Below are 218,639 nucleotides of genomic sequence, written 5' to 3'. Positions count from 1 at the left end.
AAGGGCGTCATCTCCAAGATCCTGCCGGTCGAGGACATGCCGTTCCTGGAGGACGGCACCCCGGTCGACATCATCCTCAACCCGCTCGGCGTGCCCGGCCGGATGAACGTCGGCCAGGTCCTGGAGACCCATCTCGGATGGATCGCCGCCAGAGGGTGGGACATCTCGGGCATCCAGGAGGCCTGGGCCGAGCGGCTGCGTGACAAGGGCTTCGAGAAGGTCGCCCCGCGCACCAACATGGCCACGCCGGTCTTCGACGGTGCCCACGAGGAGGAGATCGTCGGTCTGCTCGACAGCACCATTCCCAACCGCGACGGGGACCGGATGGTGCAGCAGAGCGGCAAGGCCCGGCTGTTCGACGGCCGCTCCGGCGAGCCGTTCCCGTACCCGATCGCGGTCGGCTACATCTACATCCTCAAGCTGCTCCACCTGGTCGACGACAAGATTCACGCTCGGTCGACCGGCCCCTACTCCATGATCACCCAGCAGCCGCTCGGCGGCAAGGCCCAGTTCGGTGGCCAGCGCTTCGGTGAGATGGAGGTCTGGGCGCTGGAGGCGTACGGCGCCGCCTACGCCCTGCAGGAGCTGCTGACCATCAAGTCCGACGACGTCCTGGGCCGCGTGAAGGTCTACGAGGCCATCGTCAAGGGCGAGAACATCCCCGAGCCCGGCATCCCCGAGTCCTTCAAGGTCCTCATCAAGGAAATGCAGTCGCTGTGCCTCAACGTCGAGGTGCTCTCCAGCGACGGCATGTCCATCGAGATGCGCGACACCGACGAGGACGTCTTCCGCGCGGCGGAGGAGCTCGGCATCGATCTGTCCCGGCGTGAGCCGAGCAGCGTGGAAGAAGTCTGAGGGGGAGATCGCACAAAATGCTAGACGTCAACTTCTTCGACGAGCTCAGGATCGGCCTCGCGACCGCCGACGACATCCGTCAGTGGTCGCACGGCGAGGTCAAGAAGCCCGAGACCATCAACTACCGGACTCTCAAGCCGGAAAAGGACGGACTCTTCTGCGAGAAGATCTTCGGCCCGACCCGCGACTGGGAGTGCTACTGCGGCAAGTACAAGCGCGTCCGCTTCAAGGGCATCATCTGTGAGCGCTGTGGCGTCGAGGTGACTCGCGCCAAGGTGCGTCGTGAGCGGATGGGCCACATCGAGCTGGCCGCGCCGGTCACGCACATCTGGTACTTCAAGGGCGTCCCGTCGCGCCTCGGTTACCTGCTCGACCTGGCCCCGAAGGACCTGGAGAAGGTCATCTACTTCGCGGCGTACATGATCACGCATGTCGACACCGAGATGCGTGAGCGTGACCTGCCCTCGCTGGAGGCGAAGATCTCCGTCGAGCGGCAGCACATCGAGCAGCGCCGTGACGCCGACGTCGAGGCCCGGCAGAAGAAGCTCGAGGGTGACCTGGCCGAGCTCGAGGCCGCCGGCGCCAAGGGCGACCAGCGCCGCAAGGTCCGCGAGGGCGCCGAGCGCGAGATGCGTCAGCTCCGTGACCGGGCCCAGCGCGAGCTGGACCGGCTCGACGAGGTCTGGAGCCGCTTCAAGAACCTCAAGGTCCAGGACCTCGAGGGCGACGAGCTGCTCTACCGCGAGATGCGTGACCGCTTCGGCCGCTACTTCAAGGGCGGCATGGGCGCGCAGGCGATCCAGGACCGCCTGATCAGCTTCGACCTCGACGCCGAGGCCGAGAACCTGCGCGAGACCATCCGCAGCGGCAAGGGCCAGAAGAAGGCCCGCGCGCTCAAGCGGCTCAAGGTCGTGTCGGCGTTCCTCAACACGACCAACTCGCCGCGGGGCATGGTGCTCGACTGCATCCCGGTCATCCCGCCGGACCTGCGCCCGATGGTGCAGCTCGACGGTGGCCGGTTCGCGACCTCCGACCTCAACGACCTCTACCGCCGGGTCATCAACCGGAACAACCGCCTCAAGCGTCTGCTCGACCTCGGCGCGCCCGAGATCATCGTGAACAACGAGAAGCGGATGCTGCAGGAGGCCGTGGACGCGCTGTTCGACAACGGCCGTCGCGGTCGCCCGGTCACCGGCCCCGGCAACCGGCCGCTGAAGTCCCTCAGCGACATGCTGAAGGGCAAGCAGGGTCGTTTCCGCCAGAACCTGCTGGGCAAGCGAGTCGACTACTCCGGCCGTTCGGTCATCGTCGTCGGCCCGCAGCTCAAGCTGCACCAGTGCGGTCTGCCCAAGCAGATGGCGCTGGAGCTGTTCAAGCCGTTCGTGATGAAGCGGCTCGTGGACCTCAACCACGCGCAGAACATCAAGTCGGCCAAGCGGATGGTCGAGCGCGCCCGCCCCGTGGTGTGGGACGTGCTCGAAGAGGTCATCACCGAGCACCCGGTGCTGCTCAACCGTGCTCCGACGCTCCACCGCCTGGGCATCCAGGCGTTCGAGCCGCAGCTGGTCGAGGGCAAGGCCATCCAGATCCACCCGCTCGTCTGCACCGCGTTCAACGCGGACTTCGACGGCGACCAGATGGCCGTGCACCTGCCGCTGTCGGCTGAGGCCCAGGCCGAGGCTCGCATCCTGATGCTCTCGACCAACAACATCCTCAAGCCGGCCGACGGCAAGCCCGTGACGATGCCCACCCAGGACATGGTCATCGGCCTCTACTGGCTGACCACCCAGAAGGACGGTGCTGAGGGTGAGGGCCGCGTGTTCGGCTCGATCGCCGAGGCGCAGATGGCCTTCGACCGCCGCGAGCTGGAGATCCAGGCGAAGATCCAGATCCGGCTGAAGGACGTCCTGCCGCCGCGCGAGTGGGTGGCCCCCGAGGGCTGGGAGCAGGGCGACGCGATCCGCCTGGAGACGACGTTCGGGCGGTGCCTGTTCAACCAGACGCTGCCGGACAGCTACCCCTTCGTCGACTTCCAGGTCGGCAAGAAGCAGCTGTCCACGATCGTGAACGAGCTGGCGGAGACCTACCCCAAGATCGAGGTCGCCAACTCGCTCGACGCGCTCAAGGACGCCGGCTTCCGCTGGGCGACCCGTTCCGGTGTCACCATCTCGATCGAGGACGTCGTCGCGCCCCCGAACAAGACCGACATCATGGAGAACTACGAGCGCCGGGCCGACAAGGTCCAGCGCGAGTACGAGCGCGGTCTGATCACCGACGAGGAGCGCCGTCAGGAGCTCATCGAGATCTGGACGCACGCGACGGCCGACGTCGAGACCGACATGGTCAACGCCTTCCCGGCGACCAACCCGGTCTGGATGATGGTCAACTCCGGCGCCCGTGGTAACAAGATGCAGGTCCGGCAGATCGCCGGCATCCGTGGCCTGGTGTCCAACACCAAGGGTGAGACGATCCCGCGGCCGATCAAGGCCTCGTTCCGCGAGGGCCTGTCGGTGCTGGAATACTTCATCTCCACCCACGGTCAGCGGAAGGGTCTGGCCGACACCGCTCTGCGTACCGCCGACTCGGGTTACCTGACCCGTCGTCTGGTGGACGTGGCGCAGGACGTCATCGTGCGCGAGATCGACTGCGGCACCGACCGCGCGGTCCCGCTCCACGTGGCCGACCGCGACGCGTCGGGCAACCTGGTCAAGGCGGAGAACGCCGAGTCCAACGTGCACGGCCGCATCCTGGCCGAGGACGTCGAGGTGGACGGCAAGATCATCGTCCCGGCGGGTGTCGACATCAACGACAACCACGTGACGAAGCTGGTCGAGGCCGGCGTCGAGACCGTCCGCACCCGCAGCGCGCTCGTCTGCGAGGCCAAGATCGGTGTCTGCGCGACCTGCTACGGCCGCTCGCTGGCCACCGGCAAGCTCGTGGACGTCGGCGAGGCGGTCGGCATCATCGCCGCCCAGTCGATCGGTGAGCCCGGCACGCAGCTGACGATGCGTACGTTCCACACCGGTGGTGTGGCCGGCGCCGACATCACCCACGGTCTGCCCCGTGTCACGGAGCTCTTCGAGGCGCGCATCCCCAAGGGTGTCGCCCCGATCTCCGAGGCCGAGGGCCGGGTCCGGATCGACGAGACCGACAAGACCAGGAAGATCGTGATCACCCCCGACGACGGTTCGGAGGAGATCGCCTACCCGGTCTCGATGCGTTCCCGCCTGCTCGTGCAGGACGGCCAGCGCGTCACGGTCGGCCAGCAGCTGGTCGCCGGTGCGGTCAACCCCAACGAGGTGCTGCGCATCCTCGGCCCGCGGGCCGTGCAGCTGCACCTGGTGGCGGAGGTCCAGCAGGTCTACCGCTCGCAGGGTGTGTCGATCCACGACAAGCACATCGAGATCATCGTGCGGCAGATGCTCAAGCGCGTGAACGTGCTGGAGTCCGGTGACACCGACCTGCTGCCCGGCGAGCTCGTCGAGCGTCCGCGCTTCGAGCAGATGAACCGTGAGACGGTGGCGGAGAGCGGCTCGCCGGCCGCGGGCCGTCCGGTGCTCATGGGCATCACGAAGGCCTCGCTCGCCACCGAGTCGTGGCTGTCGGCGGCCTCCTTCCAGGAGACGACCAGGGTCCTGACGGACGCGGCGATCCACGCCAAGTCCGACTCGCTCCTGGGCCTGAAGGAGAACGTCATCATCGGTAAGCTCATCCCGGCCGGTACCGGCATGCCGCAGTACCGCAACATCCGGGTGGAGCCGACCGAGGAGGCCAAGGCCGCGATGTACACCGTCGGCGGTTACGACGGCTCGGCGGCCGACTACACCTTCGGCACGGGCAGCGGCGAGGCCGTCCCCCTGGAGGAGTACGACTTCGGCCAGTACAACAGGTGATTTCCTAGTCGTCTGTAGGTGACGCGCCCGGGCCTCTCGGCAGAGAGTCCCGGGCGCGTTCGCTTTCCGGCCCTTGTCCCGTTACGGCGGAGCCGTGGCCGCCCCAGACGCCGTACGGGGCCGGGGGCCTTCCAGGGAGACGGCCTCTGAGCCCGTCAGTGGTGAGCCGCCGTTACGACGCTCTGTGGGCCGTGTCGGTGGTCAGGCGGGCACCGCCCACGCCTACGGCCGGGGCAATGGGAAGTTACGGGTGGATGGCGGTTCGTGGACTTGGGGGCGGAACACCCCAGGGGGCTATATCATGTCTGCGGAGCTGTAGATGGGCTGGATGAAATAGGCCCCGGGCGACCCGGAGTGGCAAGGCTTATCCGCTTTGCCGCGCCGTTTTGACGTGTCGCCAGGGCCTGGGTAGTCTTGAGCATCGTGCCCGTCTTCTTGCGGGCTCTCGACCGTGCGCTCATTGCGGGCGCGGGACGGCTTCCTGGCTCGTAATCCTCGCGGATGTGTCTGTGTGAACAGCGCGACACGCCCGAGCGCGGGGGCGCCGAGACAAGATAAACCAGCAGGTCATGACACCGGCAGAACCTGCGAAATGCAAGACCCAACGACGTAACACCGGCCAAGGCACGAAACGGAGTGGCAGTGCCCACTATTCAGCAGTTGGTCCGCAAGGGCCGGCAGGACAAGGTCTCCAAGACCAAGACTCCTGCCCTCAAGGGGAGTCCGCAGCGGCGCGGTGTGTGCCAGCGCGTTTACACCACGACTCCGAAGAAGCCCAACTCGGCACTGCGCAAGGTGGCCCGCGTTCGGCTCACGAACGGCATCGAGGTCACGGCCTACATCCCGGGTGTGGGTCACAACCTGCAGGAGCACTCCATCGTGCTCGTGCGTGGCGGTCGTGTGAAGGACCTGCCTGGTGTTCGCTACAAGATCATCCGCGGTTCGCTCGACACCCAGGGTGTCCGTAACCGCAAGCAGGCCCGTAGCCGCTACGGCGCGAAGAGGGAGAAGAGCTAACAATGCCTCGTAAGGGTTCTCCTGGCCGTCGTCAGCTCATGGCTGACCCGGTTTACAGCTCGCCTCTGGTGACCGCCCTGATCAACAAGGTGCTCCTGGACGGCAAGCGCTCCATCGCGCAGTCGATCGTCTACGGCGCCCTCGAGGGCTGCAGGGAGAAGACGGGCAACGACCCGGTCGTCACCCTGAAGCGCGCGCTTGACAACGTCAAGCCGACTCTCGAGGTCCGCAGCCGTCGTGTCGGTGGCGCGACCTACCAGGTGCCGGTTGAGGTGCGCGCGGCGCGCAGCACCACCCTGGCCCTGCGCTGGCTGGTGCAGTACTCCCGCGCCCGCCGCGAGAAGACCATGACCGAGCGCCTCATGAACGAGCTCCTCGACGCCAGCAACGGCCTCGGGGCGAGCGTCAAGAAGCGCGAGGACACCCACAAGATGGCCGAGTCCAACAAGGCCTTCGCTCACTACCGCTGGTAGTGGGTTCGACGAGACGACGAGGACGCGAGAGAAGTGGCCACCCAGACCGCTCTTGACCTGGCCAAGGTCCGAAACATCGGGATCATGGCCCATATCGACGCGGGCAAGACCACCACGACCGAGCGCATCCTGTTCTACACCGGTATCAACTACAAGATCGGTGAGGTCCACGAAGGCGCAGCCACGATGGACTGGATGGAGCAGGAGCAGGAGCGCGGCATCACGATCACGTCTGCCGCGACCACCTGCGAGTGGGTCGGTCACACGATCAACATCATCGACACTCCGGGTCACGTCGACTTCACCATCGAGGTGGAGCGTTCGCTCCGCGTCCTCGACGGCGCGGTCGCCGTGTTCGACGGCGTCGCCGGTGTCGAGCCGCAGTCGGAGACGGTGTGGCGCCAGGCTGACCGCTACGAAGTGCCCCGCATCTGCTTCGTGAACAAGATGGACCGTGTCGGCGCGGAGTTCCACCGCTGCGTCGACATGATGATCGGCCGCCTGGGCGCGACCCCGGCCGTCATCCAGCTCCCGTGGGGCGTTGAGGCCGACTTCAAGGGCGTCATCGACCTCATCAAGATGAAGGGTCTCATCTGGTCCGCCGAGGCGGCCAAGGGCGAGATGTACGACGTCGTCGACATCCCGGCCGACCACGTCGACGCCGCCCGCGAGTGGCGCGACAGGCTGATCGAGACCGTCGCCGAGAACGACGACGAGCTGATGGAGCTCTACCTCGAAGGCACGCAGCCGACCGAGGAGCAGCTGGTGGCGGCCATCCGCCGCGCCACGCTGGCCAGCGCCATCAACCCGGTCCTGTGCGGCACCGCGTTCAAGAACAAGGGCGTTCAGCCCCTGCTCGACGCGATCGTCGCCTACCTCCCCGCCCCGACCGACATCCCGGCCTTCAAGGGCCACGCGGTCGGCAACGAGGAGAAGGTGATCGAGCGGCACGCCGACCCGACCGAGCCGTTCTCCGCGCTGGCCTTCAAGATCGCCAGCGACCCGCACCTGGGCAAGCTCACCTACATCCGCATCTACTCGGGCACGCTCGAGACCGGTTCACAGGTCATCAACTCTGTGAAGGGTAAGAAGGAGCGGATCGGCAAGATCTACCAGATGCACGCCAACAAGCGCGAAGAGCGCCCGTCGGCGATCGCTGGTCAGATCGTCGCCGTCATGGGTCTGAAGGACACCACGACCGGCGACACCCTGTCCGACCCGTCGAACCAGGTCGTGCTCGAGTCGATGACGTTCCCGGCTCCGGTCATCAACGTCGCCATCGAGCCCAAGACCAAGGGCGACCAGGAGAAGCTGTCGATCGCGATCCAGCGCCTGGCCGAGGAGGACCCGTCCTTCCAGGTCCGTCGTGACGAGGAGACCGGTCAGACCGTCATCTGGGGCATGGGCGAGCTTCACCTGGAGATCCTCGTCGACCGTATGCGTCGCGAGTTCAAGGTCGAGGCCAACGTGGGCCGCCCGCAGGTGGCCTACCGCGAGACCATCCGCCGCAAGGTGGAGAAGATCGACTACACCCACAAGAAGCAGACCGGTGGTTCCGGTCAGTTCGCGCGGGTGATCATCAACCTCGAGCCGCTGGGCGAAGGCAACGACGGCTACGAGTTCGAGAACAAGGTCACCGGTGGCCGCGTCCCGAGGGAGTACATCCCGTCGGTCGACGCGGGCGCGCAGGAGGCCGCCGAGTTCGGCGTGCTGGCCGGTTACCCGATGGTGGGCGTGAAGGTTACGCTGACCGACGGTGCGGCCCACGACGTGGACTCCTCGGAAATGGCCTTCAAGATCGCCGGCTCGATGGCCTTCAAGGAGGCCGCGCGCAAGGCGGACGCCGTTCTTCTCGAGCCGATGATGGCCGTTGAGGTCACCACGCCCGAGGACTACATGGGTGATGTCATCGGTGACCTCAACGGTCGCCGCGGGCAGATCCAGGCGATGGACGACCGGGCAGGCGCCAAGGTCGTCCAGGCGCTCGTGCCGCTGTCTGAGATGTTCGGCTACGTGGGTGACCTGCGTAGCAAGACGCAGGGGCGCGCGAGCTACAGCATGCAGTTCGACTCCTACTCGGAGGTGCCTCCGGGCATCGCCAAGGAGATCGTCGCGAAGGCCCGGGGCGAGTAGTTCCCGGTCCGGTCCCGCGAGGGATCGGACCAGGACTTCAGTCCTGGTCCCTGGTGGGGTGGTGAGAGCCACCCCACCGCCAAGGGTTTCGGGAGTTCCCGGGCCCGAGTGTGTAGACGAAAGTCAGTCAGATTCTCAAGGAGAGAACCAGTGGCTAAGGCCAAGTTCGAGCGGACCAAGCCGCACATGAACATCGGCACCATTGGGCACATCGACCACGGCAAGACCACGCTGACCGCGGCGATCACCAAGGTGCTTCACGACCGTTTCCCCGAGCTCAACAAGGCGACCCCGTTCGACAAGATCGACAAGGCGCCCGAGGAGAAGGCTCGCGGCATCACGATCTCCATCGCGCACGTCGAGTACCAGACCGAGAAGCGTCACTACGCTCACGTTGACTGCCCCGGTCACGCCGACTACGTGAAGAACATGATCACCGGTGCCGCTCAGATGGACGGCGCCATCCTGGTGGTCGCCGCCACCGACGGCCCGATGCCGCAGACGAAGGAGCACGTCCTCCTGGCCCGCCAGGTCGGCGTCCCCTACATCGTCGTGGCTCTCAACAAGGCCGACATGGTCGACGACGAGGAGATCCTCGAGCTCGTCGAGCTCGAGGTCCGCGAGCTTCTGTCCGCTCAGGAGTTCCCCGGCGACGACCTGCCCGTCGTCCGCGTCTCCGCCCTCAAGGCTCTCGAGGGTGACGAGAAGTGGGCCGACAGCATCGTCGAGCTCATGAACGCCGTGGACGAGAACGTTCCCGAGCCCCCGCGTGAGACGGACAAGCCGTTCCTCATGCCGGTCGAGGACGTCTTCTCGATCACCGGTCGCGGTACGGTCGTCACCGGCCGTATCGAGCGCGGTATCGTGAAGGTCAACGAGCAGGTTGACATCATCGGTATCAAGGAAGAGAAGACGACCACCACCGTCACCAGCATCGAGATGTTCAACAAGATGCTCGACGAGGGTCACGCCGGCGACAACGCCGCTCTGCTCCTCCGTGGTATCAAGCGCGAGCAGGTCGAGCGCGGCCAGTGCATCATCAAGCCGGGCACGACCACCCCGCACACCGAGTTCACCGGCCAGGTCTACATCCTGTCCAAGGACGAGGGCGGCCGCCACACGCCGTTCTTCAACAACTACCGCCCGCAGTTCTACTTCCGTACGACTGACGTGACCGGTGTGGTGAACCTCCCCGAGGGCACCGAGATGGTCATGCCGGGCGACAACACCGAAATGCGCGTTGAGCTGATCCAGCCCATCGCCATGGAGGAAGGCCTGAAGTTCGCGATCCGTGAGGGTGGCCGTACCGTCGGCGCCGGCCGGGTCGTCAAGATCATCAAGTAGCTGGACCGTCGGGGCGGCGGTCGGCCCCGGACCTCGGGACCGACCGCCGCACCACGTAAGGCCCCATGCAAGGCGCCGTGATCCAGCAGTAGCTTCGGCCGGCGGTGGAGACACAGTGACCGAAGTCACTGCCGGATCACGGAAGAAAAGGCAGATCGACTACGTCTGCCTCGTGGGGTCAGTGCGGGTTCGACCTGCATGAACACACAGCGGCAACAGGCCGCACGATACTTTTTCAGACGACAGCGAAGGACACCGAGGCCATTATGGCGGGACAGAAGATCCGCATCCGGCTTAAGGCCTATGACCACGAGGTCATCGATAGCTCGGCCAAGAAGATCGTCGAGACGGTGACGCGGACTGGCGCGAAGGTCGCAGGCCCGGTGCCGCTGCCGACCGAGAAGAACGTGTACTGCGTCATCCGCTCGCCGCACAAGTACAAGGACAGCCGCGAGCACTTCGAGATGCGCACGCACAAGCGGCTGATTGACATCATCGACCCGACCCCCAAGACGGTTGACTCGCTCATGCGGCTCGACCTCCCCGCGGGTGTCGACATTTCGATCAAGCTCTGAGGGAACGCACTGACATGGCTAAGACGATCAAGGGCGTCCTGGGCAAGAAGCTCGGCATGACCCAGGTCTTCGACGCGGACAACCGGATGGTGCCGGTGACCGTGGTCGAGGCCGGTCCGTGCGTGGTGACCCGCGTCCGCACTGCCGACAAGGACGGCTACTCCGCCATCCAGCTCGGGTTCGGGCAGGTCGACCCCCGGAAGGTCAACAAGCCGCTCGGCGACTACCTGCGTAAGCACGACATCACCCCGCGCCGTTACTTCGCGGAGATCCGCACCGACGACGCGAGCGACTACACCCTGGGCCAGGAGCTGCTGGCCGACACCTTCGAGGCCGGCCAGTTCGTCGACGTGACGGGCAAGAGTAAGGGCAAGGGCTTCGCCGGTGTCATGAAGCGGCACGGCTTCGGTGGTCTGGGCGCGTCGCACGGTACGCAGCGCAAGCACCGCTCGCCGGGTTCCATCGGTGGCTGCGCCACCCCGGGCCGCGTTTTCAAGGGTCTGCGTATGGCTGGCCGGATGGGTAACGTCCGCACCACCGTGCAGAGCCTGAAGGTTCACGCCGTGGACGCCGAGAACGGTCTCATCCTGATCAAGGGTGCGATCCCCGGTGCCAACGGCAGCCTGGTCCTCGTCCGTACCGCTGCCAAGAAGGGGGCTGCCAAGTGAGCACCACTATTGACGTCCTCGACGCCAGCGGCGCGAAGACCGGCACGGTTGACCTGCCCGAAGACATCTTCGGCGCCAAGGTCAACATTCCGCTGATCCACCAGGTGGTCGTGGCCCAGCTCGCCGCTCGCCGGCAGGGCACCCACAAGGCCAAGACCCGTGGTGAGGTCTCCGGCGGTGGCAAGAAGCCGTACCGCCAGAAGGGCACCGGCCGCGCCCGTCAGGGTTCGACCCGTGCGCCGCAGTTCACCGGCGGTGGCACTGTGCACGGCCCCGTCCCGCGTGACTACGCGCAGCGGACGCCCAAGAAGATGAAGGTCGCCGCCCTGCGTGGCGCCCTCTCCGACCGGGCCGGCGGCGGTCGCGTTCACGTGGTGAGCTCCCTGGTCACGGGCGAGACGCCCAAGACCAAGGCCGCCCTGGAGGCCCTGCGCAAGATCACCGAGTCGGCCCGCGTCCTCGTCGTGGTCGACGCGGACGACGAGCTGACCTGGCTGAGCCTGCGCAACGCTCCGGAGGTCCACCTGCTGGACGCCGGGCAGCTCAACACCTACGACGTGCTCGTGCACGACGACGTGGTCTTCACCCAGGAGGCGTACGACCAGGTCGTGTCGCGGCTGAGTGGCGGGAAGGAAGACGCCTGATGGAGAAGATCGCCGACCCGCGCGACATCATCATCAAGCCGGTCGTCTCTGAGAAGAGCTACGGCCTGATCGATGAGAACAACAAGTACACGTTCCTGGTGCGGAAGACCGCGAACAAGACCCAGGTCAAGATTGCCGTTGAGCAGATCTTCGGGGTCAAGGTCACCAGCGTGAACACCATCAACCGGCAGGGCAAGCGCAAGCGCACCCGTACCGGTTTCGGCAAGCGTCCCGACACCAAGCGCGCCATCGTGAGCCTGGTGGAGGGCGATCGGATCGACATCTTCGGTCAGATCGGCTGACAGCCATAGAAGTGAGTGGGCCGAGAGGTCCGCGGGGCTGAGACCGTCGCACTCCGGTGCGGCGGGCTCACCCATGTAACCGACGAAGGATGAACGAAAAAGATGGGCATCCGTAAATACAAGCCGACGACTCCGGGTCGCCGCGGATCGAGTGTCTCGGACTTCTCCGAGATCACCCGCAGCACCCCTGAGAAGTCGTTGCTTGCACCCCTTCACAGCAAGGGCGGCCGCAACGTACACGGCCGAGTCACCGCTCGCCACCAGGGCGGCGGTCACAAGCGCGCCTACCGGATCATCGACTTCCGTAGGCATGACAAGGACGGCATCCCGGCGAAGGTCGCTCACATCGAGTACGACCCCAACCGCACCGCCAACATCGCTCTGCTCCACTACGCCGACGGTGAGAAGCGCTACATCATCGCGCCGACGGGTCTCAAGCAGGGTGACCGCATCGAGAACGGCCCGGCCGCCGACATCAAGCCGGGCAACTGCCTGCCGCTGCGCAACATCCCGACCGGTACCTTCATCCACGCGGTGGAGCTCCGTCCGGGCGGTGGCGCCAAGCTCGGCCGTTCCGCGGGCGCCCAGATCCAGCTGCTCGCCAAGGAGGGCACGTACGCCACGCTGCGTATGCCGTCCGGCGAAATGCGCATGGTCGACGTGCGCTGCCGCGCCACGGTGGGCCAGGTCGGCAACGCCGAGCAGGCCAACATCAACTGGGGCAAGGCCGGCCGTATGCGGTGGAAGGGCAAGCGCCCGACCGTTCGTGGTGTCGCGATGAACCCCGTCGACCACCCGCACGGTGGTGGTGAGGGTAAGACCTCCGGTGGTCGTCACCCGGTGAACCCCAAGGGCAAGCCCGAGGGCCGTACCCGTCAGGCGAACAAGGCCAGCGACAGGCTGATCATCCGCCGTCGGTCCAAGAGGAAGAAGCGGTAGGAGCAGCCGAAATGCCACGTAGCCTTAAGAAGGGTCCCTTTGTGGACGAGCACCTTCAGAAGAAGGTCGACGTCCAGAACGAGAAGGGCACCAAGAACGTCATCAAGACGTGGTCGCGGCGCTCCATGATCGTTCCCGACATGCTCGGGCACACGATCGCCGTGCACGACGGCCGCAAGCACGTCCCGGTGTTCGTCACCGAGTCGATGATCGGTCACAAGCTCGGAGAGTTCGCCCCCACGCGTACCTTCCGCAGCCACGTCAAGGAAGACCGCCGCAGCCGGCGGTAAGCGTCCCGAAAGTAGGAGAAAGCGATGGAAGCCAGGGCTCAGGCGCGGTTCGTCCGTGTCACGCCCCTCAAGGCCCGCCGCGTGGTGGACCTTATTCGCGGGCTGCCCGCTTCGGAGGCGCAGGCCGTGCTGCAGTTCGCTCCCCAGTCGGCGAGCGAGCCGATCTACAAGGTGCTCAGCTCCGCCATGGCGAATGCCGAGCACAATTTCGATCTCGACCCCAGCACGCTCGTCGTGAGCCGCGCGTGGGTCGACGAGGGCCCGACGCTGAAGCGGTTCCGTCCGCGTGCACAGGGTCGCGCCTATCGGATCAACAAGCGGACGAGCCACATCACCGTGATCGTGGAGTCCCGCGAGCCGAAGGGAAGGACCCGATAGTGGGCCAGAAGGTTAACCCGCACGGGTTCCGCCTCGGCATCACGACCGACTTCAAGAGCCGGTGGTACGCCGACAAGCTGTACAAGGCATACGTCGCCGAGGACGTGGCGATCCGCCGCATGCTGCAGAAGGGCATGGAGCGGGCCGGCATCTCCAAGGTCGAGATCGAGCGCACGACGGACCGCGTGCAGGTGGACATCCACACCGCGCGTCCCGGCATCGTGATCGGCCGCCGCGGCGCCGAGGCGGACCGTATCCGTGGCGACCTGGAGAAGCTGACCAAGAAGCAGGTCCAGCTGAACATCCTCGAGGTCAAGAACCCCGAGATCGACGCTCAGCTGGTCGCCCAGGGCGTCGCCGAGCAGCTGTCCAGCCGTGTCTCGTTCCGCCGCGCCATGCGCAAGGCGATGCAGTCGGCCATGAAGTCCGGCGCCAAGGGCATCCGTGTCCAGTGCTCCGGTCGTCTGGGCGGCGCCGAGATGTCCCGGTCGGAGTTCTACCGCGAGGGTCGCGTGCCCCTGCACACCCTTCGCGCGGACATCGACTACGGCTTCTACGAGGCCCGTACGACCTTCGGCCGCATCGGCGTGAAGGTCTGGATCTACAAGGGCGAGGCTCCGACGAGCCGCGCCGAGCGTGAGGCGGCTGCCGCCGGCGCTCGTGCCGGCCAGCGTCGTGACCGCGACGACCGTCGCGGTGGCGGCGGCGGCGGTGACCGTCCGCGTCGTGGTGGCGGTGACCGCCCCCGTCGTGGTGGTGGCCGCGGCGACCGCGCCCCCCGCACCGAGGCGGCCTCGCAGGCCGCCCCCGAGACCGGCCCGGCTGCGCAGCCGGGTGCTGAAGGGAGCTGACCATGCTGATCCCGCGCAGGGTCAAGCACCGCAAGCAGCACCGGCCTGACCGCAGCGGAGCCGCCAAGGGCGGCACCAGGGTCGTGTTCGGCGAGTTCGGCATTCAGGCGATTGAGCACTCCTACGTGACCAACCGCCAGATCGAGTCCGCTCGTATCGCCATGACCCGTCACATCCGCCGTGGCGGCAAGGTGTGGATCAACATCTACCCCGACCGTCCCCTCACGAAGAAGCCCGCCGAGACCCGCATGGGTTCCGGTAAGGGTTCGCCGGAGTGGTGGATCGCCAACGTCAAGCCCGGACGCGTGATGTTCGAGCTGTCCGGCGTGGCGGAGTCGGTCGCGCGTGAGGCGCTCACCAGGGCGATCCACAAGCTGCCGATGAAGTGCAAGATCGTTAAGCGTGAAGTGGGTGAGGCGTGATGGCTAAGGGCCTGACCGCCGGCGAGCTGCGAGTGGAGGACGAGGACACTCTCGTCCAGAAGCTCAAGGAAGCCAAGGAGGAGCTGTTCAACCTCCGTTTCCAGGCAGCGACCGGTCAGTTGGAGAGCCACGGGCGGCTGCGTGCCGTCCGCCGCGAGATCGCCCGTATCTACACCGTGATGCGCGAGCGCGAGCTGGGCATCGTCACGGTCGAGAAGGAGACGAGCGATGGCTGAGACCGAGACCACCGAGACGACGAACGAGCAGCGGAACTTCCGCAAGGTCCGTGAGGGCCTCGTGGTGAGCGACAAGATGGACAAGACCGTCGTCGTCGCCGTCGAGGACCGCGTCAAGCACCGTCTGTACGGCAAGGTCATCCGCCGTACGACCAAGTACAAGGCGCACGACGAGGCCAACGCCTGTGGCGTCGGCGACCGCGTGCTGCTGATGGAGACCCGCCCCCTCTCCGCCACCAAGCGGTGGAGGGTCGTGGAGATCCTCGAGAAGGCCAAGTAAGCCGGGCCCTCTCTGTTGCACCGCGCCTCGTGGGGGCTCTCAGAGCCCCCATGACGGCGTCCAAGGACGCGGGGCCTCCCGGCCTCGCGTCGCCTGCGGTGCGGCGCCCTACGGGGCGCTGTGGCCGGGGGAACAAGACAATGACAGGTTCCGCCAGGCTCACGCGAAAGCTCCGCTTTCGCGAATCCCAGAAAACGTGCGAAGTACGTAGCTGCTGAGGGTTCGAAAGCTCTGCTTTCGAACCCTAGGAAAAACGTGCGAAGCACGGAGCTTTCCGAGGATTCGAAGCTCTGCTTCGAGTCTCTGGAAACGTGCGAAGCACGGAGCTTTTCGGGGGGTTCGAAGCTCTGCTTCGAGTCTCTGGAAGCGTGCGAAGCACGGAGCTTTTCGGGGGTTCGCGGGGGCGCAGCCCCCGCGGGAGAACCGGCGCGACTAACAGGAGTTCAGACGTGATCCAGCAGGAGTCGCGGCTCAAGGTCGCCGACAACACGGGTGCGAAGGAGATTCTCTGCATCCGTGTTCTCGGTGGCTCGGGCCGACGCTACGCCGGTATCGGCGACGTCATCGTCGCCACTGTCAAGGACGCGCTGCCGGGCAGCACGGGCGTCAAGAAGGGCGACGTGGTCAAGGCCGTCATCGTCCGCACGGTCAAGGAGCGCCGCCGGCCCGACGGCTCCTACATCCGCTTCGACGAGAACGCCGCGGTCATCATCAAGGACAGCGGTGACCCTCGTGGCACTCGTATCTTCGGCCCGGTCGGCCGCGAGCTGCGCGACAAGAAGTTCATGCGCATCATCTCGCTCGCCCCGGAGGTGCTGTAATGCCGAAGCTGCATGTGAAGAAGGGTGACCTGGTTCAGGTCATCGCCGGCAAGGACAAGGGTGCCAAGGGCCGTGTGATCGCCACGCTGCCGCGCGAGGACCGCGTGGTGGTCGAGGGCGTCAACATGATCAAGAAGCACACCAAGGAGACCCACCAGGGCCCGCGCGGCGCCAAGACCGGCGGCGTGCAGACCATGGAGGCTCCGCTCCACGTGTCCAACGTGAAGAAGCTCAAGGACGACAAGCCCGCCGAGAAGAAGGCCGACGACGAGAAGGTCGACAACAAGGCCGACGAGACGGGTGAGGACAGCTGATGACTGCCACCACCACTGAGACCGAGCGCCCGACGCCGCGACTCAAGACGAAGTACCGCGAGGAGATCGCGGCCCAGCTTCGCGAGCAGTTCGGCATCGAGAACGTCATGCAGATCCCGGCCCTGACCAAGATCAAGGTCAACATGGGCGTCGGCGAGGCGGCTCGCGACTCCAAGCTCATCGAGGGTGCCGTTCGCGACCTCACCTCGATCACCGGCCAGAAGCCGGCCGTCGTCCGGGCGCGCAAGTCCATCGCCCAGTTCAAGCTGCGCGAGGGCATGCCGATCGGCGCTCACGTCACGCTGCGCGGCGACCGCATGTGGGAGTTCCTCGACCGGCTGCTGGCGCTCGCGCTGCCCCGTATCCGGGACTTCCGCGGTCTGTCGCCCAAGCAGTTCGACGGCAACGGGAACTACACCTTCGGTCTGACCGAGCAGGTCATGTTCCACGAGGTCGACCAGGACAAGGTCGACCGGCCGCGGGGCATGGACATCACGATCGTGACCACGGCGAAGAACGACGACCAGGGCCGGGCGCTGCTGAAGCTCCTCGGCTTCCCGTTCAAGGAGGCCTGATCCAATGGCGAAGAAGTCGCTGATCGCCAAGGCGGGGCGCAAGCAGAAGTTCGAGGTCCGGGCATACACTCGTTGCTCGCGCTGCGGCCGGCCGCGTGCGGTCTACCGCAAGTTCGGGCTGTGCCGCGTGTGCTTCCGCGAGATGGCGCACCGGGGCGAGCTGCCCGGCATCACCAAGTCGAGCTGGTAGGTAACCTGAGGGGCGGTCTCGCGCCGCCCCTCAGGCACTCATATTCGGTAGTAGAAGACAGGACGCACTCCGCGTCCGTGACCACGCCGTAGGTCCACCGGTAGAGCATCGCGCTTCACCGACTGGAAACCGCGGCGAGGAAGGCCACTGGCCATGACGATGACCGACCCGATCGCAGACATGCTCACACGTCTGCGCAATGCGAACTCGGCGTACCACGAAAGCGTGTCGATGCCGTACTCGAAGATCAAGGCGCACATCGCCGAGATCCTCCAGCAGGAGGGTTACATCCAGGCTTGGACCGTCGAGGACGCCAAGGTTGGGAAGAACCTCGTGGTGGAGCTCAAGTTCGGGCCCACCCGTGAGCGGTCGCTCGCGGGCCTGCGCCGGGTTTCCAAGCCCGGTCTGCGGGTTTATGCAAAGAAGGACAACCTGCCTCGAGTCCTGGGGGGGCTGGGCGTCGCGATCATCTCGACGTCCGCCGGTCTCATGACCGACAAGCAGGCCGGCAAGCGTGGTGTGGGCGGGGAAGTCCTCGCCTACGTCTGGTAGAGGGGAGGAACACAGCATGTCGAGAATCGGACGGCTGCCCATCCCTGTGCCCACCGGCGTAGACATCACGATCGACGGCCGGGATGTCCAGGTCAAGGGCCCGAAGGGCACGCTTTCTCACACGGTCGCCGAGCCCATCGCTGTGGCTCGCGACGAGGACGGCGCCATCGCCGTCACCCGCCCGAACGACGAGAACAAGGTCCGTGCGCTGCACGGTCTGTCCCGGACGCTGATCGCCAACATGGTGCAGGGCGTCACTCAGGGCTACTCCAAGAGCCTTGAGATCGTCGGCGTGGGTTACCGCGTCCAGGCCAAGGGGCCGACGCAGCTGGAGTTCTCTCTGGGCTTCAGCCACCCGGTCATCGTCGACGCCCCCGAGGGCGTCACCTTCCGCGTCGAGAAGCCGACCCTGTTCCACGTGGACGGCATCGACAAGCAGAAGGTCGGCGAGGTCGCGGCCAACATCCGCAAGTTGCGCAAGCCTGACCCGTACAAGGGCAAGGGCGTGCGTTACCAGGGCGAACAGATCCGCCGCAAGGTCGGAAAGGCTGGTAAGTAGGCATGGCTCCGAAGACTGCGTTCAGCAAGCACACGGCTGCCCGCACCGTCTCGCGGGCCCGCCGTCACCGCCGCGTCCGCAAGAACGTCGTCGGTACGACTGCGCGCCCGCGTCTGGTCGTGAACCGTTCGACCCGTCACATGTTCGTCCAGATCGTGGACGACACCGTCGGCCACACGCTGGTGAGCGCGTCCACCATGGACCCCTCGCTGCGCACGCTGGAGGCGGACAAGACGGAGAAGGCCAAGAAGGTCGGCGAGCTCCTCGCTCAGCGGGCCAAGGAAGCCGGGATCACGGCGGTCGTCTTCGACCGCGGTGGCAACCGCTACGCCGGGCGCATCGCTGCTCTGGCGGACAGCGCCCGCGAAGGCGGGCTCGAATTCTGATGACCGCAATTGAGATGAGGAACCACTGATGGCTGCAGCTCCGCGTCGCGGTGGCGGCACCGGTGGCGAGCGGCGGGACCGTCGTGACGATCGCCGCGGTGGCGCCGCCGACAAGGGCGTCTCGTACATCGAGCGCGTAGTGAAGATCAACCGAGTGGCCAAGGTCGTGAAGGGTGGTCGTCGCTTCAGCTTCACCGCCCTCGTGGTCGTCGGTGACGGCAACGGCCTGGTCGGCGTCGGCTATGGCAAGGCCAAGGAAGTCCCCGCGGCCATCGCCAAGGGCGTCGAAGAGGCGAAGAAGCACTTCTTCAAGGTGCCTCGGATCCAGGGCACCATCCCGCACACCGTGCAGGGCGAGGAGGCGGCGGGTGTCGTCTTCCTGCGTCCGGCCTCGGCCGGTACCGGCGTCATCGCCGGTGGCCCGGTGCGCGCGGTCCTGGAGTGCGCCGGCATCCATGACGTGCTGTCCAAGTCGCTCGGCTCGGACAACCCGATCAACATCGTGCACGCCACCGTGGCGGCTCTGAAGGGCCTCTCGCGCCCCGAGGAGATCGCCGCCCGTCGTGGCCTGCCGATCGAGGACGTCGCTCCGCCGGCGATGCTGAAGGCTCAGCGCGAAGGCATCGCGGAGGCCGCGGCGGCGAAGGCGGTGAGCTAGTCATGGCACGCCTGAAGATCACTCAGGTTCGCTCGAAGATCGGTGGCAAGCAGAACCAGCGTGACTCGCTGCGTTCGCTTGGCCTGAAGCGAATCGGCGATGTCGTCGTCAAGGAGGACCGTCCCGAGATTCGCGGGATGGTCTCCGTGGTGACGCACCTCGTCGAGGTGGAAGAGGTCGACTAGTCATGACTGACAAGGCTCCGCTCAAGATTCACGACCTGCGTCCTGCCCCCGGCTCCAACAAGGCCAAGATCCGCAAGGGTCGTGGCGAGGCGTCGAAGGGCAAGACGGCCGGTCGCGGCACCAAGGGCAGCCACGCCCGTACGACGGTCCCCCTCGGTTTCGAGGGTGGCCAGGTGCCGCTGCAGAGGCGTCTGCCGAAGCTCAAGGGCTTCTCCAACGCCCTGTTCAAGACGACCTACCAGGTCGTCAACCTTGACAGGATCGGCGAGCTGTTCCCCGAGGGTGGCGAAGTCACCGTCGAGACGCTGGTCGCCAAGGGTGCTGTTCGCAAGAACCAGCTCGTGAAGGTGCTCGGCACCGGCGAGATCTCCGTCGCGGTGAACGTGCAGGCTCACGCCTTCTCGTCCTCCGCCAAGGAGAAGATCGCCGCTGCAGGTGGTTCCGTTACCGAGCTGTAAGAGCTATTACGAGGCGTGGGGGCTTTGACAATGGGCCCCCACGCCCGTAGTGCGTTAGAGTTCGCGAGACGGCAGGCTTCTGTCCGGCTCGTTTGACATGAGACTTCAGATGGCAGATCCCCGCACCATCGCATACTCACACCGCCGTAAAGGCGCGCAGGAGGGACCGTGCTGACCGCGTTTACCCGGGCGTTCCGGACACCGGACCTGCGCAAGAAGTTGCTCTTCACCCTGGGCATCATCGCGCTTTTCCGTCTCGGCTCGGTTCTTCCGACTCCGGGAGTCCACGTCCAGAACCTCGCCGCCTGTTTCGATCAGGCCCGTAGTGGCGAAACCGGCAACATCTACGGGATGGTCCAGCTGTTCAGCGGCGGCGCGCTGCTGAAGCTTTCGGTGTTCGCGCTGGGCATCATGCCGTACATCACGGCGAGCATCATTCTGCAGCTGCTCGTCGTCGTCATTCCACGTCTCGAAGCGCTGAAGAAGGAAGGCCAGGCCGGCCAGACCAAGATCACGCAGTATACGCGTTATCTGACCATCGGGCTCGCCGTCCTGCAGTCGACCGCCTTCATCGCGCTGGCCCGTACCGGCCAGCTCTTCCCGAACTGCCAGCAGGACGTTCTGCTCGACCCCGACAACATCTTCCAGATCGTGACGATGGTCATCATCATGACCGCCGGTACGTCCGTGATCATGTGGCTCGGTGAGCTCATCACCGACCGTGGCGTCGGCAACGGCATGTCCATCCTGATCTTCACCCAGGTCGTCGCGGTCTTCCCGTCCGAGCTGGCCAACATCTTCCAGGCGAACAAGTTCACCTTCGCCGTGGTGCTGGTCGTCGGCGTCTTCATGATCGCCGCCGTGGTGTTCGTCGAGCAGGCCCAGCGCCGCATCCCGGTGCAGTACGCCAAGCGCATGGTGGGCCGCAGGATGTACGGCGGCACGTCCACCTACATCCCGCTGAAGGTCAACCAGGCCGGCATCATCCCGGTCATCTTCGCGTCCTCGCTGCTCTACCTGCCTCAGCTGGTCACCTCGCTCTTCTCGACCAGCGAAAACGTGGTGATCACCTGGATCTCGCAGAACCTGGCCACCGGCGACACGCCGATCTACATGGCCACGTTCTTCCTGCTGATCATTTTCTTCACGTACTTCTACGTGTCCATCACGTTCAACCCCGCTGAAGTCGCCGACAACATGAAGAAGTACGGTGGTTTCATTCCGGGCATCCGTCCCGGCCGTCCGACGGCTGAATACCTGAACTTCGTGCTCACCCGTCTGACCGCGCCTGGCGCGCTCTATCTGGGTCTCATCTCCATGGTCCCGATCGTCGCGCTTGCGGTGGCCGGTGCGAGCCAGAACTTCCCGTTCGGAGGGACGAGCATTCTGATCATGGTAGGCGTCGGCCTGGACACGGTGAAGCAGATCGAGAGCCAGCTGCAGCAGCGTAACTACGAAGGTTTCCTGCGGTAGTGCGTCTCGTTCTGGTCGGGCCCCCCGGAGCGGGTAAGGGGACACAGGCCCAGTACATCGCATCGAACCTGTCCATCCCGAAGATCTCGACAGGTGACATCTTCCGTGCCAACGTCTCGGGCGGCACGGACCTTGGCAAGCTGGCCAAGACGTTCATGGACCGTGGCGACCTGGTGCCCGACGAGGTCACCATCGCCATGGTCCGCGACCGTCTGTCCGAGGACGACGCGCAGGACGGTTTCCTGCTCGACGGCTTCCCGAGGAACGTCGCGCAGGCTGAGATCCTGCGCGACATGCTCAAGGACTGGGGCCAGGCGCTCGACCTCGTGCTCGAGCTCGTCGTCGACGACGACGAGGTGGTCAGGCGACTGGCCGGCCGGCGCACCTGCAGCCAGTGCGGGCGCATCTGGCACGTCGAGTTCGACGACAAGAAGGACGACAGGTGCGACGCGTGCGGGGGCGCGTTGTTCCAGCGTGACGACGACAAGGAGGAGACCGTCAGGCACCGCCTGGAGGTCTACCAGGAGCAGACGGCACCGCTGGTCTCCTACTACGCCGACGAGGACATCCTGGTCGGCGTCGACGCGACCGGACCGGTCGAAGAGGTCACGCAACGTGCCATGGACGCGATCCGGCCGTTCATGGGATAGCCGAAGCACGACCGATTTGCGGAGGTGGCACGGGTTTCCGTGCCACCTCGCGGCTATTGTGGGGGGAATTGGGCTCCCACCGTGGCCCGTTGAGACCCAGGGGGGCAAGAGATGTTCAAACGCAACAGACACGGCATCCAGATCAAGTCGCCGGAGCAGCTGGAGAAGATGCGCTCGGCCGGCCTGGTGGTCGGGCGCACGCTCGACCTGCTGAGGCGTACCGTCGAGCCCGGGATGACGCCGCTCGACCTCGACGTCATCGCCGAGAAGGCGATCAGGGACGAGGGCGCGATCCCGTCGTTCAAGGGCTACCAGGGCTTCCCCGCGACCATCTGCGCGTCGGTCAACGACGAGGTGGTGCACGGCATCCCGACGAACGCCCGCAAGCTGCGCGAGGGGGACATCATCTCCATCGACTGCGGCGCGATCCTGGACGGCTGGCACGGCGACTCGGCGGTGACCGTACCGGTCGGCGAGGTGGACCCCAAGCTGACCGAGCTGATGCGGATCACGGAGGAGGCCATGTGGCGCGGCATCGCCGCGCTGACCCCGGGCCGCCACCTGTCGGACATCGGCTACGAGGTCGAGCGGTACGTGAAGTCGCAGGGCCGCTTCGGCATCCCGCCCGAGTACGGCGGCCACGGCATCGGCACCGAGATGCACATGGACCCGTGGATCGCCAACCACGGCAAGCCCGGCCGCGGCCCGGTGCTGGAGGAGGGCATGTGCCTGGCCATCGAGCCCATGGTGAACCTGGGCACCGAGCGCACCCGCGTGCTGGCCGACGACTGGACCGTGGTCACGATTGACGGCAAGCACTCCGCACACTTCGAGCACAGCGTCGCCGTGACACATAATGGTCCTTGGGTGCTTACCGCCCTGGACGGGGGCAAAGAGCGCCTGACCCAACTGCAGAACTAGCCGGGAGTGGGTGGGATGGCGAACAGCCCCGAGATGCGTGCCTCCGACGTCGACCGCGATCGTGTCGCCGCCATCCTCCGCGAGCACACCGCGCAGGGCCGCATCACGATGGAGGAGTTCAACGAGCGGCTTGAGGAGCTCTACCGCAGCAAGACCTACGGTGAGCTGGCCAAGCTGACGGTTGACCTGCCCGATGTGGACATGCGCCACCTGCCCGCCAGGGCGGCCCCCGCGCCGGCGCCGGAGCAGCGCCGCATGCATTCGGGGATGATGGCGGCCTGGAGCGCCTGGGCCGTGGCCAGCGGCATCAACTGGGTGATCTGGCTGATCGTGAGCATCACGTCGGGTGACCTGGTCTATCCGTGGCCGCTGTGGGTCATGGGCCCGTGGGGCGTGATCCTGCTGATGAGCACCATCTTCGGCAACGGCCATCCGAAGCGCTCCTGAGGACTTTGTGCACTAGTGCACTGTGTGCATTCGTCCGCAGTCCGGATACGTCCGGATTCCTAACGTGAGGTGTGTCGAGAACACCACTCACGAAGGAAACCAAATGCGTAAGGTCCTTGCAGCAGCCGCCTTCGCCGGCTCGATCGCCGTCACCGGACTCGCTGTCGCCCCCGCCGCCCAGGCCACCACCGCCACCACGACCGCCACTCAGGCGACCAGCTCCATGGGTAGCTGGGGCAAGTACTACTCCAGCAACAACAAGGCCTACACCTACGGCAAGACCTACAAGTCGGGCAAGAAGGTCTACACCCGGTGGTACGGCAAGGAGTACTCGCCGAAGTACGGCTACGTCTGGTTCAAGTACTACTCCGGCGGCAAGTGGCACAAGTTCTACCGCAAGTGGAACGGCTCGTACGACAAGACCTGGTCGGGCAAGGGGATCTCGAAGATCTACACCTACACCTGCTGGGGCGGCAAGGACAAGTACTGCGGTTCGGCACACCGCATCTACTAGGAGGCCCCCGTTCCGCGGAAGGCCCGCCGAGAATCTCCGGCGGGCCTTCCGCCATGCCGGAGTGGGGGCTGTCGCGCGGAGCGTGGGGTACACTCTTACATGGTTGTGTCAGGACACCTGGCACGCGTTTCGCGTTTTGGGCTCAGGTGTCGTACACTCCTTAGTCGGCTCACTATGACTATCACGCGTCGGCGATCTTCGCTGATCGTCGCTCTCTTCGAAGCGTGAAGGTCGCGGCTGCGTAGTGAACCGGAGCCTCAGACGACCGATCAGTGAAACGCGAGGAATTTTGGCCAAGAAAGACGGCGCCATCGAGATCGAGGGCACTGTGGTCGAGTCGCTCCCGAACGCCATGTTCCGGGTTCAGCTCGACAACGGCCATAAGGTCCTGGCCCACATCAGCGGACGGATGCGGATGCACTACATCCGGATCCTGCCTGACGACCGGGTTGTCGTTGAACTGAGCCCCTACGACCTTAGTCGTGGGCGGATCGTCTACCGATACAAGTAACGACTGAATCCGCAGCGTAGCGAGGACATTCCGCCGTGAGGCGCGAGCTTCGCTCGCAAGGAAGCAACGTCTGAGGAACACGAAGGACAATGAAGGTAAAGCCGAGCGTCAAGAAGATCTGCGACAAGTGCAAGGTGATTCGCCGGCACGGTCGCGTCATGGTGATCTGCGACAACCTGCGCCACAAGCAGCGCCAGGGTTAGTCGCCGCAAGGCTCCTCCGAGTCCGCCCCATCAGGGAGCGGGCTCGACGCATGAGGAGCCTGAGTCAGTAATCGCGTGTCACGCCTGAGCAGGCGACTCCGGTCGAACCACTCAGGAGACCCCCGGTCGGAGGCCGGGGCCCTCACCCCGGGCATTGGGGAGGGGTTGTGAGGCGCAAGACCTCCGCCACAAAGAAGGAGAATGCCCGACCATGGCTCGCCTGGTTGGCGTCGACCTCCCCCGCGACAAGCGGCTGGAGATCGCTCTCACCTACATCTACGGAATCGGCCGCACCCGCGCCCAGGAGATCCTCGAGGCCACCGGTGTCAGCGGTGACCTTCGGGTCCACCAGCTCAGCGACACCGAGCTCGTCCCGATGCGTGACTACATCGAGGCGAACTTCAAGATCGAGGGTGACCTGCGCCGTGAGGTTCAGGCCGACATCCGTCGCAAGATCGAGATCGGTTGCTACCAGGGCATCCGGCACCGCAAGGGCCTGCCCGTGCACGGTCAGCGCACGCAGACCAACGCGCGCACCCGTAAGGGCAAGAAGAAGACCGTCGCCGGCAAGAAGAAGCCCGGTAAGAAGTAGTCCACGCAGCCGCGGGACCGAAGACCTCAGGAGTGAAGGCAAAGAATGCCTCCTAAGAGCCGCCAGGGTGCGCCTAAGAAGGTGCGCCGCAAGGAGAAGAAGAACGTCGCTCATGGGCACGCCCACATCAAGAGCACGTTCAACAACACGATCGTCTCGATCACCGACCCGAACGGGAACGTGATCTCCTGGGCCAGCGCCGGCCACGTGGGTTTCAAGGGCTCCCGTAAGTCCACCCCGTTCGCCGCTCAGATGGCCGCCGAGAACGCCGCTCGCCGCGCCATGGAGCACGGCATGCGCAAGGTCGACGTCTTCGTCAAGGGTCCCGGCTCCGGCCGTGAGACCGCGATCCGCTCGCTGCAGGCCACCGGCCTCGAGGTGGGCTCGATCCAGGACGTCACCCCGGTTCCGCACAACGGTTGCCGGCCGCCGAAGCGCCGCCGCGTCTGAATTAGCCCAGGAGATACAGAGAAATGGCTCGTTACACGGGCGCGGACTGCAAGCTCTGCCGTCGCGAGAAGACCAAGCTCTTCCTCAAGGGCAGCAAGTGTGAGTCCGCCAAGTGCCCCATCGAGATCCGTCCTTACCCGCCGGGTGAGCACGGCCGCGGTCGTCCGAAGGACACCGAGTACCAGCTTCAGCTTCGCGAGAAGCAGAAGACCCGGCGCATCTACGGCGTCCTCGAGAAGCAGTTCCACAACTACTACGAGGAGGCCGCGGGCAAGACGGGCAAGTCGGGTGAGGTGCTGCTCCAGATCCTGGAGAGCCGTCTCGACAACGTCGTCTACCGCGCCGGTTTCGCCCAGTCGCGCGACGCCGCCCGCCAGCAGGTCCGTCACGGGCACTTCCTGGTGAACGGCAAGAAGGTCGACATCCCGTCCTACCGCGTTCGCGAGCACGACATCATCGAGGTCCGCGAGACCAAGCGCAACCTGCTGCCGTACGAGGTGGCTCGCGCCACCGCCGGCGAGCGCACGGTTCCCGCGTGGCTCGGCGTCGTGCCGGACAAGCTCCGCGTCCTGGTTCACCAGCTGCCGGTTCGCCAGCAGATCGACACCCAGGTCCAGGAGCAGCTCATCGTCGAGTACTACTCGAAGTAAGTAGTCACTCGTCCGGTCCGGGTGTGGGAGACCGCACCCGGGCTAGGCTGTTTATCGGAGTGGCGTCATATAGCGGGCGCCACACGAAAAGGGGAGAACCCGAACATGCTGATCGCTCAGCGTCCGACTCTTCTCGAAGAGTCGATCGACGAGACCCGGTCCCGATTCGTCATCGAGCCGCTGGAGCCGGGCTTCGGCTACACCATCGGCAACTCGCTGCGTCGCACGCTGCTGTCGTCCATCCCGGGCGCGGCCGTGACGAGCATCCGCATCGAGGGCGTCCTGCACGAGTTCTCGACCGTTCCCGGGGTCAAGGAAGACGTCACCGACATCATCCTCAACCTCAAGGAGCTGGTCGTCTCCTCCGAGCACGACGAGCCGGTCGTGATGTACCTGCGCAAGCAGGGCCCGGGTGAGGTCACCGCCGCCGACATCGCGCCTCCGGCCGGTGTCGAGGTGCACAACCCCGAGCTCCGCATCGCCACCCTCAACGGGAAGGCGAAGCTGGAGATGGAGCTGACCGTCGAGCGCGGTCGCGGCTACGTCTCCGCCGCCCAGAACAAGCAGCCGGGTCAGGAGATCGGCCGGATCCCGATCGACTCGATCTACTCCCCGGTGCTCAAGGTCACCTACAAGGTCGAGGCGACCCGAGTCGAGCAGCGTACCGACTTCGACCGCCTCATCCTCGACGTCGAGACCAAGCCCGCGATGAAGCCCCGCGACGCGGTGGCCTCCGCCGGCAAGACCCTCGTCGAGCTCTTCGGCCTGGCCCGCGAGCTCAACGTCGAGGCCGAGGGCATCGACATCGGCCCGTCGCCGACCGACGCCGCCCTGGCCGCCGACCTGGCGCTGCCGATCGAGGAGCTGAACCTCACCGTTCGCTCCTACAACTGCCTCAAGCGCGAGGGCATCCACACCGTGGGTGAGCTCGTCGCCCGCAGCGAGCAGGACCTGCTCGACATAAGGAACTTCGGCGCCAAGTCGATCGAAGAGGTCAAGCAGAAGCTGCACGAGATGTCGCTGGCGCTCAAGGACTCCCCGCCCGGGTTCGACCCGAGCGCGGTGGCCGGCGGCGGCTACGACGACGACGACAGCGCGTACGTCGAGACCGAGCAGTACTGATCTTCGCTTTTCCCCGCGTCGCCGTGCGGCGCGGGGTTCAATAACGGACCGCGCGAGCGACCGCGGTCCGGCCCGACTCCGGTACCTGGTACGGCCGGGGCGGGTTAATCCAGGAGGAGAAAGACCATGCCCAAGCCCACCAAGGGTGCACGTCTTGGCGGCAGCCCGGCGCACGAGCGGCTGATCCTGGCGAACCTCGCCACCGATCTGTTCCGCCACGGCAAGATCCGTACGACGGTCGCGAAGGCCAAGCGCCTGCGCCCGCTGGCGGAGCGCCTGATCACCAAGGCGAAGAAGGGCGACATCCACAACCGGCGTCAGGTCCTGACCGTCGTTCGGGACAAGGGCGTCGTGCACCACCTCTTCACCGAGATCGCGACCACGTTCGCCGAGCGTCCCGGTGGCTACACCCGCATCACCAAGATCGGTGCGCGTAAGGGCGACAACGCCCCCATGGCGGTCATCGAGCTGGTGACCGAGCCGCTGAACGGCGTCACGACCCGCCGCACCGAGGCTCCCGCCGCTGCCCCCGCGCCGGCCGCCGAGGAGACCGAGGCGCCGGAGGGCGAGGAGGCCGCCGAGGCCAAGGCCGAGGCTGCTGAGGCTCCCGAGGCCGCCGCCGAGGAGAGCCCGGCCGCCGAGGCCGCTGAGGCTCCCGCCGAGGCGAAGAAGGACGAGGCCTGATCTTCCAGGCCGGACGAGACGGGCCCGGATCCCCTTGCGGGGGTTCGGGCCCGTTTTCCATATCTAGGGAGGATCATCGTGGTACGGCTCCGCCTCGACCTCGCGTACGACGGGACCGACTTCTCGGGATGGGCCAGGCAGCCGGGGCTGCGTACGGTGCAGGGGGAGATCGAGCAGGCGCTCGGGCGGATCCTGCGGCTCGGCGGGCCGGCCGAGCTGACCGTGGCGGGGCGTACCGACGCGGGGGTGCACGCGCGGGGGCAGGTCGCGCACGTGGACGTGGCCGAGGGGTCGCTGGGCGAGCTCGACGGGAACCGGGGGCCGCTGGGCGTCGATGAGCGGCTCTCTGCGCTCGTGAGACGGCTCGGTGGGGTCCTGGAGCCAGATGTACGGATTTATCGGGTCTCGGTGGCTCCTGAGGGCTTTGACGCACGGTTCTCGGCGATGTTCCGGCGGTACGCGTACCGGGTGGGTGACGGCCCGGGCGGTGTCGACCCGCTGCGGCGGCGAGAGGTGGTCTGGCACAACCGGCCGCTGGATCTCGGGGCGCTGAACGCGGCCGCCGCGCGGTTGCTCGGCGAGCACGACTTCGCGGCGTTCTGCAAGAAGCGCGAGGGGGCCACGACGATCCGGGAGCTGCAGCGGCTGGACTGGGTGCGGCAGGCGGACGGGGTGCTGGTGGCCACCGTGGTGGCGGACGCGTTCTGCCACTCGATGGTGCGGGCGCTGGTCGGGTCGCTGCTGGCGGCCGGGGACGGGCGGCGGCCGGTGGAGTGGCCGGGCGAGGTGCTGACGCGGGCCGTACGCGACTCCGCCGTGCACGTGGCTCCGGCGCACGGGCTGTGCCTGGAGGAGGTCGGCTACCCGCCGGAGGCCGAGCTCGCCGCGCGGGCCCAGGCCACGCGGCGAGTGCGTACGGCGTCCGAGTGATCAGTTGCCGGTGATGCGGCGTTCCAGCACGAGCGAGGTCTGGTCGCGGAACGCGCCGCTGACCTTGGGCAGCGTCTTCTCCTTGGCCGCCGGGGTGTGGCCGTCGGCGTGGGTGGCGTAGCTGAAGACGATGTAGCGGCCCCAGACCAGGCCCGCCGCGTAGCCGCCGGCGATGTGCACGCGCTCGCCGCCCGAGCCGGAGGCGCCCGGGAGCGGGCGGAACCAGATGTTGCGGGAGAGGTTCTTCGCCTGGTCGGCGGTGGCGGCGGCGTCCTTGTCAGGCAGCACGGCGATGCCGGTGGTGACGGCGTAGCGGCGCTTGCTGTCGACGTACGTGGCCCGCAGCACGCGGCTGCACTTCTGCTCCTTCAGCGCGTCGGCGAAGTCCCCGGTGGCGGCCTTGTCGCAGGTCGTCTCCATGTCTGCCTTGACCCTGGTGAACGTCGTGCCGGCCGCGCTCACCTTCTTCTTCGGGAACGCCTCCGACAGCGACAGCTTCTGCGGGTCGGTCTGCTCGGAGTTGAGCACGGACGTGCCGGCCCCGTCGGCGGGCGGGGCGGCGGACGGCTCCGTGTCGGTCGGCGGGGTGGACACGGCGGGGCGGGACTCGGCCGCCGTGGGCGTCCCGGGGCTCACGGTCTGGTAGGCGAAGAATCCGCCCGTCGCCACGCCGGCCAGCGCCAGCGCCCCCAGCGTCACCAGCAGGGCCCGCTTGCTCTTGCCCGGAGGCGGGGGTGGGGGCGGGGTCTGGAACGGAGGCTGCTTGAACGCTCCCGGTGGGAACGCGGGGCTGCCCGTGGGGGGCGTGGGCAGGTCGAGGGAGGTCGAGGCCTTCTGGCCCCAGGTGTCTCTGGAGAACGGGAGCTCGGGCAGCTTGTCACCGGCAGGGGGGATGGGAGGCCAGACGGGTACGTCGCCGGGCTCCGGGGGGCGGATGGACGGGTTGGCGGGGTCGCGCCTGGCCGCGTTCGGGTCGAAGTAGTGGGCCGGCCGGGTGGTGTCGTCCTGCTGCCGGGCGGGGTCGTTGGGGACGGCGGGGCGGGTGTCGGCGTGCTCCGCCACGGGGGCGGACAGGGGGACCTTGCGGTCGGGTGTGGCGTCGGGCCCGGCCGGGGCCGGTGGCCGGGTGTCCGGTCGGGCCGCTTCCGAGTCGTCTGAGTGGGCGGTTGCCGGGAGCCGGAGGCCCGGCCGGGTGTCGCCTGAGTCGTCGGGCTCGGGGAGGTGCGGGGCGGCCGGGGCCGGGGCCGGGGGGACGGTGGCGGACTGCGTGGTGTCCGGGTCCGTGTGGGTGCTGTCGGGCTGTGGGGTGCCCGGCTGGGCGGGTGTGGGGTGGTTCGGGTTCGGGTTCGGAATTGGGTTCGGGCCGGATGCCGGGTGCTGGGCTGCCGTGGGGTGCTGGGCGGTGTCCCGTTCTGCGGCGTTCGGGGCGAAGAAGTGGGCCGGGCGGGTGAAGCCCTCCGGGTTGGTGGCGTTCGGGTCGAAGGGCGGGCTCGGCTCGTCGGCGTCTGGCTCGGCCACCAGCTCGCCCGTGGCGGCCGGCCAGGGTGGCACGGCGTTCGGGTCGGTGACGGGTGCGGGCCAGACCGGCATGCCCGCCGCGGCGGCGGTGAACGCGGGCGGCGGCTCCCAGGGCGGCGCACCGGGCACCACCGGCTCGACCGGCCAGCTGCCGGGCTGCTCGCCGGGGGCTTGCTTCGGCTCGTCCCACGGGCGGATGTCGTGGAGCCGCCCGGGCTGGGTCTGGTCGCTCGCTGCCTGAGGCGTGTGCGGCTCGCCGGGCCAGGCGTGGGCGGCCTCCACCCCGAAGGCCGTGTGGCCGGTCTGGGGCGTGCCGAAGGCCGTGTGGTCGGTCTCGGGCGTGCCGAGGGCCGTGTGGTCCGTCTCGGGCGGGCCGAAAGGCGCGTGGTCGGGCTCAGGCGCGGCGAAGGGAGCGGGGTTGGGCTCGGGCGTGCCGAAGGGCGCGAGGTCCGGATTGGCCGTGCCGAAGGTGGCGTGGTCGGGCTCGGGCGCGCCGAAGGGCGCGTGGTCCGGATTGGGTGTGCCGAAGGGCGTGGGGGTGGTCTCCGGTGCGCCGAAGGGCGGGGCGTCGGTGTGTGGCGGGCCGAAGGCGTGCTGGCCGGCCTGTGCCGGGACGAACGGCTGGTGCTCCTCGTGCGGCAGGCCCGGCGGTCGGTGGCCGGGCTGCGGCGCGCCGAAGGGCTCCGGTGGGATCACCTCGGGGTTGGTGGGGTCGGAGAACCAGTCGTACGGGATGTCGTCGTCGCCGCCCGGCACCTCCCACGGCTGGGCGCCGGGCGGCCCCTCCGGACCGGGCAGATCGGGCAGATCCGGCGGAGGGGGCCCCTGCAAGACGGGAGGGACGGGACGCGCCTCGGCGTCCGCCGCCTCATCGGACGGTGTGGACGCCGGTGGAACGTCTCGCCCGCTGGTCTGGCCGAAGCTCGGCGGTGGCGTCGCGGGGACGGCCGAGCGGTCGGCTTCCCTGCGATCGTGCTCAGACCCGGGTTCCTGGCCACGCATAGCTGGAGCCTAGCGAGAGTAGCGAGATCGTTATGTCGGTATGGGTGTTCCCAGAGGTATCCGGCATCCCCTTCAGGCACATTTGACGCTCAATGCCCGGTTCAGCCCAGCGGACTTCCGGTGAGTGCCCGGTTGTCCAGGGCCAGGAACAAGGTGGCCTTGGTGATGTCGTTGATGGCCTCGGAAATCCGCTTCGACCCCTTCGAGTCGGGCTTGGTGCCGTCCTTGTTCTGGAACCAGTACAAGATCGCGTAGTGGCCGTACGTCGAGATCTTCGCGCCGCCGCTGCCCGAGCCGAGGAACTTGGTGACGGTGTCCTTGCCCGCCAGCGGCTTGACGTAGTTCTTCGTGTCGCCGGCCTTGGCCACCTTGCTCGCCTGCTTGCTGGAGCTGAGGTTGGCCACGCCGACCGTGCCGATGACCTTGCCGTCCTTGTCGCGGAAGCTCGCGCGTACGAACTGGGTGCACTTGGCGGCCTTGAGCGCCTTGTGGAGCGCGTCGCCCAGGGCGCCGTCAGTGCACTTCTTGTCCTTGCTGGTGATCGTCATCTCGTAGCTGCGGCCGGAGACGGAGAGCTTCTTCTTCGAGCCGAAGACCTCCTTGACCGAGATCGGGTCAGGGTCGGTGCTGCGCTCGGCGGCGTAGCCGTACTTGCCGGGTGGGGGTGAGGGGAGCGGCGCCGAGGTCTGGCGTGCGGCGGTGGTCTCGGCGGTGACTGGGTCGTCGGTGTTCCACATCAGCGCGAGGCCGCCGCCGAGCAGGCCGAGCACCGCGATGCCGCTGAGCGCGGCCCACAGCGGGGCGCGCGAGCGCTTGCCCTCGTCGTAGGGGCTCCAGCCGACCTTGCTCTGTGGTGCCCTCGTGGTGTCGCCGGCGGCGTCTTCCTTGGTGGAGCCGTCGTCGGCGGAGGCTTCCTTGTCCTTGCCCTTGCGCTCCTTGCGGGAGCGGCGGGACTTGCCGGTCGCGGGGCCGTCGTCCGTGGGGTCGCCCGCTCCCGGGGCGCCGCTTCCCGGACCGTCGCCGGACGGTGCGCCGCCGAACGCGCCTCCGCCGCCGCCGAACGCGTCACCCCCGCCGAAGGCGCCACCGCCGCCGAAGGGGTCGCGTCCGCCGGAGGGGCGGCCACCGGATGGGCCGCCACCGGACGGCCCGCCACCGGACGGGCCGCCTGCGGGGCCTGCGCCGAACGAGCCGCCTCCGAACGAGCCGTCGCCAGGGGGGCCGCCGGGTCGCTGGCCGCCTGCGGGGCCTGCGGGGCCTGCGGCGAATGGGTCGTCTCCGAAGGTGCCGGGCGCCGGGGGGCCGCCCGCGTGGCTACCGCCGCGGCCTCGCCGGCCACGGGAGGGCCCGCCGTCGCCGGGCGCGCCGCTCATCGGCGCGCCGCCGTCGAACGAGCCGCCGTTGAACGGGCCATCGTTGAACGAGCCGCCGTTGAACGGGCCCGCGGGCCCGCCGCCCGCCGGTCCGTCGCCGTTGAACGGGCCGCCGGTGGAACCGCCGCCGTTGAAGGCGCCGCCCGCCGGGCCGCCGCCGTTGAATGCGCCCCCTAGGCTGCCGCCCGCGGGGTCGCCACCTGCGGGGCGACGACCTGCCGGGCCGCCGTCCGCGGGTCCGCCGCCTGCGGGGCCGCCGCCGTTGGGCGGGCCGCTCCTGGGGGAGCCACCCATCCCGTAGGGGGCGCCGCCGGCGGGGCCGGGGCCGAAGGGGGCGAAGGGAGCGTCGCCCGTGCCGTTTTCACGTTCTTGGGGAGAACCCATGCGGAGACATTACCGTGAGGTTTGTCATTGGGTTCCGAAGTCCTGGGTCCACCACAGCCCGCCGGGGCCGGAGGCGACGCCGACTCCGATGGCCTTCAGGCGGCAGTCCAGGATGTTCTTGCGGTGGTCGGGGCTGTCCATCCAGCCGCGTACCGCCTCATCGGGCGTGCTGTAGCCGGCGCCGATGTTCTCGGCGGCGCCCCAGCGGTATCCGGCGCGCTCCATCCGGTCCCAGGGCGAGGCGCCGTCGGGGGAGTTGTGCGAGAGCCGCCCGGTACGGGCCATCTCCAGCGAGTGCGTACGCGCGGACCGGGTGAGCCCGTCGTCCACCCTGAGCGGCCCGCAGCCGCGCCTGGCCCGGGCGGTGTTGGTCAGGGAGACGACCTCGTACGCCATGCCGGCCAGCACCCGCACGCCGTCGTCCTGGTCGCCGAGCACCGCGGGGTCGTCGTGCGAGTTGAAGCCGGGGATCTGCCCTTCGGGCGTCCTGGTCGGCCTGGGTGTGGCGGCCTCGCTCGGGATCTTCTTGGTCGTGACACCCCGGGGGATCCGGTCGACCTGCGGTTGCGCCTTCTTCGCCGCCGTCGGCGCGGGGTTGGCGGTGGCGGCCGCGGGCGGGGCGGTCTCGTTGAGGTAGATGTGGGGGGCCGGCTCCGCGTCGTCGATCAGCCGGCCGATCAGCACGCCCGTGAAGAGGACCGCCATGAGGCAGGTCAGCACACCCAGGTGGCTCCGGCGCCGTGGGCCCCGCTGGGTTTGCCGGGTGTGAGTGTTCTGCCACATACCGCCGCTAACGATAGGGATGTCGGGTCCTGGGAAAGAAGAGGTCCCAGGGAAACGAAATCGAACCGTTCTGCGGTCGGGTAGACTCGCTTCGGGTTACCGGTCACTTTGACCTGCACGCCATTGGGCGGGTAGCTTAGGTTCGTTGTGTGCATAGGTCCAGCGCGACCAATGCGCGGCGCGTCCGGCGTCATCTCCCGTGTTGCGGAGACGGAAGGTCCGGGCCGTCGTGTGCCCGCACCGACCGACAAATGTGGCTGTCGCATCCGACAGCGCCGAAGACGCGAGCATAAAGAAGGCTACGACCGTGCGCACGTACTCACCGAAGCCCGCCGACGTCCAGCGTCAGTGGTACGTCATCGACGCGACCGATGTCGTGCTGGGCCGGCTGGCCAGCCACGTCGCGACCCTGCTCCGCGGCAAGCACAAGCCGATCTTCGCGAACCACGTCGACACGGGTGACTTCGTCATCGTCATCAATGCCGACAAGATCGCGCTGAGCGGTAACAAGCGTGAGCAGAAGAAGGCGTACCGCCACTCGGGCTACCCGGGCGGTCTGCGTTCCGTCAGCTATGGCGAGCTCATGGACAAGCGCCCCGACAAGGCCGTCGAGAAGGCCGTGAAGGGCATGCTGCCGAAGAACTCCCTCGGTCGGAAGATGGCCAAGAAGCTGAAGGTCTACGCGGGTTCCGAGCACCCGCACCAGGCCCAGCAGCCGGTGCCGTTCGAGATCACCCAGATCGCCCAGTAGTAGTTCGAAAGAGTTAGAGGAGAACCGTGGCTGAGCCCACCGGTGTCGAGACGGTCGTAGAGACGGCCGAGCTGGAGGAAGTCTCCAGCGAGGACTTCCCGTCCGAGTACACCACCGAGTCCGCCGCCAGCGCTGACGCTCCCGTGCGCAAGCCCGTCACCACGGGCAACTCGTACGGCACCGGCCGCCGTAAGGAGGCGATCGCCCGCGTGCGCATCGTCCCCGGCACCGGCAAGTGGACGATCAACGGTCGTTCGCTGGACGTCTACTTCCCCAACAAGGTCCACCAGCAGATCGTCAACGAGCCCTTCGTGGTGCTCGGCGCCGAGGAGGCGTTCGACGTCATCGCGCGCATCGACGGCGGCGGCGTGACCGGCCAGGCCGGCGCGCTGCGCATGGGCCTGTCCCGCGCCCTGGCGATCCTGGACGTCGAAGTCAACCGGCCGCCGCTGAAGAAGGCCGGCTTCCTCACCCGTGACGCCCGCGCCACGGAGCGGAAGAAGTACGGCCTCAAGAAGGCCCGCAAGGCTCCGCAGTACAGCAAGCGCTAAATTGGCGCGCCTTTTCGGCACCGACGGGGTACGTGGGGTCGCGGGTCGCGACCTCACAGCCGAGCTCGCCATGGATCTTTCCGTGGCGGCGGCTCATGTCCTCGGCGATGCAGGCGCGTTCGCCGCTACCGGACGCCGTCCGGTAGCGGTCGTGGGCCGGGACCCGCGTGCCTCGGGAGAGTTTCTCGAGGCCGCCGTGGTCGCCGGCCTCGCGGCGTCTGGAGTGGATGTGCTGCGCCTCGGCGTGCTGCCCACCCCGGCCGTCGCCCACCTCACCGCCGCGCTCGGCGCCGACCTCGGCGTCATGCTCTCGGCGTCGCACAACCCCGCGCCCGACAACGGCATCAAGTTCCTGGCCCGCGGCGGCTTCAAGCTGTCCGACGTGGTCGAGGACGAGATCGAGCGGCGGCTGGGCGAGGAGTGGAGCTTCCCGGTCGGCTCCGGCGTGGGCCGCGTGCGCGACGCGTACGGCGAGGCCGACCGCTACATCTCCCACGTGCTGACCACGATGAGTGCCACGCTCGACGGCCTGAACATCGTGGTCGACTGCGCCCACGGCGCCGCCCACATGGTGGCTCCGGAGGCGCTGGTGCGCGCGGGAGCCAGGGTCGAGGCCATCGGCGCGCGGCCCGACGGCCTCAACATCAACGCCGGTTACGGCTCCACCCACCTGGACAAGCTCCAGCAGGTGGTCATCTCGCGCGGGGCGGACCTGGGCGTGGCCTACGACGGCGACGCCGACCGCTGCCTGGCGGTCGACCACACGGGCTCGATCATCGACGGTGACCACATCATGGCCATCCTGGCCGCCGCCATGCACGGCGAGGGCCTGCTGGCCAAGGACACCGTGGTCGCGACTGTGATGTCGAACCTCGGCTTCAAGCTGGCCATGCGCGATGCCGGGATCACCGTGGTGGAGACCGCGGTGGGTGACCGTTACGTGCTGGAGCGGATGAAGTCCGACGGCTTCAACCTCGGCGGCGAGCAGTCGGGCCACGTCATCATGCTCGACCACGCCACCACCGGTGACGGCCTGCTCACCTCGCTCCACCTGCTGGGCGTGATGGCCAAGTCGGGGGTGCCGCTGAAGGAGCTGGCCGCGGTGATGACGCCGCTGCCGCAGATCCTGATCAACGTCAAGGACGTGGACAAGGGCAAGTCCTCGGTGCCCGAACTCGTCGCCGCGGTGGCGGAGGCGGAGGCGGAGCTGGGGGAGACCGGCCGGGTCCTGATCAGGCCGAGCGGGACCGAGCCGATGATCCGGGTCATGGTCGAGGCCGCGTCGGAGGAGCACGCCACGCAGGTGGCGGGCCGGCTGGCCGACGTGGTGCGTACGGCCTGCGTCTGAACATTTCGGATCCGGCCCGCGGGGATTCCCGCGGGCCGGATCCATGTCTACTCGTCGCCCGTGAGCGAGAAGGCGCGCAACCGCTGGCCGGCCCAGAGGACCGCGCCGACGGTGACGAGGAGCAGGGCCGGTACGGCGAAGCCCAGCGTGACGTCCGTCTTGAGGAACGCCGAGTCGCTGATCTGGTCGGCGATCGACTGGCCCCAGCGCTGGATCGAGAACTTGTGGGCGCCCGCGATGAGGTTGCCCACCAGCGTCTCCCAGACCAGGGCGTAGACGATGCCGATCGTGACCGCGTGCCGGGTGACGACGCCGAGCAGGAGGAAGACGGCCGCGTACGCGATGCCGGCCACCAGCGAGCCCACGGCGAAGCCTGGGGCGATGCCGTCCTCGTTGCCCACCAGGATCCAGGCCGCCACGTACGTCGGCACGGTCGCGAACAAGGCCAGCAGCGTGACCGCCACCAGGAACTTCGTCTGGGCGATGACCGGGCGGGAGATCGGCTTGGACATCAGGTGGATGATCGTGCCGTCGTCGATCTCCGGGGCGATGACGCCGGTGCCGGCGATCAGGCCCAGCAGCGGGAGCATGGTGCCGAGCGCGAAGTTCTCCATGAGCTGGACGGTCGTGCGCTGGTCGTCGGCGCCGAACACGCGCAGCATCACGGCCAGGCCGATCAGGGCCAGCGGGAGCAGCAGGAGCAGGAGGATCCGCCGGCGGCCCAGCAGGGCCCGGTAGGTGATGCCGGCGACGACTGTGTTCATGGTCAGGTGCTCCTGTTGATCAGGTAGGAGAAGACGCTCTCCAGGTCCTCGTCCGCCGGGGAGACCTGGTGCAGGCGCACACCCTCGGCCTGGGCGACCCGGGGCAGGAGACGGGTGAAGCGGCGGAGCTCGGTGGCCTGGACCTCCAGGCCCTCCGGGCGCAGCGCGATGCCGCCGGTCGAGTCGTCGCGTACGAGGGCGGCGGCGAGCTTCCTGTCGTCGCTGGAGCGGATCATGAACAGGTGGGGCCGGTCCGTCATCAGGCGCCTGATCTCGCGGAAGTTCCCGGACGCCGCGTGCCGCCCGGCCACCAGGACCTCGATGTGCTGGGCGACCCGCTCGACCTCCTCCAGGATGTGGGAGCTGAACAGGATCGTCTTGCCGGCCGTGCCCATGGCGCGGATCAGGTCCATGAGGTGCATGCGCTGGCGCGGGTCCATGCCGTTGAACGGCTCGTCGAGCAGCAGCACGGGCGGGTCGTGGACGAGCGCCGCCGCGACCTTGACGCGCTGGCGCATGCCCTTCGAGTACGTCTCGACCCGCCGGTCCTTGGGCTCCTCCATCTCCACCGTGGCCAGGGCCTTGCGGGCGGCCTCCTCCGGGTTGCCCAGGCCGTGCAGGCGGGCGGCCGAGAGGACGAACTGCCAGCCGGTCAGGAAGCCATACACGCCCTCCTTTTCGGGAACTAGGCCGATATTTCGGTAGATGTGGTGGTTCTTCCAGACCTTGGTGCCGTCCAGCGTGACCGTGCCGCCCGACGGGGCCAGGAAGCCGGCCATCATGTGCAGGAGGGTCGACTTGCCGGCGCCGTTCGGGCCGAGCAGGCCCGTGACGCCCGGGCCGATGGTCATCGTGACGTCGTTGACCGCCACCACGTTGCCGTACCAGCGGGAGACCTGCGAGAGCTCGATCTTCATTGCGCGGCCGCCTTCCTGTAGCGCAGCCCCAGCGCGAGCAGGGCGAGGCCGATCAGCACCACCAGCACCGCCGCCGAGGCGGGGCCGTTCGGGTAGGGCGCGCTCTCGATGGAGTGCCGCGGGGTGTCGAACAGCCAGACCTGTACGGAGTCGACCAGCCAGAACGGGCTCATCAGCCACGCCCAGGGAGCCACGGACTCGTTGCCCGACGAGTACAGCGTGCCGTAGATCAGCGGAACCGACCCGAACGACAGCAGGTAGACGGTGATGACCGAGGCCACGCCGAGCCCGCGCCGCGGCGTGAACGAGGCCAGCGCCAGCCCGAACGCCGACAGCAGCAGCGCCAGCGCCAGCGCCATCACGACCGCGCCCAGGAACTCGCCGGTGGCCGGCGGCCCCGGCATGTCCACCACCAGCTCGCCCACGAAGATCAGCGTGAGCGGGGCCGCGACCAGCGCGAACACCGCCACGGTCATGGCCACGACCTTGGCGCCGACGTACTCGGCGACGGAGACCGGGCGCGACAGGTAGAGCGGCAGCACGCGGTGGCGCAGGTCGGGCGCGACGACGGTGGGCGCCTGCGCGGCCAGGAAGATCGCCACCACGGCCTGCATGACCACGGCGAACCCGCTGTAGGGGATGCCGCGCTGCTGCACCAGCGCCATCATGGCGATGTTCACGACCGCCGGCAGCATCATGATGGCGACCAGGGCGAACGGCACGACCTTGCTGCGCGCCGGGCGGCCGAGACCGAAGATGCCGCGCAGGCTGTGCACGGCCAGCGCCCTGGCCGAGTAGCCCCGGCCGAGTCGGGGACCGTCGTAGTGCCGATAGCCGATGTCGTAAATCTCAGACATGTGCGACCTCATCCCTGAAGACGTCCTCGATGCGGTGGCGGCCCTCTTCGAGGCGGATCAGGCACAGGTCCAGGTCGACGGCGGCGTCGCGGATCGCGTCGTACGTCTCGGGCCCCAGCACCTTGATCACCAGCAGGCGCCCCTGACGCGAGACGGTCTGCCCGTCGGCGGCCAGGCGGGCGGCCAGCTCGTCGAGGCCCTCGTCGACCTCGACCGTCACGGTCTGCGTGGCCTGGGTGAACTCGCCGATCGCGGACGAGCGCAGCAGCCGCCCGGCGTCGATGACGATCACGTGGTCGCAGACGCGCTCCAGCTCGCCCAGCAGGTGGGAGGTGACCAGGACGCTGATGCCGAACTCGGTGCCGATGCGCCTGATCAGCGTCAGCATCTCGTCGCGGCCGCGCGGGTCGAGGCCGTTGGTGGGCTCGTCGAGGAAGATGAGCTTGGGGTCGTGGACGAGCGCCTGGGCCAGCTTCACCCGCTGTTTCATGCCGGTGGAGTAGGTGCCGACGGCGCGATAGCGCTCTTCGGCCAGGCCGACGTGGCGCAGGACGTCGGCGGCGCGCTCGCGGGCGGCGGTTCGTGGCAGCCCGGACATGCGGGCGAGGTGGACGACTAATTCGGTGGCGGAGACGTCGGGGGGCAGGCATTCGTGCTCGGGCATGTAGCCGACGAGCCTGCGGATCTCGGCGCCCTGCGCGGTGACGTCCAGGTCGAGGACGCGCGCGGCGCCGGCGGTGGGCGGCAGCAGGCCGAGCAGGATCTTGATCAGCGTGGACTTGCCGGCGCCGTTCGCCCCGACCAGACCGGTGACCCCGGCGCCCACGGTGACCGTGAGCTGGTCGACCGCGGTGACGGTGGGGAAACGTTTGGTCAGCCCCTCGGTGGCGAGGATGTGCATGTGCCGGACACTACCGGGGCCGCCATGGCCGGCGCCTCGGTCATACGGATGAACGCCGTCCTACTTGAGGCCAGAATCTGCGCTGGACCAGGAGGGTGATGGTGCCCGCGATGACCATCCCGGCGATGTTCACGGCGAGCTGCGAGACCGACCCCGCGACCTCCTTCCAGTCGCTCAGCGCCAGCGCGACGGCCGCGTAGCCGGCGGCGGGCACGGTGGTGACCGAGATGAAGACGCCGATCAGGGCCGAGGACTTGCCGGCCGTGACCGACAGCACCCCGGCCGCGCCCGCCAGCAGCGCCACGATGAACGACCAGCGGTCCGGCTTGACGATGAACTGGACCTCCTCGTTCCTGGTGAGGTTGCCGAGGTCGATCCAGCCGAGCCAGTAAGAGACGAGCGCGCAGGCGTAGGTGATCGCGATCGCCACGGCGAACCCGATCACCAGCGTCCGCAGCGCGGTCGCGATCAGGTGGCCCCTGCGGCGCAGCAGGCCGAAGCAGATGGCCGCGACCGCGCCGAACTCGGGGCCGAGCACCATCGCGCCGACGATCAGGATGGGGGAGTTCTGCAGCACGCCGATGCCCGCGAGCTGGGTGGCGATGGCCAGGAAGGCCAGGTAGGCCCACGTGACACGGGTGTCGGCGTAGACCTTCTGGGCGAGCTCCTCCCAGATCACCGCGTCGTCGGGCTCGCCCGGCGCCTCCTTGACGGCGTCCTCGGCGACTTTCGACAGCGACAGATCAATCTGCTCGGCGGCGATCGACCCCTCGGTCTCCAGCCACTTGAGCTGGGTCAGCACCTGGTTGGCCGACTCTCTGGCCGCGTCGCACAGGACCACGTCGCCGCGTGGCTCGCGGGCGGCGCCCGGCAGGACGACGATGTTGGTGACGCCGGGGCAGTCCTCCAACACCGTCGTCACCTCGTCGGTGCGCGCGGCCGGGATGATCAGTCGTAGATGGAGCACGCGCCCCATTGTCGTCGATCGGATGTTGACGATGTGTTGACGCGATTACCCGAGGCTTCCTCACATGATCCGGTACAGGTGCCATGACCACGGTGAGGAGTGCTGGTTCGCCGACGTGGACGACCAGGAGTGCGGTGGCAGGTTCGCCCGTTATCTGTTCGAGGAGGCGTTCAGGTCTGGCGGAGGCGTACCCGCCGTACGGAGTGGTCTACGCCCTTCTTGAGGACGAGGTCGGCCCGGCCCCTGGTGGGGGCGATGTTCTCGACCAGGTTGCGCTCGTTGATGTCGCGCCAGACGTTGACCGCGAAGTTCGTGGCCTCGTCGTAGGACAGCTCCGCGATGTGCCGGAAGTACGACTTCGGGTCCTCGAAGGCGGTCCGGCGGAGCTTGTGGAAGCGGTCGATGTACCAGGAGCGGATGTCCTCGACCTTGGCGTCCACGTAGATGGAGAAGTCGAAGTAGTCGTTGACCGCGAGGGAGGTGGGCGGGGCGGGCTGGAGGACGTTGAGTCCTTCGATGATCAAGATGTCGGGACTTTTCACGGTCTGGGTGGTGCCGGGGACGATGTCGTACTCGAGGTGGCTGTAGACCGGTGCGTGCACCTCCGCCGCTCCTGCCTTCACCTCCGCCACGAACCTGACCAGCGCCCGCCGGTCATAGCTCTCCGGGAAACCCTTGCGATGCATGATCTTCTTGGCGTCGAGCACCGCGTTGGGGTAGAGGAAGCTGTCGGTGGTGATCAGCTCCACGTGCGGGTGCTCGGGCCAGCGGGCCAGGAGGGTGTGCAGCAGGCGGGCCGTGGTCGACTTGCCGACCGCGACGCTGCCCGCGATGCCCAGGATGTACGGGACGCGCTGCTCGGGATGGCCGAGGAACGCGCTCAGCACGCTGCTGCGCTGCTTGGACCCGGTGAAGTGCAGGTTGAGCAGCCGGGTCAGAGGGAGGTAGATGTCGGTGACTTCGGTGAGGTCGATGGGGTCGTCGAGGCCGCGTAGCTCTTCCAGCTCGTCTGCGGTGAGAGTCAAGGGCGTGTTCTTGCGGAGCTCGCTCCACTGCTCCCTGCTCAGTTCCACGTAGCCGTTGTTCACCTAGGCAGCGTAGCGATGTGCGACAAACCGGATCGTGTCCGGGGCGGTCCCCGTGAATCCACAGCCTGTGGATAAAGACGTGGGATTACCGAGACCCAGTTCGGGGAAAGAAGGGGGGCCTTCCCCAAATCCGTTATGCAACGGTGGGTCGGCGGCTACTGTCCGGACGGGAGGTTTTCCGTGGACCGTCGTCGCTTCATCACCAACGTGGTCACCGGCATCGCCGGGCCCTTCGCGGGGGTCGCGTGCGCCGGGGCCCATGGCGGGGCCAGGCCCGTACCCGGTTACGGCCCGCTGCGTCCCGTCCGCGACCTGCGTGACGGGAAGGCGCGGCTGCACCTGCCGGACGGGTTCAAATACCGCTCGTTCAGCGTGGCCGGCGACAAGTTCAGCGACGGGTCCACGGTCCCGGGCCGGCACGACGGCATGGCGGCCTTCGCCGGGCCGAAGGACAGCGCAGTTCTGATCCGCAACCACGAGGTCAACGGGCCCGTGGGCGCGTTCGGCGACAGGGACAAGGCCTACGACCGCATGGCCGGGGGCGGCACCTCCACGTTGCAGGTCACCCGCTACGGCGAGGTGATCAAGAGCGCGCCCTCGCTGAACGGCACCATGATGAACTGCTCGGGCGGCCCCATGGTCTGGCGGGCCTGGGTGAGCTGCGAGGAGACGGTCAACGGACCCGACGTGGCCGGCGACTTCTCCGGCGGCGACAACGCCAGGCTCGAGCGCGGGCACGGCTACATCTTCGAGGTGCCGGTCGGCCGCGCCGCCACCGCCAGGCCGATCCGGTCGGCCGGGCGCTTCCCGCACGAGTCCGCCGCCTTCGACCCCTCCTCGGGCGCGATCTACCTGACCGAGGACAACTACAGCTTTCCGTCCGGCTTCTACCGCTATCTGCCGCCGAAGCACCCGGTCCTGGCCGGGCGGCTGCTCGACGGCGGCCGGCTGCAGATGCTCGCCGTCAAGGGCGCTGACCGCAAGAACCTGTCCGTGGGGCAGGCGCCCGGCGCCGCGTACGAGACGCGCTGGGTGGACATCGACGACCCCGACCCCGCCTTCAAGGGCAGGCCCTCCTACGACGAGGCCGCCCAGGCGGTGGGCAGGCAGGGCCGGGAGGAGGGCGCGGCCATCTTCGCCAGGCTGGAGGGGGCCGTCCACCACCAGGGGACGATCTACTTCGTCTCCACGCAGGGCGGGGCCACCGCGCCGGGCGACACGGCGCCCGACGGGTTCGGGAACGGCCGGGGGCAGGTGTGGGCGTACGAGACGTGGAGCGGGCGGCTCAAGCTCGCCTACGAGTCGCCCCGCTCGTCCGTGCTCGACCTGCCCGACAACGTGACGGTCAGCAGGCGCGGCACGCTGGTGCTGTGCGAGGACGGCGACGGCGACAACTACCTGCGCGGGCTCAGCAAGGCGGGGGAGATCTTCGACTTCTGCCGCCTGGCGCCGATCTCCGGCGACGAGGGGGCGGAGTTCGCCGGCTCCACGTTCGGTCCCGGCGGCCACACCCTCTACGTCAACATCCAGGCCAAACAGGGGATGTCCATCGCCATCTGGGGGCCGTGGGGGCGCGGCCCGTTCTGAGTACGCTGGGACGATGATCCTGGGTATCGGCGTGGACGTCGTGGACATCGCCCGCTTCGAGGCCGCGCTGGCGCGTACGCCGCAGCTCAAGGACCGGCTCTTCACCGAGGTCGAGCGGCCGCTGCCGGTGCACTCGCTGGCCGCCAGGTTCGCCGCCAAGGAGGCCGTGGCCAAGGCGCTGGGCGCCCCCAAGGGCCTCGGGCACCTGGAGGCCGAGGTGCGCTGCGACGAGCTCGGCAAGCCCGAGCTGCGGGTCTCCGGCAAGGTGGCCGAGGTGGCCTACGACCTCGGGGTCCAGCGCTGGCACATCTCCCTCAGCCACGACGCGGGCGTGGCCGTGGCCTATGTGATCGCGGAGGGATAGCTTCGGATCATGCGCACTGCCTACTCCGCCATCCAGATCCGGGGCGCCGAGCACGCGCTCATGGCGCTGCTGCCCGAGGGGACGCTCATGCAGCGGGCCGCCACCGGGCTCGCCGCCGCCTGCGCCGACCTGCTGGGCCGCGTCTACGGCAAACGGGTCGTGCTGCTCGTCGGCAGCGGCGACAACGGAGGCGACGCGCTCTACGCGGGCGAGCGGCTGGCCAGGCGCGGGGCCTGGGTGGGCGCCGTGCTGGCCGGGTCCAAGACGCACGAGGCGGGCCTGCGGGCGCTGCTGGACGCGGGCGGGCGGGTCGTCGACCGCTCGGCCCTGGAGCGGGCCGACCTGATCGTCGACGGGCTCGTCGGGATCGGGGCGTCGGGGGCGCTGCGGGAGCCGTACGCGGGGCTGGCCGAGGAGGCGAACGCGGCCAGGGGCACGATCGTGGCCGTCGACGTGCCGAGCGGCGTGGACGCGAGCAGCGGGCAGGTGGCCGGGGCGGCCGTCCGGGCCAGGGTGACCGTGACCATGGGGGCGTACAAGACGGGGTTGCTGGTCGATCCCGGTGCCGCCTTCGCGGGGGAGGTCGAGCTGGTGGACATCGGGCTGGGGGCGTACCTGCCTGATCCCGACGTGGCCGCGCTCACCGGCGGCGACGTGGACGACCTGATGCCGCGGCCGGGCAACGAGTCGGACAAATACCGCCGGGGGGTGCTGGGCGTCGCGGCCGGGAGCGACCTGTTCACCGGCGCGGCCGTGCTGGCCGTGGCCGGCGCGCTGCGGGGCGGCGCGGGCATGGTCCGCTACGCCGGGCGGCGGGCGCCGGTCGACCAGGTGCGCGCGCACTGGCCGGAGGCCGTCGTCACGCTGCTGGACGAGCCCTCGATCGAGCAGGTGGGCCGGGTGCAGGCGTGGGTGCTGGGGCCCGGCCTCGGCACCGACGACTGGGCGTACGAGCTGGCGGGCAGGGTGCTCGCCTCCAACGTGCCCGTGCTGATCGACGCCGACGGGCTGACCCTGGTGGCCAGGGACCGCGGGCTGCTGCGCCGGTCCGCCCCGGTCCTGCTCACCCCGCACGCCGGGGAGCTGGCCCGGCTCATCCGCGCCGACCGCGACGACATCGAGGCGGCCCGGCTGGAGCACGCCCGCCGGGCGGCGGCCGAGCTGGGCGTGACCGTGCTGCTCAAGGGCTCGACCACCGTGGTGGCCGAGGACTCCAGGCCGGTGCGCGTGAACGTCACCGGCACGCCCTGGCTGGCCACCGGCGGCACCGGCGACGTGCTGTCCGGCGTGGCCGGCGCGCTGCTCGCCCAAGGTCTGAGCTGCTACGACGCCGCCTCCTGCGGCGCCTTCCTGCACGGGCTGGCCGGCCGGCTGGCCGCCAACGGCGCGCCCCTGGCCGCCGCCGACGTGGCGACCGCGGTCCCGGCGGCCATCCGTGCCGTGACCAGCGCGAGTTCGTGACGGGCGAGCGACGGGAATCGCGCTCGGCCGCGTGCGGGAGCTGCCACACTAGAAGGATGTACTCCTCGATGGACACGCCCGCCCAGGCCCGGGTGGACCTGGCCGCCATCAGGCACAACGTGGCCCTGCTCAAGGAGCGGGTCGGCGGGGCGGAGCTCATGGGCGCGGTCAAGGCCGACGCCTACGGCCACGGCCTGGTGCCGGTGTCCGAGGCGGTGCTGCGGGGAGGCGCGAGCCGGCTCGGCACCGCGTTCGTCAGGGAGGCCCTGGAGCTGCGCGAGCGCGGCGTGACCGCGCCGATCCTGTCCTGGCTGATCACCCCGGGCGAGCCGCTCGACGAGGCGCTGACCCACGACATCGAGCTGTCGGCCGCCGACGTGCGGCTGCTCGACGAGATCGCCGCCGCCGCCCGGCGCACGGGCCGCACGGCGCGCATGCACCTGGAGGCCGACACCGGCATGAGCAGGGGCGGCGCCCCGCTCGCCGCCTGGCCGGAGCTGCTGGCCAGGGCGCTGGAGCTGCGCGCCGAGGGCGTCGTCGAGATCGTCGGGCTCTGGTCCCACTTCGCCTGCGCCGACATCCCGGGCCACCCGTCGATCGAGCGGCAGCTGGAAGCCTTCGAGGCCGCGCTCAAGCTGGCCGAGCAGGCCGGCGCGGCCGGCTCCCACGTGATCAGGCACATCGCCAACTCGGCCGCCGCCCTCACGCTCCCCGCCGCCCACTACGACCTGGTCAGGCCCGGCATCGCGATGTACGGCCTGAGCCCCATCCCCGAGCTGGGCGACTTCGGCCTCCGCCAGGCCATGACGCTCGTGGCGCGGGTGGGCCTGGTCAAGCGGGTCACCGAGGGCGCGGGCGTCTCCTACGGGCACCTCTACACCACCGAGCGCGAGACCACGCTCGGCCTCGTCCCCCTCGGATACGCCGACGGCATACTCCGGCACGCGACGGGCCGGGCCGAGGTCCTGGCGGGCGGCCGCCGCAGGCTGATCGCCGGCCGGGTGTGCATGGACCAGTTCATGATCGACATGGGTGACGACCCGCTCTCGGCGGGCGACGAGGTCGTGCTGTTCGGGCCAGGTGACGGGGGCGAGCCGACCGCCCAGGAATGGGCGGATACTCTCGGCACGATCACGCATGAGATCGTGACCAGGATCGGCGCGCGCGTGCCCCGGGTTTACCGGCAGTGATGAAGGGCACATCGCGGCGGCCATGAGCGGAGAAGGATCGGGGACATGACGACGACAACACGGCGCAGGGTAGGGATCGCCGGCGCGCTCGTCGGTGCGGCTTCCGCCGGCGTCGCGGCGGCGGCGCTGGCCAAACGTTACGCGGTGGGCCGGATCAGGCTGCGTCCCGACACCGAGGCGAGCGAGCCGTTCGGTGAGCTGAGGGGCAGGGAGCGCACGCTCGTCACCTCTGACGGCAAGGCCCTGCACATCGAGGTCGACGGCCCCGAGGACGCGCCGCTGACGGTCGTCTTCTGCCACGGCTACTGCCTCAGCCTGGAGTCGTGGCACTACCAGCGGAAAGACCTGCGCGACAACTACCGGATCCTGCTCTGGGACCAGCGCTCCCACGGCCGCTCCCAGCGCTCGACCGCCGAGGACAGCACGATCGACCGGCTGGGCGAGGACCTGGCCGAGGTGATCCGGCAGTACGTGCCCGGCCCGTGCGTGCTGGTCGGCCACTCCATGGGCGGCATGACGATCATGGCGCTGGCCGACCGCTACCCCGAGCTGTTCGGCGACAAGATCCGCGCGGTGGCGCTCATCGCGACCTCGGCCGGCAAGCTCGCCGAGCTGACGCTGGGCATGCCCGCGATGTTGTCCAAGGCCGTGCACAAGGTGGCACCCTCCACGGTCTCGATGCTGGGCAAGCGGGGCGCGCTGGCCGACCGGGCCCGCCACGTGGGCAGCGACATCGCCTTCCTGATCACTCGTTACATGGGCTTCGGCGACTCCAAGAACATCAGCCCCACCGTGGTCGACTTCGCCGAGTCGATGATCAGGGCGACGCCGACCGAGGTGTTCGCCGACTTCTACCCGGCGCTGATGAACCACGACAAGCTCTCCGCCCTCCACGTGCTCGACCCGGTGCCCACCGCGATCCTGGTCGGCGAGCGCGACTGGCTGACCCCGCCCGACCACAGCAAGGCCATCGCCGCCGCCCTGCCCAAGGCGCAGCTCACCGAGGTGCCCGACACCTCCCACCTGATCCAGCTGGAGCGGCCCGGCATCGTCAACGACGCGCTGCGCGACCTGGTGAAGCGGGTGGAGCTCTGATGAGGCTCGCCACCGCCGACGACATGCGGGCCTACGGCGCCCGCCTGGCCGCCCGCCTGCGCCCCGGAGACCTGCTCGTCCTGTCGGGCCCGCTCGGCGCGGGCAAGACCACGCTCGTCCAGGGCATCGCCGAGGGCCTCAAAGTACGTGGCCCGATCACCTCGCCCACGTTCGTGATCGCCAGGGTGCACCCCTCGCTGCGCCAGGGCCCGCCGCTCGTCCACGCTGACGCCTACCGGCTGGGCGGCGAGCTGGAGGTGGACGACCTCGACCTGGACGCCTCGCTGGAGGAGTCGGTCACCGTCGTGGAGTGGGGCGAGGGGCTGGTCGAGGGGCTGGCCGACGACCGGCTGGAAATCCACATCGACCGCGAGGCGGGCGACGAGGCCCGCATCGTCACGCTGCGAGGTGTGGGCCCCAGGTGGTCCGACACGCCGTCTGATCCGCCAGAAGGCTAAAACGCCCGTCAAACCCGGGTATAGCTGGCACCCTTGACTTACCAGGCCGAAGATATAAATCATGATCGTTGGTCAGGGATTCGCCCAGAATTTCTGGGTATCAGGAGGGGCGACATCCACACTTTTGGTGGATGCTGGGTTGCAAGACGGCAAAGTGGGGTGCGGCCGGTGCTCAGGGTCAGGCGAGTCGCGTACGCGGGAGCCATCGTCATGGTCGGTCTGACCGGCTGCACGGCCTCGGCGGAGACCGATCCAACAGGCACACCCACCCCCACGGCCAGTGGCACGGCCTCCCCCACGGGCACCGCCACGACCACCGCGACGACCACGGCGACCAGCACTCCGCGGACGACCACGACCAGGCAGACCATCTCGGTCCAGCTCAACCCCGACCGCGTCACCGCCGGCGAGACGTCCAGGGTGTGGATCCTGGCCAACTGCCCGGTCCCGACCGGCGGGCCCGCCCACACCGGCACCGCCACGTCCAGGGCGTTCATCAACGGCGTCACGCTCAACCCGGTCCCCGCGGCCTCGATCACCCCCACCTCGACGGCCACCCCCGCCGCGGGCTCCCCCTGGGTGCGCGGCGAGGCGCAGGTCTCGGGAACGATCCGGCGCGGCAGCTACCGCGTCGACGTCAAGTGCGACGGCACCAACGACCTGGGCAGGGCCACGCTCAGGGTGGTCGCGGCCGATGCCGAGGCCGAGCCGACCACCACGCTGCCCACCAGGGCGCCCAGGGCCGGCGGCGGCGGCACGTACGCACAGGACGCCTCCGAGGAGTCCTCGATCCCGCTCGGCCCGGCAGGAGTGCTCATCGCCCTGGCCCTGGCCGGTGGCGTCGGTTACGCGATCAAGCGTCGCAGCCGGGCGTAGATCATGGCCCGCCCTGGACGGGTGGTGCTCGCCGGCGCCGTCACGGGCCTGCTGCTGGTCGCGTTCGGCAAGAGCATGCAGACCGGCACCACCCCTGCCGCAGCAGTCGTGCCCCAGAGCATCGACATCCCCTCGATCGACGTCGAGGCCGACCTGATGAAGCTCGACCTGCAGAAGAACGGCGAGGTCGAGCTGCCGCCCTACGAGAAGCCGAAGGTGGCCGGCTGGTACACCGGCAGCGCCGTCCCCGGCGAGAAGGGCGCCTCGGTGATCATCGGCCACGTCGACACCAAGACGGCTCCGGCCGTGTTCTACAAGCTCAGGCAGTTACGCAAGGGCGAGACCGTCAAGGTGGAGCGCAGCGACGGCAAGGTCGTGCGGTACAAGGTGGACTCGATCGAGCAGGTGCACAAGGACAGCTTCCCTGCCAAGCGGGTCTACCTGGAGGACGGGCTCAAGCTGGTAACGTGCGGCGGCAAGTTCGACTACGCCAAGGGCGAATACCTCGACAATGTCATCGTGTACGCATCCCAGATCTGAGAGCACATGACCGCCAACCCGCCCGCCGCCGGGACCCGCTTGCCCTGGCACGAGGTGCACCCGGGGGTGCGCGCCGCGGTCGAGGAGTTCCTCGGCGGCCGCGTGACCGGAGCCGACACGCAGTCGGGCGGCTTCTCCCCGGCCGCAGCAGTGCGTCTGCGCACGGACAACGGCAGGCGCGCCTTCGTCAAGGCCGTCGGTCCCGAGCCGAACGCCGACACCGTGCGCATCTACCAGGCCGAGCTCAAGATCGCCGCCGCCCTGCCCGAGTCCGTCCCCGCCCCCAGGCTGCTGACCGGCTTCGAGCTGGCGGGGTGGGTCGCGCTGGTCTTCGAGGACGTCGAGGCCGAGCACCCCGAGCTGCCGTGGCGGCGCGACCAGCTCGACCGGGTGCTGGCGGCCGTCAAGGAGATGTCGGAGGCGCTCACGCCGTCCCCGATCGACGCCCCGGAGATCGGGGAGGTGTTCGGGCAGGCGTTCCAGGGCTGGCGCCGCCTGCTGAAGGAGGACACCTCGGGCCTCGACCCCTGGGCGCTGCGCCACCTCGGCGAGCTGGCCGAGCTGGAGTCCGGCTGGGCCGCGGCCGCGGCGGGCGACACCCTGGTCCACGCCGACCTGCGGGCCGACAACATCCTGCTCACCGACGACCGCGTCTACGTCGTGGACTGGCCGTGGGCCTGCCGCGGCGCGCCCTGGTTCGACACGGTGGGCATGCTGCCCTCGGTGAGCATGCAGGGCGGGCCCCAGGCCGACGAGCTGTTCGACCTGCCCGGCCTCCCGGTCACCCAGGTCGTGGCGGCGGTCACCGGCTACCTCGTCCGGCAGGGCCGCCAGCCCGATCCGCCCGGCCTGCCCACGATCAGGGCGTTCCAGCGCGCCCAGGGAGTGGTGGCCCTCGACTGGCTGAAGCGGCGTACGGGCTGGGCGTGACCCTTCCGGCGGGTAGGCTAAACAGTCGTGCTGGTCCTGGCCTTTGATACCGCGACGCCCGCCGTCACCGCCGCGCTCCACGACGGGGAGCGCGTGCTCGCCGAGTCGACGACGATCGACGCCCGGCGACACGGCGAGCTGCTCGCGCCCACAATCGAGCTCGTCCTGGGTGAGGCGGGCGCGTCGCCGCGCGACGTGACGGCCATCGTGGCGGGCAGCGGTCCCGGTCCCTACACCGGGCTGCGCGTCGGGCTGATGACCGCGCAGGGGCTCGCCACCACCCTCGGCGCCCCCGCGTACGGCATCTGCACGCTCGACGCCGTCGCCTACGGCAGCGGGCTCACCGGGCCCTTCCTGGTCGCCACCGACGCGCGGCGGAAGGAAGTGTTCTGGGCGCGCTACTCCGATCCGCGCACCCGGCTCGACGGTCCCTTCGTGGACCGGCCCGCCGACGTGCCGGTGGAGGGGCTGCCGGTCGTGGGCGCGGGCGCCCAGCTCTACGCCGACCTCCTGGGGGGCGGGGGCGACGCGCCGCCCTACCCCTACGCCGGCGCGCTGGCCGCCCTGGCGGCCGAGCGGCTGGCCCAGGGCATCCCGCTCGACCCGCCGCGCCCGATCTACCTGCGCAGACCCGACGCCGTGGCGCCGGGAGCGCCCAAGAGGGTGACGGCGTGAACCTCAGGCCGATGACCGAGGCCGATCTGCCGGCGGTCATGGCCATCGAGCGCGCCACGTTCCCGCTCGACGCGTGGAGCGAGGGCATGATGCGCGGCGAGCTGGCCGACATGCCGCGCTCCCGCCACTACGTGGTGGCCCTGGTGGACGACGAGATCGTCGCCTACGCCGGGCTCGCCGCCGCGGCCGACCAGGCCGACGTGCAGACCATCGCGGTGCTGGAGAAGCACCAGGGCACGGGCATCGGCAGCGCGCTGCTGACCGCGCTGCTGGCAGAGGCGAGCCGCAGGGGCGCGCGGGAGATCTTCCTGGAAGTACGCGCCGACAACCCGCGCGCGCAGGCGGTCTACCGGCATTTCGGGTTCGAGGAGATCGGCACCCGCCGCCGCTACTACGACGACGGCACCGACGCGATCATGATGAGAAGGAAGCTAGGTGACTGACGCACCCCTGGTCCTGGGCATCGAGACGTCCTGCGACGAGACCGGCATCGGCATCGTCAGGGGCCACACGCTGCTGGCCAACACGATCGCCTCCAGCATGGAGGAGCACGCCAGGTTCGGCGGCGTGGTGCCCGAGGTCGCCTCGCGCGCCCACCTGGAGGCCATGACGCCCACGGTGGAGGCCGCGCTGGCCGCGGCCGGGCTGAAGTTCTCCGACATCGACGCCATCGCCGTGACGGCCGGCCCCGGGCTGGCCGGGGCGCTGCTGGTCGGCGTGGCCGCGGCCAAGTCCTACGCGCTCGGCCTCGGCGTCCCTCTCTACGGTGTCAACCACCTCGCCGCCCACGTCGCCGTCGACCAGCTCGAACACGGGCCGCTGCCCAAGCCGTGCATCGCCCTGCTCGTCTCGGGCGGCCACTCCTCGCTGCTGCTCGTGCCCGACGTGGCCGAGGACGTGATCTCGCTCGGCTCCACCGTCGACGACGCGGCCGGAGAGGCGTTCGACAAGGTGGCGCGGGTGCTGGGGCTGCCGTTCCCCGGCGGACCTTACATCGACCGGTCCGCCCGCGACGGTTCGGGGACGGCCATCTCCTTCCCGCGCGGCAAGATCGACGACGGCACGCTCGACTTCTCCTTCTCCGGGCTCAAGACGGCCGTGGCGCGCTGGGTCGAGGCCAGGGAGACGGCGGGGGAGTCCATCCACGTGCCCGACGTGGCGGCCTCCTTCCAGGAGGCCGTGGTGGACGTGCTGACCCGCAAGGCGCTGCAGGCGTGCCGGAAATACGACGTGCACGACCTGCTGATCGGGGGCGGGGTGGCGGCCAACTCCCGGCTGCGGGCGCTGGCCCAGGAGCGGTGCGACGCGGCGGGCGTACGCCTGCGCGTGCCCCGTCCCGGGCTGTGCACCGACAACGGCGCCATGGTCGCGGCCCTGGGCTCCGACCTGGTCGCGGCCGGCATCACGCCCTCGACGCTGGAGATCCCGGCCGACTCATCGCTGCCGATCACGACGGTGCACGTCTGAGCTCCTCGCCGCAGATCACGACGGTGCGCGTCCGGGCTCCTCGCGCCCGCGGAGGGCGCGCAGGCGCACGGCCAGCGCGGCGCCCGCGAGCACGGAGAAGAGCCCGATCTGCCACCAGTCGGAGTCGCTGCCGCCCAGGTGCCGGTCCAGCAGGTGGTTGATCGCGTGGAAGGTGTTGGTGAACACGTAGCCCGCCAGCACCACCGCGATCACGTCGCGCCACCACAGGGCGCACAACATCATCAGGCCGATGCCCATCTGGAAGACACCGGCATCGTGCAGGAAGTGCACGTGGTCGGGCCAGTTCGCCCATGCGGCGAAGCCCGTCGGATCGATCCGCATCCACACGCCGGCGACGAGCATCGTCGCCGCGGCCACGACCACTGTGATCTTGATGAACATCCGTTGCTCTCCTTTCGCTCCGAGCAACGGACGGTCATGACCTCCCGGACGTGACAGGAACGGCTGTGAGCCGTCTCACAGCGGCGCTCAGTCCTTGGCCCGGGTCGGGCGCAGCAGGGCCTCCGCCAGGGCCAGCATGGTCTCCTCCAGCGCGCCCAGGCGCTTGTTCAGGTCTTCGGTCGCGGGCTGGACGATGCCGGACACCGTGCCGGCCAGCTCGTCGCGGTCGGGCCGTGACCTGACCAGGTCGGTGAGCGCGTCGGCGGCGGCGGTCAGGCGCTCGGCCTGCTCGCCGGTGTGGGACTGGATGAGCTCGCCGACCCGCTCGGGGATGGCCAGGGTGGCGGGGAGCTGGCTCATCCGCTGGTTGACGGCCTCGATGCGGTCGTCCACCGACTCCAGGTGCTCGCCGGCCTGCTCGGCGCGGGTGGCCAGGCCGTTCATGTGGGTGTCGAGGCCGTTGAAGCGGGTGTCGATGGCGTCGAAGCGGCCGGTCATGTGCTCCTCGGCCTCGACCAGCCGCTCGTCGATGGCGTCGATCTGGTTGTCGAGCTTGTTGAAGCGGCCCTCGCTGCGGGTGGCGCTCTCGCTGACGTGCTGGCCGGTGGCGACCAGGCGCTCGTCCAGCGAGGCGAAGCGGGCGTCGACGCGTACGTCGAGGGCGTCGAAGCGGTCGTCGTGGCGGCCCAGGTGGCCGTCGAGCGTGCCGAGCCGCTTGTCGACCGCGCCGAGCTGGCCGTCCATGGACAGGATCCGCTTGTCGACGCCGCTCATCCGGCCGTCGATGCCGTCGAGCCTGGTGTCGATGTCGGCCAGGCACTCGTCGGCGGACTCCAGCCGGCTGTCGAACCCGGTGAGCCTGGTGTCGAGGCCCATGAGCTTGCCCTCGGCCCGGTCGAGCCGGGCGTCCACGCCGCTGAGCCGGGCCGTCAGGCGCTGCTCGCTCTCCCCGAGCTGCACCGCGAGGTGCTGGTCGGTCTCGTCGAGCCTGGTGGTGAGCCGCTGCTCGACACCGGACAGGCGGCCGGTGAGCTGCTCGTCGGCCTCCTTGAGCCGGCTCACCAGGCGCTCGTCGGCCTCCAGGAGGGCCGTGGCCAGCCGCTGGTCGGTCTCGTCGAGGCGGACGGTCAGCCGCTGGTCCGCGTCGTCCAGGCGGGCTGTCAGGCGCTTGTCGGTCTCGTCCAGCCGGACGGTGAAGCGCTGCTCGGCGGCGTCCACCTTGCTCGCCAGCTGCTCGGCCGTGCCCGCCAGGCGCTCACCGACGCCGTCCGACATGTCGTTGACCACGGCCTCGACCCGGTCGGTACGGTCGGCCAGCTCGGCCATCGACTTGTCGAGCCGGGTGAAGCGGCTGGCGGCGGCCTCCATGCTGGAGTTGAGGCCGGCCAGCGTGGCCGCGAAGTCGGACATGCCCTTGGTGATGCCGTCAGTGGTGTCGAGCACCGACTGCAGCCGGCTCAGCGCCTCGTCCACGCTCTCGCCCACGGTCCCCAAGTCGGCCCACAGGCTCGGCAGCTCGGCGACCGGGGTCACGCGGGCGTCGACGTGGCCCACCTTCTCGCCCACGGCGTCCACGTGGTCGCGCACGGCCTCCACGTGCTGCGCAAGGCCCTCCGCCCACATCGGCGGCTTGGCGGAGATCTCCTCGAGCCGCCCGCTCACCGACTCAAGAGTGCCGCTGAGGCCCCCCAGCTCGCGCTCTCGCACCTCCCGCAGGAGCCACTCCATGCCTTCGAGCCGCTGGCGGATCTCGTCGAGCACGGCGCCCTGGGTGCGCTGCTCGTACACGTGGTCCTGGGCGGCGCGCGCGAGGAGGTCCCGCATCCTCTTGGGGACGGCGTCGTAAGCGCCCGTTTGAAGAAGGGTGGTGTGGTTGGAATGGTCCACCGAAAGCTCCTTCGCTCGCCGACGGTCTGCCGCGCAGCGGTGGGGTAAGGTCCGGTTCATTTCTGAAAGAGCGAGAACGCGGTCAACCGCATTAGGGGGGAGAACTCCCGCCCGCCCACCTTAGCCTTTCGATCAAGGTCCGTCAGTGGCGAAGGAAAAGATCGCGGTTAACGCGCGGATGACCGGATTTGGGGGTTCAGCCAGGTGAGAGGGCCTTGCAGATGAGAACCGATGGTTTGTCGATAATCCTGGTCAGGATGATGACCGCCGAGTTGTCGCCCTTGAGCCGCAGGTCGGCGCGGAGGCGTTCGATGTCGATGGCGGAGCCGCGCTTTTTGATGGTGACATTGCCGATTTGTCGGTCACGGAGTGCGGCGCGAAGTCTTTTCAGGGAGAAAGGAAGAATGTCCTCTATTTCGTATCTTGTGGCCCACGGGGAGTCCACCGGGTCGTCGGCCGTGATGTAGGCGATCATCGGGTCGAGCAGCCTGCCGCCGACGAGCTCGGCCACCTCGCCGACGAGGTGGGCGCGGATGGCGGCGCCGTCGGGCTCGTAGACGTAGCGGCCGGCGGGGCCGACCGGGGCCTGGACTCCGGCGGCGGTCAAGGTGTGGCCGCCCGGCAGCAGGGTGGCCCGCCGGCCTCCGCCCTGGCCGGTCCAGAGGGTGGCCTCCTTGACCTCGCCCTTGAAGGAGATCCACTCGGCCTGGGCGCCCTCGGGGATGAACTCGTACGGGATGCCGGGGGCCACCTTGAGGCACGCCAGGGCGGCCCGGGAGACCAGGTCGAGCACCACGGGCCAGGGCGGGGAGTAGGCCATGGGGTCGAACGTGCGGCCCCTGCCCGTACGCCTGGCCGGATCGGCGAACAGCACGTCGTAGTCCTCGGGCCGCACCCCGGCCGCGTCCGCGACGGTCACCGTCACCCGCTCGCCCACGCCGAACGCCTCCGCGTTGGCCCTGGCCACGGCGACGGTCAGCGGGTTGGTGTCCACGGCGGTCACGGTGCAGCCGGCGCGGGCCAGCGCGAGGAGGTCGCCGCCGACGCCGCAGCAGGCGTCCAGGACGTGCGGCGCGCCCGCGGGGCGAAGGGCGAGCAGGCGGCGGGCGCGGTGCTCGGCGACCTCCGCCCGGGTGGACTGCTCCAGGCCGTGTGACGTGAAATACATTTTGCCGGCGTCTTGCCCGAACTTTGCCCTGGCCCGCTCCCTGAGCCCGGCCTGGGTGAGGGCGGCGGAGGTGAGCCCGGCGTCGTACGTCCTGCGCAGGGTGGTCGCGGCGGCGACCGGATCGGCGCCCACCAGCTCTCCGGCCTCCACGAGCGCCCGCCGGCCGCGCGGGGTGAGCAACTCGGCGAAGGCGTCCAGGTCCACGTCACCTGACGTTAGCGGCACCGGACACGTACCCGTCACGCAGGGGACGCGCGGGAGCTCTACCGTCTGATTACGGTCTGATCGCTCTCAGCAGACGCGTTCGTGTTGACTGTCAAGCCCCTCTTGCATATGTTTCCTGTTGGCACTCTCCCCTTGAGAGTGCCAACGTGCGACGAGGCAGGTCTGACACCCGCGACGGCAGGCCCAGCTGGTCGCCTCTTCTAGATCATTCAAATCTGAAGGGGAGGTCCGATCGTGACGACCGCCACCAAGGTTCCCGTTAAGCCGCTCGGCGACCGCATTGTGGTTCAGCCGCTTGAGGCCGAGCAGACCACCGCTTCCGGCCTGGTCATCCCTGACACCGCCAAGGAGAAGCCGCAGGAGGGCAAGGTTCTTGCGGTGGGCCCGGGCAACTGGGACGAGGACGGCGACAAGCGGATTCCGCTCGACGTCTCTGAGGGCGACATCGTCCTCTACAGCAAGTACGGCGGCACCGAGGTCAAGTACGGCGGCGAGGAGTACCTCGTGCTCTCCGCCCGCGATGTTCTCGCGATCATCGAGAAGTAGGCCGGATGTGTCGAGCCCCGGGCGCTCTTGAGGGCGGCCGGGGCTTTCGACGCTAGGAGAGGACATTCAGCAATGGCGAAGATCCTGGAGTTCGACGAGGACGCCCGCCGCGCGCTCGAGCGTGGCGTGAACGCCCTCGCGGACGCCGTGAAGGTAACCCTCGGCCCGCGTGGCCGCAACGTCGTCATCGACAAGAAGTTCGGTGCGCCGACGATCACGAACGACGGTGTGACCATCGCTCGTGAGATCGAGCTGGAGGAGCGCTACGAGAACCTCGGCGCCCAGCTCGCCAAGGAAGTTGCCACCAAGACCAACGACATCGCGGGCGACGGCACCACCACCGCGACCGTCCTGGCCCAGGCCATGGTCCGCGAGGGCCTGCGCAACGTGGCGGCCGGCGCCTCGCCGCTGTCGCTCAAGCGCGGCATCGACAAGGCGGCCAGGACGATCAGCGACAAGCTGCTCGCCAGCGCCCGTCCGGTCGAGGACAAGAAGGAGATCGCCAATGTCGCGACGATCTCCGCTCAGGACGCGCAGATCGGCGACCTGATCGCCGAGGCGTTCGACAAGGTGGGCAAGGACGGTGTCCTCACCGTCGAAGAGTCCAACGCCATGGGCATGGAGCTCGAGTTCACCGAGGGCATGCAGTTCGACAAGGGCTACCTGTCGGCCTACATGGTGACCGACCCCGAGCGGATGGAGTCCGTCCTCGAGGACGCCTACATCCTGCTCACCCAGGGCAAGATCTCCTCCATCGCGGACTTCCTGCCGCTGCTGGAGAAGATCGCCCAGACGAAGAAGCCGCTCCTCGTGGTCGCCGAGGACGTCGAGGGCGAGGCCCTGGCCGTCCTGGTCACCAACAAGATCCGCGGCACCTTCACCTCCGTGGCCGTCAAGGCCCCGGGCTTCGGTGACCGCCGCAAGGCGATGCTGCAGGACATGGCCATCCTCACCGGCGGCCAGGTCGTCAGCGAGGAGGTCGGCCTCAAGCTGGAGCACGTCGGTCTCGAGGTGCTCGGCACGGCCCGCCGCGTCGTCGTCACCAAGGACGCCACGACCATCGTCGACGGCGCCGGTGACGCGCAGGCCATCGAGGACCGCGTCAAGGAGATCAAGCTCGCCATCGAGCAGTCCGACTCCGACTGGGACCGCGAGAAGCTGCAGGAGCGCCTGGCCAAGCTCGCCGGCGGTGTGTGCGTGCTGCGTGTCGGCGCCGCCACCGAGGTGGAGCTGAAGGAGAAGAAGCACCGCCTCGAGGACGCGATCTCCGCGACGCGCGCCGCGATCGAGGAGGGCATCGTCTCCGGCGGTGGCTCCGCGCTCATCCACGTCTCCAAGGAGCTCGACGACCTCGGCCTGACGGGCGACGAGGCCACCGGTGTCGGCGTCGTGCGCCGCGCGCTGGTGGAGCCGGCCCGCTGGATCGCCGAGAACGCCGGTCTCGAGGGCTACGTGGTGACGCACAAGGTCGCCGAGCTGGAGGCGGGTCACGGCCTCAACGCCGCGACCGGCGAATACGGCAACCTGCTCGACCAGGGCGTCATCGACCCGGTGAAGGTCACGCGGTCGGCCGTGCAGAACGCGGCTTCGATCGCGGGCATGCTGCTCACCACCGAGGTGCTCGTGGTGGACAAGCCCGAGGAGGAGGCCCCGGCCGGCGGCCAGGGTCACGGTCACGGCCACGGCCACTGACCGGTTCTTCCGTACGCGTTCCGGGGGCCGTGAGGGGCCGTACGCTGGTCGCGGGCTCGATGTGGGGAGGCGGGGCGGGATGCGGTACGCGCGGGCGGTGGAGCGGCTGCGGATGCTCGCCGAGGAGTGCGAGCGGACCAGGCGCGTCCCGGCGGACGAGCCGTTCCTGCGGGCGGCGTACGTGTTCGGCGACCTGCTCGACGGGGCCGATCCCATCGACGCCGTCGAGGTCGTCCTCGTGCTGAACCTGCCGCCCGAGGAGGTGGCCTGGGAGACCCAGCCGCCCGGCACGGCCTGGCTGGTGGACTTCCTGCGCCTGGACAAGGGCGGGATCGCCTACTGGTGGCGGTCCCATCGGGATCCGGTGGCCAACCATCGCATCCGGGAGCCCGTACGGTTCTGGTCGCTCGAAGGGGTCGAGAAGGGGGTGCTCGAGGCGCTGCGGGAGCGGCGGTTCGAGTCGGTACGCGGCGCCGCCGGTGGTGGCGAGGGGCGGGTGGCCGAGGTCGAGGGGGAGCTGGGGACCGCTCTGGAGCACTTGCGGGCCGTGCACGAGGCGTACTGGGACCGGCGGTGGCGGCGGGAGCACCGGGGGCTGGGGCGGTATCCGGAGCATCATCTGTGGGAGGCGGTCCGGGGGTACCTGGATCTGCTCGACGCGCGTGACGAATCCGAGTGATCGCGCCGGTGGGTCTGCCGTCTGGTGGTCGCTGCGGTGCCTGCCTTGTTGCGATGGGTTCGCATTTGTACCCGGGGAGGTTGTGGGCGGGATGGGGGGAAGTGTGGGAAAAGGTGGATTATTGGAGTAAACCGGGTGCGGGCCATAAGCGTCGGCGGTCTGACAAATATCGTGCATTCCGGGTTATCAAGTGAAACATTATGTCAATATTAAGGCTTAGTGTGGTCGGTTGATTACTGCTGGTTATCGTCGCTTCAATGTGACCAATCCGTAGCCGTTCGCTATGACGACAGGCAGGATCAGTGCGGGCATCATGCCTATCGTGAGCGAGGGAAGCGTCGCCGACGCCAAAATTGGGGTAAGGCTCGCGTCGAGACTTCCGGCACGGACGGATGACTCCGACCTTAGGGAACTGACGAGCCTCGCCGTGCAGGGAGATCGCAGTGCGATCGAATCTCTGCTCGGGGAGTTGCGTCCGATGGTGGTGCGGTATTGCCGCGCCAGGCTGGGCAGGGTTTCAGGGCAATATCACATTGCCGATGACGTAGCCCAGGAGGTGTGCATCGCGGTGTTGTCCGCGTTGCCGCGATACCGGGACATGGGGCGGCCATTCGCGTCCTTCGTGTTCGGGATCGCCTCGCACAAGGTGGCCGACGCGCTGCGCAGTTCGGTGCGCTCGGCCGTACCCACTCAGGATCTGCCCGACGGGCCCGACGACGGGCCGGGGCCAGAGGAGACGGTGGTCAGGTACATCGAGGTGGAGAACGCCCGGCGGTTGCTGGCCAGGCTGCCCGACAACCAGCGCGAGTTGCTGCTGATGCGGGTGGTGTCGGGGTTGTCCGCCGAGGAGACCGGTAATGTACTCGGTATGTCACCGGGTGCGGTTCGCGTCGCCCAGCATCGGGCGCTGGCGAGGTTGCGGCAGATGGCCGAGCTGGAGTCGGCTTGACGCCAGAGGAGGAGACCGACGCGCTGCTCGACGCGCTCGGTCGTGGAGAGACGCCTGGATCAGGCGATGTGGCGGCGCGGCTGCTGGCCGCGCTGCGGAAGGATGTCGGTCAGCGGCGCTCCTCCGTGTCGATGACGCCGTCGACATAGCCTCTGGCGTAGTCCCAGCTGACGTAGTCGGCGGGGTCAGGGTGAAAGGCCGGCTCGTGGACCTGCGGCTGGCCTTTCTCGATCATCTGTTTCAGGTTGCCGCGCAGCAGCTCCCAGTCGAAGAAGTGCTGCTCGCCGCATTCCGGGCAGTCGAGTACGAGCCCCAGCACCCCCTGCGGTTCGAGCAGGGAGCGGAAGACCTCGACGTCGGCGAGGTCGGTGATGGCCTCGTCGCGTTCGGCTGCCGTGAGCGGCTCGGCGTCGTCGAGGGCGCCCATCGCCGAGGAAGGGTCGTTAGGGTCGTCCGCGAACGGATCGCGGGGGACGTCTTCCAGCACCTTCCCACCATATGACCGAAGCGGCCCCAGCGGTGGGGATTACCTCAGCCATCCCCGTCTGGCAGCCTCCACACCTGCGTGAAAGCGGGATTGAGCGCCCAACTCGGTCATGGCGTCGGCGAACCTCCCCCGCACCGTGCGTACCGACAGGCCGAGCTGGCGGGCGATCGAGTCGTCGCACATGCCCTGCGCGGCCAGGCGCAGCACCTGGACCATGCCGTCGCGCCTGCTGCCCCACGGAAGGGGCATGGCCCGGGCCCACAGCTCCTCGAAGAGCGAGCGCAGCACGCCCACCACGACGGAGGTGCGGACGAGGTAGAAGTTGTAGGCGTGGTCGGGCAGGTTGCCGCCCCAGTGCGCGGGCATGCCCGCCACCTCCGCGCCGGCGGTCAGGAACCAGCTCGGCACCCGGTCCAGCGTGCGCACCTTGCCGCCCGATTCGATGAGGCGGGTGAGCTGTTCGCGAACGCCGGGGACCGTGAGTGTGGAGACCGGAATGATCGTATGAACGGTGAGAAGGTTTCGTTTTTGCGCGTCAATCCAAGGATCCGCAAATTTCCGTGCAAAGTCTGTCATGGTGCGTTCGTCGGGAACCGCCGTGAGTAATGGCATCGGCGGCGTCTGGCACTGAACGGCGATGCCCACCACGCTCTCGTACAGGATGTCCGCCCCGCTCACCATCTCGACCGTGAAAGGGCCGCTGCGGTAGTCGCGGCCGGCGTCGTAGTCGCGGATCAGGCTGCGGATCGAGCCGAGCGCCGAGTCGATCATCCGGCTCTCCTCGGCCAGCCGGTCGAGGCGCTCGGCGATCACCCGGCCGAGAGCCGCCGCGGGGTGTCTGGCCAGGTACTGGCCGCTCTGTTCGTCGATCACCCCCAGCTTCACGAGGTCGTCGAGCTGGCGGCCGACCTTCTCCACGGTGCCGTCCATGGCCTGCGCCAGATCGGTCCTGGTCGCCTTGTGCAGGCGGAGCACCGCGGAGTAGAGCGCCGTCTGGGCCGGGTCGAGGCCCAGGGTCTCGAAGGGATCAGACATGATTCGCGGCTCATTGCGCATTATGGGCGGCTCCGTTGGGGGGACACGGGCGTGCCGCGAGAATAACCCCGCATCCGGCCGCTGTCCGCTCGTTCCGCCGACTCGGCCGCCGCGCCGTGCAACTTCGTGCAATTGCACGTTTTCACATTGCGTTGTTCCGTTGAGTAACGCAGGCTTTACCTAGCGTCGGCATCCACACAAGGCGCGGCGGTCACGGCCATCAGGACGCGGAGGGGGGTTCGGTGGTGCGGTGCACTGCCATCGCCCGGATGCCGGTGGCCGGGGGATGGGACGGATCACCGACCGTCCCATCCCCCGGCACTTTTTGATGCCGGAAGTACGACGGACCGCAGGCGCGGGGAACCGTTGCCTGTGGTGGGTCGCTGGACGCGATCGCCCGTAGGCGCGGAAACCGCTGCCTGCGGGGGATCGCTGAACGCGACCCCCCGTAGGCGCAGAACTGCTGCCTGCGGGGGGTCGCTGAACGCGACCCCCCGTAGGCGCGGAAACCGCTGCCTGCGGGGGGTCGCTGGACGCGACCCCCCGTGGGGGTCATCGTGCTTTCGGCATCGGTGCTTTCCGGGCGTCGTGTGCCCGGTGCCGATGTGTTTTGGAGGCAGGCCCTAGACTTAGCTGAATCAGCGCAACGGCAGGAGGGGGCCGCAGCATGTCCAAGTTCACCGAGATGGGTTTGACCTTCGACGACGTGCTGTTGGTGCCCGGATACTCAGATCTCCAACCAGGCGAGGCCGACACCCGATCTCGCCTGTCCAAGGACATCACGCTGTCCATCCCGCTGGTCTCCGCCGCCATGGACACCGTCACCGAGGCCCGCATGGCGGTCGCCATGGCCCGGCAGGGCGGCATCGGCATCCTGCACCGCAACCTGTCGGTCGAGGAGCAGGCCCAGCAGGCCGACCTGGTCAAGCGGTCCGAGGCCGGCATGGTCACCAACCCCGTGACCTGCAGCCCGGACGACACGCTGGCGGACGTCGAGCGGCTGTGCGCCACGTACCGGATCTCCGGGGTGCCCGTCACGGACATGTCCGGCACTCTCGTCGGGATCGTCACCAACCGCGACATGCGCTTCGAGAACGACCAGTCGCGGCCCGTGCGCGAGGTCATGACCAAGATGCCGCTGGTCACCGCGCCCGTGGGGGTGTCGCGTGACGACGCGTTCGCCCTGCTCAGGAAGAACAAGATCGAGAAACTGCCGCTCGTGGACGCCGAGGGCAGGCTGCGCGGCCTGATCACGGTCAAGGACTTCACCAAGAGCGAGCAGTACCCCCTGTCCACCAAGGACGCCGACGGCCGGCTCATCGTCGGGGCGGCCGTGGGCGTCGGCGGCGACGCCGAGCTGCGCGCCAAGGCGCTGATCGAGGCCGGGGTGGACGTGGTGGTCGTGGACGTGGCCCACGGTCACTCCAAGGGGCTGGCCGAGATGATCGCCAAGATCAAGGCCAACAGCAAGGTCCAGGTCATCGGCGGCAACATCGCGACCAGGGCCGGCGCCCAGATGCTGGTCGACGCCGGGGCCGACGCGGTCAAGGTGGGTGTGGGCCCGGGCTCCATCTGCACCACCCGGGTGGTGGCCGGGGTCGGCGCGCCGCAGGTCACGGCCATCTACGAGGCGTCCAAGGCGTGCGCGCCGGCCGGCGTGCCGGTGATCGGCGACGGCGGGCTGCAATACTCCGGCGACATCGTCAAGGCGATCGCCGCCGGGGCCGACACGGTCATGCTGGGCTCGCTGCTCGCCGGGTGCGAGGAGTCGCCCGGTGAGCTGATCTTCATCAACGGCAAGCAGTTCAAGTCGTACCGGGGCATGGGCTCGCTCGGCGCCGTACGCAACCGCGAGCGCGGCGGCACCTCCTTCAGCAAGGACCGCTACGCGCAGGCCGAGGTCGGCGGCGAGGACAAGTACATCCCCGAGGGCATCGAGGGCCAGGTCCCCTACCGCGGCCCGGTCGCCGCCGTCGCTCACCAGCTCATCGGCGGGCTGCGCCAGGGCATGTGGTACGCCGGCTGCCGCACGATCGGCCAGATGCACACCGACTGCGAGCTGATGCCGATCACGGCGGCGGGCCTCAAGGAGAGCCATCCCCACGACATCCAGATGACCGTGGAAGCTCCGAACTATCACAGAAGGTAAGTTCATGACTCAGCAGGTGGAGATCGGCCGGGGGAAGACCGGGCGGCGGGCGTACGCGCTTGACGAGATCGGCCTGGTGCCCTCGCGGCGCACCCGTGACCCGGAGGAAGTCTCGATCTCCTGGCAGATCGACGCCTACCGGTTCGAGCTGCCCGTGGTCGTCGCTCCCATGGACAGCGTGGTCTCGCCGGCCACCGCCATCGAGATCGGCCGGCTCGGCGGTCTGGCGCCGCTCGACCTCGAAGGGCTGTGGACGAGGTACGAGGACCCGCTGCCGCTGCTGGAGGAGTGCGCCTCCCTCGACCAGGAGGCGGCCACCAAGCGGCTCCAGGAGATCTACGCGGCGCCGATCAAGGAAGACCTGATCGGCCGCCGGATCGAGGAGATCCGCGGCTCCGGGGTGACCACCGCCGTGCGCCTGTCGCCGCAGCGTACGGTCCAATACCACAAGGCCGTGATCGACGCCGGCGTCGACATCTTCGTCATCCGCGGCACGACCGTCTCGGCCGAGCACGTGTCGGGGCGGGCCGAGCCGCTCAACCTCAAGCAGTTCATCTACGAGCTCGACGTGCCGGTCATCGTGGGCGGCTGCGCCACGTACACCGCGGCCCTGCACCTGATGCGCACCGGCGCGGCCGGCGTGCTGGTGGGCTTCGGCGGGGGCGCCTCGCACACGACGCGTACCGTGCTGGGCGTGGCCGTGCCGATGGCCACCGCGATCTCGGACGTGGCGGCGGCGCGGCGCGACTACATGGACGAGTCGGGCGGCCGCTACGTGCACGTGATCGCCGACGGCGGCATGGGCACCTCCGGTGACATCGCCAAGGCCATCGCGTGCGGGGCCGACGCCGTGATGGTGGGCTCGCCGCTGGCCCGCGCGGCCGAGGCGCCCGGGCACGGGTTCCACTGGGGGTCGGAGGCGCACCACCCCGACCTGCCGCGCGGGCGGCGGGTCGCGTTCGGGACCGTGGGGACGCTGGAGCAGATCCTGCACGGGCCGTCGAGCGTGGCGGACGGGTCGATGAACCTCATGGGGGCGCTGAAGCGGACCATGGCGTCGACCGGCTACTCCGACATCAAGGAGTTCCAGCGCGTCGAGGTCGTCGTCGCGCCGACCCAGCGCTGACCGGGCAAGCCGATCCTGGTTCGGGCCGCTCCCATGCGATTGGGAGCGGCCTTTTACGTAGGGTTCCTGGCATGGAATCCCTTGAGGAGAGGATCGCGCGGCTTGAGCAGCAGGTCGCGTACCTCCAGCGTCACCTCGGCATCGATCCCGCCTTCATCGACTCTGTCCCCGGCGGGCCGGAGCTGCCGCCGCAGTTCTACCAGGAGTTGCGGAACGGGAAGATGATCAAGGCGATCAAGATCTACCGCGAGGTCACCGGGGCATCGCTGCTCAACGCCAAGAACGCCGTGGAGGCCATGGCCCGGCAGATGTGAGCCTGTCGATCCGGGTGCCCGGCGTTCGTGTAGGAGGTGAGCGGCGGGCACTACGGTAAGGCGGTATGCCGGATGTCGAGCAGGTGTTCCGTGAGGAGTACGGCAGGGCGGTCGCCGTGCTCGTACGCGTCTTCGGCGACATCGACCTGGCCGAGGAGGCGGTGCAGGAGGCGTTCGCCGTGGCGGTGCGCCAGTGGCCGGAGGCCGGGGTGCCGCCGAGCCCGGCCGGCTGGATCATCACCACCGCACGCAACCGGGCCATCGACCGGCTGCGCAGGGAGTCGGCCCGCCCGGACAAGCACGCCCAGGCCGCGCTCCTGCAGGCGCCCGGCGAGCCGCCGCTGGAGGGGCCCGTGCGCGACGACCGGCTGCGGCTGATCTTCACCTGCTGCCACCCGGCGCTGGCCGTGCACGCGCAGGTGGCCCTCACGCTGCGGTTGCTGGGCGGGCTCACGACCGCCGAGATCGCTCGCGCGTTCCTCGTGCCCGAACCGACCATGGCCCAGCGGCTGGTCAGGGCGAAGAACAAGATCCGGGACGCGCGCATCCCGTACCGGGTGCCGGGCGACGCCGATCTGCCCGACCGGTTGCGGTCGGTGCTGGCGGTGGTCTACCTGATCTTCAACGAGGGGTACACGGCCAGTTCCGGCGATCGGCTCGTGCGCGAGGAGCTGTGCGCCGAGGCCGTCCGGCTCGGGCGGCTGCTGGCCGAGCTCATGCCGGACGAGCCTGAGGTGCTGGGGCTGCTGGCTCTGATGCTGCTCATCGAGTCGCGCCGGCCGGCGCGTACGGGGGCGGACGGGGAGCTGGTGCCCCTGGCCGAGCAGGACCGGGGGTTGTGGGACCGGGGGCTCGTCGAGGAGGGGCAGGCCATCGTCCGGGCGTGCCTGCGCCGCGACGAGCCGGGGCCGTACCAGGTGCAGGCCGCGATCAACGCCGTGCACAGCGACGCGGCGCGGGCGGGGGACACCGACTGGGGGCAGATCCTGCGGCTGTACGACCTGCTGCTGACCTTCACGCCCACCGCGGTGGTGGCGCTGCACCGGGCGGTGGCCCTGGCCGAGGTCGAGGGGCCGGCGGCGGCGTTGCGGGTGGTCGACGGGCTCGAGGTGGACTATTACCTGTTGCATGCCGTGCGGGCGGACCTGCTGCGGCGGCTGGGGCGCGAGGGGGAGGCCGTGGCGGCGTACGAGGCGGCCATCGCGCGGTCCGGCAACGAGGTGGAGCGGGAGTTCCTGCGGAGGAGGATGTGATGGCGGGCGGCCGGGTTTGCGTGGTCACGGGGGCCAATCGGGGGATCGGGCGCGAGGTGGCGAGGCAGCTCGCGCTGGCCGGTGACCTCGTGGTGCTGACGGCCAGGGATCTGGGCAAGGCGGAGAAGGCAGCCAGTGAGCTGGGCGAGTCCGTGGGGGCGTGGCAGCTCGACGTGTCCGACCCGGGGTCCGTGGAGAGGTTCGCCGGGGAGGTCGGGGAGGCGCACGGCCGGGTGGACGTGCTGGTCAACAATGCCGCCATTCACTACGACACCTGGCAGCGGGCCACCGACGCGGATCTGACGGTGGTCCAGGAGGCGCTGGAGACGAACCTGCTGGGCGCGTGGCGGGTGACGCTGGCCCTGCTCCCGCTGCTGCGGGCCTCCGACCACGCGCGGGTGGTGAACGTCTCCAGCGAGGTGGGGTCGCTGGCCTCGATGGGGGCGGGGACCCCGGCGTACGCGGTGTCGAAGGCCGGGCTGAACGCGCTGACCAGGATCCTGGCGGCCGAGCTGCACCGGGAGGGCGTCCTGGTCAACTCGGTCTGCCCGGGGTGGGTGGCGACCGACATGGGCGGGGCCGGCGGGCGGCCGGTGGCCGAGGGGGCGAGGAGCGTGTTGTGGGCCGCCGACCTGCCTGATGACGGGCCTACCGGGGGGTTCTTCCAGGACGGGGCGCCCTTGCCCTGGTGACGCGCCGACCCGGCGGATGCGTGACGTGTCGGCCCGCGTGGGCGCGTGACGTGTCGGCCTAGGTGGGTGCGCGGTGGCCGGGCTCGGCGATCCCGTTCGCGCAGCCGGGCATCGCGACCCGGTTCGAGGGCCGGGAAGGGCATCGGGGCAGGTTCGCGTCAGGGACGGGCTCATCGTCCATTCGCGTGACTACGGGAACCCCGCCGGCGTCGGCGGAGTATCGCGTGTTCGGCGAGGAGGAGGTGCACCGGCTCGTGTCCGGCGCCGTCGAGCGGCTGTTGGCCCTAGCATGCGGGAATGGCTGATCTTCAGCACACGCACGAGCTGGACTACGACGGCGACCGCGTGGTCAAGCGGTACGTCGACAGCAAGCCCGGCGCGGCCGAGCGCGAATGGCGGGCACTGAACCTGCTGGCCGAGTACGCCCCGGATCTCGCGCCCGAGCCGATCGCGTACGACGACGGCGTGGTGACCATGTCGAGGATCGACGGGGTGCCGCTGCGCGGGCTGTTCGCTCGTGCCAAGCACGTGTCGGGCATGGCCGAGGCCCTGCGCGAGCTGCACACCGCGGTGCCCGGCCACGTCCTGCGGACCCTCCCCGTGCGCCCCTGGCAGCGCGAGGCGATCGTCGACTGGGTCAGGAGCCGGTGCGCGGCGTGGCAGCCGAGGGAGCCGTCGGCGGACCGGGCCGTCAAGGAGGGCCTGCGGTGGCTGGAGAGCTGGTCGCCGGGCGAGGCGGGAGTCACGCCGGTGTTCGGGGCCGGCGACGGCAACCTGGCCAACTTCCTGTGGGACGGCACCCGCGTACGCATCGTCGACTTCGAGGACTCCGGGCGCAGCGACGTGGCGTTCGAGCTGGCGGAGCTGGCCGAGCACGTGTCGATGTGGGTGGACGGGGAGGTGGAGATCGCGCGCCGGTTCGAGCTGAGCCCGCAGGAGGAGCGGCGGATGCGCGAGTGCCGCAAGGCGCACGCGCTGGTCTGGTTCTTCCTGCTCTCCCACGAGCACCCGCGCAACCCGCCCGGCACCTTCCAGCGCCAGATCGAGCGGGTTTTGGCAAGATTGAGCGCATGAGACTGGCCGAACAGAGCGACGTCGTCGCCGTCGAGCGGCTCGTCCGCGACGCCTACACGGCGTGGATCGAGGTCATCGGCATGCGGCCGCTGCCGATGGAGGCCGACTACGCCGCGCTCGTCGCCGCGGGCCGGGTGCACGTCACCGACGGGCTCGAAGGGCTCGTCGTGCTCGTTCCCGAGGACGGCGTCCTGCTGGTGGAGAACGTCGCGGTCCGCCCCGAGCTGCACGGCAAGGGGATCGGGCGGGCGCTGATGGCGTACGCGGAGGACGAGGCGCGCAGGCTGGGCCTGCGCGCGCTGCGCCTCTACACGAACGTCAGGATGGCCGCCAACATCGCTCTCTACGAGTCGCTCGGCTACGTCGAGACCGGCCGGGAAGGCATCGAGGGCCGGGCCGCCGTGCTGATGCGCAAGGAGCTCAGCCCGTGAGCACGCCGAGCAGGTGGGTGACCTCGCGGGCCACCGCGTCTCGGCCGGCCTTGAGATATTTGCGGGAGTCCACGACCCGCTCGTCGTGAGTGAGGTAGTCGCGGACGGCCCCGGTGAACGCCTTGTTCAGGTGGGTCGCGATGTTGATCTTCTTCATGCCCTGGCGTACGGCCTCGCGCAGCACGTCGTCGGGCACCCCGGAAGAGCCGTGCAGCACCAGCGGCACCGGCACGGCCGCGCGCAGCTCGGCGATGAGCTCCAGGTCCAGCACCGCGTCCTTGGTCGTCATCGCGTGCGAGGTGCCCACGGCCACGGCCAGCGCGTCCACGCCGGTCCTGGTCACGTAGTCCACCGCCTCGTGCGGTTTGGTACGGGCGCCGGGCGCGTGCACGCCGTCCTTGCCCCCGACCTCGCCCAGCTCGGCCTCCACCCACACGCCACGCTCGTGGCACCAGGCCGCCACCTCGGCCGTGGCGGCGACGTTGTCCTCGTCGGGCAGGGCCGAGGCGTCGTACATGACCGAGCCCAGCCCCAGCGTCACCGCCTGCTCGACCAGCGCCCGGTCGGTGGCGTGGTCGAGGTGGACCGCGACGGGCACCTCGGCCCGCCGGGCGACCGCGAGCGAGGCCAGCGCGATCGGCTCCAGGGAGCCGTGGTAGCGCACGCAGTTTTCGCTGATCTGCAGCACGACCGGCAGGCCGAGGGCCTCTGCGCCGGTCACGATGGCGGTGGCGTGCTCAAGTTGGATCACGTTGAACGCGCCCACCCCCGCGGGTGACTGGGTGACGATGTCGCCGATGGTGGCGAGGGGCATGGCCGGCTCCTTACGTGATGGTGATCTGGGGGTGTATGTCGGCGTACACGTCGGGGTCGAACTCCCCGGCCACGGGCGTGGCCACGGCCGCGGCGCCGAGCGCGGCGGCCCGCCGGAGCCGGTCGGGCCACGGCGCCCGCTCCACCAGGCCCAGCGCCAGCCCGGCGACCAGCGAGTCGCCGGCCCCGGTCGGGTTGCCTCGCACGGTGTACGGCATCCGCGCCCGGAACGTTCCCTCCCCGGTCACGGCCAGGAGCCCGTCGGCGCCCATGGACACCACGACGGCCTGGGCGCCCCGGCCGCGCAGCGCGTGCGCGCCCTCGGCCGGGGTGCCGCCGGGCACGGCCCTGGCCAGCTCCTCGGCGTTGGGCTTGACGATGGAGGGGCGGCCCTTGGGCGCGTGGCTGAGGGGCTCGCCGTCGGCGTCCACGATGGCCGGGACGCCCCGGTCGGCCGCGATGGCGGCCAGGCCGGCGTAGGTGTCGGCCGGGACGCCGCGCGGGAGGCTGCCCGAGATGACCACCGCGTCGGCGGCGGCCACGAGCGACTCGTAGCGGCGGGTGAAGCCGTCGAGCTCGGCCGCCGTGACCTCGGGGCCGGGCTCGTTGAACAGCGCCGTACGCGAGACGTCGCCTGGGGCGGGGGCGTCGGAGACGGCCAGGGTGGTGCGGGACTCGGCGGCGATGCCGTGCAGCGCTGCGGGCAGCCCCGCGGCCCGCAGGTCGGCCTCGACGGCCTCCCCGGTCGGCCCGCCCGCCAGCCCCGTGACCAGCACGTCGTGGCCCAGCGCGGCCAGCACCCGGGCCACGTTGACGCCCTTGCCGCCCGCGCGCCTGTGCACCGCGCTGACCCGGTTGACACCGTCCCAGTCCACGCGGGGGACCTGGTAGGTCACATCGAGAGCGAGGTTGAGCGTCACCGTGAGGATCATCAGGGCTCCGTGATCCAGACGCCGTCCTTCAACACGCCGTCCACCTCCAGGGCATCGGAGAGCACCACCAGGTCGGCCGCCTTGCCGACGGCGATCGAGCCGATCCGGTCGGCCAGGCCGAGCACCCGCGCGGGCGTCAGCGAGGCCACCTGGACCGCGTCGGGCAGCGACATGCCCACTTCCTGGACCCCGCGCCGGAACGCGACGTCCATGGTCAGCGTGGAGCCCGCGATCGAGCCGCCCTCGACCAGCCGGGCCACGCCGTCGTCCACGCGCACCCGCATCGAGCCCAGCACGTAGTCGCCGTCGCCGAGGCCGGTGGCCGACATGGCGTCCGTGACCAGCACGGCCCTGCCGGGCCCGGCCACCTCGTACGCCAGCCGCAGCATGGCCGGATGCACGTGCACCCCGTCGTTGATCAGCTCGACCGTCACCCGCTCGTCGTCCAGCAGCGCCGCCACGGGACCGGGCGCGCGGTGCCCGAGCGGCGGCATCGCGTTGTAGAGATGCGTGGCCACGCTCGCGCCCGCCTCGATGCCGGCGATCGTCTGCTCGTAGTCGGCGTCGCTGTGACCGATGGCCGCGATCACGCCCTCCGCCACGGCCGTCCTGATCATGTCGAGCGCACCCGGCAGCTCCGTCGCGACGGTCACCATGCGCACATGCCCGCGCCCGGCCTTCACCAGCCCGGCGAACTCCTGCGTCGACGGCTCGCGCAGCAGCGTCGGGTCGTGCGCGCCGCAGCGGGCCCTGGAGATGTAGGGGCCCTCGAAGTGGATGCCGGCCAGCAGCCCTTCCTCGCACAGCTCGGCCAGCGCCGACGCCGCCCTGGTCAACCCCTCGATCGAGTCGGTGACCAGGCTGGCCATGGTCGTGGTGGTGCCGTGGCGCCGGTGCAGTGCCACGGCGTCACGCGCCTTGTCCGGCTCGCCGGTGGGGAAGGAGCCACCCGCGCCGCCGTGGTTGTGGATGTCCACGAACCCCGGAACGACGTGCCGCCCGCCCAGGCTGAGGCCGGGACCCGGGGCGGATCCGTGGCCGACATGCGTGATGCGGCCGTCTTCGATGGTCAGCCACCCCTCGTGAACTCCCTCGGGCGTCACGATCCTGGCGTCGGCAAGAGTAAGGCTCATGAAGAAAGGATCACAGATCGCGTGAGGTGCATGGGCTCGTCGGGGTTGAGCTGCTTGGCGAAGGCCCGCGCCACGGCCACCCGCTGCGCGCGGATCAGCTCGGCCATCGGGTCGAGCCCGGTCTCGAAGAACGCCCCGCCGGTCTCCTCGACCTGCGCGCGCAGGCCCTCGGGGGCGGTGCCGAGCATCCACGTCACCCGCCCGGGGGCGGCGATGCTGATCGGGCCGTGCCGGTATTCCATCGCCGGGTACGCCTCCGTCCACGAGCGGGACGCCTCGCGCATCTTCAGCGCCGCCTCCTGGGCCAGGCCGACCGACCAGCCGGTGCCGAGGAAGCTGAACTGCTCGGCGTTGACCAGCTCGTCCGGCAGCGGCGCTGCCACGGCCTCCTCGGCGTCGGCGACGGCCTGCGTGAGGTCCTCGCCCAGGCCGGCGCGGAGCATGGCCAGCTGCGTGGTGGCGAACCTGGTCTGCACGACCGACTTCTCGTCGGCGTAGTCGAGCACGACGACCTCGTCGGCGGCCGTCATGATCGGCGTGTCGGGGTCGGCGGTGATGGCCGTGGTCCTCGTGCCGGTCGTCCTGGTGAGCAGCTCCAGGACCTCGGTCGTGGTGCCCGAGCGCGACAGCGCCAGCACGCGGTCGTAGCGGCGCCCGGAGGGGAACTCGGAGGCGGCGAACGCGTCGGTCTCGCCGTGCCCGGCCCGCTCGCGCAGCACCGCGTACGCCATCGCGATGAACCACGACGTCCCGCAGCCGACGACGGCGACCCGCTCGCCCTGGCGCGGCAGCGCGTCGGCGGGAACGCTCGCCACGGCGCGGCGCCAGCACGACGGCTGGGACGCGATCTCGGCCTCGGTGTGGGTGGTCACCACTTACCTCCCATGATTGATTGTTTCTGCGTTTTTTATATCAGGAAAGAGCAGTTATGAACACCGGTGGTCTGGCGCCCCAGGTTGTGCCACGCTTGCTCCTGACCTCGTCCCTTCAGGGAGGCCTTCGTGTCCCGCTACGACCGCTGGAACGCCATCCTCGAGCTGCTGGCGCAGGAGGGCAGGCTGTCGGTGGAGGAGGCGGCCCGGGCGCTCGACGTGTCCACCGCCACGATCAGGCGGGACTTCGACCAGCTCGCCCAGCAGCAGATGCTCATGCGCACCAGGGGCGGCGCGGTGGCCCAGAGCGTCAGCTACGACCTCCCGCTGCGCTACAAGACGGCCAGGCACGCCGACGAGAAGCACCGCATCGCGGCGGCGGCGGCCGAGCTGGTGACGCCCGGCGCCGTGGTCGGGCTCAACGGCGGCACCACCACCTCCGAGCTGGCGCGGGCCCTGGCCACCCTCTCCACGCTGGAGACCGGGTTCACGATCGTCACGAACGCGCTCAACATCGCCGCCGAGCTCACCGTCCGCCGGCACGTCAAGATCGTGGTGACGGGTGGGGTGGCCAGGCAGCAGTCGTACGAGCTCATCGGGCCGCTGGCCAACGGGGTCCTGGAGCAGGTGACGCTGGACGTGGCCTTCCTCGGGGTCGACGCGCTGGACGTCGAGCTGGGCGCCTCCGCCCACCATGAGGGCGAGGCCAGCGTCAACCACCTGCTGATCAGCCGGGCCGCCCAGGTCGTGGTGGTGGCCGACTCGTCCAAGGTGGGCAAGCGGGCCTTCTCCCGCATCTGCCCGATCAACCAGATCGACACGCTCGTCACCGACGCGCGGCTCTCCGACGCCCTCGCGGGCCAGCTCACCGACGCGGGAGTCAAGGTCGTACGCGCCTGAGCGGCCCTCGCGGGGTTCCGGCCGGTCGGTTCTTGCGAGGTAAAGGCCGTGTGTGGCGGAGCGAGGGGTTTTACGCCGGTCTCTGACCGACTCCGGCGTTACAGGTCGAGTCCTGCGCGGGTAGGAATGGAGCGCAGGCGACAGTGCCGTCCCAGGGGGAGTTATGGCGTCGGGAAGGAGCGCGGCCCGGCTCGGGCCCGCGGAGCGGGCCGAGGCCCTGGAACGTATGGCGGCGCAGGAGCTCGACGTCGTCGTGGTCGGGGGCGGCGTCGTGGGGGCGGGGGTGGCGCTCGACGCCGCGACGCGCGGGCTCGACGTGGCCCTGGTCGAGGCGCGTGACTTCGCCTCCGGCACCTCCTCGCGCTCGTCCAAGCTGATCCACGGCGGGCTGCGCTACCTGGAGCAGCTCAACTTCGAGCTGGTCCGCGAGGCCCTGCAGGAGCGCGCCCTGCTGCTGCAGCGCATCGCGCCGCACCTGGTCAGGCCGGTGCCGTTCCTGTTCCCGCTGACCCACTACGCCTGGGAGCGGCCCTACGTCGGCGCGGGAGTCGCGCTCTACGACACGCTCGGCCTCGCGACCGGGCTCACCCGCGGCGTGCCGGGGCACCGGCACCTGTCCAGGTCCCGGGCGCTGCGGCTGGCCCCCGCGCTGAAGAAGTCGGCCTTCACCGGCGCCGTCCAATACTGGGACGCGCAGGTGGACGACGCACGCTTCGTCATGACGACGCTGCGCACCGCGGCCACCTACGGCGCGCACATCGCGCAGCGGGCGCAGGTGGTGGGGTTCCTGCGGGAGGGCGAGCGGGTCACCGGCGTGCGGGTGCGCGACCTGGAGTGCGGCGAGGAGCTGGAAGTACGCGCCCAGCAGGTGGTCAACGCGACCGGGGTCTGGACCGACGACATCCAGGAGCTGGTGGGAGGGCGCGGCCAGATCCACGTACGCGCCTCCAAGGGCATCCACCTCGTCGTGCCCAGAGACCGGATCCACTCGCTGACCGGCATCATCCTGCGCACCGAGAAGTCGGTGCTCTTCGTGATCCCCTGGGGCCGCCACTGGATCATCGGCACCACCGACACGGAGTGGACGCTCGACAAGAGCCACCCGGCCGCCTCCCGCACGGACATCGACTACCTGCTCGACCACGTCAACGCGGTCCTGTCCGTGCCGCTGACCCGCGACGACGTCGAGGGCGTCTACGCCGGGCTGCGGCCGCTGCTGTCGGGCGAGTCCGACGAGACCTCCAAGCTGTCCAGGGAGCACGTGGTGGCGCATCCCGTGCCCGGGCTGGTGATGATCGCCGGGGGAAAGTACACCACCTACCGGGTCATGGCGCAGGACGCGGTGAACGCCGTGGCGCACGGGCTCGACCAGCGGGTGCCGCGCTCGTGCACCGACCGCATCCCGCTCGTGGGCGCCGAGGGCTACCAGGCGCTGTGGAACTCCCGGGGGCGCATCGCCCAGACCTCCGGCCTGCACGTGGCCAGGATCGAGCACCTGCTCCAGCGCTACGGCTCGCTGATCGACGAGGTGCTGGAGCTGATCGAGCGCGACCCGTCGCTGGGCCGGCCGCTGACGGGGGCCGACGACTATCTGCGGGCCGAGATCGTCTACGCCGCCACCCATGAGGGCGCCCGGCATCTCAACGACGTGCTCACCCGGCGCACGCGCATCTCCATCGAGACCTTCCACCGCGGGATGGCGGTGGCGCAGGAGGCGGCCGAGCTGATGGCCAAGCCGCTCGACTGGGACGGACGGCGAGCAGGTGAAGAGGGAGGTGGAATACTACTCGAAGCGCGTGGAGTCCGAACGCCGCTCGCAGGAGCAGGACTCCGACCAGGAGGCGGACGCGATCAGGCTCGGCGCGCCGGAGATCGTCCCCGTCGTCGCGCCGGAGCATTCATGAGCGAGCCGTCCCGCCAGTTGTCCGACCCCCGGGAGTTGTTGTCGGGATACCTCGACCACTACCGGGCCGAGGTGCTGCGGGTGCTCGACGGGTTCCCCGAGCCCGGGGTGAGCCGGGTGCCCTCCGGGTGGACGCCGCTGGCGATGCTCAAGCATCTGGCGTACATGGAGCGGCGCTGGTTCGTGTGGGACTTCGCGGGCGAGCCGATCGAGGATCCCCAGGGCGATCGCGACGCCGAGGGCGGGCTGGTCGCGAGCGAGTCCTACGAGGAGATCAGGAAGCTCTACCTGGCGCAGTGCGAGCGGTCCAGGCAGGTGGTGGCGCGGGCGAGCCTGTCCGAGGTGGCCTCGCGGATCGGCAGGTTCCAGCCGCCGCACGAGCCGCCGACGCTGGGCTGGATCATGTTCCACGTGCTGGAGGAGTACATGCGGCACGCCGGCCATCTCGACGTCGCGCGCGAGCTGGCCGATTAGGAGGGGCGGCCCGCGGCGCTGCGGGGTCCGCGGACCGCCCGTTCCAGGATGGTTCTCTACCTCACGAAGGTCACGACGGCGGGTAGCGCGTGGCGTCGTGCACGTCGAGCAGCGGCTCCTTGACGCCGTCGCCCGAGTCGTCGGTCCAGTTGGAGTTGCCGGTGGAGATCAGCGTGCTGCGCACCGCCAGCGCGCCCGCCCGCGTCGTCGGCTTGTTGGCGCCCGAGGTGAGCAGCCCGGCCGCGCCGGCCACGTGCGGGCTGGCCATCGACGTGCCGCTGATCGTGCTGTAGCCGCCGCCCCGCCAGGTCGAGTAGATGCAGGTGCCCGGCGCGGTGATCTCCACGGTGGAGCCGTAGTTGGAGTAGAACGCCGAGGTGTCGTCCTGATCGGTTTCGCTGCGGCACGACAGCGTGCTGCCCCCGGCTCCGCCGGCCAAACCGTCGTTGTCGGTCAGCGCGGAGACGGTGACCACGTCAGGGTGGTTGGCCGGGAAGAACGAGGAGGTGTTCGTGTGGCTGTTGCCCGCGGCCACCACGACCACGATGCCGGCGTTGACCGCGTTGGTGATCGCCGTGCTGATCGCGCTGCTGGTGCAGCCGTTGCAGCCCAGGCTCAGGTTGATGACCTCGATGGTGGACGCGCGCGCCACCACCCAGTTGATGCCCGCGGCGATGCCGGACAGGGTGCCGGAACCGGCCGCGTTGAGGACCTTCACGCCGTGGATGCGGGCGCCGGGTGCGACGCCCACCGGGCCGATGGTGTTGTCGATGGCGCCGACGGTGCCCGCGACGTGCGTGCCGTGGCCGTTGTCGTCCGTGCCCGCGTTGTTGACGCAGGCGCCGGTCTGGCAGTTGGCGCGGGCGACCACGTTCAGGTCGGGGTGGGTGTTGTCCACGCCGCTGTCGACCACGGCGACGTCCACGTCGATGCGTACGTCGTCGGTGCCGTCGATGTCCAGGTTGGGGTTGCTGGGGCCGAAGATCCGGCGTACGCCCGTGGGGACGGTCTGGACGAACGCGGTGACCTCGGCGTCGGGCTCCACGCTGAGCACGTTGGGGTTCCGCTTGAGCTGCTCGGCGGCGGTCGCGCTCAGCCGGGCGGTGTAGCCCTTGAAGGCGTGCTCGTACACGCCGACGAGCTGCCCGCCGTGCTGGGCCACCTGGTCCTCGGCGGCTCCGCGCGGCGCGCGCATCGACGGGTTGAGCTGGACGATGTAGGTGCCCTCAGGGGCGGCTGCTGAGACGGGTAGCGGCGCCGCGAGTAACGCCAGCGCGCTGACGAGCAATGCGAGCAGGGGGGTGCGTGATCGCATGGCAGCGTGGGCCCTTTCTCGGTCGTGGACCGGGAGCACCCCGCTATGACAGGATCCACCCGATCCGACATGACAGTGTTAGTAAAGCTTTCACCATTTGTCGGGATAAGTCCATAAAAAGAGTGCCGGTTCGCTACGAACCGGCACTCTTTGGTTGCTTAACGGAGTGGAATCCACGCTTGTGAGGCGAGCGTCGCCGTGTCGTTGACCTGGACACCCTCGTACGAGACCGTCCACACCGAGTCGCCGATGATCATCGAACGCTGGATGCCCGGATCGTACGCGTACCGGCCGTCCTGACGCTGCGCCGGATGCTTGATCATGCCGAGCTCCTTCACCCCGGAGTCGTCGATCCTGAGCACGAGGGCGCCCGACTCGTTCTGCTTGTTCAGCGGGATCACCGACAGGCCGATCTTCGGCCAGTACAGGAACGCGTGCGGGTCCCACTCGGCCCCGGAGCCCGAGTCCTTCTGGAAGTACTGCGACAGCCGGCGCGGGGCGGCAGGGTCGCTGACGTCGAACAGCGAGACCTGCGTGCCCAGCGTCCTGCCCTGCTCGCTGGCCTCCTGGCCGATGCCGATCAGGCGGCCCTCGGAGCCGGGGTGCAGGTACGCCGAATAGCCGGTGATCTTCAGCTCGCCCGTCACCTTCGGCGCCGCCGGGTCGCGGAGGTCGAGCGTGTAGAGCGGGTCCACCTGCCGGAACGTGACGCAGTAGCCCACCGCGCCGATGAACCGGACCGAGTAGATGCGCTCGCCCTCACCCAGGCCGCCGACCTCACCCACCTTGGCCATGGTGTCGGCCTTGAGGACGTAGACGGCGCTGGAGCTGGTCCTGCCGTCGGCGGAGCTGAGGGTGGTGGCCAGGCGCAGGTGACCCTCGTGCTCGGACAGGGAGTACTGGTTGAGCAGGCGTCCCGGGACCTTGCCCGAGGCCACGTACGCGGGCGCGCCGGGCGAGGTGATGTCGAACCGGTGCACCTCCGTCTCCTCCGGCGGGATCGTCGGCGTGGGCACCGGGCTGGGCACCGGGCTGGGCACCGTGCTCGACCCCGTGCTCGACCCCGTGCTCGACCCCGTGCTCGACCCCTGGGGTGCGGACACGCTCGGCTCGCCGGGGGTGGGCTCCTCGGCCGGGGCCACGCCGTCGGACGTGGTGGTGGCCGGGGGCTCGTCGACCGGGAGCGGGCGCACCACCGGCATCCACCAGCGCGGGTTGCTGGCCACGTACAGGCTCTGGCCGGTGCCGTAGACCACGTCGCCGTCGGCGGCCAGGCTGATCGGGTCGGTGCCGGCCGCGGTGACGCCCTGCGCCAGGTCGATGGTGTGCACGGTCAGCATCGAGGTGCCGGTGTAGTCGGCGGGGTGGCTGACCCGCTCGCACCTGACCGTGTCCCTCCTGACGGCGCCCGACGCGTCGGTGATCTCGATCTTGGGCAGCCAGGCCTCCGCCGGTGCCCGGCGTACCGTGGCCTGGTTGTCCTTGAGCCGCTGGGCCTCGGTGGTCTCGCCCTGGGGCTCGGGGAAGGCGATGTCCGGCTGGCTGCGGGTGACCAGGCGGACCGTGGAGCCGATCATCCGGGCGTCCACGTACGAGCCCTGCGGCCTGATCGTGCTCAGGACCTTCGGCTCGCCCGCCAGATCGACCACCACGTAGCGGGTGTCGGCCTGCGGGGCGAACGACTTGTACATGATGTCGCCGCCGCGCATGAGCACCAGCGCCCGGTCACCCGAGACCAGCAGGTCGGCGGGTACGCCCGGACCGGCGTTGTCACCCTCGGTCAGCTTGAGCGACGAGGTGACCTTCCTGGTCGCCGTGTCGATGATCCGCAGCGTGCCGTCCGCGATCGTGATGATCCGGTTGCCGTCCGTCTTGACCAGGTCGGGCTCGTCCACGCCGGCCTCGTGCACGTTCGTCGTGGAGTGCTCGGGCGTGGCGGCCCTGCCCTTGCCCTGGGGAACGTTCGCCGCGGTGTCCTCCATGGCGGCGAAGGGCATGACGTTGCCGAAGCCGTACGGGGTGACGTTCGCGCTGGCCTTCTCGCGCAGGCCGGCCAGCAGGTCGTCGCAGCTGCTGTAGGCCACCAGGCGGACGGCGCCGAGGCTCACCTTCGGGGGCGGCGGGTTCGGGGTCCCTCCCGTCGAAGCGGTGCAGGCGGTCGTGACCGCCGCGAGGGCCGCGGCGGTCACGGCCGTACGGATCAGCGTGTTCATGCCCTCCATCACGGCTGGGCGGCCGGGATGGTTCAGGAGCCGGCGGCCGGCCTGAAGGTGAAGGCGGGGCTGAAGTCGACGTCGTCGGGCACGTCCAGCATCTTGCGCAGCAGGTTGCCCTGGAAGTCGATCACCTGGATCTCGTCCTTGTCGTTGTTGTCCTGTTCCCAGCAGTAGAGGTGGCTCTCGTCGTAGAAGCCGAGCACCTTGTCGCACTCGGAGTAGAACTTGCGCACCCGCTCGCCCGAGGTGGAGTCCCAGACGCAGTGGTCGCCGTCACCGCCGTTGGGGCAGTTGGTGACGAACAGCTTGCCCGAGGGCGAGAAGATGTCCTGGGTGCCGGCGGACATCGTGCCGATGCCCGGCAGCGAGCGGGTGGCCTTGCCCTGGAGGTTGAAGAAGCGCAGGCCCTGGTTCTTCTCGTCGCCGTAGACGTTGACCACGCCCTCGTCGTCGCCGTCGAAGCCGAAGGCGGTGGCGCGGATGGAGGTGTCGTTGACGTTGACCACGGTGGCCTTGCCCGTGGCCACGTCCACGATGACGAAGCCGAGATAGAGCCACTTGTCGCCGCTCTTCTTCTCGGTGTTGAGCAGGATCTTGGAGCCGTCCTTCGACCAGGCCCGGATGCTGCTGATCAGCGGCTCCTTGACCGTCTTGACCGTGGAGCGCTCGCCCGTCTGCCGGTCGGTGATGACGATGAAGTCGAAGTCGTCGGAGCTGTAGCTCCTGCCCCGGCCGGCCAGGTAGCGGCCGTCGGGGGAGACCATCGACTCCCAGTTCTGCTGGTATTTCGTGAACGTGCCGCGCAACGAGTTTCGCGCGTAGTCGATCCAGTCGTCCTTCTTCTTGTCGAAGACCTCGTAGGAGGTCAGGACGATGTTGTCGGCCGGGTTCTCGTAGAGGGAGACCGTCTCGCCGGGCAGCGCCCGTTTGGTGCCGGTGCGCGGCACCGCCGCCTGCGTGACCGACGGGCTCGCCGTGGCGGACGGGTCGGTGGCGGACGGGTTGGACGTGTCGGAGGGGCTGGACCCGCCCGTGGTCCTCGATCGTCCGGGCGTCCCGGTGCCGATCGGCCCCGCCACCGACGCCTTGTCGATCTGGATGACCACGATCACGCCGGCGAGCACCAGCAGCGCGACCGCGATCGCGATGCCGGCGATCAGCGGGCCCTTGCCGCTCCTGCGTGGCGGGTTGGGGTAGGGGCCCTGCTGCCCGTAGGGCGGGAGGGTGGGCTGCTGCTGCCACGGGACCCGGGGATGCGGTTGCCCCTGGGGATGGTGCGCCGCCTGCGGGACGGGGCCCCCGTAGGGAACGGGGCCGGACATCGGCCCGGACGGGGGACCGAACGGCGGGCTCTGCGGATTGGACGCGGGACCGTACTGGTTGGGAGGGGGCGGGTAGGGCGGCGCGGGGGCCGCTTCCGCCGCGGCCTGCGCGAGCATGCCGGAGTTCGGTGCCGGCTGCTGCAGCAGCCGCATGATCACCTGCTCGGCGGTGGGCCGCTGGGCCGGGTCCTTGGCCAGGCAGGCCACCACCACGTCGCGCAGCGGGCCCTCCTCCAGCGCGCCCAGGTCGGGCTGCTGGTTGAGCACCCGGTTGATCACCGCGGGCATCGTGTCGCTGCCGAACGGCGCCCGCCCGGAGGCGGCGAAGATCATCGCACTGGCCCAGGAGAACATGTCGGCGGCCGGGCCGACGGTGTGCCCCATGATCTGCTCGGGCGGCATGTACGACGGAGTGCCCACGACCATGCTGCTGATCGTGGAGGTGGCGTTCAGGGCCCGCGCGATGCCGAAGTCGATCACCCGCGGGCCGTCGGCCCCGATGATCACGTTGGCCGGCTTGAAGTCGCGGTGCACGATCCCGGCCTGGTGGATGGCGGCCAGCGCGGTGGCCGTGCCGATGGCCAGCCGGTGCAGGACCGAGCCCGTGCGCGGCCCCTCCTCCTGCACGACCCGCTGTAACGAGGGCCCCTCGATGAACTCGCTGACGATGAACGGCCGGTCCTGCTCGACGCCCGTGCCCAGGACCGCGGCGGTGCAGAACGGCGCCACCTGCTGGGCCACCTGGACCTCGCGCAGGAATCGCTCCACGCTCACCTGGTCGCCCGACAGGTCCGGCCGCAGCCACTTGACGGCCACGTTGCTGCCCGAGGGGTCTTTGGCGAGGTAGACGACGCCCTGACCGCCCTCACCGAGCCGGCCGAGGAGATCCAGGCCCCCCAGCCGTTGTGGATCTCCGGGTCGGAGCGGAGCGAAGGTTGCCATGAAGGGATTCTGTCGCTATGCAACGGATCCGCAAAAACTACCCGCGGGTAGTACCACGGAATATCCTTCTGGCATGCAGGTGACGTCCAGTGGCAGGACACGGCCCATCATTGCCCCGTTTACCGGGGAAACCCTCGCTGAGCTGCCCATATCAGACGCCGAAGACGTGCGTACGGCGTACGAGAAGGCCAGGGCCGCCCAGCTCGAATGGGCCGGGAAATCCGCGGCCGCGCGGGCGGAACCTTTCCTGCTGCTGCACGACGCGATCCTCGACCGCAGGGACGAGATCCTCGACATCGTCCAGAACGAGACCGGCAAGGCCCGCAAGCACGCCTTCGAGGAGGTGCTCGACGTCGCGGGCTGCAGCCTCTACTACGCCCGCCGCGCCCCCCGCCTGCTCGCCCCGCGCGCCCGCAAGGGCGTCTTCCCCGGCGCCACCCGCGTGACGGAGCTGCGCCGGCCCAAGGGCGTGGTCGCGCTGATCACCCCGTGGAACTACCCGCTCGCGCTGGGCGTCACCGACGCGGTGCCCGCGCTGCTGGCCGGCAACGCGATCGTCCACAAGCCGGACACCCAGACCGCCCTGTCCACGCTCTGGACCATCGACCTGCTCGCGGAGCTGGGCATGCCGCGCGAGATCTGGCAGGTCGTGCTGGGCGAGCCGGCCGAGATCGGCGACGCGCTGCTCGACCACGCCGACTACGTGGGTTTCACGGGGTCCACCCGGGGCGGCCGGAAGATCGCCGAGGAGGCGGCCAAGCGGCTCATCGGCTGCTCGCTGGAGCTCGGCGGCAAGAACCCGATGGTGGTGCTCGACGACGCGGACCTGGACGTGGCCGTCCAGGGGGCCGTCCGCGCCTGCTTCACCAACGCCGGCCAGCTCTGCCTGTCGATCGAGCGCCTGTACGTGCAAGCGTCCGTGTTCGACGCCTTCGCCGAGCGCTTCGTCGCGCAGGTCAGGGCGCTCAAGCTCGGCGCCGGGCACGACTGGTCGGTGCAGATGGGCTCGCTCACCTCGCGCCGCCAGCTCGACGCGGTCAGCGCGCACGTGGACGACGCCGTGGCCAAGGGCGCGACGCTGCTGACCGGCGGCCGGGCCAGGCCCGACCTCGGACCGCTGTTCTACGAGCCGACCGTGCTCACGGGCGTCGGCGAGGACATGGAGCTGTGCCGGAACGAGACGTTCGGCCCCGTGGTGGCGCTCTACCCGTTCGCCACCGACGACGAGGCGGCCGAGCTGGCCAACGACACCATCTACGGCCTCAACGCCTCCATCTGGTCCGCGAGCCTGCCGCGCGCCCGCCGCCTGGCCGCCCGGGTCCGGGCCGGCACGGTCAACATCAACGAGGGGTACGCCTCCGCGTACGCCTCCTACGACGCCCCCATGGGCGGCATGAAGGCGTCCGGGCTGGGCCGCAGGCACGGCGTCGAGGGGCTGCTGCGCTACACCGAGGCCAAGGCCGTGGCCTCGCAGGCGGGGTGGCTGGGGTTCGAGCCGCCGTTCGGGATGCCGTACGAGAAGTGGGCCGGCACCCTGGCGGGCACGCTCAAGGCGATGCGGAGGCTCCGGCTCAAATGAGCTTCGACGTGATCGTCATCGGGTCGGGCTTCGGCGGCAGCGTCGCGGCGCTCAGGCTGAGCGAGAAGGGCTACAAGGTCGGCGTGCTGGAGGCGGGCCGCCGCTTCGACGCCGCCACGCTGCCGGCCACCTCCTGGCACGTGCGCGACTTCCTGTGGGCGCCGTGGCTGGGGCTGAAGGGCATCCAGCGCATCCACGTGCTGCGCGGCGAGCGCGGCACCGGCGTCATGGTGCTGGCGGGCGCCGGGGTCGGCGGCGGCTCCCTCGTGTACGCCAACACGTTGTACGAGCCGCTCGCCCCGTTCTTCGACGACCCCCAGTGGGCCGCCATCACCGACTGGAAGGCGGAGCTGGCCCCCCACTACGACCAGGCCAGGCGCATGCTGGGCGCGGTCGTGAACCCCACCTTCACCCGCGCCGACGAGATCATGAGCAGGGTCGCGGCGAAGATGGGGGTGCCGGACACCTTCCGCCTCGCGCCCGTGGGCGTCTACTTCGGCGAGGACGGCGTCGATCCGTACTTCGGCGGTGCCGGACCGGCGCGCCGCGGGTGCCTCGAATGCGGCGAGTGCATGACGGGCTGCCGCCACGGCGCCAAGAACATGCTGACCGAGAACTACCTGTACCTCGCGGAGCGGGCCGGCGCGCGAATCTATCCCGAGTGCACGGTCACCTCCGTGCGGCCCCTGCCGTCCGGGGGCTACGAGGTGCTCGCGCGCCGGACCGGGTCGGTGCGCTCGCGCCGTACGTTCCTGGCAGGTCAGGTGGTCTTCGCGGCCGGCACGTACGGCACCCAGCGGCTGCTGCACAAGCTGCGCGCCGACGGGACGCTGCCCCGCCTGTCGGCCAGGCTCGGCGCGCTGACCAGGACCAACTCCGAGGCGCTGCTCGGCTTCGAGCGCACCGCCGTCGCCGGCGAGAAGCTCAACGGCGGCGTGGCCATCACCTCCTCCATCCACCCCGACCCCGAGACCCACATCGAACCCGTCCGCTACGGCGACGGCTCCAACGCCATGGGCCTGCTCCGCACCCTGCTCGTGGACGGCGGCCGGCCGCGCCTGCGCGCGTTCGCCCGCGAGGTGGCCCGGCAGCCGCTGCGGGCCCTGCGGCTGCTGAACCTGCGCCACTGGTCGGAGCGGACCCTGATCGCGCTGGTCATGCAGGCCAAGGACAACTCGATCACCGTCCGCCGCACCCGGTGGGGCCTGCGCTCCGCGCGCGGCCACGGCGAGCCCAACCCCACCTGGATCCCCGCCGGTCACGAGGCCGTGCGGCACGCGGCGGAGGAGATCGGCGGGGTGGCCGGGGGAACGTGGCTGGACCTGTTCGACATCCCGACGACGGCCCACTTCCTCGGCGGCTGCGCCATCGGGGACTCGCCGGAGACCGGGGTGATCGACGCCTACCACCGCGTGTACGGCCACGACGGCCTGCACGTCGTGGACGGCTCGGCCGTGTCCGCGAACCTGGGCGTCAACCCCTCGCTGACCATCACCGCCCAGGCCGAGCGGGCCATGTCGTTCTGGCCGAACGCCGGTGAACCGGATCCGCGCCCGGCGACCGGGTCGCCGTACGCGCGGGTCGCGCCCGTCGCGCCGCGCCGCCCCGCCGTGCCGTCCGGGGCTCCCGGCGCGTTGCTCCATGGAATAACCGCTCGTCGCGGGACGTCGTGAGCTGACATGGAGATCCGTTACGCCGGAGGACCCACGGCGGTCCTGGAGATCGGCGGAGTGCGGCTGCTGACGCCGGGGGAGCGCACCGAACTCGGCTGACCGGCAGCCGGGGCCGGGCGAGCGCGCGGAGCTCTCCTGACCGGCTGCTGATCGGCTCGTGATCGGCTCCTGGCGAACGGGGACGGTTTTCCCGGTTCCCGCCTGACAAGGTGGGATCGTGAGCTGGAACGCGCGAGCCCTGGACGTGCTGGCGGCGGGGGAGCCCACTCCGCTGGTCGACTTCCCCGTGCGGGCACCGGGGATCAGGCTGCTGCTGAAGGACGAGTCCGTGCACCCGACCGGCAGCCTGCGCCACCGGCACGCCAGGGCGCTGTTCCGCCGGGCCGTCCTCGACGGGCTGGTCGGCCCGGGCACGACCGTGGTGGAGGCGACGGGCGGCAACGCGGCCGTGGCGCAGGCGTGGTTCGCGCGGCGGCTGGGGTTGCCGTACATCGTGGTCATGCCGGGCGAGCACAGCCGGGCGCGGGCCCGGCCGGTGGAGGAGCTGGGCGGCGAGTGCCGGTTCGTGACGCCGCCGCCGGCCATCTACGACGCGGCGCGGGAGATCGAGGGTCACTTCCTCGACCAGTTCGGGCGGGCGGCCGAGCACGACCTGGCGGCGGAGCTGTTCGGGCAGGTGCGGCCCGACTGGGTGGTGACGGGCGCGAGCACCGGCGCGACGTCGGCCACGCTGGGCGGCTGGATCCGGGCCCACGGCCGGAGCTGCCGGGTCGCGGTCGCGGATCCCGAAAATTCGGCTTATTTCCCGGGCTGGACCCTCGACGTGCCCGACTACGCCACCGGCATGCCCTCGCGGATCGAGGGCATCGGGCGCCCGCGCATGGAGCCGGGGTTCCGGCCTGACCTCGTCGACCTGGTCATCCCCGTCCCCGACGCGGCCGGCGTGGCGGCGGCCAGGCACATCAGGGAGGTCACGGGGCTGCCGGTGGGCGGCTCGTCGGGCACCGCGCTCTGGGCGGCGCTGGAGCTGATCGACCGCATGCGGGCCAGAGGGGAGAGCGGCACCGTGGTGTCGCTGATCGGCGACGCGGCCGAGCGGCACCTGGCGACCTGCCACGACGACGCGTGGGCGGCCGAGCGAGGGCTGGATGTCGCGCAGCACGAGGAGAAGCTGCGGCGCCTGGTCAGGTCAGCGGGTGGGTGACCCAGACGTTGGGCTCCACGTAGACGGCGTGGTCGTGCTCCACGTCGCAGTGCACCGGGCTCAGCGCCCCCGGCACCTCGACCGGTCCCGTGCGGTCGAACGGCAGGCCCGTCCAGGTGCGCCACTCGTCGAGCGTGCCCGGCACCACCATGGACCGCGGCGCCACCTTGACGATCTTCGCGCCCGCCCGCACGTGCACGCGCAACCAGGGGTCGTGGGGCAGGCCGTCGGGACGGGTCCTGAAGGCGTACTCGGACATGGGGGTGTGCGGTTCGAGGTGCTTGGCGCTGGGGCGTACCGGTGCGACGAGCTCGCGGTGCCCGTGGCGGGCGGCACAGTCGCGCATCGCCGCCACCATCAGGGCAGACAGGCCCTTGCCCAGCTGGTCGCGCCGGATGGTGATCTCCAGGGCGGAGACGGCGTCGGCCGGCCGGCCGCGCTCGCGGGCCAGCCAGCCGGCCCTGATCACGCCGTCCCAGCCGTCGTCGGGCAGCCCGGCGGTCCCGTCCGACGGATAGGGGATCATGCAGCCCCGCGCCACCAGCCGGCCGGGCTCGGCGTCGTCGTCGGCCACGAGCACGTACTCCTGGTAGGACGTCGTGATCCACGCGTAGTACAGGTCGGCGAGCGGGTCGTGCATCATGAACTCCCGCCACGTGTGGTCCATGTCCCACAACGACGACGCGAACTCGGGACGCTCGGCGAGCGTGGTGATCTGCAAGGCCATGCGGCTCATCCTGCACCGGGGAAGACCCCAATGCGCCGAATTTATTGGTACTTAAGCCCATAAGGGCGGTGCGCTAGCGTCGGCGGCATGAGTGAACTTGACGCCAGGCTGCGAGCCATCACCGACCTGTTCGTGGCCGAGGCGCGCGAGGGCGGCGGCAGGCACGAGTACGACGGCCGGATCCAGGACCTGTCGCCCGACGGCGTACGGACCGGGCTGGCCCGTCTCGGCCAGGGCCCCGCGCCGGAGGACGCGCACGACGCCAGGCACCTACAGGTGTTCGAGGAGAGTCTGCGTACCCAGCTCGGCGAGCTGGAGCTGCACCGCAAGAACCCGTTGATCCACCTTTCCAACCTCGACCTGGCCTGCTACGACCGCGACTACGGCCCCGAGGAGGAGCGCGCCGCGGCCAAGGCGGCCCACCTCGCGCTCTGGCCCGAGGCCGTGGACCACGCGATCGCCTCGCTCGACCAGGTGCCGGCACCCGTCGCGACGTCCCTGCTCGGCGCCACCAGGGGCCTGGCGGCGGGCGTCACGGACGAGGCCGCGCTCCAGGCGCACGGCAGGCTCGTCGCCCACGTCGAGCGGGCCGCGGCCGAGGGCGACCCCGACGCGGCGCTCGGCGGCGAGGCGCTGGCCAGGCTCATGGGCACCGCCGAAGGGCTGCCGGTCGACCTCGGCAGGCTGGCGGAGCGGGCCGACGCCGAGCGCGACCGGCTGATGGCGCTGCTCGCCGACTCCTGCGCCAAGCTGGGGGAGACCGGCAGGGCGTCGCTCGACGTCGTACGGGAGCTGGTCAAGGACCACCCCGACGCCGACGGCGTCATCGAGGCCGCGCGGATCGGCACGGAGAAGGCCATCGCGTTCACCCGCGAGAAGGACCTCGTGCCCTACCACGACGGCGAGTGCCTGGTCGGGCCGGCGCCGGAGTCGCGCCGCTGGGCGATGGCCATGATGGCGTGGAACTCGCCGGGCGAGCCCGACGGCCCCTCGTGGTACTACATCACGCCGCCCGAGCCCACCTGGCCCGAGCAGGACCAGGAGGAATGGCTGGAGGTCTTCAGCCGTACGACGCTGCCGGCGATCAACGTGCACGAGGTCGCGCCCGGGCACTTCTCGCACGCCAGGGCGCTGCGGCGGGCGCCGTCCGACGTGCGCAGGCAGCTGCAGTCGATGGCGTTCGTCGAGGGCTGGGCCCACTACGCCGAGGAGCTGTGCGTCGAGGAGGGCTTCGAGGCCGGCGACCCGCGCTTCGAGATCGGCGTGTGGGTGGAGGCGCTGATCCGCGTCACCCGGCTGGCCTGCGCGATCGGCGTGCACACCGGCCAGATGACGGTCGAGGACGGTGCCCGGCGCTTCGAGTCCGACACGCACCTGACGGGCCCGGCGGCGCTGTCGGAGGCACGGCGGGCGTCGTTCGACCCGACGTACGGGCGGTACACCTGGGGCAAGCTGCTCATCCTGGACCTGCGCGAGCGGGCCCGCAAGGAATGGGGCGCCGGATTCACCCTGCAGCGCTTCCACAAGGCGCTGCTCGATCTCGGCTCGCCGCCCCTGGGCCTGATCGACGCCATCCTGTAGCGTCTCGGGCTGATCGGGAACGCCCTTTGGCGTCGGTCGCTAGGGAGGTTTGTTCGTGCGCGAGCTCTCCGGCAAGGTCGCGGTGGTGACGGGCGCGGCGAGCGGCATCGGGCGGGCGCTGGCCCTCCGGTTCGCGGCCGAGGGGATGGCCCTGATGCTCGCCGACGTGGACCACGGCGGGCTCGCGCGGACGGCCGCGCTGGCCGGGGACGCCAAGGTGCTCACCCAGATCACCGACGTGTCCGACGCCTCGGCCGTGCGGCACCTGGCCAACCGGTGTTTCGGGGAGTTAGGTACCGTGCACGTGCTGTGCAACAACGCCGGCGTCTTCCAGGGCGGCCACATGTGGACGCGCGCCGCGGAGGACTTCGCCTGGCTGCTCGGCGTGAACGTGTGGGGCGTGCTGCACGGCATCCACGAGTTCGTGCCGCGCATGATCGAGCAGGACACCGAGGGGCACATCGTCAACACGGTGTCGGTGGCCGGGCTGTTCGCGACGCCGGGGGCGGGCGGGTACGCGGTGACGAAGTACGCCGCGCTGGCCGCCTCCCTGGCGCTCGCCCAGGACCTGGCCGCCACGGGGTCCAAGCTGCGGGTGAGCGCGCTGTGCCCCGGCGCGGTCAGGACCCGCATCGGCGACTCCGACCGCACCCGGCCGCCCAGCATGGTCACCGACCCCACGCCGGACGAGGTGGACTCGCGGGAGTCGGTCAGCCGGGCGGCCGAGGGCGGCATCGAACCGTCCGAGGTGGCCGACCTGGTCGTGACGGCGATCCACGAGGAGCGGTTCCTGCTGCTGACCGACCCGAAGTACGCCGCCCGGCTCCGCCTCCAGACCGAGACCCTGCTGACCGGCCACCTGCCAGGGATCCGCTGACGGCCACCGGCGGCGCTCCGCCGACGGTCATCAGCGGCGATCCGGTGACCGTCACCAGCGGCGGTCGTGGGCCGGCGCCCGAATCGCCCGTAACCAGTGGCGGCCGTGGGCCGGCGCCCGAATCGCCCGTCACCAGTGGCGGTCGTGGGCCAGCACCCGCACCACCGTGCCGTTGCGCGGCCGGACCAGCAGCTTGACGGCGTCGCCCGGCAGCACGTCGTGGTAGAGCCCCTCCTCCACCTGAAACGCCGTGGCCTTGCGCGAATTGCCGTCGTGCAGGGCGATGAAGCAGCGGTCCGACTCCACCCACCGCTTGACGACGTGCCCGGTGACCTCCTGCCGCCCCGAGCCGTGCGGCAGCGCCTCGGCCGGCTGGATCTCGCCGTCCCGCCAGCCGCTCCCCGTGAAGATCCACTCCTGCCCGGGGCTGGCCGGGCCGGACTCGGCGACCTCCCGGCCGCCCGCCGTCGGCACGAACCCCCGCCCGCCCATGAGCAGCCCGATTCCGGCCACCAGGCACACCATCGTCGCGATCATCCCGGGCCACGACAGGCCGGCCGCCGCGACGGTGGCGTACCAGGGGACGACGAGCGCGGCCGCCAGCAGCACCGGCACGACCATGCTCGGCCAGCGCCGCCGCGCCAGCCCCAGCTCGATGGCGCACCGGCGGACGAGGGGCAGGAACCCGCCGTCGAGGTCGGAGGCCTCGGGCATGAGCGCGGTCACGGGTGCCGCGGGCGCTCCCGCGAGGCGGGCGCGTACCCGGTCCAGGACCCACCGCTCGTACGGCCGCAGCGGCTCGTCCGGGGGCGGGTTGCCCGACAGGCGGTCGCCCTCGATCGTCACCCAGCCGCGCCCGGCCAGCTCGACCAGCGCCGCGTGGAACACCTCCTGTGCCCGCATGCCGCGTAAGAGCTCGGCCACGGGGGCGGGCACCGGCTCCTCGTGAGCCTGCCGCCGGGCCTCGTGCCGGCTGGACGCCTTGAAGGCGGCGGCCAGCGTGGCGGCCCACAGGGCCCACGCCGCCGCCGGCCAGACAAGATCCATCGTTCTGTGTTAGCACGTCGGACCGTGCCAGGCCAGGTGTAAGACGCAAGGCCGATACACTGTGGTTACCGCATTTCGCCTTTGGGGGGTTCTCACGGTGTCTGAATTCGACACAGTTCTGGTGGTCGACTTCGGCGCTCAATACGCGCAGCTCATCGCCAGGCGGGTGCGCGAGTGCCACGTCTACTCCGAGATCGTGCCCTCGACCATGTCGGTCGAGGAGATGATGGCCAAGAACCCGAAGGCGATCATCCTGTCCGGTGGCCCCTCCTCGGTCTATGCCGAGGGCGCCCCGCCGGTGCCGCACGGGCTGTTCGCCACGGGCGTGCCGACGTTCGGCATCTGTTACGGGTTCCAGGCCATGGCCCAGTCGCTGGGCGGGGAGGTGGCCCGCACGGGCGTCGCCGAATACGGCGGCACCTCGCTGGAGGTGCTCGACGAGGGCGTCATCTTCGCCGGCCTGCCCACGAGCCAGACGGTGTGGATGTCCCACGGCGACAGCGTGGCCGCGGCTCCCGAGGGCTTCACGGTGACCGCCTCGACCCGCGAGACGCCGGTCGCGGCCTTCGAGCACGTCGAGCGCGGCCTCTACGGCGTGCAGTTCCACCCGGAGGTGCTGCACAGCGAGCACGGCCAGACGGTGCTCAGGCACTTCCTGGAGGCGGCGGGCTGCCGTCCCTCGTGGACGATGCTCAACATCGTCGAGGACTCCGTGGAGGCCGTGCGCCGCCAGGTCGGCGACGGCCGCGCGATCTGCGCGCTGTCGGGCGGGGTCGACTCCGCCGTGGCCGCCGCGATCGTCCAGCGTGCCATCGGCGAGCGGCTCACCTGCGTCTTCGTCGACCACGGCCTGCTGCGCAAGGGCGAGGCCGAGCAGGTCGAGCGCGACTTCGTGGCCGTGACGGGCGTCAAGCTACGCGTCGTCGACGCCTCCGACCGCTTCCTGAAGGCCCTCGAAGGCGTCGTGGACCCGGAGGAGAAGCGCAAGATCATCGGCCGCGAGTTCATCCGCGTCTTCGAGGACGAGCAGCGCGCCATCATGGCCGACGGCCCGGTCGACTTCCTGGTCCAGGGCACCCTCTACCCCGACGTGGTCGAGTCCGGCGGCGGCACCGGCACCGCCAACATCAAGTCCCACCACAACGTCGGCGGCCTGCCTGAGGACCTGCAGTTCAAGCTGGTGGAGCCGCTGCGGGCGCTGTTCAAGGACGAGGTCCGGCGCGCGGGCGAGGAGCTCGGCCTGCCGGCCGCCATGGTCTGGCGCCAGCCGTTCCCGGGCCCCGGCCTCGGCATCCGCATCATCGGCGAGGTCACCCGCGACCGCCTCGACCTCCTGCGCGAGGCCGACGCGATCGCCCGCGAGGAGCTCTCCCGGGCCGGCCTCGACCGCCAGATCTGGCAGTGCCCGGTGGTCCTGCTGGCCGACGTCCGGTCGGTGGGGGTGCAGGGCGACGGGCGCACTTACGGGCATCCGGTGGTGCTGCGACCGGTGACCTCGGAGGACGCGATGACGGCGGACTGGGCGCGGGTGCCCTACGACGTGCTGTCACGCATCTCGACCCGGATCACCAACGAGGTCCGCGAGGTCAACCGCGTGGTGCTCGACGTGACCAGCAAGCCCCCGGGCACCATCGAGTGGGAGTGACGGCCGCGCGGGCGCGCCTCCGGGCGTGACGCCGGCGCGGGCGCGCCTCCGAGGGTGACGCCCGCTGATCCGCGCGTGGCCGGGCGCCGCTACGGCGCCCGCTGACCGCGCGCGGCCGGCCGCGATCGGGGCGTTTCCGGGGCTGTGGGTAATTGTCCTCGTTCGAGGGTTGAACCCGGCGGGTGGCGTGGGGCGTACAACCGTGCGTCACCCACCGCTGAAAGGGTCAACCATGAAGCGCACCCTCACCGTCCCCGGCCTCGCGCTCGCCACCGCGCTGATCGCCGGCTCCCTGAGCCCGGCACTCGCGCAGGTGGGTACGGAGACGCACAACACCCCCGTGTACGTGGCGGCGACGCTGCTGGGCAGGAACGAGGTGCCCGCCCCGGGGACGAAGGCCGGCGACGGGAACGGCAGCGCTATCGCCGTGTTCCGCATCCATGGCACGCGGGTCGACTACGCCGTCCGCTGGCACCGGGTGGCCGCCCCGACCGGGTTCCACATCCACCAGGGCCAGGCCGGCCGGAACGGCGCCGTCAGGGTCCCGTTCTTCGGTGAGGCGCTGCCCGCGACGCTCCGGGCCGTCAAGGGCACCGTCACGGTCAAGGACACGGCCCTGCTCGCCAGGATCGTCAACAACCCGCAAGGCTGGTACGCCAACCTGCACACCGACCAGTTCCCCGGCGGTGCCGTACGGGCTCAGCTGCACCGGATCCGGCCCGTGTCGCTCGAATCGGTGCTGGCCGGCGGGGCGGGCCACACCACGCTCACCGCGCTGGCCGACGGCAGGCAGGAAGTGCCGGCACCGGGTACGAAGGTGGGTGACCGGGACGGCCGGGCGGCCTGGCTCGTCTGGGTGAAGGGCACCAAGGTGCACTTCGCCACCGCCTGGGAGGGCATCGCCCGGCCGGCGAACGCGCACATCCACCGCGGGGTGCGGGGCAAGAACGGGCCGGTGGCCGTGGGCTTCTTCACCGACAAGAACGGCCTCCCGGCGGGGGTCAACGGCGTCGCCGGCACCGGCACCGCCCCGGCCGCGGTCGCGAGCCGGATCCGGAACAACCCCAGGGGCTGGTACGTCAACCTGCACACCGCCGAGTTCCCCGGCGGTGCGGTGCGCGGGCAGCTCCACCGGGGCGGCTGGTAGCCAGAACCTAGATCAGGCGGCTCTTGGCGTAGCAGAGGGTCAGGGGCTCATCGACGTATTTGCCGTAGGGGGCGGTCCGTTCGTAGCCGGCGCTCTCGTAGAGGGCGATGGCCTCGGGCTGGCGGACCCCGGTGGCCAGGCGCAGCCGGTCGTACCCCATCTCGACCGCGAGGCCCTCCAGCGCCTTCAGGAGGGACCGGGCGATGCCGCGCCCCCTGTGGCCGGGGGCGACGTACATGCGCTTGAGCTCGCCGGTCGTGCCCTCGGCCGGCTGGACGGCGCCGCAGCCGACGGCGAGCCGGTCGATCACCGCCACCAGGAACCTCGCGTCGGCGTGGACGGTGGAGCGGCCCTCGGGGCCGTATTTGGCGACCAGTTCGGCGAAGGCGGCGTCGAGCAGGGCGCTGAGGCCGGCATCCGCGACCGCGCGTTCCAGGATCAGCATGTGGGCCAGCCTACGGAACCGTCAGGCGCCGTCAGGTAGCGGGCGGTGGGCGATGGCGTGGGCCTCCTCGGGGCTCATGCCGTACATGCGCAGCAGTTGCTCGGCCAGCTCGTCCGCCGAGCTCTCGTCCACCAGGTCGGGGTGGTCGAGCCAGAGCTGCAGGAAGCCGAGTATCGAGCCGCCGGCCCCGGCCAGCGCGACGTACGGGTTGCCGAGCCGGAAGCGCCCGGCGTCCATGGCGCGGCGGATCCTTGCCCCCGAAATGGTTGTAGAACGAGCCGAACCCCACGTCGGCCGCCTCGGTGAGCTCCTGGATGCTGACCTCGGCCATGCCCCGCTCGGCCAGGAAGGTGCGGGCGGCGTCGATGAGCGCCTGCCTGGTGCGGGTCTCGCGGCGCCGCGTCGGGCTGCACGTCGCCGAGACCGCGGCCCCCGTGCTGGGGTTCACGCTGCTCTACGCGACCACGGCCCGGCCGGCGCCGGCCCTGCCGGCCGGGGTGTGCGTGGCCGCGCTGGTCGCGGTGCACCGGCTGCGCCAGGCCCGCAGCGTCTGGCCCGCAGCGTCTGGCCCGCAGCGTCTGGCCCGCAGCGTCTGGCCCGCGGCGTCTGGCCCGCGGCGGGCGGGTTCGCGCTGACCGCCGGGGCCGCCGCCATCACCGTACTGTCGGGCGAGGCCACGAACTTCTTCCTGCCCGTGCTGCTCCTGCGCGCCACGGTCGTCGTGGTGAGCCCTCGTGGCCAACCAGGCCCGGCTCTACCTCGCCGACCGGGCTCTGGCCATGGGGTCCTTCCTCGGCGGCCTGGCCGGGCGCGCCGGCGTCCGGCGGCTCGTGCTCACCCACCTCATCCCGGCTCCGGCCGACGAGGCGGGCGAGAAGGAGTTCGCGGACGACGTACGCCGGGGCGGCTACGCGGGTCCGCTCACCGTGGGCCGCGACCTCATGACGGTGACCGTCGGATAGTCACCCCTGGTCCCGGGGGGCCTGGACCTCGATGGGCTCGGTGGGCGCGTCGTCCTCCGACTCCCCGTCCTCCGATGCCCCGTCCGCCGATTGCCCGTCCGCCGGTTCCTCGCCGGCCGCGGCGGGTTCCGGCGGAGGAGACACAGGAGCAGCCGGTGGGCGGCGCGCCCCCAGGCCCGTCGCCGGGCGCGTCACGAGGCGGGCCGGCAGCCGCCCCAAGCTCCCCAGCAGCAGCGGCACCAGCAGGGCCCCCACGAGGATGGGCGAGGCCATGTACCGGAAGTCCTGCGCCGAGATGTTGGCCAGGATCGCCAGCTGCTGCCCCGCCACCACCGCCGCCACCCCCAGCACGTACCGGTTCCGCAGCACCCACGCCGCCAGCGCCACGGCCAGGTACGACAGGTACGACCACGAGGCCCCCCGCCACAGCACCCAGTCGTACCCGGGCGCCAGCGCCCCGGCGAACCACGGCTCGGCCACCCGGTTCAGCTCCATGGACAGCGGACGCAGCGAGTAGACCCACCGCCCGGGGAAGTCCGCCACCTTGCCCGGCCCCACGTAGGTGTCGGCGTTGGGCCGCCGCGAGAACCGGTACGTCATCCCCCCGGTGGCCGACTCGTCCTGCACCGGCCGCCACGCGATCGCCCCTCGGCACAACCGGGCGTCCACGATCGTCCGGGGCTCGGTGACCAGCAGCCGCCGCCACAGGTCCAGCAGCTCGGTGGCGTGCGCGTCGGCCTGCCACCAGCTGAAGTCGCGCCGCCAGATCAGCGGGTTGATCGTGTAGCAGGTGCCGCCTTCCCACCACCGTTCCAGCGGCGCCACCGACGTCATGAGGCTGATGTCCTGCGGGGTGAACAGGTCGGGGCGCTCGCGGTAGGCGACCGCGATGTCGCCGTAGGCCGTGTGGTAGACGTACGTCCTGGACGGGGCCGCGATGCCGTACAGCGGGAACACCAGGTTGGTGAGCAGGAGCGGGAGGGCGGCGGCTAAGGTGCCGGCGAGCAGCAGCCGCACCCGCATGGTCCGGACGATCACGACCAGCGCCACGACGGCCACGCCCACCACGAGGAAGCCGTTCGCGCGGAAGAGCCCGAGCAGGGTGAAGAGCACCCCGAGCCCGGCCAGGGCGGGCACGGTGACGGCACGCCGGGCGGCGATCCGCGCGCAGGTGCCCGCGATCGCCACCGCGCAGATCGTGAACGGCACGTCCTTCCACAACGTCACCGTGAACGCGCCCACCGGCGGCGCCAGCGGCATCAGCACGGCCACCACAGTGGTCAGCAGGCGCGGCGCGCCCAGCCGCTTGAGCGACTGCGCCAGGTACGTCAGCGCCCCCGCCATGGCCGTCGTCTGCGCGAACGTGACGGCCCCGAGGTCGCCCGTGCGGGTGAAGCTCAGCCACACCAGCGCGTCGTAGACCACCGAGTGATCGCTCACCCACGGCCCGACCACGGTGTGGCTGAGGTAGAGGACGGAATCGCGGCTGAACAGGCCGGGATAGAACGCCGCCCACCAGCATCCGAGCACCGCCTGGATGATCAGGAAGATGGCGAGCGCGACCCACGGCCTGGGCCTGGTGTCACTCCCCATGAATCCAATCCGTACTGCCGGGAGACTGCTAGAAGTAGCTGACCCCTGGCACCGGTCGCTTGCCGCGCAGCAGCGTCGGCACCGTGACGAGGTGGTAACCGCGCTTCTTGAGCTCCTTGACGACCTCCGGCATGACCTTCACGGTCTGCGGCACCACGTCGTGCATGAGGATCACGCCGTCACGCTTGGCCAGCTTGAGCACGGCGGCCTTGATCTTCTTGGTGTCGCGGAGCTGCCAGTCGAGCGTGGTGCCCGTCCACAGGATCTCCGCCAGCTCGCTCTGCGCCGCCAGCCCGAGCACGCGCTCGTCGGTGTGCCCGTAGGGCGGGCGGTAGATCGTCGGCGTCCGCCCCGTGGCCTGCTCGATCACGTCCTGCGTGACCTCGAGCTCCTCGGCGATCTCGTGGTCGAGCTTCGTCGGCAGCGACGCGTGCGAGTAGGTGTGGTTGCCGATCGCGTGCCCTTTCGCGACGATCTGCCTGGCCACCTCGGGCCGCTCCTCCACCCGCTTGCCCACCAGGAAGAACGTGGCCTTGGCGCCCGCCTTGGACAGCGCCTTGAGCAGGGCGGGCGTCTGTGCGCCCGGACCGTCGTCGAAGGTCAGCGCCAGGCACTTGACCCGGTCACAGTCGACGGCGGCCGCCTGGGCGGGCAGCGAGGTCAAGGCCAGGGAGGCCGCGAGTAGGGCATGAATCACCACATGTCACAGCCTAAAGCCAACGCCACCGGCCCATGCGACCGGTCGATGTCACGTTCTGGGCACCGCGCGGGGAATCATCCGGGAGTCGGCCTCCCCCGGCGGGCCCGCAGGAACAGGCTCACGCCCTTGAGCGACCTGACCGGCAGGTAGCGCTCGGCGCGGACGATCGCGGACAGGCCGGCGTTGACCAGGAAGGGCGTCTTGCGCAGGTCGCTGCCCCTGGAGCGGCGGCGGTGCCGGACCACGAGCGGGCGCAGGAGCACGTTCCAGCTCCAGATGCGGTCCACGGTCAGCCCGGCCTTCTCGACGACGACCGTGAGCGAGTCGCGGTCGTAGCGGCGTACGTGGCCGACGGCGTCGTCGTGGGCCGACCACAGCGCCATGTCGCACGGCACCGCGATCAGCGCGTGCCCGCCGGGCGCCAGCACCCTGGCGATCTCCGCGGCCGCAAGGTGGTCCTCGCGGATGTGCTCCAGCACGTCGAACGCGGTCACCAGGTCCACGCTCCCCGGCTCGAACGGCAGTGCCCGCGCGTCCGCGTGGACCGCCTTGAGCCCGCGCTGCCTGGCCGTCTCCACCGCCGCCTCGCAATTGTCCGTCGCCGTCGCGTCCCAGCCGGCCTCGACCAGCACCCTGGTGTTGCCGCCGCCCGCGGCGCCGATGTCCAGCGCCCGCCCCGGCCGGCCCAGCTCGCGCAGCTCCCTGCGGAGGATGGCCCGGCGTTCGCGGTACCACCAGTGGGTGTCCTCAAGGGTGATCAGGCGGCGGAGCTCAGAGGTTTCCATCAGCTATTTCCTTGTACGGGAGAAGACCCGGCGGTCCAGGGCGGCCAGGCGGAACAGGGTGAGCAGGCCGTACGTGGCCACGACCGCCCCCACCTCCACCGGCCGCCCCGTGCCGGCGGGCAGGGCGAGCACGGCCGCGGTGGTGAGCACGAAACCGGTCGCGAACAGCGCGGCCGCGCGGAGATGAGCCGCGCCGCGCCGTCCGGACGCCCACCGCCGACTGGCCTCGACATTGAAGACCCCGGTCAGGACGAGCGCGCCGAGATTCGCCGCCGCCGGTGACCAGAGTTCGCGCAGGGGGAGAAAGATGAGCGCGTACAGCATGACCGAGACGACACCTATGGCGGCGATCGAGGTGAATTTCGCCATGGTCACCGCCCGGCGCCCGGTGAGCACCGCGTCCGGATGCGTGGGCGTCGGCTCGGACCGCGCGACCTCGACCTCCGCCCGGCCCGTCGACATCGACCAGGCGACCCTGGCCAGCCCTTTCAGGTCGTCGATGGCCGTCCTGACGACGCGGACGCGGGAGTCGGCGTCCTCGATCCAGTCGACCGGCACCTCGTGCACCCGCAGCCCGTTGTGCTCGGCCAGCAGCAGCAACTCGGTGTCGAAGAACCAGGAGTCGTCCTCGATCTTGCCCATGAGCGGCCTGACCACGTCGGTCCTGGCCGCCTTGAACCCGCACTGGGCATCGCTGAACCGGACCCCGAAGCCGTACCTGAGCAGGGCGTTGTACCCCCGTGAGACCACCTCGCGGCGCAGCGAGCGGCGGGTGCGCGAGCCGTGCGCCAGCCGGGTGCCGATGGCGATCTCCGAGTGGCCGCTGGCCACCGAGGCGACCAGCGGGAACAGGGCGTCGAGGTCGGTGGACAGGTCGACGTCCATGTACGCCACGATGTCGGCCGGGCTGTCCTGCCAGGCCGCCCGCAGCGCGGCGCCCCGGCCCCGGATGTCCAGCCGCCGGGCGTACACGTCCTCGTGCTCGCCGGCCAGCGCGGTGGCGATCGCCCAGGTGGCGTCGGTGCTGCCGTTGTCCACGATCGTGATGCGCCACGGCAGCGGGAAGCCGTCGAGGAAGGCGGCCAGCGTGCGTACGCAGCCGGGCAGGGCGCGCTCCTCGTTGAGCACCGGGATGACGATGTCGACGCTCGCGAGCCGGGTCGCCGGGTCGAGGATGCGGGGGCTCGACTCCATGGCGGCACGCGTGTCCATAGACTCCCCTGATCTTGCTCGTGGCCGTGGGTCCACGGAAATGTTGCTCGGGGCGTCCAGCGGGGCGCGTACGATTTCTCCTCACCATTCCGAGAACCGGAAAGATCTTTACCATTCGGGGAGCTGGTAGACCGAGGAGGTCGCATTCCGGAATCGAAGCCGGGCAAATTTCCCCAATTCCGGATTTATCCCGGTGAAAAGCCATTTGACGCCGTATTTCTGGGCGAGTAGCCGGACGTTCTCCGCCGAGGGCTCCCGGAACACCGCGTCGTTCGCGGCCAGCCGCGGCGGATCCGCGAACGGCACCGCGAGGTAGGAGCCCTCGAACGACCGGGCCCGCGACAGCGTGCTCTCGGCGTACGCCCACCCCTCGACCAGCACCCGCCGCTCGGTGAACCCCGACACCCAGTAGTGCCGGCTGTCGCACACCTGCCACCACCGGTAGCGGCAGTGCAGATCGGTGGCCACCACGTCATCGGGCGAGGAGTGCGCCCGCAACCACCGCCCCGCCTCCAGCGCCCCCTCCGGTATCAGCCGCTCGCGCTTGTCCTCCTCCGGCAGGACGTGCCCGGCCACCTCCTGGACGGAGGCCGGGACGGCGTACCCGGTCAGGAGCGCCACCACCGCCAGCACGTGCCCGCGCCGCCACAGCAGCAGCGCCCCCGCCGCCAGCACCAGGTACGGCAGCACGACCCGCGCCGCCGTACCGCCGGAGAACTCCAGCCCCGACGCCACCAGCGCGCCCCCCGCCCCCAGCCCCAGCAGGCACGCGGCCAGGGCCCACGGCACGCGCGGCGCCGCCAGCACCCCGCACACGGCCGCGATCGACAGGTAGGGCCGGGCCCCTTCGAGGAAGTAGAGCTGCGACTGCGACGGATGCCCGAGCAGCACCGCCGCGCCGATCCCGGCCGCCCCGATCCCGAGCAGCAGCAGCACGGGCGGCTCCAGCGCCCGCCGCCCCAGCCCCGCCACCCCGCCCCACACGCAGGCCAGGCAGACAGGTGCACCCCGGCCAGCACGACCAGCTCGCCGACCGGCACCGCGACGGGCGTCCCGACGCCCGCCACCGTCTCCCACAACGCCCGCATGGCCGCGAACGGCGCGAGCACCGTCCCCTGCGCCCGCTGCCCGAACACCACGAACTGCGCGAACGCCAGGCACGCCAGCGCGGCACCCGCCGCCGCGAGCCACTCGCCCCGCACCCGCCGCTCCACCACCCCGCGCACGACCACCACGAGCAGCAGCCCCGCGAGCAGCAGCGGCAGGTAGGTCGCCTTCGCCCCGGTGAGCGCGAGCAGCAGCACCCCCAGCGCCGCCCACCGCGACCGGGGCCCGCCGAGCAGCAGCAACACCACGGGAGCGAACAGCAGCGCCCCGAACGTCTGCGTGGGGCTGGCCCAGACGGTGAACATCGACCGCGAGGTGAACTCGGCGCCCTCCACCAGCACGGGCCCGAACAGGAAGTACGTCACCCCGGCCGCCGCCACCCCGGCGCCCCAGCTCCCGCCCAGCCGCCGCCCGAGCACCGCCACCAGCACGACCATCGCCGCCGCCATCGGCAGCGTGGACAGCCGGTAGACCAGCGTCACCGGCTCGATCCCGGTGACCCAGCTGGTGGCGGCCATTTCGGCGTAGACGTACCAGTGGTAGGACAGCCGCTCGCCCAGCACGGATGGCAGGGTGAGCGGGAAGTGATGCCGCGCCTCGCCGACCAGCGACAGGTGGTACGGCATGTCCACGTACGCGGTGCCGACCGGCAGCCGGTACAGGAACAACGTGCTCCACGCGATCAGGTAGGCCACGATCCCGGCGAGCACCCAGGCACACCATCCCGGCAGGCGCTCCCTGACGGCCGGCCCCCGCCAGTGCCGCCGCAGCCGGGGCACGAACGCGAACGCGCACAGCACGGCGGCCGGCGGCACCACCACGAGCAGCGGCGCCCCGGCGGCCCGGGCGGGGATGTAGGCCAGCACCTCGACCGCGTAGCCGAGCGCCAGCCCCGCCGCCAGGTCCTCGGCCATGGACCGCCCGCCCCCGGTCAGCCCCCGCCACAGCAGCGTCCCCGGCAGCGCCACCCCGACCCCGAGATAGGCGGCGAAGGCGGCCAGGTCACGTCCGGAGACCCCGCACCACAGGAAGACGCCGACCGTGCCCGCGCACACGAGAGCGGCCGGCACCCACCGGGAGCCGAGCCGCCGCCCGCGGGACATCGACAGGCGGACGAGCGTGCTCTCGGGCGGCGCCAGCGTCATCTGATCACGGTCACCAGTCGCGTGAACTCGGCCGGCAGGTCCACCCCGTCCCACACCCGGTGGAAGCTCAGCGCGCTGCCCACCGGCACCATGCGGTCGACCCCGCGCCCGGCCAGCTCCCTGGCCAGCTCCTCCAGCTCGGCCGCGCCGAACCCGAAGTGGGTCATCGTCTGGTCCCGCCGCTCGACCAGGGCCACCAGCTCCGGCAGCGCCGCGAGCCTGGCGTGCGCGAACGTCCCCGCCCCCAGCCACCGCCGGGGGGCCGCCGCCGCGGCCGACAGCCGCACGCTGGCCAGCGCGTTCCCGCGGAACTCCACGCTCTCGGCCAGCCCGTCGGCGGCCAGCCCGTAGGTGGAGACCCGCTTCTCCACGGCCATCGCCGCGTCGACCCCCCACCCGCGCGCGGTCACCACCCGCGCGACGTGGTCGGTGAAGTCGGCCCGCGCCGCCTCGCAGTCACCCTCGGCCCCCACCCAGAACACGGTCCTGGGCGAGGAGCAGGCGGCCTGGTCGAACCAGTAGGTGTCGTTGACGAACCCCTCGGCGACGGTGACCCGCGCGGCCCGGGGCGCGCACAACCACGCCGCCGCCCGCACCACGGCGAACGACGAGCGGTCGGGGAAGGTCAGGTCGCGGGCGTGCGGGGCGAGCGGGTGACGCCGGATCTCGCGTACGGCCCCGTCGCCGCCCCACACCACCCGCAGGTCGCAGGCGGCCGAGAGCGCGGCGGTGACGGCGTCGGAGCGGTCGTAGGAGATGATCCGCTGCGTGGCGGCGACGGCCGGGTCGGCGCCGTCGAGGGACTCGTGCAGCGTCTCCACGATGGCCTCGGCGACCGCGCCCGCGCGTGGCGACAGGCGCACGACGTTGCGGTTGCCCATCAGGGCCGACAGGGCCCAGGAGTAGACGAAGACCGTGTCGACGTTCGCGGGCGGGATGTGGAAGACCAGGCCGCGCGGGACGCGTACGTGCTCGCGGCCGAGCCCTTCGACCGTGCGGCCAAGCTCGCTGGGCCGCAGGAAGAAGCCGAGCGAGCCCAGCTCGGGATGGCGCCGCGCCAGCGCGGGCCGCAGCAGCCGCCTGCCGAACCCCGCCAGGAACTCGCGGATCCGCTCGTCCCCGACCCGCAGGGTGCCGGCGCGCCGGCCGATCAGCTCCTCGACCGGTACGGGCCCAGCCGCGGGGAACCTGACGTCGACTGTGGTGCGGTCGTCCAGCATCAGCCCTGCCCGAAGGTGTCGCTGCAGCCGCGCGCCTCGGCCCGCGGCAACCTGCCGAGGACCTCGAACCGCTTGCCCGGCAGGCTTCCGTCGTCCACGCCGCGCACCACGCCCAGGTCCTCGGTCAGCAGCACGTGGCCCGGGTAGGACGTGGGCAGCGTGCTGACCACCTCGACCAGCCCCGGCACGCCGGTCGGCGCCTCCTGCCAGGTCTCGGGGTCGCGGATCACGACGTCGGCGAAGTCGGGGCAGTAGAGCCCGTCGCCGTCGGGCCCCTCCAGGAAGACGGTCCCGATCTGCTCGACCATGCCGTAGAAGTTGTGCACCCGGCTCAGCCCGCACTCCGCGTTCAGCCGCCGCCGGAACTCGGCGTTGTCCACCGCCTGCTCGGCCAGCCGCTTCCACCCGCCGGAGTGGATCAGCACCGCCTGCGACAGGTCCGCGCCCAGGCCGCGCAGGTGCAGCCAGACCATGAACGTGAACCCGAAGACGAGGAAGCGCCCGCCGCCGTGTCGCGCCAGGAACCCCTTGACCGCCTCCGCGTCCACCCGGCCCTGCTCGTCGAGCACGAACGTGTGGTCGCGGCCGAAGTTCATCATGCCCAGCACGCCGGCGCCGCGGGCGCTCAGCGTGGGGTCGCGGACGACCGAGCGGCTGTCGACGACCAGCATCGGCAGCCGTCGCTCGCCCAGGACCACCCTGATCGTGGCGGCCAGCATGCGGGTCTGCGCCGCCGCGGCCTCCCGGTCGAGGTAGATCCGGCTCGGCCGCTGGCCGGTGGTCCCGCTGGAGGTCAGCACCCGGAACACCTGCTCCTCGGGAATGCTGCGCAGCTCGTGGGTCTTGAACAGCCGGACGGGCAGCCACGGCAAGTCGGCCACCCGCTCGTAGGGAGGCGTCGCGCCGATGGCGTCGAGGATCCGGCGGTAGGGCGGGCAGGCCGCGCGGTGCCGCTCGGTCAGCGCCGCCAGCTCGGGCAGCAGCACGGCCTCCCGCTCGGGCCCGGTCAGGGTGAAGACGCTCACCGCGCCACGCCCCCGGTCATGTGCGGCACCCCGGCGCCCGACGGTCCACCTCGGTCATGTGACGCACTCCCGGCACCCGGCCATCCACCTCGGTCATGTGAGGGACTCCAGCGTCCGGTAGTCCACCTTGCCCGTCGCCAGGAGCGGCAGGTGCTCGATGTGGCGCACGTCGAACCCGCTCCAGTGCAGCCGCAGCTCGGCGCCCAGCCGCCGGGCCATGCTCACGCGCGCCGCCGGGTCGCCGACCCGCTCGGTCCAGACGGTCACCCGGTCGTCGCCGCTGGTGACCGCCACCGGCCCCGTGCCGCGCAGCATGCGCTCGACGTCGTCGAGGTTGACCCGGGTGCCGAAGACCTTCGCGATGCGCTTGAGCCGCCCGGTGACGTGCAGGAATCCCTCGTCGTCGAGCCGCCCCAGGTCGCCCGTGCGCAGCACCCCGCCCAGGTCGTCGCCCCTGGCCAGGTCGGCGGCGTCTTCGGCGTAACCCATCATGACGTTGGGACCGTGGTAGACGACCTCGCCGTCCTCGACGGTCAGCCGTCCGCCGGGGACGGCGACCCCGACCGAGCCCGGCTTGTCGGCCAGCCGGTCGGGCGGCAGGACGGCGATGCGGGCGGTGGCCTCCGTCTGCCCGTACATGACGAAGAACCGGTCGGCCTGCTCGGCGAACTCCTTCACCAGCTCGGGGGCCAGCCGCCCGCCGGCCTGGGTGAGCGTGGTGAGCGCCGGGTAGTTGGACCGGTCGAAGCGCATGCGGCGCAACATCGTGTACTGGTAGGGGACCGCGGCCAGCGACGTGCAGCCGTGGTCGTGCAGGTCGGCCCAGAACGAGCGCTCCAGCAGCCCCGCCTCGGTCAGCACCACGGTCCCGCCGGCCACCAGGTGGCTGTTGAGCACCGACAGGCCGTAGCTGTAGTGCAGGGGCAGGCTCGTCGGCGCGATGTCGCCGGGCCCGATCGACAGGGCGGAGGCGATGGCGGCGGCGTTGGCGAGCACGGCCTGGCGGGAGAGGCGGACGAGCTTGGGATTGCCCGTCGAGCCCGAGGTGGCCAGGAGCAGGCCGAGATCGGGATGCGGGTCGGGCACGTCGCGGCGCGGCGGCGGCGGGCCGTCGAGCGTGTGCGTGAACCCGAGCAGCGCGGCGGGCTTGAACCGCTCCGACAGATCGGCCAGCGTCGCGGCCGGCAGGTCGGGGTCGAGCAGCGCGACCGGCCGGCCGGCGTGCCAGGCGCCGAGATAGCAGAACACGGAGGCCAGGGTGTTGCGCATCGCGCAGAACAGCGGACCGGGCCGCAGGCCGTCCAGGTTCGCGGCCGCGCGGCCGACGTATTTGGCCAGCTCGTCGCCTCGGATCCCCTGTCCGTTACCCGAGACGACGAGCCGGGCTTGTGGGTGCGGGAACATCACAGGACCAGCCCGCCGTCCACGCCGAGGACCTGGCCGGTGATGAAGGCCGCGTCCGGTGACAGCAGGAACGCCACGGCCCGGGCGACGTCGCCGGGCTCGCCGATGCGGCCGAGCGGGGTCGCCTCGACCCTGGCCGCGCGCGCCCGGTCGTCGAGAGTGGCGAGCATGTCGGTCCTGATGTAGCCGGGGGCCACGGCGTTGACCCGGACCCCGGCGGGCCCGAGCTCCTTGGCCGCGGCCCGGGTGAGGCCGATGACCGCGGCCTTGGTCGCGGAGTAGACCGCCTGGCCGGGGCCGCCCGCGCGGCCCATGATCGAGGTGACCAGCACCACGGCGGGGGCCGCGCCGCGGCGCAGCAGCCTGATGGCGGCCTGCAGGGTGTGCGTGGCCCCGATGGCGTTGACCTCGAAGAGGTGGCCGACCGTCTCGTGGCGCGTCATGCCGAGCAGGCCGGCCTCGTGGACGCCGGCGTTGACCACGAGGGCGTCGAGCCGGCCGTGCCGCTGGTAGATCCGCCGCATCATGGCGGAGACCTGCGCGGGGTCGGCCACGTCGCCGTGGACGGAGTCGGTCGCGCCGCCGGTCTCGGCGGCCACCTCCGCCGCCGCCTTGGCGGCCCGCTCCTCGTCGCGGCCGTGGAGCACGACCGCGTGGCCGGTCGCGGCGAGCGTGCCGGCGATGGCCCGGCCGATGCCCCTCGTCGACCCGGTGACGAGCGCGACGCCGGGCTCGGCCGGCGCCTCCATGGAGGTCACAGTGGGTGTCTCAGTGGGTGTCTGGGTGGGGGTCTCAGAGGGCGGCCGCGCCGATGCCATGCTTCTCCAGCAGCCCGGCCGCCTCGGCGAACGAGCTCATGTCGATCATTTCGTCGGTGTCGATCATGATGGAGAACTCGTCCTCCATCGCCGCGATCAGCGCCATGTGCGCCAGGGAGTCCCACTGGGGGATGGCCCGGTATTCCAGGCCGTCGACGTCGGCGTCGGGCGGAAGGTTGAGCGCCGTGCGGAACACGGCCCGCAGGCGGTCGAGATGACTCATGATCACTCTCACTCTCTGTCCTCAAGCCACGACGAAGTGTAGCGGCAATTGCGTGCCAGGAGAAAACCAAGGCCCCGACCTGAGTAATGGAACCGTATAACGAGGCGTGACCCGCGTTGGGGGCTGGGAATGTCGGATGGGACACGGCAACCGTACGGGGGGAATGATGGACGAATCCAATCACTGGTACGGGCACTCCCGCATACTCGGCAGATACTGCGGCCTGCCGGACGAGTCGCCAAAGCGAATTCAAGGTTTCCTCCAGCATGGATGGAACTATCTCCACGGATTTCCCCCGAACGACCACTGGTGCAGCCCTGGTTATCCCCGTTTCATCTGGTCGGACGTGCTACGTCGCAGGGGTTGGTCGATGGGGCGCAGGAGTCACTACCTCGTCGGCGCCCCCTGGATTTACCTCCTTTACCTGGAGCCTGATCTGGGCGCGCGGCCCGATCGCGAGGGTACGATCTGGTATCCCTTTCACGGCTGGGAGAAGAGTTCCGTCAGCGGTGACCATGCTCGGCTCGCCGACGAAATCCGAGATGTCGAGACTGGTCCGGTCACGGTATGTCTTTATTGGCTGGAATTCGCAAATCCGGACATTCGACATGCGTACGAATCGAGGGGATTCCGGGTCATCTGCCATGGCGAGCGCGGATCCCGCTGGGAGGGAAAGGGCCGCGACTTCCTGCGCAAGCAGCTGGTCGAGTTGCGGCGCCACCGCAGGGTGGCCTCCAACAGGCTCGGCAGCGCGCTGTTCTACGGCGCCTCGGTGGGGTGCGAGCTGGGCGTGTACGGGGACCCGATGCAGTTCGAGGACGAGCGGCCCGAATACGGCGGCACGGCGCGCCGCATGCGGCTCTGGCCCGAACTGCACGGCACGCACGTCGATCCGGGGCTGGCGGCCGAGGTGGCGCGGCGCGAGCTGGGATTCGAGTATCAGGCGACACCGGAGGAGCTACGGCGAATGTTCGGTTGGAAGCGGGTGCGCTGCGCATGAGCACGAGCACGCGCACGAGTGAGGCACCCGAGAACGTCCGGTTGATCGGCGGGGAGATGCTGCTGTGGTCGGACGTGTCCGGCATGGGCGGCGTCACCGGCTGGCGGGGCGCGGCGCTGGAGCTGATCAGGCGGATGGTCCCGGAGAGCGGCCGGGTGCTGCTGGTCGGGCCGCATCCCCAGGCGCTGGTGGACGACGTGGTCGCGCGGGCTCCTGCGGCCGCCGTGCTGCTGCGCTCGTACCCTGACGCCTGCGCGCTGGGAGAGCGGCATCCGGGGCTGGCGGTCTACTGCGGGCGGCTGGAGCTGCTGGCCGCTGACGAGCCGTACGACCTGGTGCTGGCGCTGGACGGGCTGCTGCGCACGCACTCGGCCGAGGCCCCGGCCGCCGCCTGGAACGAGTCGCTCGAAGCGCTGGCCGACCTCGTCGCGCCCGGCGGGCGGCTGGTCCTCGGCGTCCGCAACGACCTGGGCGTGGACCGGTTCATCGAGGCCAGGCCCGCCGACCGGGAGTGCGCCGACGACCAGTGGGCGCCGCACGGCTTCGACCCCAGCTACCCCAGCGGCCCCGGGGCGCTCGACCTCGGGCTGGAGTCGGCCGGGCTCAGCATGCAGCGGTGCTACGCGGCCTACCCCGACCGGCAGACGCCGCGCTCGCTGCTGTCCAGGGAGGCGCTGGCGTTCGACCTGCCCGAGGCGCTCACGTTCCCGCTGAGCGCCAAGGATGGCGACCGGATGCTGGTGGCCGACCCGCTGCGGCTGACCAGGCTGGTCTTCCGGCACCGGCTGGGTGAGGAGCTGGCCCCGCTCTGGCTGGCCGTGGCCTCCCGCCCCCCGCACGGCGCGGCCGAGGCCCCGGCGGTCGAGCTGCCGCTGGGCCTCATCGAGGAGGGCCCCGCCCTGTACGAGCTCACCCCCGCGGGCACCCGGCGCCTGCCCGGCGGCCAGGAGCGGCCGATCCCGGCCGGCCGCGTGGTGGAGGAGATCCTCGTCGAGGCGTGCGCCCGCGAGGACGTCAGGACCGTACGCGAGCTGCTCGCCGAGCTGGCCGACTGGCTGGAGTCGGGCGGCGACGCGTCGGCGGCGACCGACAGCCTGGTCTACGACGGCGAGCGGTTCGCCGCCGTCAACCCGCCGTCGGGCCCGGCCACGCGGCCCGAGCCGCACGTCGTGCTCTGCCGGATCCTGTGGCGGTTCGCGGTCCGGCTGCTGGCGGCCGGCCACCACCACCCGTGGCCGTGGCCGCTGGAGGCCGACCAGCTCACGCTGACCCTGTGCGGCATGGCCGGCCGGTCGTGCGACCATCGCGACCTCGACCGGGCCCGCAAGCTCGACGCCGAGCTGGGTCAGCCCGCCGAGCTGACCGAGCACGCCCCGACCTACCGCGACCTGCTGGGCGCGCGTGACCGCCTGGCCGACCAGCTCACCGCGGCCCTGGCCAGGATCTCCCGCCTGGAGACCAAGCTGTCCTACCGCGAGCGCGAGCTGGTCAGGGCCAAGGCCAAGCTGCGCAGGACCCAGCGCAAGGCCACCGCCTACCGCAGGACGCTCGGCTACCGCCTGTCCCGCCGCCTGGCCCGGCCCCGCAAGGTCGCCCGCCGCGTCATCCGCCTGTTGTCCGGCTGAGGAAACGATGAGGAGTACATGTGCCGGTTCTTTCGGTGATCGTCCCGTTCCACAACGTCGAGAAGTACATCGGACCCTGCCTTGACTCCATAGCCGCCCAGACGCTGGGGGAGCTGGAGGTGATCTGCGTGGACGACGGCAGCGGCGACGGAGGCTCGGCCGTCGTCGAGTCCCGGCAGGCCACCGACCCGCGGATCACCCTCATCAGGCAGGACAACCACGGGGTGGGCCACGCCCGCAACGTCGGCGTGCGTCGCGCGAGCGGCGACTACCTGGCCTTCGTGGACGGCGACGACACCGTGCCGCGTGAGGCGTTCAAGCGGCTGGTGTCCTCACTCGAGACCACCGGCTCCGACCTGGCCTGCGGAAACGTCATGCGGCTCCACCGCAACCTGCTCATCCCGTCGTGGGCGCACCGGGAGGCGTTCGCCCGGGCGGTCAGGCGCACCCACATCACCCGCCACCCGCTGCTGGTCCGCGACCGCATGTTGTGGAACAAGGTCTACCGCCGCAGCTTCTGGGACGGCCTGGGCCTGAGCTTCCCCGAGCGCATGTACGAGGACCAGCCCGTCGCCATGGCCGCCCACGTCGGAGCCGGCTCGGTGGACGTGCTGGCCAAGGTCGTCTACCACTGGCGGCAGCGCGACGAGCCCGGCGCCTCCATCACCCAGCGCCGCCTGGAGCCGGGCAACCTGCGCGACCGGCTCCTGTCGGTGCTGCAGACCGCAGAGCTGCTCGGCCGCGGGGCGCCGAAGCTCAGGCCCGACTTCGACCGCGACACGCTGGACATCGACATGGGCGTCGCGGTGGAGGCGATGGCCGCCATGGGCCCGGCGGCGGACCCGGACCTGGTGGACCTGGCCGTCCGCTACCTGGACGGCGTGTCGCGGGAGGCCTGGCAGAGCATCCCGTTCGAGCACCGCCTGCTGGTCCACCTGCTGCACCGGCGCCGCCTGGCCGAGCTGGCCGACCTCTTCGCCCAGTCCCGGGAGGGCAGCCTGCGACCCGGGATGAGCTCGGAGGGGTTGCTGCGCAGGCGCTGGTACGGCCGGCACCCCTCGATGCCCGTCCACCTGTCGGAGCTCTCCGGCGAGCTGGGCCTGCAGGCCAGGCTGGTGAGCCTCGACTGGCGCGACGGCGTGCTGCACGGGTCGGGGCGGGTGGCCGTCGGCAGGTTCGACGTGAGCGGGCTGCGGCGGGTGCGCGTACGGATCTGGCTGGAGGAGCGCGGGACCGGCGAGACCCTTCAGCTGTCCGACGAGGAGAGCGCGCCCGCGTGGGAGAGCGTCGAGCAGGAGGACGGCGGGCGGCTGCCGGAGCACGCGTTCCCGTTCAGGTTCGCGTTCGACCCGGTCGCGCTGTCGCGGGCGCAGCTGGCCAGGCACGGCCAATGGGACCTGTGCGTGCGGCTGCGGAGCCACGGGCTGAAGCTGGAGAGCAGGGTGGCCGGGCCGCGCTGGCTGCCGCCGCTGATCCCGGCGCCGCGCCGCAGGTCGGGCGTGTGGCTGGTGCCGGTGCGCAGCTCGAGAGGCGCCTGGGGGATACGCCTGCGCACGGCCCAGGCGATCATCGGCGACTGCCGGCTGGACGGCGGCGACCTGGTGTTCTCGGGGGAGATGTCCGACATCGGCGACGGCGAGCCGGTGCTCAGGCTGCGGCGCAGGAGCGACGGCGAGGAGATGTACTTCCCGGTGGCGCTGGCCGGCCAGGACTTCCACGCGCGGGTGCCGCTGGCCGACATCGACGAGTGCGTCGGCCACGAGTCGTGGTGGGAGGTGCTCATCGACCAGGGCCGGGCCATCCGCCCGCTGGTGCGCACGAGGCAGCGGGCGATCGCCACCGTGGAGGGCGCCGACCGGGAGGAGCGGCGCTTCCTCATCGACCGGGGCGAGGACGGCTGCCTGCTGCTGGCGGAACGCTGACCGGAACGCTGACCGGGGCGCCGACCCGGGTGCCGGCTCAGGCCAGGATGCCGGTCAGCGTCTCCACGACGTGCTCCTGCTGCGCGCCGGTCAGGGCCGGGAACAGCGGCAGCGACAGCTCCTCGGCGTAGTAGGACTCGGCTTCCGGGCAGAGACCGCGCCGGTAGCCGAGGTCCTCGAACACCGGGTGCCAGTAGGCCGGCACGTAGTTGACCTGGACCCCGATCCCGGCGGCGCGCATGCGCTCGTAGACCTCGCGCCTGCGCCCGCCGCCGATCCGGACCGGGTAGAGGTGCCAGCTCGGCCGCACGTAGGCGTGCTGGGCGGGCAGCGTCAGCCCCGGCACGTCGCGCAGCAGCACGTTGTAGCGCGCGACCAGCTCGGCTCGCCGCTCGCGGAAGAGCGCCAGCCGCCGCAGCTGGCTGAGGCCGAGCGCGCACAGCACGTCGGGCAGCCGGTAGTTGAGCCCGAACTCGTGCACCTCCTGGTGCCAGCCGCCCTCGCCGGGAGTGCGCTGCTCGGCGGGGTCCCTGACCAGGCCGTGGTTCCGGAAGCGGGCGGCCCGCCGGAACAGCTCGGGGTCGGCCGCCGCCACGGCCCCGCCCTCCGCCGTCGTCACGGTCTTGGTCGGGAAGAACGAGAACGTGGTCAGATCCGCCAGCGCCCCCACCGGCCGGTCCTTGTACGCCGCCCCGATCGAGTGCGCCGCGTCGCTCACCAGCACCGCCCCGGCCCGGTCGGCGACCTCCCGCAGCTCGTCGTAGTCGGCCGGGTGGCCCGCGTAGTCCACCGCCGTGATCGCCCGCGTCCGGCCGGTGACCAGCGCGGCCGCGGCGTCGGGGTCGAGGTTGCCCGTGTCGGGCCGCACGTCGGCGAAGACCACCCGCGCGCCCAGCAGCGCGGCCGTGGCGGCCGTGGCCACGAACGTCAGCGGCGAGGTGACCACCTCGTCGCCCGCCCGCACCCCGGCCGCCACGTAGGCGACGTGCAGCGCCGCGGTGCCCGACGTGACCGACACGCATGGCACGCCGCCCGTCCAGCGGGCCAGCTCCGCCTCGAACTCGCCGACCGCGGGCCCGGTCGTCAGCCAGTCGCCGCGCAGCACCTCGGCGACCGCCGCGACGTCGGACTCCTCGATCGACTGGCGTCCGTAGGGCAGCATCAGCCGGTCACCATGCCGCGCAGGTCGTCGACCGACAGCCACTGCTCGTTGCTGTCGGAGCGGTAGGCGAAGCCCTCGGGCAGCTGCTCGCCGGTCTTCGGCGGCACGTAACCCCAGGTCGCGATCGTGGGCTGGACCACGTAGCGGTCGGACAGGCGCAGCGTCCTGCGGCCGTCGTCGGGGCCGATCATCTCCTCGTGCAGCTTCTCGCCCGGGCGCACGCCGATCTCGTAGATCGGGCTGTTCGGGGCCAGAGCCTCGGCCAGGTCGGTGATGCGCATGCTGGGGATGCGCGGCACGTACAGCTCGCCGCCCTGCATCAGGTCGAACGAGTCCACCACGAACCTGACCGCCTGCTCCAGCGTGATCCAGAACCTGGTCATGCGCTTGTCGGTGATCGGCAGGCTGCCGCCCTGCTCGGCCAGCCGCTGGAAGAGCGGGATCACCGAGCCCCGGCTGCCGACGACGTTGCCGTAGCGGACCACGGCGAAGCGGGTCTCGTGGGCGGCGGCGTAGTGGTTGGCCGAGACGAACAGCTTGTCGGCGACCAGCTTCGTGGCGCCGTACAGGTTGATCGGGCTGGAGGCCTTGTCGGTGGAGAGCGCGACGACCTTGCGCACGCCGCAGTCGATGGCGGCCTCCACGACGTTCTGCGAGCCGGCGACGTTGGTGCGGACGTACTCGAACGGGTTGTACTCGGCGGTGTCGACCTGCTTGAGCGCGGCGGCGTGGACCACGTATTCGACGCCGTGCATGGCGCGGGTCAGGCGGTCGCGGTCGCGGACGTCGCCGATGAACCAGCGCAGCCGCTCGTCGTCGTCGAAGAGCTGCCTGGTCTCGTACTGCTTGAGCTCGTCGCGGGAGAAGACCACCAGGCGGCGGACCCCGAGCGAGTCGAGCGCGTGACGGATGAACGCCTTGCCGAAGGACCCCGTTCCTCCGGTGATCAGAATCGACGATCCACTGAGAATGCTCACGTGGCCCCCTGGAGTCGCGCTTACGCGCTGTAGTCGTCGTGGCAGGCGGTAGCATAGCGCGATCGGACAGCGACACAGAGTCACACGGGGGAATGGGGCTTCGGTGCGTATTGTCGGAATAGTTCAGGCTCGCATGGGCTCGACCCGCCTGCCGGGGAAGGTGCTGCGGGAGCTGGGGGGCCGCTCCGTGCTGGGGTGGGTGGTCCGCGCCGCGCGGGAGGCGGGCGCGCTCGACGACCTCCTCGTCGCCACCACGACCGAGCCGGCCGACGACGCGGTGGTCGACGAGTGCCGCCGGCTCGGCGTGGCCTGGCACCGGGGGCCGGTGGACGACGTGCTGACCCGGTTCGCGCAGGCGCTGGCGGGGCGGCGGTGGGACGCCATGATGCGGTTCACGGCCGACTGCCCGCTGCTGGACCCGGCCGTGATCAGGGAGGCGGCGCTGGTCTTCCGCGCCGTCCCGGGGCTCGACTACCTGAGCACGAGCCTGGCGCGCACGCTGCCGCGCGGGCTCGACGTGGAGATCGCCGGCCGGGCCGCGCTCCGGCGGGCCGACGAGGAGGCCACCGGCTTCCACCGCACCCACGTGACCTCCTACGTCTACGAGCACCCCGGCGACGCCCGGCTGCTCGGGCTGGCCTACCGGCCCGCCGCCGACGACCTGCGGGTCACGCTCGACACCGAGGACGACTGGCGGCTGATCTCCACGGTGGTGGCCGAGCTGGGCGACCGCTGCCTGCCGGCCAGGACGCTGGTGGGCTGGCTGCGCGAGCGGCCCGAGGTGTGCGGGCTCAACGCCCACGTCCGGCAGAAGGCCCTGCAGGACGCATGACGGGCGGAGCAGGCCCCGGTCGCCCGGGCGGCCGGGTGGGTTTCCGCTGCGACGCCGGGGTCCGGAGCGGGGTCGGCCACCTGGTGCGGTGCGTGGCGCTGGCGGAGGAGCTGTGCGCCCGGGGCGTCGAGGTGGCCTTCCTGGGGGAGGTGCGCGGCTCGGACTGGGCGCGGGCGCAGCTTCGCGAGCGCGGGTTCCGGTTGGTGCCCGCGCCCCAGGAGCCGGTACGGCTGGCCGCCCTGGCCCGCGGCCTGGCCCTGGACGCCGTGGTGCTCGACTCCTACGACCTGCCGGACAAGACGGGCGCGGTGCTCAGGGAGGCCGGGCTCGCGGTGCTGGCGATCGTGGACGGCGACCCGCTGGGCCAGGAGGCCGACCTCTACCTCGACCAGAACCTCGGTGCCGAGCGGCGGCCCTTCCCGCGGCGGGCCCGGCGCCTCGCGGGAGCCCCGTACGTGCTGCTGCGCGACAGCGTGCGGCGGCGTACGCGGGCACCCGGCGGGGGCGACGTCCCACGGGTGTTGTGCTTCTTCGGCGGCACCGACAGCGCGGGCGTCGCACCGGCCTGGGCGCGGGCCCTCAGGGCGACCGGGCGGCCCTTCCACGGTACGGTCGTCAGCCCGGCGCCGTTCGAGGCGGGCGGGCCGATCACCGTGATCCCGCCGACGGACCGGCTGCCCGAGCTGATGGCCGGGGCCGACCTCGTGCTCACCGCGGCCGGCTCGGCCGTCTGGGAGCTGCTCTACCTCGGCGTGCCCACGGCGTTGAGCTGGGTGGCGGACAACCAGCTGATTGGCTACGAGGAGCTCGTGGGCCGCGGCGCGGCGGCGGGCCTGGGGGGTGAGGCGGGCGCGGAGGCCGTCGGCGTGCTGGCCCGCCTGCTCGGCGACCCCGCCGCCCGCGAGGAGCTGGGCGGGCGGGGCCGCGGCCTGGTGGACGGCAGGGGCCGGGAGCGGGTCGCCGACGCCCTGCTCGCGATCGGCTAGATCAGGTCCCAGGTGAGCGGGGTGCCGAAGGGCACGTCCCGGGTGAAGCGGCGGCCCATCACCTGCCCGGCCGAGTCGGGGGGCAGACCGCCCGCGGGCCGGATCGAGCGTACGTTGTCCGGCGTCACCGGCTCGCCCGCGCTCACGTCGCGCACCACGTACAGCGAGCGCCGGAAGCGCAGCCCCTCGCGCTCCGAGGGGCGTGGCCCGATCGTCACGTCGCCCAGCGACTGCCAGGCCCGCTCGCTCTCCACCACCAGCGCCGCCAGCTCGGCCGGCTCCAGCGAGAACGCCGCGTCCACCCCGCCCTCGGCCCGCGACATGGTGACGTGCTTCTCGATCAGGCACGCCCCCAGCGCCACGGACGCCAGCGCGGCCCCGATCCCGGGGGTGTGGTCGGACAGGCCCACCACCTCGCCGGTGAGCGCGGCCAGCAGCGGCAGCGACCGCAGGTTGCTCTCCGAGGGCGCGGCCGGGTAGGAGGCCGTGCACGACAGCACGGCGAGCTGGGCGCACCCGGCCTCGCGGGCGGCAGACACCGCGGCGTCGATCTCGGAGATGCCGGCCATCCCCGTGGAGATGATCAGCGGCTTGCCCGTGGCGGCCGCGAGCCGGATCAGCGGCAGGTCCACGATCTCCGACGAAGCGATCTTGTACGCCGGCACGCCCAGCTTCTCCAGGAGCTCGACCGCCGTGGGGTCGAAGGGCGCCGAGAACGCGATCAGCCCGCGCTCGCGCGCCCGCCGGAAGATCGGCTCGTGCCACTCCCACGGCGTGTGGGCGCGTTCGAAGAGCCGGTAGAGGTTCTCGCCACCCCACAGCTCGTGCTCGTCGCCCACGCGGAACGCGGGCCCGTCGCAGTCGATGGTCAGCGTGTCCGGCAGGTACGTCTGCAGCTTCAGCGCGTGCGCCCCGGCCTCGGCCACCGCGTCCACGATGGCCAGCGCCCGCTCCAGGCTGCCGTTGTGGTTGCCCGACAGCTCCGCCACGACGAACGGCGGATGGCCGGCCCCGATCGCCCGCCCCCCGATGGAGATCATGCGTGTTCCTTCCTGAGCTCGATGGCCACGACGTCGCGCGGCACCCCGTCCACCTCCCGCAGGTAGGCGCCCACCTCGACGAACCCGAACCGCCGGTGCAGCCGCCTGACCGGCTCGTTGCCGGCCAGCACCTCACCCCGCAGCGTCGTCAGCCCGAGCGGCCCGAAGGCGTGCTCGATGGCCGCCCGCTCCAGCCCGGCCCAGGCCCGCAGCAGCGTCCCCGACCGCTCCAGGCCGTCGAGGTCGAGGTAGTAGCCCCAGTCGGCGCTCTTGGGCGAGAGGCCGGCGAAGGTCACCACGCCCGCGGCGGTGCCCTCGTGGTCGTAGATCAGCACGCGCCGGCCCGCGTCGGCGCGGGTGGCCGCCCACCAGCGGGCGTGCTCGTCCTCCGCGATCTCGTGCGTGGTGAAGCTGGCGGCGCGCACCCGAGGGTGGTTGCGCCACCGGCGCATCACCGGCAGATCGTCGTCCCGGACGTCTCTCAGCACCGCTCCTCCTACTCCCCCTACTATCTGTGTTCGTTCCATTGCACAACGTAGCGGATTCCGCGTCCGGTAAAGAGCTCATCAGGGACGGGCATCGGACACGGAATCAGCTGGGCCGCCGGGGCATGCTGCCCTCGACCCCCCGTACCGAGCCAAGGAGCGAATTCGGCATGATCCCCCTGCTCAGCGTCGTCGTCCCGTTCTACAACGTGGAGCCGTACATCACCGAGTGCCTCAAATCGCTGGCCGCCCAGACCCTCGACGACCTCGAGGTGATCCTCGTGGACGACGGCTCCGTGGACGGCAGCCGGCGCGTCGCCGAGGACTTCGTCGCCAGGGACGAGCGTTTCGTGCTGATCGGCCAGCGCAACCTCGGGCCGGGCCCGGCCCGCAACCAGGGGATCAGGCAGGCCCGCGGCACCTACCTGGCCTTCGCCGACAGCGATGACGTCGTGCCGCCGGAGGCGTACGAGCGGCTCGTCGGCAAGCTCGCCGAGACCGGCTCCGACCTGGCGTGCGGCGCGGTCAGGCGGCTCGTGGACGGCGAGCTGGAGGAGTCGATCCTGCACGAGAAGGTGTTCAGGCGCCCCCAGCTGTGCACCCACATCACCGACAAGCAGGTGCTGATCAGGGACCGCACCGTGTGGAACAAGGTCTACCGGCGCGACTTCTGGGAGCGTTGCGGCCTGCGCTTCCCGGCCGGCATCTACGAGGACGTGCCCGTCGCCATGCAGGCCCACGTGCTGGCGACCAGCGTGGACATGGTGGGCGAGGTGGTCTACCACTGGCGCAAGCGCGAGGAGGGCGGCACCTCGATCACCCAGCGCCGCTCCGAGCTGCCCAACCTGCAGGAGCGGCTGGCGGCCATCCGGGCGGTGCGCGCCTTCCTCGACGAGCGGGCGCCCGAGCTGCTCGACGGCTTCGACGCCCTCGTGCTGGAGAAGGACACCCTCTTCCTGTTCCAGGCGCTGGAGCGGTGCGAGGAGGACCCGGAGCCGCTGCTGGAGCTGGGCCGCGCCTGGCAGGCCGAGCTGGGCCCGCACGTGCTGGCCACCGCGCCGTCGCTGCGCCGCCTGGAGCTGCACCTGCTCGGGCGCGGCCTGGTCGACGAGCTGCGCACCGTGCGCGAGTTCCGGCGCGGGCGCGAGGACGTCACCCGCGTGGTGCCGCGCGGCCGCCGGGTCGCCAACTGGTACGGCGACTACCCCTTCTTCCGCGACCGCCGCCTGCGCATCCCCGACGAGGTGTTCGACGCCCGCGACGAGCTCAAGCTGATCGCCAGGGTCGATTCGTGCGAGCGGGCCGGCGCCGCGTACCGCCTGCGCGGCCACGTGGCCATCCACCGCGTCGACCGCAAGATCCCCAAGGTCGGCCTGTGGCTCAGCGACGGACGCCGCCGGATCCCCCTGGAGACGCGGCGCAAGGGCCGCTACGGCGTCGTGGCCGCCATCGACCCCGAGCGCCTCGAAGGCGGCGGACCCTGGCGGCTCCAGGTTCGGGCTGAAATGCGCGGTTTGGTGCTGAAAGGCTGGTGCCGGGACGGCGAGGCCAACACCGCGTGGCGGTTTTCGGTGCCGGGTTGGTCAAGAAGCGGCATGGACATGCCCCAGTAGTTCCAGACAGTAATCGTTCCGGCGCGTCGCGTGGTCATGCTGGGATCCATGAGGACCTATTCGCTCGATGACGTCTACGAGACACGCAAGCGGAGAGATTCCTGGTGGACCGTGTATTTCGTGGACCCGGTCGCCTGCCGGGTCGCCCTTCCCGTCGCCAATCGCACCCGGCTGACGCCCAACGGGCTCACCGTGTTCTCGCTGGTCCTCGGCCTGGGGTCGGCCGTCGGTTTCGCAATGAATCAGCTCATAGCGGGCGCAGTCTTCTTCTATCTGAGCTTCATGATCGACTGCGTGGACGGCAAAATAGCCAGGCTCAAGGGTACGGGGACGCCCTTCGGCCTCTGGCTCGACTACGTGGGGGACCGGATCAGGGTGGTCCTGTGTGCCGGGGGGCTGGCATACGGGCAGTACGCGCTGACCGGCGATGTGAGCTACGTCGTCCTCGGCGCGGCGGTGGCCGTGCTGGACCTGTTCAGGTACGTCAACGCGCCGCAGATGAAGCGCGTACGCGAGGCCATCAGGGAGGAGCGCCAGGAACCCGAGATCGACCTGGACCCCCTGTCGCCGGATCCCCTCGTGCCGGAGCCGGCCGAGCCGCTGGGGCGGGCGCCCCGGCCGCGTTGGTTCTTCCGGCTCTTCAGGCGGCTCAACAGGTTCCTGGCCCGGCATCGCGTCCGCTCGCACCTGGTCAGCGGCATCGAGTTCCACGCGGCGGTGTTCGTGATCGCGCCCATAGCGGGGGCATGGGCGCTGATCCCGCTCGCCGTGGCGTCGGGGGTTCTGCTGCTGGCCAACGAGGTCTTCCTTGTCTACCGGATGTGGCTCTTCACGCGCAGGCACGGCGTGGGCTCGTCTCAGGAGAGCCGAGAGCACGTTCTCGTCTAAGTTTTCGGGGGTTAGTACGACATGTCAGACCGACCAGTCTTCGTCATCGGATGCCCGCGGTCCGGCACCACGATGCTCCAGCTCATGCTCCACTCGCACCCCCGTATGGCGGTGCCTCCGGAGACGCGCTTCCTCATTCCCGCTTATTACCGCCGCCGCACATGGGGCGACCTGCGGATCGACCAGCGCCGCCGGGCTCTGGCGCAGTGGATCGCGACCGACCGCAGCACGAAGTTCCGCGAACTCAAGATCGACAAGGACGAGTTCGTCAGGCAGGCCGTGGCGGGCCCCGGCTCGCTCGGCTCGGTGATCGGCACGGCGTTCCGCATGTACGCCGACCGGTTCGACAAGGCCCGCTGGGGCGACAAGCGGCCGAGCTACGTCAAGCAGGTGGACCTGCTGCTGCGGCTCTTCCCCGACGCCCAGTTCATCCACCTCATCAGGGACGGCCGCGACTGCGTGGCCTCGCTGAAGGAGATGCCCTGGTACACCCTCGACTCCTTCCACGCCGTCTCCACCTGGGCCGAGGCCATCGACGCGGGCGGTCGGCTGAAGCGCACGCTGTCCGAGGACACGTACTACGAGCTGCGCTACGAGGACCTCACCGACGACCCGATGACCGAGCTGAAGAAGCTCTGCCACTTCCTGGAGGAGGACTTCTCGCCGGCGATGATCTCGCCGCGCGAGGCGGCCAGCGTGGCGGTGCCGCAGCACAAGGTCTGGCACAGCAACACGCACCGCGAGGTCACCCGCAGCCGGGTCGGGAGCTGGGCGAACCGGCTGGACGACTGGGAGGTGTCGCTGTGCGAGCACATGCTCGGCGACCGCCTGGAGTCCATGGGGTACGAGCTGAGCGGCGCCCTCAAGCCGGCCAAGGAGCACATCGTGGCCTGCCAGAAGACGATGCAGAAGCGCAAGGCCAGCCGGATGCGCAAGAGCATGCGCGACCGGCTGAACCGGCTGCGCGAGCCGAGCCCCGTGGCCGCCATGCTCACCACGCGCCAGCGCTCGCTGGCCGGGGTGCCGCAGCAGCGCAAGGAGCTGACGGAACCCGTCTAGCCAGGGACGTCTAGCGCTCGATGTGGGCGAACATCGACTCCCATCGGTCCAGCACGTGGTCGAGGCGGAACGCCTCGGCCCGTGCCCGGGCGTCGGCCCCCAGGCGCCGCCGCTCCTCCTCGTCCCCGATCAGCCGCGCCAGCTCCGCCCCGAACGCGTCCACGTCGCCCGGCGGCACCAGCACCGGCCCGGCCGAGCGCACGCCTCCCGACACGTCGAACGCCACCGCCGGCACCCCGTGCGCCCCCGACTCCAGCAGCACGATCGGCAGGCCCTCGTGCTCGCTGGTCAGCCCCAGGACCGAGGCCGCGAGGTACTCGGCCGGCATCCGCGCGGCGGGCACCAGCCCCCTGAACACCACGCGGCCGCCCACGCCCTCCCGGTCCGCGTGCGCGCGCAGCCGCTCCAGCTCGCCGCCGTCCCCGATGAGGTGCAGCTCCCACGGCGGGGGCGCGCCCGAGCGGGCGAACGCGCTGATCAGCCGGTCGAACCGCTTGACCCCCTCCAGCCGGCCCACGCCGAGCACGCGCGGCGACTCCAGCGCCGACATCTCCTCCGGCCAGTCCGCCAGCGGGTTCGGCAGCGCGCCCGCGTTGGGCAGCAGCGCGTGCTCGGAGAACAGCCAGGCGTCGTCCTCGCTGAGGAAGACGGACTGTTCGAGGCCGGGGTAGTGGCGCCGGATCGAGGCCAGGTGCCAGCAGCCGCGGGCGTGGTCGTACGAGCCGTGGTACTGCCCGATCGGCCGCAGCGTGTCCGGCAGCAGCCCCGACAGCCGGGCCACCACGGACGGCGAGGTCATGATCGCGTAACCCGGCCCGACGGCGCCGAGCAGCTCCTGCAGCCGCCGGTCGGCCCGCCTGCGGGCGAGCGTGCCCCGCGCGGGCCGGCGGCTGATGACGTGCCGGCGGTAGAGGGGGCGCTCGACGTACCTGAACGGGGCGGCGGCGCGTTGCAGCCCGATCACGTGCACGTCGTGCCCGCGCCGGGCCAGGCCCTGGGCCAGGGTGTGGGTGACCTGCTGGACGCCGCCGAGCCTGTCGGCGTCCAGGCAGGTGAAGACGACGGTCATCGGGTCTCCTCGAAGAAGTCGGCCACGATCCTGGCCGCCGCGTCGCCGCGCTCGTCGGCGCACCACAGGTCGCGGAAGGCCGCGTACCGCTCGGCGTAGGACTCGTGCACGGCCGGCAGCTCGCGCAGCGCGGCGATCAGGTCCCCGGTCGTCGAGAGGCACGGGCCCGGGGCGATGGCGGGCAGGTCGTGGTAGACGCCGCGCTCCGAGAGGCGGTAGTCGTCCCAGTCGTCGACGAAGAACAGCATCGGCTTGCCGGTCAGTGCGTAGTCGCACATGACGGAGGAGTAGTCGGTCAGCAGCGCGTCCGAGGCCAGCATCAGGTCGTTGATCTCCGGGTACGACGCGGCGGAGCGGACGAAGTGCCTGAGGTGCTCGGGCGGGCTGTAGCGCTCCACCGGGTGCGTACGCAGGATCACCACCCAGTCGTCGGCCAGTTCGTCGGCCATGAGCTCCAGGTCCACCCGTACGGACTGGCCGCTGCCCTTCACCCGGTCCCGGTACGTGGGCGCGTAGAGCAGGACCTGCCGTCCGGGCGGGATCTCCAGCCGCCTGCGCACCTCGCCCGACGGCTCGGCCCGCACGAGCGCGTCGCACCGGGGCGTCCCGCACCTGTACACCTTGCCCGAGTAGCCGTTCGACGGCAGGAACACCCGCGAGAACTCCGCGCTCGGCGAGACCAGCGCGTCCCACCGGGCGACCGCGGCCCGCCACTGCGCCCGCGGCTTGTCGAAGTCGCCGCGCAGGTCGGGCGCGTCGAACCCGATCGACTTGATCCCCTGCCCGTGCCACGTCTGCAGGTAGCGGGTGCCGCGGGGCTTGGGATAGTCCAGCGGGAAGCCGTGGCTGTCCACCCAGATGCCGGCCCTGGCCATCGTGTAGATGTAGCGCCAGCTGCCCCGGCGGACGAGGCGGACGTCGGAGGGGAAGTTCCGGCGGCCCTTGGCCACCGACCAGACCGCCTCGATCGGCAGGCCGCGCCGCCGCACCTCCTCGTAGATGGCCCGCGGGCTGCCGCTGTAGCCCTTGCCGACGTCCGACTCGAACAGCGCGAGGTCCGGGCGGCGCGGCAGCACCCTGATCATCACCTTGTACGCCCGCAGCTTGTTCGCCGGCGTGTTCAAGTGCCTCATCAGCCGCCGCCTGACCCGCCGCCACACCGACTGCGGGATGGAGTCGGGACGCACGCACAGGTACGCCGTGTACCCCTCGGCCTTGAGCGTGCACCCGGGCAGCTCGATCGGCTCGGTGCGGGGATCGACGATGATCCGGTCGGTCGTGGTGTGCCCGTCGGAGGTCCGGGTGAAGCCGATGCGCGGGTCGCACTTGCCCGAGGGCCTGAACGTGACCTCGCTGAGGTATCCGCCCCCGCCCGACGGCTCCGGCTCGATGGGGATCCGCTCCTTGCCGAGCTGCAGGAACGCCGTCCACTCCGGCGGCAGCGCGCCGAACGGGTCGTAGGTGCGCACGGTCATCCGCACCCGCTCGCCGTCGGAGGACAGGCTCGCCACCTCGTGCCGCAGCCGGGAGGCGGTGAAGGGCAGCTCGGCCAGCCGCAGCTTCGTGATGTCCAGGCCGGGGGAGGCCGACGTGCCCCAGTACGTCCGGCCGTCGAGCTGCACGGCCGCGCGCGGCGCGGCCCGCGGTCCGGTCAGCGAGCCCGCCGCCACCCGCAGGTCCTCGATCCGGTCGTCCAGGATGAGCCGGCAGCAGACCCGGTCCAGCGGGTCGATCCGCTCGAACACCTCGTCGGGGATCTCCTCCAGGTACGGCCGCACCACTGAGGCGAACTCCTTGGTCCACACCAGGTCCCGCAGGGGCAGGGGGTTGAGGTAGACGCGCAGGTCCTGGCGGACGAACCGGTACTGCCGGTGCGGCACCAGGTCGGCGGCGCCGTAGTCGCGCAGGATGTCGTCGCTCAGCCGGGCCGCGATCACCCGCTGCCGCACGTTCTCCAGGTCGTCGATGCTCAGCGAGATCGACTCGTTCGTGCGCGCCCGGTGCCAGTGGTAGACCGTCCACGGCACGATCGCGAACCTGCGCGCCACCGCGTACAGCTCGGCGGCGAAGACGTGGTCCTCGTAGTGGATGTCCTCGGGGAAGCGCAGCGCGCGGGCCCGCAGCCAGCCCACGTCGTAGAGCTTGTTGGTGCTGAAGCAGTCGAGGAACAGCTCCGGCTCCTCCCGGATGCCCTCGACCACCCGCCGCCTGGCGAACAACGACGGGTAGTACGGCTGCAGCCGCCCGTTCGACTCGAACAGCCGCGAGATCTGCCCCGACACGAACTCGGCCCCGGTCCGCTCGATCTCGGCGAGCAGGCTCTTGCACGCGTGCCTGGGCAGCTCGTCGTCGCTGTCCAGGAACATGATGTACGGCGCGGCGGCGGCGTCGATCCCGTCGTTGCGCGGCGCCCCGCAGCCGCCGCTGTTGACCGGCCTGCGCAGGTAGCGCACCCGCGGATCGGCTCGCGCGAGCCGCCTGGCCACCTCCGGCGTGCCGTCCGTGCTGGCGTCGTCGGCGATGATCACTTCGAGGTCGCGCAGCGACTGCCGGAGCACGGAACGTACGGCCCTGGGCAGGCGGGCCGCGTCGTTATACGTGATGACGACAACGGTGCAGTCCGGCATCACAAGTCCCCCGTAGATAGACCTATCCGCGGGAATGGCACTTCCCCCAGGTCGGGGGAAGTGTCCGGACTTGATTGACTATTTGCCGAAAATCACCGCATAAGCCGACGAATCACCCAGGCGATGAACAGCAGCGCCACGACCGCGCCCGCGATCGGCGCCAGCCGCTTGAGCAGCGGCTGCCCGGCGATCTCCAGCAGGTCGAGCGCCTCCTCGTCGGGCGTGCGCGACGTGCGCTGCGTGCCCGCGGGCCGCCCCTCCTGCTCGGGCGCCGGCACCGCGCTCAGGTGCCGCTCCTCCTCCTGCGCCGGCGAGCCCTCCTGCGGGGCGACCGCCTCGACCGTGGGCTCGGAGAGCAGATCGGCCAGGTTGCCGGCGAACCTCTCGATGAGCTTGCCGCCCACCTCGGCCATCACGCCCCTGCCGAACTGGGCGGGCCGGCCGGTGACGTTGAACGTCGTCTCCACGGTCACCAGCGTGGCCTCGTCGCGCGGCTGCATGCGCGCCCTGACCGTGGCGGAGACCGTGCCCGAGCCCCGGGCCTCCTTGCCCGACGCCTGGATGGCCAGCGAGTAGGAGTCCTTGTCCACGTCCTCGAACCTGGCCGAGCCGCGATAGGTGACCGTGATCGGGCCGACCTTGACCTTCATCCGCCCGGTGAACTCGTCGCCCTCGAAGATGTCCAGCGTCGCCCCGGGCAGGCATGGCGCGACCCGCTCGACGTCGAGCAACACGGCCCAGGCCTGCTCGATCGGAACGGGAACAGTGAACTCGTGCTCGAACCGCATCGCCATCGATTCGCTCCTTTACCCGATGCCTGTGACCCTATGCCGGGGTGGGGGCGCCCCGGAAGAGGCGCCCCCACCGACCTCAGGGGGATCCGGCCGCCGTGCGTACCGCGCGGTGGGTCAGGACCCTGGCCAGATGCCGGCGGTAGTCCGGCTGCGCGTTCAGGTCGGCGGACGGGGAGGTACCCTCCGCCGCCTCGTCGCACGCCTGCCGTACCTGGTCGCCCAGCTCCACGCCCGTCAGGGCGGACTCGGTGGCGCGGGCGCGCACCGGCGTCGGCGCCATGTTCGTCAGCCCGATCCGGGCCTCGGCGATCGAGCCGTTGGAGCGCCTGACGGCCGCCGCCACCCCGACGATGGCCCACGCCTGCGCGGTCCTGCGGAACTTCTCGTAGTGGAAGCCCCAGCCCGCGCCCAGCTTCGGGATCTTCACCCCGGCCAGGATCTCGCCCTGCTCCAGCGACGTCTCCAGGTAGTCGACGAAGAACTCGGCGGCCGGGATCTCGCGCTCGCCCCGCGCCGAGGCGGCCACGAGCACGGCATCCAGCGCCAGCGCCACGGCGGGCAGGTCACCCGCCGGATCCGCGTGGGCCAGCGAACCGCCGAACGTGCCCCGGTGCCTGATGGCCGGATCGGCCACGTGCGCCGCGGCCAGCGCCACCAGCGGGCAGCCGGAGGTCACCACCGGGGAGCGCATGACCTCGTCGTGCGTGGCCATCGCGCCGATGTAGACGTGGTCGCCGCGGTCGTGCACGCCCTTCAGCTCGGCCAGCCGGCCGACGTCGACCAGCTTCGACGGGTACGTCAGCCGCATCCGCAGCAGCGGCATCAGCGACTGCCCGCCGGCCAGGACCTTGGCGTCCTCGTCGGAGGCCAGCGCCTGGCACGCCTCGGCGATCGAGTCCGGGCGCACGTAGTCGAACTGCGCGGGGATCATTGCCGCACTCCTTCCTGCTCCGCCAGGGCGCGCCAGATGCGTTCGGGCGTGCACGGCATCTGGACGTCGTGGATGCCGTGCCGGCGCAGGGCGTCCACGATGGCGTTCACCACGGCCGGGGTGGAGGCGATCGTGCCCGCCTCCCCGACGCCCTTGACGCCCAGCGGGTTGCTGGTCGCCGGGGACTCGGTCCTGTCAAGGCTGAACCCCGGCAGGTCGGCGGCCGACGGCAGCAGGTAGTCGGCCATCGTGGCGGTCAGCAGGTTGCCGTCGGCGTCGTAGACGGCCTCCTCGAACAGCGCCTGCGCGATGCCCTGCGCGATGCCGCCGTGCAGCTGGCCCTCCACGATCAGCGGGTTGACGACCTTGCCGATGTCGTCCACCGCCACGTACGAGCGGATCTTCACCATGCCCGTCTCGGTGTCCACCTCCACCGCGCACAGGTGGGTGCCGTGCGGGAAGGAGTAGTTCTCCGGGTCGAACGTGGCGTCGGAGTCGAGCCTCGCCTCCACGCCCTCGGGCAGGTCGTGCGCCGTGAACGCGGCGTAGGCCAGCTCCTGGATGGTCTTCTGCGAGTCCGTGCCGCGCACCTTGAACGCCCCGGCCTCGAACTCCAGGTCGTCGGGCGAGCACTCCAGCACGTGCGCGGCCAGCCTGCGGGCCTTGTCCTTGACCTTGTCGCACGCCTTCAGCACCGCGATGCCGCCGACGACCAGCGAGCGCGAGCCATAGGTGTCCATGCCCTTGTGCGCGATCGCCGTGTCGCCGTGCAGCACCGTGATGTCCTCGAACGGCACGCCCAGCGCGTCCGCCACGATCTGGCTCCACGCCGTCACATGGCCCTGCCCGTGCGGCGAGGTGCCGGTGATGACCTCGACCTTGCCCGTCGGCAGCATGCGCACCGCGCCGTGCTCCCAGCCGCCCGCGCCGTAGTTGGCCTCGCCGAGCATCCTGGACGGCGCCAGGCCGCACATCTCCGTGTACGTGCTGACGCCGATCCCGAGCTGCACCGGGTCGCCCCTGTCACGCCGGTCGGCCTGTTCCGCGCGCAGCTTGTCGTAGCCGAACATCGACAGCGCCCGCTCGGTGGCCGCCTCGTAGTTGCCCGAGTCGTACGTCAGCCCGGAGATCGTGGTGTACGGGAACTCCTCGTGCTTGATCCAGTTGCGCCTGCGCACCTCCACCGGATCCATCTTCAGCTCGGCGGCCAGCTCGTCCATCACCCGCTCGATGCCGAACGTGGCCTCGGGACGGCCCGCGCCCCGGTAGGCGTCCGTGGGCATCTTGGTGGTGAACACACCCGTGCAGCCGAACTCGTACGCGTCCATCTTGTAGATCGCGTTGAACATCTGCGCGCCCAGCAGCGGGATGCCCGGCGTGACCAGCATGAGGTAGGCGCCCATGTCGGCCAGCAGGTTCACCTGGAGCCCCCGGATCCGGCCGTCGGCGTCGGCGGCCAGCCGGATGTGCTGGATCTGGTCGCGGCCGTGGTGCACGGTCAGGTTGCCCTCGGAGCGGGTCTCGGTCCACTTGACCGGCCTGCCGAGCTTGCGGGCGATCAGCAGGCAGAGCACCTCCTCCGCGGTGACCTGCAGCTTCGAGCCGAACCCGCCGCCCACGTCGGGCGCGATCACCCGGATGTGGTGCTCGGGGATGCCGGTCACCACGGCCAGCATGACCCGCAGCACGTGCGGGATCTGCGTGGACGTCCACATCGTGAACGACTCGCCGTCCGTGTCGGCCAGGACCGCCCGCGGCTCCATCGCGCTGGGGATGAGCCGCTGCTGGATGTAGGTCCGGTCGATGACGACGGGCGCGTCCCTGAACGCGGCCTCGATGTCACCCGAGGTGATCGTGGCGCTGTAGGCCTTGTTGCCGGCCTCGTGCACCTTCGGGCTGTCCTGGGACAGCGCCGCGTTCATGTCGAGGACCGCGGGCAGCGGCTCGTAGTCGACCTCGATGGCCTCCAGCGCGTCCGCCGCGCGGTAGCGGTCGGTCGCGATCACGCAGGCCACGGCCTCGCCCACGTACCGCACCTCGGAGACGGCCATCGGCGGGTGGTCCGGGATGACGATGTCCTCGCTCACCGGCCACGCGCACGGCAGGCTGCCCTGCTCGGCGGCGAAGTCCTGGCCGCTGAAGGCCGCCACCACCCCCGGCAGGCCGCGCGCCCCCGACACGTCGACCCCGGTGATCCTGGCGTGCGCCATCGGGCTGCGCAGGAACATCACGTGCAGCATGCCCGGCCGCGAAAGGTTGTCCGTCCACTGCGTGCGCCCCGTGAGCAGCCTGGCGTCCTCCTTGCGCCTGCGCGGCCGGCCCACCTCCTGGACGGTCATGAGGTGCTCACCGCCTGACCCATCTCCTGCGCGCCCCTGCGTACGGCGCGCACGATGTTGCAGTATCCGGTGCAGCGGCAGAGGTTGCCCTCCAGACCCTGCCTGATCGTCTCCTCCGACGGATCCGGATCGTCCCTGAGCAGATCTATCGCGGCCATGACCATGCCGGGCGTGCAGTAGCCGCACTGCAGCGCGTGCTCTTCGTGGAAGGCCTGCTGCATCGGGTGCATCGACCCGTTGGCGCCCAGGCCCTCGATCGTGACGACGTCGCAGCCGTCGGCCTGCACCGCGAGCACCGAGCAGCTCTTGACGCTCTTTCCGTCGAGCATGACCGTGCAGGCGCCGCAGTTGCTGGTGTCACAACCGACGGGGGTGCCGGTCCTGCCCAGCCGTTCTCTTAGTAGGTGGACGAGAAGGAGTCGCGGCTCGACGTCCTCCTCATACTTGATCCCGTCGACGGTGACGGTGATTCGGGGCATACGTCCTCCCTCAGGAGCAGGGGGAAAGGCGGACACTCCGAACGTACGCCGGTGTTTTTCCCGGTCAAGGGTTGCGTCGCGGGTTACTTACCGCGGACCACCCGCGCGATGATCGCCACCAGCCCCGCGAAGGCCAGTCCCAGCACCATGACACCGACCAGGACCAGGGGATCCGTGATCGCGCGGGTCACTACCAGAATGCCCAGAACGATGAAGAGCGCGCCGCTCAGCAGGGCCATCCAGTCCGTCCTGTGCAGGCGCCGGGGCCGGGGTCGCTCGACGTCACGCGGCACGCCGCACCTCCATGTCGCCGAGGCCGCCCCTCAGGTTCAGCACAATGGTCGAGACCTTGCCCTCCGGCTTCACCTCGGGCTCCAGCACCTTGTCGAAGCGCACGTCCACGCCGCCCTTGAGCGACCGGTCGAGCGTGATGTCGCCGATCTTGTTGGTGGCGTGCACCTCGACCCTCGCCTCCGGCGGCACGATCACCACGAGCTCGCCCGCCGAGATCGCGGCGTTGAACGTCACCCTCGATCCCGCTGTCAGCTCCAGCTCCGACAGGTCCAGCAGGCCGTCGCCGAGCCCCACGTCGTAGAGCCGGCCGGCCTCGGCGGGGCTGGTCGGGGCCCATTCGGCCGGACCGATGTTCTTGGGCAGGCCACCGAGCATCAGCCCCACGGCGACGATCACCGCGACCGCGGTGCCCGCGGCCACCAGACCGGCGCCGCGTCCCCACCAGGCGGCGACGAGCAGGCCGGCGCCGATGGTGATGAGCATGGCGCCGCCGACGATGGTCGGGCTCACTCCGGTGGCCGACCTGGCTTGGACGGCCACGACGATCCCTCCAATGATGATTGCCAGCAGGATGGTGATGGCGCCGATGTACGACTTGGGCCGGCGCTCCCGCCTGGTGACCGGGAGGCCGTACAGGACGGGGTCGTAGGACGGGTAGCCGGCCCTTCTGGCGGGGTCGAGCGGCTGGTAGGGGCCGTTCGGCGCGAAGGGCTCGCCATAGCTGGAGTAGTCGACGGCGGTCGGGGGCTCGGGGCGGTAGGAGGCGGGCCGGCGGTGCGGTGGCACCGCGTGCTCCGCGGTCACCGCCTCCGGCGACACCCGCTCCTCCTGGAGGGGTGCAACCTCCAGGACCGGCGCGGCCTCCTGGAGGGGTGTGGCGTCCTGGACCGGCGCCCGCTCCTCGACCGGTGCGGCCTCCTCGACGGGAGCCGCCGCCTGCGGGGCGGGCGTCTCCGCGTGCCGCAGGGGCGCGTCGACCGGCTCGCCGGTCCTGGCCGGGGCGGGCTCGCGCATGGGCGGCACGGTCGCCGGGCCGGCCGCCGGCGGGGCCGGGGCGCGTACGGGCGGAGCCGGCTCCGCGGTCTCGTAGAAGGCCATCGAGGGCTCCTCGCCCCGCCGCCGGCTCAGCCGCTCGGGCATCGACCTGGCCACCCCGAGCAGGTCCACCCCGTTGGAGTGCGCGGCCAGCAGCGACACGGCCAGGAACACCCCCACCACCAGCGTCCCCGTGTCGAGCCACACGGACGCCAGGTTGATCGCCAGCCCGAACGCCAGCACCGCCGTCAGCAGCGCCATCACGGCCTCGGCGTCGAAGTCGCGCCGGGTCCACTGCTCGATGATCCCCGGGCGCCCGTTCGGCTCCTTCATCAGCAGGAACGCCGCCAGGTAGAGGAACAGCCCGATGCCGGAGCCGAGCAGCAGCACCGCGAAGCCCACGCGGAACACCACCGGGTCGATGCCGGTGTGCCGCCCGAGGCCCGCGCACACTCCCATGAGGAAGCGCCCCTCGCTGCTGCGGCGCAGCACGCGCGGAGGAGCGGCCGGTTGCCTGGGCGGAACTTCTGTCATGCGTACCATCGTGGACCTACGCGTGGTGTGCTCGCATCCGGGACACCCCTGACCCGACCCGGGGGTTGTTCCCTGATGCCCGTGACGCCCCCGACGTGTGACTATGGCCATGTTATGGCTGACCAGAAGACACTCGCCGAACAGAGCGGCGACAGGCCCTACCGCCGGATGATGCGCCCCATCGAGGGGCGCCTGCTCGGCGGTGTCGCCCAGGGGCTGGCGACGCAGCTCAAGCTTGATCCGGTGGTGATCAGGCTCATGTTCGTGCTGCTCACCGTCGTCGACGGGATCGGCGTGGTGGCGTACGCGGTGTTGTGGATGCTGACGCCGCGGCAGCCGTACCAGGGGCCGCCGCCGCAGCGGGACTGGAGCCAGCTCGCCGCGTTCAGCGCGATCGGGGTGGCGCTGCTCGCCTTCGGCTGGCTGACGGGGGCCTCCAAGGGCGGGATCGGCATGTTGCCGTTCGCGGTGGGCGGGATCGGTGCGCTGATCCTCTGGCAACAGGCCGATCCGGAGCGCCGCAGGAGCTGGATGAGCGGCGCGGCGTTCGGCATGCGGAAGAACCGGGTCCGTACGCTGCTCGGCGTCGTCCTCGTCGTGATCGGGGCGGTTGGCTTCCTCTACTCCCAGGGCGAGCTGGCCCAGGCCCGGCCGGGGCTGCTGTTCACCATCGTGGTGGTCGGCGGCCTGGCCGTCATCGCCGCCCCCTGGCTGGCCGGCCTGTGGAAAGAGCTGCAGCTGGAGCGGCGCGAGCGCATCAGGCAGGAGGAGCGGGCCGAGGTGGCCGCCATGGTGCACGACTCGGTGCTGCACACCCTCACGCTGATCCAGCGGGTCGCCCACGACCCGCGCGAGGTCGCCCGCCTGGCCCGCTCCCAGGAGCGCGAGCTGCGCAACTGGCTCTACCAGCCGGCCCAGGACGCCGACGCGACGGTGGCGGCCGCCGTACGCCGGATCGCGGCCGAGGAGGAGGATGCGCACGGGGTGCCGATCGAGGTCGTCTGCGTCGGCGACATCCCCCTCGACGCGGCGGGCAAGCTGGCGGCCATGCTGAAGGCGTCCAGGCAGGCGATGGTCAACGCAGCCAAATACTCTGAAAGTCCGTCTATTTCCGTGTACGCCGAAGTTGAGGGTGAAGAGGTCACGATTTTCGTGAAGGATCGGGGTAAGGGCTTCGACTTCGAGGCGGTGCCGCTCGACCGGATGGGGATCAGGGAGTCCATCATCGGGAGAATGGAACGTCACGGAGGCACGGCCCGCGTACGCACCGAGCCGGGCGAGGGCACGGAAGTGATGTTGACGATGAAGGTGGAGAAGGCATGACGCGCGTACTGATCGTCGATGATCACCGGCTGTTCCGCTCGGGCGTGCGCGCCGAGCTCGGCGACTCGATCGAGGTGGTGGGCGAGGCCGAGGACGTGGAGACGGCGGTCAAGGCGATCGCCGAGCACCAGCCCGACGTGGTCCTGCTGGACGTGCACATGCCCGGGGGCGGCGGCCAGGAGGTGCTGCGCCGCGTCCTGGGCGCCGGCTCCCAGGTCCGCTTCCTGGCACTGTCGGTCTCCGACGCCGCCGAGGACGTCATCGGCGTGATCAGGGGCGGCGCCCGCGGCTACGTGACCAAGAACATCAGCGGCAAGGAGCTGACCGACGCCATCCGCCGGGTGGCCGACGGGGACGCGGTCTTCTCGCCGCGGCTGGCGGGGTTCGTGCTGGACGCGTTCGCCTCGTCGGAGGCGCCGTCGATCGACCCCGAGCTCGACTCGCTGACCCAGCGGGAGCGGGAGGTGCTGCGGCTGATCGCGCGCGGGTACGCGTACAAGGAGATCGCCAAGGAGCTGTTCATCTCGGTCAAGACCGTCGAGACCCACGTGTCGTCGGTGCTGCGCAAGCTCCAGCTCTCCAACCGGCACGAGCTGTCCCGCTGGGCCACCGCCCGCCGTCTGGTCTGACGCCGTCACCCGCGGGGTTCGGCGGGTGTGCGCTGCCCGTATTCGGGCGAATTTGGACCGTTACAAGATAGTTATGGGCATTTTGCCCACGAATCATCGGCCCCAATAGTCACACAAGGAGGTAGTCGAAGCACTAAGTCCAGGAGTAACCCCTTTGAAGCGCGTCACCCGGATGCTTCCGGCACTGGTCGCACTGCTCGCCGCAACGGCCTGCGCGGCGGAGAGCGTACCCGTCCCGCGAGCTCAGGCCGCCCCCGCGACCAGCCAGGCCGCCGCACCTCTTGCCGCCGCCGTCGCCGCCCCGGCGAAGAAGGTCAAGCTCGGCATCGCCGACATCACCCCCATGGGGGAGAAGACCGAGAAGGTGGGCGTCGGGTTCCCGATCATCGTCACGTTCGACCGTGACGTCAAAGACAAGGCCGCCGTCGAGGCGCTGCTGGAGGTCGAGCCGGAGGAGCCGGTCGAGGGCGCTTGGCGCTGGGTGTCGAAGCGCAAGGTCATCTACCGGACGAAGACGTACTGGAAGCCGTACCAGAAGGTGCTCTTCACCGCGCGGCTGTCCGAGCTGCCCGGGAACACGGCCGCCAAGAACGTCTCCCGCAGGTTCGCCGTCGGCGCGAAGCACATCTCCGTGGTCGACACGCGCAAGCACACGATGAAGGTCTACCGCAACGGCAAGCTGGCCAAGAAGATCCCGATCAGCGCCGGCAAGGGCGGGCTGATCAGGAACGGCGTGGACGTCTACCTCACCACCAGCGGCACCCACCTCACCATGGGCAAGAAGGCCGTCGAGACCATGACCTCCTCCTGGATGGGCGTGACGGATCCGAAGGACCCGCGCTACTACAAGGAGGAGATCCCGTGGGCGGTGCGCATCTCCGACAGCGGTGAGTACGTCCACCAGAGCGCCGGCTACTACCAGTATCTCGGCCGCTCCAACCAGAGCCACGGCTGCGTCCGCGCCACCCCCGCCGGGGCCAAGTGGTTCTACACGATCGCCCAGCGCGGTGACGTCGTGAAGATCACCGGCACCAAGCGCAAGCTCCAGTGGAACAACGGCTGGAGCTACTGGCAGCTCAACTGGACCCAGTGGCAGAAGGGCAGCGCCCTGAAGAGCTGACCCTCCAGGAACGGCGGCCTGAGGCGCCGACCGTTCCGGAACCGGGGCCGCTCACCTGAGGAGGGGGAGCGGCCCCCTTTCTTTTCCGCTCAGAGCTTCTCCAGCGGCGCGTACGCCAGCAGCAGAGTCTTCTCCCCGCCGCTCCCGAAGTCGATCTTGACCTTGGTCTTCTCCGCCACCCCGTCCACGGACACCACCGTGCCCAGGCCGAACGCGTCGTGCGTGACCCGGTCGCCGGGCGTCAGGGAGGGCACCTTGCGCCCGCCCGCGCTCTTCGCCACCGGCGCCTGCCGCGCGGCCGGCTCGCGGCGCGTGGCCGCGCTCCAGGCGGACTTCTCCGGATCGGTGCGCCAGTCGATGAGCTGCCCCGGCACCTCGTTGACGAACCGCGAGGCGGGATTGAACGACGGCGCTCCCCACGAGCTGCGGACGGCCGCCCGGGTGAGGTAGAGGCGCTGCTGCGCCCTGGTGATGCCGACGTAGGCCAGCCGCCGCTCCTCCTCCAGCTCCTTGGGCTCGCCCAGGGACCGGATGTGCGGGAACACGCCGTCCTCCATGGCCGTCAGGAACACGACCGGGAACTCCAGGCCCTTGGCGGTGTGCAGGGTCATCAGCGTGACGACTCCCTGCCCGCCCTCGGCGTCGGGGATCTGGTCGGCGTCGGCCACCAGCGACACCTGCTCCAGGAACTCCACCAGCGTCCCCTCCGGGTTGGCCTCCTCGAACTCGGAGGCGACGGAGACGAGCTCGTTGAGGTTTTCCAGGCGCGACTCGTCCTGCGGGTCCTCCGAGGCCTCCAGTTCGGCGCGGTAGCCGGTGGCCACGAGGATCTCCTCGGCCAGCGTGGACGGCGGCACGCCCTCGGCCTTGGCGATCAGCTCGTCGATCATGGCGACGAACTCGCGGACCGCGTTGAGCGAGCGGGTGGCCATGCCGTACGCCTCGTCGGCCCGCCGCAGCGCGTCCCAGAACGTGATGCCCTCGCGCGACGACAGCGCCTCGATCATCGCCTCGGCCCGGTCGCCGATGCCGCGCTTGGGCACGTTGAGAATGCGCCGCATGGACACCACGTCGGCCGGGTTGGCCAGCACCCGCAGGTAGGCCAGCAGGTCCTTGACCTCCTTGCGCTCGTAGAAGCGCACGCCCCCGACCACCTTGTAGGGCAGGCCGGTGCGGATGAAGATCTCCTCGAACACGCGGGAGGCCGCGTTGGTCCGGTAGAAGACCGCGACGTCGCTCGGCTTGACGTCCTCCTCGTCGCTGAGCCGGTCGACCTCCTGGGCCACGAACATGGCCTCGTCGTGCTCGTTGTCGGCCACGTAGCCCACGATCAGGGGCCCGTCGCCCTGGTCGGACCAGAGGTTCTTCGGCTTGCGCGACTCGTTGCGCGCGATCACGGCGTTGGCGGCGGCCAGGATGTTCTGGGTGGAGCGGTAGTTCTGCTCCAGGAGGATCGTGCGGGCGTCCGGGTAGTCGCGCTCGAACTCCAGGATGTTGCGGATCGTCGCGCCCCGGAAGGCGTAGATGGACTGGTCGGCGTCGCCCACCACGCACAACTCGGACATGTCGGCGCCCGAGCGCACCAGCTCGCCGTCGTTCGTCCGCAGCTCGGGATGCCCGACGAGCTCCCTGATCAGGATGTATTGGGCGTGGTTGGTGTCCTGGTATTCGTCCACCAGCACGTGCCTGAACCGCATCCGGTAGTGCTCCGCCACGTCCGGGAAGAGCTGGAACAACGTCACCGTGTTCATGATGATGTCGTCGAAGTCCATCGCGCCGGCCTCGGTCAGCTTGAGCTGGTAGGCCTTGTATGCCTGCGCGAGCGTCTTCTCCAGGTGCGAGCCCGCCCGGTCGATCGCCGTCTCGTAGTCGATCAGCTCGTTCTTGAAGTTGCTGACCTGCGCCGAGAACGAACGCGGCGGGTAGCGCTTCGGGTCGAGCTCCATCTCCCGGCAGACCATCGCCATGAGCCGCTGCGAGTCGGCCTGGTCGTAGATCGAGAAGCTCGACGGGAACCCCAGCCGCTTGGCCTCGCGCCGCAGGATGCGCATGCAGGCGCTGTGGAACGTCATCACCCACATCGCCTTGGAACGCGGCCCGACCAGCTTGTCGATGCGCTCCTTCATCTCCTTGGCGGCCTTGTTGGTGAAGGTGATCGCCAGGATCTCGCCCGGATGCACCTCGCGCTCGGCCAGCAGATAGGCGATGCGGTGCGTGAGCACCCGCGTCTTCCCGGAACCCGCCCCCGCCACGATGAGCAGCGGACTGCCATGATGGATCACGGCCTCCCGCTGCTGCGGGTTGAGGCCATCGAGCAAAGGGTGGTCAACAGAGACTTGGGTCGGCACCCACCTAGGTTAAGACGCTCCACCGACAAACGGTGCCCGGAATGCCTTTGAGGGGGTTCCGGTTGTCGTTCACGAAGGTCTTGAAAGGGGAGTCATGCTGCCGGAGAACGAGATCAATCGCGTACTCGTCGTGACCGCCCACCCGGACGACGCCGACTTCGGCTCGGCGGGCAGCGTGGCGCTGTTCGTGGATCGGGGCGTGGAGGTCACCTACCTGCTCGTCACGGACGGCGACGCGGGTGGCAACGAGCGTGAGCTGGACAACTCCGGCATGGCGGAGCTGCGCAGGTCCGAGCAGCTGGCGGCCGCCAAGGCGGTCGGCGTGACCGACGTACGCTTCCTCGGCCATCCCGACGGTCAGGTGGTGCCCTCGCTGGAGCTCCGGCGGGCCATCACCAGGGTGATCCGCCAGGTCCGGCCCGACCTGCTCATCACCCACCACCCCGACCGCAACTACCAGTTCATCGCCCCCAGCCATCCTGACCACCGCGCCGTGGGCGGGGCGGCCCTGGACGCGGTCTATCCGGACGCGCGCAATCCGTACGCGTTCCCGGAGCTGATCGAGGAAGAGGGGCTGGAGGCGTGGACCGTACGTGAGGTGTGGCTGAACGGCGGCTCCACCCCCAACCACTGGGTGGACATCACCGAGGCCATGGACCGCAAGCTCGCGGCCTTGCAGTCGCATGTGAGCCAGGTTTCACACGTGGAAGGCTTCACCGACTTCGTCCGGAGCCGCTTCGCCGCCTGGGCGGAGCAGGCCGGGTTCGGCGAGGACCACTACGCGGAGGGCTTCCAGGTGGTCTCCACCGCCTGAACCGGCTTTCAGGGGCGGCATGGCTTTTTGAGGGGACCGCGCCGGCTCCGGGGGATTGAGCCGGCTTGAGGAGACCGCGCCGGCTTCAAGGGACCGAGCCGGGCGGCACCACCCAGAGCGAGGGCTGGCCCGTCACCTCCGAGATGATGTCGAAGGCGTGCCCGTAGTGCAGGATCGTCGCCCCGTGCACCTCGGCACAGGCGGCGATCAGCAGCTCGTTCGGCCCGATGCCCCGGTGCTGCGAGATCTCGACGAGCTGCCGCTGCACGGCCATGGCCCGCGCCTGCACCTCCTGGTCCACCGGGAGCAGGATGCACTGGCGCTGGGCGTGCAGGATGCGCTGGTAGTGGGCGTGGTCCCGGGCGCTGTAGAGCACCTCGAGATCGATGACGCTGCAGGTCGCCACGGCCCGTGCCGCGTAGAGCGGCTGGAGGGCCTTGGCGATCACGTCGCTGCCGCGGATGCGGGCCAGGGCGCTCTTGTCGAGGAGATACATCAGTCCTGTCGTCGCCACGCATGCTTCGTGATCTCCGGATCCAGCAGGTCCGGGCTCCCCTCCGTGCGCCAGAACTCGAACGCCCTGATCGCACCCGCCCTTTCCGCGTCCCGGTCGACGACCGCTCGCAGCGCGGCGTGGACCGTTTCTCTCATGGTCGGCGTACCAAGCGTCTGCTGGGCCGCTTCCAGGAGCTCCTTGTCGATGTCGATTACCGTACGCATGCAACACCACCTCCGTACCTCCGGCGTTCATGAGTTTGTCGTGATCTCGGCTACGCGCACGCCTCTCAAGACGGCCGCCTTGGGACCGCCTTGAGGTGGAGTGCCTCGGAGACGTTAAAGCCTGGACAAGCCCTGGCCACAGGGCGGTTCGGCGGGCGGGGGAGAAAACACTGCCGGGAGGTGAAAACCTTCATCCTGCGCGAGTCGATGATCCACCCGTGACGGCCGGCCAACTCACGTTCCGTAACCACAATCCCTAGCAGCCCGGGGCGTACCACCCATCTCGGACACGCCCCATCCCACCGCCGCCGATCACCCCACCGGCGTCGATCACCCCACTCCCAGCACCCACCCTCTGGGCCACCACCGGCCGGGCGCTTCCGGCCATCCCGGAGGGATCAACCACCGGTCATGGGGAAGTGGGCCCGCCCGGAGCACCGCCGGGACACCCGGCACGTCGACGGGACTACGCGGGACCATCGACGGGACTACCCGGCACGTCGACGGGACAGCCCAGCACCGGTTGACGGGACTACCCAGCACCGGTCGACGGAACTTACCCAGCACCGCCGCCGACAGGATTACCCGCACCGGGGACGCCAGGTTCCCTCGTACCGGAGACGGCAGGTTCCCTCGTACCGGGGACGGGCTTCAGCTTGGCGGCGATGCGGGCGAAGAGGTAGCCGAGTGAGTTGGTGGACAAATGGAGCATGGCCGGGGTCAGAAGGCCGCGGTGGCGGCGCAACTCGCAGAACAGCACCCCGGCCGCCGCCGTGGACACCACGCTGCCCGCAACCACCCGCGCCGTGTCCAGGCGGGCAGGAGACTCCCCCGCCGTCAGCGCGCCGAGGGCGGGGTTGGCGCGGGCCATGTCGATGGCCGGCAGGATGTGCCACAGCCCGAACAGGGCGGAGGAGATCGCCGTGGCGGCGACCGTACCGCGACGTTGGCGCACCATGGCGTACAGGGCGCCCCGGAAACCCATCTCCTCCAGCAGGACCGTGCCGAGGGGCACCTGGAGAAGGGCCTCCTCCACGACGCGGGCACGCGAGAGCGACAGGGCACGCTCGTCGAGAAAGAGCGGCCGGGTGCGGGGCGAGGCGATGCCGACCGTGTAGACGGTGGCGACCGCAGCCGCTAAGGCACCCCCCGCCACGGCGCCGCGCCGCCCGTGCTCGAACCCGAGCTCCTGCCAAGACAGCCCGGACCTACGAGCCATCGCGACCAGCGCGGCCGTCGCGACCGTGGACGTAAGGGGTCCCAGGCGGGGGGCGATCTTGTTGTTGAGGATGTTGGCGGCGGCGAGGACGGCAATCGAGCGGAGCAGCACCCTTGCAGGCTACGTCCACCCCACCCACCTGCGCCCACCCAGCTCCTTGCGTCGGCCCCCCGACCCACGCCCCTGCGCCTCGCACCCGAGCCCACCACCGACCTGCGCTCGCCCCGCTCTCGCGCCCCGCCGACCCGCGCCCTCTGCGCCCTCGCACCCGTGTCCACCCACCCACCCACGCCGGCTTCGCTCTCGCGTCGGCTCCGCTCTCGCGCTCGCACCGTTCCGGCCGCCCTCCGGCGCCGGCCAACCCGCAGCCCTGGCCTCGCCCCCTTCGGTCCTGGCTGACTTCCAGCTCAAACCCGCCTCCAGCTCAGGCGGGCCTGCAGTTCCGACGGGCCTCCAGTTCCAAGGGGCCTTCGGCTCCGACCGGCTCCAGCCCAGGTCGGCCTCCAGCTCTGACCGGCCTCCAGCCCCGAGGGGCGTTCGGCTCCGACCGGCCTCCGGCTCAGGCTGACGTCCGGGGCGCGGTTCTTCGGCTTCGGCCGTGCCTCGGCTCCCAGTCTGCCGGCGGAAGTGGTGGTCAGGAGGCGGCTGGGCGGCGCCAGCCTGTTGGGAAGCGGGCGCGGCGGCGCTCCTCCGGGGTGAGGCCGCCCCAGATCCCCTCCGACTCGCCGGCGCGTAAGGCGTACGCACGGCACTCCTGCATGACCTGGCAGCTCGCGCAGACCGCCTTGGCGCGGGCCTCCTGCAAGGGGGTGGGGGCCAGGGGGAAGAAGAGGTCTGGGTCGCTGGATCTGCACGCCCCCCTGCGCAGCCAGCTGATCTCCTCCAATGGCATGGGTCAACGGTAGAGCGTGGGGATGATCGGTCACATCATCCTGTGGGTTGACACGTCGATACATCCCCAGGTCCGATCGGGTCCCGCGCGTACGCCCTCAGCAGGCCCCCACCCCACCCTGGTACCCGGTCACGTACGAGCTCTGCCGCTGCTCCGCCGTTCCGTGGGCGGCCGGGTTGAGCCAGTCGTCCGTCGGGTCTCCGGCCGCGGCCAGGCTCAGGAACAGCTCGTTCTCGTCCCCTTCATCCGCCGTCAGCACGCCCGAGCCGACCAGGGCGGACAGGGTGGCGCCCGCGTAGCAGTCAGCCTGGAGCTCCATCTGGACGTTCAGTTCGAAGTCGGTACGGAGCTGCGCCTGGACGGCGTGGCCGAACTCATGCGGAATGATGACATAGACCGAACCGTCCCCCATGTCGTTCCACAGCGCCTCCATCCAGTCCTGGTCGAAGGCGATGAAGTGGCCGATCGGGCAGTAGAAGGCGTTGTTCGGTACGGAAGGCTGGCCGCCGCAGCTCGGGCCGGAGTTGCCCGAGTAGGGGATGAAGTCGGCGATAGGCCGATAAGTCTCCCCCGACTGCTGGAACTGCCGCCTCCAGAACTCCTCCGTCAGCGTGCGCGCCGCCCGCACGTCGCCCTCGAACGTGTCGGTGCCCGCCCTGTCCATGGACGACGGCCTGACGATGTCACCACATGCGGTGACGAGCAGGACAAAGAGTAGGACGAAGAGCAGGACGGAATGGCGGGTGGAGGGGCGGGCGGAGGCAAGGGCGGGGACGGTGCGGGGTGGGACGCGGAGCACGGGCCTTCACACATCCCAGGTGTGTACGGGTTCGTTGGTGTGCATGCGCTCGATGTACTCCAGGGTCATGGCCCGCAGGGCCTCGTGCCGGTCGCCGCCCTGCGCGCGTACCCGGTCCACCTGCCACGTCGCACCCGTACGCCCGGACAGGCAGCGCCCCTCGATGACGGACAGCAGCCGATCCGCGACGGGTCCGTGCACCCCCCACTTGACCAGCCCGTCGTGGGCCATGGGCAGCAGCCGCCGCAGGATCAGCTCGGCCGCGGGCACCTCGCCCATCCCCGGCCAGTAGAGCCGCGCGTCCAGCCCGTGCCGGGCCGCGGCGCCGAGATTGTCCTCCGCCGCCCGGAATGACATCTGGCTCCAGATCGGCCGCTCGTCGTACGGCATGACACGCATCAACCCGTAGTAGAACGCGGCATTTGCCGCGATGTCGACCACGGAAGGCCCGGCCGGCAGCACACGGTTCTCCACGCGGAGGTGTGGTACCCCGTTCACCACGGCGTACACCGGCCGGTTCCACCGGTAGATCGTGCCGTTGTGCAGGGTCAGCTCGTGAAGGTGGGGGATATGGCCCCGTTCGAGCTCGGTGCGCGGGTCCTCGTCCTCGCAGAGGGGGAGCAGGGCCGGGTAGTAGCTGACGTTCTCCTCGAACAGGTCGAACACGCTGGTGATCCACCGTTCCCCGAACCACACCCGCGGCCGTACGCCCTGTGCCTTCAGCTCCGCCGGCCGCGTGTCCGTGGCCTGCTCGAACAGCGCGATCCTGGTCTCCCGGTGCAGTTCCCGGCCGAACAGGTACGGCGAATTGGCCGCCACCGCGACCTGGGGCCCGGCGATGACCTGGGCCGCGTTCCAGTTCGCGGCGAACGTCTCGGGGCTGACCTGGAGATGGAGTTGCACGCTGGTGCACGCGGCCTCGGGGGCGACGCTGTCGGCATGCGTGTCAAGGCGTTCGACGCCCTCGATGGCCAGGTGCAGGTCCTCGCCGCGGGCCGCGAAGATCTGCTCGTTGAGCAGGCGGTAGCGCGGGTTCGCGGAGAGCGTGCCCTCGCCGATGTCCTGCTCGCGAAGCGTGGGCAGGATGCCGATCAGGACCAGGTGACCGCCCTCGGAGCGGGCGCGTTCCTCGGCGTGGTTGAGCCGGGCCCGGACGTCGTCCTCCAGGCGGCGGGCCCCGTCGCCGGCCAGCTCCTGGGGCTCGATGTTGATCTCGACGTTGAACTGGCCCAGCTCCGTCGCCCAGTCCGGCTGCGCGATGGCGTCGAGCACCTGGGCGTTGCGCATGGCCGCCTCGCCGCGCGCGTCGACGATGTTGAGCTCGATCTCCAGACCGGCCAGCGGCCGGTCGAACTCGAACCGCGATTCACGCAGCATCTGGGCGAAGACGTCGAGACATCGACGCACCTTTTCCCGATATTTCCGGCGATCGTCCCTGCTGAACACGACGACTGGCACGTCCCTGCCCATATCAGGAAATGTCGCACGCCAAAGCCGACTGCACCAGAGCACGGACGCAACGGAAGTCGGGAGTGGCGTCCGGTACGCGCCGCCGTACCGCTCGACGGAAGTTGTCCACAGGCCCGCTCACGCATGGAGCCGCGCATGGTTAGGGTTCAGGGATGCGCGTTTTGATTACCGGCGGGGCCGGATATATCGGGAGCACCATCGCATCGGCGTGCCTGGACGCCGGGATCGCCCCCGTGATTCTGGACAGCCTCGTGACCGGGCGACGGGAGTTCGCCGAGGGACGGGTGTTCTATGAGGGTGATATCAGCGACGGCCCGCTGATTGACAAGATATTCGCCGAAAATCCGGATATCGAGGCCGTCATCCACTGCGCGGCACTCATCGTGGTCCCCGACTCGGTGGCCGACCCCATCGGCTACTACCGCGCGAACGTCGCCAAGAGCCTGGAGTTCGTCGACCACCTGGTCCGCAACGGCTGCACGCGGATGATCTTCAGCTCCTCGGCCTCGATCTACCGTACGGGCGACGACCACACGGTCACCGAGGAGTCCCCGCTCGACCCCCAGAGCCCTTACGCGCGCACCAAGGCCGTCTGCGAGGGCATGTTCGCCGACATCGCCGCAGGTCGGCCCATCAGGATCCTCTCCCTGCGCTACTTCAACCCGATCGGCGCCGACCCCCGGATGCGCACGGGCCTGCAACTTCGCCGCCCCAGCCACGCCCTGGGCAAGATGATCGAGGCGTACGAAGAGGGGGTCCCGTTCCAGATCACCGGCACCGACTACCCGACCGGCGACGGCACGGGCATCCGCGACTACGTGCACGTCTGGGACCTGGCCACCGCCCACGTCGCCGCCCTGGAACGGTTCGACGCGCTGGAGGCCGACGTGATCAACCTGGGCACCGGCGCGGGCACCACCGTCCGCGAGCTGGTCGACGCGTTCAACCGCGTCGTCGACCGCCCGATCGAGGTCGTCGAGGCCCCCGCCCGCCCCGGTGACGTGGCCGGCGCCTACACCCGCAGCGACCGCGCCCACCGCCTGCTGGGCTGGCGGGCCCGCTACTCGGTCGAGGAGGGGATCAGGCACTCGCTGGAATGGGCGAGCCTGCGCGACTCCCGCCTGAGCTGAGCGACCCGCTGAGTCCCGGCCGCGACTCAGCGGCCCACGAGCCCGCCCGGCTCGACCGGGCCCCGCGATCTGCGATCCAGCCGGGCCCCGCGATCCAGCCGGGCCCCGCGATCTAGCCGGGCCCCCGCGATCCGGCCGGGTCTCACCGGCGAGGCCTGTGAGTCCCGGCCGGGCGAGGCCGGGCGGACCTATCGGCCGGCGGAGCCGAGTGCCTCGATGGGGATCTCCTTGATCTCCTCGAGCATCTGGTCGTACACGGTGTCCATGAGGGCTGCCTCCGTGATCACCTCGTGGTCGGGCGGGTCCACGATGCTGACCTCGTGGCCCCAGGCGGAGTACCTGGTGTCGGTGTGGTTCCGGCCACCCCCGAACAGCGAGCCCTGCCCGGTGTGGAAGCGGGTGGGCAGACCGGTCGAGTCGGTGCTCAGCCGGTAGTCGAACGCGCCGCCGCCGTCGATCTTCTTCGCCTGCTTGTAGGAGAGCTCACCACGGTAGACGCCGTTCCGCACGGACGAGGCATGCGAGAGCAGGCCCTTGAGGTAGGGGGGCCGGAAGATGTCGACGGGCTGCAAGGACGGGGCCCTGCCGGTGTCGGGGACGTCCATGCGCACCCACGTCTTCCCTTCGGGCAGGCGGTCCTCGATCGCGTCACTGCTCATGTAGACCCGCGTTCCCACCGCGAGGAAGCGGATGGAGACCTTCTCGTCGAGCGCGGACCGCAAGGTCAGGTCGGCGGCGACGACGCCCGACCTGCCGAACCCGTAGGTGCCCGTGACCTCCATGAACACCGACTTCTTGCCCTTGGGCTTCGTCATCGTGACCTCGGAGATCTTCACCCCGTGCCCAGGGGCGAACTTGCTCTTCACGGCCTTCACCGGGTCGGGCGCGGCCGCCTGCGCCGGTGCGGCGCCGAGCAGGACAGCGCCCGTCACGACGGCGGCCACCGCCGCCGCCAGAACTCGCTTCATGTGCATCCTCAGGAAGAGAGAAGCCCTCTCCCGCCAGGACCGGCGGGAGAGGGCTCGGATGACCGGATCAGCCGGCCAGGCTGCCCAGCGGGATGTTCAGGTTGGAGAGGTCGTCCTCACCGTTCTCGAACTTGTCGGCGACCTCGTCCTTGGGCGCCTTGATCGACACGGAGCCACCCCAGCCGGTGTACCTCGTGTCCACGCTCACGGTGCCCTCGCCCCCGATGACGGAGCCGGGGAACGTGGTCACCAGCCGGGTCGGCACGCCCGCCGAGTTCACCGTGATCCGCCAGGAGATCGAGCTCTTCTTCGCCTTGGCGGACGGCGCGGACAGCCAGGTGGCCCGCAGCCAGGCGGAGGCGTTCCACAGGTCGCCCACCTTGGTCTTGCCCGCGAAGCCGCCGCCGGCCGGCTTGGCGCCCTTCATCAGGGTCTTGATCGTGGCGGGCTCGGCCAGGTTCAGGGGCTGGCCGAACATGCCGGTGACGCCACCGGTCGGGCCCTTGGCCGCCTTGAACCAGGTCTCGCCCTCGGGCAGCATGCTCGACCAGATGCCACCGGACAGGTACGACGTGGTGCCGATCCGGATCGTGCGCTCCTTGGCGGCCATCGCCTTGAGCAGCTCCCCGGTCTCGCCCTCGGGCAGCTCGCCCAGGTCGCTCAGGGAGATGTTGAACTTGCCGGTGATGTCCGAGGCCGCGATGCCCGACTTGCTGAACTGCAGGGTGCCGGAGCGCCGGACGAACACCTCCCGCGCGCCACCGTCGATGATGGTGGTGCGCTCGGTGAACTTCACGCCCTTGCCGGGCCGGAGCTGCTTCTTGACGGCGACCACCGGGTCCTTGGGCGCGGCGGCCAGTGCCGGCGTGGCGGTCACCAGTGCTGCGGTCGTGGCTAACGCCACGCCTGTCAGGATTCGCTTCATGCGGGATTCCTTGGGTGTTGAGGGGGGATGTTGCTCGAGGCCGGAGCCGGCCTCGTGGAGCGGCTCGGAGACAGGACGACTACTGGATCCTGCCGAGCGAGTTCAGCGAGCCGTTCGGGATCGTCTGCGGCACCTGGGTGTCGGATCCGAGCTCGCTGATGTCGATCACCTCGTCGGCGGGCGGGGCCTTGATCGAGATCTTGGCGCCCCAGCCCGTGAAACGGGTGCTGACGGTGGTGGTGGTCTTCCCGAGGATGCCGAAGTCCAGCGTGAATTCGCTGCGGATCCCCGTGACCAGGCCCTTGGAGTTCAGGTCGAGCGCGTAATCGACCTTGACCTTCTTCAGGGTGTCCGGGACCGGTTCGCCGTAGATCTTGCTGAGGTCGCCATAGGTGACCGAGCCCCGGTACGTCGCATTTTTGACGCTCTTCGCCCGTGAGACGAGCGCCTTCAGCACCTTGGGTTCGAAGATGTCGAGCAGCTGGCTACCGGTCCTCGGGCTCGCCTGATTCGCATAGCGAACCCACTTCTTGCCTTCGGGCAATTCCTCGCTGAACAATCCACCCTGGGCATATGTGTGCTTGCCCACGGTGACCACTCGCGGCGGAAACAGCCCGGTCGCCGCTCCACCCTTTACCCGGGTACGCAGGTCCGCCGCGACCACGCCCGACTTGCCGAACCCGAAAGTGCCGTTCGTCGTCATGACAGAGGTGTTCTTGCCGTCCGCCGACGTACGGGCCGTCTCCGACACGCGCACTCCGTGACCGGCCACGTACTGCTTCTTGAGCGCTTTCACCGGGTCGGCGGGCGCTGCCGCGTGCGCGGGCGCGGTGGTCATGAGCGCGGCCGACGAGGCCAGCGCGAGACCCGCGAGAATTCGCTTCATTCGGTTTCCTTCGGCATTACGGGGAGAGCGGGTGGCAAGCCTGCCATTTGAAGATCACGACCATATATCGAGTGACAGGGCATACGACGTCTAATCCGTGCAATTTTCGTGCAGAGGTCGTCCTGGAGAAGTGAGATCAGCGTCACATAGCGGGAGAACGGCGACCCGATGACCTGGTCAGGTCAAGCTTCGGGCTAGGCTTCACTGGCGGAAACGCCCGGCACGCACCCCTGAGCGTAGGAGCTCGCCGTGAGAGAGCGAGGCACGACCACGAGCGGCGAGCGGACGCGACGGCCAGCACAGCTGCCCGGGCCGTCGAACATCAGTCGGATAAGCAAGGACGGACCCTCGTGGACCTGTTCGAACATCAGGCGAAGGAGCTCTTCGCTGACTACGGCATCCCGGTGCCACGCGGCATCGTCGCCCACACCGTGGAGGAGGTGCGGTCGGCCGCGACGGAGCTGACCGGCCGAGTTGTCGTCAAGGCCCAGGTCAAGACCGGTGGCCGGGGCAAGGCCGGTGGCGTGAAGGTGGCCGACGACGCCGCCGACGCCGTCGCCAAGGCCGAGGCCATCCTCGGCATGGACATCAAGGGCCACACGGTCCACAAGGTGCTGGTGGAGGAGGCCAGCGCGATCGCGGAGGAATACTACTTCTCCTTCCTGCTCGACCGCGCGAACCGTACCTTCCTCGCCATCTGCTCCGCCGCGGGCGGCATGGACATCGAAGAGGTCGCCCACACCTCGCCGGAGAAGGTCGCCAAGGTGCCCGTCTCGGCGCTGAACGGCATCGACCGCGCCACGGCTCGCGAGATCGCGGTGGCCGGCGGCCTGCCGGAGAAGGCGCTCGACGGCGCCGCCGAGCTCATCGAGAAGCTCTGGTGCTGCTTCGTCGACGAGGACGCCACGCTCGTCGAGGTCAACCCGATGATCCTGTCGGCCGACGGCCAGGTGAAGGCCCTCGACGGCAAGGTCACGCTCGACGACAACGCCGGGTTCCGCCAGGCCGACCACGAGGCGCTGGCCGACAAGGCGGCCGAGGACCCGCTCGAGGCCAAGGCCAAGGAGAAGGACCTCAACTACGTCAAGCTCGACGGCAACGTCGGCATCATCGGCAACGGCGCGGGCCTGGTCATGTCCACCCTCGACGTGGTCGCCTACGCCGGTGAGGCGTTCCCCGGCAAGCCGTCCCCCGCCAACTTCCTCGACATCGGCGGCGGCGCCTCGGCCGAGGTCATGGCCGCGGGCCTGGAGATCATCCTCTCCGACCCGAGCGTCAAGTCGATCTTCGTGAACGTCTTCGGCGGCATCACCGCCTGCGACGCCGTCGCCAACGGCATCGTCTCGGCGTTCAAGCTGCTGGAGAGCCGCGGCGAGGCCGTGACCCACCCGCTGGTGGTCCGCCTCGACGGCAACAACGCCCTGCTCGGGCGGCAGATCCTGGCCGACGCCGCGCTCCCGCGGGTCGAGCTGGTAGACACGATGGACGACGCGGCCAAGCGGGCCGCCGAGCTCGCTGCGGTAGGTGCGTGACCCATGGCCATCTGGTTGACTGAGAACAGCAAGATCATCGTTCAGGGCATGACCGGCGGTGAGGGCACCAAGCACACCCGCCGCATGCTCGCCTCCGGCGCCCGGGTCGTCGGCGGCGTGAACGCCCGCAAGGCCGGCACCACGCACGAGGGCCTGCCCGTGTTCGGGACGGTCAAGGAGGCGATGGAGCAGACCGGCGCCGACGTGTCGGTCGTGTTCGTGCCCCCGGCGTTCACCAAGGACGCGGTCAAGGAGGCCATCGACGCCGAGATGCCGCTGTGCGTGGTGATCACCGAGGGCGTGCCGGTGCACGACTCCACGGAGTTCTGGGCGTACGCGGTGGCCAAGGGCGGCAAGACCCGCATCATCGGCCCCAACTGCCCCGGCATCGCCTCGCCCGGCGCCTCCAACGCCGGCATCATCCCCGCCGACATCACCACCGCCGGTCGCATCGGCCTGGTCTCGAAGTCGGGCACGCTGACCTACCAGCTGATGTACGAGCTGCGCGACTTCGGCTTCTCGACCGCCGTGGGCATCGGCGGCGACCCCGTCATCGGCACCACGCACATCGACGCGCTGCAGGCGTTCCAGGAGGACCCGGGCACCGACGCGATCGTGATGATCGGTGAGATCGGCGGCGACGCCGAGGAGCGGGCGGCCGCCTACATCGAGCAGCACGTCACCAAGCCGGTCGTGGCCTACGTGGCGGGCTTCACCGCCCCCGAGGGCAAGACGATGGGCCACGCCGGCGCCATCGTGTCCGGCTCGGCCGGCACCGCCCAGGCCAAGAAGGAGGCCCTGGAGAAGGTCGGCGTCCGCGTCGGCAAGACCCCCTCCGAGACCGCCCGCCTCATGCGCGAGATCATGCAGGCCCGCTAGTCGCCGGTCGCGTGAGCCCCGTGCGGCGGCGCCCGCGCGGGGCTTTCGCATGCCCGGACGTGGTGGCCCACAGGTCACCACGGAACCCGGCCCACAGCGCGTCGTAGCGGCGGCGCGCCACTGACCGGGTCAGAAAGCGTCTCCCTGGACAGGCGCCGGCCCGCGACGGCGGGTGGGGCAAGCCCGCGCAGCCGTAAAGAACGGGATGGGAAAGGGGCGCGCGGCGGGAACGGGGGCAGGATCGAGGAGTTCGGACACGTCCGGGGATGGATCGGAGCACAAAGTGGATACCGGGCGGCGCGTCAACCAAGCTTCGGTCGGGAAACCTTGAGAAAATCGCCTACTGTGACGGCGATTCTCGACCAGTTGCGCACTGCCCCCCGGTCGGTGCTCGGCAAGCTCCCCGGGGTCTCGAGCGATGACGACGAGAACCGGCGGCCACTGCCGGTGTCGGGAATGCTGGCCGCCGCCGCCACGCTCGGCGTCGGACTGGCCGCCCTCACCACGCTCACCCTGGTCGGCTGGATCGCCGCGCCGCGCGGCACGCTGGGCGCGGGGCTCCCGGGAGTGTTCCGTACGGCGGCGCAGCTCTGGCTGGCCGCCCACCACGCCGGTTTCGCCATCCCCGGCGGGCGCGTCGGGCTGCTGCCGCTCGGGCTGACGATCCTGCCGGCCGTGCTGCTCTACCGCGCGGGCCGGTGGATGGCCCGCGACGCCGACCTGCGGCTGCGCCTGCCCGCCCGGCTGCCGAAGAACAGCCCCAAGGAGCAGGCCGGGGCCCGCCGCCGCGCCCAGCTCGTCCTGGTGGCGCAGGCGGGCGTCTCGCTGGCGGCCCCGTACGCGCTGCTCGCCGGCCTGATCGCGCTCGTGGCGAGCAACGAGATCACGCAGCCGTTCATCGGCGAGGCGCTGCTCAGCCACTTCGTGCTGGCCTTCCTGGCGGGCGCGCTGGCCACGGCGCGCATGATCGGGCCGTGGCGGGTGATGCTGCGGCTGCTGCCCGAGCGCGTGCGCGCCCTGACGGTCGGCACCGCGGTCGCCACGGCGGTGCTGCTCGTGGCCGGGTGCGCGCTGGTGCTGGTCGCCGTCGTGCTGAACTTCGGGCAGGTCAGGGAGCTGTCGGAGGTGCTGTCGCCCGGGTTCGTGGGCGGGGTGCTGCTGATCCTGATGCAGCTGCTCTACCTGCTGAACGCCGTCATCTGGGCCTTCTCCTACATCGCCGGCCCCGGGTTCGCCATCGGCGCCGACACCCTGGTCGCGCCCACCGGCGTGCAACTCGGCACGGTGCCCAGCCTGCCGCTGCTGGGGGCGCTGCCGGAGAGCGGGCCGGTGCCGGCGTGGATGATGGCGGTGATCGCGCTGCCGTTCGCGGCCGGGGCCGTGGCGGGCGTGATGGTGGCCAGGATCTCGCCGTCGCCGTCCTACGAGGCCGCGCCGCTGTGGGGGTTTCTCAGCGGGGTCTCCACCGGGGTCGTGGCCGGGCTGCTGGCGGCGCTGTCCGGCGGGCCCATCGGCGGCGGGCGGCTGGCCACGGTCGGCCCCTCGCCCTGGGAGGTGGCGCTGTCGGTGGCGATCGAGGTCGGGGTGGCCGCCGGCATCTCGGCGGGCGTGACCAACCTGCTGCTGCTCAACAAGCGCGCCCGGGCGCCGCTCGACAAGGCGGCGGCCCCCGTGCGCAAGGCCGGCGCCGCGATCGCCAAGGCGGCGAGCAAGGTGGGCCTGGCCGAGTCGGACCCGCGCCCGCTGCCCGGTCACTGGATGGACGCCACGGAGGCCGACACCCAGGAGATCCCGGTCATCAGGGACGACTGGCAGGACGAGCACGCCTCGGCGGAGGCGGAGACGCTGGCCCAGGCCCGACCGCGCGCGCCGGAGCCGGAGGCCGAAGCCCGGCCGCCGCGCAAGGACATCGTGGACGAGTCGGACGACCGCGGCGGTCACGTCATCTACGTCGACCCGTACGCCTGGGACCGCGACTAGCGTCTCGTGGCCTCGTCCGTCAGGGCTGCATGGCGCCGAGCATCTCCAGCACGTCGGCCGGGAGCTTGCGCTGCGCCGCGTCCCTGAACTGCGTGAAGCACTCGCCCTGCGCCGAGACCGTGCCGGCGCCCTTCATGCACTCCTGGTAGGCGGAGTATTCGTCCATGAGGTAGAGCTGCATCCCCGTGGCCAGGGCCGACAGGATCAGCGCTATCGAGGAGACCGTGATGCCGCCCACCGCGACGCCGGTGGGCCTGCCCTCGCCTTTCAGCAGTGGCAGCGCCCGCACCCCGGCCATCAGCGCGAACAACGCCATGACCAGGCCGGCGAGCGGCAACATGAACGTCATGGCCAGCGCTGCGATGGACAACCAGATCGCTCGGCGGCCCGCTGACTCCGCGGGCTGCTGGCCTGCCGGTGCCTTCACCGGTGTCGACACCTGACCTCCTCTGCGTCGCCGGGCGATGAACAGATACCCTGTGACCCCCACCCTGTTTCCTCTTTTGGAGTGCGCGTGTCTAAGGCTGGGCGGCTCGTCGTCCTCGTCTCCGGCTCTGGAACCAACCTACAGGCCCTGCTGGACGCTTCCGCCGATCCGTCGTACGGCGCTCGCGTGGTAGCCGTCGGTGCCGACAGGGAGGGGATCGAAGGGCTGGCCAGGGCCTCGAAGGCTAACGTTCCGACTTTTGTTGAAAAATTGGGCGATTATGCGACGCGAGGTGAATGGGACGCCGCCATCGCCGCCAAGATCGCAGCGTACGAACCCGACCTGGTCGTGTCCGCCGGCTTCATGAAAATTTTGGGTACGCCGACACTCGACGCCTTCCCGGTGCTGAACACCCATCCGGCCCTGCTTCCGTCGTTCCCCGGCGCCCACGGCGTGCGTGACGCGCTGGCCCATGGGGTCAAGGTGACCGGCTGCACGGTGATGCTGGCCGACGAGGGTGTCGACACGGGGCCGATCGTGGCCCAGGAGGCGGTGCCCGTGCTTCCGGGCGACGACGAGGCGGTCCTGCACGAGCGCATCAAGACGGTCGAGCGCCGCCTGCTCGTCGAGACCGTCGGCCGGATGGCCCGCGAGGGCTGGACGGTCAGCGGACGCAACGTCCGCATCGGCAACCACACAGGAGGGGAAACCACGTGACTCGCATCGCCATCCGGCGCGCGTTGATCGCTGTATATGACAAGTCCGGGCTCGAGGAGCTGGCCAGAGCCCTCGACGGCGCCGGAGTGGAGATCGTCTCGACCGGCGGCACGGCCGCCGCGATCTCGTCCTACGGGATCCCGGTGACGAAGGTGGAGCAGCTCACCGGGTTCCCCGAGTGCCTGGACGGGCGGGTCAAGACGCTGCACCCGCGCGTGCACGCCGGGCTGCTGGCCGACGTCACCAAGCCCCACCATGTGGCGCAGCTGGAGGAGCTGGAGATCGATCCGTTCCAGCTCGTGGTGGTGAACCTCTATCCGTTCCAGGAGACGGTGGCCTCCGGGGCGTCCGACGAGGAGTGCGTCGAGCAGATCGACATCGGCGGGCCGGCCATGATCCGGGGCGCCGCGAAGAACCACAACACCTGCGCGGTCGTGGTGAACCCCGGCGCCTACGGAGACGTGGTCGACGCGCTGGCCGAGGGCGGCTTCACGCTGACCGAGCGCAGGAAGCTGGCGGGCATCGCGTACGCGCACACGGCCTCGTACGACGTGGCCGTGGCCAACTGGTTCGCCGGCACGTCCGAGGAGGGTGAGTTCCCCGAGTTCGCGGGCGCGGCGTACCAGCGCAAGGCCACCCTGCGCTACGGCGAGAACCCGCACCAGCGCGCCGCCCTCTACACCGGCGGCACGGCGGGCAGCGGCGGGCTGGCCAACGCCGAGCAGTTGCACGGCAAGGAGATGTCGTACAACAACTACCTCGACGCCGACGCCGCCTGGCGGGCCGCCTGGGACTTCGCCGAGCCCTGCGTGGCCATCATCAAGCACCAGAACCCGTGCGGCATCGCCGTCGGCACCGACGTGGCCGACGCGCACCGCAAGGCGCACGCGTGCGACCCGGTGTCGGCGTACGGCGGCGTGATCGCCGTCAACCGGCCGGTCACGGCGGAGCTGGCCAGGCAGATCTTCGACGTGTTCACCGAGGTCGTCGTCGCTCCGGCGTACGACGACGAGGCGCTGGAGGTGCTGCGCGGCAAGAAGAGCCTGCGCCTGCTGCGCTGCCCGGAGGGCCCGGCGGAGCCGACCGAGTTCCGCAAGATCAACGGTGGCCTGCTCGTGCAGACCGTGGACCGCGTGGACGCCTCCGGCGACTCGGCGGCGCAGTGGGAGCTCAAGACCGGCGAGCCCGCCTCGCCGGAGGTGCTGGCCGACCTGGAGTTCGCCTGGCGGGCCGCCCGCTCGGTGAAGTCCAACGCCATCCTGCTGGCCAGCGGCGGGGCGACCGTGGGCGTGGGCATGGGCCAGGTGAACCGGGTCGATTCGTGCCGCCTCGCGGTCACCAGGGCCGGGGAGCGGGTGGCCGGTTCGGTGGCGGCCTCCGACGCGTTCTTCCCGTTCCCCGACGGGCTGGAGGTGCTGACCGAGGCGGGCGTACGCGCCATCGTCGAGCCGGGCGGTTCCGTCCGCGACGAGCTGGTCATCGAGGCGGCCAAGAAGGCCGGCATCACCCTCTACTTCACCGGCACCCGCCACTTCTTCCACTGATCATCACCTAAAGGGCGGCATGGTAGATCATGTCGCCCTTCATCCCATTTTGCGGCGAGCACTGGCCGGGTGCGGCTACCCTGAACTCCTCCCCGCATCCCCGTCCCCCGGGAGTACCCCTATGGCGCTCGACGCGATCCTGCAGGCATTCGTCACCATGAACGGCCTGGCCACCAGCCCCTTCGTGCTCCTGGTGCTCGCCTTCATCGGCGCCTACCTCGGCAGCCGCGTCGTAGAGGTCATCCCCTTCACCCGCCGCATCATCGAGCGCCGCGAGGCCCAGGCGGCTGAGCGCGACTAGGCCGTGTCTCCGGGGCGGCCGGTCTCGATCATGACCTCCACCCCGTCCAGGATCCGGTCCAGGCCGAACTCGTAGTCGAGGCGCCGCTCCTCCTCGGGCATGTCCTGCGGGTAGTCGAAGGCTCCCGCCTCGACCGCCGCGCGCAGCGCGGGCAGGCGCCGCGCGTCCACCAGCGAGCCGAGCAGCGCGCTGTGGCCGGCGATCGCGGCGCCCGACGCGGCGCTGCCGAGGTCCGCGCTCAGCCGCGCGGTGGCGTGCATGTACGTGGCGATCAGCAGCACGACGCCCGCCTTGGCGCGCTCGTCGAGCCCGGTGCCCGCCAGCGCCGCCAGGGCGCGGTCGGTCCACGCGAGCTGATTGGGCGTGACGGGCGGCCCGGTGATGGGCAGCTGCACGATCCAGGAATGGGTCCGCAACATCTCCCACTGCGCGCCGCACCAGCGCCGCAGGCCCGGCCGCCAGCCTGCGCAGGGCTCGCCGAGCGCGGCGGGGACGGCCGCGACCGAGTCCAGCATCAGGAGCAGCAGCTCGTTCTTGTTCTTGACGTGCCGGTAGAGCGACATCGTGGTGAAGCCCAGCCGCTCGGCGACCCGGGCCATCGAGACCGCGTCGAGGCCGCCCGCGTCGGCCAGCTCCACCGCCGCCCGCGCGATGCGGCCGAGGCTCAGCCCTGTCTTGGGCTCCGGCGCGGGCTTCGCGAGCCGTTCCCAGAGATTGTCTTCCATCAACCACGAGTGTATGTCATACACTCGGTGTATGACATACACAGCTCTGGTCGTGGGTGGCGGGATCGCGGGCACGGCGAGCGCCGTCGCCCTGCGCAAGGCGGGGATCGACGCGGTGGTGTACGAGGCCTACGACCGTACGGCCGACAAGGCGGGCGCCTTCCTCACGCTGGCGCCCAACGCGCTCGACGCCTTACGCGCTCTCGACCTGGACGTCGGCGGCCTCGGCTTCGACACCCCGGGCATCACGATCACCAGCGGCTCCGGCCGGCGGCTCGGCGAGCTGGCCTACCGCCTGGGCGACGTGGTGAGCAGGACGGTCAAGCGCGCCGACCTCTACCGGTACCTCCGCGATCAGGACCTCCACCTGGAGTACGGCAAGCGCCTCACCGGTGCCGTGGCGACCGGCGACGGGGTGCGGGCGACGTTCTCCGACGGCAGCACCGCCGAGGGCGACCTGCTGATCGGCGCCGACGGCCTGCGCTCGGCCACCCGGCGCGTCATCGACCCGGCGGCGCCCGGCACCCGCTACACCGGCCTGCTCAACACCGGTGGCTACGCGCGCGGCGTCGCGACCGGCTCCGAACCGGGCATGATGCAGGCCGTCTTCGGCAAGCGCTGCTTCTTCGTCTACACGGCGCACCCGGACGGCGAGGTGTGGTGGGCCGCGAACCCCGCCCAGGCCACCGAGCTCACACCGGCCGAGATGGCGGCGATCTCCCAGCAGGAGTGGCGGACCCGGCTGAGCGACCTGTTCCGGCACGACCACGGCCCCGCGCTCGACATCATCGCCGCGACCGGGGAGATCTTCGCCGGCTGGAGCTCCTACGACGTGCCCCGCGTCCCGGTCTGGCACCGCGACCGGATGATCGTCATCGGCGACGCCGCCCACGCCACCGCGCCGTCGATCGGGCAGGGCGCCGCCATGGCCATCGAGGACGCCGTCGTCCTGGCCAAGTGCCTGCGCGACAGCCCGGGCATCGAGGCCGCGTTCAGGGCGTACGAGGTGCTGCGGCGGGGGCGGGTCGAGCGGGTCGTGGCGCAGGGCAACCGTACGGGCGGCTGGAAGGCGCTCAGTCCGCTGGCGCGTGTGCCGCGCGACCTGATCATGAGCCTGGCCATGAAGCACGCCGCCAGGACCGGTACGGACCCGAGCCGCTGGATCTACGAGCACCGCATCGACTGGGACCGGCCCATCGCCCTCCCCGCCTGACCACCAGGGGGCGCGCCGACCCCCGCGCGCCCGGCCGGCCGCCACCCAGCCATCACCGTCCCCTGATCCCCGCGAAGCGGCGACGGGCGGCCGGCTCAGCGGTCTGACATCCCTCCCGCCGGACCCTCGAAAGGCGTTGCACGCGATCCTGCGTCGCCGTAACGTCGCTCTCGGGTCGTTACTGGCGTGACCTGAAGGTGGATGACCACCGGGGAGCGGCTCCGCAGTCCTGCCGCGCGCCTGGGCATCTCAACGCGACGAACAGGAGATGCCGTGCACCAGCCGCAGATGTACGACGCCACCGCGGTGACCGCGGCCTACCGCAGTGCCCTGGACGTGATCGCCGCCGTCGAGCCGCACGTCGCGGAGGCCATCCGTACGGAGCTGTCCGACCAGCGCACGTCGTTGAAGCTCATCGCCAGCGAGAACTACGCGTCCCCGGCGGTGCTGCTCACGATGGGCACCTGGATGTCCGACAAGTACGCCGAGGGCACCATCGGGCGCCGCTTCTACGCCGGCTGCCAGAACATCGACACCGTTGAGCAACTCGCGGCCGACCACGCCAAGGCCCTGTTCGGAGCCGACCACGCCTACGTCCAGCCGCACTCGGGCATCGACGCGAACCTGGTGGCGTTCTGGGGCGTACTGGCGCACCGCGTGGAGGCTCCGGCCCTGGCCAGCATCGGCGTGGGTCACGTCAACGACCTGACCGAGCAGGACTGGGAGAACCTGCGCAAGGCCCTCGGCGACCAGCGGGCCCTGGGCATGTCACTGGACGCGGGCGGGCATCTCACCCACGGCTTCCGGCCGAACATCTCCGGCAAGATGTTCCGGCAGCGCTCGTACGGCACCGACCCGGAAACCGGCCTGCTCGACTACGCCGCGCTGCGCGACCTGGCCCGCGAGTTCAAGCCCCTGATCCTGATCGCCGGATACTCGGCCTATCCGCGCCGCGTGGACTTCGCGGCCCTGCGGGAGATCGCCGACGAGGTCGGCGCCACCCTCCTGGTGGACATGGCCCACTTCGCCGGCCTGGTCGCGGGCAAGGTCTTCACCGGCGACCACGACCCGGTGCCGTACGCCCACATCACGACCACCACCACGCACAAGTCGCTGCGCGGTCCGCGCGGCGGCCTGGTGCTGTGCCGGCGGGAGTTCGCCGACGCGATCGACCGAGGCTGCCCGATGGTGCTGGGCGGCCCGCTGGGGAACGTGATGGCCGCCAAGGCCGTCGCCCTCGCCGAGGCCCGCCAGCCCGCCTTCGCCGCCTATGCCCGCGCGGTCGTGGACAACGCGTCCGCCCTGGCCGAAGGGCTGCTTCGACGGGGAGTCCGGCTGGTCACCGGCGGCACCGACAACCACCTGGTCCTGCTGGACGTGACCAGCTTCGGCCTGACCGGCCGGCAGGCCGAGTCGGCGCTGCTGGATTCCGGCATCGTCACCAACCGCAACGCGATCCCGCGCGACCCCCACGGCGCCTGGTACACCTCGGGCGTACGCGTCGGCACGCCCGCGCTCACCTCCCGCGGCTTCCGCGCCGACGAGTTCGACCGGATCACGGAACTGATCGTGGACGTCCTCTCCGCCACCACCCCCGCGTCCGCGCCCGACGGCCGCACCTCCAAGGCCGCCTACACGTTGCCCGCCGACACCGCCGCCAAGACCCGCGCCGCCGCAGCCGAACTCCTCACCTCCCACCCCCCCTACCCCTGCCTCGACCTCACCTGACCCCTCCACACCGGAACCCCCTCCTACGGCCTCAGGACACCCCGGCCCGCCGACTCCTTCCCAGGACGCACCCCGCCCGGGCCGCCGACTCCTTCCCAGGACGCACCCCGCCCGGGTCGTCCGGCGTCCGTGCGGGGAGGCCACCGCGCGAGGTTTGTCCAGGACCCCGGCGGGGGCGCTGTCGCCCAGCGGCGTCGGGCGTGCGTGCGGGGGAAGGCTGCCGTGCGAGGTCGGCTGGGGCTCCGGCGGGGGTGCCGTCGCCCAGCGGCGTCGGGCGTGCGTGCGGGGAAGGTCGCCGTGCGAGGTTGTTCGGGGCTCCGGCTGGGGTGCCGTCGCCCAGTGGCGTCGGGCGTGCGTGCGGAACCCCGAGTGCCTGCGCAACCTCATCCCGGATGCGCGGTCCAGGTGGTGCCGAGGCGGTGCTGCCGGGGCGGTGGTGCCAGGCAGTGGTGCCGCAGCCCGCCAGGGGCCGGGTCTGGTGGCCGGGTTCCCGGGCCCTTGGGCGAACGAGCCCCAGAGGCCAACGACCGTCTGGGGCTCGAACGCAGGACTCAGGCGGTTGAGCGGACAGCCTGCCAGGCCAGATTCGCCGCACCCGCCAGCCCGGCGCGTCCCACCAGGGTGCTCTCGTCAGGGCTTCACCTGGACCGCCCTGACGAAGGCGAGCCCGGCCACGTCGTCGAGCGCCCGCTCCAGCGGGTCGAACAAGACGGCGCCCGCCGCGGACACACCGCCCCCGATCACCACGGTCGTGACCTCGGCGACAGCGGCCGTGGACGCAACCATGGCGGCCAGCGCCCTGGCGCCGCGCTCGAACGCCGCCACCGCGACCGGATGCCCGGCGGCGGCATCACGCGCGAGCGCCCGCGCATCCGCCTTCACACCCGTACCGACGGCGTCCGCGTCGTCGTCAATACGACCGGCATCCGCCTTCACACCAGCACGGACGCCCGTACGGACTGCATCAGTTCGGTCGACGTTCCCCTTCTCACCGGTACGGCCAACGTCAGCCTGCTCTTGAGCAGGGATGCCACCACCGCCATGTCCGACGTCCGCCATCCCGTGAACGCGATTCACCGTCCCTGCCCGCGAACCCGCAACCGCGTCCCCACCACTTCCGGCGCCGTCGTGAACCCGGAGCCCAACCCCCTCCCTGGAAGGGACTGTGACCTCACTGATCGCACCAGCACCAGCACCAGCACCACCAGCATCTGGATCGCCGTCCCCGTCCCCGTCCCCGTCCCCGTCCCCGTCGCCGTCGCGAAGGACCGTCCCCGCTCCGGCAGGTCCGCTCGTCACACCGCTCGCCGCGTCGTCGGAGCGCGCAACGGTCGCCTGCCCCGCACCGTCGGCGAGCTGCCCGCCGGGTCCGGGTGCTCCGCCCGCCGGGTCGGTGACGCGTACGGCGGCATGCGACTCGGAGCCGGCGGTGAGGGTCGCTCGTCCGGAGCCCGCGCCAGCCGGTACCCCGGTGTGGTCGGCGGTGGTGTCCTGATCGGGGGGAGCGGTGGTGGGGGACCAGCCGTTCTCGAGAGCCCAGCGGACCATGTTCGGACCACTGGAGTAGTGCTCCACGCATCCACGGCCGCCGCACTCGCAACGTTCGCCGTAGGGGTCGATGCTCATGTGGCCGACATGTCCGGCGTTTCCGGTGGGGCCCAGGAGCGGGGCGCCGTCGATGACCAGGCCGCCGCCGATTCCGGTCGACACGACCACGCCGAGCAGCGACGTGCATCCGCGCCCTGCTCCCAGCCAGTGCTCGCCGAGTGCGAAGCACTGCGCGTCGCCCGCGAGCATGGTGGGGAGTCCGGTCAGCCTCCGCACCTCCTCCCGCAGCGGGAACCCCCGCCAGCTCGGCATGTTCACCGGGCTCACGGTTCCCGAGGCGAGGTCCAGCGGGCCGGCACAGCCGATGCCGACCGCTTGGGGCGGCGGGCCGCCGTCCGTGACCTCCGCGATCAGGGCAGCGAGGGCGGACATGACCTCTGTACGAGGCGTCGGCCGGGTAGCGGAACGCAGGATGGAACCCGCCTCGTCCACCAGTGCGGCGGCGAGCTTGGTTCCTCCGATGTCAATGGCAAGTACGCAGTTCATCAGTGTTTGTGGTGGTTGTCGGGCTGGCGGGGATCGCCAGGGTGCTCCAGGCCGGGGACGAGTCTTACCTTCTTGGCGCGCATGTCGTCGAGCCACCGCGCGAAGGCCTGCCGACGTGCTGCCGCGACGAGGTGGGGGTCGTGGGTTTCGTCGGCGTGTGGTGTGTGATCGGGCGCCTGCCGGCCGGCGCTCTCGGGTGGGGGCGTCCGTGGGTCGGTGGGTGGAGCCTGTTGGACGGTGGGCGTGGGCATTGGTGCGTACGTCCTGGGGTCGGGTGCGGGCTCCGGCTGGTACGCGCCGGGGGTGGGCGTCAGCCGGGAGGTCGTGGTGGTGGTCTGCCGGGGGTCCGGTTCGGGGGTCGCGACCGCCACGTGCCAGCCGAGGGCGTCCTCGACGGGGCCGACGAGCGTGTCGTACGGGTGGCTTCGGAGGGCTTCGGCGATCGTGCCGGGCAACGAGTCGAGCTCGACCGGGCCGAGCCGCTCCAGGTCCGCTTCGGTGGCCTCGCGTGCCCGTTCGGGGTCGGTGAACAGGCGGTGGCGTACGAGGTGGCGAGGGGTGCGCTCGGGGGACGGCGGCCGTCGCCACTCCGGAGGAACGGTCACCGCGGCGGTGACGTGCTGGAACACGGCTCGAACCCATGGGCTGCCGTTGTAGGCCGCGGCGTTGATCGAGCCGAGTTCCACAGCGGCCACCCGATCGAGCACCTCTGGATGGACATCGGTCTGGTCGAGGGCGCTGGGTTCGAGGGGGGCGTGGTCGCGGGTGGGGCGATCGAGGGGTGCGGGGTTCGGGAGGGTGCTGCTGAGGGCGGTCGGAGCGGGGCCGGGCCGGTCGGGGAGGGCTTTGCCGGCGGCAGTTCCGTGCGGTGAGGGTCGGTCTGGTCGGGGTCGGGGTGAGGTGGGTGGGTGTGGTCGGGCTGGGGTGGTTGGGTCGGGTTGGTGGGGGGACAGGCCGAGGGTGGTGGCGGTGGACTCGCAGAGGGCTTCGGTGAGGATGACCTGGGTCAGCCAGCGGGCGAGCTGGCGGTCCTCCGAGCTGCCCGGCACCGGGAGGGCCGAGCTGAGCGGGCCGTTGCGGAGGTCGGCGATGCGCCGGTCCAGGAGCTCGCGGGGGACCGGACGGTCGTCGATCCAGCCGATCGCGGTGGTCATCGGGCAACCTCCAGGCGCATCGCCGGGGAGTATTGGCAGCGGCCGAACCACATGACCTTGGCCAGGGCCCAGGCATGGTCGGTCGGCTGGTCCTGCGGCACCTCCACGGCGAAGGACACCTCGATCGTCTCGCCTGCCGGGACGGTGAAGCCCTGGATGACCCGCGGCAGCATGGCCCAGGTGCCCCACGGGGAGGCCAGCTGGGCCTCGCCACGGATCTCGTCCGACGTGGTGTTGGTGAGTCTCAGCGTGAGAGCCGTGCGGTCGCCGGGGTGGAGGGAGACGGTGTCCGCGACCGTGGCGACGGCCAGGCCGGTGGAGCGGGCCTCGGCCGACTTGGTGCCCCGGACGGCGGTGCCGGACTGCGGCGGTGGGCCGTCGGCGGGGAGCTCGGGGGCGTCGCCGATGGCCACGGTGGTGATGTCCTCGATGAGCTGGCCGGCTGCGAGGGTGCGAGCGGAGACGAAGTGCAGCCCGGGCCCGGACGGTGAGGGGGCGGGCGTCACCGTGACCGGGAAGCGGAGGTGGCCGCCCGGGGGGAGGCGGAAGGGGCGCTGGGCGGGGGTGGCGGTCCAGCCGTCCGGGACGAGGAGGTCCACCACGCCCTCGTGGGGTTCGTCCGTGAGGTGGGAGGAGAGCACGACCTCCGCCTCGAAGGGGCCCTCCTGGTGAGTGATCAGGCCTGGGGTGATGGCGATGGAGACCGGGAGGTAGCCCAAAGGGGCGGGGCCCTTGTTGTGGAGCCAGTAGCGGCTGTAGACGGGCTGGGCCGGCTCGGTGGTGGAGGCCAGCTCCGGCTGGGGAGGTGAGGGTGGGACGGCGGCGAGGTAGTGGCGATCTCGAAGCCGGTGAGGTCGAGGCCGGGGTTGGCCCCTTCGAGGGAGGCGGGTGCGGTTGGGGCTGCGGGCGGGGTGGTGCGGCGTTCCAGGAGGTCGGAGCGGGTCAGGGTGTGCAGGGTGAGGACGGGTGAGGTCAGCTCGGCTCTGGAGCCCAGCCCCGTGGATTCGACCAGGCGGATCGTCACCGCCGGGTCCTGCTGGGACGGGTGGTCGCCGGTGCGGCCGTGGGCGTGGGGGTTGCCGGTGGACTTCAGGGTGCCCAGGAGGACGTCTCGGGCCGGGGCGATCGTGAGGAGGGAGTGGACCTCGGGGAGGTTGCCCGGTTGCGGGGTTTCCACGAGGCGGGGGAGCAGCGGGGTGATGTGCTCCTGTGCCGTGGACGGCAGGCGCAGGGCGCGCCAGTCGCCTTCGCCGGCCACCAGGGAGTAGGAGAACTCGTGGGTCCAGTGCTGGAGCTGGAAGCCCGAGCCGTCAGGGGTCGTGCGGTGGGGCGGGTCCAGCCAGATGCCGGAGGGCCAGCCGGTGCACGAGCGCATGAGCGACAGGTGGAGCGCGCCGGACGGGTCGACCGCGAAGCCGGGAAGGCCGTAGGCGAGGAGGGCGACCGTGCGGTTTTCCAGGTGTTCGGCGCCCAGGGGGCAGACGGCCTCGATGGTGGCGTCGGACAGGTCGGCCACCAGGTCGGCGATGGGATCGGTGACGATCAGGGCCGGAAGGGCGCGCAGGTCGCGCAGGTCGGCGCTGGGCTGCCAGACCTCCGGCAGCGGGCGCTCGGCGGGGACCCAGACCCGGGTCGCGCCCGACTTCAGGGCCTCCAGGTAGGACACGTCGGCGCGGGCGAGGAGCTCGGCGGCCAGCGGATTGGTGTCGGGGCCGCCCAGCACGATGCGTACGTCGGGAAGGTTGGAGTCGACGTCGAGCCAGCCGTACCGGGTGCCGTGGGCGGCGGACGTCGTGGCGGTGACCCCGGCGCGGGCCAGCGCCACCACGAGGTCGCGGGCCTGCGGGGCGTCCTCCAGCGCGGGCACCACCACCTCGGCCACGCCCAGCGCCCGCGCGCCCGCCTCGCCGAGATCGACCTTCGCGGTGGCCGACAGGCCGAACCAGGTGTTGGCCGGGTTGTCCAGGGTCCACGGGTGCTCGGCCGTGTCCACGTCGGGCAGCGCGAAGCCGCGCCCCACGACGGCGCCCGAGACGTCGGACACCGGCAGCGCTCCCTCGACGCCGGCGGGGAACCGGACCCGCAGCAGGCGGTCGGCGCCGGTGTGGTCGAGGACGCGGGTGGTGAAGTCGATGCGGTCGGAGCCGGTCAGCAGCGTGACTGTCTGCTCGTAGGTGATCTCGCCGACCTGCCCGGTGACGGTCAGCCGCCGGCCGATCGGGCTCGTCTCCGTGGTCGTGGTCGCCGCGCGGGTCTCGGCCGAGCCCACGACGTGGCCGGTGGGGATGAGGTGCCAGGGGCCCTCGCCCATGTCGGGGTGTTGCGGGTATTCGTCGTAGAGGCGCAGCTCGTTGCCCGGGCCGGTGAGGAGCTCCCGGCCGGAGGCGCGGTCGAGGATCGAGGTCAGGGCGCCGCCGAGTGAGGGGTCGGCGGTGATCTGCCAGCGGTCGTTGTCGATCGTGGCGGGGGCCGGCTCTTCCGGGGCGGGGGAGCGGTGCCAGGTCTCGGGGGTGCCGGGGACGATCCGGTAGGTGCGCCAGCCCATGGACGGGACGTCGTGGGCGAGGAACGTGAGGGTGCCGCCCTCCGCGACGGCGGGGACCGGGCTGCCGGCCGGGTCGGCCAGGGTGTGGCCGGCCGGGAGCACGATCTTGGCCAGGCCGTCGCGGGCGAAGGGCAGGGTGTTGGTGACCACGACGCTTCGCCCGTCGAGCGCGATCCGGGTGGTCAGCGCCGCGAGGGCGTTGTCGCGGGCCTCCGTGGCCAGGTCGTAGGCCTCTCGCCAGCCGGTGAGCAGGTCGATGTAGACCTGGTCGGACTCCGAGCCGGTGATGGCGTCGTGGTGGGCGCCGTAGGCGAGCTGCCGCCACACCTTGTCGAGCGCCGTGTGCGGATAGCCGCCCAGGCCCAGCACGGACGCGAACGTCGACAGGCGTTCGGCGTCGAGGGCGGCCACCTCGGCGGCGCGCTGGGCCTGCTTGGTGTCGATGTAGGAGACGTCCTTGCCGGTGTAGACGGGGTTCATGTCGCGCGTCTGGGGGCTGAAGGACGACATGTCGGCGCGTACGGCATCGAGGAAGTCTCGTGGGGTGGCACAGACGAACCTGGGCCAGACGTAGCGGGAGGCCCACGTGCGGTGGATGTCGGTCACCCACTTGTTGGGCGGGGTGTAGTCGGTGCCGACCGGGAGCAGGATGTTCTTGGTCGCGGCCACGGGCTTGAGCGAGCGGTAGAGGTCGTGGACCGCCCGGCACGCCTCCTCCAGGGACGGCGAGGAGTCCGTCCACCATCCGGCCGAGTAGTGGGCGGGCATGTAGTGGGTCAGCACGCCCTGCCCCGACGGCGAGATCCACTCGAACTCGCTGGGGAACTGCATCAGCGCCGCGTCGTTCTTGGCCTTCTTGAAGTTCTTGCTGATCGGACCCCACTGGTGGAACGGCCCGCGCGCCCACGCGCTGCCGGTCAGCCCGGCCGCCGCGAGATAGCCCGGGAACTGCGGATCGTGGCCGAACACGTCGAGCTGCCACGCGGTGCGCGGGTCGCCGCCGAGGATGTCGCGCTGGTAGCCGATGCCGTAGACGAGGTTGCGGATCGTGGTCTCGGCGCCGGTCAGGTTGGTGTTGGGCTCGTTGTAGGTGCCGCCGACCAGCTCGACCCGGCCCTCGGCCATGAGGGCGCGCAGGTCGGCGCGGCGCTCGGGGTGGGTGTCGAAGAACGGCTTGAGATAGTCGACCTCGGCCAGCACGAAACGGTAGTCGGGATCGCGCAGGGCCAGCTCGATGTGCGCCTCGACCAGCGCGAACGCATTGCGCTCCCAGAGCGGCCTGGTCGTGGCGTCGGCGGAGAGCAGCTCCCACGGGCTGGTGTAGGCGGCCTGCGTGTTCCACCACACCGGGTCGTAGTGGAAGTGGGACACCATGAACATCGTCCAGCCCGGCTCCTCGACCGTGACGCCCACCTCCAGGGACCCCTCGTCGCCGGCCAGGGTGAGCAGGCACGGCACGGTGGTGCCCGGCGGCGCCGACACGGACAAGGGGACCTCGAGCACTCCGGCGGCCGGGGGAACGGTGACCGGGCCGGCCAGGCGCACGCCGTCGCCGCGCAGCTCCAGCGACGACTCGTGCTCTCCCTCGGCGACGGTGAAGCGCAGGACCTGGCGGGGCTCGTCACGCGAGCCCACGAAGAGGTCGGTCGACTCGGCGGACAACAGGCGGAAAGGCAAGGGGGACCTCCGTGCACTTGTTGCTGGCGCCCGTAACACTAAGCCCTTCCAAGATCAATGACAACGATGTCAACGACTGGCTGTGGATAACCCGGGTTGACTGCCTGTCGTCTGTGGATAACTTCGCGATCCTGGCCGAGGAAGAGTGCCGGGGATCGGCGGTCAAGGGGGACGGGAAGGGATCGGCGGGTGGTGGGCGGGCCTGCCGGGCAGGCATGGAAGGATTGCGGCATGAGCGCAGTGAAACTCGATGGCAAGGCGACCGCCGCCAAGATCAAGGCAGACCTCAAGAAGCGGGTGGCCGCGCTCAAGGAACGCGGGGTCGTGCCCGGCCTGGGCACCGTGCTCGTGGGCGACGACCCGGGCAGCCAGATCTACGTCGCCGGCAAGCACCGCGACTGCGCCGAGGTGGGCATCGCCTCCATCCGCGTCGACCTGCCGGCGACCGCCACCCAGACCGACGTCGAGGCGGCCATCGACGAGCTCAACGCCTCCCCGGCGTGCACCGGCTACATCGTGCAGCTCCCGCTGCCCAAGCACCTCGACACGATGGCCCTGCTCGAGCGCATCGACCCGGCCAAGGACGCCGACGGCCTGCACCCGGTCAACCTCGGGCGGCTCGTCCACATGGTCGACGCCCCCCTTCCGTGCACGCCGCACGGCATCGTGCTGCTCCTCCAGGAATACGGCGTGCCGATCAAGGGCGCCGAGGTGGCCGTGGTGGGTCGCGGCATCACGGTGGGCCGCTCGCTGGGCCTCCTGCTGACCCGCCGCAGCGAGAACGCCACCGTCACCCTCTGCCACACCGGCACCCACGACCTGGCCGCCCACGTGCGCCGCGCCGACATCGTGGTGGCGGCGGCCGGCGTGCCCGAGCTCATCACCCGCGACATGGTCAAGCCGGGCGCGGCGGTGCTCGACGTGGGGGTCTCCCGCGTCGAGGGCAAGATCGCGGGGGACGTGGCGCTGGACGTGGAGGAAGTCGCCGGATACCTCACCCCCAACCCGGGTGGCGTCGGGCCCATGACCCGCGCCCTGCTCCTGTCCAACGTCGTGGAGGCCGCCGAACACCGCCTCCGGTAAGGCGCGCCTCCGTCATTTGACGGAGGTGGCGGCCGGCCCGCCGTTCCAGGATGGTCCTCAAGGGCTCTACCAGCGCTTACGCCGGTAGGGCAGGCCCGAGAGGAGATGTCCATGGAGCTGGACGGGCTGGTCGCCGTCGTCACCGGCGGTGCCTCCGGTCTCGGCGCCGCCATCGTCGGCCGCCTGGCCTCCCGCGGCGCGCATGTCGTCTACGGCGACCTGCGCGACCGCGACGCCGAATCCGCCGGGTTCCCCCAGGACCGTACGCTCCACCACCCGCTGGACGTCCGTGACCGGCATTCCTGGCAGGACCTGGCGGCCCGGGTCCGCACCACGTACGGCCGCCTCGACATCCTCGTCAACAACGCCGGCGTGAGCGCCCGCGAGAACCTGCTCGACACCACGGACGACGACTGGGACCGCGTCCTGCGCACCAACCTGTGGGCCCCCTGGACGGGCATCCGCACGTTCGTCGAGGACCTCACCCGCAGCCCGCACGCCTCCGTCGTCAACATCGGCTCCATCTACGGCCACATCCCGCCCCCGCCGCCGCCCTCACCCCCGTCTTCGGTCGCCTACCAGGTCAGCAAGGCCGGCTTGCACATGCTGACCAGGACCGCGGCGGTGGAGCTCGCCCCCAGAGGCATCCGGGTCAACAGCGTGCTGCCGGGTGTATTCGTCACCCCGCTGCTCCAGGAGCTGTCCGGCGAGCAACTGCGCCCGCGGATAGAGCGCGCCCCCATGGGCAGGCCCGGCGACCCCGCCGACGTGGCCGCGGCCGTCGCCTACCTGGCCTCCCCCGAAGCGTCGTTCGTGACCGGCGTGCTGCTGCCGGTCGACGGCGGATACACCGCGTCGTGAATGCCCCGAAACCCCCCATGAGTGAGAGGTCGCGATGAGCGGCGACAGCGCCACAGCATCCACCGTCAGCACCCCCCGAAGCTCCAACCTGCGCGCCGTCGTGGCGGGCAGCTTCGGCAACGTCATGGAGAACTACGACAACCTCGTGTACGCCTACACGGCGGCCACGCTGGGCAAACTGTTCTTCCCGGAGTCGGACGGCATCGTCGGCACCCTGTACACCTTCGCCGTGTTCGCCGTCGGCTTCCTCATGCGCCCGCTCGGCGCGATCACGTTCGGCCACGTCGGCGACAAGTTCGGCCGCCGGATCGCGCTGGTCGTCAGCGTGCTGCTGATGGGCGCGGCCACGACCCTGATCGGCCTGCTGCCCACGTACGAGAGCATCGGCGTGCTGGCCCCGCTGCTGCTGGTGATCCTGCGGATGGTGCAGGGCTTCTCGGTGGCCGGCGAGTGGGCGGGCTCGGCGGCGTTCCTGGTCGAGTACGCCCCGGAGCGCAGGCGCGGTTTCTTCGGCAGCTTCAACCAGGTGTCGACGGCGGCCGGGTTCCTGCTGGCGTCGGGCGTCGTGGCGCTCAACAACACGATCTTCACCGAGCAGCAGGTCACCGACTGGGCCTGGCGGGTGCCGTTCCTGCTGTCGGCGCTGACGGCGGTGGCGGCGCTCTGGCTCAGGTACGGCCTGGCCGAGACCCCGGCGTTCACCGAGGAGCGGGCCAAGGGCACGACCGCGAAGAGCCCGCTGCGCGAGGGCCTGCGCACCCAGTTCCCCGGCATCGCCCGCGGCTTCGGGTTCACGATGTTGTGGACGGTCGCGTACTTCTTCTTCCTCACCTACCTGCCCACCTGGCTCACCGACGTGGCGGGCGTGGACGCGGGCGTGGCGCGCGCCTCGAACCTCGTCGGCCTCGTGACGCTGACCGTGTGCATCGCGGCGTTCGGCGCGCTGTCGGACCGGATCGGGCGCAAGCCGCTGCTGCTGTCCGCCGCCGTGGGCTTCCTGGTGCTGAGCTGGCCCGTCATGGCGCTGATCCAGAACGGCGGGGTGGCGGGGGTGTTCCTGGGGCAGATCGTGATCGGGGTGATCCTGGCGATGTTCTCGGGTCCGGGGCCGGCCGCGCTGTCCGAGCTGTTCCCCACCAAGCTGCGCTATTCGACGATGTCCATCGGGTACAACTTCGCGGTCATGGCCTTCGGCGGCACGGCCCCGTTCGTCGCCACGGGCCTGGTGCAGCTCACCGGCTCGGGCATGGCGACGGCCCTGCTGCCGATCGTGTCCGCGGCGGTGACGCTCCTGGTGCTGCTCGGCATGAAGGAGAGCGCGCACCGGAGCCTGGGCTAGAGAGGAGCGGACCGACATGCTGATCGCGGTCGAGGGCACGTACGAGGAGATGGGCGCCGAGCTGGGCCGCCGCACGAGCGAGCTGGTCGCACGCAGCGTGGAGACGTACCTGCGCCGCTTCCGGGACCAGGCCGGGCTGACCGGCGCGGACGTGCGCCGCTGGGGCGCGACCTACCTCGACGTGGCCAGGGGCTACGACGCGAGCATCGCCGCCATGCTCGAAGGGCTCGCGGCGGGCGCCGGACAGCCGGTCGAGCACATCACCGCGCTGAACGCCCGCACCGAGATGTTGTACGGCACCGGCTACCGCGACGAGGGCTGCACCTCGGTCGCCGTGCTGCCCAGGCACACCAGGACGCGCCACACGCTGCTGGCCCAGAACTGGGACTGGCATCCCGAGCAGGGCCCGGTCACGTTCCTGCTGGCGACCAGGGACACCGAGGGCTTCGCGGTGCTCACGCTGGCCGAGGCGGGCATGCTGGCCAAGTCGGGGCTCAACTCGGCGGGCCTGGGCGTGTGCGCGAACCTCCTGGTCTCCGACCGCGACACCGGCGGCCCCGGCGTGCCGTACCACTACCTGCTGCGCGGCGTCCTGCAGTCCAGGACGATGAGCCAGGCACACCGCAAGGCGCTGGACGTGCCGCGGATCTCCTCCGGCAACCTGCTCATCGCGGACGCCGGGGGCGAGGCGATCGACCTGGAGGTGGCGCCCGACGTGTTCGGGACGCTGCTGCCGCGGGACGGGCTGATCACCCACTCCAACCACTTCCAGTGCCCGCTGCCGCTGGTGGACCGGAAGGCCGCCACCTCGGCGCTGACGCTCCTGCGGCCCACCCGGGCCAGGCACCTGCTGGAGGACGCCGCCGAGGCCCGGGATCTGGAGCTGGCCGACATCGTCGCCGCCCTGCGCGACCACTACTCCTACCCCGACAGCATCTGCCGCCACGTCGATCCGGACGTGGCGAAGGGCGAGGAGGTCGCGTCCGTCTACTCCGTGCTGATGGACCTCGACGTACGCGAGCTGTACATCGCCGCGCACCCGCCGTGCGAGCGGCCGTACGAGCGGTGGCGCCTGGACGACCTGTTCGAGCCCGGCGCGGTGCCGGAGATCCGCTTCCCGACCGAGGAGGAACATGCCTGACCGCTCGACGATCTGCCTCACGTTCGACTTCGACGCGATCTCGCTCTGGCTGGCCCGAGGGATGACCTCGCCCGGACCGGTCTCGCGGGGCGAGTTCGGGGCGCACGCGGTGCCGCGGATCCTCAAGATGTTGCGCGAGCGCGGCATCACCGCCACGTTCTTCATCCCCGGGCACACCGTGGACACCTATCCCGCCGAGTGCGCCGCCATCGCGGAGGCCGGCCACGAGATCGCCCTGCACGGCTACGTCCACGAGGCGGTCTCCAAGCTGGACCGGGACGGCGAGATGGCGGCGGCCACGAGGGCCCGTGACTCGATCATCAAGGTCACCGGCTACGAGCCCGCCGGCAACCGCACCCCGAGCTGGGACTTCACCACCTCCACCGTGGACGTGCTGCTGGAGCTCGGCTGCGAGTACGACTCCAGCCTCATGGCCACCGACTACACCCCCTACTACGCCAGGCGCGGCGACGTGGCCGACCCCGACGGGCCGTACCGGTTCGGCGAGCCCACCCCGCTCGTCGAGCTGCCGGTGTCGTGGTCGCTGGACGACTATCCGCAGTTCGAGTACCTGCGGCTGGACAACGCCGTGCTGCCGGGCCTGCGCGACCCGGCGAGCGTGTTCCGCAACTTCCTCGACGACGTGGACTACATGGTGCGGGACGTGCCCGGCGGGGTGTGCGTGCTGACGTTCCATCCGCAGGTCATCGGGCGCGGGCATCGCCTGATGGGGCTCGAACGGTTCCTCGACGCCTGCCTGGACCGGCCGCTGGACTTCCGTACGTGCCTGGACACCGCCCGGGCCTTCCGGGCGGCGTGATGCGGGCCCTGGTCATGGGCGCGTGCGGCGGGATCGGCTCGGCCGCGTGTGCCGCGCTGGCGCGGGCGGGTCACGAGGTCGTGGCGGTGGACTCGCCGCGGTCGGACGTCGCCGAGCGGTACGCCCGGCCCGTGCCGGCCGACCTCGCCGAGCCCGGCGCGGCGCGGGCCGCCGTGCTGCGCGCGTGGCAGGAGCACGGGCCGGTGGACGCCCTGCTGCACGTGGCCGGCCTGTTCCCGGCGCGGCGCGCGCTGGAGACGACGGAGGAGCTGTTCGACGCGGTGATGGCGGTCAACACGCGCTCGGCGCTGATGGCCGCCACGGCGCTGGCCGACCTGTGCGTACGGCACGCGCGCCCGGCCACCGTCGTGTTCACCAGCACGGGAGGAGCCCTGCGCCCGCGCCCCGGCACCACCGTCTACGCGGCATCGAAGGCGGCCCTGGAGGCGGTGACCAGGGGCCTGGCTCTGGAGCTCGGCCCCCTAGGCGTGCGGGTCAACGCGGTCGCGCCGGGCTTCGTGGACGTCGGGTCGGCGCTGAACCCGGTGCCGGACGACTACGTCGAGGCCCTGCGCGAGGCCGCTCCGGCCGGCCGCGTCGGCACCCCGGAGGACATCGTGCCCAGCCTGCTCTGGCTGTGCTCGCCGGACTCGGCCTGGGTGAACGGGCACGTGCTCGCGGCGGACGGCGGCGCCGGGCTCGGCTCGCCTACCATGCCCTCGTGGCTGGCAGCGGCCGGAACCGGTGCCGCGCCAGCTCCACGGGGGAGATGACCCGGCTCTTCCCGTCCTGGACCTGATGGACGAGGTGGGCGTGGGCCAGGGAGGCGTCGAACGTGTCGTCGGGGTAGGCCAGGGCCCGCTGGCCCCGGCCGCCGAAGTAGTACGGCCCCGCGGCTCCCCGGTGCACGCCCTCCCGCAGCGACCGCACCACCGCCCCGAAGTCCCAGGGCCGCCCCACGGCCGACCAGGCCCCGGCCAGCATGTGGATCATGTCGTAGTGGATCGCCGCGCTCCCGCTGCCCGGCTCGTCCCCGTGGGCCCGCCGGTACCGCTCCATGAACCTGGCGCTCACCGGGTCCCCGTACGTGCCGATCACGGTGGACCACAGCAGGCCCTCCGCCAGCCCCTCCATCCGCTCCTCGAAGCCCGGGATCGTGGGCGTCCACACCGTGTGGACGAGCGAGCGGACGCCGCTCTTGCGCAGCTCCCGCAGGAAGAGCCGGAGCTCGTCCTCGACGTACGTGCACACCAGCACCGCGGCCGGATCCCCGGCCTGCACGGCCGCGACCACCGCCGGCCACGGCACGCCCGTGTCCGGGACCGGCACCATGGCCGCCAGCTCCCAGCCACGCGCGGCGGCCAGCTCGGCGAGCCCGTTCGCCTGCACGGGGTCGTAGCCGTCCTCGCGCATCACGGCCACCACCCGCCGGTTGCCGGGCCGCCACTGCCCGGACTCCGCGAGCAGGTCCAACGTCCTGATAAATCCGGACAAGTAGGCGGTCTCGGTCGCGCACACCTGGAACGTCTGCCCAAGCACGCCCGGATTGTCGTGCACGTGCTCGGCAAGCGAAGGAGTCACCATGGAGTGCAGCAGCGGCGCCCGGTACTCGGCCGCGAGCGTGATGGCGCCGAGGTGGTGGCGCGGGCTGACGTTGCCCAGGGTGATGGCGTCCACGTCGTGCGAGCGCAGGTAGTCGACGGCACGCAGCAGATCGCCGTCGGTGTCGCCGGACACCTCGATCGCCAGGTGGTCGATCCGGCGCCCGGCGACGCCGCCCCGGGCGTTCAGCTCGTCCACGGCGATCGCCGCGCCCCGCCGCATGGCCAGCGCGTCGAAACGGCGGGGGCCGTCGAGCGGATAGATCGCCCCCAGCCGGATCGGCCGCCGCGCCTGCTCGCGGGGAGCCCCGGCCCGCCGGACCTGCCCACCGGATGCCTCCCGGGTCACCCGCCCGACGGCGGTGATCTCCATCCCCTCGGGCTCCGCGAACGGCGCCAGCAGCGCCTCCTCCGCCATGGCCAGCGCGGCGGCCGCCGCCCGGGTGGGCGCGCCCAGCTTGGCCAGCACGTTCTCGACGTGCGTGGCCACGGTACGGGTCCCGCACCCCACCCGCGCGGCCGTCTCCGGGTTCGTCATGCCGACGGCCACGCACGTCAGCACCTCGTGCTCCCGCTGGGTCAGCCCCCAGGGCGCGGCACACCGCCGCGCCTCCAGCCCGGTCACGGGCCCGCGCTCGGTGCCGTGGCTCTCGACGGTCACCCGGTAGAGCCGGCGATCGGCACCCCGCCAGTAGTAACGCAGCGTCCCCGGCCCCTCGTCGGCCGCCCGCTTCGCGTGTCCGACGAGGGAACGGTTGCGCGCGAAGAACGCGCCGGCGCCGGTGAGCACGCGCTGCCCGGCCTCCACCGTGAGCCTGGCTCGAAACTCAGGCTCGGCTTCGAGACGTTTCCCCATTTCGCGACGATACCGGGCACATACCGGACACCGCCATGCTGGCTCTAGAACGGGTACCTGGCGATGTCCCCCTGCATGGTGACCCACTGCGTCTCGGTGAAGGCGTCGATGTTGGCGCCCGCCCCGCCGAACCGGGACCCCGTCCCCGAGGCCCCCACCCCGCCGAACGGCGCCACCGCCTCGTCGTCCACCGTCTGGTCGTTGATGTGCACGATACCCGTCGGCACCAGGTCCGCCAGGGCCAGGCCCTTCATCACGTCCCGGGTGAGGATGCCCAGCGACAGGCCGTACTCCGAGTCCCCCGCCAGCGCCGCCGCCTCCTCCAACGAGGAGAACGTCGTCACCGGCGCCACCGGCCCGAACACCTCCTCCGCGTACGCCGGAGCGCCGACCGGCACCTCCGCCAGCACCGTGGGCCGGTAGAACAGCCCCTCGTACGTCCCGCCGGCGGCCAGCCGCGCCCCCGCCGTCACGCTCTCCGTGACCAGCCGGTGCACGCGGTCGCGCTGCCGGGCGTCGATGAGCGGGCCGAGCGCGACCTGCCCCGTGGCCGGGTCGCCGACCGGCAGGTCCGCGGCCTTGGCGGCCAGGCGCTCCACGTACTCGGCGGCCACGGCCTCGTGCACCAGGTGCCGGCCGGAGGTCATGCAGATCTGGCCCTGGTGGAAGAACGACGCCCACGCGCCCGCCGACACCGCCGGGTCGAGGTCGGCGTCGTCGAAGACCACGAGCGCGGAGTTGCCGCCCAGCTCCAGGTGCACGCGCTTGAGCGAGCGGGCCGCCGCCTCCCCGACCCGGCGGCCGGCGGCCGTGGAGCCGGTGAAGGAGATCACCGGGATGTTCGGGTCGGACACCAGAGCCTGACCGGCCTCGGGGCCGCCGGGCAGCACGTGCAGGAGGCCGTCGGGCAGGCCGGCCTCCTCGAAGACGCGGGCGATGGCGTAGCCGCCGCAGACGGCGGTGCGCTGGTCCGGCTTGAACACCACCGCGTTGCCCAGCGCCAGGGCCGGGGCGACCGACCTGATGCCGAGGATGAGGGGGAAGTTGAAGGGCGCGATCACGCCCACGACCCCGGCCGGCACCCGCCGGGCGAAGCTGAGCCGCTTGCGGGAGGTCGGCAGCACCTCGCCGAGCGGCTGCGAGGCCAGCGCCGCCGCCTCGTAGCACTCCTGCGCCGCCACGTGCGTCTCGAACGCCGCCTTGCCCGGCACGCCGCCGGACTCGCGCACGACCCAGTCCTGGATCTCCAGCGCGTGCTCCTCGAACAGCCGCCCGGCCCGCCGCAGCAGGGCGGCCCGTTCCTCGTACGGCGTGGCGGCCCAGGCCCGCTGCTCCTTCCTGGCGCGTACGGCCGCCGCCGCCACGTCCTCGGCGCCGGCCGTACCGGCGCGGCCGAGCTCGTCGCCGGTCGCGGGCTCGACGACGGCCACGTCGCCGGCCCGCGAGGCCGTCCAGGCACCGTCGAAGATCAGTCCCGTCCAGATCTTGGGGTCAAGGAACGTCATGGTGCGCCTCCTCAGGGCTGGAAATCCGGATCCACGCCCACGGCCACGTCGAGCAGCAACGGGCTGTCGCGGGTGGGGAGCGTGGGCATGACGTCGTCGAGAGCCGTGGTCAGCTCCTCGTACGAGTCCACGCGTACGGCGGGACACCCGAGCGACCTGGCCAGGCCGCCCATGTCCACCTCGGTGAACGGCGGCCACGGCCCCTTGCCGCCCTGCTGGTCGGCCAGCCGGTCCATGACCGCGTAGCGGCCGTTGGCGAGCACGACGAACAGCGCGCCCACCCGGTAGTGCGCCGCGCTCCACAGGGCGTGCAGGCCGTAGAGCGCGGACCCGTCGCCCACGACCGCGACCACGGGCCGGTCGGGGAGCGCCATCCGCAGGCCCACGGCCGCCGGGACGGCGAACCCGAGCCCGCCCATGGCCGCCGAGACGAAACCCAGCGGGTTCCTGGCGGGCACCAGCCGGTGCAGGTCGGGGCGCGACGAGGGCGTCTCCTCGATCAGCGCGGCGTCGCGGGGCAACCGCCTGGCCAGCTCGCGCAGCACATGTGCGGGCCGCAGCGGCTCCGTCGCAAGTTCCTCCGCCTCCGCCCGGGCCCTCGTGCCGCCCCGCCCCGATAACGGCAGCAGGGCGGCCAGGCGATCGCAGACGGCCCCGGGCGAGGCGAGCAGGGCGAGGTCGGCGGGGCTGCGATGGGCCACCGCGGGATCGTCCGTCACCAGCGCGACCACCGTGCCCGGCCGCACCAGCGGACCCGGCACGTACGGATACTGCCGGAACACCGGCGCCCCCACCGCCAGCACCACGTCGTGGGGCCCCAGCCGCTCCCGTAACCGCGCCCGGTCGGCCGGCAGCACCCCGAAGTACTGCGGATGGTCCTGCGGGAACCCGGCCCGCCCGCCGAACGACTCCTGGTACACCGGGCACCCCAGCCGCTCGGCCAGCGCCACCAGCGCGTCCCACCCGTCGCCCACGCCCGCGCCCGCCACGATCGCCGGCGTACGCGCCCCCGCCAGCAGCTCCACCAGCGGCGCGAGGTCGGCGTCGGCCACGGCGGACGGCCGCAGCAGCCGCCGCGGGGCCGCCAGGACCTCCCCGTCGAAGGGCGCCACCCAGTCGTCCATCGGCACCACGACCAGCGCCGGCCCCCGGAACGTGCCCGCCTCGTGGAAGGCCCGGGACACCGCGCCCGGCACGTCCTGGGCCCGCACCGGCTGGTCCACGCGCACCGGATAGTCCCCGGCCAGCCCGCCCAGCCGCCCGGTCAGGAACGGCTCCAGCGCCAGATGCCGCCGGTCCTGCTGCCCGACGAGGATCACCAGCGGCACCCGGTTCTCCCGGGCGGTGGCGATGGCCCCGACGGCGTTGCCCAGCCCGGCCGTGGTGTGCAGGACGGCCAGCGCCGGGGCATCGCGCCCGATCGCCCACCCGGTGGCCATCCCCACCACCGACCCCTCGTGCAGGGCCAGCACGAAACGCAGGTCGTCCGGCAGCCCGGTCAGCAGCGAGACCTCGGTCGAGCCGGGATTGCAGAAGAGAGTCGTGAGCCCGTGACGCCGCAGCACCTCGAAGACCGCGTCCCTGACACTCGTCACAGCGCCCCCCTCGGCCGCCGGAGCCGCCGGTGGGCGCGCTCGTGGGGCTCCACCAACCGGGGCAGCGAGCGCGTCGTGAGCTGGTCGATCCGCAGGTCCTCCAGGTCGGCTCGGGGCTGCGCGCCGCCGCGGGCGGTCACGAGCGGGGCGGCGAGGATCAAGGGGGCGCGACGCACGGCTGGCTCCCATTTCTGTTCGCGATGCGCACATGTATTCTCTGACCGAACAACCCCGTATCGCGGAAGCTACGCTCTTGTCGGCTCCTGTCAAGGGGGATCACATGGTCGATCATGTGCAGTCGCTCGCCCGCGGGCTCGCGGTGATCCGGGCGTTCAGCGCCGCGGAGCCCGAGCTGACGCTCAGCCAGGTGGCCCGCGCGACCGGGCTCAGCAGGGCCGCCGCCAGGCGCTTCTTGATCACGCTGACCGACCTCGGATACGTGCGCAGCGACGGGCGGCTGTTCGCGCTCACGCCGCGGGTGCTGGAGCTGGGCTACGCCTACCTGTCCAGCCTGTCGCTGCCCGAGGTGGCCGACCCGCACCTCGAACGGCTGGCCGCCGAGGTCCGCGAGTCGGCCTCGGTCGCGGTGCTCGACGGGGAGGACGTCGTCTACGTGGCGCGGGTGGCCACGGCCCGGATCATGCGGGTGACGATCAACATCGGGACCCGGTTCCCGGCGTACTGCACGTCGATGGGGCGGGTGCTGCTGGCGGGGCTGACGCCCGAGGCGCTGGAGGCCTACCTGGGGCGGGCGGAGCTGCGCCGGCTCACCTCACGGACGATCGTCCTGCCCGCGGCGCTGCGCTCGGAGCTGGACGAGGTCCGGGGGCGGGGGTGGGCGATGGTGGACCAGGAGCTGGAGGAGGGGCTGCGCTCGATCGCGGCGCCCATCCGCGACCGTACGGGGCGGACGGTGGCGGCGGTCAACGTCTCCACGCACGCCACCCGTACGAGCCTGCAGGCGGCCGTCCGCGACCTGCTCCCCCCGCTCCTCGCCACAGCCGCCAAGATCGAGGCCGACCTGGCCGCCCTCTCCGTCACCCGCACCTGAGCGCCTCCGCCACGCCCACCGGGCCGCCGCCGGAAGGCGCCCTTCCGTGCCTTCGGGGTCGGCGGCTCAGCGGTTGCGGTACCGGTCCGTGGCCTCCCGGGTGGCCCGGATGGCCGCGTCCGCCGTGTCGTACCGCCGCTGCGCCAGCCCCACGAAGATGCAGTCCACGATCAGCAACTGGCTGATCCGGCTGGCCAGCGCCCCCGGCCGGAACGCGGTCTCCCGCCCCGCCGACACCAGCGTGTGATCCGCCAGCTCGGCCAGCGACGACCGCGGGTTGTTGGTGATGGCCACCACCAACGCGCCCGCCTCGGCCGCCGTACGGGCGGGCACCAGCACGTCGGGCGTCTCCCCGCTGCAGCTGATCGCCACCACCACGTCGCCTCGCCGCAGCAGCGCGGCACTGGTCAGCGCCAGGTGGGCGTCGCTGAACGGATGGCTGGACAGCCCGATCCGCAGCAGCTTCTGCGACATGTCCGCCGCCACCAGCCCCGAGGCCGCCACCCCGTACACGTCCACCCGCCGGGCGTCCGAGATCGCCGCCACGACCTCGCCGAGCCGGTCCGGGTCGAGCTGGGCGGCGGTGTCGGCGAGCGCCTCGGACTCGGCCCGCGCCACCTTGGCGATCACGTCCGTCAGCGGGTCGTCGGGCGCCAGGTCCCCGGGCACCAGCCGCTCCGGCTCCTTGGCCACGGCCGCGGCCAGCGCGAAGCGCATCTGCGAGTACCCGGCGAAGCCCAGGGCCCGCGCCGTGCGGACGATCGTCGCCTCGCTCGTCCCGGACACCGCGCTGAACTCGGTGATCGTGCTCCGCACGACCAGCCCGGGGTCGTCGAGGATGAGGCGGGCGATGGACTGGGCCGCCGGCGTCAGGGAGGGCAGCACGGCGCGTACGGTCGCGACGGGGTTCGCCGGCTCCGCGGTCACTGGAGCAGCCATTCCGCCGCGGCCACCGCGGACACCCGGGAGACGCCGTGGGTGGCGACATGGGTCACGCCCTCGGGCGGGGCCGGGATGCCGGTGTCGACCACGATCACGTCGGGCCGGATCGCCAGGGCCCTGGCCACGGTGTCGCGTACCCAGGCGTGCCGGGCGGCGTCGTGCACCACCAGCACGACCGGCCGGTCGTCGAAGGCGGGCAGCTCGCCCTCCGGCTCCATCTGCACCCGCGCGGTGTCCGGCAGCAGGGAGGCGAGCGCGGCCGTGATGCCGGTCGGCGTGGCGGGGTCCACGGCCTGGTTGAAGCGGGTGTTGACCTCGACGACCAGCGGCCCGCGGTCGAGCGCGGCGGTGCCGGCCGTGGTCAGCGCCGCCCTGGCGGCCCGCAGGCCGACGCCCTCGTCGACGTCGTGGCGGGCCTTCTCGCGCAGCGCCGACCGGTCGGCGTACCAGGTGGACAGGGCTCGTACCCGCGCGGCCGCCTCCGCCAGGCGTTCCTCGGGGAGTCTGCCGTCGCGCACCGCCGCCACGATCGTGTCGCGGATCTCGCGCAGGCCGTCCTCGGTGGTCAGCCCGACGCAGATGGCGTCCACGCCGGCGCCGAGCGCGCGCACCGCGATCTCGCCGGGGGAGTACATGGCGGCCACCGCCCGCATCTCGATCGCGTCCGTGACGAGCATCCCGTCGAAGCCGAGCTCGTCCCTCAGGAGCTCCGTCATGGCGGCCCGGCTGAGCGTGGCCGGCGCGGACGGATCGAGGGCGGGGATGAGCAGGTGGCCGGACATGATCGAGCGCACCCCGGCGCCGATCGCGGCGCGGAACGGCGGGAGGTCGCGCTCGTGCAGCAGCTCGCGGGAGGCGTGCACGGTGGGCAGCGCCAGGTGCGAGTCGGTGACGGTGTCGCCGTGGCCGGGGAAGTGCTTGGCGCAGGCGGCCACGCCCGCGCCCTGCACGCCGTTGACGTACGCGACGGTGTGGCGGGAGACCAGCTCCGGCGTGGGGCCGAACGAGCGGACGCCGATCACGGGGTTGGCCGGGTTCGCGTTCACGTCGGCGGAGGGGGCGTAGTCGAGGGTGATGTCGAGATCTGCGAGCATCCTGCCGATCTGGCGGCCCACCTGCTCGGTGAGCTTCACGTCGTCCACCACGCCCAGCGCCCGGTTGCCGGGGAAGGAGCTGCCGGTCCTGACCTCCAACCGGGTGACAGCGCCGCCCTCCTCGTCGATCGCCACGACGACACCGGGATTCTCGGCGCGCACCTCCCGGACGAGCCGCTCGCCGATGGCGTTGCGGGCGAACAGCACCACGCCGCCCAGACCCTCGCCCAGCGCGCGGCGCAGCCAGTCGGGGGCGGAGGTTCCCTCGAACCCCGGATGCAGCACCGTCATCGCCAGTCTGTACAGGTCACCGCTCATCGGCATTTTCCTTCACAGTTGTTGATCTGAAGGTAATTTTCTGTCATCGTCGCCTTCGATACAACCACTTCCGAGAGGCCACCCCCCATGCCCAGCAGAAGGACTCTCCTGAAGGGTCTCGCCCTCGCCGCCGCCGCTTCCGCCGTCCCGCTGCCGGCTTTCGCGGCGGCGGACCACGTTCCGCCGCTGCGCCAGATGCGCGGCATGTGGATCGCGTCCGTGGTCAACATCAACTGGCCGTCCAAGCCCGGGCTGAGCGCCGACCAGCAGAAGGCCGAGTATCTCGCCTGGCTGGACGTGGCCGTCAGTCGCGGGCTCAACTCGGTGTTCGTGCAGGTCAGGCCGACGGCTGACGCGTTCTGGCCGTCACCGTACGAGCCGTGGTCACAGTATCTGACCGGCACCCAGGGGCAGGACCCCGGTTACGACCCGCTCGGCTTCGCCGTGGACGAGACGCACAAGCGCGGCCTGGCCTTCCACGCCTGGTTCAACCCGTACCGCGTCTCGATGCAGGCCGACCCGGCCAAGCTGCACCCCGACCACCCGGGCCGCAAGAACCCCGACTGGATCCTGCCGTTCGGCGGCAAGCTCTACTACAACCCGGGCATGCCCGAGGTGCGCAAGTTCTGCCAGGACGCCATGATGGACGCGGTCACCCGCTACGACATCGACGGCCTGCACTTCGACGACTACTTCTACCCGACCAACACCACGGCCTTCGACGACGCCGAGGAGTTCGCCGAATACGGCGCCGGCTTCCCCGACCTGGCCTCCTGGCGGCGCCACAACGTCGACCTCATGGTCCAGGAGATGCAGCAGCGCGTGCTGGCGGCCAAGCCGGAGATCGCCTGGGGCATCAGCCCGTCCGGCATCTGGCGCAACAAGGGCACCGACCCGCTGGGCTCGGAGACCAACGGCGGCCAGTCGTACGACAACCTGCACGCCGACACCCGCGGCTGGGTCAAGAAGGGCTGGCTCGACTACATCGCGCCGCAGCTCTACTGGTACATCGGGCAGCCGCCGGCCGACTACTCCAAGCTCGTGCCCTGGTGGTCGGACGTCGCGAGCGGCACGAACACGCTGCTGTGGATCGGGCAGGCCGGGTACAAGGCCGGCGACCCCGCCCAGGCGGCCGAGTGGCAGGTGCCGAACGAGCTGTCCAGGCACCTGACGCTCAACCGGGACCACCCGGAGATCAGCGGCGACATCTGGTACAACGCCAACGACGTCAAGGTGGACCGGATCGGCTCCATCTCGACCGCGGTCAACGACCACTACCAGCGGCCCGCGCTCGCTCCCGTGCTGCCCAGGCTGGCCGACGGCGAGCCGCCCCGGCGGCCGGTGCTGGCGTACGCGCTGCGCCGCTCGGGCGGGGTCGAGGTACGGGCCGTGGCCACCGGCAGGGACGAGCCGTTCCTGTTCGCCATCTTCCGGTTCGACCGGCACGCCGGCGCCGGCGCCTTCGCCGACGCGCGGAACCTGGTCGCGATCGTGCCCGGCGACCGGCAGATCCGCTGGACCGACCCCGACGGCAAGCGTGGCGACCACTACTACGCCGTCGCGGTGGACCGGGCCAACAGGACCAGCAAGCCGAGCAACGGATTCAGGGTGATCTGAGAGCGTGCTACGCCTGCGCGCGTCGCCGGCCACTTTCCTGACCGGCGACGAGCCCGGCGCACGCCCTACGGGCGGACGCCGCTGCTCGAAGCCGTCCCGGCTCTGCCAGGGCACGGTGGACGCTCAGGTTCCGACGCTGCCGGAACCCCTCGCCGAAGCCCCGGTCGCGATCCGATCCTAAGAAGCCCTGTGCCCCTATGAAGCCCTTCGCCCTGCGGCGGAAGGCTGCTCGGCAGAGGCTCCCGACGACCGCTGCGGTGGCACCACAGGGGTCGGGCGCACCAGACCGAGCGCGACGACCTCGTTGGCCAGTCGCGTGCGCCGGTTGGTGCCCTCGGGAATCCTGAACTTCTGGTAGAGCCGCAGCAGATGCTGCTTGACCGCGGCCTCGGTCACGACCAGGTCGTCGGCGATCTCGCGTGCGGTCGCCGGAGCGACGAACGCCTCGTCCGACAGTGCCGGCCTGCAGAGCGAGGTCAGCACATCGACCTCGCGCCTGGTCAGCTCGGGCGCGGCCGCCCTGCGCAGCTCGACCTCGGGGGTGAAGTCCTCTCGGGGGACTCCACCGATTCGACCCCGGGCCGCGCCGAAGGAAACGACGTCGCCGTCGTCAAGGACCCTCCGGGCGATCGGCCTGCCATTCACCCGTGTGCCGTTCCTGGACAGTCCCAGGTCGACGACATACAGGTAGGGTCCTCGTCTGACGAACTCGGCATGGAGTCGAGACACGCTCGGATCGGTGAGCCGGATGTCAACACCCCGGCCCCTTCCGACCGTCGTGATCTCGGGGCGCAACGGGACCACCTCGCCAGTGTCCTCGATGCGTATGAACGGCCCCTCCACGGCAGTTCCTCCCCAGGTAGCCCGCCGTAACTATTACTACAGCTCCGGCTTACCCAACCGAGGGGATGCGGAATCTCCTTTGCCGAAAGGAGAATCCGACGTGAAATTGGTCTGGACCTTTGCAGTCGGTTTTGCCTGCTCACGGGTAGACTTCGGTCGGAGATAAGCGGAGGAAACACTCATGGCGGACAAGCCCACGAAAGGTCTGGCTGATGTCGTCGCGGCGTCCACAGCGCTGAGCGACATTGACGGAAAGGCCGGTCGGCTCTTCTACCGTGGATACGACATCCACGACCTGGCCGGTCGCGCGACGTTCGAGGAGACCGCACACCTGCTCCAGTGTGGCAAGCTGCCCACCCGCTCCGAGCTGGACGCCTACGGCGCCGAGCTGGTGCGCGGCCGGGAGCTGGGCGCCCTGGTGTCCGCGAACATCGCCGAGATCGCCGAGAAACAGAAACCCATGGAGGCGCTGCGTTCGCTGGTGTCGCTGTCGGGCGCCGACGACCCCGACAAGGACTCCATCGCCCCCGACGCCAACCTGCGCAAGGCCGCCCGTCTGGTGGCCCAGCAGCCCCTGCTGGTCGCCCGCTACCACGCGGCCCGCACCGGTGGCAGCGCCCCCGAACCCGACCCGTCCCTGAGCATCGCCGCCAACTTCCTGTTGCAGGTCACCGGCCGCACCCCGGGCGCACGCGAGGTCGAGATCTTCGACGAGTGCCTGGTGCTGCACGCCGACCACACCATGAACGCCTCCACGTTCGCCGCCCGCGTCTGCGCCGCGACCCTGTCGGACATGCACTCCGCCATCGTCGCCGCCATCGGCACCCTCAAGGGTCCGTTGCACGGCGGGGCGAACGAGCAGGTCATGAAGACCCTGGAGTCGCTGTCCCCCGGCGGCGTGGCCCAGGCCGTGCGCGACAAGCTGGCGGCCGGCGAGAAGATCATGGGCTTCGGGCACCGCGTCTACAAGACCGAGGACCCGCGCGCCACCCACCTGCGCAGGATGTCCGCCGAGCTGGCCGAGTCCAGCGGCGACGACACCTACTACCGGATGTCCAAGGAGATGGAGGAGGTCGTCTTCGAGACGAAGGGCCTCTATCCGAACGTCGACTTCTACGCCGCCTCCGTCTACCACTACCTGGGCATCCCGACCGACCTGTTCACGCCGGTCTTCTCCATCAGCCGCATGTCCGGCTGGACCGCTCACGTGATCGAGCAGCACGCCGACAACCGGCTGATCCGCCCCGACAGTGAGTACATCGGTGAGACCGACCAGAAGTGGAAGCCGATAGAAGAGCGTTGAGTTTGAGCCAGCAAGGAACCGAACGCGAGAGCTGGGGGCCGTACCCGCTGATCCTGGGGGGTGCGGCCGTCGGCGTGCTCGTGATCTTCTTCACGAACCCGCGCTGGGGTGGGTTCGTTCTGGGCGCCGTCATCATGGTCGCCGCCGCGCTGCGCTTCGCCGGTTACGGCGGGCAGCTCGCCCTCCGGAGCAAGAAGGCCGATGTCATCACGCTGTCCGTCTTCGGATTCGTGCTGGTCCTGACCTCGTTGCTGCTCTACAACAACGAGCTCAAGGCGCTCATCCTGTCCCTTTTCGCCCCGTGACCGGACGGTCCGATAGCCTCAACGCATCAATTCATTGAAGGGGAACCATTCGCATGCCCAAGATCAAGGTGGAGGGTCCGGTCGTCGAGCTTGACGGCGACGAGATGACCCGGATCATCTGGCAGTTCATCAAGGACCAGCTGATCCTTCCCTACCTCGACGTCGACCTGAAGTACTACGACCTCGGCATCGAGCACCGTGACGCCACGGACGACCAGGTCACCATCGACGCCGCGAACGCCATCAAGAAGTACGGCGTCGGTGTGAAGTGCGCCACCATCACCCCGGACGAGGCGCGGGTCGAGGAGTTCGGTCTCAAGAAGATGTGGAAGTCCCCCAACGGGACCATCCGCAACATCCTCGGCGGTGTCATCTTCCGCGAGCCGATCATCATGTCGAACGTGCCGCGGCTCGTCCCGGGCTGGACCAAGCCGATCGTCGTCGGCCGTCACGCCTTCGGCGACCAGTACCGCGCCACCGATCTGAGGATCCCCGGCGAGGGCACGCTCACCCTGACGTACACGCCCAAGGACGGCTCCGAGCCGATCGAGCTCGACGTGTACGACTTCCCCGGCGGCGGCGTCGCGATGGCGATGTACAACCTGGACGAGTCGATCCGCGACTTCGCCCGCGCCTCCATGCGTTACGGCCTGGCCCGCAACTACCCGGTCTACCTCTCCACGAAGAACACGATCCTCAAGGCGTACGACGGCCGCTTCAAGGACATCTTCGCCGAGGTCTTCGAGACCGAGTTCAAGGCCGACTTCGACAAGGCCGGCCTCACCTACGAGCACCGCCTCATCGACGACATGGTCGCCGCGGCGCTGAAGTGGGAGGGCGGCTACGTCTGGGCCGCGAAGAACTACGACGGCGACGTCCAGTCCGACACGGTCGCCCAGGGGTTCGGCTCGCTCGGCCTGATGACCTCGGTCCTGATGACCCCCGACGGCCAGACCGTCGAGGCCGAGGCCGCGCACGGCACCGTCACCCGCCACTACCGCCAGCACCAGCAGGGCAAGCCCACCTCCACCAACCCGATCGCCTCGATCTTCGCGTGGACGCGTGGCCTGGCCCACCGCGGCAAGCTCGACAACACCCCGGCGGTGACCGAGTTCGCGAACAAGCTGGAGGAGGTCTGCGTCGAGACCGTCGAGGGCGGCCAGATGACCAAGGACCTGGCGCTCCTGGTCGGCGGCGACGCCAAGTGGCTCACCACCCAGGACTTCCTGGCGGCGCTGGACGAGAACCTCAAGAAGAAGATGTCCGCCTGAGCGTCGATGACGGCCTCTACCCCGAGTCTTTCCCGCGCGGTAGGGGCCGTCATGGCCTCAGAGTGAGCGGCGACAGAGTGAGCGGCGACGCTCTGCACACACCCGGTCCAGGTCGCTCCTTCCGACAGGTGCGAGGGCGGTGGTGATTCGCCATCGCATGTCAGTAGTGACCTATAGGCTCCTGCGCCATGTCAACATCATCTACGTCACTCGACATGGCGTTCGCCCTGCTGCGGGAGGGCCGGCTGGTCGACGCCGAGCAAGTCATGGTGCGGGAACTTCAGGACATCACGCAGAAGTACGGCTCCGGCAGCCCCGAGTGGGCGTCGGTACAGTGCGATCTTGGTAACGTCCTGCTCAATTCGGACCAGCCGGCCAGAGCGGTTGAATGTTACCGCGCCGCCTGTTCCGGCCCGGTGCCCCGCGATCCCGAGGCGCACAAGGACCGCCTGACGTACCGGATGAACCTCGGCATGGTGCTCGCCACGACCGGGCGGCTGGACGAGGCCGAGGCGGAACTGCGTGCCAACGTGCGAGAGCGGCTCGCCTTCTACGGTCGCGAGCACGCCGGTTACGCGTTCGGTCTGGAGCCGCTGGCCGAGGTGCTGCTCAGGCGCGGCGACCTGCGCGCGGCCCGCGAGACCGTGGAGGAGACGATCCAGAACTTCTGGCGCAACGGTCACGAGCGGATCGCCACCGCGCTGGCGCTGCGGGCCAGGATCGTGACGGCCGCCGGTGGCGGTGAACCTGCCTTCGTCGCGCTGGAGCAGTTGCCGGACGAAGTCGTCGAAGAGGTGGCGCTCGCCGTGCTCAACAGGGTCGGCGAGCGCCCGGAGACGGACGGCGCCGTGTTGTCCCTGCTGGCCGAGGCCATGGAGGCCCGCTTGGGCCCGGACCACCAGGCGACGCTCAACGCGCTCTCCCAGCTGGCCAACTCCGACCGGAGCGGCGATGGCGCGGGCCGCGTCGTGGCGATCAGGAAAGTGCTCGCCTCCTACCACCGGCAGGGCAGGGCGGAGGAGGCGCTCATGGCCGAGCTCGGCCTGGCGATGGCGCAGAGCGACACCGGTGACCTCGAAGGCGCCCTCCGCACGTATGCCGAGGCCCTTGACAGGGCGCAGGGCCTCGGCAGGGCCGACCTGGTCGCCCAGGTTTTACGGAACTGGGGGCTGGCGCTGTCGGAGGCGGAGCGGCCGGCCGAGGGGGAGCGGCGCCTGCGCGAGGCGCTGTCCGCCGCCGAGTACAGCGGCAACCAGGAGCTGCTCGGGCGCGTACGTATCGCGCTCGGCCTGTTCCTCCAGCACCAGGAGCGGCTGGCCGAGGCCCGTCACATCGTGGAGGCCGGGCTGGGCACGCTCGACGTGGCGCACCCCGATGCCCTCGTGGGTCGCAGCCACCTGGGCGCCATCATGGAGGGCCGCTCGTGCGGCTGCGGCGACCTGCCTGGGGTGGTCGCCGAGGCGTTCCGGGAGTTCGTCCACAGCAGACTGCCGCAGGATCTGCTCGCGGACCTCGGCGTGAGCCTCAAGGACGGCGACTTCGCGGTCAGCGTCGAACTGCGCCGCGAGCCCACTCAGGACGAGCTCGACCAGCTCAACCGGGTGATCCAGACCGCCACCGCCGAGTTCCGCCGCCGCGTCGCCGCGACGTGACGTCCAGGAAGGGCTCCGGCGACTGCGTGACGCCGTCTGTGGGCCGTCCGAGGCGGGCCGACAATGACAGACACTGATCAGTGACGACGGCTGCGGGGCACGTCAGAGCGCTGCCAGGCGCACGTGGCCTCTACCTGCGGTTTTCCGCAAGGTAGGGGCCATTTTCGGGCCGTCGGGCAGACCATGCGCGGAGGCGACGCGGCTTTCCCATGTCTTGACGGTGCGGCGGCGTGGCGCAGTTGATCAGAGGGGTAAGAGCCCACTGTAGGTGCATATATCGCTACCTACAGTAGCCCGCAGGACGCGGGCCGCTGCAACAGTCGTACGCGTCTCGGGGGGTTCGGATGCGACTGCGTATTTTGAGTGGGCTCGGTGTGCTCACGGCTGCCGCGATCCTGACGGGCTGCGACTCTCAGCCCGAAACCGTCAAGCTGACCGACACCAAGGCGGAGGCCGCCGCGAGGCTTAAGGCGACCAGGGCCGCCAAGGTGAAGGCCGCCGCCAAGGTCAAGGCGAACGAGCTGGGGCAGATCCCGGTGCTGATGTGGCATCGGATCGTGCCCAAGCCGCAGACGACGGACGACCGGTCGCCGCAGCAGTTCAGGGCCGACCTGGAGCGGCTGGTCCGGGAGGACTACGTGCCGATCACCGCCGCGCAGATGGTGTCCGGCAAGATCGACATCCCGGCGGGCAAGCACCCCGTGGTCCTGACCTTCGACGACTCCTCGCCTTCGCAGCTCACCCTGAACGAGATGGGCGTCCCGCAGAAGGACACCGCGGTCGCGATTTTGAAGGAGGTGGCCGCCAAGCATCCGGGCTGGCGTCCGGCGGCCACGTTCTACGTGACGCGCGACATGTTCGGCAAGAGCGTACGCGAGGAGCAGGCGCAGGCTCTGCTCTGGCTCAAGGACAACGGGTTCGAGATCGGCAACCACACCCGCGACCACCTCAACCTGCGCGGCCGCTCGCACAAGGAGGTCGAGGAGCAGATCGGCACGATCGCCAAGCAGATCAACTCCCTGTCCTACATCAACCCCACCACCATCGCCCTCCCGTACGGCAACCAGCCGAACAACAAGCACTGGGCCATGCGCGGCAAGCTCTACAAGCACCAGGGCGCCTTCCTGGCCGGGTACACGCCGGCGCCGGCGCCGTTCAGCAAGTCGTTCGACCCTGCCGGGATCCCGCGGATCAAGGTCATGGAGAAGAAGGGCGACTGCGCCCAGTTCTGCTCGGCGGCCTGGCTCGACTGGCTCAAGAACAACCCGGACATGCGCTACACCTCCGACGGGGACGTGAGCACGGTGGCCTATCCCAAGTACAAGGCCCCGTACATGCGCAAGACCTTCGCGAAGTGGAGCCTGCCCTACTGACCGGTGCGGCGGGGGAACGGTCAGGCGGCCCTGGTCGTGAAGGTGATCCCGGCGGCGTGCAGGCGGTCGATGAGGGGCTGCCCCATGGCGGAGGCGGTCGTGAGCTGGCCCGCCCGGTCCGGTACGTCGTCGAAGGCCAGGCAGAGGGCCGACTCCGCGAGCATCTTGGCGGTCTCGTCGTAGCCGGGGTCGCCACCCGACACCTCCGTGACCACGCGCTCGCCCCCGCCCTCGCCCAGGAACGTCACCTTGAACCAGCTCCTGGCCCGACGCTCGGGTGAGGGGCCGTCGCCGGGTCTGAGGCGGCTCCGCAGCCAGTCGCGCACCGGCGGGAGCTGGGCGAGCGCCGCGAACGTGCCCGCGCCCGCCACCGTGGCCAGCGCGGCCGGGAGGGTCCGGACCGCGTAGTGCTGGCGGTAGGTGAAGTCGGGGCCGTAGCGGTCGAGGAGCCGGGCCGAGTAGCCGACGATCTTCGAGTCGAGGCTGGGCATGGGCAGGGCCCAGCCGCCCACGTAGCGCAGGCCGCCGGGCAGGGAGCTCACCTTGCGACCCTTGGGCCGGGGCTCGGCCGAGCGGCGCTGCGTGCCCGCCGCGACCGTCTCCTTGGCGCGCCCGAGCACCGACAGCATGGTGTCGAGCGTGCCGCCCGACGGCCGCAGGCTGGTCCGCAGGAAGCCGCTGACCTTCAGCGGGACGCCCTCCGGGAGCAGGCCGACGGTGTACAGGACGCCGAGGTCGTACGGGATCGAGTCGAAGCCGCAGGCGTGCACGAGCTTGGCGCCGCTCCTCGCGGCCCGGTCGTGGTAGCGCGTGTACGTCCGGTCCACGAACTCCTGCTCGCCGGTGAGGTCGAGGTAGTGGGTGCCGGCGTCGGCGCAGGCGGCGACGAGCGGCTCGCCGTATCGGACGTACGGGCCGACGGTGGTGGCCAGGACGCGGGTCCGGCCGGCGAGGGCGGCCAGCGAGGCCGCGTCCGTGGCGTCGGCGAGCAGGATCGGAACGTCCAGCCCCAGCCGCTCCAGCTTGGCCCGGTCGCGCCCGGCCAGGGCCCACCGGGTGCCGGGGCCGGCGGCCCGGGCCAGGTAGGCGGCCGTGAGCGCGCCGGTGAATCCGCCGGCCCCGAAGAGCACGATGTCGTACGGACGATCCATGATCCCGAGACTCCTCGCCAGGGCCCCGGGACGCAAGGTGTTCCGCGTCACTGCCGCGAAGCCTGCGGTTTTGTGCGCGAACGTGACGAAGCCGTGCGCGAAAGAGTCAAACCCGTGACGTCACGAAGCCTTAACGGATCCCTGAGAAGTTGCTGAACGTCGTAAAGTTTTCGTCGATGGGGTTCAGTACACGTGGGGATGACGAATGCCGCAAATCTCGCCGTTGGTCGCCGGCGATCCCACCGAGTTGGGGTCCTTCCGGTTGTCCGGACGGATCGGAGAAGGTGGTCAGGGCATCGTCTATCTGGGCGTCAACGACAAGGACGAGCGGGCGGCGATCAAGCTGCTGCACGTCAAGTTCACCGGCGACACCATCGCCAGGTCGCGGTTCGCCAGGGAGCTGAAGGCGGCCAAGCGGGTCGCGTCGTTCTGCACGGCCCGGGTGATGGAGGCCGACCTCGACGGCAACACGCCCTACATCGCCAGCGAATACATCGACGGCCGGCCGCTGCGCGAGGTCGTCGAGACCGACGGGCCGCTCACCGGCACCCCGCTCGACCGGCTGGCCATCGGCACCGCCACCGCGCTCACCGCGATCCACCACGCCTCGATCGTGCACCGGGACTTCAAGCCCGACAACGTGCTGATCGCCGCCGACGGGCCGCGCGTGGTCGACTTCGGCATCGCCCGGATCATCGACTCCACCGGTACGATCACCAGCCGCGCGATCGGCACCCCGGCCTACATGGCGCCCGAGCAGATCGCCGGCGACGACATCGGACCCTACACCGACGTCTTCTCCTGGGGCGCGACCATCGCCTTCGCGGCGACCGGCACGGTGGCCTTCGAGGGCAAGTCCATCGCGGTGGTGCTCAACCGGATCCTCAACCACGAGGTCGACGTCAGCATGATGCAGGAGCCGCTGCGGAGCGTGGTCAGCGCGGCGCTGTCGAAGGCGCCGGCCGAGCGGCCGTCCGCCGACCAGATCCTGCTGCGGCTGCTGGGGCAGTCCTCCACGGTGGGCGCCTCGACGGCGGTGCTCACCCGGGGCGTGCAGGTGGCCAGCGACGACACCACGCCGTTCACCAGGGTCTCCGCCGGGTCGATCACCGATCAGCCGGGGCGGAAGGGCTCCGTGGTGCCCCCCTCCCACACCGCGGGCGCCCGGACGGCCGGCTCGGGCGCACCGTCCCACACCGCGGGCTCGGGCGCGGGGCCGGTGGAGCAGCGGGCGACGGGGCAGCGGGCCGTGACCGCGCCGCCGGTCCCAGCCGTCACCACCGGGGCCTCCGGCGTGCCGGCGCCCCCGGAGGGTGGGGCACCGTACCCGATGACCGGGCCCGCCGTGCCCGCGCGGCGCCGGCGGGGGAAGGTGTGGGCCGGGCTGGCCACCGCGGTCGCGCTGATCACCGCCGCGGCGCTCGCGCTCTACCTGAACGGCTGGCAGCCCCTGCCGTTCGCCGACGACCCCGCCCCGCCCGACGAGACCTCCGGGCCCGGTCCCAGCTTCGCCTCGGTGGTGGACAAGGTGGCCCAGACCGGGAAGATCGTGATCGGCGTGAAGGGCGACCTGCCGGGCGTCGCGCTGCAGAACGGCGACGAGTTCCAGGGCTTCGACATCGAGATGGCCAAGCGCATTGCGACGGAGCTGGGGGCGAAGGAGACCACGTTCGTCCGGCTCGGCCGGGACGACCGGGCGTCCGCCCTGGACGAGGGCCGGGTGGACCTGGTCGTGGCCACCTACTCCATCGATAAGAGCGAGGTGCGGTTCGCGGGCCCCTACTACCTGGCCCACCAGGACATCCTGGTCCGCGCGGGCAGCGGCGTCGAGTCGATCGACGACCTGAACGGCAAGCGCATCTGCGCCCCCAACAGCCCGTCGGTCGGCGCGGTCCAGGACCGGGTGAAGGTCGAGCCCGTCGCGGCCAGCGACTACGCCGCCTGCATGGACATGCTCCGCAGCGGCAAGGTGGACGCGGTGCCGGGCGACGACGTGATCCTGGCCGGGTTCGCGGCCCGGGAGAACATGCGCTACAAGATCCTCGGCGTCAAGCTCACCAACGAGCGCTACGCCGTGGGCATCAGGGACAGCGACGTGAAGACCTGCAAGGCGGTGAAGGCGGTGATCGCCGATCTCTACGCCACCGGCTTCATCAAGCAGCTCGTGACCAGGCAGTTCGGAAAGGTCGATTTCGAGGCGGAGCTGAAAGTGCCCGCGATGGAAACCTGCTGATGACGAGCGGGTAACATCCCCAACGTCAATGATTCATGCATCGAGTTAGGGGAAGGCCATGGCGTCGTCAGCCACTGTGCCCGTCAAGGTGACCGTCACCGGAGCCGCCGGCCAGATCGGCTACGCATTGCTGTTCCGCATCGCGTCGGGGCAGCTGCTCGGCGCCGACACGCCGGTCAAGCTCAGCCTCCTGGAGATCCCGCCGGCGGTGAAGGCCGCCGAGGGCACCGCGATGGAGCTGGACGACTGCGCGTTCCCGCTGCTGTCCGGCATCGAGATCACCGACGACCCCAACGTCGCCTTCGCCGGCGCCAACGTCGCGCTGCTGGTCGGCGCCATGCCGCGGAAGGCCGGCATGGAGCGCGGTGACCTGCTCGGCGCCAACGGCGGCATCTTCGGCCCGCAGGGCAAGGCGATCAACGACCACGCCGCCGACGACATCAGGGTCCTGGTCGTGGGCAACCCGGCCAACACCAACGCGCTCATCGCCCAGCGGAACGCGCCCGACGTGCCCGCCGACCGCTTCACCGCGATGACCAGGCTCGACCACAACCGCGCGCTGTCCCAGCTCGCGGCCAAGCTGCAGGTCCCGGTCACCGAGATCAAGAAGATGACGATCTGGGGCAACCACTCCGCCACCCAATACCCTGACCTGTTCCACGCCGAGGTCGGCGGCAAGGTCGCGGCCGAGCAGGTCGAGTCCGAGTGGCTGAGCGGCACGTTCATCCCGACGGTGGCCAAGCGCGGCGCCGCCATCATCGACGCCCGTGGTGCCTCCTCGGCCGCCTCGGCCGCCAACGCCGCGATCGACCACGTCTACGACTGGGTCAACGGCACCGACTGGACCTCGGCGGCCGTGGTCTCCGACGGCTCCTACGGCGTGCCCGAGGGCCTCATCTCGTCCTTCCCCGTCCGCGCGGCGAACGGCAAGTTCGAGATCATCCAGGGCCTGGAGATCGACGCCTTCTCCCGCGAGCGCATCGACGCCAGCGTGCGCGAGCTGGAGGAGGAGCGCGACGCGGTGAAGGAGCTCGGCCTCATCTGAGCCAGGCGCGCGCGTTCCCTGCGGTGGGGGGCGCGCGCGTTCGCGTTCAGGCGGGTTGCGCCTCGGGGACGGTGGCGGGACGCGTACGTCCGGCCCAGCGCCCCACCGGCGTTACCTTTTGTCCGCCCCGGGACATGGCGTCGGCTGCACGGCCGGAGCCGCCTGCGGGGTCGCGAAGATCACGCCGGCCGCGGCCAGGAGGCTGCACGTCACGATGAGGGCACCGAAGATCAGCTTCGTGACCCTTGGTGAAAAGCTCCTCACATTTCGGTATCACAGCACACATTGCCGCGCCGCATGGCTCATTTGCCGGAAAGCGCTCCCCAGGCGTCCGAGACGATGTCGCGCAGCGACGCCCGCTCGGCCTTCCAGCCCAGCTCCCGCTGGATCTTGGCCGACGAGGCGACCAGCACCGCCGGGTCGCCGGGCCGCCGGTCCTCGACGACGGCCGGGATCTCGTGCCCGGTGACCTCGCGGCAGACCGAGATCACCTCCTGCACGGAGAAGCCGGTGCCGCTGCCCAGGTTGTAGACCTTGTGCTCGCCCGGAGCGATCGCGTCCAGCGCCAGCAGGTGGGCCTTGGCCAGGTCGGAGACGTGGATGTAGTCGCGCACGCAGGTGCCATCGGGCGTGGCGTAGTCGGTGCCGAACACGCTGACCGACTCGCGCTCGCCGGTGGCGACCTTCAGCACGTTCGGGATGAGGTGGGTCTCGATCGTGTGCCGCTCGCGGAAGCGGCCGTAGGCGCCGGCCACGTTGAAGTAGCGCAGGCTCACCGCGCCCAGCCCGCGCAGCCCCGCGTACGCGCTCAGCGCGGTGTCCACGGCCAGCTTGGAGGCCCCGTAGGGGTTGGTCGGCCGCGTGGGATCGCTCTCCTCGATGGGCGAGCGCTCGGGCTCACCGTACGTGGCCGCCGTCGAGGAGAACACGATCCGGCCCACGCCCTTGTCCCGCATGGCGTCGAGCAGCGCCAGCGTGCCGCCCAGGTTGTTGGCCCAGTAGAGCCCCGGCTTCGCCACCGACTCGCCCACCAGCGACTTGGCCGCGAAGTGCAGCACCGCCTGCACGCCGTCGAGCACCTGCCCGGCCTCGGCGATGTCCGCGCGTACGAAACGGGCGCCCTCCGGCACCGCGTCCTCATGCCCGGTCGACAGGTCGTCGAGCACGGTCACCTCGTGTCCCGCCTCGATGAGCTGCGCTGCGACGACGCTACCGACATATCCGGCACCACCGGTGACCAGTAGCCTCATGTTCACTCCTGTTCAAATATGTTTGATTTTGTACGGCTTGCCGTTCAGCATACGCGGGAAATCCGTTGAGTACGCTGCCAACCACCATGTTTGACACCGTCGCGGCCAACATCGCCCTGGTTCTGCTGTTCATCTTGATCGGGGGCTTCTTCGCCGCCGCCGAAATCGCCATGGTCTCCCTGCGTGACAGCCAGGTCCGCAAGATCTCCCAGTACGGCCGGCGCGGCGAGCGCGTGGCCAAGCTGGCCCGCGATCCCAACAGATTCCTGTCGGCCGTGCAGATCGGCGTGACCGTGGCCACGATGTTGTCGGCCGCGTTCGGCGCCGACCGGCTGGCGGCGCAGCTCGTGCCCGTGCTGGAGGGCTGGCAGGTGCCGCCGGCGGTGTCGCCCGTCATGGCGCTGGTGCTGGTGACGCTGGCGATCTCGTACGTGTCGCTGGTGCTGGGGGAGCTGGCGCCCAAGCGCCTGGCGCTGCAACGGGCCGAGGGGTTGTCGCTGTACGTGGCGCCGTTCCTCGACCGGATCGCCTCCCTGTCGCGCCCGATCATCTGGATGTTGTCGAAGTCCACCGACGGCGTGGTCAGGCTGCTCGGCGGGAACCCGAAGGCCGACCGAGAGGAGGTCACCACCGAGGAGCTGCGCGACATGGTGGTCGGGCACACCGACCTGACCGCCGACGAGCGCAAGCTCATCGGCGAGGTGTTCGCCGCCGGGAAACGGCAGCTCAGGGAGGTGATGCTGCCGCGCACGGAGGTGGAGTTCATGGAGGCCGACACGCCGCTCAACGACGCCGCCCGGCTGGCCGCCGCGCTCCCGCACTCGCGGTTCCCGGTCTACCGTGAGTCCTACGACGAGGTCATCGGCTTCGTCCACGTCCGCGACCTGCTGGATCCCGAGCTGGCCGGCCGTACCGAGCCGCTCAGCGCGGTCGTGCCGATCAGGGCGGCCAAGTTCGTGCCCGCGTCCAAGCGCCTGCTCACCACCCTGAACGAGATGCGCGACGAGGGCCAGCACCTGGCGATCGTGGTGGACGAGTACGGCGGCACGGCCGGCATCGTCACCATGGAGGACCTGGTCGAGGAGCTGATCGGGGACATCAGGGACGAGTACGACGTCGAGGAGGACGTCGTGATCCTGCCGGCCGGCGAGATCGAGATCGACGGCCTGACCAACCTCAACGACTTCGCCACCGAGACCGGCATCCGCCTGCCGGACGGCCCCTACGAGACGCTGGCCGGGTTCGTCATGGCCATGCTGGGTCACGTGCCCGCCGCCGGGGAGCGGGTGGAGTTCTCCGGCTTCGAGCTGACCGTCACCGAGCTGGACGGCCGCCGTATCGCCCGGGTGAGAGTGAAACGCCGAGCGGCCGCCGAGTCGCAGCCTGAGCAGGATTCCTGACACAATTGCCTGCTATGGCCAGACCTCGTGTACTCTCCGGCATCCAGCCCACAGCGGACTCCTTCCACCTGGGCAATTACCTGGGTGCGGTCCGCCAGTGGGTCACTATGCAGGAGACCCACGACGCGTTCTACTGCGTGGTCGATCTCCACGCGATCACCGTGCCGACCGAGCCCGCCGCGCTGCGCCGACGCAGCCGCGTGGCCGCGGCCCAGCTCTTCGCCGCGGGGCTCGACCCCGAGCGCTCCACCGTCTTCGTGCAGTCGCACGTGCGCGAGCACACCGAGCTGGCCTGGATCCTGATCTGCCTCACCGGCATGGGCGAGGCGGCCAGGATGACCCAGTTCAAGGACAAGTCGGCCAAGTTCGGGGAGAGCGCGGCCAGCGTCGGCCTGTTCACCTACCCGATCCTGCAGGCCGCCGACATCCTGATCTACCAGGCCAACCGGGTCCCGGTCGGGGCGGACCAGAAGCAGCACCTCGAGCTCACGCGCGACCTGGGCCAGCGGTTCAACCACCGGTTCGGCGACACGTTCACGCTGCCGGAGCCCTACATCCTCAAGGAGGTCGAGAAGATCACCGACCTCCAGGACCCGACGGCGAAGATGTCGAAGTCGTCGTCGAGCCCGGCGGGCATCCTCGACGTCCTGGAGCAGCCCGGGCCGCTGCGCAAGAAGATCATGCGGGCGGTGACGGACACGGGCTCGGAGGTGCTGTTCGACGAGGAGAACAAGCCGGGCATCTCCAACCTGCTGCGCATCCAGTCGGCGCTGACCGGCACGCCCATCCCCGAGCTGGTGGCCCGCTACGAAGGCCAGGGCTACGGCACGTTCAAGAAGGACGTGGCGGAGGCCGTGGCCGACACGTTCGCGCCGATCAGGGAGCGCACGGAGAAGCTGCTGTCCGACGAGGTGGAGCTCGACCGCATGCTGGCGATCGGCGCGGAGCGCGCCGCGGCGGTGGCCAAGGAGACCATGGCGCAGGTCCGTGACCGGGTGGGCTTCCTGCCCAAGCTGTAACCTTCCCGACCTTCAGGGCCGGGCACGCCGATCAAGCGGCGTGCCCGGCTTTCGTTTTTGCCGGCCGCGGTCGCGTACGCCTCTCCCATCGAAGGGCTCGCCGCCGGCCGCCGAGGCGGGCCGGTTGTCAGGGCGGCTTAGCGGCGCTAAGTTGCACTTAGCGATGCTAAGGAGAGGCCATGGAAATGACGGCGAAGGCGGCCGACGGGACCGAGGCGCGGGCCGTCGACGAGGGGAGCGGGCCCGTCATCCTGGTCCTGCACCCCGGCCTGGACGACGGCGCCTCCTGGCGGAAGGTGGCCGAGCGGCTGACCCCCGGCTACCGGGTCGTCCGCCCGCACCGGCGGCAATACCGGCTCGACCTCCCGCCCTGCACCGTCGCGCAGGAGGTCGAGCACGTGCTCGCGGTGGTGGCGGCCGTCGGCGGCGGGCCCGTGCTGGTCGCGGGGCACTCCTCCGGGGCGGTGATCGCGCTGGAGGCCATGGTGGCGGCGCCGTCGGCGTTCGCCGGGGCGGTCCTGTACGAGCCGCCGGCGGTGATCGGACCGCCGCTCGGGGGACCGCACGGCGAGGTCCACACCCGGACCCGGGCCGCCATCGCCGCCGGGCGGCCGGGCCGGGCGATGCGGATCTTCGTGCGCGACACCGTGGGGCTGCCGGCCTGGGCGGCCCTGCTGGTGGGCTGGTTCGTGTCGGTGTCGCCGAGGATGCGGGCACTGGCTCCCCGGCAGATCGAGGACAACGCCGCCATGGACTCCCTCGGCGTCCGGCTCGGCGCCTACGCGGAGATCAGCGCGCCGGTGGTGTTGCTGGGGGGCGACCGGAGCCCGGGGCACCTGGGGGAGCGGCTGGACGCGTTGGAGCGGGTGCTGCCGGCCGCGTCGAGGGTGGTGCTGTCCGGCCAGGGCCACTCGGCCCACGCCAAGGCCCCCGGAGAGGTGGCCGCCGTCATATCGGGCCTGGCTGCCAGGGTGCTGCCGTCCACCACCGGCTGACGCTTTCCGCTCGGGCCCGGCTTCCCCGGAGAGGGATGGGAAGCCGGGCAGGGGGGTGGTCAGGCGGGTGGCCAGGCGGTCCGGCCGTTGTGGAGGAGGGACGACTGGTGGGCCAGGGCGGAGGCGAGGGTGATGGCGTCAGGGCCGCCGATGCGTTCCCGTACTCCGCCGGCCGTCAGTTGCGCCGTGATCGGCCGCCGCAGCTCGGCCGTCCACCTGGGCGCGCCGGCCGCGTCGATGCGGAAATGGATCTCCCACGCCGGATACGTGGACCGCAGGACCTCGAGCTGCCGCCTCGCCAGAGGATGGTCGTTCTCGGGCGGCGAGCCGGCCCAGGGGCCCTCGAAGGGCGTGCCGGTCATCTCCGCTGCGCCGCCCGGTGCACGCGTAGGAGGGCACGCAGGGCGGCCAGGCTGGGCCGGGTGAGCCGGGTCTCGTCGCGTATGGCGGTCCAGCCCGAATGATCTCGTACGAAGGACCACCCGGGGAACTCTCGGGTGGCCTCCTGGAGCAGGCGTTCCATGACGAAATCGGCAGTCGGCGCTGTGGTCATGGACGCAGAGTCGCACCCGCGCGCCTGTCCGTGACGAACTCGGGCGCAAGATCTCCCTGTTCGTGGTGACCGAACTCTGAGTTCGCCCGCCGGGCGGCTCAGATCGGGATGTCGTGGCGCTCGGCCAGGTAGCGCACCTCCGGCGCCCACGACGGCCGCGCCCGCCGTGCCAGCGAGCGGACCATCTCCCTCAACAGCAGCTTGTGGTCGAGCTCTTCCGGGCATTCACGCTCTATTCGCAGGAGGTGGAGCAGGCTGGCGGCGTCGTCGCCCAGGTCCTCGCAGGCGCGGGCGACGTGGCCGAGGTGGGTGGTGCGCCGCTCGATGGACGGCGTGCGCCGCAGGTCGATGTCGTCGGCGATGTGCAGCACCGCCTCCGGGCGGCCGGTGTCGTTCTCGATGCTGGCCATGTGGATGGCGACGTTGGTGGGGCCGAAGAAGGCCAGGTCGTAGACGCCCGAGGAGTCGTCGACCCGCTCGGCCAGTTGCGCCGCCGGCCCGCGTACGCGCTCCCTGGCCCCGTCGTCGTCGCCCATGCGGGCCTCGCCGATCGCGGCGAGCAGGTGCAGCGCGCCGAGCGCCTTGAGGTGGCGCTGGTCGCCGTCGCCGACGTGCGGCTCCAGCAGCTCGATGCCGCGCCGCGCGACGTCGTACGCGATCTGGTGCATGTCGTCCGACAACATCGACTGCCCCAGGTTCCAGTACGCCCACGCGATCATCAGCGGATCCCCGGACTCCTCGGCGAACCGCATGGCCCGGTCGGCCGCGAGATGCGCCAGATCGACCCGCCGCAGGTGCTTCAGCACCCCCCTGGCCAGCAGGTACGCGTCCGTCGCCACGCTGTGCGCGCCCGGTGTGCGCTCCAGGGCCAGGCTCTCGGCGTCGGTGACCAGCGACGGCAGCGCGGCCATCAGGATCGAGTAGCGGCGCGTCGAGGTGAACCAGGCGTTGCGGGCCGCGGCCACTCGTTCGGAGAGCTGCTCGACGTCGGGCGGTTCGATGTCGGGCGCCAGCGACCGGCACGTGAACAGGGCCCGCTCGATGTCGCTGATCTGCGGCCTGCTCGGCTCGTGGGAGTCGCGCGGGGTCTCGCCTAAGAGCACCGCGGTGCGTACGCCCAGCACCTTGGCGATCTCCCGCAGGAGGGGGAGCGAGGGTGTTCGTTTGCCGTGCTCGATCAGCTCGATGTGCCTGGGGGTGCAGCCGGACTGGGTCGCCAGCGCGGTGGTGCTCATGCCCCTTCGCTCGCGCTGGAGTCTGACCATCTGCCCGGTGCTGATTTCGGCCATAGGCGCGACGCCTCCTGGATCGGTCCCAACTCCCCTCAGGCTAGGGCTCCCGATGTTCCGCTGCCATGGTTTCGGCCCTGCTCAGGCCCCACGACGCCGCGAATGGTGGGCCAGCAGGCGGGCGAGAAAATCCGTGAATTGCTCGCGTTCCGGTCCGCTTAGGGGCGCCAGGAAGTCGTCCTGGAGCTCCGCCATGAGACGCTGCAGCCGCTCCAGGTGCCGGCGCCCCTGCTCGGTGATGGTGATGACGTTGCGGCGGCGGTCGGCGGGGTCCGGCGCGCGCTCGACGTGGCCGCGCTCGGTGAGCTCGTTGATGACGGCGACCAGGTCGCTGCGGTAGATCCCGGTGATCCTGCTCAGCTCCGCCTGGCTCACCGGGCCGGACGCGCGCAGCGCCATGAGCGCGGCGTAGTGCCACTTGCGGGCGTCCGCTCCGGCCAGGCCCTCGGTGACGAGCCGGTCGGCGTGCGTGGCGACCAGCGACAACATCCGGCTGGGCACCTTGCGCAGGGGGGCCGGGGTGAGTTGTTCGTCCATCGGGTCCGTCATGCGGGCGATCTTATCTGTTGCGTTAGTGCGACTAACGGTGTAATTTCGTTAGTGCCACGAATGTTAGTCAAACGAACGAAAAGGATCGATCATGCCTGAGCTCGATGTGCTGGACTCCGCGATGTACTACGAGGACGCGGGGGAGGGTGTGCCCTTCGTCTTCCTGCACGGCAATCCCGCCTCGTCCCGCCTGTGGCGAAACGTGCTGCCCGGGGTCGCCCGGCCCGGCCGCCGGCTGCTCGCCCCCGATCTCATCGGCATGGGGCGCTCGGGCAAGCCGGACGTGCCGTACCGGATGGATGACCACGCCCGCTACCTCGACGCCTGGTTCGACGCGCTCGGCCTGGACGGTGTGGTGCTGGTCGGGCACGACTGGGGCGGCGCGCTGGCGTTCGACTGGGCGGCCCGCCACCCGGAGCGGGTGCGGGGCGTGGCCTTCATGGAGACGATCGTCCGTGGGATGAGCTGGGACGAGCTGGGCGAGGGGCCGCGTGCGCGGGCCGAGCTGATCCGCGGTCCCGAGGGGGAATCGCTGGTGCTCGACCGGAACTTCCTCGTGGAGACCGCGTTCACCGGAGGGGTGCTGACGAGCCTGAGCCAGGAGGAGATGGAGCCGTACCTGGCGCCCTACCCCACCCGGGAGAGCCGCCGTCCGCTGCTGGAGTGGGCGCGGTCGCTGCCGATCGACGGCGAGCCCGCCGACGTGGCCGCCCGCCTGGACGGCTCGGGCAAGTGGCTGGCGAGCAGCGACGACGTGCCCAAGCTGCTGCTCACGTTCGACTCGTCGCCGACGCTGCTGGTCGGGGAGGCGATGGCGGCCTGGTGCGCGGAGAACATCGCCGCCCTGGAGACCGAGCACTGCGGCCCGGCCGGCCACCACGCGCCGGAGGACCGGCCGGAGGAGATCGCCGCGGCCATCACGTCCTGGGCCGCGCGCCACGGACTGTAGCCGGGCATGGGGGCGGGCTCAGCGGTAGCGGCGGCGGCTCATCGGAGTGAGGACCGCGCGCAGCACGTCCGCCGCCTGCCGCACCGTCTCCTCAGGGATCCCCGCCGTGACGTCCTCGTGCGCCCGCGCCGAGGCCTCCAGCGCCGCCTCGGCCCGCAGGCGCCCCTTGTCCGTCAGCTGGACCCAGCGGCTGCGGGCGTCACCGGAGTTGGCCTCGCGCTCCACGTATCCGGCCGCCGCCAGCCGCTGCAGGACGTTGCTGATCCCCCCGGAGGTGAGCAGCAGCGACTTCGACAACTCGCTCGGCTTCATCCGGTACGGCGGCGCCGCCCGGTTCAGCGCCGTCAGCACGTCGAACTCGGCGTAGGTCAGCCCCAGCTCCGACAGCTCGGCCTTGATCGCCTGCTCGAAGTGCAGGTGCAGCCGGGAGGCCCGCTTGCTCAGCTCGAGTGCGGCGATGAGCGACGACGACATGCCCGCCTCCTGCCAGCCGGGCACCAACGCGTCGATCTCATCCGGTTTCACGCCATCGAGAATACCCATCATCAGATTGCTTTCTGAAAAGCTTCTCTCTAAGCTTTTCACTATGGTAATCACCCAACTGATCAGGAACGGCCTCGTCATCGACACCGAGCCGGAGCCCGTCGTCCTCGGCCACGCCGACGTGCGGATCGAGGGCGACGTGATCGCCGAGGTGGGCCCCGGCCTGCCCGAGGTCCCGGGCGCGCAGGTGATCGACGCGACCGGGCGGATCGTGCTCCCCGGCTTCGTCGACACCCACCGGCACACCTGGCAGGCGGCCATCAGGGCGGCCGCGCCCGACGTCGACTTCCCCGGTTACCTGCGGCGCGTCATCGGCGAGTTCGCACCCCGCTTCCGGCCGGAGGACGTCCACGCCGGCAACCTCGCGGGCGCGCTGGAGTGCCTCGACGCGGGCGTCACCACGCTGCTCGACTGGTCGCACATCCAGCTCACCCCCGACCACACGGACTCCGCCGTCCGGGCGCTGCGCGAGTCCGGCGTCAGGGCCGTGTTCGGCTTCTGCCACGGCGGCGACCCGGCCGGCCTGGCGAGCGGGGCCCGGCGCGTACGCGAGCAGCTCCCGGACGCCTCCGGCCTGGTCACGATGGCCCTCGCGGCCCTGGGACCGGAGATCGCGGGCCCCGAGCGCGCGCTGGTGGAATGGCGGCTGGCCGGCGAGCTGGGCCTGCCGGTCACCGCGCACCTGGGGCACACTCCGGAGGGCGCCGCCGACGGCCTGGCGTTCCTGGAGTCCAACGGGCTGCTCGACGTTCCCACCACGTTCGTGCACGCCCTGCACTACACCGACGAGCACTTCAAGCGCATCGCCGCGAACGGCGGCAGCGTCTCGCTCGCGCCCGTGGACGAGATGAACCTGGCGATGGGCTACCCGGCCACCGGGCGGATCCGGGCGGCGGGCATCCCGGCCGGGCTCGGCGCCGACACCGTGGTCTGCTCGCCCGGCGACATGTTCTCCCTGATGCGCGCCGTTCACCTGCTCGAACGCGGCCGCCCCGGCGGCGCCGGGCTCGGCTTCACCACCCGTGACGCGCTGCGCATGGCCACCATCGAGGGCGCAGAGGTGCTCGGCATGGCCGACGTCGTCGGCTCGCTGCGGCCGGGCAAGCAGGCCGACCTGATGCTCCTGCGCACCGACACGCTGGGCATGGCGGCCGCCCACGACCCGATCGGCGCCGTCGTGCTGAACGCCGACCTCGGTTGTGTGGAGACGGTCATGGTCGCGGGGCGTGTCGTCAAGAGTGGTGGGCAGTTGCTCCATCACGACCTGGCGGCGGTCCTGGCGGCCCTGGCGCGGAGCGCGGGCGCGGTGGCTCGTACGTGATCGTCACCCGGGCCTGGGGTAGGAGATCCCTGGGAAGAGGGTGTCATGGCGAGTCTGACGGAGCGCGTCGAGTCGGTTAAGGCATGGGGGCGCGGCAAGCTCGACGACTGGCGGGTGCGCAGGCTGTCGTTCGACCATCTCGTCCGCGCGGCGCAGCGCTACCAGCTCCAGTCCGGCGACCGGCTGGCCGGCGCGGTGACCTACTTCGCCTTCCTGTCCTTCTTCCCGCTGGTGGCGCTGGCGTACGCGGTGCTCGGGTTCGTGGTGGCGACCAGCGATGAGACCAGATACGCCCTGGAGAAGGCCATCGTCGAACGCCTGCCGGGCATCTCCGCCCAGCTCGACATCAAGGCCATCGCCAGGGCCAAGGAGACCGCCGGGATCATCGGCCTGCTCGGCCTCCTGTACGCCGGGCTCGGCGCGCTCGACGCGCTGCGCGGGGCGCTGCGGGACATCTCGATGGCCACCACGCCCCCGCTGAACTTCTTCCTCGGCAAGCTGCGCGACCTGGCCTCGCTGATCATGCTGGGGCTGACGGCGATCGTGTCCGTGCTGGTCGCGGGGTTCGCCACGACGGCCACGGACAAGGTCGTGCACGCCGTCTTCGGCGGCGCGGACATGCTGGCCAACCTCGGGCTCAGGGCCGCGGGCGTGACGGCGAGCGTGGGGGCGGACTGGGTGCTGTTCGTGATCCTGCTCGGCTGGGTGGCCCGGCCGACCCGGCCGTTCCGGGTGATCGCCCAAGGGGCGCTGCTCGGCGCGATCGGGTTCGGGGTGCTGAAGCAGATCGCGACGCTGCTGCTGGCCACCACCCTGGGCAACCCGGTCTACGGTACGTTCGCCGTCATCGTCGGCCTGCTGGTCTGGATCAACTTCTCGGCCCGGCTCGTGCTCTTCGTCGCCGCCTGGACCGCCACCTCGGGGCTGTGCCCGCCGCCGGCGCCCTCGCCGGTCCCGTTCACCGAGGAGCCGGCGCCCTCCGCGGAGGGCCCGGCTCGCTCCGTCGAGGAGGCCGGCCGGCCGTCAGAGGCGTGAGCGGCCGCGCTTGCGGCGGATCCCGTACCCCAGCCAGATCAGCCCGAACAGCAGCCCGCCGCCGATCACCAGCGAGCCGACCGTCTTGGTCGAGTCGGTCTGCTTGGAGGCGGCGGTGTCCAGCAGCGGCGGCTGGGCGGCCGGCGTGACCGAGGTGCCCGGCGAGGCGGGGGCGGCGGCGGACGGGCGCTGCTGGGGCGCGGCGAGCGCCGACGCGGGCAGCGGGTCCACGAGCTGACCGACCGGGGCGGCCTTGCCGCGCACCGAGAATCCCCAGTCGAGCAGCTGGGTGATCTCGTCCCAGAAGCCGCCCTGGTGCCGCATGATGCTCACCACGATCGTGTGGCCGCCGCGGGTGGCCGCGCCCACGAAGCTGGCCTGCGCCTTCGAGGTCCAGCCGTTCTTGACGCCGACCATGCCCTGGTAGCGCCAGAGCAGCTTGTTGTGGTTGCTGATCTCGTAGTGGCCCTTGGGCGCCGGGAACTTGCTGGTCTTCGTGCTGATGTAGCGCCGGAACTCGGGGTTGGCGAGGCCGGCGCGGGCGATCAGCGCCAGGTCGTACGCCGAGCTGCTCTGCCCCGGCTTGTCCAGGCCGCTGGGCGTCTTGGCCACGGTGTCGTACGCCTGCAGCCGCTTGGCCTCGGCGTTCATGTCACTCATGGTCTTGGCCAGGCCGCCGTTCGTCTCGGCCAGGGCCATCGCGGCGTCGTTGCCCGACGACATCATCAGCGCCTTGAACAGGTCGTCGACCTTGTACGTCGCCTTGGGCGACAGCCCGACCGCGCTGCCCTCCTGGTTGCAGGCGTTCTGGCTGGGCCGGATCTTGCGGTTCTTGTCGAGCTTGGGGATCAGTGTGAGTGCGGTCAGCGTCTTGAGCGTGCTGGCCGGCAGGTAGCGCCCGTGGGCGTCCTTGGCGGCGAGCACCTGCCCCGTTCCGGCGTCCGCGATGACGTACGAAGTAGCCTTGCTCTTGGGCGGCTTCTTGACGCCTGCGGGGACAACCAGTCCGCGGCTGCCCAGCGCCTCGCCGCCGACCGGCGTCGTCGGTTCGGCATATGCGGTCCCGCCGGTGAGCGAGACCGAGGCGATGAGTGCCGTGACCGGCACGAGTTTCGTCCACATGGCGGTCTCAGCGTAGCTCCGTGTTAATGCCCATGTGGCGACACATCCCCCGAAGATCCACCTTCGATACTAGAGAGGTACATGTGTCACGAAAGATCGCCGGATTCCTCATCATCCTGGGCGTATTCATGATCTTCGAGTGGGTGAACCTGGGGTTTAACTTGGCCGATGGGCATCCGACCAGCTTCTACGTGGTGCACGGGATCCTGATCGCGGTGAACATCATCCTCGCCATCGTGTTGGGGATCATCGGCTGGCGCGGCCTGCGGGGCTCCTCAGCGGGGGGCTCGGCAGGGGGCTCGGCGGGGGGCACGGTCGGGGGCTCGGTCAGGGGCCGCAGAGGAGACGCCGGGTGAGGGCGTGCAGCTCGTCGGCCTCCTCGCGTGAGTTACCGATCGAGGTGAAGCCCAGCTTGCCGTACTCGGGGATCGCGCCGAGCAGGTGGAACACGTTTCCGGTGCGCCGCTCGGCGTCGAAGCCGATGCCGAGCCGGTCCGCCGTCCGCATCACCTCACCCGGGGTGCGCCCGCGCAGGCAGGACGAAGCGCAGTTGTCGGTTGCGGTGTAGAACTTCGGCTGATTTCCAGACATGAGGTGACCGGTGGCCTGATCGTACGTGGCCCCGGTCGTCAGCACGGCGGCGCCGAACGGATGCGTGGTGCCGCCGATCCGGAGGTTGATCTCGCACAGCAGCGCCGCGTACCCGGCGTCGGCCTTCAGCGCGAAGAAGTCCATCCCGAACAGCCCGACCACTCCCCGCTCGGCCAGGACCTGCGCGATCCGGCCGGCCGACGCGCCCACCTCGGCGCGGTACTCGGGCGCCGCGGGGAACGTGCAGCCCTGGTAGACGTGGCCGTTGTTGCCACCCAGCACCTGGTCGTGCGTGGCCAGCACCTGAGCCTGACCGCCGGGCGTGATTTGAGCCAGCGCGCTCGGGTAGTAGAGCGGGCGATGTTCGATGAACTCCTCGACCACGGCCCCCCGGTCACGGATCTTCGCGGTGAAGTTGGCCCAGGTCTCGCCGGCTGCGGAGAAGCTGGTGAGCGACCTGTCGGCCTTCGTGACGATCGCGTTGCCGAGACCGGAGTACCCGTCGTTCAGCTTCACGATCACCCGCTCGCCGGGCAGGGCCTCCATCGCCTCCTCGATCTGGAGCGCCGAGTGCACGCCGGCGAAGCCGCGCGCCATCGGCACACCCGCCTCGTGTCCCACTTCCCGGGCCCCGCTCTTGGAGCCGTAATAGGAAAGGGACGTTGCCGGTCCGTAGAGGGGAACGTTGAGTAACGAGGCGAGCTCCTCCTCGAGCTCGCTGAGGACGAACGGCACCAGCCAAGCGTCACCGTCGATCGCCGAGCGTAACTGCTCGATGACGTCGGGGCGATCGAGCAGGGTCCTGGTCAACGGCTGGGACCAGGGGTCGTCGAGGCTGATCAGCGTGAGACGCTTGGCGGCGTCATCCGGGTCGGGCAGGAACGCGAAGTAGTAGTCGACGATGTCGGGGTCGATGGGCGCGGAGGAGAGGTAGACCACCTTGACCTTGGGTTCGCGGAGCGTGAGCAGCAGGAACAGCAGGCGCTCCTCGTACGACCTGGCCGCCGTGATGCGGCGGAGCTCATCCTGCGGGAGGGAGAGCGAGGGTACGACCACCAGGGTCCCCTCACTCGGCTCGAAGATGCTCAACCCAGCACTCTTCTCCCCGAACGGGATATTAGTGATCATACAGCGAGTGAAACACGCATTCTTCTCAAATGCAGCCATCGTTGGAGTGTCATGACCATGACAGAAGGTGACAGGATTCGGAATCGCTGACCACGTTTGAAGTGACAGCATCGGGTCACGATCTACTGATCCCTTGTGACTATTTCCGGATCAGCCGCGCGTATGCGGAACGTGACGACCTGCGGTTTCGGCCCTGCCGTCGGCTAACTTTTGGTGTATCTGTCGGCGCGGAGTCGCAGGGGAGCGATAAAGTCGAGGCATCGCCATCGGGCTCACGGCCGACCGCTGTGCTCCCGGGCTGGAGCGGCGGCAATCACAACCGATGACCGCGAAGCCCGTGCTGACGATCTCGCGCACCGTACCCACTGGGTGTGCCTTTTGGTTCGCCGAGCGGCCGCTCAAACCGGGTGGCCACCGCGGGATGGAGATTTTTACAGGGCATGAGCCGCGATGGCCAGCACATCTGGGGCGCGCGGCATGGGACGGGACGGTGACATATGCGGGGACGTGAGCTGCGGGGGGAACTCGACGCGTTCCTGGCGGAGACCGAGCAGGATCTCGTGGCGTTCCGCCGCGATCTCCACATGCACCCTGAGCTGGCCTTCGCCGAATATCGTACGACCCAGCGGATCGCCGACAGGCTCGTCGCCGCCGGTCTGAAGCCCACGGTGTTCACCCAGGGCACGGGGCTGATCTGCGACGTGGGCAGCGGCGACGGGCCGACCATCGCGTTGCGCGCCGACATCGACGCGCTGCCCCTGCAGGACGAGAAGGACGTCGCCTACCGCTCGACCGTGGACGGTGCCTGCCACGCCTGCGGTCACGACGTGCACACCTCGGCGCTGCTCGGCACCTCGCTCTTTCTCGCCCAGCAGGCCGCCGCCGGTCTGCTGCCCGGCCGCGTACGCCTGATCTTCCAGCCCGCCGAGGAGCTGCCCGGCGGCGCGCTCGAGGTCATGTCCCAGGGCGGCATCGCCGGCGTGGACCGCATCTTCGGGCTCCACTGCGACCCGCGCGTGGACGTGGGCCAGGTCGGGCTCAGGCCCGGCCCGATCACCTCCGCCTGCGACAAGATCGTCATCAGGGTCTCCGGCCCCGGCGGCCACACCGCCCGCCCCCACCTGACCGCCGACCTGGTCTTCGCCCTGGCCAAGATCCTCACCGAACTGCCCGCGGCCCTGTCGCGGCGCGTCGACCCGCGCTCCTCGCTCAGCCTCGTCTGGGGCAAGGTGGAGGCCGGCTCGGCGGCCAACGCGATCCCCGACGACGGCGTGGCCGAGGGCACGGTGCGCTGCCTCGACGAGACCGCCTGGCACGCCGCGCCCGACCTGATCAAGTCGCTGCTGGAGTCGGTGGCGGCCGCCTACGGGGTCGAGGCCACGATGGACTACACGCGCGGGGTGCCGCCGGTGGTCAACGACGAGGTCAGCGTCGAGATGCTGGCCGAGGCCACCGAGCGCGTGCTGGGCGCCGGGGCGGTCGTCCCCACGCAGCAGTCGCTCGGGGGCGAGGACTTCGCCTGGTACCTGGAGTCGATCCCGGGGGCGTTCGCCCGGCTCGGGACGCGGTCGCCCGACGGGGTGACGTATGACATCCACCAGGGGACGTTCGACGTGGACGAGAAGGCGATCGCGATGGGCGTGCGGGTCCTGGCCGCCACGGCGCTGACGGCGCTGTGGGAGGTCGGGCCGCTGGACCCGGTCACCTCCGCCCTGGCCTGACATGCCCTTTTCCGTCTCCGCCTGACCCCTGTTCCTCCCCACCCGGCCGTACTTCGGGTCTCGCGTGCCGCGTCGCGGAGTGCGGGGCCCGGTTCGCGCAAGGGGCGCGCCCGGCTGGTGGACAGCCGGGCGCGCGCAGGAAAGCGTGGCCGCCTTTGTGAGGCGGTCGTTCAGAGCAGTTTGCCCAGGGTCACGGGCAGGCGGAGGGCGGACTGGGCGGGGGATACGGTGATCTTGGTGCCTGGCGGGTAGCGGAGGGTGTAGTCGTAGTCGGTGGAGATGATCACCAGGCCGAGCCGGTGCCCCTTCTTGAACAAGTAGTCGGTCGGCTGGAAGTCCCAGGTGAACGTGTAGTCCTTGCCGGGCCGTAGGGGCTCGGTGCGGTCCGGGCGGTGGCGGTTGCGGACGTCGAGCCAGCCCCGGGTGACGATCTTGTACGGGGTCGTCGCGGTGCCGAGCGTCCGGAGGGTGGTGCAGCCCGTGTCACCCGGGACGCCCTGGCCGTAGCAGTAGGACTGGCCGGTCGAGAGCAGGGTGCCGTTCGGGCGGACGTCGGTGCCGTAGTCCACCAGCAGTGCCGTCAGGTACGGGGACGCGCCGTCCTTGAGCGAGGCCCGCACCGACACCGTGGGCGTTCCCGAGATCCGCACGTCGGCGGGCAGCGCGCCGGTCGTCCACGCCAGCCGGTTCGGATCGGCCCCCGTCGCCTCCACGAGCTGCTCGGCTGTCCTGACCTTCTGGTCCACGAACGACTCCTCGGGCGAGCGCGGGCGGGGCAGCAGGCCGAGCGTCGAGCCGGAGCCCGGGAAGAGGGGCACGGTCGCGGTGCCCGGCAGCGGCCACGAGGCGTGCTGGGCCCACTGGCCGGCGGCGATCTCCACGTCCGCCTGGGGCTCGCGCATGATGCCCGAGTCGATGCCGTACAGCCAGTGGTCGAACCAGCCGTGGAGCTGGCGCAGCCATTCGACCGTGCGCAGGCTGAAGGGGTTCATGTGGGTGCCCTGGTGCAGCCAGATCTTGCGCGGCACGTGCCGCTTGGACAGGGCGTACCACCACTGGGCGAACTGCTTGGTCTTGACGTTCCAGTCGTTGAGCCCGTGCACCACGAAGACGCTGGCCTTGACCTTGCGCACGTCGTTGAGGTAGTTGCGGGCGTCCCAGAGGGGGCTGTAGTCGCCGGTGATCCGGTCCTGGGTGGCGGTGATCCCGTCGATCACGTCGCCGCAGGCCTCCTGGCCGTTCTCCCTGGTCAGTACGTATTTGGCGAGCACGTCCAGGTCCTCGCCCTGGAAGCCGCCGGGCGCCAGGACGCCGCCGTTGGCGCGGTAGTAGTCGTACCAGCTGGAGATGGCGGCGATCGGCACGATCGTCTCCAGGCCCTCCACGCCCGTCGCGGCGACGGCGTTGGGCAGGGTGCCGTTGTACGAGACGCCGATCATGCCGACCTTGCCCGTCGACCAGGTGGCCTCGACCGGGTGGCCCTCGGCGTCGAAGCCCTTGGCGCGGCCGTTCAGCCAGTCGATCGCGGCCTTCGGGCCGGCCGTCTCGTTGCGGTCACCGGAGGTCGGGCAGCCGGTGGCGCGGGCGCTGCCGAGGTTCTCGACCAGGGCGATGGCGTAGCCGCGGGGCAGGAAGTAGTTGTCGTAGTAGCCGTCGAACGGTTCGGCGGCCGGCTTGGCCGACAGGGCGGTCAGGGCGGGCAGCGGGTTGCCGTTCTCGTCCACGTCCACGGGGTGGTTCGCGACGTCGTTGCCGGGGGCGTAGTACGGGCTCGCCTCCATGATCACCGGGACCTTCAGTCCCTGGTCGGTCTCCTTGGGCCGCAGGATGTCCACGGCCACCCGGTCGGGTGCGCCGTCGTTGTCGCTGTCGGTCCCCGCGACCTCGACGAACACCGTCTGCTTGACGGCGTCCGCGCGGGAGAAGACGGGCTGGGTGGCGTTGTTCTCGATCTTGATGGCGGGGGTGCCGGCCGAGGCGGGTGGGACGCCGGTGATGGACGCGACGAGTAACGCGGCCAGCGGCACGGCGAGTGCCCGAAGGGCCTTCCGAGGGTGCATGCAGAACTCCGATGCGAGATTTCACCGTCGCTGGGAACATCCGTCACGATCGGCTCTCGGGCAAGGGGTGATCGTGTACCAAAGTTGGGCAAAACTTTCCACGGGCGTACCGTGTGCCTGAACCGGGATTCAGGTCACGGACGCGAGTGATGTCGATAACGGACAGGTTGCGACCCTGTGCGCCAGTTTGGTTCGCCCTGGTCAAGCAACTATCTTCCGTGCAGGTGCCGTACGTTTCTTCGCGCCTGCGATGAGATTCGGCGGCGGGGAAATGGAAGGGAGTCGCCTTGCTCGGCAAGCGATTCAACAGGATGATGCTCGGCTCGGTGGCCGGTGTCATGCTCATGGCAGCAGCCGCTTGTGGCGGCGATGGTGGGGGCACCACGGCGGCCAGTCAGGAGCCGACCGGCGGCGCCAGCAGCGAAGCCACGAAGAGCTCGCTCAAGGTGGGTCTGGCGTTCGACGTCGGCGGGCGTGGCGACAAGTCCTTCAACGACGCCGCATACGCCGGCCTGGAGAAGGCAAAGACGGATCTCGGTGCGGAGATCAAGGAGCTCAGCCCGTCCGCCGACGGTTCCAACCGCGGCGACCTGCTGCGCCAGCTCGCGGACGCGGGCTACAACCCGATCATCGGTGTCGGCTTCGCCTACGCCGAGGACATCAAGAAGACGGCCACCGAATACCCGGACATCGAGTTCGCGGTCGTCGACTCCGCCTCCAACGCGCCCAACGTGACCGGCCTGCTGTTCGCCGAGGAGCAGGGCTCCTACCTGGCGGGCGTCGCCGCGGCGACCAAGTCCGAGAGCGGCCACGTCGGCTTCGTCGGCGGCGTCGAGAGCGACCTGATCAAGAAGTTCGAGGCCGGCTTCGTGGCCGGCGTGAAGTCGGTCAAGGCGGACGCCAAGATCGACATCAGCTACCTCACCCCCGACGGTGACTTCACCGGCTTCAAGGCCCCCGACAAGGGCAAGGTCGCGGCCGAGAAGATGTACCAGGACGGCGCGGACATCGTCTACCACGCCTCCGGCGACTCCGGCCTCGGCGTGTTCCAGGCGGCGGCCGCGGCCAAGAAGAAGGCCATCGGCGTCGACTCCGACCAGCGCCAGACGGTCAAGGAGACCGACCTGCAGTCGGTCATCATGACCTCGATGCTCAAGCGCGTCGACGTCGGCGTGTTCGAGTTCATCAAGGCCTTCCAGGGCGGTACCAAGGGCGGCTCGAACGTCACCTACGACCTGAAGGTCGACGGCGTGGGCCTGTCCACCACCGGTGGCGAGATCGACGACATCAAGGACAAGCTCGACGCTGCCAAGAAGGACATCGTCGACGGCAAGATCACGGTTCCTGCCAAGCCGTAAATCGGGGCAGGAGAGACAGCCGAGGGCCCGGAGTCCTGACTTCGGGCCTTCTGCCTATGCCGCCCCCCTGTAGGAGAGGCAAATGAGTGCTGACACCTTGGCCACGGTGAAACCCGCCGTAGAGCTGGAGGGCATCACCAAGCGTTTCCCCGGTGTCGTCGCGAACCACGACATCCGCATCACCGTCCAGCCCGGCACGGTGCACGCCATCGTGGGGGAGAACGGCGCGGGCAAATCGACCCTGATGAAGATCCTGTACGGCATGCAGAAGCCGGACGAGGGCACCATCAGGATCAACGGCACGGAGGTCAGCTTCCGCACGCCGAGCGACGCCATCGCGGTCGGGATCGGCATGGTGCACCAGCACTTCATGCTCGCCGACAACTTCACGGTGCTCGAGAACATCGTCCTCGGGGCCGAGCCCACGACGGCCGGCGTGCTCGACACGGCCGCGGCGCGCAGGCGCATCACCGACCTGGCCGCCACCCACGGCCTGCGGGTCGATCCCGACAAGCTGGTGGAGGACCTCGGCGTCGGCGACCGCCAGCGCGTGGAGATCCTCAAGGTCCTCTACCGGGGCGCCCGCATCCTCATCCTCGACGAGCCGACGGCCGTGCTGGTGCCGCAGGAGGTCGAGGAGCTCTTCCAGAACCTGCGCGAGCTCAAGGCCGAGGGCCTGACGGTCATCTTCATCTCGCACAAGCTCGACGAGGTGCTCGACATCGCCGACGCGATCACCGTCATCCGGCGCGGCACCACCGTCGCGAGCGTCGAACCCAGCCAGGTCACCGCCCGCCGGCTGGCCGAGCTGATGGTGGGCAGCGAGCTGCCCACGCCCGAGACCCGCGAGTCCACCGTGACCGACACGGTCGCGCTGCGGGTCTCGCACCTCACGATGGAGGCCGACGGCCACCACCCGGCGCCGAAGGGCACCCCGGTCGGCACGTACGTGGCCAAGCTGCGCGAGGACGGCAAGCGCCTGCTCCTCGACGACGTGTCGTTCGAGATCCACAAGGGCGAGATCCTCGGCATCGCCGGTGTCGAGGGCAACGGCCAGTCCGAGCTGATCGAGGCCATCATGGGCATCCGCCCGGCGCACGGTGGCATCGAGCTGGACGGCCGGGACATCAGCGCCTGGTCCACGCTCAAGCGCCGCGAGTCCGGCATCGGCTACATCCCGGAGGACCGGCACCGCCAGGGCCTGCTCCTGGAGGCGTCCCTGTGGGAGAACCGCGTGCTGGGGCACCAGACCAGGAAGCCCGCGCGCAACGGCATCTGGGTCGACCGGCGGGCCTCGAGGGCCGACACCGAGCGCATCGTCAAGGAGTACGACGTACGCACCCCCGGCGTCGAGACCCTGGCCCTGGCCCTGTCGGGCGGCAACCAGCAGAAGCTGATCGTGGGCCGCGAGATGAGCGGTGAGCCCGCGTTCCTCATCGCCGCCCACCCCACGCGCGGCGTGGACGTCGGCGCCCAGGCCGCGATCTGGGACCACCTGCGCAACGCCCGCGCCGCCGGGCTGGCGGTGCTGCTCATCTCCGCCGACCTCGACGAGCTGATCGGCCTGTCCGACTCGATCCAGGTCATCTACCGTGGGCGGCTCGTTGCCGCGCTCGATCCTTCCGACATCACGCCCGAGCGGCTGGGCGGCTACATGACCGGCGCCATCGCCGGTACTGAGGAGACGTGATGCCCGCCGGGCTCAACCGGGCGCTGCTCACCGTCGCCGGCGCCGTCATCGCCATCCTCCTGGCGATCGCGATCTGCAGCGTGGCGATCGTCGTCGCGGGCGGGAGCCCGCTGGACGCCCTGGGCGCCTTCTTCAACTTCGGGGAGACCGCGCGGGCGGAGTCCAACTCCATCGCCACGCTCCTCAACCGGGCGGTGCCGCTGTTCATCGCCGGTCTGGCGGTGGCCGTCGGCTTCCGCATGAACCTCTTCAACATCGGCGTCGAGGGCCAGTACCGGATCGCGGCCATCTGCGCGGCCTATGTCGGCTCCACGTTCGCCGCGCCGGCCTGGATCCAGATCCCGGTAATCATCGTGGTCGCGGCGCTGGTCGGCGGCCTGTACGCGCTCATCCCCGCCGTCATGAAGGTGACCAGGGGGGTGAACGAGGTCATCGCCACGATCATGCTGAACTTCATCGCGATCAACCTGGCGGCCTTCCTCGTCCGCGGCCCCTTCGCCGGCCAGCGCGCCGAGGGCGACCTCTCCACGACCACGCCGAAGCTTCCCGACTCGGCCATGTTCCCCGACCTGAACTTCGTGTTCGACTGGTTCGGGCTGGTGCGGCCCACCCGCGAAGGCGGTCTCTGGGGCTTCCTCCTCGTGGCCGTCGTGCTCGGCGTGGTGGTCTGGCTGGTGCTGGAGCGCACCCGCTTCGGCTTCAACGTCAAGGCCAGCGGGCTCAACGGCCCCGCCGCGCTCGCCTCGGGCGTCAACCCGAAGACCATGGTGATCTCGGCGATGGTGATGTCCGGCGCGATCGCCGGCCTCATCGGCCTGCCCGAGATCCTCGGCTCCCGGGGTGCCTTCAACTCCAACTTCACCGCCGGCCTGGGCTTCCTGGGCATCGCGGTGGCGCTGCTCGGCCGGAACAAGCCCGTCGGCATCGCGATCGCCGCGCTGCTGTTCGCGTTCCTGGACCGGGCGCAGGGCGCGCTGCAGTTCGCGGACATCCCCGCCTCCGTCGTCACGATCATCCAGGGCGCCATCGTCCTGCTGGTCGTCGTGGCCAACGAGGTGACGAACCGGTTCGCGCTGAGACTCGAAGAGCGGCGGGCGGCCCAGCAGCTCGGCAGGAACACTCCGGTTGAGGTGACAGCATGACCCGGGTCGGCAAATACCACGTGGCGCTCATCGGCGTCGCGGCGCTCATCCTGCTGATGTCGCTGGTGCGGATGGTGTCCGGCCAGAACGACATCACCTCCTCCGGCACGTTCGCCGCCGGCCTGCTGCTGGCGGTGCCGATCGGCCTGGCCGGTCTCGGCGGCCTGTGGGCCGAGCGGGCCGGCGTGGTCAACATCGGCCTCGAAGGCATGATGGTGCTCGGCACCTGGTTCGCGGGCTGGGCCGGATACCAGTGGGGCCCTGTGGCCGCGCTGGCCGCCGGGCTGCTCGGCGGCGCGCTCGGCGGGCTGCTGCACGCGATCGCGACCGTGTCGTTCGGCGTCGACCACATCATCAGCGGCGTCGCCATCAACCTGCTCGGCCCCGGCATCACCCGCTTCCTGTCCGAGGTGCTCTACAAGGAGGGCACCCCGGCCTCCGAAGCGGGCGCGGGCATCACCACCTCGCCCGCCATCACCGGGAAGACGTGGGAGCCCAGCCTGCCGTTGCTCTCCGACGGTCCGGACCTGCTCGGCAAGCTGGAGAGCACCCACTGGTTCCTGCTGTCCGACGTGGCCGGCATCCTGCGCGGACTGACGCACAATGTGAACGTGCTGGTGATCCTGGCCGTGCTGCTGCTGCCGCTGACGTTCTTCGTGCTCTGGCACACGTCCTTCGGCCTGCGGTTGCGCTCGGCGGGCGAGAACCCGTGGGCGGCCGAGTCGCTGGGCGTGAACGTCTACCGGATCAAGTACCTCGCGGTCGTCATCTCCGGCGCCTTCGCCGGGCTCGGCGGCGTGTTCCTGGTCTTCGTCTCCAACAAGTACGTCGAGGGCCAGACGGCCGGGCGCGGCTTCATCGGCCTGGCCGCCATGATCTTCGGCAACTGGCGGCCCGGCGGGCTCGCGGTCGGTGCCGCGCTGTTCGGGTACACCGAAGGTCTGCGCCTGCGCAGCGAAGGCGCGGTCACCTCGTTCTTCCTGTTCGGGGCAGTGCTGCTGCTGATCTACCTGGGGCTGCAGGTCCGCCGCCTGACGGCGCCCGACCGGCCCGTCGAGCTGGTGGCCGGGCGCGCCAGGCAGTACACCCTGATGGCCGTCGCCGCGCTGGGCGCGGTCGTCCTGTTCTGGCTCTGGCTGGTCGTCGACAAGCTGGAGAGAGAGTTCGTCTTCATCACGCCACACGTGCTCACGCTGCTCGTGCTCCTGGTCGCCTCGCAGCGCCTGCGGATGCCCAAGGCCGACGGCGTGCGCTATCGCCGGGGGGAACAACATTGAACATCGACTGGAACGGCCTGCGGGACGAGGCCGCGGAGGCCATGCGGAACGCGTACGCGCCGTACTCGAAATTTCCGGTGGGGGCGGCGGCGCTGGTCGATGACGGGCGGATCGTCACCGGTTGCAACGTCGAGAACGCCTCCTACGGGCTGGGCCTGTGCGCCGAGTGCGGCCTCGTCTCGGCGCTGCAGAGCTCCGGCGGCGGCCGGCTGGTGGCCTTCACCTGCGTGGACGGCCACGGCGAGCTGCTGATGCCGTGCGGCCGCTGCCGCCAGCTCCTGTACGAGTTCGGCGGCGAGGAGCTGCTGGTCGAGACCGAGGACGGGCCGAAGCGGATGGCCAAGATCCTGCCGTACGCGTTCGGGCCGCAGGACCTCAGCAGGAGCGCCTGATGGACGCCATCGAGGTCATCCGCGCCAAGCGTGACCGGGGCGAGCTGACCACGGCCCAGATCGACTGGGTGATCGACGCGTACACGGGTGGCGTCGTGGCCGACGAGCAGATGTCCGCGCTGGCCATGGCGATCCTGCTGAACGGCATGAACCGGCGCGAGATCGCCGACTGGACGCAGGCCATGATCCGCTCCGGTGAGCGCATGGACTGGTCCGAGCTCGACCGGCCCACCGCCGACAAGCACTCGACGGGCGGCGTCGGCGACAAGATCACGCTCCCGCTGGCGCCGCTCGTGGCCGCCTGCGGGGCGTACGTGCCGCAGCTCTCCGGCCGCGGGCTCGGCCACACCGGCGGCACCCTGGACAAGCTGGAGTCGATCCCCGGCTGGCGGGCCTCGCTGTCCAACTCCGAGATGCTGCAGGTGCTGCGCTCGGCGGGGGCCGTGGTGTGCGCCGCCGGGTCGGGCCTGGCTCCCGCCGACAAGAAGCTGTACGCCCTGCGCGACGTCACCGGCACGGTCGAGTCGATCCCGCTCATCGCGTCGTCGATCATGTCGAAGAAGATCGCCGAGGGGACGGGGTCGCTCGTCCTCGACGTGAAGGTGGGCTCCGGGGCGTTCATGAAGACGGTCCCGATGGCCCGGGAACTGGCCGAGACCATGGTCGCGCTCGGGACCGACGCCGGGGTGCGGACGGTCGCGCTGATGACGGCGATGGACCGGCCGCTGGGGCGGGCCGTGGGGAACGCCCTGGAGGTCGAGGAGTCGGTCGAGGTGCTGGCCGGCGGCGGGCCCGCCGACGTGGTGGAGCTGACGGTGCGGCTGGCCAGGGAGATGCTGGAGGCCGCCGGGGTGTCGTCCGGGAAGGATCCGGAGAAGGCGCTGGAGGACGGCTCGGCCATGGACGCCTGGCGGCGGATGATCTCCGCGCAGGGCGGGGACCCGGACGCGCTGCTGCCTCGCGCGGCGGAGACCATGACCGTGGAGGTGCCGTCCTCGGGGGTGCTGACCCGGCTGGACGCGTACGCCGTGGGGCTGGCCGCCTGGCGGCTCGGGGCCGGGCGGGCGCGTAAGGAGGATCCGGTGTCCTTCGGGGCCGGGGTGGTGCTGCACGCCAAGCCGGGGGATCTGGTGCGGGCGGGGCAGCCGTTGATGACACTGCACGCGGATGAGACGGGGCGGTTCGAGCGGGCTCTTGAGGCTTTGGACGGGGGGTATGCGGTGGGTGACGCCGGCGAGGAGCAGCTTCCGCTGATCATCGACCGCATCACCGCCGCCCCGTAGCCCCTGCCGGTCCCTTCCCGATCCCAGCCCACCGACCGGGCTGGGGTCCCTTCGGCTCTGGGGAGTGAGGGGACGAGAGGGCGAAGGCGTCCCGGGGCCCGCCGACCGGCCTGGGGGTCCCTTGAGAGCCGAGAGGGGCCAGGGCTAAGGTCACCTGCGCGGGGCGCGGGGCGCGGCTACGGTGCCTTTGCGCCTTTCGCCGAAAGGACCCGGCCACGGTCGGTGGGGAAGCGGGTCAGGGGGTCAGGGCGGGGGCGTCGGCGAAGATCTCGGACAGCACGGCCCGGTGGGTGGGCAGCGCCTCGGCGTGGCGGGCGCGGCCCTCGTCCGTGATGCACACGAACACGCCCCGCCGGTCCTCGTCGCAGACCCCGCGCGACACCAGCGCCGCCTTCTCCAGCCGCGCCACCACCCGCGACAGCGCGCTCTGGCTCAGGTGGACCTCGTCGCACAGCTCCTGGATCCGGAGCTTCCGGTTGTTATGGACGATCCGGTCCAGAACCTCGAACTCGCTAGGCCCCAGACCGTGCCGATCGCCCAGCTCGCGCTCCAGCGCGCACATCGCCTTGGCGTGCTTGGCCAGGACGTAGTGCCAGGTCTCCACCACGAACTGCTCGTCCATGTCGCGGAGGTTACCACTTCGATAAAACTCATGCAACGACATTAAATGCGCTTGCATTAGATGCGAGTGCATGTATTGTTCTGACTCATGTCCTCTTCCTCATCCCGTTGGGGCGCGCTCGCCGTGCTCTGCGCAGTGATATTCCTTGACGCCCTTGACGTCTCGATGGTCGGTGTCGCCCTGCCCGCCATCCAGCACGACCTGGGCCTTACCACGTCTTCTCTGCAGTGGGTGGTCAGCGGCTACGTGCTCGGCTACGGCGGTCTTCTGTTGCTCGGGGGCAGGACCGCCGACCTGCTCGGGCGGCGCAGGGTTTTCCTGGTCGCTCTGGGCGTCTTCGCCGTTGCGTCGTTGTTCGGTGGTCTGGTGGACGATGGCGGGCTGCTGATCGCGGCCCGGTTCATCAAGGGTGTGGCCGCCGCGTTCACCGCACCTGCCGCCTTGTCGATCATCACGACGACTTTTCCTGAGGGACCGGAGCGCAACAAGGCGTTGAGCATCTTCACCGCCTGCGGTGCGAGCGGTTACTCACTTGGCCTCGTGCTGTCCGGTCTGCTGACCGAGATCGGCTGGCGGTGGACGCTGCTCATGCCGGTGCCCGTCGCGATCATCGCGCTGATCGCCGCGCTGAAGGTGCTGCCGCGGGGCCGGGAGGAGCGGGCCGAGGGCGGTCACGACCTGATCGGCGCCGTGACCATCACCGCGTCGATGTTGCTGCTGGTGTTCACGGTCGTGCAGGCGCCCGAGGCCGGTTGGGCCTCGGTGCGGACGATCGGCTCGCTCGTGGGCGTGGCGGTGCTGCTCGGCCTGTTCGTCTTCACGGAGCTGAGGATGCGGCACCCGCTGGTGCGGCTCGGCATCCTGCGCTCCGGCCACATCGTGCGCGCCAACCTGGGGCTGCTCATCCTCATGGGCTCGTACGTGGCCTTCCAGTTCGTGGCCATGCAGTACTTCCAGAACCTGCTGGGCTGGTCCGCCCTCGGCACCGCCATGGCGTTCCTGCCCGCCGGCCTGCTCGTTGCGCTCACCTCGACCAAGATGGGCGACTTCGCGGACCGGTTCGGCACCGGCAAGCTGATCGTGATCGGCGCGGCCGCGCTGGCCGGCGGGTACGCCGTGTTCCTCGGCATCGACCGCACGCCCAGCCTGGGCGGCATGGTCATCCCCGGCATGATCCTGCTCGGCATCGCGTTCGCGCTGTCGTTCCCCTCCCTGAACATCCAGGCCACCAACGGCGTGGACGACGACGAGCAGGGGCTGGCCTCCGGCCTGCTCAACACCTCCGGGCAGGTGGGCGGCGCGATCGTGCTGGCCGTGGTGACCGCCGTGCTCACCTCGGGCGGCGGCGAGACGCTCTCCATCGGCTCGCTGCGCGCGGCGATCGTGGTGTCGCTGGTGCTGGCCCTCGTCGGGCTGGCGATCTCGGCGACCGGGCTGCGGGCCCGCAAGGCGGCGGTGGCTCCGGGGGAGGACAAGGCGCAGGTCTACGAGACCGTCTGATCGTGGACGACCGTCTGATCGTGGACGCGGGAGGGCCTCGCCGGGGGGTGGCGGGGCCCTTCGCTCATTCCCGGAAGAGGCCGAGCGGGTCGTCGTAGTACAGCTCCTCCGACACCGCCCCGTCCGTGACGTCCGTGGTGGTGCCCGACCGCACGTCGACCTTGACCAGGTGCGTGTACTCGTCGTCCTCCAACTGGCGGATGAGGACCTCGTCGGCGCCGAGCCAGCGTTCGACCTGCACCACCTCGTACTCGCCCAGGTCCGCGCGGGTGCCCGTGAGGCGGCCCGTGCGGGCGTCCATGACGACGAGCTCCGTGTCCTCCGCCACCAGGGCCAGCCGGCGACCGTCCGGGGAGAGCGCGCCGCCGTACTCCAGGAGGCCGGGGTCGACGCGGTAGCCGCCGTCGAGGCCCTCCGGGCCGTTCAGCGTGAGCTTGGTGATGGAGGCGTGGCCGGGGACCTTGGTGACGTCCTCCTTCTCGCCGACCACCCTGGTGCCGTCGTCGGACACCGCCAGGATCCGGATCCGCTCGCCGAACTCGTAGTGCGTGACGCCGGTGTCGAAGTCCAGCGTCGCGCCGCCGCCGTCCTCGAAGTAGACGGAGAAGTAGCGGCCGCTCGGGGAGGACCTGAAGTGCGGGGTGGCCCGCTCGTCCGTTACGTCGATCACCTTGACGACGCCCGTACGGAGGTCCCGCACCACGTACGAGCCGTCGGACCTGCGGTAGGCGGCGCGGTGGCCGTCCTGGCTGAGGGCCAGCGACATCGTGGCGCCGGTGTCCGCGTCATAGCCGGCACGGGCGCCCGGGAGCCGCCATTCGTCGCCCGTCGCGGTCGTCAGCCGCCACTGGGCGCAGGGCAGCGGGTCCTTCTGGTTGGTGCCGCCCGAGCGGCAGTAGCCGGTGGTGGCGTACTGGACCGGGTCGTCCAGCTCGGCGGCCAGCGGGTCGGGGATCTGCTCCTCCTGTGCCTCGAAGCTCGAGTAGGGGGAGGCCTGGTCGCCGGTGACCTGCTGCTCGATGTTGCTCACCATGGCGTTCACGCCCACCGCCACCAGGGCGACGAACGCGCCCACCGTCCCCAGGGACACCATCGTCCACGTGGCCACGCGGATCCTGCGGCGGCGGGTGAGGCGGGTCAGGACCGGCTCCGAGACGTTCGTGTGCGTGGTCGTCAGCTCGGAGGCGGTGGCGATCAGGGCGGCGCGCAGGGCCGGGTCGTCGGGCGGGGGTTGTGCTACCGGGGTTTCCCACGGTTGGGCCGGGGCCGTCCAGGAAGGGGAGGAGGCGGTGCCGCTGGTGTCCCAGGGGGCGGTCCACGGGTCCTGGTGGGGTGTGCCAGGGGCCGGGTCCCCGGCGG

The 218,639-nt window shown here is 70.5% G+C and carries 210 protein-coding genes, 1 pseudogene and 1 riboswitch; of the genes and pseudogenes, 128 read left to right on the top strand and 83 right to left on the bottom strand.

Annotated elements, in window-relative coordinates; translation table 11 throughout:
* From ACTWPW_RS14775 to truA, 40 genes are all read left to right on the top strand, one after another.
* The coding region (locus ACTWPW_RS14775; protein WP_443169017.1) for a DNA-directed RNA polymerase subunit beta at window positions 1-855 on the top strand (855 nt) is incomplete at its 5' end.
* 17 nt (window positions 856-872) lie between these two features.
* The gene (locus tag ACTWPW_RS14770; protein WP_364112963.1) at window positions 873-4,748 is read left to right on the top strand and encodes a DNA-directed RNA polymerase subunit beta'; all 3,876 of its coding nucleotides are present in this window, start codon (window positions 873-875) and stop codon (window positions 4,746-4,748) included.
* Window positions 4,749-5,390: 642 nt separating this feature from the next.
* The gene (gene rpsL / locus ACTWPW_RS14765; RefSeq protein WP_049572713.1) at window positions 5,391-5,765 is read left to right on the top strand and encodes a 30S ribosomal protein S12; all 375 of its coding nucleotides are present in this window, start codon (window positions 5,391-5,393) and stop codon (window positions 5,763-5,765) included.
* A gap of 2 nt (window positions 5,766-5,767) precedes the next feature.
* Window positions 5,768-6,238, top strand: a complete 471-nt coding sequence (gene rpsG, locus ACTWPW_RS14760; protein ID WP_020542314.1) for a 30S ribosomal protein S7 — start codon at window positions 5,768-5,770, stop codon at window positions 6,236-6,238.
* An 84-nt stretch (window positions 6,239-6,322) separates the two neighbouring features.
* Window positions 6,323-8,371, top strand: a complete 2,049-nt coding sequence (fusA, locus tag ACTWPW_RS14755; protein WP_375116581.1) for an elongation factor G — start codon at window positions 6,323-6,325, stop codon at window positions 8,369-8,371.
* A gap of 150 nt (window positions 8,372-8,521) precedes the next feature.
* Window positions 8,522-9,715: an elongation factor Tu gene (gene tuf, locus ACTWPW_RS14750; protein WP_364112959.1), complete on the top strand. Its 1,194-nt coding sequence runs from the start codon at window positions 8,522-8,524 to the stop codon at window positions 9,713-9,715.
* Between the two features lie 266 nt (window positions 9,716-9,981).
* The gene (gene rpsJ, locus ACTWPW_RS14745) at window positions 9,982-10,290 is read left to right on the top strand and encodes a 30S ribosomal protein S10 (protein WP_012887830.1); all 309 of its coding nucleotides are present in this window, start codon (window positions 9,982-9,984) and stop codon (window positions 10,288-10,290) included.
* Window positions 10,291-10,304: 14 nt separating this feature from the next.
* Window positions 10,305-10,958 (top strand): 50S ribosomal protein L3, encoded by a 654-nt coding sequence (rplC, locus tag ACTWPW_RS14740; protein ID WP_364112957.1) that lies wholly within the window; start codon window positions 10,305-10,307, stop codon window positions 10,956-10,958.
* Window positions 10,955-11,602, top strand: coding sequence for a 50S ribosomal protein L4 (gene rplD, locus ACTWPW_RS14735; protein WP_375116582.1), 648 nt, complete (start codon window positions 10,955-10,957; stop codon window positions 11,600-11,602). Before rplC ends, rplD begins: the two co-directional genes overlap by 4 nt.
* Window positions 11,602-11,904, top strand: a complete 303-nt coding sequence (gene rplW / locus ACTWPW_RS14730) for a 50S ribosomal protein L23 (RefSeq protein ID WP_125644678.1) — start codon at window positions 11,602-11,604, stop codon at window positions 11,902-11,904. The genes rplD and rplW overlap by 1 nt, the downstream gene beginning before the upstream one ends.
* Window positions 11,905-12,006: 102 nt before the next feature.
* A complete protein-coding gene (gene rplB / locus ACTWPW_RS14725) occupies window positions 12,007-12,843 on the top strand; it encodes a 50S ribosomal protein L2 (RefSeq protein ID WP_043623439.1) in 837 nt (278 codons plus the stop codon).
* 11 nt (window positions 12,844-12,854) lie between these two features.
* The gene (rpsS, locus tag ACTWPW_RS14720; RefSeq protein WP_049572698.1) at window positions 12,855-13,133 is read left to right on the top strand and encodes a 30S ribosomal protein S19; all 279 of its coding nucleotides are present in this window, start codon (window positions 12,855-12,857) and stop codon (window positions 13,131-13,133) included.
* A 24-nt stretch (window positions 13,134-13,157) separates the two neighbouring features.
* Window positions 13,158-13,511, top strand: coding sequence for a 50S ribosomal protein L22 (rplV, locus tag ACTWPW_RS14715; protein ID WP_103960883.1), 354 nt, complete (start codon window positions 13,158-13,160; stop codon window positions 13,509-13,511).
* On the top strand, window positions 13,511-14,362 hold the full coding sequence (gene rpsC, locus ACTWPW_RS14710; RefSeq protein ID WP_364112952.1) for a 30S ribosomal protein S3: 852 nt from the start codon (window positions 13,511-13,513) through the stop codon (window positions 14,360-14,362). The genes rplV and rpsC overlap by 1 nt, the downstream gene beginning before the upstream one ends.
* A gap of 2 nt (window positions 14,363-14,364) precedes the next feature.
* A complete protein-coding gene (rplP, locus tag ACTWPW_RS14705; protein WP_106253402.1) occupies window positions 14,365-14,784 on the top strand; it encodes a 50S ribosomal protein L16 in 420 nt (139 codons plus the stop codon).
* Complete coding sequence (rpmC, locus tag ACTWPW_RS14700; RefSeq protein ID WP_364112950.1) at window positions 14,784-15,020, top strand: 50S ribosomal protein L29; 237 nt, start codon at window positions 14,784-14,786, stop codon at window positions 15,018-15,020. Before rplP ends, rpmC begins: the two co-directional genes overlap by 1 nt.
* Window positions 15,013-15,300: a 30S ribosomal protein S17 gene (rpsQ, locus tag ACTWPW_RS14695; RefSeq protein WP_364112948.1), complete on the top strand. Its 288-nt coding sequence runs from the start codon at window positions 15,013-15,015 to the stop codon at window positions 15,298-15,300. The genes rpmC and rpsQ overlap by 8 nt, the downstream gene beginning before the upstream one ends.
* A 449-nt stretch (window positions 15,301-15,749) precedes the next feature.
* Window positions 15,750-16,121 (top strand): 50S ribosomal protein L14, encoded by a 372-nt coding sequence (gene rplN, locus ACTWPW_RS14690; RefSeq protein WP_026214151.1) that lies wholly within the window; start codon window positions 15,750-15,752, stop codon window positions 16,119-16,121.
* 8 nt (window positions 16,122-16,129) lie between these two features.
* On the top strand, window positions 16,130-16,435 hold the full coding sequence (gene rplX / locus ACTWPW_RS14685; RefSeq protein ID WP_364112977.1) for a 50S ribosomal protein L24: 306 nt from the start codon (window positions 16,130-16,132) through the stop codon (window positions 16,433-16,435).
* Window positions 16,435-17,010, top strand: a complete 576-nt coding sequence (rplE, locus tag ACTWPW_RS14680; protein WP_364112946.1) for a 50S ribosomal protein L5 — start codon at window positions 16,435-16,437, stop codon at window positions 17,008-17,010. The genes rplX and rplE overlap by 1 nt, the downstream gene beginning before the upstream one ends.
* Window positions 17,011-17,014: 4 nt before the next feature.
* A complete protein-coding gene (locus ACTWPW_RS14675; RefSeq protein WP_020542298.1) occupies window positions 17,015-17,200 on the top strand; it encodes a type Z 30S ribosomal protein S14 in 186 nt (61 codons plus the stop codon).
* Between the two features lie 153 nt (window positions 17,201-17,353).
* Window positions 17,354-17,752: a 30S ribosomal protein S8 gene (rpsH, locus tag ACTWPW_RS14670; RefSeq protein ID WP_106253393.1), complete on the top strand. Its 399-nt coding sequence runs from the start codon at window positions 17,354-17,356 to the stop codon at window positions 17,750-17,752.
* Window positions 17,753-17,768: 16 nt separating this feature from the next.
* Complete coding sequence (gene rplF / locus ACTWPW_RS14665) at window positions 17,769-18,311, top strand: 50S ribosomal protein L6 (protein ID WP_364112944.1); 543 nt, start codon at window positions 17,769-17,771, stop codon at window positions 18,309-18,311.
* Window positions 18,312-18,313: 2 nt separating this feature from the next.
* Entirely contained in the window at window positions 18,314-18,697 is a 384-nt protein-coding gene (gene rplR, locus ACTWPW_RS14660) for a 50S ribosomal protein L18 (RefSeq protein WP_103960876.1), read from the top strand.
* A gap of 28 nt (window positions 18,698-18,725) precedes the next feature.
* A complete protein-coding gene (rpsE, locus tag ACTWPW_RS14655) occupies window positions 18,726-19,355 on the top strand; it encodes a 30S ribosomal protein S5 (RefSeq protein WP_173521477.1) in 630 nt (209 codons plus the stop codon).
* Between the two features lie 2 nt (window positions 19,356-19,357).
* Entirely contained in the window at window positions 19,358-19,540 is a 183-nt protein-coding gene (gene rpmD, locus ACTWPW_RS14650) for a 50S ribosomal protein L30 (protein WP_080043226.1), read from the top strand.
* 2 nt (window positions 19,541-19,542) lie between these two features.
* A complete protein-coding gene (rplO, locus tag ACTWPW_RS14645) occupies window positions 19,543-19,998 on the top strand; it encodes a 50S ribosomal protein L15 (protein WP_364112941.1) in 456 nt (151 codons plus the stop codon).
* Between the two features lie 168 nt (window positions 19,999-20,166).
* Window positions 20,167-21,471 carry a preprotein translocase subunit SecY gene (gene secY / locus ACTWPW_RS14640; RefSeq protein ID WP_364112939.1) on the top strand — a complete coding sequence of 435 codons (1,305 nt, stop codon included), beginning with the start codon at window positions 20,167-20,169 and terminating at the stop codon, window positions 21,469-21,471.
* Complete coding sequence (locus ACTWPW_RS14635; RefSeq protein ID WP_364112937.1) at window positions 21,471-22,121, top strand: adenylate kinase; 651 nt, start codon at window positions 21,471-21,473, stop codon at window positions 22,119-22,121. Before secY ends, ACTWPW_RS14635 begins: the two co-directional genes overlap by 1 nt.
* Before the next feature lie 111 nt (window positions 22,122-22,232).
* Window positions 22,233-23,042: a type I methionyl aminopeptidase gene (gene map / locus ACTWPW_RS14630; RefSeq protein ID WP_375116583.1), complete on the top strand. Its 810-nt coding sequence runs from the start codon at window positions 22,233-22,235 to the stop codon at window positions 23,040-23,042.
* Between the two features lie 15 nt (window positions 23,043-23,057).
* Complete coding sequence (locus ACTWPW_RS14625) at window positions 23,058-23,489, top strand: DUF1707 SHOCT-like domain-containing protein (protein WP_364112933.1); 432 nt, start codon at window positions 23,058-23,060, stop codon at window positions 23,487-23,489.
* 103 nt (window positions 23,490-23,592) lie between these two features.
* Complete coding sequence (locus ACTWPW_RS14620) at window positions 23,593-24,003, top strand: hypothetical protein (RefSeq protein ID WP_443169016.1); 411 nt, start codon at window positions 23,593-23,595, stop codon at window positions 24,001-24,003.
* 289 nt (window positions 24,004-24,292) lie between these two features.
* Entirely contained in the window at window positions 24,293-24,514 is a 222-nt protein-coding gene (gene infA, locus ACTWPW_RS14615; protein WP_012887858.1) for a translation initiation factor IF-1, read from the top strand.
* Window positions 24,515-24,603: 89 nt separating this feature from the next.
* Window positions 24,604-24,717, top strand: a complete 114-nt coding sequence (rpmJ, locus tag ACTWPW_RS14610) for a 50S ribosomal protein L36 (RefSeq protein ID WP_003956441.1) — start codon at window positions 24,604-24,606, stop codon at window positions 24,715-24,717.
* Between the two features lie 211 nt (window positions 24,718-24,928).
* Window positions 24,929-25,309 (top strand): 30S ribosomal protein S13, encoded by a 381-nt coding sequence (gene rpsM, locus ACTWPW_RS14605; protein ID WP_020542286.1) that lies wholly within the window; start codon window positions 24,929-24,931, stop codon window positions 25,307-25,309.
* Between the two features lie 45 nt (window positions 25,310-25,354).
* Entirely contained in the window at window positions 25,355-25,759 is a 405-nt protein-coding gene (rpsK, locus tag ACTWPW_RS14600; RefSeq protein WP_020542285.1) for a 30S ribosomal protein S11, read from the top strand.
* 23 nt (window positions 25,760-25,782) lie between these two features.
* Window positions 25,783-26,409 (top strand): 30S ribosomal protein S4, encoded by a 627-nt coding sequence (gene rpsD, locus ACTWPW_RS14595; RefSeq protein ID WP_346113072.1) that lies wholly within the window; start codon window positions 25,783-25,785, stop codon window positions 26,407-26,409.
* 105 nt (window positions 26,410-26,514) lie between these two features.
* Window positions 26,515-27,531, top strand: coding sequence for a DNA-directed RNA polymerase subunit alpha (locus ACTWPW_RS14590; protein WP_043623495.1), 1,017 nt, complete (start codon window positions 26,515-26,517; stop codon window positions 27,529-27,531).
* Window positions 27,532-27,657: 126 nt separating this feature from the next.
* The gene (gene rplQ, locus ACTWPW_RS14585; RefSeq protein WP_443169015.1) at window positions 27,658-28,215 is read left to right on the top strand and encodes a 50S ribosomal protein L17; all 558 of its coding nucleotides are present in this window, start codon (window positions 27,658-27,660) and stop codon (window positions 28,213-28,215) included.
* A gap of 78 nt (window positions 28,216-28,293) precedes the next feature.
* Window positions 28,294-29,145, top strand: coding sequence for a tRNA pseudouridine(38-40) synthase TruA (truA, locus tag ACTWPW_RS14580; protein WP_375116586.1), 852 nt, complete (start codon window positions 28,294-28,296; stop codon window positions 29,143-29,145).
* Here truA and ACTWPW_RS14575 read toward each other — a convergent pair whose 3' ends face one another.
* The 3 genes from ACTWPW_RS14575 to ACTWPW_RS14565 form a co-directional block, all read right to left on the bottom strand.
* Window positions 29,146-31,494, bottom strand: coding sequence for a hypothetical protein (locus ACTWPW_RS14575; RefSeq protein ID WP_443169014.1), 2,349 nt, complete (start codon window positions 31,492-31,494; stop codon window positions 29,146-29,148).
* A 272-nt stretch (window positions 31,495-31,766) separates the two neighbouring features.
* The gene (locus ACTWPW_RS14570) at window positions 31,767-33,422 is read right to left on the bottom strand and encodes a hypothetical protein (protein WP_443169013.1); all 1,656 of its coding nucleotides are present in this window, start codon (window positions 33,420-33,422) and stop codon (window positions 31,767-31,769) included.
* Window positions 33,423-33,446: 24 nt separating this feature from the next.
* Window positions 33,447-34,127, bottom strand: coding sequence for a CAP domain-containing protein (locus ACTWPW_RS14565; protein WP_375116589.1), 681 nt, complete (start codon window positions 34,125-34,127; stop codon window positions 33,447-33,449).
* A gap of 385 nt (window positions 34,128-34,512) precedes the next feature.
* Here ACTWPW_RS14565 and rplM point away from each other — a divergent pair, with 385 nt between their 5' ends.
* Genes rplM through glmM form a run of 3 tightly spaced genes read left to right on the top strand, consistent with a single transcriptional unit; the run spans window position 34,513 to window position 36,855 of the window.
* Complete coding sequence (rplM, locus tag ACTWPW_RS14560; protein WP_106236123.1) at window positions 34,513-34,956, top strand: 50S ribosomal protein L13; 444 nt, start codon at window positions 34,513-34,515, stop codon at window positions 34,954-34,956.
* Window positions 34,957-34,982: 26 nt separating this feature from the next.
* Window positions 34,983-35,507, top strand: a complete 525-nt coding sequence (rpsI, locus tag ACTWPW_RS14555; RefSeq protein ID WP_364112919.1) for a 30S ribosomal protein S9 — start codon at window positions 34,983-34,985, stop codon at window positions 35,505-35,507.
* 1 nt (window position 35,508) lies between these two features.
* Complete coding sequence (glmM, locus tag ACTWPW_RS14550) at window positions 35,509-36,855, top strand: phosphoglucosamine mutase (RefSeq protein WP_375116590.1); 1,347 nt, start codon at window positions 35,509-35,511, stop codon at window positions 36,853-36,855.
* Between the two features lie 47 nt (window positions 36,856-36,902).
* On the opposite strand, the gene ACTWPW_RS14545 is transcribed toward glmM, so the two are convergent.
* The 6 genes from ACTWPW_RS14545 to coaA all read right to left on the bottom strand — a co-directional run bounded on the left by ACTWPW_RS14545 (window position 36,903) and on the right by coaA (window position 42,334).
* Window positions 36,903-37,619: an ABC transporter permease gene (locus ACTWPW_RS14545; RefSeq protein WP_375116591.1), complete on the bottom strand. Its 717-nt coding sequence runs from the start codon at window positions 37,617-37,619 to the stop codon at window positions 36,903-36,905.
* Window positions 37,620-37,621: 2 nt separating this feature from the next.
* The gene (locus ACTWPW_RS14540) at window positions 37,622-38,536 is read right to left on the bottom strand and encodes an ABC transporter ATP-binding protein (protein ID WP_364112914.1); all 915 of its coding nucleotides are present in this window, start codon (window positions 38,534-38,536) and stop codon (window positions 37,622-37,624) included.
* On the bottom strand, window positions 38,533-39,393 hold the full coding sequence (locus tag ACTWPW_RS14535; protein ID WP_443169012.1) for an ABC transporter permease: 861 nt from the start codon (window positions 39,391-39,393) through the stop codon (window positions 38,533-38,535). Before ACTWPW_RS14535 ends, ACTWPW_RS14540 begins: the two co-directional genes overlap by 4 nt.
* A complete protein-coding gene (locus tag ACTWPW_RS14530) occupies window positions 39,386-40,294 on the bottom strand; it encodes an ABC transporter ATP-binding protein (protein WP_375116593.1) in 909 nt (302 codons plus the stop codon). The genes ACTWPW_RS14535 and ACTWPW_RS14530 overlap by 8 nt, the downstream gene beginning before the upstream one ends.
* A gap of 40 nt (window positions 40,295-40,334) precedes the next feature.
* Window positions 40,335-41,270 (bottom strand): DUF389 domain-containing protein, encoded by a 936-nt coding sequence (locus ACTWPW_RS14525; protein ID WP_443169011.1) that lies wholly within the window; start codon window positions 41,268-41,270, stop codon window positions 40,335-40,337.
* Between the two features lie 161 nt (window positions 41,271-41,431).
* On the bottom strand, window positions 41,432-42,334 hold the full coding sequence (coaA, locus tag ACTWPW_RS14520) for a type I pantothenate kinase (RefSeq protein WP_375116725.1): 903 nt from the start codon (window positions 42,332-42,334) through the stop codon (window positions 41,432-41,434).
* Window positions 42,335-42,529: 195 nt separating this feature from the next.
* Between coaA and ACTWPW_RS14515 the strand changes: the two genes are divergently transcribed.
* The 12 genes from ACTWPW_RS14515 to tsaD all read left to right on the top strand — a co-directional run bounded on the left by ACTWPW_RS14515 (window position 42,530) and on the right by tsaD (window position 52,992).
* On the top strand, window positions 42,530-43,936 hold the full coding sequence (locus tag ACTWPW_RS14515) for a PhoX family protein (protein ID WP_443169010.1): 1,407 nt from the start codon (window positions 42,530-42,532) through the stop codon (window positions 43,934-43,936).
* Between the two features lie 13 nt (window positions 43,937-43,949).
* Complete coding sequence (locus ACTWPW_RS14510; protein ID WP_375116596.1) at window positions 43,950-44,300, top strand: holo-ACP synthase; 351 nt, start codon at window positions 43,950-43,952, stop codon at window positions 44,298-44,300.
* A gap of 9 nt (window positions 44,301-44,309) precedes the next feature.
* Entirely contained in the window at window positions 44,310-45,761 is a 1,452-nt protein-coding gene (locus tag ACTWPW_RS14505; protein WP_443169009.1) for an NAD(P)H-hydrate dehydratase, read from the top strand.
* Window positions 45,762-45,829: 68 nt separating this feature from the next.
* Window positions 45,830-46,951 carry an alanine racemase gene (gene alr, locus ACTWPW_RS14500; RefSeq protein WP_443169021.1) on the top strand — a complete coding sequence of 374 codons (1,122 nt, stop codon included), beginning with the start codon at window positions 45,830-45,832 and terminating at the stop codon, window positions 46,949-46,951.
* Between the two features lie 45 nt (window positions 46,952-46,996).
* Complete coding sequence (locus tag ACTWPW_RS14495) at window positions 46,997-48,046, top strand: alpha/beta fold hydrolase (protein WP_375116598.1); 1,050 nt, start codon at window positions 46,997-46,999, stop codon at window positions 48,044-48,046.
* Window positions 48,046-48,504 (top strand): tRNA (adenosine(37)-N6)-threonylcarbamoyltransferase complex ATPase subunit type 1 TsaE, encoded by a 459-nt coding sequence (tsaE, locus tag ACTWPW_RS14490; RefSeq protein ID WP_375116599.1) that lies wholly within the window; start codon window positions 48,046-48,048, stop codon window positions 48,502-48,504. Before ACTWPW_RS14495 ends, tsaE begins: the two co-directional genes overlap by 1 nt.
* Before the next feature lie 168 nt (window positions 48,505-48,672).
* Window positions 48,673-49,380, top strand: a complete 708-nt coding sequence (locus ACTWPW_RS14485) for a hypothetical protein (protein ID WP_375116600.1) — start codon at window positions 48,673-48,675, stop codon at window positions 49,378-49,380.
* Between the two features lie 3 nt (window positions 49,381-49,383).
* On the top strand, window positions 49,384-49,920 hold the full coding sequence (locus ACTWPW_RS14480; RefSeq protein WP_375116601.1) for a class F sortase: 537 nt from the start codon (window positions 49,384-49,386) through the stop codon (window positions 49,918-49,920).
* 6 nt (window positions 49,921-49,926) lie between these two features.
* Window positions 49,927-50,850, top strand: a complete 924-nt coding sequence (locus ACTWPW_RS14475; RefSeq protein ID WP_443169008.1) for an aminoglycoside phosphotransferase family protein — start codon at window positions 49,927-49,929, stop codon at window positions 50,848-50,850.
* 27 nt (window positions 50,851-50,877) lie between these two features.
* Window positions 50,878-51,525, top strand: coding sequence for a tRNA (adenosine(37)-N6)-threonylcarbamoyltransferase complex dimerization subunit type 1 TsaB (gene tsaB, locus ACTWPW_RS14470; protein WP_375116603.1), 648 nt, complete (start codon window positions 50,878-50,880; stop codon window positions 51,523-51,525).
* An 11-nt stretch (window positions 51,526-51,536) separates the two neighbouring features.
* Window positions 51,537-51,968, top strand: coding sequence for a ribosomal protein S18-alanine N-acetyltransferase (gene rimI, locus ACTWPW_RS14465; RefSeq protein WP_375116604.1), 432 nt, complete (start codon window positions 51,537-51,539; stop codon window positions 51,966-51,968).
* Complete coding sequence (tsaD, locus tag ACTWPW_RS14460; RefSeq protein ID WP_375116605.1) at window positions 51,961-52,992, top strand: tRNA (adenosine(37)-N6)-threonylcarbamoyltransferase complex transferase subunit TsaD; 1,032 nt, start codon at window positions 51,961-51,963, stop codon at window positions 52,990-52,992. The genes rimI and tsaD overlap by 8 nt, the downstream gene beginning before the upstream one ends.
* A gap of 15 nt (window positions 52,993-53,007) precedes the next feature.
* Here the strand turns inward: tsaD and ACTWPW_RS14455 are convergent, their stop codons facing one another.
* The 3 genes from ACTWPW_RS14455 to ACTWPW_RS14445 form a co-directional block, all read right to left on the bottom strand.
* Window positions 53,008-53,394: a hypothetical protein gene (locus tag ACTWPW_RS14455; protein WP_375116606.1), complete on the bottom strand. Its 387-nt coding sequence runs from the start codon at window positions 53,392-53,394 to the stop codon at window positions 53,008-53,010.
* 87 nt (window positions 53,395-53,481) lie between these two features.
* Window positions 53,482-55,281: a hypothetical protein gene (locus ACTWPW_RS14450; protein WP_375116607.1), complete on the bottom strand. Its 1,800-nt coding sequence runs from the start codon at window positions 55,279-55,281 to the stop codon at window positions 53,482-53,484.
* 196 nt (window positions 55,282-55,477) lie between these two features.
* The gene (locus ACTWPW_RS14445) at window positions 55,478-56,653 is read right to left on the bottom strand and encodes a class I SAM-dependent methyltransferase (RefSeq protein ID WP_443169007.1); all 1,176 of its coding nucleotides are present in this window, start codon (window positions 56,651-56,653) and stop codon (window positions 55,478-55,480) included.
* Between the two features lie 255 nt (window positions 56,654-56,908).
* Here ACTWPW_RS14445 and groES point away from each other — a divergent pair, with 255 nt between their 5' ends.
* The 4 genes from groES to ACTWPW_RS14425 all read left to right on the top strand — a co-directional run bounded on the left by groES (window position 56,909) and on the right by ACTWPW_RS14425 (window position 60,540).
* Window positions 56,909-57,220, top strand: a complete 312-nt coding sequence (gene groES / locus ACTWPW_RS14440) for a co-chaperone GroES (RefSeq protein WP_043623565.1) — start codon at window positions 56,909-56,911, stop codon at window positions 57,218-57,220.
* 72 nt (window positions 57,221-57,292) lie between these two features.
* Window positions 57,293-58,912 (top strand): chaperonin GroEL, encoded by a 1,620-nt coding sequence (gene groL, locus ACTWPW_RS14435; RefSeq protein ID WP_364112880.1) that lies wholly within the window; start codon window positions 57,293-57,295, stop codon window positions 58,910-58,912.
* A 79-nt stretch (window positions 58,913-58,991) separates the two neighbouring features.
* On the top strand, window positions 58,992-59,591 hold the full coding sequence (locus ACTWPW_RS14430; protein ID WP_375116609.1) for a DUF7711 family protein: 600 nt from the start codon (window positions 58,992-58,994) through the stop codon (window positions 59,589-59,591).
* Between the two features lie 313 nt (window positions 59,592-59,904).
* Complete coding sequence (locus ACTWPW_RS14425) at window positions 59,905-60,540, top strand: sigma-70 family RNA polymerase sigma factor (protein ID WP_443169020.1); 636 nt, start codon at window positions 59,905-59,907, stop codon at window positions 60,538-60,540.
* Between the two features lie 109 nt (window positions 60,541-60,649).
* Here the strand turns inward: ACTWPW_RS14425 and ACTWPW_RS14420 are convergent, their stop codons facing one another.
* Window positions 60,650-61,027, bottom strand: coding sequence for a DUF5319 domain-containing protein (locus tag ACTWPW_RS14420; RefSeq protein WP_080043188.1), 378 nt, complete (start codon window positions 61,025-61,027; stop codon window positions 60,650-60,652).
* A gap of 39 nt (window positions 61,028-61,066) precedes the next feature.
* On the bottom strand, window positions 61,067-62,062 hold the full coding sequence (locus ACTWPW_RS14415; RefSeq protein WP_375116610.1) for a helix-turn-helix transcriptional regulator: 996 nt from the start codon (window positions 62,060-62,062) through the stop codon (window positions 61,067-61,069).
* A gap of 667 nt (window positions 62,063-62,729) precedes the next feature.
* On the opposite strand from ACTWPW_RS14415, the gene guaB reads away from it, so the two are divergent.
* The 7 genes from guaB (at window position 62,730) to ACTWPW_RS14380 (ending at window position 69,101) form a co-directional block, all read left to right on the top strand.
* Window positions 62,730-64,211, top strand: coding sequence for an IMP dehydrogenase (gene guaB, locus ACTWPW_RS14410; protein WP_375116611.1), 1,482 nt, complete (start codon window positions 62,730-62,732; stop codon window positions 64,209-64,211).
* A 4-nt stretch (window positions 64,212-64,215) separates the two neighbouring features.
* On the top strand, window positions 64,216-65,337 hold the full coding sequence (locus tag ACTWPW_RS14405; protein ID WP_364112871.1) for a GuaB3 family IMP dehydrogenase-related protein: 1,122 nt from the start codon (window positions 64,216-64,218) through the stop codon (window positions 65,335-65,337).
* Window positions 65,338-65,408: 71 nt separating this feature from the next.
* Complete coding sequence (locus ACTWPW_RS14400; protein WP_375116612.1) at window positions 65,409-65,651, top strand: hypothetical protein; 243 nt, start codon at window positions 65,409-65,411, stop codon at window positions 65,649-65,651.
* A 65-nt stretch (window positions 65,652-65,716) separates the two neighbouring features.
* Window positions 65,717-66,904 carry an RNA polymerase sigma factor gene (locus ACTWPW_RS14395; RefSeq protein WP_443169006.1) on the top strand — a complete coding sequence of 396 codons (1,188 nt, stop codon included), beginning with the start codon at window positions 65,717-65,719 and terminating at the stop codon, window positions 66,902-66,904.
* A complete protein-coding gene (locus ACTWPW_RS14390) occupies window positions 66,904-67,596 on the top strand; it encodes an SDR family oxidoreductase (RefSeq protein WP_375116614.1) in 693 nt (230 codons plus the stop codon). Before ACTWPW_RS14395 ends, ACTWPW_RS14390 begins: the two co-directional genes overlap by 1 nt.
* Before the next feature lie 297 nt (window positions 67,597-67,893).
* On the top strand, window positions 67,894-68,670 hold the full coding sequence (locus ACTWPW_RS14385) for a phosphotransferase family protein (RefSeq protein WP_443169005.1): 777 nt from the start codon (window positions 67,894-67,896) through the stop codon (window positions 68,668-68,670).
* On the top strand, window positions 68,667-69,101 hold the full coding sequence (locus tag ACTWPW_RS14380; protein ID WP_443169004.1) for a GNAT family N-acetyltransferase: 435 nt from the start codon (window positions 68,667-68,669) through the stop codon (window positions 69,099-69,101). Before ACTWPW_RS14385 ends, ACTWPW_RS14380 begins: the two co-directional genes overlap by 4 nt.
* Here ACTWPW_RS14380 and ACTWPW_RS14375 read toward each other — a convergent pair.
* From ACTWPW_RS14375 to ACTWPW_RS14360, 4 genes are read right to left on the bottom strand one after another with little or no spacing between them, the layout of a single operon-like run.
* A complete protein-coding gene (locus ACTWPW_RS14375; RefSeq protein WP_375116617.1) occupies window positions 69,091-69,915 on the bottom strand; it encodes a class II fructose-bisphosphate aldolase in 825 nt (274 codons plus the stop codon). The two genes, ACTWPW_RS14380 and ACTWPW_RS14375, sit on opposite strands and share 11 nt — an antisense overlap.
* Window positions 69,916-69,925: 10 nt before the next feature.
* A complete protein-coding gene (locus ACTWPW_RS14370) occupies window positions 69,926-70,846 on the bottom strand; it encodes a 1-phosphofructokinase family hexose kinase (RefSeq protein WP_443169003.1) in 921 nt (306 codons plus the stop codon).
* Window positions 70,846-71,979, bottom strand: a complete 1,134-nt coding sequence (gene nagA / locus ACTWPW_RS14365) for an N-acetylglucosamine-6-phosphate deacetylase (protein ID WP_375116619.1) — start codon at window positions 71,977-71,979, stop codon at window positions 70,846-70,848. Before nagA ends, ACTWPW_RS14370 begins: the two co-directional genes overlap by 1 nt.
* The gene (locus tag ACTWPW_RS14360; RefSeq protein ID WP_375116620.1) at window positions 71,976-72,851 is read right to left on the bottom strand and encodes an SIS domain-containing protein; all 876 of its coding nucleotides are present in this window, start codon (window positions 72,849-72,851) and stop codon (window positions 71,976-71,978) included. The genes nagA and ACTWPW_RS14360 overlap by 4 nt, the downstream gene beginning before the upstream one ends.
* Before the next feature lie 129 nt (window positions 72,852-72,980).
* Between ACTWPW_RS14360 and ACTWPW_RS14355 the strand changes: the two genes are divergently transcribed.
* The 3 genes and pseudogenes from ACTWPW_RS14355 to ACTWPW_RS14345 all read left to right on the top strand — a co-directional run bounded on the left by ACTWPW_RS14355 (window position 72,981) and on the right by ACTWPW_RS14345 (window position 76,128).
* Entirely contained in the window at window positions 72,981-73,751 is a 771-nt protein-coding gene (locus ACTWPW_RS14355) for a DeoR/GlpR family DNA-binding transcription regulator (RefSeq protein ID WP_364112851.1), read from the top strand.
* A gap of 163 nt (window positions 73,752-73,914) precedes the next feature.
* Window positions 73,915-75,655, top strand: a pseudogene (locus ACTWPW_RS14350) (glycerol-3-phosphate dehydrogenase/oxidase).
* Window positions 75,652-76,128, top strand: coding sequence for a mycothiol transferase (locus ACTWPW_RS14345; protein WP_443169002.1), 477 nt, complete (start codon window positions 75,652-75,654; stop codon window positions 76,126-76,128). Before ACTWPW_RS14350 ends, ACTWPW_RS14345 begins: the two are co-directional and overlap by 4 nt.
* A gap of 70 nt (window positions 76,129-76,198) precedes the next feature.
* On the opposite strand, the gene ACTWPW_RS14340 is transcribed toward ACTWPW_RS14345, so the two are convergent.
* The 3 genes from ACTWPW_RS14340 to ACTWPW_RS14330 all read right to left on the bottom strand — a co-directional run bounded on the left by ACTWPW_RS14340 (window position 76,199) and on the right by ACTWPW_RS14330 (window position 81,923).
* Window positions 76,199-77,443 carry a S8 family peptidase gene (locus tag ACTWPW_RS14340; RefSeq protein ID WP_443169001.1) on the bottom strand — a complete coding sequence of 415 codons (1,245 nt, stop codon included), beginning with the start codon at window positions 77,441-77,443 and terminating at the stop codon, window positions 76,199-76,201.
* A 158-nt stretch (window positions 77,444-77,601) separates the two neighbouring features.
* Entirely contained in the window at window positions 77,602-79,656 is a 2,055-nt protein-coding gene (locus ACTWPW_RS14335) for a beta-propeller domain-containing protein (RefSeq protein ID WP_443169000.1), read from the bottom strand.
* 32 nt (window positions 79,657-79,688) lie between these two features.
* On the bottom strand, window positions 79,689-81,923 hold the full coding sequence (locus tag ACTWPW_RS14330) for a protein kinase domain-containing protein (RefSeq protein ID WP_443168999.1): 2,235 nt from the start codon (window positions 81,921-81,923) through the stop codon (window positions 79,689-79,691).
* A 73-nt stretch (window positions 81,924-81,996) separates the two neighbouring features.
* Here ACTWPW_RS14330 and ACTWPW_RS14325 point away from each other — a divergent pair, with 73 nt between their 5' ends.
* The 3 genes from ACTWPW_RS14325 (at window position 81,997) to ACTWPW_RS14315 (ending at window position 86,379) form a co-directional block, all read left to right on the top strand.
* Complete coding sequence (locus tag ACTWPW_RS14325) at window positions 81,997-83,502, top strand: succinic semialdehyde dehydrogenase (RefSeq protein WP_443168998.1); 1,506 nt, start codon at window positions 81,997-81,999, stop codon at window positions 83,500-83,502.
* Window positions 83,499-85,175, top strand: coding sequence for an FAD-dependent oxidoreductase (locus tag ACTWPW_RS14320; RefSeq protein ID WP_443168997.1), 1,677 nt, complete (start codon window positions 83,499-83,501; stop codon window positions 85,173-85,175). Before ACTWPW_RS14325 ends, ACTWPW_RS14320 begins: the two co-directional genes overlap by 4 nt.
* A 217-nt stretch (window positions 85,176-85,392) precedes the next feature.
* Window positions 85,393-86,379: a PLP-dependent cysteine synthase family protein gene (locus tag ACTWPW_RS14315; RefSeq protein ID WP_443168996.1), complete on the top strand. Its 987-nt coding sequence runs from the start codon at window positions 85,393-85,395 to the stop codon at window positions 86,377-86,379.
* On the opposite strand, the gene ACTWPW_RS14310 is transcribed toward ACTWPW_RS14315, so the two are convergent.
* On the bottom strand, window positions 86,360-87,106 hold the full coding sequence (locus tag ACTWPW_RS14310) for an N-acetyltransferase (RefSeq protein WP_364112831.1): 747 nt from the start codon (window positions 87,104-87,106) through the stop codon (window positions 86,360-86,362). The genes ACTWPW_RS14315 and ACTWPW_RS14310 overlap by 20 nt on opposite strands.
* A gap of 87 nt (window positions 87,107-87,193) precedes the next feature.
* Between ACTWPW_RS14310 and ACTWPW_RS14305 the strand changes: the two genes are divergently transcribed.
* Complete coding sequence (locus tag ACTWPW_RS14305) at window positions 87,194-88,687, top strand: DUF885 family protein (protein WP_375116629.1); 1,494 nt, start codon at window positions 87,194-87,196, stop codon at window positions 88,685-88,687.
* 55 nt (window positions 88,688-88,742) lie between these two features.
* Window positions 88,743-89,564: an SDR family NAD(P)-dependent oxidoreductase gene (locus tag ACTWPW_RS14300; protein WP_443168995.1), complete on the top strand. Its 822-nt coding sequence runs from the start codon at window positions 88,743-88,745 to the stop codon at window positions 89,562-89,564.
* Between the two features lie 129 nt (window positions 89,565-89,693).
* Here ACTWPW_RS14300 and ACTWPW_RS14295 read toward each other — a convergent pair whose 3' ends face one another.
* Entirely contained in the window at window positions 89,694-90,611 is a 918-nt protein-coding gene (locus ACTWPW_RS14295; RefSeq protein WP_375116631.1) for a hypothetical protein, read from the bottom strand.
* 97 nt (window positions 90,612-90,708) lie between these two features.
* Here ACTWPW_RS14295 and guaA point away from each other — a divergent pair, with 97 nt between their 5' ends.
* Both guaA and ACTWPW_RS14285 read left to right on the top strand, forming a co-directional pair.
* Window positions 90,709-92,256, top strand: coding sequence for a glutamine-hydrolyzing GMP synthase (gene guaA / locus ACTWPW_RS14290; protein ID WP_443168994.1), 1,548 nt, complete (start codon window positions 90,709-90,711; stop codon window positions 92,254-92,256).
* Between the two features lie 232 nt (window positions 92,257-92,488).
* Window positions 92,489-93,403 (top strand): CHRD domain-containing protein, encoded by a 915-nt coding sequence (locus ACTWPW_RS14285; RefSeq protein ID WP_443168993.1) that lies wholly within the window; start codon window positions 92,489-92,491, stop codon window positions 93,401-93,403.
* A gap of 7 nt (window positions 93,404-93,410) precedes the next feature.
* Here the strand turns inward: ACTWPW_RS14285 and ACTWPW_RS14280 are convergent, their stop codons facing one another.
* Both ACTWPW_RS14280 and ACTWPW_RS14275 read right to left on the bottom strand, forming a co-directional pair.
* Window positions 93,411-93,848, bottom strand: coding sequence for a GNAT family N-acetyltransferase (locus ACTWPW_RS14280; protein WP_443168992.1), 438 nt, complete (start codon window positions 93,846-93,848; stop codon window positions 93,411-93,413).
* A gap of 21 nt (window positions 93,849-93,869) precedes the next feature.
* Window positions 93,870-94,085, bottom strand: a complete 216-nt coding sequence (locus ACTWPW_RS14275; RefSeq protein WP_443168991.1) for a hypothetical protein — start codon at window positions 94,083-94,085, stop codon at window positions 93,870-93,872.
* 497 nt (window positions 94,086-94,582) lie between these two features.
* Here ACTWPW_RS14275 and ACTWPW_RS14270 point away from each other — a divergent pair, with 497 nt between their 5' ends.
* Window positions 94,583-94,810, top strand: coding sequence for a hypothetical protein (locus tag ACTWPW_RS14270; protein WP_443168990.1), 228 nt, complete (start codon window positions 94,583-94,585; stop codon window positions 94,808-94,810).
* Here the strand turns inward: ACTWPW_RS14270 and ACTWPW_RS14265 are convergent, their stop codons facing one another.
* From ACTWPW_RS14265 to ACTWPW_RS14215, 11 genes are all read right to left on the bottom strand, one after another.
* Window positions 94,811-96,403 carry a hypothetical protein gene (locus tag ACTWPW_RS14265; RefSeq protein ID WP_443168989.1) on the bottom strand — a complete coding sequence of 531 codons (1,593 nt, stop codon included), beginning with the start codon at window positions 96,401-96,403 and terminating at the stop codon, window positions 94,811-94,813.
* A 28-nt stretch (window positions 96,404-96,431) separates the two neighbouring features.
* Entirely contained in the window at window positions 96,432-97,103 is a 672-nt protein-coding gene (locus ACTWPW_RS14260; protein WP_375116638.1) for a polysaccharide deacetylase family protein, read from the bottom strand.
* A 74-nt stretch (window positions 97,104-97,177) separates the two neighbouring features.
* A complete protein-coding gene (locus ACTWPW_RS14255; RefSeq protein WP_375116639.1) occupies window positions 97,178-97,888 on the bottom strand; it encodes a class I SAM-dependent methyltransferase in 711 nt (236 codons plus the stop codon).
* Between the two features lie 3 nt (window positions 97,889-97,891).
* Window positions 97,892-99,100, bottom strand: a complete 1,209-nt coding sequence (locus ACTWPW_RS14250) for a glycosyltransferase (RefSeq protein ID WP_443168988.1) — start codon at window positions 99,098-99,100, stop codon at window positions 97,892-97,894.
* Window positions 99,101-99,208: 108 nt separating this feature from the next.
* Complete coding sequence (locus tag ACTWPW_RS14245; RefSeq protein WP_443168987.1) at window positions 99,209-99,790, bottom strand: hypothetical protein; 582 nt, start codon at window positions 99,788-99,790, stop codon at window positions 99,209-99,211.
* A complete protein-coding gene (locus tag ACTWPW_RS14240; protein WP_443168986.1) occupies window positions 99,709-101,352 on the bottom strand; it encodes a hypothetical protein in 1,644 nt (547 codons plus the stop codon). Before ACTWPW_RS14240 ends, ACTWPW_RS14245 begins: the two co-directional genes overlap by 82 nt.
* On the bottom strand, window positions 101,349-102,572 hold the full coding sequence (locus ACTWPW_RS14235; protein ID WP_443168985.1) for an acyl-CoA reductase: 1,224 nt from the start codon (window positions 102,570-102,572) through the stop codon (window positions 101,349-101,351). Before ACTWPW_RS14235 ends, ACTWPW_RS14240 begins: the two co-directional genes overlap by 4 nt.
* Window positions 102,572-103,597 (bottom strand): LuxE/PaaK family acyltransferase, encoded by a 1,026-nt coding sequence (locus ACTWPW_RS14230; protein ID WP_443168984.1) that lies wholly within the window; start codon window positions 103,595-103,597, stop codon window positions 102,572-102,574. Before ACTWPW_RS14230 ends, ACTWPW_RS14235 begins: the two co-directional genes overlap by 1 nt.
* Before the next feature lie 93 nt (window positions 103,598-103,690).
* The gene (locus ACTWPW_RS14225) at window positions 103,691-105,001 is read right to left on the bottom strand and encodes an AMP-binding protein (protein WP_375116644.1); all 1,311 of its coding nucleotides are present in this window, start codon (window positions 104,999-105,001) and stop codon (window positions 103,691-103,693) included.
* A complete protein-coding gene (locus ACTWPW_RS14220; protein WP_375116645.1) occupies window positions 105,001-105,750 on the bottom strand; it encodes an SDR family NAD(P)-dependent oxidoreductase in 750 nt (249 codons plus the stop codon). Before ACTWPW_RS14220 ends, ACTWPW_RS14225 begins: the two co-directional genes overlap by 1 nt.
* 43 nt (window positions 105,751-105,793) lie before the next feature.
* On the bottom strand, window positions 105,794-106,042 hold the full coding sequence (locus tag ACTWPW_RS14215) for an acyl carrier protein (protein WP_375116646.1): 249 nt from the start codon (window positions 106,040-106,042) through the stop codon (window positions 105,794-105,796).
* Window positions 106,043-106,412: 370 nt separating this feature from the next.
* Between ACTWPW_RS14215 and ACTWPW_RS14210 the strand changes: the two genes are divergently transcribed.
* The 3 genes from ACTWPW_RS14210 to ACTWPW_RS14200 are packed head-to-tail and all read left to right on the top strand — an operon-like array spanning window position 106,413 to window position 110,589.
* Window positions 106,413-107,042, top strand: coding sequence for a hypothetical protein (locus tag ACTWPW_RS14210; RefSeq protein WP_443168983.1), 630 nt, complete (start codon window positions 106,413-106,415; stop codon window positions 107,040-107,042).
* Entirely contained in the window at window positions 107,039-108,667 is a 1,629-nt protein-coding gene (locus ACTWPW_RS14205) for a hypothetical protein (RefSeq protein WP_375116648.1), read from the top strand. Before ACTWPW_RS14210 ends, ACTWPW_RS14205 begins: the two co-directional genes overlap by 4 nt.
* Window positions 108,668-108,687: 20 nt before the next feature.
* Entirely contained in the window at window positions 108,688-110,589 is a 1,902-nt protein-coding gene (locus tag ACTWPW_RS14200; protein WP_443168982.1) for a glycosyltransferase, read from the top strand.
* A 37-nt stretch (window positions 110,590-110,626) separates the two neighbouring features.
* Here ACTWPW_RS14200 and ACTWPW_RS14195 read toward each other — a convergent pair whose 3' ends face one another.
* Both ACTWPW_RS14195 and pseB read right to left on the bottom strand, forming a co-directional pair.
* Entirely contained in the window at window positions 110,627-111,751 is a 1,125-nt protein-coding gene (locus ACTWPW_RS14195; RefSeq protein ID WP_443168981.1) for a DegT/DnrJ/EryC1/StrS family aminotransferase, read from the bottom strand.
* Window positions 111,751-112,728, bottom strand: a complete 978-nt coding sequence (pseB, locus tag ACTWPW_RS14190; RefSeq protein WP_375116651.1) for a UDP-N-acetylglucosamine 4,6-dehydratase (inverting) — start codon at window positions 112,726-112,728, stop codon at window positions 111,751-111,753. Before pseB ends, ACTWPW_RS14195 begins: the two co-directional genes overlap by 1 nt.
* A gap of 103 nt (window positions 112,729-112,831) precedes the next feature.
* Here pseB and ACTWPW_RS14185 point away from each other — a divergent pair, with 103 nt between their 5' ends.
* Both ACTWPW_RS14185 and ACTWPW_RS14180 read left to right on the top strand, forming a co-directional pair.
* Window positions 112,832-113,560, top strand: a complete 729-nt coding sequence (locus ACTWPW_RS14185) for a cytidylyltransferase domain-containing protein (protein WP_375116652.1) — start codon at window positions 112,832-112,834, stop codon at window positions 113,558-113,560.
* A complete protein-coding gene (locus tag ACTWPW_RS14180; protein ID WP_443168980.1) occupies window positions 113,557-114,546 on the top strand; it encodes a PseG/SpsG family protein in 990 nt (329 codons plus the stop codon). Before ACTWPW_RS14185 ends, ACTWPW_RS14180 begins: the two co-directional genes overlap by 4 nt.
* On the opposite strand, the gene pseI is transcribed toward ACTWPW_RS14180, so the two are convergent.
* Together pseI and ACTWPW_RS14170 are read right to left on the bottom strand one after the other, a co-directional pair.
* Entirely contained in the window at window positions 114,543-115,586 is a 1,044-nt protein-coding gene (pseI, locus tag ACTWPW_RS14175) for a pseudaminic acid synthase (protein WP_375116654.1), read from the bottom strand. The genes ACTWPW_RS14180 and pseI overlap by 4 nt on opposite strands.
* On the bottom strand, window positions 115,583-116,074 hold the full coding sequence (locus ACTWPW_RS14170) for a GNAT family N-acetyltransferase (RefSeq protein ID WP_443168979.1): 492 nt from the start codon (window positions 116,072-116,074) through the stop codon (window positions 115,583-115,585). Before ACTWPW_RS14170 ends, pseI begins: the two co-directional genes overlap by 4 nt.
* Before the next feature lie 167 nt (window positions 116,075-116,241).
* Here ACTWPW_RS14170 and ACTWPW_RS14165 point away from each other — a divergent pair, with 167 nt between their 5' ends.
* From ACTWPW_RS14165 to ACTWPW_RS14155, 3 genes are read left to right on the top strand one after another with little or no spacing between them, the layout of a single operon-like run.
* The gene (locus ACTWPW_RS14165) at window positions 116,242-117,684 is read left to right on the top strand and encodes a glycosyltransferase family 2 protein (RefSeq protein ID WP_443168978.1); all 1,443 of its coding nucleotides are present in this window, start codon (window positions 116,242-116,244) and stop codon (window positions 117,682-117,684) included.
* Between the two features lie 48 nt (window positions 117,685-117,732).
* Window positions 117,733-118,572, top strand: a complete 840-nt coding sequence (locus tag ACTWPW_RS14160) for a CDP-alcohol phosphatidyltransferase family protein (RefSeq protein ID WP_375116656.1) — start codon at window positions 117,733-117,735, stop codon at window positions 118,570-118,572.
* 21 nt (window positions 118,573-118,593) lie between these two features.
* Window positions 118,594-119,631 (top strand): sulfotransferase family protein, encoded by a 1,038-nt coding sequence (locus ACTWPW_RS14155; RefSeq protein ID WP_443168977.1) that lies wholly within the window; start codon window positions 118,594-118,596, stop codon window positions 119,629-119,631.
* A gap of 10 nt (window positions 119,632-119,641) precedes the next feature.
* On the opposite strand, the gene ACTWPW_RS14150 is transcribed toward ACTWPW_RS14155, so the two are convergent.
* From ACTWPW_RS14150 to ACTWPW_RS14115, 8 genes are all read right to left on the bottom strand, one after another.
* Window positions 119,642-120,700: a glycosyltransferase gene (locus ACTWPW_RS14150; RefSeq protein WP_375116658.1), complete on the bottom strand. Its 1,059-nt coding sequence runs from the start codon at window positions 120,698-120,700 to the stop codon at window positions 119,642-119,644.
* Window positions 120,697-123,327: a bifunctional glycosyltransferase/CDP-glycerol:glycerophosphate glycerophosphotransferase gene (locus tag ACTWPW_RS14145; RefSeq protein ID WP_443168976.1), complete on the bottom strand. Its 2,631-nt coding sequence runs from the start codon at window positions 123,325-123,327 to the stop codon at window positions 120,697-120,699. The genes ACTWPW_RS14150 and ACTWPW_RS14145 overlap by 4 nt, the downstream gene beginning before the upstream one ends.
* 92 nt (window positions 123,328-123,419) lie before the next feature.
* A complete protein-coding gene (locus ACTWPW_RS14140; RefSeq protein WP_443168975.1) occupies window positions 123,420-124,121 on the bottom strand; it encodes an SRPBCC family protein in 702 nt (233 codons plus the stop codon).
* A gap of 76 nt (window positions 124,122-124,197) precedes the next feature.
* The gene (locus ACTWPW_RS14135; RefSeq protein WP_375116661.1) at window positions 124,198-125,052 is read right to left on the bottom strand and encodes an FAD binding domain-containing protein; all 855 of its coding nucleotides are present in this window, start codon (window positions 125,050-125,052) and stop codon (window positions 124,198-124,200) included.
* Window positions 125,049-127,391: a xanthine dehydrogenase family protein molybdopterin-binding subunit gene (locus tag ACTWPW_RS14130; protein ID WP_375116662.1), complete on the bottom strand. Its 2,343-nt coding sequence runs from the start codon at window positions 127,389-127,391 to the stop codon at window positions 125,049-125,051. Before ACTWPW_RS14130 ends, ACTWPW_RS14135 begins: the two co-directional genes overlap by 4 nt.
* Entirely contained in the window at window positions 127,388-127,870 is a 483-nt protein-coding gene (locus ACTWPW_RS14125) for a (2Fe-2S)-binding protein (RefSeq protein WP_364112765.1), read from the bottom strand. The genes ACTWPW_RS14130 and ACTWPW_RS14125 overlap by 4 nt, the downstream gene beginning before the upstream one ends.
* Before the next feature lie 83 nt (window positions 127,871-127,953).
* A complete protein-coding gene (locus ACTWPW_RS14120) occupies window positions 127,954-128,109 on the bottom strand; it encodes a hypothetical protein (protein WP_364112763.1) in 156 nt (51 codons plus the stop codon).
* 43 nt (window positions 128,110-128,152) lie between these two features.
* A complete protein-coding gene (locus ACTWPW_RS14115; protein ID WP_443168974.1) occupies window positions 128,153-129,733 on the bottom strand; it encodes a PspC domain-containing protein in 1,581 nt (526 codons plus the stop codon).
* A gap of 114 nt (window positions 129,734-129,847) precedes the next feature.
* Between ACTWPW_RS14115 and ACTWPW_RS14110 the strand changes: the two genes are divergently transcribed.
* The 3 genes from ACTWPW_RS14110 to ACTWPW_RS14100 all read left to right on the top strand — a co-directional run bounded on the left by ACTWPW_RS14110 (window position 129,848) and on the right by ACTWPW_RS14100 (window position 132,805).
* Entirely contained in the window at window positions 129,848-131,056 is a 1,209-nt protein-coding gene (locus tag ACTWPW_RS14110) for an ATP-binding protein (protein ID WP_375116665.1), read from the top strand.
* Window positions 131,053-131,685 (top strand): response regulator, encoded by a 633-nt coding sequence (locus ACTWPW_RS14105; protein WP_103960783.1) that lies wholly within the window; start codon window positions 131,053-131,055, stop codon window positions 131,683-131,685. Before ACTWPW_RS14110 ends, ACTWPW_RS14105 begins: the two co-directional genes overlap by 4 nt.
* 154 nt (window positions 131,686-131,839) lie before the next feature.
* A complete protein-coding gene (locus ACTWPW_RS14100; protein WP_375116666.1) occupies window positions 131,840-132,805 on the top strand; it encodes a L,D-transpeptidase in 966 nt (321 codons plus the stop codon).
* 89 nt (window positions 132,806-132,894) lie between these two features.
* Here ACTWPW_RS14100 and pcrA read toward each other — a convergent pair whose 3' ends face one another.
* The gene (pcrA, locus tag ACTWPW_RS14095) at window positions 132,895-135,123 is read right to left on the bottom strand and encodes a DNA helicase PcrA (RefSeq protein ID WP_443169019.1); all 2,229 of its coding nucleotides are present in this window, start codon (window positions 135,121-135,123) and stop codon (window positions 132,895-132,897) included.
* Window positions 135,124-135,247: 124 nt separating this feature from the next.
* Between pcrA and ACTWPW_RS14090 the strand changes: the two genes are divergently transcribed.
* Window positions 135,248-135,967: a PIG-L deacetylase family protein gene (locus tag ACTWPW_RS14090; RefSeq protein WP_375116667.1), complete on the top strand. Its 720-nt coding sequence runs from the start codon at window positions 135,248-135,250 to the stop codon at window positions 135,965-135,967.
* Between the two features lie 85 nt (window positions 135,968-136,052).
* Here ACTWPW_RS14090 and ACTWPW_RS14085 read toward each other — a convergent pair whose 3' ends face one another.
* From ACTWPW_RS14085 to ACTWPW_RS14060, 6 genes are all read right to left on the bottom strand, one after another.
* Window positions 136,053-136,481, bottom strand: coding sequence for a PIN domain-containing protein (locus tag ACTWPW_RS14085; protein WP_364112751.1), 429 nt, complete (start codon window positions 136,479-136,481; stop codon window positions 136,053-136,055).
* Window positions 136,463-136,687, bottom strand: coding sequence for a type II toxin-antitoxin system VapB family antitoxin (locus tag ACTWPW_RS14080; protein ID WP_375116668.1), 225 nt, complete (start codon window positions 136,685-136,687; stop codon window positions 136,463-136,465). Before ACTWPW_RS14080 ends, ACTWPW_RS14085 begins: the two co-directional genes overlap by 19 nt.
* A gap of 556 nt (window positions 136,688-137,243) precedes the next feature.
* Window positions 137,244-138,017 (bottom strand): lysostaphin resistance A-like protein, encoded by a 774-nt coding sequence (locus ACTWPW_RS14075; RefSeq protein WP_443168973.1) that lies wholly within the window; start codon window positions 138,015-138,017, stop codon window positions 137,244-137,246.
* A gap of 523 nt (window positions 138,018-138,540) precedes the next feature.
* Window positions 138,541-138,798 (bottom strand): WhiB family transcriptional regulator, encoded by a 258-nt coding sequence (locus ACTWPW_RS14070; protein WP_375116670.1) that lies wholly within the window; start codon window positions 138,796-138,798, stop codon window positions 138,541-138,543.
* 97 nt (window positions 138,799-138,895) lie between these two features.
* Window positions 138,896-139,597 (bottom strand): neutral zinc metallopeptidase, encoded by a 702-nt coding sequence (locus tag ACTWPW_RS14065; RefSeq protein WP_443168972.1) that lies wholly within the window; start codon window positions 139,595-139,597, stop codon window positions 138,896-138,898.
* 6 nt (window positions 139,598-139,603) lie between these two features.
* Window positions 139,604-141,067, bottom strand: a complete 1,464-nt coding sequence (locus tag ACTWPW_RS14060; protein ID WP_443168971.1) for a glutamate--cysteine ligase — start codon at window positions 141,065-141,067, stop codon at window positions 139,604-139,606.
* Window positions 141,068-141,219: 152 nt separating this feature from the next.
* Here ACTWPW_RS14060 and galE (ACTWPW_RS14055) point away from each other — a divergent pair, with 152 nt between their 5' ends.
* Complete coding sequence (gene galE / locus ACTWPW_RS14055) at window positions 141,220-142,197, top strand: UDP-glucose 4-epimerase GalE (protein ID WP_375116673.1); 978 nt, start codon at window positions 141,220-141,222, stop codon at window positions 142,195-142,197.
* 188 nt (window positions 142,198-142,385) lie between these two features.
* On the opposite strand, the gene ACTWPW_RS14050 is transcribed toward galE (ACTWPW_RS14055), so the two are convergent.
* The 3 genes from ACTWPW_RS14050 to ACTWPW_RS14040 all read right to left on the bottom strand — a co-directional run bounded on the left by ACTWPW_RS14050 (window position 142,386) and on the right by ACTWPW_RS14040 (window position 144,976).
* Entirely contained in the window at window positions 142,386-143,165 is a 780-nt protein-coding gene (locus ACTWPW_RS14050) for a hypothetical protein (protein WP_443168970.1), read from the bottom strand.
* A 67-nt stretch (window positions 143,166-143,232) separates the two neighbouring features.
* Window positions 143,233-144,090, bottom strand: a complete 858-nt coding sequence (locus ACTWPW_RS14045) for a hypothetical protein (protein ID WP_375116675.1) — start codon at window positions 144,088-144,090, stop codon at window positions 143,233-143,235.
* 79 nt (window positions 144,091-144,169) lie between these two features.
* The gene (locus ACTWPW_RS14040; RefSeq protein ID WP_375116676.1) at window positions 144,170-144,976 is read right to left on the bottom strand and encodes a hypothetical protein; all 807 of its coding nucleotides are present in this window, start codon (window positions 144,974-144,976) and stop codon (window positions 144,170-144,172) included.
* A gap of 350 nt (window positions 144,977-145,326) precedes the next feature.
* On the opposite strand from ACTWPW_RS14040, the gene sucC reads away from it, so the two are divergent.
* The 3 genes from sucC to ACTWPW_RS14025 all read left to right on the top strand — a co-directional run bounded on the left by sucC (window position 145,327) and on the right by ACTWPW_RS14025 (window position 149,367).
* Window positions 145,327-146,508 (top strand): ADP-forming succinate--CoA ligase subunit beta, encoded by a 1,182-nt coding sequence (sucC, locus tag ACTWPW_RS14035; protein ID WP_364112731.1) that lies wholly within the window; start codon window positions 145,327-145,329, stop codon window positions 146,506-146,508.
* Window positions 146,509-146,511: 3 nt separating this feature from the next.
* Window positions 146,512-147,387, top strand: coding sequence for a succinate--CoA ligase subunit alpha (sucD, locus tag ACTWPW_RS14030; protein WP_364112729.1), 876 nt, complete (start codon window positions 146,512-146,514; stop codon window positions 147,385-147,387).
* Between the two features lie 345 nt (window positions 147,388-147,732).
* On the top strand, window positions 147,733-149,367 hold the full coding sequence (locus tag ACTWPW_RS14025) for a cell division protein PerM (RefSeq protein WP_375116677.1): 1,635 nt from the start codon (window positions 147,733-147,735) through the stop codon (window positions 149,365-149,367).
* Window positions 149,368-149,386: 19 nt separating this feature from the next.
* Here the strand turns inward: ACTWPW_RS14025 and ACTWPW_RS14020 are convergent, their stop codons facing one another.
* Window positions 149,387-149,806 carry a hypothetical protein gene (locus tag ACTWPW_RS14020; protein ID WP_443168969.1) on the bottom strand — a complete coding sequence of 140 codons (420 nt, stop codon included), beginning with the start codon at window positions 149,804-149,806 and terminating at the stop codon, window positions 149,387-149,389.
* 75 nt (window positions 149,807-149,881) lie between these two features.
* Here ACTWPW_RS14020 and purN point away from each other — a divergent pair, with 75 nt between their 5' ends.
* The 3 genes from purN to ACTWPW_RS14005 all read left to right on the top strand — a co-directional run bounded on the left by purN (window position 149,882) and on the right by ACTWPW_RS14005 (window position 152,356).
* Window positions 149,882-150,511: a phosphoribosylglycinamide formyltransferase gene (purN, locus tag ACTWPW_RS14015; RefSeq protein ID WP_375116679.1), complete on the top strand. Its 630-nt coding sequence runs from the start codon at window positions 149,882-149,884 to the stop codon at window positions 150,509-150,511.
* Window positions 150,508-152,055: a bifunctional phosphoribosylaminoimidazolecarboxamide formyltransferase/IMP cyclohydrolase gene (gene purH / locus ACTWPW_RS14010; protein ID WP_443168968.1), complete on the top strand. Its 1,548-nt coding sequence runs from the start codon at window positions 150,508-150,510 to the stop codon at window positions 152,053-152,055. Before purN ends, purH begins: the two co-directional genes overlap by 4 nt.
* Before the next feature lie 121 nt (window positions 152,056-152,176).
* Window positions 152,177-152,356 carry a hypothetical protein gene (locus tag ACTWPW_RS14005; protein ID WP_364112719.1) on the top strand — a complete coding sequence of 60 codons (180 nt, stop codon included), beginning with the start codon at window positions 152,177-152,179 and terminating at the stop codon, window positions 152,354-152,356.
* Here ACTWPW_RS14005 and ACTWPW_RS14000 read toward each other — a convergent pair.
* Complete coding sequence (locus ACTWPW_RS14000; protein ID WP_443168967.1) at window positions 152,353-153,081, bottom strand: TetR/AcrR family transcriptional regulator; 729 nt, start codon at window positions 153,079-153,081, stop codon at window positions 152,353-152,355. The two genes, ACTWPW_RS14005 and ACTWPW_RS14000, sit on opposite strands and share 4 nt — an antisense overlap.
* 31 nt (window positions 153,082-153,112) lie before the next feature.
* Between ACTWPW_RS14000 and ACTWPW_RS13995 the strand changes: the two genes are divergently transcribed.
* Together ACTWPW_RS13995 and ACTWPW_RS13990 are read left to right on the top strand one after the other, a co-directional pair.
* A complete protein-coding gene (locus tag ACTWPW_RS13995; RefSeq protein ID WP_443168966.1) occupies window positions 153,113-154,294 on the top strand; it encodes an FAD-dependent oxidoreductase in 1,182 nt (393 codons plus the stop codon).
* Window positions 154,295-154,461: 167 nt separating this feature from the next.
* Window positions 154,462-154,547, top strand: a riboswitch (ZMP/ZTP riboswitch).
* Window positions 154,548-154,582: 35 nt separating this feature from the next.
* Window positions 154,583-156,022, top strand: a complete 1,440-nt coding sequence (locus tag ACTWPW_RS13990) for a glycine hydroxymethyltransferase (protein ID WP_443169018.1) — start codon at window positions 154,583-154,585, stop codon at window positions 156,020-156,022.
* Between the two features lie 630 nt (window positions 156,023-156,652).
* Here the strand turns inward: ACTWPW_RS13990 and ACTWPW_RS13985 are convergent.
* The 4 genes from ACTWPW_RS13985 to ACTWPW_RS13970 are packed head-to-tail and all read right to left on the bottom strand — an operon-like array spanning window position 156,653 to window position 163,492.
* A complete protein-coding gene (locus tag ACTWPW_RS13985; RefSeq protein WP_443168965.1) occupies window positions 156,653-158,116 on the bottom strand; it encodes an ROK family protein in 1,464 nt (487 codons plus the stop codon).
* Entirely contained in the window at window positions 158,116-159,270 is a 1,155-nt protein-coding gene (locus tag ACTWPW_RS13980; RefSeq protein ID WP_443168964.1) for a DUF7158 domain-containing protein, read from the bottom strand. The genes ACTWPW_RS13985 and ACTWPW_RS13980 overlap by 1 nt, the downstream gene beginning before the upstream one ends.
* The gene (locus tag ACTWPW_RS13975) at window positions 159,267-159,989 is read right to left on the bottom strand and encodes an NEW3 domain-containing protein (RefSeq protein WP_443168963.1); all 723 of its coding nucleotides are present in this window, start codon (window positions 159,987-159,989) and stop codon (window positions 159,267-159,269) included. Before ACTWPW_RS13975 ends, ACTWPW_RS13980 begins: the two co-directional genes overlap by 4 nt.
* Entirely contained in the window at window positions 159,947-163,492 is a 3,546-nt protein-coding gene (locus ACTWPW_RS13970) for a glycoside hydrolase family 38 N-terminal domain-containing protein (RefSeq protein WP_443168962.1), read from the bottom strand. The genes ACTWPW_RS13975 and ACTWPW_RS13970 overlap by 43 nt, the downstream gene beginning before the upstream one ends.
* Before the next feature lie 231 nt (window positions 163,493-163,723).
* Between ACTWPW_RS13970 and ACTWPW_RS13965 the strand changes: the two genes are divergently transcribed.
* The 6 genes from ACTWPW_RS13965 (at window position 163,724) to ACTWPW_RS13940 (ending at window position 169,509) form a co-directional block, all read left to right on the top strand.
* Complete coding sequence (locus ACTWPW_RS13965) at window positions 163,724-164,575, top strand: bifunctional methylenetetrahydrofolate dehydrogenase/methenyltetrahydrofolate cyclohydrolase (RefSeq protein ID WP_375116686.1); 852 nt, start codon at window positions 163,724-163,726, stop codon at window positions 164,573-164,575.
* A 111-nt stretch (window positions 164,576-164,686) separates the two neighbouring features.
* On the top strand, window positions 164,687-165,436 hold the full coding sequence (locus ACTWPW_RS13960) for an SDR family NAD(P)-dependent oxidoreductase (protein ID WP_443168961.1): 750 nt from the start codon (window positions 164,687-164,689) through the stop codon (window positions 165,434-165,436).
* Window positions 165,437-165,470: 34 nt separating this feature from the next.
* Window positions 165,471-166,775 (top strand): MFS transporter, encoded by a 1,305-nt coding sequence (locus ACTWPW_RS13955; RefSeq protein WP_375116688.1) that lies wholly within the window; start codon window positions 165,471-165,473, stop codon window positions 166,773-166,775.
* A gap of 16 nt (window positions 166,776-166,791) precedes the next feature.
* A complete protein-coding gene (locus tag ACTWPW_RS13950; protein WP_375116689.1) occupies window positions 166,792-167,916 on the top strand; it encodes a C45 family autoproteolytic acyltransferase/hydolase in 1,125 nt (374 codons plus the stop codon).
* Window positions 167,909-168,736: a polysaccharide deacetylase family protein gene (locus ACTWPW_RS13945; protein WP_443168960.1), complete on the top strand. Its 828-nt coding sequence runs from the start codon at window positions 167,909-167,911 to the stop codon at window positions 168,734-168,736. The genes ACTWPW_RS13950 and ACTWPW_RS13945 overlap by 8 nt, the downstream gene beginning before the upstream one ends.
* Window positions 168,700-169,509 carry an SDR family NAD(P)-dependent oxidoreductase gene (locus ACTWPW_RS13940; RefSeq protein WP_443168959.1) on the top strand — a complete coding sequence of 270 codons (810 nt, stop codon included), beginning with the start codon at window positions 168,700-168,702 and terminating at the stop codon, window positions 169,507-169,509. Before ACTWPW_RS13945 ends, ACTWPW_RS13940 begins: the two co-directional genes overlap by 37 nt.
* On the opposite strand, the gene ACTWPW_RS13935 is transcribed toward ACTWPW_RS13940, so the two are convergent.
* From ACTWPW_RS13935 to ACTWPW_RS13920, 4 genes are read right to left on the bottom strand one after another with little or no spacing between them, the layout of a single operon-like run.
* Entirely contained in the window at window positions 169,445-171,193 is a 1,749-nt protein-coding gene (locus ACTWPW_RS13935; protein ID WP_443168958.1) for an ABC transporter substrate-binding protein, read from the bottom strand. The two genes, ACTWPW_RS13940 and ACTWPW_RS13935, sit on opposite strands and share 65 nt — an antisense overlap.
* Window positions 171,194-171,237: 44 nt before the next feature.
* Complete coding sequence (locus ACTWPW_RS13930; protein WP_375116693.1) at window positions 171,238-172,698, bottom strand: benzaldehyde dehydrogenase; 1,461 nt, start codon at window positions 172,696-172,698, stop codon at window positions 171,238-171,240.
* 11 nt (window positions 172,699-172,709) lie between these two features.
* Window positions 172,710-174,293: a thiamine pyrophosphate-dependent enzyme gene (locus ACTWPW_RS13925; RefSeq protein ID WP_443168957.1), complete on the bottom strand. Its 1,584-nt coding sequence runs from the start codon at window positions 174,291-174,293 to the stop codon at window positions 172,710-172,712.
* Window positions 174,290-174,469: a hypothetical protein gene (locus tag ACTWPW_RS13920; protein WP_443168956.1), complete on the bottom strand. Its 180-nt coding sequence runs from the start codon at window positions 174,467-174,469 to the stop codon at window positions 174,290-174,292. Before ACTWPW_RS13920 ends, ACTWPW_RS13925 begins: the two co-directional genes overlap by 4 nt.
* Before the next feature lie 104 nt (window positions 174,470-174,573).
* Between ACTWPW_RS13920 and ACTWPW_RS13915 the strand changes: the two genes are divergently transcribed.
* Window positions 174,574-175,344, top strand: a complete 771-nt coding sequence (locus ACTWPW_RS13915; RefSeq protein ID WP_375116696.1) for an IclR family transcriptional regulator domain-containing protein — start codon at window positions 174,574-174,576, stop codon at window positions 175,342-175,344.
* 66 nt (window positions 175,345-175,410) lie between these two features.
* Here the strand turns inward: ACTWPW_RS13915 and ACTWPW_RS13910 are convergent, their stop codons facing one another.
* Window positions 175,411-176,271, bottom strand: coding sequence for a MurR/RpiR family transcriptional regulator (locus ACTWPW_RS13910; protein ID WP_375116697.1), 861 nt, complete (start codon window positions 176,269-176,271; stop codon window positions 175,411-175,413).
* Window positions 176,268-177,698 (bottom strand): glycoside hydrolase family 3 N-terminal domain-containing protein, encoded by a 1,431-nt coding sequence (locus ACTWPW_RS13905; RefSeq protein ID WP_443168955.1) that lies wholly within the window; start codon window positions 177,696-177,698, stop codon window positions 176,268-176,270. The genes ACTWPW_RS13910 and ACTWPW_RS13905 overlap by 4 nt, the downstream gene beginning before the upstream one ends.
* A gap of 87 nt (window positions 177,699-177,785) precedes the next feature.
* Between ACTWPW_RS13905 and ACTWPW_RS13900 the strand changes: the two genes are divergently transcribed.
* Entirely contained in the window at window positions 177,786-179,315 is a 1,530-nt protein-coding gene (locus ACTWPW_RS13900; protein WP_443168954.1) for a glycoside hydrolase family 10 protein, read from the top strand.
* A gap of 195 nt (window positions 179,316-179,510) precedes the next feature.
* Here the strand turns inward: ACTWPW_RS13900 and ACTWPW_RS13895 are convergent, their stop codons facing one another.
* Window positions 179,511-180,158 carry an FHA domain-containing protein gene (locus ACTWPW_RS13895; RefSeq protein WP_364112676.1) on the bottom strand — a complete coding sequence of 216 codons (648 nt, stop codon included), beginning with the start codon at window positions 180,156-180,158 and terminating at the stop codon, window positions 179,511-179,513.
* A gap of 181 nt (window positions 180,159-180,339) precedes the next feature.
* On the opposite strand from ACTWPW_RS13895, the gene ACTWPW_RS13890 reads away from it, so the two are divergent.
* The 5 genes from ACTWPW_RS13890 to ACTWPW_RS13870 all read left to right on the top strand — a co-directional run bounded on the left by ACTWPW_RS13890 (window position 180,340) and on the right by ACTWPW_RS13870 (window position 186,062).
* Window positions 180,340-181,461 carry a citrate/2-methylcitrate synthase gene (locus ACTWPW_RS13890; protein ID WP_375116700.1) on the top strand — a complete coding sequence of 374 codons (1,122 nt, stop codon included), beginning with the start codon at window positions 180,340-180,342 and terminating at the stop codon, window positions 181,459-181,461.
* A 2-nt stretch (window positions 181,462-181,463) separates the two neighbouring features.
* Entirely contained in the window at window positions 181,464-181,766 is a 303-nt protein-coding gene (locus ACTWPW_RS13885) for a DUF3017 domain-containing protein (protein ID WP_364112672.1), read from the top strand.
* A 53-nt stretch (window positions 181,767-181,819) separates the two neighbouring features.
* A complete protein-coding gene (locus ACTWPW_RS13880; RefSeq protein ID WP_375116701.1) occupies window positions 181,820-183,037 on the top strand; it encodes an NADP-dependent isocitrate dehydrogenase in 1,218 nt (405 codons plus the stop codon).
* Between the two features lie 188 nt (window positions 183,038-183,225).
* Window positions 183,226-184,689, top strand: coding sequence for a tetratricopeptide repeat protein (locus ACTWPW_RS13875; RefSeq protein ID WP_443168953.1), 1,464 nt, complete (start codon window positions 183,226-183,228; stop codon window positions 184,687-184,689).
* Between the two features lie 344 nt (window positions 184,690-185,033).
* On the top strand, window positions 185,034-186,062 hold the full coding sequence (locus ACTWPW_RS13870) for a polysaccharide deacetylase family protein (RefSeq protein WP_364112668.1): 1,029 nt from the start codon (window positions 185,034-185,036) through the stop codon (window positions 186,060-186,062).
* A gap of 20 nt (window positions 186,063-186,082) precedes the next feature.
* On the opposite strand, the gene ACTWPW_RS13865 is transcribed toward ACTWPW_RS13870, so the two are convergent.
* A complete protein-coding gene (locus tag ACTWPW_RS13865) occupies window positions 186,083-187,213 on the bottom strand; it encodes a saccharopine dehydrogenase family protein (RefSeq protein WP_443168952.1) in 1,131 nt (376 codons plus the stop codon).
* A 205-nt stretch (window positions 187,214-187,418) separates the two neighbouring features.
* Between ACTWPW_RS13865 and ACTWPW_RS13860 the strand changes: the two genes are divergently transcribed.
* A complete protein-coding gene (locus tag ACTWPW_RS13860) occupies window positions 187,419-189,446 on the top strand; it encodes a protein kinase domain-containing protein (RefSeq protein WP_443168951.1) in 2,028 nt (675 codons plus the stop codon).
* 58 nt (window positions 189,447-189,504) lie between these two features.
* Window positions 189,505-190,491, top strand: coding sequence for a malate dehydrogenase (locus tag ACTWPW_RS13855; protein WP_364112662.1), 987 nt, complete (start codon window positions 189,505-189,507; stop codon window positions 190,489-190,491).
* Window positions 190,492-190,793: 302 nt separating this feature from the next.
* Here ACTWPW_RS13855 and galE (ACTWPW_RS13850) read toward each other — a convergent pair whose 3' ends face one another.
* Window positions 190,794-191,741: a UDP-glucose 4-epimerase GalE gene (gene galE / locus ACTWPW_RS13850; RefSeq protein WP_364112658.1), complete on the bottom strand. Its 948-nt coding sequence runs from the start codon at window positions 191,739-191,741 to the stop codon at window positions 190,794-190,796.
* Between the two features lie 86 nt (window positions 191,742-191,827).
* On the opposite strand from galE (ACTWPW_RS13850), the gene ACTWPW_RS13845 reads away from it, so the two are divergent.
* The 3 genes from ACTWPW_RS13845 to ACTWPW_RS13835 all read left to right on the top strand — a co-directional run bounded on the left by ACTWPW_RS13845 (window position 191,828) and on the right by ACTWPW_RS13835 (window position 195,155).
* A complete protein-coding gene (locus tag ACTWPW_RS13845) occupies window positions 191,828-193,141 on the top strand; it encodes a hemolysin family protein (RefSeq protein WP_375116705.1) in 1,314 nt (437 codons plus the stop codon).
* A gap of 14 nt (window positions 193,142-193,155) precedes the next feature.
* Window positions 193,156-194,160: a tryptophan--tRNA ligase gene (gene trpS / locus ACTWPW_RS13840; protein ID WP_364112654.1), complete on the top strand. Its 1,005-nt coding sequence runs from the start codon at window positions 193,156-193,158 to the stop codon at window positions 194,158-194,160.
* Between the two features lie 179 nt (window positions 194,161-194,339).
* Window positions 194,340-195,155: an alpha/beta fold hydrolase gene (locus ACTWPW_RS13835; RefSeq protein ID WP_375116706.1), complete on the top strand. Its 816-nt coding sequence runs from the start codon at window positions 194,340-194,342 to the stop codon at window positions 195,153-195,155.
* A 59-nt stretch (window positions 195,156-195,214) separates the two neighbouring features.
* Here ACTWPW_RS13835 and ACTWPW_RS13830 read toward each other — a convergent pair whose 3' ends face one another.
* From ACTWPW_RS13830 to ACTWPW_RS13815, 4 genes are all read right to left on the bottom strand, one after another.
* Window positions 195,215-195,517 carry a hypothetical protein gene (locus ACTWPW_RS13830; RefSeq protein ID WP_443168950.1) on the bottom strand — a complete coding sequence of 101 codons (303 nt, stop codon included), beginning with the start codon at window positions 195,515-195,517 and terminating at the stop codon, window positions 195,215-195,217.
* Window positions 195,514-195,708 carry a hypothetical protein gene (locus tag ACTWPW_RS13825; protein ID WP_364112648.1) on the bottom strand — a complete coding sequence of 65 codons (195 nt, stop codon included), beginning with the start codon at window positions 195,706-195,708 and terminating at the stop codon, window positions 195,514-195,516. Before ACTWPW_RS13825 ends, ACTWPW_RS13830 begins: the two co-directional genes overlap by 4 nt.
* Window positions 195,709-195,806: 98 nt before the next feature.
* Window positions 195,807-196,997 (bottom strand): helix-turn-helix domain-containing protein, encoded by a 1,191-nt coding sequence (locus ACTWPW_RS13820; protein WP_375116708.1) that lies wholly within the window; start codon window positions 196,995-196,997, stop codon window positions 195,807-195,809.
* An 81-nt stretch (window positions 196,998-197,078) separates the two neighbouring features.
* Complete coding sequence (locus ACTWPW_RS13815; RefSeq protein WP_375116709.1) at window positions 197,079-197,546, bottom strand: MarR family winged helix-turn-helix transcriptional regulator; 468 nt, start codon at window positions 197,544-197,546, stop codon at window positions 197,079-197,081.
* A 91-nt stretch (window positions 197,547-197,637) separates the two neighbouring features.
* Between ACTWPW_RS13815 and ACTWPW_RS13810 the strand changes: the two genes are divergently transcribed.
* Window positions 197,638-198,495, top strand: a complete 858-nt coding sequence (locus ACTWPW_RS13810) for a haloalkane dehalogenase (protein WP_375116710.1) — start codon at window positions 197,638-197,640, stop codon at window positions 198,493-198,495.
* 18 nt (window positions 198,496-198,513) lie between these two features.
* Here ACTWPW_RS13810 and ACTWPW_RS13805 read toward each other — a convergent pair whose 3' ends face one another.
* Entirely contained in the window at window positions 198,514-199,020 is a 507-nt protein-coding gene (locus ACTWPW_RS13805; RefSeq protein WP_375116711.1) for a MarR family winged helix-turn-helix transcriptional regulator, read from the bottom strand.
* Window positions 199,021-199,081: 61 nt separating this feature from the next.
* Here ACTWPW_RS13805 and ACTWPW_RS13800 point away from each other — a divergent pair, with 61 nt between their 5' ends.
* Both ACTWPW_RS13800 and ACTWPW_RS13795 read left to right on the top strand, forming a co-directional pair.
* A complete protein-coding gene (locus ACTWPW_RS13800) occupies window positions 199,082-200,359 on the top strand; it encodes an amidohydrolase family protein (protein WP_443168949.1) in 1,278 nt (425 codons plus the stop codon).
* A 45-nt stretch (window positions 200,360-200,404) separates the two neighbouring features.
* Window positions 200,405-201,394, top strand: a complete 990-nt coding sequence (locus tag ACTWPW_RS13795) for a YihY/virulence factor BrkB family protein (protein WP_443168948.1) — start codon at window positions 200,405-200,407, stop codon at window positions 201,392-201,394.
* Here the strand turns inward: ACTWPW_RS13795 and ACTWPW_RS13790 are convergent.
* Window positions 201,383-202,516, bottom strand: coding sequence for a D-alanyl-D-alanine carboxypeptidase family protein (locus ACTWPW_RS13790; protein ID WP_375116714.1), 1,134 nt, complete (start codon window positions 202,514-202,516; stop codon window positions 201,383-201,385). The two genes, ACTWPW_RS13795 and ACTWPW_RS13790, sit on opposite strands and share 12 nt — an antisense overlap.
* An 83-nt stretch (window positions 202,517-202,599) precedes the next feature.
* On the opposite strand from ACTWPW_RS13790, the gene ACTWPW_RS13785 reads away from it, so the two are divergent.
* Window positions 202,600-202,872 (top strand): SCO4848 family membrane protein, encoded by a 273-nt coding sequence (locus ACTWPW_RS13785; RefSeq protein ID WP_443168947.1) that lies wholly within the window; start codon window positions 202,600-202,602, stop codon window positions 202,870-202,872.
* On the opposite strand, the gene ACTWPW_RS13780 is transcribed toward ACTWPW_RS13785, so the two are convergent.
* A complete protein-coding gene (locus tag ACTWPW_RS13780; protein ID WP_375116716.1) occupies window positions 202,844-204,196 on the bottom strand; it encodes a peptide ligase PGM1-related protein in 1,353 nt (450 codons plus the stop codon). The two genes, ACTWPW_RS13785 and ACTWPW_RS13780, sit on opposite strands and share 29 nt — an antisense overlap.
* Window positions 204,197-204,732: 536 nt before the next feature.
* Here ACTWPW_RS13780 and ACTWPW_RS13775 point away from each other — a divergent pair.
* A complete protein-coding gene (locus ACTWPW_RS13775; protein WP_375116717.1) occupies window positions 204,733-205,956 on the top strand; it encodes a M20 family metallopeptidase in 1,224 nt (407 codons plus the stop codon).
* Between the two features lie 170 nt (window positions 205,957-206,126).
* Here ACTWPW_RS13775 and ACTWPW_RS13770 read toward each other — a convergent pair whose 3' ends face one another.
* Window positions 206,127-208,016 (bottom strand): Xaa-Pro dipeptidyl-peptidase, encoded by a 1,890-nt coding sequence (locus ACTWPW_RS13770; protein ID WP_443168946.1) that lies wholly within the window; start codon window positions 208,014-208,016, stop codon window positions 206,127-206,129.
* A 287-nt stretch (window positions 208,017-208,303) separates the two neighbouring features.
* On the opposite strand from ACTWPW_RS13770, the gene ACTWPW_RS13765 reads away from it, so the two are divergent.
* From ACTWPW_RS13765 to ACTWPW_RS13740, 6 genes are all read left to right on the top strand, one after another.
* On the top strand, window positions 208,304-209,374 hold the full coding sequence (locus tag ACTWPW_RS13765) for a BMP family lipoprotein (RefSeq protein ID WP_364112624.1): 1,071 nt from the start codon (window positions 208,304-208,306) through the stop codon (window positions 209,372-209,374).
* An 82-nt stretch (window positions 209,375-209,456) separates the two neighbouring features.
* Complete coding sequence (locus ACTWPW_RS13760) at window positions 209,457-211,064, top strand: ABC transporter ATP-binding protein (protein WP_375116719.1); 1,608 nt, start codon at window positions 209,457-209,459, stop codon at window positions 211,062-211,064.
* Window positions 211,064-212,206: an ABC transporter permease gene (locus ACTWPW_RS13755; protein ID WP_375116720.1), complete on the top strand. Its 1,143-nt coding sequence runs from the start codon at window positions 211,064-211,066 to the stop codon at window positions 212,204-212,206. Before ACTWPW_RS13760 ends, ACTWPW_RS13755 begins: the two co-directional genes overlap by 1 nt.
* Window positions 212,203-213,483, top strand: coding sequence for an ABC transporter permease (locus ACTWPW_RS13750; protein WP_375116721.1), 1,281 nt, complete (start codon window positions 212,203-212,205; stop codon window positions 213,481-213,483). Before ACTWPW_RS13755 ends, ACTWPW_RS13750 begins: the two co-directional genes overlap by 4 nt.
* Window positions 213,480-213,875 carry a cytidine deaminase gene (locus ACTWPW_RS13745; protein WP_443168945.1) on the top strand — a complete coding sequence of 132 codons (396 nt, stop codon included), beginning with the start codon at window positions 213,480-213,482 and terminating at the stop codon, window positions 213,873-213,875. Before ACTWPW_RS13750 ends, ACTWPW_RS13745 begins: the two co-directional genes overlap by 4 nt.
* On the top strand, window positions 213,875-215,158 hold the full coding sequence (locus ACTWPW_RS13740; RefSeq protein WP_364112614.1) for a thymidine phosphorylase: 1,284 nt from the start codon (window positions 213,875-213,877) through the stop codon (window positions 215,156-215,158). Before ACTWPW_RS13745 ends, ACTWPW_RS13740 begins: the two co-directional genes overlap by 1 nt.
* Window positions 215,159-215,393: 235 nt before the next feature.
* On the opposite strand, the gene ACTWPW_RS13735 is transcribed toward ACTWPW_RS13740, so the two are convergent.
* Window positions 215,394-215,780: a MarR family winged helix-turn-helix transcriptional regulator gene (locus ACTWPW_RS13735; RefSeq protein ID WP_375116723.1), complete on the bottom strand. Its 387-nt coding sequence runs from the start codon at window positions 215,778-215,780 to the stop codon at window positions 215,394-215,396.
* Between the two features lie 87 nt (window positions 215,781-215,867).
* Between ACTWPW_RS13735 and ACTWPW_RS13730 the strand changes: the two genes are divergently transcribed.
* Window positions 215,868-217,280, top strand: a complete 1,413-nt coding sequence (locus tag ACTWPW_RS13730; protein WP_375116724.1) for an MFS transporter — start codon at window positions 215,868-215,870, stop codon at window positions 217,278-217,280.
* Between the two features lie 64 nt (window positions 217,281-217,344).
* Here the strand turns inward: ACTWPW_RS13730 and ACTWPW_RS13725 are convergent.
* On the bottom strand, window positions 217,345-218,639 hold a 1,295-nt coding region (locus ACTWPW_RS13725), incomplete at its 5' end, for a hypothetical protein (protein ID WP_443168944.1).

This window comes from Nonomuraea sp. KM90 (assembly GCF_052246675.1).
In the GTDB taxonomy this organism is placed as follows: domain Bacteria; phylum Actinomycetota; class Actinomycetes; order Streptosporangiales; family Streptosporangiaceae; genus Nonomuraea.
This window is presented reverse-complemented; position numbering and strand designations above follow the sequence as displayed.

What these genes read in the sequence shown, in the direction of transcription:
- ACTWPW_RS14455 (WP_375116606.1), bottom strand. Translation starts at nt 53,394, where the DNA reads ATGTTCATCAAGATCACAGTGGTCGTGGCCGCGGCGACGATGCTCGTC.
- rpsE (WP_173521477.1), top strand. Translation starts at nt 18,726, where the DNA reads ATGGCTGCAGCTCCGCGTCGCGGTGGCGGCACCGGTGGCGAGCGGCGG.
- ACTWPW_RS13960 (WP_443168961.1), top strand. Translation starts at nt 164,687, where the DNA reads ATGGAGCTGGACGGGCTGGTCGCCGTCGTCACCGGCGGTGCCTCCGGT.
- ACTWPW_RS14475 (WP_443169008.1), top strand. Translation starts at nt 49,927, where the DNA reads ATGACCGCCAACCCGCCCGCCGCCGGGACCCGCTTGCCCTGGCACGAG.
- ACTWPW_RS14285 (WP_443168993.1), top strand. Translation starts at nt 92,489, where the DNA reads ATGAAGCGCACCCTCACCGTCCCCGGCCTCGCGCTCGCCACCGCGCTG.
- ACTWPW_RS14625 (WP_364112933.1), top strand. Translation starts at nt 23,058, where the DNA reads ATGGCGAACAGCCCCGAGATGCGTGCCTCCGACGTCGACCGCGATCGT.
- rpsM (WP_020542286.1), top strand. Translation starts at nt 24,929, where the DNA reads ATGGCTCGCCTGGTTGGCGTCGACCTCCCCCGCGACAAGCGGCTGGAG.
- ACTWPW_RS13875 (WP_443168953.1), top strand. Translation starts at nt 183,226, where the DNA reads ATGTCAACATCATCTACGTCACTCGACATGGCGTTCGCCCTGCTGCGG.
- trpS (WP_364112654.1), top strand. Translation starts at nt 193,156, where the DNA reads ATGGCCAGACCTCGTGTACTCTCCGGCATCCAGCCCACAGCGGACTCC.
- ACTWPW_RS14125 (WP_364112765.1), bottom strand. Translation starts at nt 127,870, where the DNA reads ATGCCCCGAATCACCGTCACCGTCGACGGGATCAAGTATGAGGAGGAC.
- ACTWPW_RS13860 (WP_443168951.1), top strand. Translation starts at nt 187,419, where the DNA reads ATGCCGCAAATCTCGCCGTTGGTCGCCGGCGATCCCACCGAGTTGGGG.
- ACTWPW_RS14335 (WP_443169000.1), bottom strand. Translation starts at nt 79,656, where the DNA reads ATGAACACGCTGATCCGTACGGCCGTGACCGCCGCGGCCCTCGCGGCG.
- ACTWPW_RS14390 (WP_375116614.1), top strand. Translation starts at nt 66,904, where the DNA reads ATGGCGGGCGGCCGGGTTTGCGTGGTCACGGGGGCCAATCGGGGGATC.
- ACTWPW_RS13815 (WP_375116709.1), bottom strand. Translation starts at nt 197,546, where the DNA reads ATGACGGACCCGATGGACGAACAACTCACCCCGGCCCCCCTGCGCAAG.
- ACTWPW_RS14195 (WP_443168981.1), bottom strand. Translation starts at nt 111,751, where the DNA reads ATGCTGCCCTACGGACGCCAGTCGATCGAGGAGTCCGACGTCGCGGCG.
- ACTWPW_RS13880 (WP_375116701.1), top strand. Translation starts at nt 181,820, where the DNA reads ATGCCCAAGATCAAGGTGGAGGGTCCGGTCGTCGAGCTTGACGGCGAC.
- ACTWPW_RS13965 (WP_375116686.1), top strand. Translation starts at nt 163,724, where the DNA reads ATGAGCGCAGTGAAACTCGATGGCAAGGCGACCGCCGCCAAGATCAAG.
- ACTWPW_RS14425 (WP_443169020.1), top strand. Translation starts at nt 59,905, where the DNA reads ATGCCTATCGTGAGCGAGGGAAGCGTCGCCGACGCCAAAATTGGGGTA.
- rpsJ (WP_012887830.1), top strand. Translation starts at nt 9,982, where the DNA reads ATGGCGGGACAGAAGATCCGCATCCGGCTTAAGGCCTATGACCACGAG.
- ACTWPW_RS13810 (WP_375116710.1), top strand. Translation starts at nt 197,638, where the DNA reads ATGCCTGAGCTCGATGTGCTGGACTCCGCGATGTACTACGAGGACGCG.
- ACTWPW_RS14005 (WP_364112719.1), top strand. Translation starts at nt 152,177, where the DNA reads ATGGCGCTCGACGCGATCCTGCAGGCATTCGTCACCATGAACGGCCTG.
- pseI (WP_375116654.1), bottom strand. Translation starts at nt 115,586, where the DNA reads ATGATCTCCATCGGGGGGCGGGCGATCGGGGCCGGCCATCCGCCGTTC.
- rplC (WP_364112957.1), top strand. Translation starts at nt 10,305, where the DNA reads ATGGCTAAGACGATCAAGGGCGTCCTGGGCAAGAAGCTCGGCATGACC.
- ACTWPW_RS14120 (WP_364112763.1), bottom strand. Translation starts at nt 128,109, where the DNA reads ATGGCCCTGCTGAGCGGCGCGCTCTTCATCGTTCTGGGCATTCTGGTA.
- galE (WP_364112658.1), bottom strand. Translation starts at nt 191,741, where the DNA reads ATGAGGCTACTGGTCACCGGTGGTGCCGGATATGTCGGTAGCGTCGTC.
- ACTWPW_RS14325 (WP_443168998.1), top strand. Translation starts at nt 81,997, where the DNA reads ATGCAGGTGACGTCCAGTGGCAGGACACGGCCCATCATTGCCCCGTTT.
- ACTWPW_RS14235 (WP_443168985.1), bottom strand. Translation starts at nt 102,572, where the DNA reads ATGCTGGACGACCGCACCACAGTCGACGTCAGGTTCCCCGCGGCTGGG.
- rplQ (WP_443169015.1), top strand. Translation starts at nt 27,658, where the DNA reads ATGCCCAAGCCCACCAAGGGTGCACGTCTTGGCGGCAGCCCGGCGCAC.
- map (WP_375116583.1), top strand. Translation starts at nt 22,233, where the DNA reads ATGTTCAAACGCAACAGACACGGCATCCAGATCAAGTCGCCGGAGCAG.
- ACTWPW_RS14415 (WP_375116610.1), bottom strand. Translation starts at nt 62,062, where the DNA reads ATGTCTGATCCCTTCGAGACCCTGGGCCTCGACCCGGCCCAGACGGCG.
- ACTWPW_RS14205 (WP_375116648.1), top strand. Translation starts at nt 107,039, where the DNA reads ATGAGCACGAGCACGCGCACGAGTGAGGCACCCGAGAACGTCCGGTTG.
- rpsK (WP_020542285.1), top strand. Translation starts at nt 25,355, where the DNA reads ATGCCTCCTAAGAGCCGCCAGGGTGCGCCTAAGAAGGTGCGCCGCAAG.
- ACTWPW_RS13980 (WP_443168964.1), bottom strand. Translation starts at nt 159,270, where the DNA reads ATGACCACCGCGATCGGCTGGATCGACGACCGTCCGGTCCCCCGCGAG.
- ACTWPW_RS13950 (WP_375116689.1), top strand. Translation starts at nt 166,792, where the DNA reads ATGCTGATCGCGGTCGAGGGCACGTACGAGGAGATGGGCGCCGAGCTG.
- ACTWPW_RS13790 (WP_375116714.1), bottom strand. Translation starts at nt 202,516, where the DNA reads ATGTGGACGAAACTCGTGCCGGTCACGGCACTCATCGCCTCGGTCTCG.
- ACTWPW_RS14160 (WP_375116656.1), top strand. Translation starts at nt 117,733, where the DNA reads ATGAGGACCTATTCGCTCGATGACGTCTACGAGACACGCAAGCGGAGA.
- ACTWPW_RS13955 (WP_375116688.1), top strand. Translation starts at nt 165,471, where the DNA reads ATGAGCGGCGACAGCGCCACAGCATCCACCGTCAGCACCCCCCGAAGC.
- ACTWPW_RS14080 (WP_375116668.1), bottom strand. Translation starts at nt 136,687, where the DNA reads ATGCGTACGGTAATCGACATCGACAAGGAGCTCCTGGAAGCGGCCCAG.
- ACTWPW_RS13855 (WP_364112662.1), top strand. Translation starts at nt 189,505, where the DNA reads ATGGCGTCGTCAGCCACTGTGCCCGTCAAGGTGACCGTCACCGGAGCC.
- ACTWPW_RS14155 (WP_443168977.1), top strand. Translation starts at nt 118,594, where the DNA reads ATGTCAGACCGACCAGTCTTCGTCATCGGATGCCCGCGGTCCGGCACC.
- ACTWPW_RS14535 (WP_443169012.1), bottom strand. Translation starts at nt 39,393, where the DNA reads ATGTCTGAGATTTACGACATCGGCTATCGGCACTACGACGGTCCCCGA.
- ACTWPW_RS14400 (WP_375116612.1), top strand. Translation starts at nt 65,409, where the DNA reads ATGGAATCCCTTGAGGAGAGGATCGCGCGGCTTGAGCAGCAGGTCGCG.
- ACTWPW_RS14250 (WP_443168988.1), bottom strand. Translation starts at nt 99,100, where the DNA reads ATGGACACGCGTGCCGCCATGGAGTCGAGCCCCCGCATCCTCGACCCG.
- ACTWPW_RS13740 (WP_364112614.1), top strand. Translation starts at nt 213,875, where the DNA reads ATGGACGCCATCGAGGTCATCCGCGCCAAGCGTGACCGGGGCGAGCTG.
- ACTWPW_RS14090 (WP_375116667.1), top strand. Translation starts at nt 135,248, where the DNA reads ATGCTGCCGGAGAACGAGATCAATCGCGTACTCGTCGTGACCGCCCAC.
- ACTWPW_RS14130 (WP_375116662.1), bottom strand. Translation starts at nt 127,391, where the DNA reads ATGACCGTCCAGGAGGTGGGCCGGCCGCGCAGGCGCAAGGAGGACGCC.
- tsaE (WP_375116599.1), top strand. Translation starts at nt 48,046, where the DNA reads ATGAGGCTCGCCACCGCCGACGACATGCGGGCCTACGGCGCCCGCCTG.
- ACTWPW_RS14480 (WP_375116601.1), top strand. Translation starts at nt 49,384, where the DNA reads ATGGCCCGCCCTGGACGGGTGGTGCTCGCCGGCGCCGTCACGGGCCTG.
- ACTWPW_RS14345 (WP_443169002.1), top strand. Translation starts at nt 75,652, where the DNA reads ATGAGCGAGCCGTCCCGCCAGTTGTCCGACCCCCGGGAGTTGTTGTCG.
- ACTWPW_RS14505 (WP_443169009.1), top strand. Translation starts at nt 44,310, where the DNA reads ATGCGCACTGCCTACTCCGCCATCCAGATCCGGGGCGCCGAGCACGCG.
- ACTWPW_RS13905 (WP_443168955.1), bottom strand. Translation starts at nt 177,698, where the DNA reads ATGAGCGGTGACCTGTACAGACTGGCGATGACGGTGCTGCATCCGGGG.
- ACTWPW_RS14495 (WP_375116598.1), top strand. Translation starts at nt 46,997, where the DNA reads ATGACGACGACAACACGGCGCAGGGTAGGGATCGCCGGCGCGCTCGTC.
- ACTWPW_RS13735 (WP_375116723.1), bottom strand. Translation starts at nt 215,780, where the DNA reads ATGGACGAGCAGTTCGTGGTGGAGACCTGGCACTACGTCCTGGCCAAG.
- ACTWPW_RS13930 (WP_375116693.1), bottom strand. Translation starts at nt 172,698, where the DNA reads ATGACGTTCCTTGACCCCAAGATCTGGACGGGACTGATCTTCGACGGT.
- ACTWPW_RS14305 (WP_375116629.1), top strand. Translation starts at nt 87,194, where the DNA reads ATGAGTGAACTTGACGCCAGGCTGCGAGCCATCACCGACCTGTTCGTG.
- ACTWPW_RS14620 (WP_443169016.1), top strand. Translation starts at nt 23,593, where the DNA reads ATGCGTAAGGTCCTTGCAGCAGCCGCCTTCGCCGGCTCGATCGCCGTC.
- ACTWPW_RS14320 (WP_443168997.1), top strand. Translation starts at nt 83,499, where the DNA reads ATGAGCTTCGACGTGATCGTCATCGGGTCGGGCTTCGGCGGCAGCGTC.
- ACTWPW_RS14570 (WP_443169013.1), bottom strand. Translation starts at nt 33,422, where the DNA reads ATGGGTTCTCCCCAAGAACGTGAAAACGGCACGGGCGACGCTCCCTTC.
- ACTWPW_RS13935 (WP_443168958.1), bottom strand. Translation starts at nt 171,193, where the DNA reads ATGGGGAAACGTCTCGAAGCCGAGCCTGAGTTTCGAGCCAGGCTCACG.
- ACTWPW_RS14145 (WP_443168976.1), bottom strand. Translation starts at nt 123,327, where the DNA reads ATGCCGGACTGCACCGTTGTCGTCATCACGTATAACGACGCGGCCCGC.
- ACTWPW_RS14180 (WP_443168980.1), top strand. Translation starts at nt 113,557, where the DNA reads ATGACGGGCGGAGCAGGCCCCGGTCGCCCGGGCGGCCGGGTGGGTTTC.
- ACTWPW_RS14215 (WP_375116646.1), bottom strand. Translation starts at nt 106,042, where the DNA reads ATGAGTCATCTCGACCGCCTGCGGGCCGTGTTCCGCACGGCGCTCAAC.
- ACTWPW_RS14280 (WP_443168992.1), bottom strand. Translation starts at nt 93,848, where the DNA reads ATGCTGATCCTGGAACGCGCGGTCGCGGATGCCGGCCTCAGCGCCCTG.
- ACTWPW_RS13900 (WP_443168954.1), top strand. Translation starts at nt 177,786, where the DNA reads ATGCCCAGCAGAAGGACTCTCCTGAAGGGTCTCGCCCTCGCCGCCGCC.
- ACTWPW_RS14430 (WP_375116609.1), top strand. Translation starts at nt 58,992, where the DNA reads ATGCGGTACGCGCGGGCGGTGGAGCGGCTGCGGATGCTCGCCGAGGAG.
- ACTWPW_RS14140 (WP_443168975.1), bottom strand. Translation starts at nt 124,121, where the DNA reads ATGGCGATGCGGTTCGAGCACGAGTTCACTGTTCCCGTTCCGATCGAG.
- rimI (WP_375116604.1), top strand. Translation starts at nt 51,537, where the DNA reads ATGACCGAGGCCGATCTGCCGGCGGTCATGGCCATCGAGCGCGCCACG.
- ACTWPW_RS14150 (WP_375116658.1), bottom strand. Translation starts at nt 120,700, where the DNA reads ATGACCGTCGTCTTCACCTGCCTGGACGCCGACAGGCTCGGCGGCGTC.
- ACTWPW_RS14040 (WP_375116676.1), bottom strand. Translation starts at nt 144,976, where the DNA reads ATGAAGCGAATTCTCGCGGGTCTCGCGCTGGCCTCGTCGGCCGCGCTC.
- ACTWPW_RS14530 (WP_375116593.1), bottom strand. Translation starts at nt 40,294, where the DNA reads ATGCACATCCTCGCCACCGAGGGGCTGACCAAACGTTTCCCCACCGTC.
- rplW (WP_125644678.1), top strand. Translation starts at nt 11,602, where the DNA reads ATGGAGAAGATCGCCGACCCGCGCGACATCATCATCAAGCCGGTCGTC.
- ACTWPW_RS13870 (WP_364112668.1), top strand. Translation starts at nt 185,034, where the DNA reads ATGCGACTGCGTATTTTGAGTGGGCTCGGTGTGCTCACGGCTGCCGCG.
- groL (WP_364112880.1), top strand. Translation starts at nt 57,293, where the DNA reads ATGGCGAAGATCCTGGAGTTCGACGAGGACGCCCGCCGCGCGCTCGAG.
- sucD (WP_364112729.1), top strand. Translation starts at nt 146,512, where the DNA reads ATGGCCATCTGGTTGACTGAGAACAGCAAGATCATCGTTCAGGGCATG.
- ACTWPW_RS14330 (WP_443168999.1), bottom strand. Translation starts at nt 81,923, where the DNA reads ATGGCAACCTTCGCTCCGCTCCGACCCGGAGATCCACAACGGCTGGGG.
- ACTWPW_RS14255 (WP_375116639.1), bottom strand. Translation starts at nt 97,888, where the DNA reads ATGGAAACCTCTGAGCTCCGCCGCCTGATCACCCTTGAGGACACCCAC.
- ACTWPW_RS13835 (WP_375116706.1), top strand. Translation starts at nt 194,340, where the DNA reads ATGGAAATGACGGCGAAGGCGGCCGACGGGACCGAGGCGCGGGCCGTC.
- ACTWPW_RS14675 (WP_020542298.1), top strand. Translation starts at nt 17,015, where the DNA reads ATGGCGAAGAAGTCGCTGATCGCCAAGGCGGGGCGCAAGCAGAAGTTC.
- ACTWPW_RS13820 (WP_375116708.1), bottom strand. Translation starts at nt 196,997, where the DNA reads ATGGCCGAAATCAGCACCGGGCAGATGGTCAGACTCCAGCGCGAGCGA.
- rplR (WP_103960876.1), top strand. Translation starts at nt 18,314, where the DNA reads ATGGCTCCGAAGACTGCGTTCAGCAAGCACACGGCTGCCCGCACCGTC.
- alr (WP_443169021.1), top strand. Translation starts at nt 45,830, where the DNA reads ATGGACACGCCCGCCCAGGCCCGGGTGGACCTGGCCGCCATCAGGCAC.
- ACTWPW_RS14045 (WP_375116675.1), bottom strand. Translation starts at nt 144,090, where the DNA reads ATGAAGCGAATCCTGACAGGCGTGGCGTTAGCCACGACCGCAGCACTG.
- rpmD (WP_080043226.1), top strand. Translation starts at nt 19,358, where the DNA reads ATGGCACGCCTGAAGATCACTCAGGTTCGCTCGAAGATCGGTGGCAAG.
- ACTWPW_RS14525 (WP_443169011.1), bottom strand. Translation starts at nt 41,270, where the DNA reads ATGGGGCGCGTGCTCCATCTACGACTGATCATCCCGGCCGCGCGCACC.
- rpsQ (WP_364112948.1), top strand. Translation starts at nt 15,013, where the DNA reads ATGGCTGAGACCGAGACCACCGAGACGACGAACGAGCAGCGGAACTTC.
- ACTWPW_RS14210 (WP_443168983.1), top strand. Translation starts at nt 106,413, where the DNA reads ATGGGGCGCAGGAGTCACTACCTCGTCGGCGCCCCCTGGATTTACCTC.
- ACTWPW_RS14275 (WP_443168991.1), bottom strand. Translation starts at nt 94,085, where the DNA reads ATGGACGCCGGGCGCTTCCGGCTCGGCAACCCGTACGTCGCGCTGGCC.
- ACTWPW_RS14770 (WP_364112963.1), top strand. Translation starts at nt 873, where the DNA reads ATGCTAGACGTCAACTTCTTCGACGAGCTCAGGATCGGCCTCGCGACC.
- ACTWPW_RS14545 (WP_375116591.1), bottom strand. Translation starts at nt 37,619, where the DNA reads ATGAACACAGTCGTCGCCGGCATCACCTACCGGGCCCTGCTGGGCCGC.
- ACTWPW_RS14380 (WP_443169004.1), top strand. Translation starts at nt 68,667, where the DNA reads ATGAGACTGGCCGAACAGAGCGACGTCGTCGCCGTCGAGCGGCTCGTC.
- ACTWPW_RS13795 (WP_443168948.1), top strand. Translation starts at nt 200,405, where the DNA reads ATGGCGAGTCTGACGGAGCGCGTCGAGTCGGTTAAGGCATGGGGGCGC.
- rpsS (WP_049572698.1), top strand. Translation starts at nt 12,855, where the DNA reads ATGCCACGTAGCCTTAAGAAGGGTCCCTTTGTGGACGAGCACCTTCAG.
- ACTWPW_RS14060 (WP_443168971.1), bottom strand. Translation starts at nt 141,067, where the DNA reads ATGGGCAGGGACGTGCCAGTCGTCGTGTTCAGCAGGGACGATCGCCGG.
- fusA (WP_375116581.1), top strand. Translation starts at nt 6,323, where the DNA reads ATGGCCCATATCGACGCGGGCAAGACCACCACGACCGAGCGCATCCTG.
- ACTWPW_RS13750 (WP_375116721.1), top strand. Translation starts at nt 212,203, where the DNA reads ATGACCCGGGTCGGCAAATACCACGTGGCGCTCATCGGCGTCGCGGCG.
- ACTWPW_RS14395 (WP_443169006.1), top strand. Translation starts at nt 65,717, where the DNA reads ATGCCGGATGTCGAGCAGGTGTTCCGTGAGGAGTACGGCAGGGCGGTC.
- ACTWPW_RS14070 (WP_375116670.1), bottom strand. Translation starts at nt 138,798, where the DNA reads ATGCCATTGGAGGAGATCAGCTGGCTGCGCAGGGGGGCGTGCAGATCC.
- ACTWPW_RS13730 (WP_375116724.1), top strand. Translation starts at nt 215,868, where the DNA reads ATGTCCTCTTCCTCATCCCGTTGGGGCGCGCTCGCCGTGCTCTGCGCA.
- ACTWPW_RS14295 (WP_375116631.1), bottom strand. Translation starts at nt 90,611, where the DNA reads ATGGATCTTGTCTGGCCGGCGGCGGCGTGGGCCCTGTGGGCCGCCACG.
- ACTWPW_RS13865 (WP_443168952.1), bottom strand. Translation starts at nt 187,213, where the DNA reads ATGGATCGTCCGTACGACATCGTGCTCTTCGGGGCCGGCGGATTCACC.
- nagA (WP_375116619.1), bottom strand. Translation starts at nt 71,979, where the DNA reads ATGAGCCTTACTCTTGCCGACGCCAGGATCGTGACGCCCGAGGGAGTT.
- ACTWPW_RS14240 (WP_443168986.1), bottom strand. Translation starts at nt 101,352, where the DNA reads ATGACGCTGGCGCCGCCCGAGAGCACGCTCGTCCGCCTGTCGATGTCC.
- rplF (WP_364112944.1), top strand. Translation starts at nt 17,769, where the DNA reads ATGTCGAGAATCGGACGGCTGCCCATCCCTGTGCCCACCGGCGTAGAC.
- ACTWPW_RS14165 (WP_443168978.1), top strand. Translation starts at nt 116,242, where the DNA reads ATGATCCCCCTGCTCAGCGTCGTCGTCCCGTTCTACAACGTGGAGCCG.
- ACTWPW_RS14115 (WP_443168974.1), bottom strand. Translation starts at nt 129,733, where the DNA reads ATGACAGAAGTTCCGCCCAGGCAACCGGCCGCTCCTCCGCGCGTGCTG.
- ACTWPW_RS14110 (WP_375116665.1), top strand. Translation starts at nt 129,848, where the DNA reads ATGGCTGACCAGAAGACACTCGCCGAACAGAGCGGCGACAGGCCCTAC.
- ACTWPW_RS13990 (WP_443169018.1), top strand. Translation starts at nt 154,583, where the DNA reads ATGTACGACGCCACCGCGGTGACCGCGGCCTACCGCAGTGCCCTGGAC.
- ACTWPW_RS14540 (WP_364112914.1), bottom strand. Translation starts at nt 38,536, where the DNA reads ATGAAGATCGAGCTCTCGCAGGTCTCCCGCTGGTACGGCAACGTGGTG.
- ACTWPW_RS13915 (WP_375116696.1), top strand. Translation starts at nt 174,574, where the DNA reads ATGGTCGATCATGTGCAGTCGCTCGCCCGCGGGCTCGCGGTGATCCGG.
- ACTWPW_RS14385 (WP_443169005.1), top strand. Translation starts at nt 67,894, where the DNA reads ATGGCTGATCTTCAGCACACGCACGAGCTGGACTACGACGGCGACCGC.
- ACTWPW_RS13995 (WP_443168966.1), top strand. Translation starts at nt 153,113, where the DNA reads ATGACATACACAGCTCTGGTCGTGGGTGGCGGGATCGCGGGCACGGCG.
- ACTWPW_RS14375 (WP_375116617.1), bottom strand. Translation starts at nt 69,915, where the DNA reads ATGCCCCTCGCCACCATCGGCGACATCGTCACCCAGTCACCCGCGGGG.
- ACTWPW_RS14105 (WP_103960783.1), top strand. Translation starts at nt 131,053, where the DNA reads ATGACGCGCGTACTGATCGTCGATGATCACCGGCTGTTCCGCTCGGGC.
- ACTWPW_RS14000 (WP_443168967.1), bottom strand. Translation starts at nt 153,081, where the DNA reads ATGGAAGACAATCTCTGGGAACGGCTCGCGAAGCCCGCGCCGGAGCCC.
- ACTWPW_RS13830 (WP_443168950.1), bottom strand. Translation starts at nt 195,517, where the DNA reads ATGACCGGCACGCCCTTCGAGGGCCCCTGGGCCGGCTCGCCGCCCGAG.
- ACTWPW_RS14225 (WP_375116644.1), bottom strand. Translation starts at nt 105,001, where the DNA reads ATGTTCCCGCACCCACAAGCCCGGCTCGTCGTCTCGGGTAACGGACAG.
- ACTWPW_RS13775 (WP_375116717.1), top strand. Translation starts at nt 204,733, where the DNA reads ATGCGGGGACGTGAGCTGCGGGGGGAACTCGACGCGTTCCTGGCGGAG.
- ACTWPW_RS14220 (WP_375116645.1), bottom strand. Translation starts at nt 105,750, where the DNA reads ATGGAGGCGCCGGCCGAGCCCGGCGTCGCGCTCGTCACCGGGTCGACG.
- ACTWPW_RS14405 (WP_364112871.1), top strand. Translation starts at nt 64,216, where the DNA reads ATGACTCAGCAGGTGGAGATCGGCCGGGGGAAGACCGGGCGGCGGGCG.
- ACTWPW_RS14510 (WP_375116596.1), top strand. Translation starts at nt 43,950, where the DNA reads ATGATCCTGGGTATCGGCGTGGACGTCGTGGACATCGCCCGCTTCGAG.
- rplE (WP_364112946.1), top strand. Translation starts at nt 16,435, where the DNA reads ATGACTGCCACCACCACTGAGACCGAGCGCCCGACGCCGCGACTCAAG.
- ACTWPW_RS13755 (WP_375116720.1), top strand. Translation starts at nt 211,064, where the DNA reads ATGCCCGCCGGGCTCAACCGGGCGCTGCTCACCGTCGCCGGCGCCGTC.
- ACTWPW_RS13985 (WP_443168965.1), bottom strand. Translation starts at nt 158,116, where the DNA reads ATGAACTGCGTACTTGCCATTGACATCGGAGGAACCAAGCTCGCCGCC.
- ACTWPW_RS13770 (WP_443168946.1), bottom strand. Translation starts at nt 208,016, where the DNA reads ATGCACCCTCGGAAGGCCCTTCGGGCACTCGCCGTGCCGCTGGCCGCG.
- rpmC (WP_364112950.1), top strand. Translation starts at nt 14,784, where the DNA reads ATGGCTAAGGGCCTGACCGCCGGCGAGCTGCGAGTGGAGGACGAGGAC.
- rpsH (WP_106253393.1), top strand. Translation starts at nt 17,354, where the DNA reads ATGACGATGACCGACCCGATCGCAGACATGCTCACACGTCTGCGCAAT.
- ACTWPW_RS14370 (WP_443169003.1), bottom strand. Translation starts at nt 70,846, where the DNA reads ATGATCCTCACGGTGACGCTCAACCTCGCTCTCGATGTGACCTACCAG.
- ACTWPW_RS13800 (WP_443168949.1), top strand. Translation starts at nt 199,082, where the DNA reads ATGGTAATCACCCAACTGATCAGGAACGGCCTCGTCATCGACACCGAG.
- rplB (WP_043623439.1), top strand. Translation starts at nt 12,007, where the DNA reads ATGGGCATCCGTAAATACAAGCCGACGACTCCGGGTCGCCGCGGATCG.
- ACTWPW_RS14265 (WP_443168989.1), bottom strand. Translation starts at nt 96,403, where the DNA reads ATGGGGAGTGACACCAGGCCCAGGCCGTGGGTCGCGCTCGCCATCTTC.
- ACTWPW_RS14590 (WP_043623495.1), top strand. Translation starts at nt 26,515, where the DNA reads ATGCTGATCGCTCAGCGTCCGACTCTTCTCGAAGAGTCGATCGACGAG.
- ACTWPW_RS14050 (WP_443168970.1), bottom strand. Translation starts at nt 143,165, where the DNA reads ATGAAGCGAGTTCTGGCGGCGGCGGTGGCCGCCGTCGTGACGGGCGCT.
- guaB (WP_375116611.1), top strand. Translation starts at nt 62,730, where the DNA reads ATGTCCAAGTTCACCGAGATGGGTTTGACCTTCGACGACGTGCTGTTG.
- galE (WP_375116673.1), top strand. Translation starts at nt 141,220, where the DNA reads ATGCGCGTTTTGATTACCGGCGGGGCCGGATATATCGGGAGCACCATC.
- ACTWPW_RS14310 (WP_364112831.1), bottom strand. Translation starts at nt 87,106, where the DNA reads ATGGCCTTGCAGATCACCACGCTCGCCGAGCGTCCCGAGTTCGCGTCG.
- ACTWPW_RS13945 (WP_443168960.1), top strand. Translation starts at nt 167,909, where the DNA reads ATGCCTGACCGCTCGACGATCTGCCTCACGTTCGACTTCGACGCGATC.
- ACTWPW_RS14565 (WP_375116589.1), bottom strand. Translation starts at nt 34,127, where the DNA reads ATGGCGGTCCTCTTCACGGGCGTGCTGATCGGCCGGCTGATCGACGAC.
- ACTWPW_RS13825 (WP_364112648.1), bottom strand. Translation starts at nt 195,708, where the DNA reads ATGACCACAGCGCCGACTGCCGATTTCGTCATGGAACGCCTGCTCCAG.
- rpsD (WP_346113072.1), top strand. Translation starts at nt 25,783, where the DNA reads ATGGCTCGTTACACGGGCGCGGACTGCAAGCTCTGCCGTCGCGAGAAG.
- rpsG (WP_020542314.1), top strand. Translation starts at nt 5,768, where the DNA reads ATGCCTCGTAAGGGTTCTCCTGGCCGTCGTCAGCTCATGGCTGACCCG.
- rplV (WP_103960883.1), top strand. Translation starts at nt 13,158, where the DNA reads ATGGAAGCCAGGGCTCAGGCGCGGTTCGTCCGTGTCACGCCCCTCAAG.
- ACTWPW_RS14135 (WP_375116661.1), bottom strand. Translation starts at nt 125,052, where the DNA reads ATGATCCCCGCGCAGTTCGACTACGTGCGCCCGGACTCGATCGCCGAG.
- ACTWPW_RS14340 (WP_443169001.1), bottom strand. Translation starts at nt 77,443, where the DNA reads ATGCGATCACGCACCCCCCTGCTCGCATTGCTCGTCAGCGCGCTGGCG.
- ACTWPW_RS13760 (WP_375116719.1), top strand. Translation starts at nt 209,457, where the DNA reads ATGAGTGCTGACACCTTGGCCACGGTGAAACCCGCCGTAGAGCTGGAG.
- rplO (WP_364112941.1), top strand. Translation starts at nt 19,543, where the DNA reads ATGACTGACAAGGCTCCGCTCAAGATTCACGACCTGCGTCCTGCCCCC.
- ACTWPW_RS13845 (WP_375116705.1), top strand. Translation starts at nt 191,828, where the DNA reads ATGTTTGACACCGTCGCGGCCAACATCGCCCTGGTTCTGCTGTTCATC.
- rpmJ (WP_003956441.1), top strand. Translation starts at nt 24,604, where the DNA reads ATGAAGGTAAAGCCGAGCGTCAAGAAGATCTGCGACAAGTGCAAGGTG.
- ACTWPW_RS13890 (WP_375116700.1), top strand. Translation starts at nt 180,340, where the DNA reads ATGGCGGACAAGCCCACGAAAGGTCTGGCTGATGTCGTCGCGGCGTCC.
- rplP (WP_106253402.1), top strand. Translation starts at nt 14,365, where the DNA reads ATGCTGATCCCGCGCAGGGTCAAGCACCGCAAGCAGCACCGGCCTGAC.